At 50.0% G+C, this 183,161-nt stretch carries 172 protein-coding genes, 3 tRNA genes, 1 rRNA gene and 1 riboswitch (1 of these 177 cut by a window edge); of the genes, 129 read left to right on the forward strand and 47 right to left on the reverse strand.

Features of this window, described 5'->3' with window-relative positions; genetic code table 11:
• Positions 1-1,494, forward strand: the 3' portion of a protein-coding gene (locus tag LLU09_RS08335; protein ID WP_228311340.1) for a sodium:solute symporter family transporter. 3 nt of this gene lie to the left of the window's left edge; the window shows 1,494 of its 1,497 coding nt (coding positions 4-1,497); its start codon lies beyond the left edge, outside the window; it ends in the stop codon at positions 1,492-1,494.
• A gap of 142 nt (positions 1,495-1,636) precedes the next feature.
• Here LLU09_RS08335 and LLU09_RS08340 read toward each other — a convergent pair whose 3' ends face one another.
• Complete coding sequence (locus tag LLU09_RS08340) at positions 1,637-1,864, reverse strand: hypothetical protein (RefSeq protein WP_228311341.1); 228 nt, start codon at positions 1,862-1,864, stop codon at positions 1,637-1,639.
• A gap of 158 nt (positions 1,865-2,022) precedes the next feature.
• On the opposite strand from LLU09_RS08340, the gene LLU09_RS08345 reads away from it, so the two are divergent.
• A complete protein-coding gene (locus tag LLU09_RS08345; RefSeq protein ID WP_370632494.1) occupies positions 2,023-3,558 on the forward strand; it encodes an AbgT family transporter in 1,536 nt (511 codons plus the stop codon).
• Between the two features lie 19 nt (positions 3,559-3,577).
• Positions 3,578-4,750: an amidohydrolase gene (locus LLU09_RS08350; protein ID WP_228311343.1), complete on the forward strand. Its 1,173-nt coding sequence runs from the start codon at positions 3,578-3,580 to the stop codon at positions 4,748-4,750.
• Positions 4,751-5,155: 405 nt separating this feature from the next.
• Here the strand turns inward: LLU09_RS08350 and LLU09_RS08355 are convergent, their stop codons facing one another.
• Positions 5,156-6,448: a Na+/H+ antiporter NhaC family protein gene (locus LLU09_RS08355; RefSeq protein ID WP_228311344.1), complete on the reverse strand. Its 1,293-nt coding sequence runs from the start codon at positions 6,446-6,448 to the stop codon at positions 5,156-5,158.
• Positions 6,449-6,532: 84 nt separating this feature from the next.
• A riboswitch (SAM riboswitch) is annotated at positions 6,533-6,633 on the reverse strand.
• A gap of 164 nt (positions 6,634-6,797) precedes the next feature.
• On the opposite strand from LLU09_RS08355, the gene LLU09_RS08360 reads away from it, so the two are divergent.
• Positions 6,798-7,310: a thioredoxin domain-containing protein gene (locus LLU09_RS08360; protein WP_228311345.1), complete on the forward strand. Its 513-nt coding sequence runs from the start codon at positions 6,798-6,800 to the stop codon at positions 7,308-7,310.
• A 153-nt stretch (positions 7,311-7,463) separates the two neighbouring features.
• Here LLU09_RS08360 and LLU09_RS08365 read toward each other — a convergent pair whose 3' ends face one another.
• The gene (locus LLU09_RS08365; RefSeq protein ID WP_228311346.1) at positions 7,464-8,483 is read right to left on the reverse strand and encodes an NAD(P)/FAD-dependent oxidoreductase; all 1,020 of its coding nucleotides are present in this window, start codon (positions 8,481-8,483) and stop codon (positions 7,464-7,466) included.
• 108 nt (positions 8,484-8,591) lie between these two features.
• Here LLU09_RS08365 and LLU09_RS08370 point away from each other — a divergent pair, with 108 nt between their 5' ends.
• The 22 genes from LLU09_RS08370 to LLU09_RS08475 all read left to right on the forward strand — a co-directional run bounded on the left by LLU09_RS08370 (position 8,592) and on the right by LLU09_RS08475 (position 31,560).
• Positions 8,592-9,554, forward strand: coding sequence for an ABC transporter substrate-binding protein (locus LLU09_RS08370; protein WP_228311347.1), 963 nt, complete (start codon positions 8,592-8,594; stop codon positions 9,552-9,554).
• 19 nt (positions 9,555-9,573) lie between these two features.
• On the forward strand, positions 9,574-10,389 hold the full coding sequence (locus tag LLU09_RS08375; RefSeq protein WP_228311348.1) for an ABC transporter ATP-binding protein: 816 nt from the start codon (positions 9,574-9,576) through the stop codon (positions 10,387-10,389).
• On the forward strand, positions 10,379-11,350 hold the full coding sequence (locus LLU09_RS08380; protein ID WP_228311349.1) for a FecCD family ABC transporter permease: 972 nt from the start codon (positions 10,379-10,381) through the stop codon (positions 11,348-11,350). Before LLU09_RS08375 ends, LLU09_RS08380 begins: the two co-directional genes overlap by 11 nt.
• A complete protein-coding gene (locus tag LLU09_RS08385; RefSeq protein WP_228311350.1) occupies positions 11,343-12,335 on the forward strand; it encodes a FecCD family ABC transporter permease in 993 nt (330 codons plus the stop codon). Before LLU09_RS08380 ends, LLU09_RS08385 begins: the two co-directional genes overlap by 8 nt.
• Before the next feature lie 58 nt (positions 12,336-12,393).
• The gene (locus LLU09_RS08390; RefSeq protein WP_222999590.1) at positions 12,394-12,672 is read left to right on the forward strand and encodes a YciI family protein; all 279 of its coding nucleotides are present in this window, start codon (positions 12,394-12,396) and stop codon (positions 12,670-12,672) included.
• An 81-nt stretch (positions 12,673-12,753) separates the two neighbouring features.
• A complete protein-coding gene (locus tag LLU09_RS08395; protein WP_228311351.1) occupies positions 12,754-13,431 on the forward strand; it encodes a response regulator transcription factor in 678 nt (225 codons plus the stop codon).
• A 5-nt stretch (positions 13,432-13,436) separates the two neighbouring features.
• Positions 13,437-14,429: a sensor histidine kinase gene (locus LLU09_RS08400; RefSeq protein ID WP_228311352.1), complete on the forward strand. Its 993-nt coding sequence runs from the start codon at positions 13,437-13,439 to the stop codon at positions 14,427-14,429.
• Between the two features lie 102 nt (positions 14,430-14,531).
• On the forward strand, positions 14,532-15,293 hold the full coding sequence (locus LLU09_RS08405; protein WP_228311483.1) for an ABC transporter ATP-binding protein: 762 nt from the start codon (positions 14,532-14,534) through the stop codon (positions 15,291-15,293).
• A complete protein-coding gene (locus LLU09_RS08410; RefSeq protein ID WP_228311353.1) occupies positions 15,283-17,211 on the forward strand; it encodes an FtsX-like permease family protein in 1,929 nt (642 codons plus the stop codon). Before LLU09_RS08405 ends, LLU09_RS08410 begins: the two co-directional genes overlap by 11 nt.
• A gap of 328 nt (positions 17,212-17,539) precedes the next feature.
• A complete protein-coding gene (locus tag LLU09_RS08415) occupies positions 17,540-19,063 on the forward strand; it encodes an anthrax toxin lethal factor-related metalloendopeptidase (protein WP_228311354.1) in 1,524 nt (507 codons plus the stop codon).
• 110 nt (positions 19,064-19,173) lie between these two features.
• Positions 19,174-20,067 carry an AEC family transporter gene (locus tag LLU09_RS08420; protein ID WP_228311484.1) on the forward strand — a complete coding sequence of 298 codons (894 nt, stop codon included), beginning with the start codon at positions 19,174-19,176 and terminating at the stop codon, positions 20,065-20,067.
• A 114-nt stretch (positions 20,068-20,181) separates the two neighbouring features.
• Positions 20,182-20,829: a GntR family transcriptional regulator gene (locus LLU09_RS08425; RefSeq protein WP_228311355.1), complete on the forward strand. Its 648-nt coding sequence runs from the start codon at positions 20,182-20,184 to the stop codon at positions 20,827-20,829.
• A gap of 14 nt (positions 20,830-20,843) precedes the next feature.
• Positions 20,844-21,746, forward strand: a complete 903-nt coding sequence (locus tag LLU09_RS08430; protein WP_040106070.1) for an acetaldehyde dehydrogenase (acetylating) — start codon at positions 20,844-20,846, stop codon at positions 21,744-21,746.
• Positions 21,746-22,765, forward strand: a complete 1,020-nt coding sequence (dmpG, locus tag LLU09_RS08435; protein ID WP_228311356.1) for a 4-hydroxy-2-oxovalerate aldolase — start codon at positions 21,746-21,748, stop codon at positions 22,763-22,765. Before LLU09_RS08430 ends, dmpG begins: the two co-directional genes overlap by 1 nt.
• A 64-nt stretch (positions 22,766-22,829) precedes the next feature.
• Positions 22,830-24,689 (forward strand): V4R domain-containing protein, encoded by a 1,860-nt coding sequence (locus LLU09_RS08440; protein ID WP_228311357.1) that lies wholly within the window; start codon positions 22,830-22,832, stop codon positions 24,687-24,689.
• 162 nt (positions 24,690-24,851) lie between these two features.
• Positions 24,852-26,033: an acyl-CoA dehydrogenase family protein gene (locus LLU09_RS08445; protein WP_228311358.1), complete on the forward strand. Its 1,182-nt coding sequence runs from the start codon at positions 24,852-24,854 to the stop codon at positions 26,031-26,033.
• Positions 26,034-26,065: 32 nt separating this feature from the next.
• A complete protein-coding gene (gene hpaD, locus LLU09_RS08450; protein WP_040106067.1) occupies positions 26,066-27,019 on the forward strand; it encodes a 3,4-dihydroxyphenylacetate 2,3-dioxygenase in 954 nt (317 codons plus the stop codon).
• 123 nt (positions 27,020-27,142) lie between these two features.
• Entirely contained in the window at positions 27,143-27,931 is a 789-nt protein-coding gene (locus LLU09_RS08455; protein WP_228311359.1) for an alpha/beta fold hydrolase, read from the forward strand.
• Between the two features lie 60 nt (positions 27,932-27,991).
• Positions 27,992-29,404, forward strand: a complete 1,413-nt coding sequence (locus LLU09_RS08460) for a solute carrier family 23 protein (protein ID WP_040106065.1) — start codon at positions 27,992-27,994, stop codon at positions 29,402-29,404.
• Positions 29,405-29,424: 20 nt separating this feature from the next.
• The gene (locus LLU09_RS08465; RefSeq protein ID WP_040106064.1) at positions 29,425-29,904 is read left to right on the forward strand and encodes a flavin reductase family protein; all 480 of its coding nucleotides are present in this window, start codon (positions 29,425-29,427) and stop codon (positions 29,902-29,904) included.
• Positions 29,905-29,943: 39 nt separating this feature from the next.
• On the forward strand, positions 29,944-30,771 hold the full coding sequence (locus tag LLU09_RS08470) for an FAD synthetase family protein (RefSeq protein WP_228311360.1): 828 nt from the start codon (positions 29,944-29,946) through the stop codon (positions 30,769-30,771).
• Between the two features lie 12 nt (positions 30,772-30,783).
• A complete protein-coding gene (locus LLU09_RS08475; protein WP_228311361.1) occupies positions 30,784-31,560 on the forward strand; it encodes a 2-keto-4-pentenoate hydratase in 777 nt (258 codons plus the stop codon).
• Positions 31,561-31,617: 57 nt separating this feature from the next.
• Here the strand turns inward: LLU09_RS08475 and LLU09_RS08480 are convergent, their stop codons facing one another.
• Positions 31,618-33,216 (reverse strand): M20/M25/M40 family metallo-hydrolase, encoded by a 1,599-nt coding sequence (locus LLU09_RS08480; RefSeq protein WP_228311362.1) that lies wholly within the window; start codon positions 33,214-33,216, stop codon positions 31,618-31,620.
• A 33-nt stretch (positions 33,217-33,249) separates the two neighbouring features.
• Positions 33,250-34,416, reverse strand: a complete 1,167-nt coding sequence (locus LLU09_RS08485) for an aminotransferase class I/II-fold pyridoxal phosphate-dependent enzyme (RefSeq protein ID WP_228311363.1) — start codon at positions 34,414-34,416, stop codon at positions 33,250-33,252.
• Between the two features lie 197 nt (positions 34,417-34,613).
• Here LLU09_RS08485 and LLU09_RS08490 point away from each other — a divergent pair, with 197 nt between their 5' ends.
• Genes LLU09_RS08490 through LLU09_RS08505 form a run of 4 tightly spaced genes read left to right on the forward strand, consistent with a single transcriptional unit; the run spans position 34,614 to position 37,735 of the window.
• Positions 34,614-35,657, forward strand: coding sequence for a DctP family TRAP transporter solute-binding subunit (locus tag LLU09_RS08490; protein WP_228311364.1), 1,044 nt, complete (start codon positions 34,614-34,616; stop codon positions 35,655-35,657).
• A 30-nt stretch (positions 35,658-35,687) separates the two neighbouring features.
• Positions 35,688-36,164: a TRAP transporter small permease gene (locus LLU09_RS08495; RefSeq protein ID WP_228311365.1), complete on the forward strand. Its 477-nt coding sequence runs from the start codon at positions 35,688-35,690 to the stop codon at positions 36,162-36,164.
• A complete protein-coding gene (locus LLU09_RS08500) occupies positions 36,161-37,387 on the forward strand; it encodes a TRAP transporter large permease (protein ID WP_228311366.1) in 1,227 nt (408 codons plus the stop codon). The genes LLU09_RS08495 and LLU09_RS08500 overlap by 4 nt, the downstream gene beginning before the upstream one ends.
• 12 nt (positions 37,388-37,399) lie before the next feature.
• Entirely contained in the window at positions 37,400-37,735 is a 336-nt protein-coding gene (locus LLU09_RS08505) for a cupin domain-containing protein (RefSeq protein WP_228311367.1), read from the forward strand.
• Between the two features lie 72 nt (positions 37,736-37,807).
• On the opposite strand, the gene LLU09_RS08510 is transcribed toward LLU09_RS08505, so the two are convergent.
• Positions 37,808-39,175 (reverse strand): alkaline phosphatase, encoded by a 1,368-nt coding sequence (locus LLU09_RS08510; protein ID WP_228311368.1) that lies wholly within the window; start codon positions 39,173-39,175, stop codon positions 37,808-37,810.
• A gap of 167 nt (positions 39,176-39,342) precedes the next feature.
• On the opposite strand from LLU09_RS08510, the gene LLU09_RS08515 reads away from it, so the two are divergent.
• On the forward strand, positions 39,343-40,092 hold the full coding sequence (locus LLU09_RS08515; RefSeq protein ID WP_228311369.1) for a 2-keto-4-pentenoate hydratase: 750 nt from the start codon (positions 39,343-39,345) through the stop codon (positions 40,090-40,092).
• Between the two features lie 58 nt (positions 40,093-40,150).
• Here LLU09_RS08515 and LLU09_RS08520 read toward each other — a convergent pair whose 3' ends face one another.
• On the reverse strand, positions 40,151-41,215 hold the full coding sequence (locus tag LLU09_RS08520) for a branched-chain amino acid aminotransferase (RefSeq protein ID WP_228311370.1): 1,065 nt from the start codon (positions 41,213-41,215) through the stop codon (positions 40,151-40,153).
• Positions 41,216-41,234: 19 nt separating this feature from the next.
• Positions 41,235-42,674, reverse strand: coding sequence for a carbon starvation CstA family protein (locus LLU09_RS08525; protein WP_094906311.1), 1,440 nt, complete (start codon positions 42,672-42,674; stop codon positions 41,235-41,237).
• Between the two features lie 187 nt (positions 42,675-42,861).
• Here LLU09_RS08525 and LLU09_RS08530 point away from each other — a divergent pair, with 187 nt between their 5' ends.
• The 7 genes from LLU09_RS08530 to LLU09_RS08560 all read left to right on the forward strand — a co-directional run bounded on the left by LLU09_RS08530 (position 42,862) and on the right by LLU09_RS08560 (position 51,050).
• On the forward strand, positions 42,862-43,554 hold the full coding sequence (locus tag LLU09_RS08530; RefSeq protein WP_228311371.1) for a FadR/GntR family transcriptional regulator: 693 nt from the start codon (positions 42,862-42,864) through the stop codon (positions 43,552-43,554).
• A gap of 133 nt (positions 43,555-43,687) precedes the next feature.
• Positions 43,688-45,430: an L-lactate permease gene (locus LLU09_RS08535; RefSeq protein ID WP_228311372.1), complete on the forward strand. Its 1,743-nt coding sequence runs from the start codon at positions 43,688-43,690 to the stop codon at positions 45,428-45,430.
• Positions 45,431-45,481: 51 nt separating this feature from the next.
• Complete coding sequence (gene mqo, locus LLU09_RS08540; protein WP_228311373.1) at positions 45,482-46,963, forward strand: malate dehydrogenase (quinone); 1,482 nt, start codon at positions 45,482-45,484, stop codon at positions 46,961-46,963.
• Between the two features lie 178 nt (positions 46,964-47,141).
• Positions 47,142-48,572 carry an SLC13 family permease gene (locus LLU09_RS08545; RefSeq protein ID WP_228311374.1) on the forward strand — a complete coding sequence of 477 codons (1,431 nt, stop codon included), beginning with the start codon at positions 47,142-47,144 and terminating at the stop codon, positions 48,570-48,572.
• Between the two features lie 27 nt (positions 48,573-48,599).
• Positions 48,600-49,658, forward strand: coding sequence for a tartrate dehydrogenase (locus LLU09_RS08550; protein WP_228311375.1), 1,059 nt, complete (start codon positions 48,600-48,602; stop codon positions 49,656-49,658).
• 137 nt (positions 49,659-49,795) lie between these two features.
• A complete protein-coding gene (locus LLU09_RS08555; RefSeq protein ID WP_040106046.1) occupies positions 49,796-50,596 on the forward strand; it encodes a DUF3100 domain-containing protein in 801 nt (266 codons plus the stop codon).
• 4 nt (positions 50,597-50,600) lie between these two features.
• Positions 50,601-51,050 carry a hypothetical protein gene (locus tag LLU09_RS08560; protein WP_040106045.1) on the forward strand — a complete coding sequence of 150 codons (450 nt, stop codon included), beginning with the start codon at positions 50,601-50,603 and terminating at the stop codon, positions 51,048-51,050.
• A gap of 62 nt (positions 51,051-51,112) precedes the next feature.
• Here LLU09_RS08560 and LLU09_RS08565 read toward each other — a convergent pair whose 3' ends face one another.
• Entirely contained in the window at positions 51,113-51,541 is a 429-nt protein-coding gene (locus LLU09_RS08565; RefSeq protein ID WP_124010744.1) for a pyridoxamine 5'-phosphate oxidase family protein, read from the reverse strand.
• 53 nt (positions 51,542-51,594) lie between these two features.
• Positions 51,595-52,476: a LysR family transcriptional regulator gene (locus LLU09_RS08570; protein ID WP_228311376.1), complete on the reverse strand. Its 882-nt coding sequence runs from the start codon at positions 52,474-52,476 to the stop codon at positions 51,595-51,597.
• 119 nt (positions 52,477-52,595) lie between these two features.
• Between LLU09_RS08570 and gltB the strand changes: the two genes are divergently transcribed.
• The 4 genes from gltB to LLU09_RS08590 all read left to right on the forward strand — a co-directional run bounded on the left by gltB (position 52,596) and on the right by LLU09_RS08590 (position 61,302).
• Entirely contained in the window at positions 52,596-57,065 is a 4,470-nt protein-coding gene (gene gltB / locus LLU09_RS08575; protein ID WP_228311377.1) for a glutamate synthase large subunit, read from the forward strand.
• A gap of 16 nt (positions 57,066-57,081) precedes the next feature.
• Entirely contained in the window at positions 57,082-58,542 is a 1,461-nt protein-coding gene (locus LLU09_RS08580) for a glutamate synthase subunit beta (RefSeq protein ID WP_228311378.1), read from the forward strand.
• A gap of 111 nt (positions 58,543-58,653) precedes the next feature.
• A complete protein-coding gene (locus LLU09_RS08585; protein ID WP_228311379.1) occupies positions 58,654-59,820 on the forward strand; it encodes an MFS transporter in 1,167 nt (388 codons plus the stop codon).
• Positions 59,821-59,862: 42 nt separating this feature from the next.
• Complete coding sequence (locus LLU09_RS08590; protein WP_228311380.1) at positions 59,863-61,302, forward strand: SLC13 family permease; 1,440 nt, start codon at positions 59,863-59,865, stop codon at positions 61,300-61,302.
• A 48-nt stretch (positions 61,303-61,350) separates the two neighbouring features.
• Here the strand turns inward: LLU09_RS08590 and LLU09_RS08595 are convergent, their stop codons facing one another.
• Complete coding sequence (locus tag LLU09_RS08595) at positions 61,351-61,671, reverse strand: winged helix-turn-helix transcriptional regulator (protein ID WP_040106038.1); 321 nt, start codon at positions 61,669-61,671, stop codon at positions 61,351-61,353.
• A 175-nt stretch (positions 61,672-61,846) separates the two neighbouring features.
• On the opposite strand from LLU09_RS08595, the gene LLU09_RS08600 reads away from it, so the two are divergent.
• The 10 genes from LLU09_RS08600 to LLU09_RS08645 all read left to right on the forward strand — a co-directional run bounded on the left by LLU09_RS08600 (position 61,847) and on the right by LLU09_RS08645 (position 74,178).
• On the forward strand, positions 61,847-63,010 hold the full coding sequence (locus tag LLU09_RS08600; protein WP_228311381.1) for a M20 metallopeptidase family protein: 1,164 nt from the start codon (positions 61,847-61,849) through the stop codon (positions 63,008-63,010).
• A 96-nt stretch (positions 63,011-63,106) separates the two neighbouring features.
• Complete coding sequence (glcT, locus tag LLU09_RS08605) at positions 63,107-63,934, forward strand: glucose PTS transporter transcription antiterminator GlcT (RefSeq protein ID WP_228311382.1); 828 nt, start codon at positions 63,107-63,109, stop codon at positions 63,932-63,934.
• 121 nt (positions 63,935-64,055) lie between these two features.
• Positions 64,056-66,095 (forward strand): glucose-specific PTS transporter subunit IIBC, encoded by a 2,040-nt coding sequence (ptsG, locus tag LLU09_RS08610; RefSeq protein WP_228311383.1) that lies wholly within the window; start codon positions 64,056-64,058, stop codon positions 66,093-66,095.
• Positions 66,096-66,215: 120 nt separating this feature from the next.
• On the forward strand, positions 66,216-68,000 hold the full coding sequence (locus LLU09_RS08615; RefSeq protein ID WP_228311384.1) for a S9 family peptidase: 1,785 nt from the start codon (positions 66,216-66,218) through the stop codon (positions 67,998-68,000).
• 243 nt (positions 68,001-68,243) lie between these two features.
• Complete coding sequence (locus tag LLU09_RS08620; RefSeq protein ID WP_228311385.1) at positions 68,244-68,393, forward strand: hypothetical protein; 150 nt, start codon at positions 68,244-68,246, stop codon at positions 68,391-68,393.
• 94 nt (positions 68,394-68,487) lie between these two features.
• Complete coding sequence (locus LLU09_RS08625) at positions 68,488-69,738, forward strand: cytochrome P450 (protein WP_228311386.1); 1,251 nt, start codon at positions 68,488-68,490, stop codon at positions 69,736-69,738.
• 102 nt (positions 69,739-69,840) lie between these two features.
• Positions 69,841-70,143, forward strand: coding sequence for a metal-sensing transcriptional repressor (locus LLU09_RS08630; protein ID WP_124010735.1), 303 nt, complete (start codon positions 69,841-69,843; stop codon positions 70,141-70,143).
• 12 nt (positions 70,144-70,155) lie between these two features.
• Positions 70,156-72,540 carry a heavy metal translocating P-type ATPase gene (locus LLU09_RS08635; RefSeq protein ID WP_228311387.1) on the forward strand — a complete coding sequence of 795 codons (2,385 nt, stop codon included), beginning with the start codon at positions 70,156-70,158 and terminating at the stop codon, positions 72,538-72,540.
• Between the two features lie 34 nt (positions 72,541-72,574).
• Positions 72,575-72,784 (forward strand): copper chaperone CopZ, encoded by a 210-nt coding sequence (copZ, locus tag LLU09_RS08640; protein ID WP_228311388.1) that lies wholly within the window; start codon positions 72,575-72,577, stop codon positions 72,782-72,784.
• Between the two features lie 161 nt (positions 72,785-72,945).
• The gene (locus LLU09_RS08645; protein ID WP_228311389.1) at positions 72,946-74,178 is read left to right on the forward strand and encodes a hemolysin family protein; all 1,233 of its coding nucleotides are present in this window, start codon (positions 72,946-72,948) and stop codon (positions 74,176-74,178) included.
• 47 nt (positions 74,179-74,225) lie between these two features.
• On the opposite strand, the gene LLU09_RS08650 is transcribed toward LLU09_RS08645, so the two are convergent.
• Positions 74,226-76,289 carry a heavy metal translocating P-type ATPase gene (locus tag LLU09_RS08650; protein WP_228311390.1) on the reverse strand — a complete coding sequence of 688 codons (2,064 nt, stop codon included), beginning with the start codon at positions 76,287-76,289 and terminating at the stop codon, positions 74,226-74,228.
• The gene (locus LLU09_RS08655; protein ID WP_228311391.1) at positions 76,279-76,647 is read right to left on the reverse strand and encodes an ArsR/SmtB family transcription factor; all 369 of its coding nucleotides are present in this window, start codon (positions 76,645-76,647) and stop codon (positions 76,279-76,281) included. The genes LLU09_RS08650 and LLU09_RS08655 overlap by 11 nt, the downstream gene beginning before the upstream one ends.
• Before the next feature lie 125 nt (positions 76,648-76,772).
• On the opposite strand from LLU09_RS08655, the gene LLU09_RS08660 reads away from it, so the two are divergent.
• Positions 76,773-77,756 (forward strand): Gfo/Idh/MocA family protein, encoded by a 984-nt coding sequence (locus LLU09_RS08660; RefSeq protein WP_228311392.1) that lies wholly within the window; start codon positions 76,773-76,775, stop codon positions 77,754-77,756.
• An 89-nt stretch (positions 77,757-77,845) separates the two neighbouring features.
• Here the strand turns inward: LLU09_RS08660 and LLU09_RS08665 are convergent, their stop codons facing one another.
• Complete coding sequence (locus LLU09_RS08665; RefSeq protein ID WP_228311393.1) at positions 77,846-78,787, reverse strand: aldo/keto reductase; 942 nt, start codon at positions 78,785-78,787, stop codon at positions 77,846-77,848.
• 161 nt (positions 78,788-78,948) lie between these two features.
• On the opposite strand from LLU09_RS08665, the gene LLU09_RS08670 reads away from it, so the two are divergent.
• From LLU09_RS08670 to LLU09_RS08680, 3 genes are all read left to right on the forward strand, one after another.
• The gene (locus LLU09_RS08670; protein WP_228311485.1) at positions 78,949-79,791 is read left to right on the forward strand and encodes an MBL fold metallo-hydrolase; all 843 of its coding nucleotides are present in this window, start codon (positions 78,949-78,951) and stop codon (positions 79,789-79,791) included.
• 83 nt (positions 79,792-79,874) lie between these two features.
• A complete protein-coding gene (locus LLU09_RS08675; protein ID WP_228311394.1) occupies positions 79,875-80,693 on the forward strand; it encodes a metallophosphoesterase in 819 nt (272 codons plus the stop codon).
• A gap of 9 nt (positions 80,694-80,702) precedes the next feature.
• Positions 80,703-81,332 carry a LysE family translocator gene (locus LLU09_RS08680; protein ID WP_228311395.1) on the forward strand — a complete coding sequence of 210 codons (630 nt, stop codon included), beginning with the start codon at positions 80,703-80,705 and terminating at the stop codon, positions 81,330-81,332.
• 144 nt (positions 81,333-81,476) lie between these two features.
• Here the strand turns inward: LLU09_RS08680 and menC are convergent, their stop codons facing one another.
• Positions 81,477-82,616 carry an o-succinylbenzoate synthase gene (gene menC, locus LLU09_RS08685; protein WP_228311396.1) on the reverse strand — a complete coding sequence of 380 codons (1,140 nt, stop codon included), beginning with the start codon at positions 82,614-82,616 and terminating at the stop codon, positions 81,477-81,479.
• 11 nt (positions 82,617-82,627) lie between these two features.
• Positions 82,628-84,061 carry a YfcC family protein gene (locus tag LLU09_RS08690; RefSeq protein WP_228311397.1) on the reverse strand — a complete coding sequence of 478 codons (1,434 nt, stop codon included), beginning with the start codon at positions 84,059-84,061 and terminating at the stop codon, positions 82,628-82,630.
• A 100-nt stretch (positions 84,062-84,161) separates the two neighbouring features.
• Here LLU09_RS08690 and LLU09_RS08695 point away from each other — a divergent pair, with 100 nt between their 5' ends.
• Both LLU09_RS08695 and LLU09_RS08700 read left to right on the forward strand, forming a co-directional pair.
• A complete protein-coding gene (locus tag LLU09_RS08695; protein ID WP_228311398.1) occupies positions 84,162-85,268 on the forward strand; it encodes an amidohydrolase in 1,107 nt (368 codons plus the stop codon).
• 45 nt (positions 85,269-85,313) lie between these two features.
• Complete coding sequence (locus LLU09_RS08700; RefSeq protein ID WP_228311486.1) at positions 85,314-86,312, forward strand: PQQ-dependent sugar dehydrogenase; 999 nt, start codon at positions 85,314-85,316, stop codon at positions 86,310-86,312.
• Between the two features lie 50 nt (positions 86,313-86,362).
• Here LLU09_RS08700 and LLU09_RS08705 read toward each other — a convergent pair whose 3' ends face one another.
• The 9 genes from LLU09_RS08705 to LLU09_RS08745 all read right to left on the reverse strand — a co-directional run bounded on the left by LLU09_RS08705 (position 86,363) and on the right by LLU09_RS08745 (position 98,015).
• The gene (locus LLU09_RS08705) at positions 86,363-86,878 is read right to left on the reverse strand and encodes a hypothetical protein (RefSeq protein ID WP_124010723.1); all 516 of its coding nucleotides are present in this window, start codon (positions 86,876-86,878) and stop codon (positions 86,363-86,365) included.
• Between the two features lie 80 nt (positions 86,879-86,958).
• The gene (locus LLU09_RS08710; protein ID WP_040106005.1) at positions 86,959-87,207 is read right to left on the reverse strand and encodes a DUF5683 domain-containing protein; all 249 of its coding nucleotides are present in this window, start codon (positions 87,205-87,207) and stop codon (positions 86,959-86,961) included.
• Positions 87,208-87,249: 42 nt separating this feature from the next.
• Positions 87,250-89,892, reverse strand: a complete 2,643-nt coding sequence (locus LLU09_RS08715; RefSeq protein WP_228311399.1) for an MMPL family transporter — start codon at positions 89,890-89,892, stop codon at positions 87,250-87,252.
• Positions 89,876-90,370: a MarR family winged helix-turn-helix transcriptional regulator gene (locus LLU09_RS08720; RefSeq protein WP_228311400.1), complete on the reverse strand. Its 495-nt coding sequence runs from the start codon at positions 90,368-90,370 to the stop codon at positions 89,876-89,878. Before LLU09_RS08720 ends, LLU09_RS08715 begins: the two co-directional genes overlap by 17 nt.
• A 141-nt stretch (positions 90,371-90,511) precedes the next feature.
• Complete coding sequence (locus tag LLU09_RS08725) at positions 90,512-92,506, reverse strand: catalase (RefSeq protein ID WP_228311401.1); 1,995 nt, start codon at positions 92,504-92,506, stop codon at positions 90,512-90,514.
• Positions 92,507-92,661: 155 nt separating this feature from the next.
• Entirely contained in the window at positions 92,662-93,768 is a 1,107-nt protein-coding gene (locus LLU09_RS08730) for a mannitol-1-phosphate 5-dehydrogenase (protein ID WP_228311402.1), read from the reverse strand.
• Position 93,769: 1 nt separating this feature from the next.
• Positions 93,770-94,195 (reverse strand): PTS mannitol transporter subunit IIA, encoded by a 426-nt coding sequence (locus tag LLU09_RS08735; protein ID WP_228311403.1) that lies wholly within the window; start codon positions 94,193-94,195, stop codon positions 93,770-93,772.
• Positions 94,196-94,211: 16 nt separating this feature from the next.
• Positions 94,212-96,209: a BglG family transcription antiterminator gene (locus LLU09_RS08740; protein WP_228311404.1), complete on the reverse strand. Its 1,998-nt coding sequence runs from the start codon at positions 96,207-96,209 to the stop codon at positions 94,212-94,214.
• A 24-nt stretch (positions 96,210-96,233) separates the two neighbouring features.
• The gene (locus tag LLU09_RS08745) at positions 96,234-98,015 is read right to left on the reverse strand and encodes a PTS mannitol transporter subunit IIBC (RefSeq protein ID WP_228311405.1); all 1,782 of its coding nucleotides are present in this window, start codon (positions 98,013-98,015) and stop codon (positions 96,234-96,236) included.
• A 169-nt stretch (positions 98,016-98,184) separates the two neighbouring features.
• On the opposite strand from LLU09_RS08745, the gene LLU09_RS08750 reads away from it, so the two are divergent.
• The 3 genes from LLU09_RS08750 to LLU09_RS08760 all read left to right on the forward strand — a co-directional run bounded on the left by LLU09_RS08750 (position 98,185) and on the right by LLU09_RS08760 (position 100,978).
• Positions 98,185-99,102: a hypothetical protein gene (locus LLU09_RS08750; RefSeq protein WP_228311406.1), complete on the forward strand. Its 918-nt coding sequence runs from the start codon at positions 98,185-98,187 to the stop codon at positions 99,100-99,102.
• 106 nt (positions 99,103-99,208) lie between these two features.
• Positions 99,209-100,126, forward strand: a complete 918-nt coding sequence (rarD, locus tag LLU09_RS08755; RefSeq protein WP_228311407.1) for an EamA family transporter RarD — start codon at positions 99,209-99,211, stop codon at positions 100,124-100,126.
• A 72-nt stretch (positions 100,127-100,198) separates the two neighbouring features.
• Positions 100,199-100,978: a hypothetical protein gene (locus LLU09_RS08760; RefSeq protein ID WP_228311408.1), complete on the forward strand. Its 780-nt coding sequence runs from the start codon at positions 100,199-100,201 to the stop codon at positions 100,976-100,978.
• 44 nt (positions 100,979-101,022) lie between these two features.
• Here LLU09_RS08760 and LLU09_RS08765 read toward each other — a convergent pair whose 3' ends face one another.
• The 4 genes from LLU09_RS08765 to LLU09_RS08780 all read right to left on the reverse strand — a co-directional run bounded on the left by LLU09_RS08765 (position 101,023) and on the right by LLU09_RS08780 (position 104,547).
• The gene (locus LLU09_RS08765; RefSeq protein WP_228311409.1) at positions 101,023-102,111 is read right to left on the reverse strand and encodes an NAD(P)-dependent alcohol dehydrogenase; all 1,089 of its coding nucleotides are present in this window, start codon (positions 102,109-102,111) and stop codon (positions 101,023-101,025) included.
• Between the two features lie 155 nt (positions 102,112-102,266).
• Positions 102,267-102,923 carry a carboxymuconolactone decarboxylase family protein gene (locus LLU09_RS08770; RefSeq protein WP_228311410.1) on the reverse strand — a complete coding sequence of 219 codons (657 nt, stop codon included), beginning with the start codon at positions 102,921-102,923 and terminating at the stop codon, positions 102,267-102,269.
• Positions 102,924-102,989: 66 nt separating this feature from the next.
• Entirely contained in the window at positions 102,990-103,571 is a 582-nt protein-coding gene (locus tag LLU09_RS08775) for a protein-L-isoaspartate(D-aspartate) O-methyltransferase (RefSeq protein ID WP_094906350.1), read from the reverse strand.
• A 49-nt stretch (positions 103,572-103,620) separates the two neighbouring features.
• Positions 103,621-104,547 (reverse strand): VOC family protein, encoded by a 927-nt coding sequence (locus LLU09_RS08780; protein WP_228311411.1) that lies wholly within the window; start codon positions 104,545-104,547, stop codon positions 103,621-103,623.
• A 78-nt stretch (positions 104,548-104,625) separates the two neighbouring features.
• Here LLU09_RS08780 and LLU09_RS08785 point away from each other — a divergent pair, with 78 nt between their 5' ends.
• Positions 104,626-105,228, forward strand: coding sequence for an alpha/beta hydrolase (locus LLU09_RS08785; RefSeq protein ID WP_228311412.1), 603 nt, complete (start codon positions 104,626-104,628; stop codon positions 105,226-105,228).
• Between the two features lie 8 nt (positions 105,229-105,236).
• Here the strand turns inward: LLU09_RS08785 and LLU09_RS08790 are convergent, their stop codons facing one another.
• Positions 105,237-106,079 carry an HAD-IIB family hydrolase gene (locus LLU09_RS08790; RefSeq protein ID WP_228311413.1) on the reverse strand — a complete coding sequence of 281 codons (843 nt, stop codon included), beginning with the start codon at positions 106,077-106,079 and terminating at the stop codon, positions 105,237-105,239.
• Between the two features lie 98 nt (positions 106,080-106,177).
• Between LLU09_RS08790 and LLU09_RS08795 the strand changes: the two genes are divergently transcribed.
• The 7 genes from LLU09_RS08795 to LLU09_RS08825 all read left to right on the forward strand — a co-directional run bounded on the left by LLU09_RS08795 (position 106,178) and on the right by LLU09_RS08825 (position 111,921).
• A complete protein-coding gene (locus tag LLU09_RS08795) occupies positions 106,178-106,864 on the forward strand; it encodes an AzlC family ABC transporter permease (protein ID WP_094906352.1) in 687 nt (228 codons plus the stop codon).
• A complete protein-coding gene (locus LLU09_RS08800; RefSeq protein ID WP_228311414.1) occupies positions 106,861-107,148 on the forward strand; it encodes an AzlD domain-containing protein in 288 nt (95 codons plus the stop codon). Before LLU09_RS08795 ends, LLU09_RS08800 begins: the two co-directional genes overlap by 4 nt.
• Before the next feature lie 15 nt (positions 107,149-107,163).
• Positions 107,164-108,087, forward strand: coding sequence for an AEC family transporter (locus tag LLU09_RS08805; protein ID WP_228311415.1), 924 nt, complete (start codon positions 107,164-107,166; stop codon positions 108,085-108,087).
• Positions 108,088-108,154: 67 nt separating this feature from the next.
• Positions 108,155-109,183: a Rho termination factor N-terminal domain-containing protein gene (locus LLU09_RS08810; protein WP_228311416.1), complete on the forward strand. Its 1,029-nt coding sequence runs from the start codon at positions 108,155-108,157 to the stop codon at positions 109,181-109,183.
• Between the two features lie 78 nt (positions 109,184-109,261).
• Positions 109,262-110,851 carry a gamma-glutamyltransferase family protein gene (locus tag LLU09_RS08815; protein WP_228311417.1) on the forward strand — a complete coding sequence of 530 codons (1,590 nt, stop codon included), beginning with the start codon at positions 109,262-109,264 and terminating at the stop codon, positions 110,849-110,851.
• 9 nt (positions 110,852-110,860) lie between these two features.
• Positions 110,861-111,397, forward strand: coding sequence for a chromate transporter (locus LLU09_RS08820; RefSeq protein WP_228311418.1), 537 nt, complete (start codon positions 110,861-110,863; stop codon positions 111,395-111,397).
• Positions 111,394-111,921: a chromate transporter gene (locus LLU09_RS08825; RefSeq protein WP_228311419.1), complete on the forward strand. Its 528-nt coding sequence runs from the start codon at positions 111,394-111,396 to the stop codon at positions 111,919-111,921. Before LLU09_RS08820 ends, LLU09_RS08825 begins: the two co-directional genes overlap by 4 nt.
• 49 nt (positions 111,922-111,970) lie before the next feature.
• Here LLU09_RS08825 and murJ read toward each other — a convergent pair whose 3' ends face one another.
• Together murJ and LLU09_RS08835 are read right to left on the reverse strand one after the other, a co-directional pair.
• Entirely contained in the window at positions 111,971-113,497 is a 1,527-nt protein-coding gene (gene murJ, locus LLU09_RS08830; RefSeq protein ID WP_228311420.1) for a murein biosynthesis integral membrane protein MurJ, read from the reverse strand.
• A gap of 14 nt (positions 113,498-113,511) precedes the next feature.
• Positions 113,512-114,534 carry an ATP-grasp domain-containing protein gene (locus tag LLU09_RS08835; RefSeq protein ID WP_228311421.1) on the reverse strand — a complete coding sequence of 341 codons (1,023 nt, stop codon included), beginning with the start codon at positions 114,532-114,534 and terminating at the stop codon, positions 113,512-113,514.
• A gap of 186 nt (positions 114,535-114,720) precedes the next feature.
• Between LLU09_RS08835 and LLU09_RS08840 the strand changes: the two genes are divergently transcribed.
• Positions 114,721-115,557: an aldo/keto reductase gene (locus LLU09_RS08840; RefSeq protein ID WP_370632489.1), complete on the forward strand. Its 837-nt coding sequence runs from the start codon at positions 114,721-114,723 to the stop codon at positions 115,555-115,557.
• Between the two features lie 33 nt (positions 115,558-115,590).
• On the opposite strand, the gene LLU09_RS08845 is transcribed toward LLU09_RS08840, so the two are convergent.
• Genes LLU09_RS08845 through LLU09_RS08855 form a run of 3 tightly spaced genes read right to left on the reverse strand, consistent with a single transcriptional unit; the run spans position 115,591 to position 118,625 of the window.
• Positions 115,591-116,670 (reverse strand): glycerate kinase, encoded by a 1,080-nt coding sequence (locus LLU09_RS08845; protein ID WP_228311422.1) that lies wholly within the window; start codon positions 116,668-116,670, stop codon positions 115,591-115,593.
• A gap of 9 nt (positions 116,671-116,679) precedes the next feature.
• Positions 116,680-117,585, reverse strand: a complete 906-nt coding sequence (locus LLU09_RS08850) for an acetamidase/formamidase family protein (RefSeq protein WP_228311423.1) — start codon at positions 117,583-117,585, stop codon at positions 116,680-116,682.
• Positions 117,586-117,602: 17 nt separating this feature from the next.
• Positions 117,603-118,625 carry an NADH:flavin oxidoreductase/NADH oxidase gene (locus tag LLU09_RS08855; protein WP_228311424.1) on the reverse strand — a complete coding sequence of 341 codons (1,023 nt, stop codon included), beginning with the start codon at positions 118,623-118,625 and terminating at the stop codon, positions 117,603-117,605.
• 193 nt (positions 118,626-118,818) lie between these two features.
• Here LLU09_RS08855 and LLU09_RS08860 point away from each other — a divergent pair, with 193 nt between their 5' ends.
• Genes LLU09_RS08860 through LLU09_RS08870 form a run of 3 tightly spaced genes read left to right on the forward strand, consistent with a single transcriptional unit; the run spans position 118,819 to position 122,285 of the window.
• Positions 118,819-119,838: a TAXI family TRAP transporter solute-binding subunit gene (locus tag LLU09_RS08860; RefSeq protein WP_228311425.1), complete on the forward strand. Its 1,020-nt coding sequence runs from the start codon at positions 118,819-118,821 to the stop codon at positions 119,836-119,838.
• The gene (locus tag LLU09_RS08865; protein ID WP_228311426.1) at positions 119,828-120,301 is read left to right on the forward strand and encodes a DUF1850 domain-containing protein; all 474 of its coding nucleotides are present in this window, start codon (positions 119,828-119,830) and stop codon (positions 120,299-120,301) included. The genes LLU09_RS08860 and LLU09_RS08865 overlap by 11 nt, the downstream gene beginning before the upstream one ends.
• 1 nt (position 120,302) lies before the next feature.
• A complete protein-coding gene (locus LLU09_RS08870; RefSeq protein WP_228311427.1) occupies positions 120,303-122,285 on the forward strand; it encodes a TRAP transporter permease in 1,983 nt (660 codons plus the stop codon).
• Between the two features lie 36 nt (positions 122,286-122,321).
• Here the strand turns inward: LLU09_RS08870 and arsC are convergent, their stop codons facing one another.
• Genes arsC through LLU09_RS08885 form a run of 3 tightly spaced genes read right to left on the reverse strand, consistent with a single transcriptional unit; the run spans position 122,322 to position 124,408 of the window.
• A complete protein-coding gene (gene arsC / locus LLU09_RS08875) occupies positions 122,322-122,741 on the reverse strand; it encodes an arsenate reductase (thioredoxin) (protein ID WP_040105978.1) in 420 nt (139 codons plus the stop codon).
• A gap of 18 nt (positions 122,742-122,759) precedes the next feature.
• Complete coding sequence (locus tag LLU09_RS08880) at positions 122,760-124,064, reverse strand: arsenic transporter (protein WP_040105977.1); 1,305 nt, start codon at positions 124,062-124,064, stop codon at positions 122,760-122,762.
• Positions 124,064-124,408, reverse strand: a complete 345-nt coding sequence (locus LLU09_RS08885; RefSeq protein WP_040105976.1) for an ArsR/SmtB family transcription factor — start codon at positions 124,406-124,408, stop codon at positions 124,064-124,066. The genes LLU09_RS08880 and LLU09_RS08885 overlap by 1 nt, the downstream gene beginning before the upstream one ends.
• Positions 124,409-124,592: 184 nt before the next feature.
• Between LLU09_RS08885 and LLU09_RS08890 the strand changes: the two genes are divergently transcribed.
• The 3 genes from LLU09_RS08890 to LLU09_RS08900 all read left to right on the forward strand — a co-directional run bounded on the left by LLU09_RS08890 (position 124,593) and on the right by LLU09_RS08900 (position 127,293).
• Positions 124,593-125,534 carry an agmatinase family protein gene (locus LLU09_RS08890; RefSeq protein ID WP_228311428.1) on the forward strand — a complete coding sequence of 314 codons (942 nt, stop codon included), beginning with the start codon at positions 124,593-124,595 and terminating at the stop codon, positions 125,532-125,534.
• A gap of 53 nt (positions 125,535-125,587) precedes the next feature.
• Positions 125,588-126,808 (forward strand): Nramp family divalent metal transporter, encoded by a 1,221-nt coding sequence (locus tag LLU09_RS08895; RefSeq protein ID WP_228311429.1) that lies wholly within the window; start codon positions 125,588-125,590, stop codon positions 126,806-126,808.
• Between the two features lie 68 nt (positions 126,809-126,876).
• A complete protein-coding gene (locus LLU09_RS08900; RefSeq protein ID WP_228311430.1) occupies positions 126,877-127,293 on the forward strand; it encodes an OsmC family protein in 417 nt (138 codons plus the stop codon).
• A gap of 54 nt (positions 127,294-127,347) precedes the next feature.
• Here the strand turns inward: LLU09_RS08900 and LLU09_RS08905 are convergent, their stop codons facing one another.
• Together LLU09_RS08905 and LLU09_RS08910 are read right to left on the reverse strand one after the other, a co-directional pair.
• A complete protein-coding gene (locus LLU09_RS08905; protein WP_228311431.1) occupies positions 127,348-127,956 on the reverse strand; it encodes a hypothetical protein in 609 nt (202 codons plus the stop codon).
• 13 nt (positions 127,957-127,969) lie between these two features.
• Complete coding sequence (locus LLU09_RS08910) at positions 127,970-129,475, reverse strand: potassium/proton antiporter (protein ID WP_228311432.1); 1,506 nt, start codon at positions 129,473-129,475, stop codon at positions 127,970-127,972.
• Between the two features lie 157 nt (positions 129,476-129,632).
• Here LLU09_RS08910 and LLU09_RS08915 point away from each other — a divergent pair, with 157 nt between their 5' ends.
• Positions 129,633-130,265, forward strand: coding sequence for an ATP-binding cassette domain-containing protein (locus tag LLU09_RS08915; RefSeq protein ID WP_370632490.1), 633 nt, complete (start codon positions 129,633-129,635; stop codon positions 130,263-130,265).
• On the opposite strand, the gene coaW is transcribed toward LLU09_RS08915, so the two are convergent.
• Together coaW and LLU09_RS08925 are read right to left on the reverse strand one after the other, a co-directional pair.
• Positions 130,260-131,057 (reverse strand): type II pantothenate kinase, encoded by a 798-nt coding sequence (gene coaW / locus LLU09_RS08920; protein WP_228311434.1) that lies wholly within the window; start codon positions 131,055-131,057, stop codon positions 130,260-130,262. The two genes, LLU09_RS08915 and coaW, sit on opposite strands and share 6 nt — an antisense overlap.
• Before the next feature lie 74 nt (positions 131,058-131,131).
• Complete coding sequence (locus LLU09_RS08925; RefSeq protein WP_228311435.1) at positions 131,132-132,709, reverse strand: BCCT family transporter; 1,578 nt, start codon at positions 132,707-132,709, stop codon at positions 131,132-131,134.
• Between the two features lie 160 nt (positions 132,710-132,869).
• On the opposite strand from LLU09_RS08925, the gene LLU09_RS08930 reads away from it, so the two are divergent.
• The 4 genes from LLU09_RS08930 to LLU09_RS08945 all read left to right on the forward strand — a co-directional run bounded on the left by LLU09_RS08930 (position 132,870) and on the right by LLU09_RS08945 (position 138,229).
• Positions 132,870-133,709 (forward strand): GNAT family N-acetyltransferase, encoded by an 840-nt coding sequence (locus LLU09_RS08930; RefSeq protein WP_228311436.1) that lies wholly within the window; start codon positions 132,870-132,872, stop codon positions 133,707-133,709.
• Positions 133,710-133,781: 72 nt separating this feature from the next.
• Entirely contained in the window at positions 133,782-134,324 is a 543-nt protein-coding gene (rpoE, locus tag LLU09_RS08935) for a DNA-directed RNA polymerase subunit delta (RefSeq protein ID WP_228311437.1), read from the forward strand.
• 212 nt (positions 134,325-134,536) lie between these two features.
• Positions 134,537-136,132, forward strand: a complete 1,596-nt coding sequence (locus LLU09_RS08940; protein WP_228311438.1) for a CTP synthase — start codon at positions 134,537-134,539, stop codon at positions 136,130-136,132.
• 177 nt (positions 136,133-136,309) lie between these two features.
• Positions 136,310-138,229, forward strand: coding sequence for a heavy metal translocating P-type ATPase (locus LLU09_RS08945; protein WP_228311439.1), 1,920 nt, complete (start codon positions 136,310-136,312; stop codon positions 138,227-138,229).
• On the opposite strand, the gene LLU09_RS08950 is transcribed toward LLU09_RS08945, so the two are convergent.
• The gene (locus LLU09_RS08950) at positions 138,147-138,659 is read right to left on the reverse strand and encodes a DUF2529 family protein (RefSeq protein ID WP_228311440.1); all 513 of its coding nucleotides are present in this window, start codon (positions 138,657-138,659) and stop codon (positions 138,147-138,149) included. The two genes, LLU09_RS08945 and LLU09_RS08950, sit on opposite strands and share 83 nt — an antisense overlap.
• 112 nt (positions 138,660-138,771) lie before the next feature.
• Here LLU09_RS08950 and LLU09_RS08955 point away from each other — a divergent pair, with 112 nt between their 5' ends.
• The 26 genes from LLU09_RS08955 to fabZ all read left to right on the forward strand — a co-directional run bounded on the left by LLU09_RS08955 (position 138,772) and on the right by fabZ (position 160,407).
• A complete protein-coding gene (locus tag LLU09_RS08955; RefSeq protein WP_222998847.1) occupies positions 138,772-139,629 on the forward strand; it encodes a class II fructose-bisphosphate aldolase in 858 nt (285 codons plus the stop codon).
• 147 nt (positions 139,630-139,776) lie between these two features.
• Positions 139,777-140,427 (forward strand): fructose-6-phosphate aldolase, encoded by a 651-nt coding sequence (gene fsa / locus LLU09_RS08960; protein ID WP_228311441.1) that lies wholly within the window; start codon positions 139,777-139,779, stop codon positions 140,425-140,427.
• A gap of 27 nt (positions 140,428-140,454) precedes the next feature.
• Entirely contained in the window at positions 140,455-141,723 is a 1,269-nt protein-coding gene (locus LLU09_RS08965) for a UDP-N-acetylglucosamine 1-carboxyvinyltransferase (RefSeq protein ID WP_228311442.1), read from the forward strand.
• A gap of 185 nt (positions 141,724-141,908) precedes the next feature.
• Positions 141,909-143,225, forward strand: a complete 1,317-nt coding sequence (gene rho / locus LLU09_RS08970; RefSeq protein ID WP_228311443.1) for a transcription termination factor Rho — start codon at positions 141,909-141,911, stop codon at positions 143,223-143,225.
• Between the two features lie 115 nt (positions 143,226-143,340).
• Entirely contained in the window at positions 143,341-143,556 is a 216-nt protein-coding gene (gene rpmE, locus LLU09_RS08975) for a 50S ribosomal protein L31 (protein WP_040105959.1), read from the forward strand.
• Between the two features lie 99 nt (positions 143,557-143,655).
• Entirely contained in the window at positions 143,656-144,735 is a 1,080-nt protein-coding gene (gene prfA, locus LLU09_RS08980; protein ID WP_040105958.1) for a peptide chain release factor 1, read from the forward strand.
• Positions 144,722-145,573 carry a peptide chain release factor N(5)-glutamine methyltransferase gene (gene prmC, locus LLU09_RS08985; RefSeq protein WP_228311444.1) on the forward strand — a complete coding sequence of 284 codons (852 nt, stop codon included), beginning with the start codon at positions 144,722-144,724 and terminating at the stop codon, positions 145,571-145,573. Before prfA ends, prmC begins: the two co-directional genes overlap by 14 nt.
• A 1-nt stretch (position 145,574) precedes the next feature.
• Positions 145,575-146,621: an L-threonylcarbamoyladenylate synthase gene (locus LLU09_RS08990; protein WP_228311445.1), complete on the forward strand. Its 1,047-nt coding sequence runs from the start codon at positions 145,575-145,577 to the stop codon at positions 146,619-146,621.
• The gene (locus tag LLU09_RS08995) at positions 146,618-147,031 is read left to right on the forward strand and encodes an arsenate reductase/protein-tyrosine-phosphatase family protein (protein WP_228311446.1); all 414 of its coding nucleotides are present in this window, start codon (positions 146,618-146,620) and stop codon (positions 147,029-147,031) included. Before LLU09_RS08990 ends, LLU09_RS08995 begins: the two co-directional genes overlap by 4 nt.
• 61 nt (positions 147,032-147,092) lie before the next feature.
• Entirely contained in the window at positions 147,093-147,521 is a 429-nt protein-coding gene (rpiB, locus tag LLU09_RS09000; protein ID WP_040106182.1) for a ribose 5-phosphate isomerase B, read from the forward strand.
• Positions 147,490-148,035 (forward strand): TIGR01440 family protein, encoded by a 546-nt coding sequence (locus LLU09_RS09005; protein WP_040105954.1) that lies wholly within the window; start codon positions 147,490-147,492, stop codon positions 148,033-148,035. Before rpiB ends, LLU09_RS09005 begins: the two co-directional genes overlap by 32 nt.
• Before the next feature lie 23 nt (positions 148,036-148,058).
• Positions 148,059-149,294, forward strand: a complete 1,236-nt coding sequence (gene glyA / locus LLU09_RS09010) for a serine hydroxymethyltransferase (protein ID WP_228311447.1) — start codon at positions 148,059-148,061, stop codon at positions 149,292-149,294.
• Between the two features lie 63 nt (positions 149,295-149,357).
• Entirely contained in the window at positions 149,358-149,987 is a 630-nt protein-coding gene (gene upp, locus LLU09_RS09015) for a uracil phosphoribosyltransferase (protein WP_040105952.1), read from the forward strand.
• Positions 149,988-150,008: 21 nt separating this feature from the next.
• Complete coding sequence (wecB, locus tag LLU09_RS09020) at positions 150,009-151,142, forward strand: non-hydrolyzing UDP-N-acetylglucosamine 2-epimerase (RefSeq protein WP_228311448.1); 1,134 nt, start codon at positions 150,009-150,011, stop codon at positions 151,140-151,142.
• Between the two features lie 516 nt (positions 151,143-151,658).
• A complete protein-coding gene (gene atpB, locus LLU09_RS09025; RefSeq protein WP_040105949.1) occupies positions 151,659-152,393 on the forward strand; it encodes a F0F1 ATP synthase subunit A in 735 nt (244 codons plus the stop codon).
• A gap of 53 nt (positions 152,394-152,446) precedes the next feature.
• Positions 152,447-152,662, forward strand: coding sequence for a F0F1 ATP synthase subunit C (gene atpE, locus LLU09_RS09030; protein WP_031545243.1), 216 nt, complete (start codon positions 152,447-152,449; stop codon positions 152,660-152,662).
• Between the two features lie 99 nt (positions 152,663-152,761).
• Positions 152,762-153,277: a F0F1 ATP synthase subunit B gene (locus LLU09_RS09035; RefSeq protein ID WP_040105948.1), complete on the forward strand. Its 516-nt coding sequence runs from the start codon at positions 152,762-152,764 to the stop codon at positions 153,275-153,277.
• Positions 153,277-153,819 carry a F0F1 ATP synthase subunit delta gene (locus LLU09_RS09040; RefSeq protein WP_228311449.1) on the forward strand — a complete coding sequence of 181 codons (543 nt, stop codon included), beginning with the start codon at positions 153,277-153,279 and terminating at the stop codon, positions 153,817-153,819. The genes LLU09_RS09035 and LLU09_RS09040 overlap by 1 nt, the downstream gene beginning before the upstream one ends.
• Positions 153,820-153,836: 17 nt before the next feature.
• Positions 153,837-155,351 (forward strand): F0F1 ATP synthase subunit alpha, encoded by a 1,515-nt coding sequence (gene atpA, locus LLU09_RS09045; RefSeq protein ID WP_228311450.1) that lies wholly within the window; start codon positions 153,837-153,839, stop codon positions 155,349-155,351.
• Between the two features lie 26 nt (positions 155,352-155,377).
• Positions 155,378-156,253 carry an ATP synthase F1 subunit gamma gene (gene atpG / locus LLU09_RS09050; protein WP_228311451.1) on the forward strand — a complete coding sequence of 292 codons (876 nt, stop codon included), beginning with the start codon at positions 155,378-155,380 and terminating at the stop codon, positions 156,251-156,253.
• 22 nt (positions 156,254-156,275) lie between these two features.
• Positions 156,276-157,688, forward strand: a complete 1,413-nt coding sequence (gene atpD, locus LLU09_RS09055; protein WP_228311452.1) for a F0F1 ATP synthase subunit beta — start codon at positions 156,276-156,278, stop codon at positions 157,686-157,688.
• An 18-nt stretch (positions 157,689-157,706) separates the two neighbouring features.
• Positions 157,707-158,114, forward strand: a complete 408-nt coding sequence (locus LLU09_RS09060; RefSeq protein WP_228311453.1) for a F0F1 ATP synthase subunit epsilon — start codon at positions 157,707-157,709, stop codon at positions 158,112-158,114.
• 70 nt (positions 158,115-158,184) lie between these two features.
• Entirely contained in the window at positions 158,185-158,388 is a 204-nt protein-coding gene (locus LLU09_RS09065; RefSeq protein WP_255620852.1) for a DUF1146 family protein, read from the forward strand.
• Between the two features lie 77 nt (positions 158,389-158,465).
• Entirely contained in the window at positions 158,466-159,758 is a 1,293-nt protein-coding gene (gene murA, locus LLU09_RS09070) for a UDP-N-acetylglucosamine 1-carboxyvinyltransferase (RefSeq protein ID WP_228311455.1), read from the forward strand.
• A 12-nt stretch (positions 159,759-159,770) separates the two neighbouring features.
• The gene (locus LLU09_RS09075; protein ID WP_228311456.1) at positions 159,771-159,959 is read left to right on the forward strand and encodes a DNA-directed RNA polymerase subunit beta; all 189 of its coding nucleotides are present in this window, start codon (positions 159,771-159,773) and stop codon (positions 159,957-159,959) included.
• A gap of 4 nt (positions 159,960-159,963) precedes the next feature.
• Complete coding sequence (fabZ, locus tag LLU09_RS09080) at positions 159,964-160,407, forward strand: 3-hydroxyacyl-ACP dehydratase FabZ (protein ID WP_228311457.1); 444 nt, start codon at positions 159,964-159,966, stop codon at positions 160,405-160,407.
• A 1-nt stretch (position 160,408) separates the two neighbouring features.
• On the opposite strand, the gene LLU09_RS09085 is transcribed toward fabZ, so the two are convergent.
• Positions 160,409-160,834: a YwpF-like family protein gene (locus LLU09_RS09085; RefSeq protein WP_228311458.1), complete on the reverse strand. Its 426-nt coding sequence runs from the start codon at positions 160,832-160,834 to the stop codon at positions 160,409-160,411.
• Between the two features lie 190 nt (positions 160,835-161,024).
• Between LLU09_RS09085 and LLU09_RS09090 the strand changes: the two genes are divergently transcribed.
• The 3 genes from LLU09_RS09090 to yidC all read left to right on the forward strand — a co-directional run bounded on the left by LLU09_RS09090 (position 161,025) and on the right by yidC (position 164,136).
• Positions 161,025-161,612, forward strand: coding sequence for a single-stranded DNA-binding protein (locus LLU09_RS09090; RefSeq protein WP_094906400.1), 588 nt, complete (start codon positions 161,025-161,027; stop codon positions 161,610-161,612).
• Positions 161,613-162,075: 463 nt separating this feature from the next.
• On the forward strand, positions 162,076-163,041 hold the full coding sequence (locus tag LLU09_RS09095; protein ID WP_228311459.1) for a transglycosylase family protein: 966 nt from the start codon (positions 162,076-162,078) through the stop codon (positions 163,039-163,041).
• 219 nt (positions 163,042-163,260) lie between these two features.
• Positions 163,261-164,136: a membrane protein insertase YidC gene (gene yidC, locus LLU09_RS09100; RefSeq protein ID WP_228311460.1), complete on the forward strand. Its 876-nt coding sequence runs from the start codon at positions 163,261-163,263 to the stop codon at positions 164,134-164,136.
• Between the two features lie 70 nt (positions 164,137-164,206).
• Here yidC and cls read toward each other — a convergent pair whose 3' ends face one another.
• On the reverse strand, positions 164,207-165,688 hold the full coding sequence (gene cls / locus LLU09_RS09105) for a cardiolipin synthase (RefSeq protein ID WP_228311461.1): 1,482 nt from the start codon (positions 165,686-165,688) through the stop codon (positions 164,207-164,209).
• A 135-nt stretch (positions 165,689-165,823) separates the two neighbouring features.
• Between cls and LLU09_RS09110 the strand changes: the two genes are divergently transcribed.
• Positions 165,824-165,973: an Lmo0850 family protein gene (locus tag LLU09_RS09110; protein ID WP_169738721.1), complete on the forward strand. Its 150-nt coding sequence runs from the start codon at positions 165,824-165,826 to the stop codon at positions 165,971-165,973.
• A gap of 36 nt (positions 165,974-166,009) precedes the next feature.
• Here the strand turns inward: LLU09_RS09110 and LLU09_RS09115 are convergent, their stop codons facing one another.
• A complete protein-coding gene (locus tag LLU09_RS09115; protein ID WP_370632491.1) occupies positions 166,010-167,200 on the reverse strand; it encodes an FtsW/RodA/SpoVE family cell cycle protein in 1,191 nt (396 codons plus the stop codon).
• A gap of 131 nt (positions 167,201-167,331) precedes the next feature.
• Here LLU09_RS09115 and LLU09_RS09120 point away from each other — a divergent pair, with 131 nt between their 5' ends.
• The 14 genes from LLU09_RS09120 (at position 167,332) to LLU09_RS09185 (ending at position 180,575) form a co-directional block, all read left to right on the forward strand.
• Complete coding sequence (locus LLU09_RS09120) at positions 167,332-168,696, forward strand: UDP-N-acetylmuramoyl-tripeptide--D-alanyl-D-alanine ligase (protein ID WP_228311463.1); 1,365 nt, start codon at positions 167,332-167,334, stop codon at positions 168,694-168,696.
• Positions 168,697-168,706: 10 nt separating this feature from the next.
• Positions 168,707-169,375 (forward strand): alpha/beta hydrolase, encoded by a 669-nt coding sequence (locus tag LLU09_RS09125; protein WP_228311488.1) that lies wholly within the window; start codon positions 168,707-168,709, stop codon positions 169,373-169,375.
• Positions 169,376-169,465: 90 nt separating this feature from the next.
• Complete coding sequence (locus LLU09_RS09130; protein WP_228311464.1) at positions 169,466-170,971, forward strand: DEAD/DEAH box helicase; 1,506 nt, start codon at positions 169,466-169,468, stop codon at positions 170,969-170,971.
• Positions 170,972-171,103: 132 nt separating this feature from the next.
• Positions 171,104-171,568, forward strand: coding sequence for a PH domain-containing protein (locus LLU09_RS09135; RefSeq protein WP_228311465.1), 465 nt, complete (start codon positions 171,104-171,106; stop codon positions 171,566-171,568).
• Complete coding sequence (locus LLU09_RS09140; protein ID WP_228311466.1) at positions 171,561-173,081, forward strand: PH domain-containing protein; 1,521 nt, start codon at positions 171,561-171,563, stop codon at positions 173,079-173,081. Before LLU09_RS09135 ends, LLU09_RS09140 begins: the two co-directional genes overlap by 8 nt.
• Positions 173,053-173,526 carry a PH domain-containing protein gene (locus LLU09_RS09145; RefSeq protein WP_228311467.1) on the forward strand — a complete coding sequence of 158 codons (474 nt, stop codon included), beginning with the start codon at positions 173,053-173,055 and terminating at the stop codon, positions 173,524-173,526. The genes LLU09_RS09140 and LLU09_RS09145 overlap by 29 nt, the downstream gene beginning before the upstream one ends.
• On the forward strand, positions 173,523-173,870 hold the full coding sequence (gene acpS / locus LLU09_RS09150) for a holo-ACP synthase (protein ID WP_228311468.1): 348 nt from the start codon (positions 173,523-173,525) through the stop codon (positions 173,868-173,870). Before LLU09_RS09145 ends, acpS begins: the two co-directional genes overlap by 4 nt.
• A gap of 11 nt (positions 173,871-173,881) precedes the next feature.
• Entirely contained in the window at positions 173,882-175,033 is a 1,152-nt protein-coding gene (gene alr / locus LLU09_RS09155) for an alanine racemase (protein ID WP_228311469.1), read from the forward strand.
• A gap of 236 nt (positions 175,034-175,269) precedes the next feature.
• Positions 175,270-175,647 carry a type II toxin-antitoxin system PemK/MazF family toxin gene (locus LLU09_RS09160; RefSeq protein ID WP_228311470.1) on the forward strand — a complete coding sequence of 126 codons (378 nt, stop codon included), beginning with the start codon at positions 175,270-175,272 and terminating at the stop codon, positions 175,645-175,647.
• A 55-nt stretch (positions 175,648-175,702) separates the two neighbouring features.
• On the forward strand, positions 175,703-176,710 hold the full coding sequence (locus tag LLU09_RS09165) for a PP2C family protein-serine/threonine phosphatase (RefSeq protein WP_370632495.1): 1,008 nt from the start codon (positions 175,703-175,705) through the stop codon (positions 176,708-176,710).
• A gap of 81 nt (positions 176,711-176,791) precedes the next feature.
• Positions 176,792-177,118: an anti-sigma factor antagonist gene (locus LLU09_RS09170; protein WP_040105922.1), complete on the forward strand. Its 327-nt coding sequence runs from the start codon at positions 176,792-176,794 to the stop codon at positions 177,116-177,118.
• 1 nt (position 177,119) lies between these two features.
• Positions 177,120-177,596, forward strand: a complete 477-nt coding sequence (rsbW, locus tag LLU09_RS09175; protein WP_228311472.1) for an anti-sigma B factor RsbW — start codon at positions 177,120-177,122, stop codon at positions 177,594-177,596.
• Positions 177,571-178,347 (forward strand): RNA polymerase sigma factor SigB, encoded by a 777-nt coding sequence (gene sigB / locus LLU09_RS09180; RefSeq protein ID WP_228311473.1) that lies wholly within the window; start codon positions 177,571-177,573, stop codon positions 178,345-178,347. Before rsbW ends, sigB begins: the two co-directional genes overlap by 26 nt.
• A gap of 92 nt (positions 178,348-178,439) precedes the next feature.
• A complete protein-coding gene (locus LLU09_RS09185; protein WP_228311474.1) occupies positions 178,440-180,575 on the forward strand; it encodes a Tex family protein in 2,136 nt (711 codons plus the stop codon).
• A gap of 45 nt (positions 180,576-180,620) precedes the next feature.
• Here LLU09_RS09185 and LLU09_RS09190 read toward each other — a convergent pair whose 3' ends face one another.
• Entirely contained in the window at positions 180,621-182,177 is a 1,557-nt protein-coding gene (locus LLU09_RS09190) for a catalase (RefSeq protein WP_228311475.1), read from the reverse strand.
• Between the two features lie 361 nt (positions 182,178-182,538).
• On the opposite strand from LLU09_RS09190, the gene LLU09_RS09195 reads away from it, so the two are divergent.
• From LLU09_RS09195 to LLU09_RS09210, 4 genes are all read left to right on the forward strand, one after another.
• Positions 182,539-182,610, forward strand: a tRNA-Glu gene (locus tag LLU09_RS09195).
• A 153-nt stretch (positions 182,611-182,763) separates the two neighbouring features.
• A tRNA-Leu gene (locus LLU09_RS09200) sits at positions 182,764-182,849 on the forward strand.
• A 27-nt stretch (positions 182,850-182,876) separates the two neighbouring features.
• Positions 182,877-182,950 (forward strand) — tRNA-Gly (locus tag LLU09_RS09205).
• Between the two features lie 129 nt (positions 182,951-183,079).
• A 16S ribosomal RNA gene (locus LLU09_RS09210) occupies positions 183,080-183,161 on the forward strand; the annotation flags it as partial.

Consider the following 183,161-nt stretch of genomic DNA (forward strand, 5'->3'; position numbering starts at 1 on the left):
GAACAGATAACTTTATATACTTGGATCGGCTTTTCGGCATTCCTTCTGCTGATGCTTGCGGTCGGCTATCTGAGTTCAAGAAAAATGAAGACCATCGGTGATTTTGCGACAGGCGGCGGCAAGCTTGGTCCATATGTACTGGGCTTCTCCTTCGCCGCAACGTATTTGAGTGCAGCAACCTTCCTCGGGTATCCGGGGTGGTCCCATGAATGGGGGCTGTCCAACCTCTGGCTGTTCCTGGCTATCATTGCAGGCGGGCCGGTTGGTGTCCTTATGGTGGCCAAGAAGGTGCGTAAGCTGAATACGAAGCAGAAGTCCCTTTCCCTGCCGGACTGGCTTGGGGATTTCTATAAAAGCGACATCCTGCGGGTGGGGACGGCCCTCATCCTGCTGTTCAACATATTCTACATCGCCGCACAGTTCGTTGCAGGTGCACGGATATTCGAGTATCTGCTCGGCATGTCCTACACGACCGGCCTCATACTCATTGCGGTCATCGTCGTCGTCTATGTATTCGCAGGCGGTGCACTGGCCGACATATATACAGATGCCATCCAGGCTGTGCTGATGGCGGTCACTGCCATCGTCATATTCATCTCGGGCATCGTCATATTCTGGCGCGGGAGCATCGCGGATACATTTTCCGGCATTTCAGGCAACCTTGCTTCACAGAATGAAAATCTCGTGAAGGTATTCAATCCCGAATCCCTACACTTCTATTCCTTTGGGGCCGTATTCGGCGCCATCGCCATCCAGTGGGCGTTCGCTTCCGCTCCGCACCTGTTCAACAAGGTGCTCGGACTGAAGCATGAGAAGGATCTCGGCAAGATGATCGCGACCTACGTCGTCGTCGCTTCCCTATGTGTGCTTGTCCTCTTCGGCGGCCTATACAGCCGGGCGGCACTCGGCGATTCGGTCGCTGCAGCGGACCTGGCGCTCGTCGACTACATCATCTGGGCGTTCCCTGCCATATTCGTCGCATTTTTCGGCGTCGTCATCCTGGCTGCTGCGATGTCCACGACAGACGGCATCTTCGTATCCATTTCGACGGTGTTCGCCAACGATATCTTCCTGAAGTTCCTGGTGAAGCGCAAGATCGTCAAAGTGAGCGACGAAAAAGCACAGCGCATCGCCTTCCAGATCAGCCGCATGACGGTGCCGGTCATCGGTCTGCTGGCATTGCTCATCGTCCTCCGGCCGCCTGAATATATGGGTGACATCATGTGGATCGGCATCTCCGGCATCGCCGCCGGAACGATGGGGCCGATACTGCAGGCCGTCTATGCGAAGCGTCGGGCGCCGGCACGTGCGGCTGAGCTGTCGATGATCGTGGGCTTGGGCTCCTACCTGTTCCTCTATTTCAGCGGAATCATTCCAAGTACGATGTCGGCAGGGGCTGTGGCGACCTTCATCGGAATCGCCACCATCAATATCGCTTCTTGGGTGCTCCGCCCATCTACAGCGGTGAAACCGGCAGAAGAGGGGGGATCCTGATGTTCGTAAATGAAATGCTGTCCATATGGCTTTACGGGTTTGTTGGGGCGTTGACCTTCATCGGCCTGTTCATATGGAAGGGCTATATGAAGGAAGAATAGAAGGACGCCATGCGAGTACTCGCATGGCGTCTTTATCATTATTATACATTTGCCAACATTTTAAACATATTACACCCTGTTTTTATATGCTCATCGATGAAATCATACTCTGAAGTGTGGAGGGGCGGGTGATCCTCCCCATTGCCCATATAAAAGTATGCCGCAGACACTTCTTTGGCATAGTGGCCGAAATCTTCGTTGGAGAGTTCGGGGTTCGCATGCAGTTCATGGCGCAGTTCTCTGGCGCGTTCAAAGTTGTTGATCTCCATATCTCCACTCCTCATCAAAATTCTTATATCTTCAAGAAAACTCTAGCATGCCGTCATCCATAAGTAAATTTATGATTGTTCTGAAAATTGGTCTTGTGGTTTAACGGGTTGTCTGCAATAATGTTACTATTATTTGAAATTTGAAAAAGAGGAAGGGTATACATATGGAAAATAATCAAAAAAGGGGAATCTTCAACCGTTTCCTCGATGTGGTCGAAAGGGTGGGGAATAAACTTCCCGATCCGATCGTACTGTTCATCATCCTGATGTTTACGATTCTCGGCGCCTCATTCATCGGCGGCATGCTCAAATGGGAAGCCGTAAATCCTGCAGACGGTGAAACGATCCAGGCGGTGAACCTGCTCAATGGGGAAGGAATCGTCCGCATCTTCACGGAAGCAATTACGAATTTCAGTGAATTTCCACCACTCGGCATGGTGCTGGTCGTCATGATCGGTATCGGAATGGCCGAGAAATCAGGGTACTTCGAGACAGCTATGAAGCGGGCCATCGAAGTATCTCCGCAGAAACTCATCCTGCCTGCCATCATCCTGGTCGGCATCGTGGGTAACGTTGCCGGTGACGCGGCACCGATCATCCTGCCACCGATTGCGGCCATGGTCGTCATGAAGCTCGGCTACCATCCGTTCGTGGGGCTGGTCATGGCGTACGCGGCTTCCCTCGGTGCATTCGCAGCCAACGTCATCCCAGGGATGACTGAAGCACTGGCACTTGCGTTCACGGAACCTGCTGCACAGCTGATCGATCCGGACTATACGGGCAGCCTGCTCATGAACTACTACTTTACGGCAGTGGCGACTGTATTCCTGCTTGCGATCGTCTATTTTGTGACGAAAAAGATTACAGTGCCCCGACTTGGTACATATGAAGGATTGGAGACGGCGGATCATGAACCATTGGAGAAGAAGGAGATTGTGGCCCTCAGGTGGGCGAACATCTCCGCACTCCTGACATTCATTATCTTCATGGTGTTCCTCCTACCTGAGAATGCGATATTCCGTAATGCTGAAACGGGCTCCATCATCCAGGATTCGCCGTTCATGAATTCAATCATATTCATATTGACGATCTTCTTCTTCGTCCCGGGCCTCGTCTATGGCCTCAAGGCCGGCACAATCCGTTCGACGAAGGACTTCGGCAGCATGCTCGGGGATGCGATGGGTACGATGGGAAGCTATGTCGTCCTCGTATTCTTCGCCGCCCAGATGCTCGCCTACTTCAGCTGGAGCAACCTCGGGCCGATCATTGCCATCAAGGGTGCGAACGCGCTTGAGGCGGTGAACGCCTCCGGCATTCCGCTCATCATCGGATTCATCCTGCTGGCTGGCCTCATCAACCTGCTGATCGGCAGCGCCTCGGCAAAATGGGCCATCCTGGCCCCGGTGTTCGTACCGATGTTCATGCTGCTCGGCTATGACCCGGCATTCACGCAGATGCTCTACCGTATCGGCGATTCATTCACGAATCCGATCACACCGATGCTGCCGTATCTGCCGCTGCTGCTCGCATTTGCGCAGCGTTACGATAAGAACGCCGGACTCGGCACACTGCTGTCGGCCCTGCTGCCGTATTCGATCGTCCTGTTCTTCGCATGGACGATACTACTCATTGTATGGTACCTGATCGGCATACCTCTCGGTATCGACGGACCGATCTACCTGCCTGAATCTTGATAATTGAGGAGAATGGAAAATGAACCTGCAACAACAGATTGAAAAAGTAATGGAAGCAGTCGTCACATGGCGCCGCACCATGCACAAGCATCCTGAACTGTCATTCCAGGAACATTGGACAAGCAGCTATATAAAGTCGGAACTTGAAAAGATGGGGGACATTGAAATCTCCCAGCCGACGGAAACGAGCGTCCTCGGCATCATCAGGGGAGCGAAGCCGGGACGGAAGATCGGGCTCCGTGCAGACATCGATGCCCTCCAGATACAGGAGGAGAGGAGCGATATCGATTTCGTCTCCGAGAAGGAAGGTGTGATGCATGCATGCGGCCACGACGGACACGCAGCCATCCTGCTCGGTGCCGCCAAAGTGCTCGTGCAGAATATCGATGACCTTCACGGCGAAGTCTATCTGATCTTCCAGCATGCTGAGGAGGAACCGCCGGGCGGGGCGCAGGAAATGGTGGCTACCGGACTTTTTGATGATCTCGACTTCATCTATGGGCAGCACCTGTTCACGCCGATACCGACCGGCAAGATCGGCATCACGAACGGACCGATCACATCGAATTCCGACACATTCGACCTGAAAATCCAGGGACGGGGCGGACATGCCTCACAGCCCGAGAACTCGATCGACCCGATCGTCATCGGCGGTCAGATCATCAGCCAGTTCCAGACGATCATTTCACGGATTGCTTCACCGCTCGATTCCGCCGTCATCTCGACGACGAAATTCCATGCCGGCAGTGCGAAGAACATCATCCCGGACAACGCCATGCTCGAAGGCAGCGTGCGCACCATCAATGATGAGACACGGGAGATGGTCAGAGAGCGTATGGAAAAGGCGGTCAAAGGCGTCTGCGACATGTACGGGGCAACTTATGACTTTTCATTCAACTACGGCTATTCTGCTGTAGTGAATGAAGATGCTGTGACGGACAGGGTCAGAAGGATGGCGACAGAGGAATTTGGGGACAAGGTATTTGAGTATCCGCTCGCAATGGGCGGGGAAGACTTCGCCGCCTTCTCCCGCATCATACCGGCGACCTATGCCTGGATCGGTGCAGGCAACAAGGAGAAGGATATGGAATATCCACACCACCATCCGAAGTTCGGCATCGATGAAGACAGCTTCATCGACGGCGTGAAGATGATGGTCCTGACGGCATTTGAAATGACACAGCCTGAATAATTTTGGAATCAAACGAAAAATGACCTGGTCCTAAGAGGATCAGGTCATTTTTGATGGGGGAGTGTTTTTCGTCCAACTTGCCATCGTTTCGGCTGCGATGGTGAATTAACGGTTTAACTTGCCATCGTTTCGGCTGCGATGGTGAATTAGCGGTTTAACTTGCCATCGTTTCGGCTGCGATGGTGAATTAGCGGTTTAACTTGCCATCGTTTCGGCTGCGATGGTGAATTAGCGGTTTAACTTGCCATCGTTTCGGTTGCGATGGTGAATTAGCGGTTTAACTTGCCATCGTTTCGATTGCGATGGTGAATTAGCGGTTTAACTTGCCATCGTTTCGGTTGCGATGGTGAATTGGGAGCCTAACTCGCAGTCGGAAACGCTGCGACTGTGAATAGACGACATCCGTTACGCATTAAGTTTCCGTGGGAAACCAATGAGTATCGCGATGATGCCACAGATCAGGAGCATCGCGGGATAGATGGAATACGGAATCATGGCGACGGGTGAAATGGCTGCAAGGCCTGCCGCAGCGAGCATCTGTCCGCCGTAGGGGATGAGTCCCTGGAAGGCGGCGGCGAAGATATCGAGGATGCTCGCGGACTTCCTCCGGTCGACACCATATTCATCGGCAATGTCTTTGGCCAGGGGTCCCGTGATGATGATGGAAATCGTATTGTTGGCGGTGCTGAGATCTGTTGCACTGACGAGTGAAGCGATCCCGAACTCTGCACCTCTTCTGGAGCGGATCCTGCTCGTGATGAAGTGGAGCAGGTAGTCGATGCCGCCGTAATGCTGGATCAGTGCGATGAGTCCGCCGATCAGTATGGCGATGATGGAAATGTTCTGCATATTGCCGATACCTTCGCCGGCAGCAGTGACGAATGATGTGAATGTATAGGACCCGTCAAGGAAGCCGACGAGTCCGGCAAAGACAATGCCTCCGGAAAGGACGATCAATACATTGACCCCGAGCAGTGCGATTATCAGAACAGCGAGGTAGGGCAGTACTTTTAACAGGTTGTAGTCGAGATCCGTCGCGGGGGTCGTCGACTGTCCGGACGAGATGAACCAGAGTATGATGACTGTTGCGATGGCGCCCGGCAGCACAATGAAGAAATTCGTCTTGAACTTATCAGACATCTTGACCTCCTGGGACTGTGTGGAAACGATCGTCGTATCGGAAATGACCGACAGGTTGTCCCCAAACATGGCGCCGCCGATGACTGTGGCAAGTGCAAGGGCCAGTGAAAGATCCGTCTGTCCGGCTATGCCGATGGCGATGGGGGCAAGTGCTACGACAGTACCCGTTGAGGTCCCCATCGAAATGGAGATGAAGCAGCAGATGATGAACAGGCCGATCAGCAGCAGATTGCTCGGCAGGAGTGACAGGCCGAGATTGACTGTGGACTCCACAGCCCCCATATTCTCTGCGACCTGCGAGAATGCGCCGGCGAGTAGGAAGATGAGCACCATCAGCATGATGTTCTCCCGTCCGGCACCCTGGGTCACGATACCGATCTTCTCATTCAGACGGTCTTTCGGTTTTATCAGCATCGCTGCAACGATGGCGACGATGAGTGCAACGGTGATCGGCATCGCTTGGAAGTCCCGGGTGATGATGCCAGTACCGATGAACAGTGCGACAAAAATGAGCAGTGGGAGCAGTGCGAGTGGATTGCCCCGTGTATTATCCTTCATGGTGAACAGCCTCCAATGGTTTGATGATGGTCATGAGAAATAAAAAAGCCCACTTCATAGAAGAAGAGGGCAGGAATACATCTCTTCTTATCTTCAAGCAATTACGCTTCTGGAATTGGCACGGGCCGGCTAAGGCTGTTGCCGAGGCTTCAAAGGGCCAGTCCCTCCACCTCTCTGGATAAGAATCATCTCAATTTAATTTAAGACAAACTTTACCGCCTTTCGTCCACACTGTCAACAGGAAATATTTTGTTTATTCCAAACAATTCGGGTGATGACATGAATCTTCACATCGATTGCACCTTGCTCTATACTTGAATGGCAAAAATAAAATAGTGGAGGGGATACCATGAGTATGGAATATGCACCACCTTTAAGCTTTGGACGGGATGGGGCCAAAAAGCATGTTGAAGTTTTTCTGAACACCGCCTGTCCGTATTGCCACAACTTTTTTCTGGCTGCCCACGAAGCTGTGATGCCGCGTGTCGAATCGGGGGAAGTACGATACACCATAAAGCACTATGACAAACCGAAGGTGCGGCTGCTCCATGGTACGATAGCCAACCTTTTTCTGGACTATAACCAGCCCAATGAAGCATATGAAATCATGAAGTCCCTGTTCCTGACACAGAAGGAATGGGCGCATCTCGACAGCGGGGAAATCGAACAGATGATGGAGCAGGAGTATGGCTGCCAGGAGCAGAGGAGTACGATGAACTTGAGCCTCGATATTACAAAGGAGGCGCTGGAGCGTTCAATTCTGGTTGTGCCGACGGTCTTCATAAATGGCGAAAAATTCGAGTTCGACAGTATGAGTGAGCCGAGGAAAATATCTGAAAAGCTGGCATATATGCTGGATTGATGAGGGATGTATGTGTTGAAAGAAGCCCGGTCAAACTTACATTGAAGCTAGTGGAGGTACAATAAAAAGAGGCAGCTTTCGCTGCCATAAAGATGACGGTCTGCTCTGCCGGAATAACTGCGTCAAGCCCGACATGCGAGTTCTACTGACCTATCAGTGCATCTTCCGGATCAGAGCCTTGTTCTTTTCCTTGAAGATGTCATTGTGTGAGGAGACCATGCCATCTTCAGGGGCATCCGATTTGATGAATGTCTTCGCATGATTGGCTGCCTGGGCGGCTTCTGTGAAGCATCCGGCGATCAGCCGGACTTTGCCGTCATAGACGATCTGGTCACCACAGGCATAGATGCCGGGCACGGGTGTGTCCGCGACATCATGGGTCTTGATCATCTGATGGTCGTTGTACCTGATGTCGCCTTCAAGGGAGTTGAGGAATTCACAGTTTGATTCATAGCCGTGGCTGACAAGGACATCGTCGACATCGAGTGACAGACCATTATTGAGTTTGACCGAGGCGATGGCATCACCGGCATCGTTCGGATGGAGCATCTCTATTGCACACTGCGCGCACATCTGAATATTATCTTTCCGGTGAAGGGAGGCGATCATCGCTTCATGCCCCTTCATTTCTTCACTCCTGTAGACCATCGTGACCGAGGCAGCGACTTCCGAGAGTGCATCCGCCCAGTCGACCGCCGTATTGCCGGCGCCTGAGATGAGCACATTCCGGTCTTTGAAGCGTTCGAGCCTTTTGACGGTATAGTGAAGGTTCGTCAGTTCGTATGCTTCAGCGCCTTCGATCTTCAACCTGACTGGAGTGAAGATGCCGCGTCCGGAGGCGATGATCAGTGTCCGGCTGTAGAAGGATCCCCGGTCGGTTACGGTTTCGAAGTGGTCCGCGTGGCGGATGACCGATTGGCATGTCGTCGAGACATGGATTTCAGGGTGGAAGGTCTTTGCCTGGGTGATCATCTGTTGTTTGATATCCTCAGCCGGCTGAGGGGGGATGCCGCCGATGTCCCAAATTATCTTCTCGGGATATATATTGAGTTTTCCGCCAAGTTCCGAATGATGATCGATGAGCTGGACACTCATGCCGCGCAGCCCTGCATAGAAACTTGCATACAAACCTGCAGGCCCTCCGCCGATGATGAGTGTGTCAGAAATATTCATGGCCATTCCCCATTTCTATTGAAATTTCCCCTATTCTCGTTTATTATATAGTCAATGAGAATGATTATCAATATCGACAACTCAAATAAATCATAGCGGGGTAGAAAAATGAAAAAGTTCATCGGGTTATTCGCAATACTTATGGTACTGGTTCTTGCAGCATGTGGCAATTCAGAGGAATCGTCAGAAGAAGCGACGGATGAATCGGCAGCAGGAGAGACGAGCGGAGGTTCGGCAGAGGATGCTTCAAGCGGCATGGTCTCCTACACGACTGATGCAGGCGAGGAGATAGAGATTCCTGAAGATCCACAGCGCATCGTCATCCTCGGGATGAGCTATTTCGGGAATCTGATGCACATGGATGCCAACGTCGTCGGCGCGCATGCGAGGGTGACGGAAAGCGAAGTGCTTGAGCCATACACTGAGGGCATCGAGCTGATTGAAGAGGGGAATATTGAACAGGTGATGAACGTTGACCCGGATTTGATAATTACCTTTAATTCCGACGAAAATTTAGATAAACTGGAAGCGGTAGCTCCTACAATTCCAATCGATTATGCCAAGTGGAACTATCTTGACATCCATAGGGAACTAGGTAAGATTACAGGCAATGAAGAGAAGGCGGAAGAGTGGATCGAGAACTGGGAAGCAGAACTTGAAGCGGACCGTGAAGTGGTCCAGGAGGCCATCGGTGAAGATACAACCGCAAGCGTCATAGAGCAGTTCGCCAAAGACATATATGTATATGGTACAAACTGGGGCCGCGGCACCGAAATCATCTATCAGGGGCTGGATGTAAAAGTGCCTGAAGCCGTCCAGGACGAAGTCGTCGAAACCGGCTGGAAGAAGATTTCCGCTGAGGAGATAGAGAAATATGCGGGCGACTACATGTTCGTCGGCACGGGTGATTCCGGTGCGGACAACGCCTACAAGGACACGGAAGTATGGAACGGCCTCGACGCTGTACAGAATGACAATGTCATCGAATTCGATTCCCCGACATTCTACTATAACGACCCTTATTCATTGGAATACCAGAAGGAGATCATTGTAGACGCATTGACGAAATAAAAATAGGCAGGTGTCATGGATGACGAGTGTAATGCTGAAAGATATAAAAGTCGAACTGAATGAGCGCACGATCCTCAATCGCATCAATATGGAGCTGGTGGAGGGCAAGGTGACGACCATCATCGGCCCGAACGGCTGCGGCAAGTCGACGATGCTGAAGACGATTTCGAGAATCATCTCAGCCAAGGAGGGCGGTGTCTATATCAACGATATGGATATCCGTCAGATGAAGTCGAAGGATGTCGCCAAAAAGGTTGGCATACTCTCCCAGAAGAACCGCCTCCAGTATGATGTCAAAGTGCGCGACCTGGTGAGCTTCAGCCGGTATCCGCACCTGAAACGGTTCCAGAGCCTGAAACCGGACGACTATAAGATCATCGACTGGGCGCTCAAGGAGACCGGCGCCATCGAGTTCAGTGACCGCATGATGAGCGAGCTCTCAGGCGGTCAGGCACAGCGCGTATGGATCAGCCTGCTCCTCGCACAGGGGGCAGATGTCCTGCTGCTCGACGAACCGACGACATACCTCGACATCCACCACCAGCTTGAGACACTTAACATCGTCAAACGGCTGAATGAACAGACGAAGCAGACGGTCGTGATGGTGCTGCATGACATCAACCACGCAATAAAATATTCCGATCACCTCATCATCATGGATCAGGGTGAAATCATAGAAAGTGGCCATCCGACCGATGTGCTGACAAATGACATCCTGAACAATGTATTCAACATCAATGGAAAAATCACCATCGATCCGCTGACAGGCAAACCGATTCTCGCAGATTATGATCTGTTCTGCCAGACAGTCAAAGAGGTCCAGCATGGATCGTAAATGGTATCCTTTGCCCATCGTAGCGATGGGCATTCTTTTGTCTTTTGTGGCAGCGATGATGTTCGGAACGAATACATACACGCTCCAGCAGGTGCTTGAGGTGATTTTCAGCCTGGATATGACGGATCAGGCCCATCAGATCCTGTACGAAATCCGGATGCCCCGTGTGCTCGGCGCACTGCTCGCCGGCTTCATGATCAGCATATCGGGTCTCGTCCTCCAGTCCGTCACGCACAATGACCTGAGTGAGCCGAGCATACTCGGCATCAATGCCGGGGCCAACCTGGCGATCATCGTCGGGGCGCTGGTGCTTCCTACACTGCCGTTCATCGGGGTGATGGGCATCGGTTTTATCGGTGGCATGCTGGTCGGGTTGGTGATCCTTTCAATGACCCGCTACCGCTCTCCGATGCACCTGATTCTGGCCGGCGCCGGAATCAGCCTCTTGCTTTATGCGGTGACGGATTTTCTGGTGATCACATTCGGCCTGGGCCAGTATGTTGCGTTCTTCACGGCAGGCGGTGCTGCCGGACAGTCGATGTCGAATATCGTCCTGGTCTTTCCGATTGCCTTGGTGCTTGCGACCGTACTGCTCTTTTTGGCAAAGGAGCTTGATATCCTCCTGTTCGGGGATGAAATGGCGGTTTCGCTCGGCCAGAATCAGACACTCTATCGCGGAGTGACGCTGGTTCTTGCCATCATGCTTGCAAGCATGGCCGTTGCCATGGTGGGTAACGTGGTGTTCCTGGGATTGCTTGTGCCCCACATCGTCAAGATGCTTTTCGGCAATATGCACCGGTTCACCATCATCTATACCGGGATGCTCGGGGCGATGATATTCGCCTTATCCGACATGTTCGCCAGAGTATTCAATGAAACACCTGTCAACGCCATCATCGCGGTGATCGGCCTGCCTTTCTTCATCTACATCATCAAGAAGCGGGGGCGGAAATATGCGTAACAGTATGAAATTCATCATCATCATCGCCCTGCTCATCGCAATCGTAGTCACTCATCTGCTTACCGGTACCTTCAGTCTGGCTCCCGGCGACCTGATGGATCTACTGATCAATCAGGCAGGGGAGGATGTGCGGCTCGTACTGTTCGAGTTCAGGATGCCGCGCATCATCGTCACCCTGGTCTGTGGCGCAGCCCTTGCATTGAGCGGTCTCATACTGCAGGTCATCTCGAAGAATCCGCTTGCCGACCCGGGCATCATCGGTGTCAATGCCGGCAGCGGATTCGGCGTGGTCCTCTTCATCATGTTCGTCAGCGGCTCGATGAGCCAGCACCTGTATGCACTGCCCCTGATGAGCTTCATCGGCGGCCTTGCGACGGTACTCATCATCTTCTTCCTGTCATTCATGGGCGGGACGTTCAAAAGCAACATATTCATCCTGATCGGTATTGCTACGGCGATGGGGGTGACCGGCTTCGTCTATGTATTCACGTCCATGTTCGATGAAACCCAGATGGAGATGCTGAACCGTTATTTCGCCGGCAACATATGGGGGGATACATGGCCATTCGTCTTCATATCGGTGCCGTATATCCTGATCATCGTGGGTTTTGTCTTCTTCCGCATCAGGGAGATGGGGATGCTGAACCTGGATGATGAAATGCTGATCGGATTTGGCATGAATGTGAACAAGGAAAAGATCATTCTGATCATCCTGTCTGCGATGCTCTCGAGCCTTGCGGTGAGCGTATGTGGTGCCATAAGCTTCATCGGTCTGATTGCACCGCACATCTCAAGGCTCCTGTTCGGTCAGAATATGAAGATCCTGTTCTTCTCTTCCCTTCTGATCGGCGGGGTACTCCTTACGGGAGCAGACCTCGTCGGCAAGCTGCTGCTTGCTCCGATGATCATCCCGACGGGCATCGTAGTGGCACTGATCGGCGGACCCTATTTCCTGAGGCTGCTCCTGAAAGCCAAACAGATATAGAAAAACATGGCAACATGATGGTAATATATAGGAAAGAAGATTTGGAAAGAGGGATGGAATGAAATATTTTGCAGCATTGGCACCGATGAAGGATGCACAGAAAAGCAAGGAATACCGTCAGCAGCACCTGGACTTCCTGAAGGAGCAGAGGGAAGCCGGGCATGTCTTCATGTATGGGAGGTTTGCCGATGGCGCCGGCGGCCTCGTCATCTATCAGGGGGAATCCCTTGAAGCGGTCGAAGAGATCGTCAGACAGGACCCCTATGTGACCAGCGGCGCCCGTCATTATGAGGTCCATGAGTGGGACATGCAGACGGACTACACGATACAGTCATAGAAAACGATGCAAAATATCCAGTTTCCTCTATAATGGGAACTGGATATTTATTTTTCGCAAAAGAAATCGGGGGAAGCCATAATGTCGAAAATATTCATTGTTGAAGACGACATGACGCTTTATGAGGAGTTGAAATTGCGCCTTGGGGAATGGGACCACACGGTCACGGGGGTGTCCGATTTCGGCAATGTCGTGCATGACTTCATCCAGTCTGAACCGGACCTGGTCATCATCGATATTACGCTGCCGAAATATGACGGGTTCTACTGGTGCAGGCGGATCCGTGATATATCGAGTGTGCCGATCATCTTCCTGTCTTCACGGGATCATCCGTCGGATATGGTGATGAGCATGCAGATGGGCAGCGACGACTATATACAGAAACCCTTCAACTTCGAAGTGCTGGTGGCAAAGATCCAGGCGCTCCTGAGACGTGCCTACCAGTACAGAGAGCAGGATATGGATGTGGTCGGATTCCGTGGCGCAGTGTTTGATTTCAAAAAGCTCACGGTCTCGAGGGAGGGGAATGTCCTTGATCTTACCAAAAACGAATCCTTCATCCTCTCCATACTCGTCGGGAGCAGGAATCAGGTCGTTTCAAGGGAGACGCTTATCGAACAGTTGTGGGATGATGCGAAGTTCATCAGCGATAATACGCTGACCGTCAATATCAACCGCATACGCAAAAAGCTCGAGGAGATGGGTCTTGAAGATGCCATCATTACAAAAACCGGACTCGGCTATATGCTGAAGGAGTGAGACTGATGTATCTGAAGCAGCACTTGCCCTGGTGGCTTTTGTTCCTCCTTTTCAACGGGATGATTCTGCTGCTTGGACTTCTGGATGCGGCCATCCCGGATCTTTCCGTCCTCTATATCGTTGCCATCAATAGTGTGCTCCTCGTCATTTTCGCGGCATGGCAGTATGCCAGGGGCAGGCGGTATACGAGGGAACTGCTTTCCCTCGAGGCGGTGGAGGACATCGACACCCTGCCAAAGCCTGTCACGGCCGAGCAGCAGGCCATACATGAGCGCCTGATCAGGGTGAAGCGATCACATGACGAGCGGCTGGACGCGGAGTCGGGCAAAACGAAGGAAAGCCTGGACGGCCTCACCCGCTGGATCCATGATATGAAGATGCCGATGACGACGATGAACCTGCTGATCGACGATCTGGAAGGCCGGGAGAAGGCGAAGCTTGCCAATGAATGGCAGCGGCTTGATGGCATGCTGAATGAGATGCTGTACATGAAGCGCCTGCCGAACATCCGGAATGACCTCTATTTCGAAAGCGTTGAAATTGAACCGCTTGTAAGGCGGAGCATCCAGAAGGTCAGACGCCTGTGCATGGAGAAGGGGGTCGGCTTTGATATCGATCTGGCAGTACAAGAAGTGGAGACGGATGTCAAATGGCTCACGTTCATCCTTGACCAGATCATTACAAACAGTGTCAAATATACGGATGATGATGATGTGCGCATCAGCAGCGCCATGGAAGATGACCGCCTTGTCCTCACCGTCACCGACCATGGCAGGGGGATTCGGAGTGAGGACCTCCCCCGGATATTCGAAGCAGGCTTCACTTCGACCAGCGACCATGAGGATGCACAGGCGACCGGCATGGGGCTGTACCTTGCACAGGAAGCTGCAGCGGCCATGAATATGAAAATTGAAGTGGATTCCGAATATGGGGAAGGCACACGGGTCGTAATCATCTTTCCGGGACGGAATACTTTCCATAGAGTGAAGACCATGTGACGAAAATGTCACATGGTCTTCTGTTTCTGTCATGTAAATCGAACGATTGTCCGACAGGATACATATAGAATATAAGTATGATAAAAAACAGATGGAGGCGTCATTATGATACTGGAAGCAAAGGACATCAAAAAGTCCTATGGCAACAGATTCAACCGGACAGAAGTATTGAAAGGGATTGATATGAATATCGAAAAGGGTGAATTTGTATCCATCATGGGGGCATCAGGGTCCGGAAAGACGACCCTGCTCAATGTACTGAGCTCAATCGATCGTGTGAGCAGCGGCCATATACAGATTGAAGGCGCGGATATCACCCAAATGAAGGACAAGCAGCTTGCGCACTTCAGAAAGAATGATCTCGGGTTCATCTTCCAGGAATACAACCTGCTTGATACATTGACTGTGAAGGAGAATATCCTGCTTCCGCTGTCCATCAGGAATATGAAGAAGGATGAGGTGGACCGTCAGTTCGAACGGGTGGCTGGAGAACTCGGCATCCATGAACTGAGTGGGAAGTATCCGAATGAAATATCCGGCGGCCAGCAGCAGCGTACCAGCGCCGCCCGGGCATTCATACATCAGCCGAAAATCATTTTTGCCGATGAGCCGACAGGGGCGCTGGACTCGAAGTCGGCAAGCAACCTTCTTAAGAAACTCCAGCAGATGAATGTGGCGAGCCTGTCCACCATCATGATGGTGACCCATGACGCGACAGCTGCAAGCTACTCGGGCAGGGTGATCTTCCTGAAGGATGGACTGGTATATTCGACGCTGCGTCGGGGCGGGCGTCCCCAGGAGGAATTCTATAAGGAAATCATGAATACACAGAGCGTGCTGGGCGGTGTCGGCGTTGAATCTTAACCGCATCATCCTGAAGAATTTCTTCAGGAACATCAAAAACTATGGATTGTATATCTTCGCGCTCATTTTCAGTGTTTCCCTGTACTTTTCTTTCGTACTCATGTCGAAGGACGAGAGTGCCGCCGAGGAATTGTCTTCAGGGACGATGATGTCGACCGGATTTGTAGTCGGTTCAGTCCTGTTGATCGTCATCATCGTCACGTTCGTAATGTTTGCAAATACCATCTTCCTGAAGCGGAGGAACCGGGAACTTGCGCTCTTCCAGCTCATCGGACTCAACCGGGGCAGAGTGTTCAGGATACTGGTGCTGGAGAATGCCATCATCTACTTCGGCAGCCTGATGGTGGGCATCCTTTTCGGGTTCCTGCTGTCCAGGATGCTGATGATGATCCTGCTCAGGATCATGCAGGTCGAACTTTCCGTCGGACTCAACTTTTCAATGGCGGCAGTGGGCCAGACGGCGCTGCTGTTCATCGGCATATTCATTCTGCTGATGATTCAGAACTTCATTTTCCTGAAGCGGACAAGACTGCTGCAGATGATGACGATGAATCGGACAAGCGAATCGGATACAAGGCGTCTCGGCACGGGCACAGTGCTGATGGGCGTCCTTGGGCTCGCCATGGTGGCAGTCGGCTATTACTTCTCCACACAGCTGATGGAGAATGTCTCCCTTATCTTTCTGCTTGTATTCGGTGTGCTGGGTCTGACGATCATCGGAACATATATCACATTCAAATTTTCAGTTGCCTTCGTGCTGAACATGATCAGAAAATCGAAGAAGGGACACGTGAGTGTGACGGATGTCCTCTCCCTGACAAGGATCATGTACAAGATGAAGTCCAATGCATTCCTGCTGACGCTGATTGCCGTCATCAGTGCCCTCAGCATCGGCCTCATGTCGCTGTCCTACATCACCTACTACTCTACAGAGAAGATGGTCGAAAATACAATGCCGCATGATTATGTGTTCTATGAAGAGGAAACGTTGGAATTCTATGAGGAATTCCTCGATGAAGAAGGAGTGGATTACGAAAGCATCCAAATGCCGGCGGTCGACTACGAGGCAAAGACGGAAGGTGCAATCAGTGCTGATCTCGAGGCACTGGATTTTAACGGTTCGACTCTGTATGTGAATGTTGTGAGTGAGGCGCATTTTGGTTCAGTCGCACTAGGACCCAATGAAACCATCATCACCGGCACGCCGAGTGTCATGCAGACCTTCATCGACTATACATTGCATGCACCCATGACATTCGTCTCGGATGACTACGAACGTTCGCTTGAACTCGTTGACATAAAGGAGGCGGCGGTTCTTCCAAGCATGGTTTCCTACGGTTCACCTACAGCCATTGTCGACGAAACGGTCTATCAGGAGCTCTCCGAGCATCAGTCCGAAGAGATGCAGGAGCAGGGTGTCAAGATGTTGCATGCCATCGATATCACTGAAGGCGACAGTATGGATATCTTGAATATGATGAATCGTGAGGAGAACCCGGCCTTTGAATCCAAAATACAGCAGCAAACGGGTCAGCTGCAGGCTTCCGGCATGACAATGTTCGTCATTGCGTTTGTCGGCTTCGCATTTCTCGTGACATCAGGATGCATCCTCTATTTCAAGCAGGTCGGTGAAAGCGAGGATGAAAAGGGGAGCTACAATGTACTCAGGAAACTCGGCTTTTCGGAACGTGAAATCATCAGGGGGCTATCGTTCAAAATGATCATCACCTTCGGGGTGCCACTGCTGATCGGCCTGCTGCATGCCTATTTCGCAGTGAACGCCGGATGGTTCCTTTTTGGCACTGAAATGTGGACGCCGATGCTGATTGTGATGGGGGTATATGCACTTTTCTATTCCCTTTTTGCACTGCTGTCACTGGTCCACTACAAGAAAGTCGTGAGGGAAAGCCTGACCTAGATACTGCTAAAGGTATGGCCATTCTGCATTCATATGACGGATGATCATTTTTAATTGCAAGAAATCTGTTTAGACACTATGGGGTGAATCATCATCATCGTTTCATCAGAACCATGTCTGAAAAACCATTATGATGTGTATTGAAGGGAAGACAGTCTACTAGAGTCAATTGTGAAAGATTCTGGAATATTGTCTTCTTTTGGTTGCCTTTAAACAGGTTTGGCACTATAGTGTAGAATAACATCAAATGAGAGGAAACTTCGTGTCTAAACACCCGATTTACGGGAAGAGGAGTACCAGGTAACATATGCGAAGGTAGGGGAAGAATATGAAACAGAAAACCCTCACAGGAATTGTGATGGTACTCGGCCTCATGCTGGTGTTTACTGGATTTGCACCCCAGCAGGCATCTGCTGCCAGTCCGAGTCTACAGAACATGGTTGAAGTCAGGGATAATGACGGAAGCTATGATGCGAATGAAGCCCAGGCGATGATCAACCGGCTCGCTAGGGTGGATGAACGGATCCTGGCTCATACGAACCGTGCGGGCGTCAGAATCATACTTATGGATCAGCCGCTTACAGAACTGCCGGAATTCGAGTATCTTTCAGGTGTAACACCAAGAGGGTGGGAAGGTACAGGACGCACTTGGGATGATGTCCCAGGCGCCGGCGGTTATACGACAGCTGCAAGAATCGGATACAGCAATCCCGGGAACTCACACTCGACAATCAACCTTGAGCTCCATGAATACGGCCATGCCGTGGACAGCTATGCAGCAGGGTTTACAGTAAGTGAGTCGCAGGCGTTCAGGGACATCATGGCACAGGAGAAGGACAACCTTTTCCGCGACCATCAGGTGCCGGGCTACTTCAATACACCAGGTGAATATTTTGCAGAGACATTTGCGATGTATTACCTGGGTGGCAATGCGAGTGCCCGTCTGGCCGAGCGTGCTCCGCAGACTTATCAATTCATGGAGACGTTCCACAACAGACTGGTGACCATCCAGGGCGCGACAGGGAATACTGTGGAATTTTCATGGGACCCGCTTCAGGGTGCGGCATACTATGAAGTGTACCGGGATGACCAGCTAATCGATACGACGCAGGAAGCCCATTACCAGGATGAGGGACTGGACACATCGACGACATACAACTACCATGTCCGTGCAATGGACCAGAATGACAATCCATTGCTGACCTCATATTTCAGGACGGCAACAACCACCAATGTAAGCGATGCCCCTGAAGTGGATACATCCGGACTGGAGCAGACGGTCAATGAAGCGGAACAGATTCCGATGGAATCCCGCACGCCCGAACTCCAATCCGCACTTGAGAACGCGAATGCACTCTTAAACGACGGCCAGATCACCCAGGATCAGCTGGATGAAGCGGACTCTGCACTCTCTACAGCGCTGTCGAACAATGAGGATCAGGAAGTGGCCGAAGAAAGTACTGAAGAGGCCGTACAGGAAGAAAGCACTGAGCCTTCGACGGAAGAAACGGTTGAGGAAAGCACCGAAGAAGCGACGGAAGAGAGTACGGAACCGTCTGCTGAGGAGAGTACAGAAGAGCTGACCGAAGAGGGTACAGAAGAAGCGTCAACTGAAGAGGAGACGCAAGAGGAAGAAACGACTGCAGAACCGACGGAAGAAGAAACAGCAGAGAATGAAGCGTCATCCGAAGAATCTGCAGAGGATGAGACCAGTGAAGAAGCGGTCGATACTGCACAGGAGAGCGAGCAGACTGAATCAGGCGGTTCCAATATCGGGCTGATTATCGGGGCAGTCGTCCTCTTCCTGCTCGGCATCATTGCAGCAATCGTGCTCTTTTTAAGAAGAAGCTAGTTTTGAATATTGAAGTCAGGCATCTGCCTGGCTTCTTTTTGATGCCATAATAATCTATGATGGAAAGAAGATGAAAATAAGAAAGGAAGGTGAAGATGATGCAACTCGTGATGATTGTACTCCCGGTTTTTCTTATATTCGCTACAGGATATATAGCCCAGAAACTGCTTCACATGGATATAAAATCAATCTCCGCATTATCGCTATACATACTGCTGCCGCTGCTGACTTTCGATACATTCTACAGCAACGCAATCACGGTCGACTATCTGTATCTGTTCATATTCTCCCTGGTCATTACAGCCATTCTTGCCGGGGTGACAGTAGCCATAGGTTTTTTCATGAAATCGGACAAGGAGGACATTTCGGCTATGCTGCTCGGCACCCTGTTTCCGAACAGCGGCAACTATGGCTCCCCCGTCGTGCTGTTTGCAATCGGAGCGACTGCATTCGACTACGCCATCGTCCTGATGGTGCTGCACGGCTTCATCATCAGTTCGGTCGGCATATTCATCGCCTCCTTCGGCAATGGGGCAACGATATCTGCAAAGGAAGCACTCGCCAGCATCTTCAGGATTCCGGTCATATATGGAGCACTGGCGGGTGTTCTCCTGCAGCTTGGCAACGTTGGAATCGATGACAAGCTGATGGAAATCATACAGATGACAGGCAATGCGGCGATTCCAGTCGTCATGCTGATCCTCGGAATGCAGCTTGCACAGATTACGAAGGAGAAGTTTGAAGTGAAGGATATTACAACTGTCGTTGTCGTCCGTATGCTCATTTCACCCATAGTGGCAGCAATCCTCGTCCTCTTCATGCCGGTGGATGAGACGATGAAGCTGGTATTCATCATACTGAACGCGATGCCTGTTGCCGCCAACTCGACCATGCTTGCAGTGCAGTTCAATGTAAAGCCCAACCTCGTTTCCTTCTCTACATTGGTGACCACATTAATCAGCCTTATTACGATACCCATATGTCTCATCCTGCTCGGCATTTAAAAAGTCAAAAGGGTAAATTTCAGAATTTTTACTTGACTTTATGCAAACGGTTTCTTACACTTAGGTTAATGTTTACTGTTTACATTTCAGAATATTCACGGAGGTGGAAACAATTTGATTACCAAAACGAATATCGCTTCTCAAATTGTCGATCATCTTCGCAAAGACATCATATTGGGAAAATACAAAAAAGGGGATGCCCTGGTGGAAACCGCTCTGTCCCATGAACTTGGAGTCAGCCGCGGCCCGGTCAGGGAGGCGATTGGAAAGTTGGTTGCCGAAAATCTGCTGGAGAAACATTCCAATGGACGTACGGCAGTAATCGGTTTTGAACAGAAGGACATCGAGAACCTTTACGACACACGGATTCTTCTTGAGACCCATGCACTTGGGCAGATCGATTCCGAAAGGTTCAGGAACAACAAGGACAGGCTGCTGCTGTACATTCAGCAGATGGAGGAAGCGGACTATTATAAACAGCGCGACATCGAGATCGATTTGGCTTTCCACCACCTGCTGGTCAGGATGGCGGATAACACCAGCCTCTCACATCTATGGTCGGCACAGCGCGATATCTTTAGGACGCTGATCGACATTACGAGCGAAGCGGCGCTGACGAACCAGGAGGAGATCATCCAGCAGCATATGGATATCGTCCAGGCACTCGAAAGGGATGAGGTCCAGAAGGCCCAGCAGCTGCTTACCGACCATCTCAGACAGGCGTGTGAATACTGCTGCAACAGTAAGGAACTTAAAAAATAGAAAGAGGGATGGAAATGACAAACAACAAAATTAAATGCGCAATCATCGGATCCGGAAATATCGGAACCGACCTGATGATCAAACTGATGAGAAGTGACATACTTGAAGTAACTGCATTGATTGGTATCGATCCGGAATCGAAGGGCTTGAAAAAGGCTGAGGAGAATGGTCTCGTTGCCATTTCAAACGGTATTGAAGGCCTGAAGGAACAGCCTGAACTGGCAGATATCGTATATGAAGCAACCTCAGCTAAAGCACATGCACACAATGCACCGATACTTAAGGAGATGGGCAAGAAAGCCATCGACCTGACACCTGCTGCAGTCGGGCCTTTCCTTGTACCATCCGTCAATCTCAAAGAAGAGGAGATACCGCACCTGGACAACGTGAACATGGTGACCTGCGGCGGCCAGGCGACAATCCCGATGGTCAAAGCAGTGTCGGATGTCCTCGATGTGGATTACGCAGAAATTGTTGCCTCGATTTCCAGCAAAAGTGCCGGTCCGGGTACAAGGCAGAATATAGATGAATTCACAGTGACGACAGCGAGAGCATTGAAGGAAGTGGGCGGTGCCAAGGAATCGAAGGCGATCATTACACTGAACCCTGCCGATCCGCCGATATTGATGAGAAACACGATTCATGTGAAGACGGCCGGCTCTGCCGAGGACAAGAAGGCTGAAATTGAAGCATCACTTGAAAAGATGCTTGGTAATGTACAGGATTATGTGCCTGGCTACAGGTTCAAGGCAGACCCGGTGATCAAAGGCGACATCGTCACCGTGTCCGTGGAAGTTGAAGGGAACGGGGACTTCCTGCCGGAGTATGCAGGGAACCTCGACATCATCACATCTGCTGCTGTAAAGACTGGGGAAGTCATCGCACAAAGTATGCAAAAAGAAGGGGTGCTTAAATAATGGGTAGAAAAGTAACGATTAATGATGTAACGCTGCGCGACGGGATGCACGCCATCCGCCACCAGTATTCGAAGGAGCAGATCGCCGAACTCACACGGGCGATTGACGACTCCGGCGCGGATATCATTGAAGCGACCCATGGGGATGGACTGGGCGGCAGTTCCATACAATATGGCTTTTCAAAGGAAAGTGAAGAGGATATCATCCGGACGGCTGTAGATAATGCCAAAAATGCAAAGGTCGGCGTCCTCCTGCTTCCAGGCATCGGTGTCATCGAACACCTGGAGAAAGCACATTCATACGGAGCACAGGTAGCCAGGGTGGCGACACACTGTACAGAAGCGGATGTGTCTGAGCAGCATATCGGCAAAGCAGCCCAGCTCGGCATGGACACGGTCGGTTTCCTCATGATGTCCCACAGGACCACACCCGAAAACCTTCTGGAAGAAGCGAAGAAGATGGAATCGTACGGAGCAGGCACGATCTATGTGGTCGATTCCGCCGGTGCCCTGACAATGGATGACACAAGACAGCGTGTTTCCCTGTTCAAGGAAAACCTCTCCAGCGGAACGGAAATCGGATTCCACGGCCACAACAACCTCTCTCTTGGGGTGGCGAACTCCATCGTAGCGATTGAAGAAGGGGCCAATCGGATAGATGCAAGCCTCGCCGGCATGGGAGCCGGTGCAGGAAACACGGCGACAGAACAGCTGGTGGCAGTGATGAACCGGATGGACATCTCACACAGCCTCGACCTGTACAAGACGATGGATGCGGCAGAGAATCTGATGAAGCCGATGATGGAAAGGCCTGTACAGATCGACCGCCTGTCATTGACGCTGGGCTACACAGGCGTCTACTCCAGCTTCCTGCTGTTTGCTGAACGTGCAGGAAAAGAGTATGGTGTCGATGCCCGGGACATTCTGACAAGGATATCCGAAATGGGCGCCGTCGGCGGCCAGGAAGACTGGATTGTCGGTGTTGCACAGGAACTCGCAAAAGAGAAGCAGAACGCATGACTGATGAAAGCTCAAGACACCTGGTCTTGAGCTTTCTTTCTGCAATTCATAAAGGAGGCATTCTATGAAAGTTTCAGTTGAGGACAAGCGTATCAGAGAGAAGAATATACCGAAAAATGACCGGAAGATCGTTTCCACTGCAAATTCCATGGGGATACTGCGCATCCAGGTCGCCAAGCATATCGGCGTGGAAAGGATGGACAGCTTCCTTTTCCAGTTCGGCTGGGAAATGGGGAAGGCAGACGGACTTGAGCTGATGAAGACAGGTCAACCATTGGCACAGCTTGTGGTGGATGGACCGATAAAGCATATAAAATCGGGTCACATCAATGGAGTGGACCACCGGTGCGATATAGAATACAACGCGGATGGGTCATTAAAGACGCTGATAGGCCGCGGAGAATGGTTCGGATCCTATGAAGTGGAACAGCATATGGAGCACTTCGGTCTATCGGACGAGCCGGTCTGCCATACTCTGGCCGGCTATTCAAGCGGATTCATGTCCACAATTTTCAAGAAGCCATTGATTGCAAAAGAGATTACGTGTGTGGGGGCGGGGCATGACAGCTGCCAATGGATGGTCCGTCCTGAGGAAGTATGGGGGGAGGACGTCAAACAGAGCGTCAAGGACCTCCTCGACCGCACCCCTATTCTTGAAGAGCTTGAATATACATATGACAATCTGCTGGAGCAGACCGAATTCATCACCAGACTTTCAAGCTTTCAGAAGGAACTTACAGGTGAAGTGGTGAACGGCAGAGGGCTGCAGGATATCACCGATAAGGCGGGAAAGATACTTAAATCACCTGTGACGATAGAAAATCTATCCATGGAAACGATAGCCAGTTCCGGTCTGACTGAAGAAGAAAGGGAAGACCTGTATGAAGCGACGGTTAAACTGGTGCCGAATTTCCTTGTCAAAGAGCAGAATAGATATACGCTTTCCTCGAGAAAGGAAATTTTTGAACTGGAACACTATAACCGTGTCGTCGTTCCTGTTCTAGTCCAGAAGCAGCTTCTTGGTTACTGTTCGATGATCACTGGAAAGAAGGAATCCGGTGACTATGAGGCGGAGTATCTGTACTTGGAGCACCTTGCCAGTGCAGCCGCACTTGTTCTTCTTAATGAGAAGGCAGCATTTGAATCATTGGGACGTATGAAAGGCAGTTACCTGGAACAGGTGCTCAATGAAGAAATTCCCAAAGCGGAATTGCTGAAACGCGGTAAATTCATAGACATTGATTTTTCACAACCGTATCGGCTCGTCGCTGTGGATTATGATAATGAAAAAGAGACACTTGAGGAAGAATTCAATTTCCAGGAGCAGCTGCTGGATTTGACCTATCAGTACTACCGTAACAGAGGACAGCAGGTGCTGACAGGATACAAGGATGATAAGCTCATCATCATGCTCTTCGATCCGGAACGCATGGATGAAATCATGGACGACTATACATCATATATCGGGCAGTACCTGAAACATATGAACTTCCACATGGGGATAAGCGGGGTCAGACAGGACATTGAAAATGCGGTGAAAGGATATGAAGAAGCACGTATTGCATTGAGATTGGCCATCCGTAAGGACCGCCTTTACTACGATGAGCTCGGTGTAGTAGGTGTACTGATCAATTCAAACAATGTTGAAAGTATCCAAATGTTGGCACAGGATCAGTTAAAGTCCCTCTATGATATTGAAAATCACAAAAGTCATGAGTTATTTGAAACCCTGTACTGCTTTTTGGGAAATGGGGGCAATTTGAAGAATACTGCGAATGATCTCTCCCTGTCGATGAGTGGGCTCAGACACCGGATTCAACGGATAGAAGATCTTCTGGAAAAGGATTTGCGTGATCCGGAAGTGAGTAACAATCTATTGCTTATAATGAAAGCGCTTATCGTTTTGAAGGATATTAAGTTTTAAGTATTGGGGTGGGTAGCTGTAAGATGAACAAAAAGTGTTCATTTATTTTTAAACCAAGAACATTTCATGCTCTAGTTATCAGAAAATTTTTGAATTAGAATAAGGACTATAGTTTTGAAATCGCATACATTACAGAATTTTCTGATGAGAGGAATGATTTATATGGCCCAGCAACTGGTTAAGCAACCTGAATTAACTGAAGAAGCACTTCTTGAAGGTGCACGACGTGTCGGTGAACTGGCGGAATCACAAGCCAAACAGGCTGAGGAAGATGCGAGCGTATCATCTGAAGTAGTTGAATTGATGAAAGAGGTGGGCATCACCCAGATGATGGTTCCCAAAAATCAGGGTGGACCAGATGTCAGCCTGAGGACTTTTGTAAAAGTGCTCAGAAAAGTTGCCAATTATAACGTATCGGCAGCATGGCTCACCTTCCTTTATCCACTGCACAATATGCTTCCGGCCTACTTGCCGAAGGAAAGCCAGGAAAAGATCTACAATGATGGTGGATTGATTGCAGATATATTTGCAGCAGTAGGAGAAGCTGAAAGAGTAGAAGGCGGATATAGGGTAAGCGGCAAATGGAATTTTGTGAGCGGCATCAACCACGCAAGCTGGGTCGGTGTCGGTGTAAAGGTGGATAATGGAGAAGGCGGAAAAGAAGTCATACTTCCGATGTTGTACAAAGACCAGTTCACAATCGTAGAAAATTGGGATACTTTTGGACTGCGGGGTAGTGGAAGCAACCAGATCATCGTCGAAGATGTATTTGTACCGGATGATATGATCTTCATGCCGGAGCAGGCTGAAGAAATCCGTCGTCCTGCAGATGACGATTATGAAAAGGATTACCCGCTATACCATGTGCCTCTGTTCCCGGCATTCTACTTCGGTTTCCCTGTCATGGCAGTAGGCGCTGCCGAAAGAATGATCGAGGAATTCAAGAAGGCGACTGAGAAGCGCGTGCGCCTCATGGATGGTGTGAGAGAAAGCGAATCCCCAAGAAGCCAGAGGGTCATGGCTGAAATAACGACGGAATTGAAGACGGCGGAAGCATTGCTCGATAAATACATCACATTGCTTGAAGAATATGAAGAAAATGGTGCCGAGACACCAAACTCCGAGTTCTTTGCACTTCGTACGAAGATCATCAAAACGACGACTGAAATCGGCATGAGGATTTTGCTTACTCTTGGCGGTGGCGCGCTTTACAAAGGCGGACCAATCGAACTTTTCTTCAGGGATATCGTATCTCTTGCAACACACAAGACTTCTCTCTACGAAGACTCAGTTGCAGCATATGGACAGGATCTATTCGGCTTTGACAGTAAGGTAAGAGGTTAAAATTCAAATATAAAAGCAAAGGATTGAACGCGATGATTTTAAGACTGGGACAAATTGAGCTATATGTAACAGATTTGGCAGAATCAGAAAAGTTCTATGTAGACACACTTGGCTTCATCAAAGTGAATAAAACAGACGAGAGCCTTTATCTTAAAGCTACAGACGAATTTGATATCTATACACTTGTGCTGACAAAGAGAGAAGAAGCATCACTTGCAAGCTTTGGTCTCAGAGTGTCCAGTGAAGAGTATCTGGACGAGCTCGAGAAGAAGCATCATGAGATGGGCATTGAAACGGAAATGGTCGAAAGTTCCCATCCGGGTCGTGGGCGGACGCTCAGAGTCGCTGAACCGAGCGGTCATCCTGTAGAATTCTATCACGCAATGGAGCAAGTGGACGTGGGCAAAGGAGCAATGGGAGTCGACAAACTGCCGATGCGCAATACACACATTTTCAACGGAATACCGCCTGTACGCATCGATCACATGAATCTCCGTGTGACTGATGTAGATAAAGCTTGGGAATACTGGGAAGCGATCGGCTTCAGCATTTCAGAATTCGTCCAGGATGGCGATGAAAAGTTCGCTGCATGGACAAGGGCTAAAACGTCCACACACGATGTTGCGCTCGTAAAACAGGATGAGGCGGCACTCCACCACATTGCCTACATCGTTGATGGAGTGGCAGGTGTTGTCCGTACAGCAGACCTTCTCGCAGATGCCGGATACCGCGATGCTGTAGAGTATGGCCCGGGGCGTCATGGTGTCAGTAATGCATTCTTCCTGTATATCAGGGATCCGGATGGCCACCGCATCGAAATCTATTCTGGCGACTACAACCGTGATACGGACCTGCCGCCAATCGGCTGGACGAAAGAAGACTACGATGCCAACGGCAGGCTCTGGTGGGGTCCTTCTGTACCAGACCGTTTCTTCGAAACAACACCGGTCAACAAGGACTGGGTGAAACCTAAAATAAATAACTAGAAATAGACAATTGACTACTGAATATATCTATAATATTTGAAATATGAAAGGGGAATTTTTGTGTCACTTTGGACTGAAGTACAGGATATTGAATTTAAATTGTATTATTTGGATGCTAATGGTGTGAAAACGCGTGTAATGGAATCAGGAACAGGTGAACCTCTAATCCTGATGCATGGCACTGGCGGCCATATTGAAGCATATGGCAAGAACATCAAAGGACTAGCTGAAGATTTCAGGGTCATCTGCATCGACATGCTTGGCCATGGCTATACGGATAAGCCGAACAAGCCATATGGAATCGATGCATACAGCGATCATCTGCTGGACGTCATCAATGCCCTGGGACTTGAAGAAGTGTATCTCTCCGGTGAATCACTTGGCGGCTGGGTTGCCGCATGGTTTGCAGCGGAACACCCTGAATACGTCAAGGCGATGGTGCTGAATACACCAGGCAATGTCAACAGCGATCCTGAAATCATGGCAAGACTCAAGGAATCCACTATCAAAGCGGTCGTTGAAGCGAACTATGAGAATGTCAAAACACGCCTTGAATGGCTGATGTACGACAAAAGTGTCGTAACAGATGAACTGATCCAGTCAAGATACGATATCTATACACAACCTTCCTATCAGGAAGCGGTATACAATATCGTCCACCTTCAAGATCCGGAAGCACGCAGCCAGTATATCTGGGACCCTTCCTGGTGCAGCAAAATAAAGGCGCCAACGCTGCTTGCATGGACAGACCATGATCCGACTTCCACAGTCGAGCAGGCAAAACCGATTCAGGATATGATTCCAGGAGCGGAACTGACTGTAATTGAAGATGCAGGACACTGGCCACAATGGGAGCAGGTTGAAGAGTTCAATAAGGTCATCAAGGATTTTCTTAAGGCACCAGTAAAGTAGACAAATAGATGGGCGTCTCCCGGGACACCCATCTTTTCTTCACAAGGGGGATGGAGTGTATTGTTCAATCAAAAAAGAAAAGATGGTGAAGAACAGCCGTACTGGCCGTTGGGATCTTTCAAGATCCGTTTGCCATTCATACATTATCGTTTGGAAAAGGCTGAACTCATACAAGGCTTAGTACTGTTCACAGCTGGCCTCAGCATGATAGAGATCATGACTTCTTTCATGGGGATATCCTATGAAGCTGCTTTGACCATTACGATATTGAATCAGTTTCTGATGCTTTTGCCGTCATCGATGGGCGTCCCATTCGTGGCAGGCTTCATCACTGCGCTCATTCCATTGATCATAGTGTTTCTTCAAGGATATCCACCCGGGCCGGAAGCGGTACAGGCTGTCATTGCCGTACAGATGGTCCTGGCATTCATTTTCCTGATATTCGGCATCAGTGGAATTGGAGAAAAAGTGGTCAAGAATCTGCCGGCTTCCTTGAAGGCAGGGATACTCATTGGAGCAGGGATTGCAGCAATCATGACTGAGATAGAGCCTGGTGGCAGGCTTTCCGAAACACCCGTTGCAATCACTGTCGGTGCGATATTCTGTCTCTTCATCATGTTTTCGATGTACTTCAGGAGACTGTCGAGAAAAAGTAACTTCATGCGCAAAATTGCCAGCTATGGGATATTGCCTGCGATATTACTTGCTATCGGTGTAGGTGTGGCAGTCGGAGAATATAACTTTCCTGCGATAGAGTGGGGCATCACCCCACTCGCCCTTCAGGAAGTATGGGCGATCAGTCCATTTGTAATCGGTTTCCCGTCACTTGAAATGTTCATCAATGCGATACCGATTGCCATCATGGCATATGTAATTGCCTATGGTGACATTGTTGTAGGGGAGCAGGTCATCAACCGTGCGAAGGAAATGCGGCCCGACGAGAAGATTGAGTACAACTTCAGCATGCTCCATAAGGTCACATTTGCCCGCAACCTGTTGAACTCGCTTTTTGCCCCGCACCCGGGCATGGCGGGACCTATATTCACTGCAGGTACTGCATCTGTGGCAGAACGTTATACGTATGGAAAGAAATCCATGCAGTCGATATTTTCGGGGACGAACTCCATGCTGATTGCGTTCTCTGTAGGAATCATGCTCCTGCCGCTCGTATCGTTCTTCAGGCCATTTTTACCGATTGCTCTGTCTATTACACTTATACTTACAGGTTATCTCTGCATCACGATCGGTATGCAGCAGGTGAAGAAAGAAGCGGAAATGGGCGTGGCAGGTCTTATGGCCATAATATTGGCACTTTACGGCGCTGCTCCTGCACTTGTGGCAGGTATTGTACTTTACTTTGCCATCCAGAAATCAAGACTATTTGAGAAAGATGATGAAGATGTGGCTGAGACTGAACCGGCGGAAGAGCCACCGAAAAAATTGCCGGATGAAGATTATGTCACTGTAGATTAAAAATCAAGGAGGAATTATATATGGAAGATCGTCAATTCAGAAATGCAATGGGAAAATTCGCAACAGGCGTCAACGTCATCGCAACGGAAGTGGAAGGCGAGGTATACGGTATGACGGCGAACGCGTTCATGTCCGTTTCACTTGATCCGAAGCTCATCGTCATCTCCATCGGCAACCATGCGAAGATGCTCGAGCGGATCCGCCAGAGCGGCAAGTTCTCGGTGAACGTCCTGTCCTGCGAGCAGCAGGAGGAGTCCATGAGATTCGCGGGCCAGAAACAATTCGAAGATAAATTCGAATTCGATACGCTGGCTGGTGTGCCGGTCGTATCGGATGCACTGTGCCAACTGTCGTGCGACGTCTACAATGAACATACGGAAGGGGACCATGTCCTCTTCATCGGCAAGGTGAACGACCTGGTGCTCGAAGAGGGTGACCCGCTCATCTTCAACTGCGGCAAGTATCGTCGCCTGGAAGCGCTCGAAGAAGTCACTCAATAGCATCACCGATCCAATACGCTCAAGGCGGAGGCGAGATATATGGAAATCATTCACATAGACGATAATAACCTGGCTGAATGGCAAGAAAATTCACGGAAGAATGTTATGGCACTGGGTTTTTTTGACGGCGTGCATAAAGGTCATCAGCAAGTCATCGGCACTGCAGCAGAAGAAGCCGAAAAAGCGGGTGCCGCACTCGATGTGATGAGCTTCTTCCCGCATCCGAAGACGGTGCTGTCGAACGGCTGGGTGAGGGTCGACTATCTCATGCCCTTGGAGGAGAAGGCCAGGGTGCTGGAGAGTCTCGGCGTCGACCGTTTCTATATCGTGCGGTTTACAAAAAAGTTTGCCTCGCTTTCGCCGGAAGTGTATGTAAAAGAGTACCTGTCGGAATTTGACACAATCCATGCGGTGGCAGGCTATGATTTTTCATATGGCTTCAAAGGCCAGGGTACAATCGATCGATTGTACCGGGACTCCGATCAGCAGATTGGTGTATCCAAAATAGAGAAGGTCGAACATGCCGGCGAGAAGATCAGTTCCACCCGCATTCGGGCAGCCATCCTGGAAGGGAGGGTAGCTGAGCTGCGTCAGATGCTCGGTCGGCGCTACCGGACATGTGCAGAGCTTTCAGATGGCTACCTGTCACTCAAGGAGTACTATCTGCTCCCTCAGGATGGCATATATGATGTAATCATTGAAGCACGCGGCTCCCAGCATCTCACCCAGATCTACGTCGACCGGGAGCACAAAAAAATCATATTCACCAAAAAGTGTCTGATGGATCAGATCAACCAGCATGAAATTGCCATTACATGGGATAGGCGCATCGCTTCATATTCGTTCTATCACATGGTAGCCCAATAGGAGGTAGACATAATGACTGTACAACATGCGCTCGGCAAGGAAATATACGAAGCAGAAAAGACGGGAACCCCAATTGCACCATTTACAGAAAGGTACCCGGATATTACAGTGGATGATGCTTATCAGACTCAACTGGAGTATGTGGAGAAGAGACAGGCTGATGGTGCAGTGGTCAAAGGGAAGAAGATCGGTTTGACGAGTAAAGCCATGCAGGAGATGCTCGGTGTCGATCGGCCGGACTATGGACATATCTTTGATGATATGATCCACGAAGAAGGAAAACCGATTGATACAGGCCGGTACATCAAACCGCGTATTGAATTTGAGATTGCCTTTGTACTCAAGCATGATATAGATGGTGCGACAGTAGAGAGGGAGAATATTGCGGAAGCTGTGGATTATGCAGTGCCGGCTGCAGAAATCATAGACAGCCGTATCCGGGACTGGAAGATCAAATTCGAAGATACAGTTGCAGATAACGGCTCTTCAGCCGGTGCAGTCTTTGGAAAAGAGCAGGTCAAGCTTGAGAACATAGACCTTCCATCCGTCAAAATGGAAGTGTTCAAGAACGGTGAGAAACTTGATGAAGGCTATGGATCCGCAGTACTTGGAGATCCTCTTGAAGCGGTTGTCTGGCTGGCCAGAGCCCTGCATCAGTACGACATTACGCTCAAGGCAGGAGAAGTCGTGCTCGCCGGTGCCCTGACAAAAGCCGTAGATGTCGAAAGTGGCGATACTTTCAAGGCGACTTTTGACGGTTTGGGAGAAGTGGAAGTGGAATTTTCCTGAAAAAACAGGCTATCGAGTTCATCTCGATAGCCTGTTTTTGCGTGATGGCATGGAGTTTCAGTGGGTGATGCAGTGTTTTACTACAGCCTCCAGCAGTTTCGGTGTGATTTCAAAGGCACTCTTCTTGTGGAGCCGTTCGGTGAGCTTGTGCGGATCCTTGCCGAACGGACCGATGTTGATGAGCGGTGCCTGGAGCTTCTGCATGGATTCGAATGGGATGGAGTAGGTTCTATCCCATACCGGAGTATTGGCCTGATACGATTCCCAACCGTCATCATGCTTGTCATAGGTGACGTAGCTCAGGTCGGATATGCCGTTGAAGTAATGGATCTCTTTCGGCTCGATGCCGTAGTTTTCGCCGAGGAAATCATTCGTCAGTGAAGAAAGGCTTCTGACCAGCGGATCTTCCGAAGCATTGACTGCCGGATAGTATGGAGGTGCAAAGAGTGTGACGACGAGCGGTACAAGTTCTTTGCAGTAGGTGATCATGCGGTTGGCGATGTGCATCGATTTTTCCCGGTCATCCAGGTCGTCCCGGCCGATGTAGTCGGAAATGATGTCATCGACCTTTTCCTGGCCGAACTTTTTGACGAGGTATGCATGCAGATCCTGATAGGACATCGTGCGGACCCTGCCGACCGGTGGTATGTTTTCCCGCTGGCAGATTTCTTCATACTGCTTCTGGCACTGGTTCATCGTCTGCTCAACCAGGTAATGGTATTTGCTGAAGATATCTTCGGCATTCTGCTTCATCGTGAATACGTTGTATAGCACAGCAACGTGGTTTGATGTCTGGGCGGAATAGTCTTCCTTCATATCGTAATATTTCAGTGAAACCGGCAGGGGCGTCTTCTCACCGTACTCCTCCTCAGAGAAAATGTCCGTGAATTCCATCTGCTGGTTCAGGAATGATGCCATATAGTGGGCGTTGAGGCCCCGTAATGGTTCACCCACATGTGTTTCCACACCATAGAAGAGGGCCGAGGGCATGATTTTCCCTATGGACCCCGAATAGAAGTAGTAGTTCGGGTCATCAGGATACTGGGTGAAGCTCGGTTCACTGTTGAGGAACAGCGAGTAGTCCAGTCCATTTTCATCGGCGATGGATTCAAGGCGATCCACAGCGGCACGCATGCCGGCGGAGTCCACTTCCTCATCGGGTACGGTCATGAGCAGGAGGTTGATCGGCCAGTCCTCTGCAGCAGCCTTCTCGATCAGATGCATGTGCAGTGCGATTCCCATCTTCATGTCCATTGTGCCGCGGCCGTATAAGTATTCACCAGAGAGGGCGTCCCATTTATTATCCGGTGAAAAGTCATCCGCAATTTCCTTGAAGCGGTTGCCGAGTTCACGTGGCGTGAACGCAAGGTGGCTCTTGGAGCCGAACTCCTTTGTATGTACAGTATCGAAATGACTCATCAGCACAATTGTCTTTTTGGCGTCATCATGCCTGTAGAGGGCAGTGAGCGCATTCCGCTCCCTGCCGGCATCGTGCAATGCGATATGGTCTGGATGCGCCTTATAGTAGTCGAGTTTCGCCAGTTCATCTTTCAGTTTGAAGGGGAAGTGGCGTTCCCCTTCAGTGCCTGTCCGGCTGTCCCATGAGACCAGCTGGCATATCAGATCTTCGAGCTGCTGCTGTGTGTTCCAGAACATCGATGGTCCTCCCTTATTGATCAGGATCTCTATCTATACTTGACTTTTCCGGTGTCTCTCGAGGAAACGCTCCATGCGGCGCATCCCCTCTTCCAGATTCTCCATGGAACTGGCGTACGAAATTCTTATATGGTTTCTGCCTTCTTTGGAAAATGTAGATCCAGGCACAACGGCGACATGCTCTTCCGCCAGAAGCCTTTCAGCAAATGTGAGGTCATCGAGTCCAGTTCTCTCTACACTCGGGAAGATATAGAAAGCACCGGTGGGTGTCTCGCATTCCAATCCCATATCGTTCAACTTCTTATGAATGAAGTCCCTGCGTTTGATATATCTCTCGTTCATTTCTCCCGGAAAGCTTCTCGTGTTGTCGAGGGCTTCGATTGCAGCATGCTGGCTGGGGAGGGAAGCGCAGATGGAGTTGTTCAGATGGACTCTGAGCACATACTTCATGAAGTCCGCCGGCCCAAGCACAAAACCGAGACGCCATCCCGTCATGGCATGGGATTTCGACAGGCCATGAATAATGAAGAGTCGGCCACGCAGAGCATCGAAGGCACCAAAGGAGACATGTTTTCCAGTGAAAGTATTTTCACTGTATATTTCATCGGATATGACGAATATGCTCTCCTGTGCAAGCATGGTTGTGATGTCCGCTGTTTCCTCGTGTGAAAGGGAGACGCCTGTCGGGTTTGATGGATGATTGAATATTATAGCCTTCGTGCGTTCTGTAATCAATTTTTGGATTTCAGATGCCTCGGGCTTGAAATTCGTACCGGAAATGTCCAGGTGGACAGGTACACCACCATTCAATCTGATCAATGCCTCATAGCCGGAATATGAGGGGGAGGGGAGTATGACTTCGTCCCCATGCTCGAGGATCGTCCTCAGCACGGAATCCAATCCTTCACTGGCTCCGTTGGTAACAATGATTTCATCTTCAGCTGTATATTTGAAGCCGTATGTTTCCATGAAAAAGTTTGAAACGCTGCTTCTCAGCTGTGGCAGCCCTGCATTATGGGAATATCCTGTTCTATTCTCACGTATGGCAGCCATGCCGGCTTCCTTGATGTTTTCTGGTGTCGGAAAATCCGGTTGTCCAATGGTGAGGTTCACCCCATCCTCATATTCAGCCACTCTATTGGCGAATACCCGGATGCCGGGGACTTCGAGTGTTTCTGCTATCGGGTTCATCTTCAGCATGCAAGCCCTCCTTTATTATTCAACTGCATATAGCGCTAATTATAGTTTTATAAAGATGTGAACGCAACCTCTGCATACATTTGAATATAATTTATAATAATACATTAATATTAATAAATATTGACGAATTATAATTATTGTTATAATATTTTGTATAAATTATGCAAAAAACGTATTTTAATAAGGAGAGGGAAATGATGAAGAAATTTTCAGGACTGGTTGCTGCATTGGGTGTATCGTTCGTGTTGACTGCATGTGGAGGATCGGGTGAAGAAGGTGAGTCGTCAGGCGAGTCATCCGGCAGTGCCGAGAACACTGAGACGGTGACGCTGCAGTTGGGTCATGCGTTGTCACCGGGAACACCTGCTGCCGACAAGATTGATGAAATGGCGGAGACGGTGGCAGAAGAGACGGAAGGGCGCGTGGAATTCGATATCTACCCGGACAGCCAGCTGGGGTCCGAAACGGAAATGCTTGAACAGATCCAGGTGGGTTCCATGCAGGCCGGAGCCATCATGATCGGTTCCATGCAGACGCTTGATATGAAGATGGCCATCGAAGATCTTCCATATATGTGGAAGGACGTCGAGCATGCACGTGAAGCATATAAGGGTGAATTCGGCGAACAGCTCGCAGATATCATCTCCGAACAAGGGCTGACCCAGATCGGATATCTTGAGTGGGGGCCAAGGCATGTCACCAATAATGAAAAGCCGATTGTCGAACCGGAAGACCTTGAAGGTGTGAATATCCGTGTAGCGGAAACGGCACTCAGGGTTGATGCATTCGAACAGGTGGGCGCACTGCCGACTGTCATGGCTTTCAGTGAAGTATACGGTGCCCTTCAGCAGGGTGCGCTAGATGCACAGGAGAATCCGCTGTCAGTCATCAATGCAGCAAAGTTCTATGAAGTCCAGGACTATCTCTCATTGACGGGCCACTTCTACAACACTGTAATGATGGTGGTTGAAACGGATACGTGGGATCAGATTTCAGAAGAGGACCAGCAGCTCATCCGGGAAGAGGCTTCCAGCATTTCAGAAGAGGTTGCCGAAATGAATGACACGATGGAAGAGGAATACCTCACTGAGCTGGAAGAGAATGGCATGCAGATCAATGATGATGTCAATACCGAAGCATTCAGGGAAGCGATGCTCCCGGTTTATGACCAGTGGGAAGAGGAAGTCTTCGGCGAAGAACTTATGAATGTATACAGAGAAGCATCCGGATGGGAAGAATAGGGATCCATCCGACAAAGGGGCGTAAATGAAATGGGACTTACAAGGATTCTTGTCAAAGTACTGACATGGATGTGCATCATTACAATCACATTACTTACATTCATCGTCCTGCTCCAGGTCATCACCAGGTTCTTCGACTATTCGATGCCGGGTACAGAGGAGTTGTCCAGACTGTTCATCGTCTGGCTGACCTTCCTCGGAAGCAGCCTGGCCATCTATGAGAAGATGCACCTGGCGGTGAACTATTTCGTCAATAAGTTCAAGAAAAGGCAGCGCAAGGTGCTTTACGTCCTGGTCAACGTACTGATCATAATATTCTATGCGGTGTTGACATACTACGGATTCATGTTGTCGATGAGTGCGATGTCGCAGACGACCTCGACATTGCAGATGCCGGTAGGCATTTCCTATCTGGCGATTCCGGTAAGCGGACTCTTTTCAATCTACTTCATCGCAATCAACCTGACGGGCTCTGCGACTGAAGAGGAAGGGGGGACGGCATCATGATGATCGTACTCATACTGCTCATATTCTTTGCGCTCCTTTTCATCGGCATGCCCCTTGAAATCGTCATCCAGAGGATGTTTGCAGGCGTCGACAGTTTCTCCTATCTTGCCCTGCCGCTATTTATACTGGCAGGCAACATCATGGGCAAAGGTGGATTGACCAGGCGGCTGATGGCACTATCCAGTGCAATCGTCGGACGGTTCACAGGCGGGACGGCCATCACCACCGTCGTGACGACGGCGCTGTTCGGCGCAGTATCCGGATCCACTGTAGCAACGACCTATGCGGTCGGTTCAGTGCTTGTGCCACGGCTTCAGGAAGAGAAGTACAGCAACTCCTTCATCGCAAGCATCATCGGTCCTGCAGGTGTGCTGGGACTCATCATTCCGCCAAGCATCACGATGGTTATCCTGGGCATTACGGCCAACATTTCAATCGGTGACCTGTTTATAGCGGGCGTCATCCCAGGCATATTGCTGACGGTGACCCTGTCTGTATATGTCGCTGTCATCGCCAGGAAGAAGGGGTATGGGGAGATTTCGGTCGAAACACCGAAGGGCAAGGAGTTCTGGATGATCGCATGGCGGGCATTCTTTCCGCTGCTCACACCGATATTCATCCTCGGGAGCATCTTCAGCGGCTTTGCCACAGCGACGGAAGCGGCTGTCATAGCGGTTGCCTATGGTTTCATCCTTGCTCTTGTATACAGGGAACTCAACTTCGGGACATACAGGGAAATCATGGTATCCTCCGCCGTCACATCTGCGACGATCCTCATCATCATCTCGGCAGCCAATGCATTTACATATGTATTGACGGCGAATCGGATACCCGTCATGATCTCTAACTTCTTTCTGGAATATGCGACATCTCCATGGATGTTCCTGATCATCGTGTCGATCATCCTGCTGATTCTCGGAACTTTGACGGAAGTGACATCACTGATTGTCCTCTTGAGTCCGATATTCATGCCGATTGCCACCCAGTATGGCATTGACCCGGTGCATTTCGGAATGGTGCTGATCATGAACTTTGCACTCGCGAACATTACGCCGCCTGTCGGACTGTCGCTGATTGCAGGGTGTAGCATCACGGACAGGAAGATGGGAATAGAGGAGACGCTGCCCTATATCCTCCATGTATTGGCCATCGTGGGCGTGATGGTGGCAATCATCATCTTCTTCCCGCCACTTTCAACATTCCTGCCCGGACTATTCGAGTAGAGGAGGCAAACCATGATACTGAAACCAAAAGCTGCAGAACACTTCACGGATCTACATGGTGGAAGCGGCAGCGTGGCCATATCCAGGCATCTGGGCCCGCATGACGTGAACGGGCTTGACCTCTTCGCGAAAGTGGTGGTCGAAAAGGGCGGCAGCATCGGCTATCACCAGCATCTGAAAGATTCGGAAGGCTATTATATACTGAGCGGTGCGGCAGAATTCATCGATGCGGATGGTACACACAAATCTGTTGTTCCTGGCGACCTCTGCCTGATTACCAGGGGCCAATCCCATGGCATTGTCAACACGGGCGAAGGGGCTCTCGAATTCCTTGCGGTAGTATTCTAAGGAGACGAAAATAAGAACCGGCACACTGCCATGCTTCATGCAGTGTGCCGGTTTTCTTCATATTACATTGGATTATTGTGCCATGAATGACTTGATGAAGTCGCCATGTTCGATATTGTCTGTGAGACCCTGGAATTTTTCCTTTCCTGGACCATAGGCGTAGACGTTGACGTCTTCACCAGTATGTCCTCCTGTCGTCCAGCCGGTGAAGGTACGCTTGTCGACGGCCCCTTTGATGATGCCTTCGATTTCCCCATAGCGGTCGGCTGTCGGAAGGAGCAGGGCTTCTTCCAGCGCACCGATTTCCTCTGATGTGAATGCCCAGTCGATGTATGCTTCCAGTGTACCTTTGATATCTTCAGTTTCGAGTATTTCTTCGGTGATGAATTCAGGTGTGCGGTGCATTTCATGAAGTGGTTCTGCATTCCAGTTGTATTCGCCATCCAGTCCGAGGGAGAATCCACCTGTATTATGGTCTGCCGTAGCAACGACGAGTGTTTCACCATCCTGTTCGGCAAAGTCTATTGCTGCGGCGAATGCCGCTTCAAAATCTTCCATTTCGCTCATGGCACCAGCTATGTCATTGGCGTGGCCGGCCCAGTCGATCTGGCTGCCTTCAACCATCAGGAAGAAACCTTCTTCATCCTGACTCAAAGTATCAATCGCTGTCTGTGTCATGTTCTCAAGGGAAGGCGTCTCTTCTGTACGATCCCATTTCTTGGGCAGGCCGCCTTCTGAGAACAGGCCAAGCAGCTGGTTGTTCTGTGACTGCTGCATTTCCTGGGCATTGCTGACGAAGTCATAGCCTTCATTCTGGAATTCTTCAATCAGATTGCGGTCTTCACGGTCGAAGTATTCGATGCCGCCGCCAAGCAGGACATCCACTTTCATCTGATCATTTATTCTTTCGTCAAAATAATCATCAGCGATCTCGGCGTGATTGTGCCTGGATTCGTCATGGGCGCCGAAGCTTGCCGGTGTCGCATGTGTGATTTCACTTGTTGCGACGAGTCCTGTGGACTTGTCTGACGCTTTGGCGACCTCGAGTGCAGTTTCAAGCTCATTCAGCTCGTGGTCGACCGCAATGGCATTGTTGTATGTTTTGGAGCCTGTAGCCATTGCTGTGGCAGAAGCGGCAGAATCTGTGATGTTTTCCTCTTCGTCATGTGGATGTGTCTTCTGCTGTCCGACAAGATGATGGTCGAATTCGGTATCGGCCATATCTTCGGAAAATCCGCCATTCTTATAGTATCTGTAGGCGGTGTTGTATGTAACACCCATTCCGTCACCAATCAGATATATTACATTCTTTGGAGTATCCGAGCCCTGATCCGCACCTTGGGAACCGGAACCTCCACCAGCAGCTGTAGCCGGATTGGAACCGAAGACAGATGCCAGAACAAATAAAGTGAGCAGTGAAGCAATAAACCATTTTTTCATAAGTGAATATCTCCTTCTTTTCATGATGTTTTAATCATAGCAACCGGATATTAATTCCGGTTTAAGAATATTAATTATATGTAAACGGCAACTAAAGATTGAATTAACAATCCAGAAAAATTCTGGAAAGCTGTGTTATATTTAGTATAAAGTCAAGGAGGGGTTTCATGTCATCTGTTGAACAGCTGTATACTGCTTATGCTGCAAATGAACCATTGGAATTGGGGGTGCTTGAGATCGAATCGAAGGAGGCCGCCTACGATGTACAGAGGGGTGTGCTGAAATTGAAGGAGGAGAATGGGGAAGTGCTCACAGGCTATAAGATCAGTCTGACTAGCCGGGAGACACAGGATCTTTTCCACAGCGATTCTCCGCTATACGGAGCGATGACAGACCGCACGGTTAAGAAGGAGATCAACCTTAACGACTACAATATTCCACTTCTTGAAATGGAACTGGTCTTTTTGGTCGATGAAGAAATATTGCCTGAAGATGATGAGGCAGCCATCATGCAGAAGTGCAGGGTGGCTCCAGGAGCCGAAGTTCCGGACGGCCGGTATAAGGATTGGTTTCCTAATACTTCATTGACGGAGATCATCGCCGATGGGGCAGTGAACGGCGCAGTGGTATATGGAGAGCCGTCACATTATGATTATAAAGCGATTGAAGATATCAAAGGCACGCTGTTCCATGAAGGGACAGCAATCAAGGAGGGACGGTCAACGGAAGTCCTGGGCCATCCTGCCAGTGCGGTGAAATGGCTCGCCGGCACCCTTGCAGCCCAAGGGGAAAAATTGAGCCCCGGGCTCTTCATCTCTTCGGGCACCTTCAACCTGCCTCTGCCGCTGAAGACGGGCACATACAGGGTGGAGTATGAAAATGTCGGAAGTGTCGATTTCAGAGTCGTACAGCAATAAATGGATCATTGCATAAAAAAGAAGCATGTGAGATCTGCTCACATGCTTCTTTTGCGTCCTATAGCCTTACGACCCAGCCGAATGGGTCTTCCGCACGACCGTATTGGATATCCGTCAAGTTCTCATAGAGTTCCTGGGAAATCGGGCCGACCTGGTTGTCATTGACGATATGGTCGACACCATGGATATTGAGCTTGCCGACAGGGGAGATGACGACTGCTGTTCCTGCACCGAATACTTCCGTGATTCTGCCGCTGTGCAGATCATTGGCAAGATCATCGATGTGGATCTTCTCTTCCCTTACGGTATATCCTTTATACTTGGCAAGTTCGATGATGGATTTGCGTGTGATGCCAGGGAGGATGGAACCGTTAAGTTTAGGTGTGACAAGTTCCCCATCACGTACGAAGAAGATGTTCATGCTGCCGACTTCTTCAACATACTTCTGATCGACACCATCGAGCCAGAGTACCTGTTCATATCCCAGTTCATTGGCCTTCTTCTGCGCAAGCAGGCTGGCTGCATAGTTGCCGCTGACTTTGGCGGAACCGACGCCGCCGCGTACGGAACGGACGAAATCGTCTTCCACGTAGATGCTGGTCGGATCGGCCTGTCCGCCGTAGTAGCTCGCTACAGGGGAAAGGATGATGCTGAACTGGTACGTTTCAGATGGCCGGACCCCAAGGAATGGTTCATCCGCGAATACGAAAGGCCTCACATATAGTGATTGACCCGGACCACCCGGCACCCAGTCACGTTCGACCTTCAGCAGTTCGTAGAGTGCATTCAGTGCATTTTCCTCATTGATCTCCGGCATGGACAGGCGGGCAAGGGACTGGTTCATCCGTTTGAAGTTCTCGTCCGGTCTGAAGAGCAGTACCTCATCTCCATTCTTATATGCCTTCAGTCCTTCGAATACGGACTGGCCATAGTGGATGGCCTGGCAGCTCGGCGAGATTTCAAGGTTCTGGTAGGGAACGATGGAAGGCTGTGACCAGCCGTGTTCCGGTGTATATCTGTTTGTGAACATATAATCTGTAAAGACTGTTCCGAATTTTACTGTGGAAACATCCGGTTTTTCCTTCAATTGATTTGCCCGTTCTATCTGTAATGTCTGTGCCATAATAATTCCTCCTTAATTGTTAACCGATATGCGTGGGTTCAGCAACGCTTCTTGCTTTCTGTCTGTATACAGCTCTCGCATAGAGTGCTGTTGTTGCGATGACCGGAATCATCCCTAGAACGAGCGAAACTTCATAGCTCATGTTCAGTGTTTCCGGTGCGTAGAAGAAGTATGTTCCGACTACGCCAGTCATGAAAATTGCAGGAAGTCCTGCAACGAAGTGCAATTTCTCTTCCTTGATCAGGTAGGCTGCTGCTACCCATAGCATCGTTGCTGATACCATCTGGTTTGTGAATCCCAAGTACCTCCATAAGAAGGAATAGTCGATTGTAGCAAGCAGGAACGAAGGAATTGCAACGCAGGCTGTCATGATGAGAAGTTTTGGCCTGTTTGCGACTTTAACGAATTTTCCTGTTGCTTCTGTCAGGATCATTCTGGATGAACGGAGTGCTGTGTCACCGGTTGTGATCGGCAGTACGATGGCGCCCATGAATGCCAGGAATGCCCCGGCGGTGCCAAGGTACCCGATTGAGATGGAATCGATGACCCCGGCAGGGCCACCGTTCGCCAGTGCTGCTCCAAGGCCGTTTGTACCACCGAAGAAAGTCATTCCGGCAGTGGCCCAGATGAGGGCGATGATGCCTTCTGCAATCATGGCCCCGAAGAAGACTTTGCGTCCTTCGGATTCCTTCCTCACAGTACGTGCGATGATCGGGCTCTGAGTGGAGTGGAAGCCGGAAATGGCGCCGCATGAGATGGTGACCATAAGCAGTGGCCATACAGGCAGTCCCTCAGGGTGTGCCGTGGATAAAGTAAGATTCGGTATCTGGGCTCCCGACAGGAGAAGTCCCCCAAATACCGCAACTGCCATGATGATGAGTATGGCACCGAAAATCGGGTATATCTTCCCGATGATCTTGTTGATCGGCAGCATTGCTGCAAGTAGAAAATACGCAAAAATAAGTACAAGTGCGACAAAGAATGGAATAACTCCACCTGTTTTGATTGATATCAGTTCAGCTGGTCCAGCGGTGAAGGCTGCTGTAACCAGAATCATGAGTGCCAATGAAACTACATAGATGAAGAGCTTGACGCTCTTTCCCAGGTATTTCTCAACAAGTGCAGGAAACTGTGAGCCGTTGTTGCGGATGCTCAGCATTCCTGAAAAATAATCGTGTACTGCGCCAGCAAAGATACAGCCGACTACGATCCAAATGAGTGCGACGGGTCCATAAAGTGCACCCGCCACTGCGCCGAACACAGGGCCGAGCCCTGCGATGTTAAGTAACTGTACCAGCCAGCCTTTGATCGGGTGCATTGGAATATAGTCGACACCGTCGCCGCTTTTGTAAGCCGGCGTCTCGTTACTATCATCGATGACAAAAATCCTCTCAATAATCTTTCCATACACCATATAACCGAGTATGAGTAGTAGGATTGAGAAAGTGAGTGTCAACATATCGAATGCCTCCCTGCATTTAAAAATTGTATACATCTTATCAATTTTCGAGACATAAATCAATATGTTTTCTGATAATTTCGATTTCATTTTCATTACAAAATATTCATATAATGATAAATCACTGTAATCATTCGTTTTGTGCTATCATATACGAACATTAATAATGTAAAAGAGGTATATCCAAATGGGCATTTCAAGGAAAAAGGTGCATGAAGAGATTGCAGATTTGATTATGGAAGATATTAGGAAAGGCATATTGACCCCTGGTGACAAGCTCCCCTCGATCAGCAGTATGGCCGAATCCCATCAAGTATCTTCGGCTTCGGTCCGGGAAGCACTCAATACGCTCAGGGTAATGGATGTCATTGAAGTAAAACACGGACAGGGGTCCTATGTAAAGGAAAGGATGCCGCTCGGCTTTGAATATGAATTCGAAATCATCACGAGAAAGGATATCGAAAACCTCCTGGGCCTCAGAAAAATCATTGAAGTGGGATGTGCTGAACTGGCATGTACCCATGCAGATGAAAATGATCTGGTGAAGCTTTATGGGGCTCTGGAGAAGATGCAGACGGCAGTCATGAACAATGAGCTCGGGGAACAGGCGGATTATGAATTCCATATTTCAATCGCAGAGTCCACAGGCAACCAGATGCTTGTGGACCTGCTGGATGATGTTTCGGAAAAAATGCTGGAGACGATGAAGGAGACAAGAAGGATCTGGCTTTATGAAGAGAAGAAATCCATCAGAAGAATTCATGAGGAACATAAGGCAATATACGAAGCAATCAGAAAGAAAGATATTGAAGGAGCAAAGGAAGCCATGCTCACACATCTCAATGGTGTGGAGTCGGTATTATTGGAACATCATAAGTAGGGGAGGCCGTAAGGTCTCTTTTTTTTTGAAAAAAGTTTGACATTTGGAAATCGTTTTCATAGAATTAGCAAATAGACACATGGTCATCTGATGACTAGATGATTATAATCGAACATGGGAGATGGGGTTATTTATGCTGATTCTGTTAAGCCTTTTACCGATATTATCTATTTTCTTCTTTCTCGTCGTTTTGAGATGGTCCGCCAAAAAGGGGATGCTCTACAGCTTCATCATTACCGTGCTCATCGCTTACTTCGGGTGGCAGATGGGAGTGGTCAGCATTTCAGCCGCAGCATTGAAAGGGGTCATGACTGCGCTTGAAGTCGGTGTCATCGTATTTGGTGCGGTACTGCTGCTTAATGTGTTGAAGGAAAGTGGTGCCGTGGACACCATCCGCTCCTCATTCACGAGCATTTCACCGGACAGGAGGGTGCAGGCGATCATTGTAGCCTGGCTCTTCGGAACTTTTCTTGAAGGGGCTGCAGGATGGGGCGCACCGGCGACGATCGTCGGACCGCTTCTGATTGCCCTCGGCTTTCCCGCACTTGCTGCGGTAATGATTGCACTGATGCTCCAATCCACTCCGGTTTCATACGGTGCGGTGGGAACGCCGATCCTTGTCGGGGTGAATACAAGCCTTGAGAACCAGCCGGTGGTGGACAGCTACCTGGGAGGAACGGGTCAGGAAATGTCGCGCTTCATCTTTGATGTGGGCGGCCAGGTCTCGATATTCCATGCCCTCGTCGGATTATTCATTCCACTGCTCATGTCGGCCATGCTGACAAAATTCTTCGGCAGGAACAGAAGCTTCAGGGAAGGTTTCGCCGTATGGCCGTTTGCCATCTTCGCAGGTCTGGCCTTCGTCATTCCGTTTACACTTGTAGCCAATTTCCTGGGACCTGAGTTCCCGTCGCTGCTCGGTGGACTCGTCGGCATGGCGATCGTCATCCCTCTGGCGAAGAAAGGCTTCCTCATGCCGAAGCAGACATTCGACTTCGAGCCTCGGGAAACATGGCAGAAATCCTGGTTCAGTGATATTTCTGCAGAAATGGGGCCGGCCAAAGAGATTTCGATGGTCAAAGCCTGGCTGCCTTATGTTCTGGTCGCAATCCTGCTCGTCGTCACACGTGTGGAGGCATTGGGGCTGAAGCCGCTTGTTTCAGGATGGGTGGTCGCCTTTGAAGATATTTTTGGAACCGGAATCAATCATAGCTTCACCCCGTTCATGATCCCCGGGGTAGTCTTCATCGTAGTGGCGGTATTTACGGGTTGGCTGCACAAGGTCGATGGAAAGGGGATGGCCAATGCGTTCAGGCTGTCAGGCAGGACGATACTTGCTGCGATGGCTGCATTGATCGTTTCCGTCCCCCTTGTACAGGTATTCATCAATTCAGGCATCAATGATGCAGGTTTCGATTCGATGCCGCTCGTACTCGCTCAGGGCGCCGCAAACCTGTTCGGTGACAGCTGGCCGTTGATTTCTCCAGCAATCGGGGCAATGGGTGCCTTTGCCGCCGGCAGCAACACGGTCAGCAACATGATGTTCGGTCTCTTCCAGTTCGGAGTGGCCGACGAGATTGGAGCAAACCCGCTCTATATCGTTGCACTACAAGCGGTTGGAGGTGCGGCTGGGAACATGATATGTGTGCATAATGTCGTGGCAGCCAGTGCAGCTGCCGGCCTTATCGGCAAAGAGGGTACACTGATTTCCCGTCTTCTCATCCCGACAACATTCTATCTTGTGCTTGCAGGTGCTGTCGGGTATGTATGGGTGAACGGTCTTGGATTGAATATAGGGCTCTTCCTCATCATCGCCATATTGATAACCATATTCACGATGATTTTACGTGCCCAGAAGCGGACAGAGACAAATTAGAAGATAATTATCATTAAAATAAATCAATTAAATTGGAAAGGTGGCTGTAAAATGGATAACACAGAGCCGAAAAGAATCATTTTGATCGGTGCGGGTATTTTGAGCAGTACTTTTGGTTCATTTTTGAAGAATATAGAGCCGGATTGGAATATTAAGCTTTTTGAAAGGTTGGATCAACCGGCAATAGAAAGCTCGAACGAAAGGAATAATGCAGGGACAGGCCATGCTGCGTTATGTGAACTGAATTATACAGTTGAACAGGAAGACGGATCGATAGACATTGAAAAGGCAAAGGAAATAAATGAGCAATTTGAAGTTTCCAAGCAATTCTGGTCCTACCTGGTCAAAAATGAAAAGATACAGAATCCAGAGGAATTCATCCGTCCGTTACCGCACATCAGTTTTGTACAGGGTGCGGATAATGTGAATTTCCTGAGGAAAAGATACGAGGCTTTATCCCCATTACCGATGTTTGAAGGCATGGAGTATACAGAAGACCTCAATGAAATGGAAAAATGGATTCCACTGATGACCAAAGGGCGTACATCAGAAGAGCCTGTTGCTGCGAGTAAGATGGACACGGGAACGGATGTCAATTTCGGGGAACTCACACGAAAGATGATGAAAAGCATCAGTGAACATGACAATGCAGAAGTGCATTACAATCATGAGGTGCTCGATTTCGAAAGGAGAAGAGATGGTAAATGGGGCGTCAAGGTCCGTAATCTTGAAACGGATAAAGTTGAATACCATGTAGCAGATTATCTCTTCATTGGTGCTGGAGGCAATGCCATACCGATGCTGCAGAAGACAAAAATCCCTGAGAGCAGAAACCTCGGCGGCTTCCCGATAAGCGGTGCATTTCTGGTGTGTACGAACCCGGAAATAGTAAAGCAGCACGGAGCCAAAGTTTATGGGAAGGAGCCGCCAAATACACCTCCGATGACCGTGCCGCATTTGGATCGGCGGTATATCCAAGGTGATCAGAGTCTATTGTTCGGTCCCTTTGCGGCCATAGGGCCTAAATTCCTGAAGAATGGGTCTAATCTGGACCTTTTCAGATCCATTAATCCGAGCAACCTACTGACCATGCTGTCTGCAGGCATCAAGAACGTTCCGCTCGTAAAGTATTCCATTCAGCAGGTCATGATGGATAAGGCGGACCGGATGAAAGAACTGAGGAAGTTCGTGCCTGAAGCAAAAGACGAGGATTGGGATCTGATCATAGCTGGAAAACGTGTGCAGGTGATCAAAGATACTGAAGAGTATGGGAAAGGGTTCATTCAATTTGGAACCGAAGTGGTCCATTCCGAAGATAATTCCGTCATGGCCATGCTGGGGGAATCCCCAGGCGCTTCTACATCCGTATCCGTTGCGCTCGAGGTTTTCGAAAGGAACTTCCCGCAGTATATGGATAAATGGGAGCCGAAGATTAAGGAAATGATTCCTTCATACGGCCACTCGTTGATAGAAGACAGCGGCCTATTGAAGGAAATAAGGGAGCAGACTGCCCAGGGCCTTGATTTGGAATAGAAGTGAAACTACCCGTTGGTATACCTGTGCTGATTTTAACAACCTATATAATGGTAGAAGATGAATAAAAAGGCTTTGCTTTGGCAAAGCCTTTTTATATATACTTGAGCTCAGAACAGACGATATTGCGGTGCTGCATTTCTTTATATCGCAAAATGCCTTATGGAGGATCGATGAGATGGCGGAAAAACATAAGCATACCAATGGGGTAAGATGGGGGCAGGCAGCCGTATTCTCTTCAGCCATACTGTTGTTCATAGCTGTGCTCATATTTCTGCCCGACACAGTTTCCTGGCCGGCCAGGAGTACAATCGCCATCATGGTGTTCGGTCTTGTGCTATGGGCATTTGCACCCATCCCAATCGAACTGACCTCAATCGTCATCATCGTCCTGCTCATCGTGATGAAGCCTGTCGAGATGGATATAATCCTGAGCGGTTTCGCCTCTCCGGCCGTCTTCCTCATCATCGGCGGCATGATGATGGCAGTAGGGGTGAACCAGACGCTGCTCGTAAAGCGGATGACCTACTTTCTGCTCTCACTCATGGGAAAGTCGGCCAAGGGCATCTATATCGGCTTCTTCATCCTGATGCAGGTGCAGGCCTTCTTCATTCCCGCCACGGCTGTCCGGGCCTCCCTGATGCTTCCGATATTGAGCAATATTATAGAGGAGACCGGCGTGGACGAAAGGTCCAACTTCAATAAGCTGATGTATATCGGTGCCGCTTTCGGAGGGAATGTCAGTGGCGCGGTGGTGCTTACAGCGGCAATAGGGAACATTCTGGCGGTTGAAATACTCAGGCTGTATGAAGGTGTGTCGATATCCTATCTTCAATGGTTCATATATGCTGCACCAATGTGGTTGCTGCTCGTCCTGGCGACGATGTACATCGTATGGAAATGCTATCCACCGGAATCATACTCATTCGACAAACTTCAAGTTGAAATGAAAAGCAAATATGAAGAGCTGGGCACTCTGTCGATTGATGAAAAGAAATGTATCGGAATACTGGTGCTCACGATACTGATCTGGTTCACCGAGTCCTGGCACGGATATCATCCGACATTCGGGGCACTGCTTGCGGTCATATTGATGGCGCTGCCGGTGACGGGGTTTGCCGCCTGGAAACGTATGCTCGACATCAACTTCGGGATGGTGCTGCTGATCGGGGCTACACTCTCCTTGGGATATTCATTGATAGAGTCCGGAGCCATCGACCTTTTGGAAGTGCTGGTATCACCACAATTTGTTCTCGATGTCTTCAGCAATCCATGGCTAGCCATCCCCATCACCATCATCGTGTCCCAGATCTATCATTTGGGGGTCACCAATGTATCCACGGCCGTCATCACCCTCATGCCTGTTCTGATCAGCCTCTCCGTACAGTCTGGTGTGGATCCGGTAGTCATCGTCCTTGCTTCAGCTATCTCAATGCTGCTTGGATTTCTTCTCATAGTGGAAACAATGCCGAATGTTGTGGTGCACAGTACAGGCAGGGTCAGCCAGAAGGATTTTCTATGGCCGGGCCTGTGGCTGACGCTTGCGAGCATCGCAATCATGATCGTCATCGCGTATACTTATTGGAGATGGATCGGTTTCTGGCCATAATCCAACATAGACAAACAGGAGGAAATTATGAAGAAGATAAAACTTGCTGTAGTGCCGGGTGACGGCATTGGAACAGAAGTCGTCCCGCACGCACTGAAGGTTTTGGATACCATTGCAGAACTGCATGGTGGGCTGTCGTTTGAATATGAACATTTCGACTATGGATGTGACTATTATCTGGAGCATGGTGCCATGATGGCTGAAGATGGGCTGGAGCGGCTCGGGCAGTCGGACAGTGTCTTTCTGGGAGCCGTCGGCGACATTTCAAAAGTGCCGGACCATATTTCCCTATGGGGGCTGCTGCTCAAGATCAGACGGGAGTTTGAACTTGAAATCAATGTACGTCCCGCAAAAGTATTTGAAGGCATCCGGTCCCCCTTGCTGAATCCAAAGGACTTCGACCTTGTAGTCGTGCGTGAGAACAGTGAAGGCGAATACAGTTCCGTCGGCGGGCGGATGTACCAGGGTGAAAATGAAATCGCCATACAGAACAATGTCTTCTCGAGACGTGCGACAAAACAGGCGATGGAGCATGCGTTCGAGCTTGCGAAATCGAGACGTCAGCATGTGACCAGTGCAACGAAATCCAATGGGATCTTCCACTCCATGCCATTCTGGGATGAAGTCTTCAAGGAGACGGCACAAAAGCATAGGGGCATTGAAACCGCCTCCCAGCACATTGATGCGTTGGCTGCGACATTCGTCACGCATCCAGAGCGCTACGATGTCATCGTTGCGAGCAACCTGTTCGGCGATGTGCTGACCGACATCGGTGCTGCAATCATGGGGAGCATCGGTATCGCGCCATCTGCGAACCTCAATCTGAACGGGAAGCATCCATCCATGTTTGAACCTGTACATGGGTCGGCACCTGATATTGTAGGCAAAGGCATTGCCAACCCGATCGGACAGCTCTGGACAGCCAAGATGCTGCTTGATCATCATGGTGAGGGGGAGATGGGGACCCTCCTGCTCGACACGATGGAGCGTGTAACGGCAGACGGCTTCCTGACACCCGATGTCGGCGGCGACAAGAAGACAGGAGAAGTCACTGAAGAGCTGATCAGAAGGCTGAGGGAAAAATAATGATGAAGGGGTGACTGTCATGGTCGCCCTTTTTATTTTCAACCAAATTGTGGCCCGGTTTTACTTGTGGTAATATTCAGATTAATGAACGGCAGTTTTGTAGGCCGCTTTCATAATAGCGGAAGAGGGGATATGACATGAGTGAAAAAGTGGAACTGAAAGCAATTCTTAAAGATTGGCGTCTGCACGTGGTTGTGCTGGTCATCGTAATGTTTACTGAACTGATCGGACAGATCTCGATACCTGTAGGTCCGGGAGCCATACTGTTGCTGCCGATGCTGTATGCCCTGGTCATAGGCTTCGGGCTTTATTTCACACCTGTCGTTTCAAAAAAGCAGTCGAAGAATGCCGAACCACTCATAGTGATGGGAGTGGGTGTTCTGATAGCAAAAATCGGTGTGGTCATCGGCCCACAGATACAGGAGCTGCTTGCGGTCGGCCCGGCGCTCCTTCTGCAGGAGCTCGGCAATCTGGGGACCATATTGCTGGCACTGCCTGTAGCGATATGGCTTGGAATGAAGCGTGAGAGCGTGGGGATGGCCCACTCGATCGGCAGGGAGCCGAATGTGGGTCTGATCATGGACAGGTATGGTTTCAACTCCCCGGAGGGCAGAGGGGTCATGACGATGTATATTTTCGGTACCGTCTTCGGTGCGATATTCCTTGGACTCATCGCCGGGTTGCTGGCTACACTGACGCCGATACATCCGTTATCCTTTGCTCTCGCTTCAGGAGTCGGAAGCGGCAGTATGATGGCAGCTGGAAGCGGGACGCTCATCGCAGCCTATCCCGATCTTGAATCTCAAATCATTGCGTTGGCGGGGGCCAGCAACCTGATTTCACTGGCAACGGGACTTTATGTCAGCATGTTCATCGGATTGCCGTTAGCAAATAAAATCTATGCCCTAATGAATAAAAATGAAGCCGGAGGAGAATAGAGGGATGAAGAAAATAATAGACTGGACACTGATACTTCTGATATTTGCCGGTGTGACCTTAGTCGGAAACATGATAGGCTACGACATCTATTCATGGGCGGCTGTCCCGGGTATCCTCGTCCTCATCGCCATAGCATTGATTGGCATGATCATGGAAGAATATATACCTGTCAATATACCGGCGGTCGGTTACATCGCCCTGATCGGAATCCTTGTATCCGTCCCCTGGTTTCCTGGCTCGGATTATGTGGTGCAGTGGACGAGTCAAGTGGAATTGCTTGCCATTACCACACCGATCCTGGCATACGCAGGTATATCAATCGGTCGGAACTGGACGGACTTCAAGGATATGGGGTGGCGCTCCCTTGTCGTTGCTATCCTGGTATTCATCGGCACATTCCTCGGTTCGGCTCTGATTGCAGAAGTGGTGCTCAGGATACAGGGAATCATCTAGAAAAATGATGGCCGGAATCAAAAAAGCCTGCTCATTTAAAGAGCAGGCTTTTTGGTTTGCTTCTATAGTTCTACAGTCTTAGGTTCCGCATCCTCATCGTTCATGATCCGTACCGTTTCGATGTCGATCTTTATCGCCTGGAGGTCGTCCTCGCCTTTCAACTTCTGATAGAGGTTGCCGAGCTTGGCGAGCATTTCGTCGACATCAGGGGTCACTTCTTCAGGCAGGCTGGCCTTACCGAGGATTTCGACATAACTCTCACCCTTGTCCTCCCTTTCTTCATATCCAAGAAGAATGTGGGCATATGGGTTTTCCTCCAGATCGTCGATCTTGTACGTATCTTTCCTCGTGTACGTATAGAGCGTCAGGCCATCGTTATAGAAGTACATGTAACGGCTCATCGGCTTGTTGTCGCGGATTGTTGCCATCGTACCGATATTATTATTGTCCAGAATTTCTTTCAATGTATTTTTGAATTCTTCCCTGTTCATGAAATTCCCTCCTATTTGATAACTGTATTCCTTCTACCCCGTTCTACGGGAAGTTAATCCGAGTAGGGGTTGAAAAGGGGGCTGAATGTCTGGCGCAGATGGCTGTACCATTTCTTGACGAAGGGTTTCTGATTATCCTTGCGCATGCTGACATACATGGGATGTTTGATGTTGAGATGGTTGAGGCTGTGGACGGTGAACTTCGGATAACTGTATGTGAGCTGCTTGGCCTCTTCATGGGTGAGTATCGCCACATGTGCATGCTCGATCAGGAGATGCTGGATGATGGTCATGTCCTGATATATCCCGATGTTCTGCCTTTTGAACATCTGGCTGATGTCGAATACAGGCTGGAATGTTATGAGGGGGAACTCCTCGAGTTCATTCAGGGAAGCCTGGACCGGCAGTTGTATCCTGTTGCTTTCACGGAATACATAATGATAGTTCTGTTCGAAGAGCAAAGCACTCTGTATGAGCGGATCTTCAGATCTTTGGGCCGATATGACGATATCGAGTGTTTCGTCCATGAGCCTGTCTTCAATGACCGATTCATCCAGTGTATGGATGTTGAACTCGATGTCCGTCTCCTGCCTCAGGAATTGGTTCAGGGACTGGAGCACTTTGGATGTCATGTCGGAACGGGTGAGGTGGATGTTCAGCGTATGTCTTTTCTGGATGACTTCCTCATTGAGCTTCTCCCTCGATTTCTCCACCGATTCGATGATGGTCAATGCATCTTCGAAAAAAATTTTCCCTTCATCCGTCAATTTTATGTTGCGGCCGACCCTTTTGAACAGTTTGACCCCGAGGTCTTCCTCAAGCAGGCCGATCTGCCGTGAAAGTGCCGACTGCGCGACGTTCAGGGACAGGGCGGCTTCTGTCATATGCTCCTGTCTGGCGGTCTCGATGAAGTATTTCAGTTGTTTGATCTCCATACTTTTCACCATCAATCTAATTCTGATATTAATATTATATCATTGATATATTGATTGTATAGGTGTATTTAATGATAGTATATACTTACTCAAATATTCTGAAAAAGAGGTGACCTGATATGAGTTTGTATCAGCCAATCAAACAAGAAGGTTTATATCATTTCATGAACGAGCATGATGCATGTGGCATCGGATTCTATGCCAACATGGATAATGTGCGCTCCCATGGAATTGTCATCAAATCTCTTAAAATGCTCGAGAGATTAGATCATCGAGGAGGTGTCGGTGCTGACGGCATCACTGGTGACGGCGCTGGTATCATGACTGAAATTCCGCATGCACTTCTGCAGGAGGAAGTGGAAGAACTGCCGGAATTCGGTCAATACTCTGTCGGGATGTACCTGATTGATAATCAGGCATCTCTTGAAACTTTCAGGGAAGTTGTGCAGCAGACGGTGGAGGCTGAAGGGTTCAATGTAATCACCTTCAGGGAACTTCCGGTCGACGAAGGCGCCCTGGCCGATAATGTCCGGGAGACGCTGCCACAATTTTTGCAGGTGATTACGGACTGCAGTGATGCCCTCGACCTCTATTTCATGAGGAAGATGATCGAGCAGGCGCTTGAAGCGGTAGATGTCGAACATTATGTCGCTTCCTTCTCCAATGAGACGATCGTCTATAAAGGCTGGCTGCGTTCTGATCAGATCAGGCAGTTCTACATGGATCTCAGCGATCCGCGCTATGTATCGAAGTTCGGTTCGGTCCACTCCCGCTTCAGCACGAATACATTCCCAAGCTGGGCAAGAGCCCATCCGAACCGTCTCCTGATGCACAATGGTGAAATCAACACCATCAAAGGCAACTCGAACTGGATGAAGGCGCGTACGAAGCAGTGGCTGGTGGATACGTTCGGTGAGAGGGGCCGAAGGGTCGAAGCGATCATTGACGAATCAGGTAGTGACTCCGCCATCGTCGATAATGTCATGGAGTTCCTGAGCCTCTCCATGCCGCCTGAACAGGCAGCGATGATCATGATTCCCGAACCATGGAAGTATCAGGACTACGATAACCCGGTCATCAAGGACTTCTATGAATTCTACAGTTATCTCATGGAGCCATGGGATGGGCCGACGATGATCAGCTTCTGCGACAACCATAAGCTTGGAGCGTTGACGGACCGCAACGGTCTGCGTCCTGGACGATATTATGTGACGAAAAGCAATGAAATCATCTATTCCTCTGAAGTGGGCGTCGTTGATGTGGAAGAGTCTGAAATCCTCTATAAGGGTCAGCTCAGCCCGGGTAAGCTGCTGCTTGTCGATTTCGACCAGTCGAAGATCATCGAGAACGATGAGCTGAAGCACGGCATCGCAACATCGAAGCCATACAGTGAATGGATGTCCCAAAAGCGCAGTGAGAAGGTGGAAACGGCGCCATTCAAACGCAGTCCGGTGGACAAGGATATGCTGCACAATGTACTGGTGCGCTTCGGATATACGAAGGAAGATATAGAGAAATACATGAAACCTTTGACTTCGCAGGTGAAGGACCCGATCGGAGCGATGGGCTTCGACCAGCCGCTCGCCTTCCTGTCGAGTCATTCAAAACTGTTGTTCGATTATTTCAAGCAGCATTTTGCACAGGTCACCAATCCGCCGCTCGATTCCTATCGTGAGAAGATCGTTACGAGCGAAATCACATACCTCGGCAGGGAAGGGCATCTGCTCGATCCGGGAGTCAAGGCGGTCGATCGTGTACAGTTGGAGCTTCCTGTCATCGACGGACGGGTGCTTGCGCGTGAAGATGTAAAAAGGCTCGGTATAGCTGAAATCGACATCACATATACAGGCGCATTGAAGGATGCACTGTCCCACATACAGCATCAGGCTGCAGAACTGGCTAAAAAGCACGGTGTGCTCGTACTGACTGATGCACTTATTCTTGAGGACGAGGAAAGGTACGCCATTCCTTCGCTTCTTGCGACAAGTGCGGTGCATCAGGCACTGATCGGCCACGAACGCCGTACACTCACGAGCATCGTCGTGAAGACGGCGGAAGTGCGCGAAGTCCACCATGTGGCGACGCTGATCGGTTTTGGTGCCAATGCGGTCTATCCGTATATTGCACAGGAAACGCTCATCTCCGTATCGGAAGGGGACGAAACGGTGGTCGGCGACTACAACAAGGCGTTGACCGAGGGACTCATCAAGGTCATGGCAAAGATGGGCATCTCAACTGTACAGAGTTACCATGGTGCCCAGGTATTCGAAGCCGTAGGTATCGGAAAGTCTGTCATGGACCAGTACTTTGGCGGTGCCGTCTCGAAGATCGGTGGGCTGTCAATTGAGGATATCGATTACAGGAATAAAAAGATGCAGGACAGGAGGCTGGAATACCTGGAGTCCGGAACCAGATTCCAATGGCGTCAGCAGGGGGAGGACCATGTCATCAACCCGAATTCCATCCGTCTGCTCCAGGCGGCATGTCGGACGAATGACAAGCAGGCATATGAGGAGTACAGGGAAAACATGCATGAAAGCCATCATTCCAGCATCCGCCATCTGTTGAAATTCAAGTCCCGAAGACCGATTCCGATCGATCAGGTGGAACCGAAGGAGGAAATCGTCAAGCGCTTCAAGACGGGTGCCATGAGTTTCGGTTCCTTGTCTCAGGAAGCCCATGAGACACTTGCAGAAGCGATGAACCAGATCGGTGGACGCAGCAACAGTGGTGAAGGTGGAGAGAATCCGGAACGGTTTGAGCCGAAAGCGGACGGCAGGAATCTGAACAGTGCCATCAAGCAGGTGGCCTCCGGCCGATTCGGTGTGAACAGCGAATACCTGAACAGTGCGAAGGAGATCCAGATCAAGGTGGCACAGGGTGCGAAGCCGGGTGAAGGTGGACAGCTGCCGGGGCAGAAGGTCTATCCTTGGGTGGCTGAGATCAGGAACTCGACGCCGGGTGTCGGACTCATTTCACCACCGCCGCACCACGACATCTATTCCATCGAGGACTTGGCACAGCTGATACATGACCTTAAGAATGCCAACAAGGAAGCGGATATTTCCGTAAAGCTGGTTGCCAAAAATGGTGTCGGAACGATTGCTGCGGGTGTTGCGAAAGCCTATGCAGATAAAATTGTCATCAGCGGGTTCGATGGCGGGACAGGTGCATCACCGCTGACAAGCATCCAGCACGCCGGTCTGCCTTGGGAACTCGGACTGACGGAAGCGCATCAGACGCTGCAGCTCAATGGCCTGAGATCCAGGGTTACACTCGAGACGGATGGCAAGCTCATGACGGGCAGGGATGTTGCTATCGCATGTGCACTCGGTGCCGAGGAGTTCGCGTTCGCGACAGCACCGCTTGTCGTACTCGGCTGTGTCATGATGCGTGTGTGTCATAAGGATACGTGCCCGGTGGGCATCGCCACACAGAATGGTGATCTGCGTAAGCTGTATACCGGAAAAGCGGAACATGTCGTCAACTTCATGCACTTCATTGCTGAAGACATCCGGGAAATACTGGCGGAACTCGGCCTGAAATCCATGGATGACCTCGTCGGTGCCGTGGAGCACCTGGAAGTGGACAAGGAGAAGACGGCGAACCATCATCTTGGTGAGCTGGACCTGTCACCGATACTGACGCCTATCGATGGGGACAGAAGGAAAGTCGACGTGCAGCAACACCCATTCGAATGGTCTCTTGACGACCTCAACCTTCTGCCCGACTTCAAGGAGAAGGTAGAAGCGGGAGAATCGCACGAAGCAGCCTACCATGTCAAGAACAGGCACAGGAACATCGGTACACAGCTCGGCAGCCTGATCACGAACACCCGGGGCATGGAGGCGCTCGATCATGACACATACAAGGTCAATACATTCGGCCATGGCGGCCAGAGCTATGGTGCCTTCATTCCGCAAGGTTTGACGATGCATCATGTGGGTGACTTGAACGACTATGTCGGCAAGGGGATATCCGGCGGACGCATTGTCGTCCAGGCGCCGGTCGAGGAAAGGAGCCGTGACATCATCGCCGGCAATGTCTGCCTGTATGGTGCCATCAAGGGCCAGGTGTTCATCAATGGTGTTGCCGGAGAACGTTTCGGCGTCAGGAATAGTGGCGCGGAAGTGGTCGTTGAAGGTATTGGCGACCACGGTCTCGAGTATATGACAGGCGGACGCGTAGTAATCATCGGGGATATCGGGAAGAATTTCGCTGCAGGCATGAGCGGGGGTATTGCATATATCATAAATGAGAAGTCGGTCATCGAAAATCAGGTCAACATGAACCACGAAATGATCGAAGTCGGTCTCGTTGAAGATGGTGAAGAAATGGATAAGGTGAAGCACCTGCTCTACGGACACCAGTACTTCACGGGCAGCCAGAGGGCCCAGGACGCGATCGGAAAGATCGAATCCGGTGAAATTGAGGTCATCAAAGTCATCCCTGTCGAATACAGGAAGATGCAGCAGAGGATCAGGTATGGCCTCGAGAACAGCCATTCCTTGAAGGATGCCGAACTGAAGGCGTTCAATGGGGAACTGACGGTTGAAGACAAAGAACTTGAGAAGATGAATATATTCTAGGAAGGAGCGATGTGAGATGGGTGAGTTCAAAGGATTTATGAAACATCAGAGAAAGTCTCAGTCGGAAGAAGATCTGAAAGCAAGAGTTTCGAATTATGAGGCGTTCCAGCATCGCTTCTGCAACGAAGATGCACAGGAGCAGGGCGCGCGCTGCATGGAATGCGGCACACCATTCTGCCAGACGGGTGTCGGTGTAGGTAAGGAGACCGTCGGCTGTCCGATCGGCAACTATATTCCGGAATGGAACGACCTTGTCTATAAAGGGCAGTTCAAGGAGGCCTACAGGCGCCTTTCCGAAACGAACAACTTTCCTGAGTTCACGGGGAATGTATGTCCGGCACCGTGTGAATCTTCGTGTGTGCTCTCCATCAACAATGATCCGGTCGCAATCAAGGGGATTGAGCGCACAATCATCGATGAAGCCTTCGAACAGGGCTGGGTCGAGCCGAGGACACCGAACCACAGGCTGGATACACGCATAGCTATCATCGGCAGCGGACCTGCCGGTCTGACTGCAGCAGATGAACTGAACTCATGGGGGCATAATGTCGATATCTATGAAAGGGACATCAAGCCCGGCGGCCTGCTCAGGTACGGCATTCCAAACATGAAGCTGGATAAGGCTGTCGTGGAACGCAGGGTGGAACTGATGGAGGCGGCAGGTGTGAATTTCATCTGTGATGTCAATGTAGGTAAAGATGTGACGTATGAAGAACTTGATGAAAAATACGATGCGATCATCGTTGCGACTGGCGCACGCAAGCAGAGGGACTTGAAGCTTGAAGGCAGACAGAGCAAGGATATCCAGTTCGCGATGGATTATCTGACTGAACAGACACAGTACCAGTTCGGCGAAATCGAAGAACCGAGCATCACGGCAAAGGATAAGCATGTCATCGTCATTGGCGGCGGGGATACCGGGGCCGACTGTGTAGCGATGTCCTTGAGGGAAGGGTGCAAATCCGTCTTCCAGCTGAACAAATACGACCGTCTGCCGGACAAGGTGGATGGCAACCCGTTCTGGCCGCTCCAGAAGCAGGTGTTCAAGCTGGATTATGCCCATGCCGAATACGAGGGCGCTTTCGGTCAGGAACCGCGTGCCTACGGTGTTCAGACGATGGCATATGATGTGGACTTCGTCGGCGACCTGAAAGGGATCAATACACAGGTGCTCAGCCAGCAGCCTCTGAATGATATCACCATGGAAGACCAGGAACGCTATTTCAAGGCAGATCTTGTGCTCCTATCCATTGGTTTTGAAGGGGTGGAGAGCGAATTGCCGAAAGCCTTCCAGCTGCAGATGACGCATAATAAGATTGCAGCCGACGACAGCGACTACAAGACGAACAGGCGGAAGGTCTTCGCTGCAGGAGATGCAAGGCGCGGACAGAGCCTTGTTGTGTGGGCGATCAAGGAAGGGCGCGAAGTTGCCCGTGCAGCACATAAATTTGCGGTACAGAACAAAATATACTCATAAGTGGCATACCGGCTCCTCGAGCCGGTATTTTTCTGCGCTTGCAGACAATTCAATTATGTTATGATATCACTAATCATATTCAAAGAGTCTTACATATTAAGGAATGATCAAATGGATAGAGAACGTCTCTGGACGAGGGATTTTATCATTGTATTCATATTCAACTTCTTCATCATGCTTGCGATGTTTCTGCTCATGGTCACGATCAGCGGCTATGCAGTGGACGAGTTTGGCGTGTCGACCAGTACAGCAGGGCTGGTCGCTGGCATCTTCATCGTGGGATCGCTGGTCGGACGGGTGCTGACCGGCCACCAGCTGAGCCTGATGGGGGCAAAGAAGATCATGTACATCGGCACCGCCATGTTCATCATCACCTACGGGCTATATTTCGTCGCCGGCAATCTTCAGCTGCTGCTGATCGTCCGGTTCTTCAACGGGCTGGCCAACGGGGTTGCGACGACCGCAGTGGGTACGATTGCAGCGCTGGCCCTGCCAAGATCGCGCAGGGGGGAGGGCATCAGCTACTTCAGCCTGAGCTTTGTCATGGCGACGGCCCTCGGGCCTTTCATGGCTTTCTTCCTGCTGCAGCACATCACCTATCATATGCTGTTTCTGATCGTGTTCACACTCGTTCTGCTCGCCAGTGTGTTCACCATCTTCATCAAGACCGATAATACGACAATCGACCTGTCGAAAGAGCCGAAACCGAAATTCGAATGGATCGACAAGAATGCCATGCCGATCGGCATTGTGGTGCTGATCATCTGCATGACGTATTCGACGGTGCTTTCCTTCATCGCCTTATTTGCAGAAGAGCAGAATATCGTCGCAGCTGCGAGCTACTTCTTTCTTGTCTATGCCATAGTCATTCTCATGACGCGGCCGGTGACCGGGCGGCTTATGGACCAGAAGGGTGCGAACATCGTCATCTATCCCGCCTTCATCGTCCTGGCCCTCGGCTATCTGACGCTCGGCCAGACGGCTTCGGGCTTCATGCTGCTCCTGTCCGGTGTACTGCTCGGCTTCGGATACGGGAATTTCCAGTCGATCACCCAGGCCCTCTGCATCAAGGTGGCGGATGCAAAGAACGTGGGGCTTGCGACCTCCACCTACTTTATTGCCCTCGATTTTGGCCTCGGCGTGGGCTCATACATTCTCGGCACACTGGTGCCGACCCTCGGCTACAGCGGACTGTACAGTTCGATGGTACTGCTGGTGGCAGCTGGGGCCCTGGTGTACTACATGGTATACGGCAGGTATGAGGGCAAGAACGCGTAATATGCAGTAGACTATCATTAATGATGAAAAAGAGATGATCAAGTGAAAAGCGGTCATAAATCTTTGACGGATTCCGTCATCACCCGACAAAATGTCATATTATTCATAGCGGCTGTCATGTTCATCGGTTCGCTCATCTATACCGGCATTGCTCCAGGCGTCAGCTGGACGGCGGGCAGTGCGCTGTCGATTCTTCTGCTCGGCCTCATACTGTGGGCTTTCGAACCCGTCCCTTTCGGGATGACATCGATGATCATAATGGTCCTGCTCGTCATGCTGCAGACGGTGAACATCGATGTCATGCTCTCCGGCTTCTCCTCGCCTGCAGTCTTCCTCGTGGTTGCAGGTGTCATGCTTGTCCAGGGTGTCGGTCAGACACCGCTGATTCAAAGGATTTCATATAGGCTCGTCTATAGGCTCGGTACATCGCTAAGGGGGCTTTTCATAGGCATATTCGTACTGATACAATTCCTCGCCTTCTTCATCCCGACCAACAGTGTGCGTGCGACGCTTCTGCTGCCATTGGCGACACGGGTGGTCGACAGCATCGGTGCGGAGGAGACGTCGAACTACAATAAGCTGATCATGGTCGGCATCGCCTTCGCCACCAACCTCAGTGCCGTCGGTGTGCTCACAGGTGCCGTCAGCAACATACTTGCCGTCGAACTGCTGAACGCCTATACGGAGTACAGCATCACCTATCTCCAGTGGTTCCTTTATGCCCTGCCGCTATGGGTGATATTGACCATCATCATTCCGTTCGTCCTGCTGTGGTTCTATCCACCGGAAGAGGTGGATACGGAGTCGCTCCATGAGGAGATGGAAGCTGCCTACAGGGAATTCGGGAAGCTGTCCGAGGCCGAATGGAAATGCATCGCTGTGCTGATTCTTACAGTTGTGTTGTGGATGCTCGAATCCGTTCATGGCTTCCATCCGGTCATTCCAGCGATGCTTGCCGTCGTGCTGATCACACTGCCGAAGGTGGGGTTTGTAAATTGGAAGGCTGTCGTCAACATCAATTTCGACCTCATCCTACTGATTGGTGCTTCGTTGTCACTCGGCTATGCCTTGACCGAATCCGGTGCACTGGATGTGCTGACCGATGCCCTGCTCACGGACACGCTGGTCCAGCTGTTCTCGAATCCCTGGGTCGCGATGGTGGCGGTAATCATCATCTCACAGCTCTACCACATGGTCGTCACCAATATATCGACTGCCGTCGTGACGCTGGTGCCGATCATCATCACAATCTCGGTGGAGGTGGGACTCAACCCGGTCATGATGACTTTCGTCACCGCCATCACCCTGCTGTTCGGCTTCATACTGGCCATCCAGTCGATGCCCAATGTCATCATCTATAATGAAGGGCGCATCAGGCAGAAGGACCTTGTGAAGCCAGGCATCGTCATCACTATCATCAGCGCCATTGCCACAATTCTTGTCGCTTTCACGTTCTGGAATATATTCGGCCTATGGCCATAAAAAAGCAGCGTATGCCCAAACGGGCATACGCTGCTTTCTGCTTGGGCATCAGACATTCTGGGGAACGTCCAACCATTCCTCCGCCCATTTCTGCAGTTCATTCATGAAAGGCTCCATTGCCTTGCCTTTGTCGGTAAGCATATACTCTATTCTGACCGGGGTTTCCGGGTAGACTTCACGCTTGACGATGCCTTCTTTCTCGAGTGTTTTCAAACGCTCCGAGAGGACACGGCCGCTGACGCCCATGGACGATTCAAGGTTGCAGAAACGTTTGGGTCCATCCATTAGCTGATGGATGATGAGTCCTGTCCACCTCTGGCCGAGAACGCCCATGGCATTTTCAAATTTAGGACAGATCGAATAATCCATATCATCACTCCTTGAAAAATAGTATACCTCTTTTCTCCCCCATATTACAAATGTTTGGGAAGCCGGGCTCGTTTAAATCGGGGGAGGGGCGTTTAAGCACATCTGAATCGGCTAAACATTATATGAAACCTGTATTATTAAGAACGAAAAAATAAATGGAGAAGGTGGATTTTAAATGAGTGCAAAAGATGATGCAATCGATAAGCATATGAAACATGTCATCAATTTCAGAAGGCGGCTTCACCAGGAGCCGGAGCTCAGCTTCAAGGAATTCGAGACGACGAAGCTTGTCGCTCATGGACTTGAAGATACACGCATCAAATTCTACGACCTGTCCGAGAAGACCGGACTGATCGGTATGCTCGAGAAGGATCCGAGCTATGAATACATCGGTGTACGTGCGGATATGGACGCATTGCCGATCACCGAGCAGACGGACCTCGCTTTCAAGTCTGAAAATGAAGGGGTCATGCATGCATGCGGTCACGATATCCATACGAGCATCATCTACGGCTTCGCAAAGGTCATAGACGACCTCTATGACGACCTGAAATATAACCTGGTCTTCATCTTCCAGCCTGCCGAAGAGACATTGGAAGGGGCGGAGTACATCAAACAGGAACTCAAGCGCCTCGAGATTCCAATCGACAAGATGATCATGTATCATACATGGCCGAACCTTGAGGAAGGCCTCGTCGGGTACAGGGAGGAAGAAATGATGGCGGGATCGATCGGCTTTGATGTGAAGCTGAAAGTGAAGGGCGGGCATGCGGCCCATCCGGAGAAGACGGCCGACCCGGTGTATCTTGCGACGAACATCATCCAGTTCATGCAAGGTGTCGCATCGCGCTTCAACAATCCGGCGACACCCGTCGTCATCACCGTCGGCCAGATCCATGCCGGAGAGAAGAACAATGTCATCCCGGATGAATGCAATTTTGGCGGTACCATCCGGAGCTTCTCGGAGAAGTCCCTGGAACTGGCGCAGGACATGATCGAGAACTATACGAGTGGACTGATGAAGATGGCGGATGCCGGATGCCATGTTGAATTCAGTCGATACTGCCCGCCGGTCATCAACAACCCGGAACTCGTGGACGATTTCATCAACAGTGGAGACGATGTGAAATTCCATGAACTCAAGGAGCCATCCATGGGGTCGGAGGACTTTGCATTCTACATGCAGGACTATGTCGGCGCCGCATTCCGCATCGGTACAATGATGAAGGACGAGGAGAAGAGCGGCTATTCACTGCACAGCCCCGAAATCGTATTCTCTGAAAAGAGTCTGGAAACAGGTATCCGGGCTCTGGTCAACTTTGCAACGAAAGCACATTAGACATGTGCCTTCATTCAGATGTGTTTCTTGATTCCAGGTGGATCCTGCTATAGTATTTGATACAGCAGATGATGAAAGTGGGATATTCACTTGGTAATGATTGAAAAGGCACTGAACAATAATGTTGTGATCGGGAAAGATGAATTTGAAGAAGTCGTGCTGATCGGCCGTGGCATCGGCTTCGGGAAGAAGCAGGGCGATACGCTCGAAATCGAAGAGGCGGACAAGGTATATAAGCTTGAAGGCCAGCAGGATACGAGCAGATACCAGACTCTCCTGACGATGGCGGATGAGAAGCTGTTCCAGTCGACGCTCGAAGCCATCGAGCTGATTGATGACATGACTACAGAAGACATCAACAACAGGATACTCCTGTCACTGACGGACCACCTTCTGTTTGCCATGAAGCGGCTGGAGGAGGGCATCGAGATCAGCAATCCTTTCGTCAATGAGACGAAGGCACTCTATCCGAAGGAGTACAGCATCGCCGAAGCGGTCGTCGATATGTTCAACAGCAAGTATGGCATCAAGCTGCCCGAAGCGGAGGTGGGATTCATCGCCCTCCATGTGCACTCGTCCATCTACAACCGTTCGCTCCGGGATATGAATGTATTGTCAGAAGTCGTCCATCAGGCCATCGTCATCATCGAGCAGGGGCTCGATACGACGGTCGACCAGTCCTCAATACAGTATGACCGCTTCGTGAGGCATATCAGCTTCTGTGTCCAGCGGGTGATGAAGGGCGAGAGTGTGCCGTCGCAGGATGCTTTCGATTCACTATTGAAAACCGAATACCCCGTGTGCTATAATATAGCTGTAAAAATTGTGAAGATGATACAGAATAAATTGCAGCGCAAGGTGTACGACTCGGAGGTCGTCTATCTTACGATGCACATACAGCATTTCAAGCATTATTCTAAATAGACGTGTTACCGCAAGGGCATGAGTTTATAGGAATAGTTTATTTAACTATACCTGTATACTCATGCCTTTTTCTGTGGATTCTTCACGAAACGATAATATTCATACTTAGGAGGAAATACTTATGTTCAAAAAGCTTTTTGGACAGCTGCAGCGCATCGGTAAAGCTTTGATGCTCCCGGTTGCCATACTGCCTGCTGCCGGTCTCATGCTCGGTATCGGTGCCGCCATGCAGACTGAAGCGATGGTAGAGTGGCTGCCATTCCTTGAGGCCGGATGGCTCATTGCCCTATCCGATATGCTCCAGGCCGCCGGTGGCGTCGTCTTCGACAACCTGGCGCTGCTGTTTGCACTCGGTGTCGCCGTCGGACTTGCGAGGGGTGACGGCGTTGCCGCCGTCGCTGCCTTCGTCGGCTACATGATCATGAACGTTACAATGGGACAGATTGCCAATGTCACACCGGAAATGGCAGCTGAAAACCCTGCCTATGCCAACGTGCTCGGCATCCCGACAATCCAGACAGGTGTATTCGGCGGTATCATCATCGGTGTCATCGCCGCATGGGCCTACAACAGGTACTACAACATCAATCTGCCGGACTTCCTTGGTTTCTTTGCAGGGAAACGCTTTGTGCCGATTGTGACAGCAGTATTCTCATTCATCATCGGACTGGCGATGTTCGTCATCTGGCCTCCGATCCAAAACGGAATGAATGAAGTTTCACTCTGGCTGATGGAAGAGAATACGGCAATCGGCGTATTCGCATTCGGTACGATCAAACGGCTGCTCATTCCATTCGGACTGCACCATATATTCCACGCACCATTCTGGTTTGAATTCGGTACGTATACGAATGCAGCCGGAGAAATTGTACGGGGCGATCTGAACATCTTCTTCGCCCAGCTGCGTGACGGCGTAGAACTGACTGCAGGAAACTTCATGCAGGGTGAATTCCCGGTCATGATGTTCGGTCTGCCTGCAGCGGCTCTGGCGATGTACCATGCTGCACGTCCTGAACGTAAAAAGTACGTTGCCGGCATCATGATATCTGCAGCACTGACAAGTTTCCTGACAGGTATCACTGAGCCATTGGAATTCTCATTCCTGTTCGTTGCGCCACTGCTCTATGTCATCCACGCACTGCTCGATGGACTGAGCTTCCTGATTCTCTATCTGCTTGATGTGAATCTCGGCTATACATTCTCGGGCGGCTTCATCGACTTCTTCCTGTTCGGAATTCTTCAGAACCGTACGGAATGGTGGTGGGTGATCATCGTTGGTCTTGTCTACGCGGTCATCTACTATACAGTCTTCAGGGTGCTCATCCATGCACTCAACCTCAAGACGCCTGGCCGTGAAGACGCCACTGCAGAAACCAGCACATCCACAGCACAGGAGCTCCCATTCAATGTACTCACAGCAATGGGTGGGGAAGAGAACATCAAACACCTCGACGCCTGCATCACACGTCTCCGTGTTGAAGTTAAAGATACTGCTGCCGTCGATGAGGCGGAACTGAAGGCGCTTGGGGCCTCCGGTGTCATGAAGGTCGGCAAGAACATGCAGGCCATCTTCGGACCGAAATCCGACCAGATCAGAAATGACATGCAACGGATCATCGATGGTGAAATCACTTCACCGGCCGAAGCGACAGTGACCGAATCGACGGAAGATGATGTCGAAGAGGCAGAAGGCGGACAGATGATGGATGATGCCAACAAGGACATCTATTCCCCAATCGAAGGGGAAGCGGTCGAGCTCACCGAAGTGCCGGACCAGGTCTTCAGCGAGAAGATGATGGGCGATGGTGTGGCCATCAAGCCGACAAGCGGTATCGTCCGCGCACCATTCGACGGTGAAGTCGTTACGGACTTCCCGACAAAACACGCATTGGGACTCACAAATGAAGGCGGACTCGAGCTCCTCGTCCACTTCGGACTCGACACAGTCAACCTGAAGGGCGAAGGCTTCGACCTCAAAGTCGCAGCTGGAGACAAAATCAAAAAAGGTGACGTATTGATGGAAGTCGACCTCGACTACATCAGGGAGAACGCGAAGAGCGATATTACTCCAATCATCATTACAGGACCGGCCGGTACGGAAATTGCTGCCAGGGAACTCGGTTCAGTTACAAATGACGATGTCGTCATCAACATCAAGTAATGGGGGAAGCAGCATGCCAAATGGCATGCTGCTTTTTTCATGCAGATATCAAAATTGTCACAAAAATGGTTTTAATCTACAATGTAGAAGAAGTCAATTTTACAAAAAGGGGTCTGGCCAATGATTGAATTTCCGAAACCGACAGTGGAACAGTTTTTCACATCCTACAACATCAACAACTTTACTGTGAGCCCGGATGAGAAGCGCATCCTGTTCACGACGAACCTCAACGGAAAGGTGAATATATGGGCGATGGATACCCCCGAGACGTATCCATACCTGTTTGCACAGAAGGACCAGAATGCAAACTTCATCAAATATGATCCGCAAAATCGTTTTGTACTTTCAGGGTTCGATCATGATGGGGATGAGAATTTCCAGATCTACGCCATCGGCCCGGACGGCGGTGTACCTAAACCTCTGATTACAGGCGAACCGGATGAGAAGTACTTCTTCTCCAAACTGTCACAGGATGGACGGAAGGTCTATTATGTGACTTCTGAAGGCAATCCAAGCTTCCTGAATGCGAAAGTGTTTGATATAGAGACGGGTGAGGAGCGCCTGATCCATGAGGGTGAGGAGGCCCCGACATATTTGGCGGATGTGTCAGTTGGTGAAGATAACAGCGCCCATATGCAGGTGCGTGCGAACACCTATATCCTGGGATTCATCAGAACGAAGGACGGGACGGAGTACATCACCCCCGACCCGGAAGTAATCCACACGGTGGGGGATATGACATTCATAAAGGACGATGAAGTCTGGTTCAGCACGAACTATGAGAGTGAATACGATTACCTGGCAAAATACAATCTGTCGGAGAAGCAGTTTTCGAAAGTGATGGATTTCGGCGAGGAATCGGTGTCGGGCCTGCAGTTCAACCGGCATACGAACATGCTGTACATCACGACGGAGAAGGGTGTGGCAGATAAGCTGTACTACTATGATCTGAACCATGACATCTCCGATGAGATAAAGACGCCTTTTGATGCCATCAGGCAGCTTGCCGTGACGAAAAGCGGCAGTCTCTATGCGCTTGCCGGGAGTGCGACCGAGCCGTTCAACATATGGAAGTATCAGCTTGAGAAGTGGACCGTCCTTACAAAGAACCGGGTACTTGGGGTTACTTCGAAAGATATGGTGGAACCTGAAACCGTACGCTACAAGTCCTTTGACGATATGGAGATTGAAGCGCTGCTGTTCCGGGCAAAGGAGGAGAATCGGAATGGCTATACGATCTTCTGGCCGCACGGCGGGCCGCAGGCGGCCGAGCGCAAGTTCTACCGTGCCATGTTCCAGATGCTCCTGAACCGCGGCTACAACATATTCTGTCCGAACTTCAGGGGAAGTACGGGATATGGCGCTTCATTCGTGAAGCTCGTCGAGCAGGATTGGGGCGAAGGCCCACGGCTGGATAACGTGGAAGGCATCAAGTGGCTGTTCGATAATGGCATCTCGTCCCCCGAGAAGCTCTTCCTTGTCGGCGGCAGCTATGGCGGCTACATGGCACTGCTCCTTCACGGGAGGCATCCTGAGTACTTCAGGGCGGTCGTCGATATATTCGGCGTCTCCAACCTATTCACCTTCTACAATTCCGTGCCGGAGCACTGGAAGCCCATCATGACACGCTGGGTCGGTGATCCTGAGACGGACAGGGAGCGCTTCGAAAAAGATTCGCCGATCACCTATCTCAGTACAATGTCCAGGCCGATGCTCGTCATCCAGGGTGCAAAGGACCCCCGGGTCGTGAAAGAGGAATCGGACCAGATTGTAGAAGAGTTGAGGAATGCCGGCAGGGAGATCGACTATCTTGTCCTGGATGATGAGGGTCATGGTTTTTCGAAGAAGGAAAATGAAATCAACGTCTACAGGACCATGCTCGAGTTTCTTGAGAAGCATCAGTAAAGACGCCAGGTTCCGGGTATAGAAGAATAAAATGAATGGGATGGAGGAGATGCGCTGTGGGAGGAAGGAAAGATCGGAAAAAGGGCCCTCGTGAAGAGCCGCTTCATAGGAATGGGTACTGGTACGATTTCCTTTTTGAAATGTTCCTGAGTTCTATCGGTCTGATCTTCAGGCTTGTCAGAGGCATATTCAGTGCACTTTAGCAGATCTTTCATCGTGGGTTCAAAGGAAAGGTGAGGATGTATGCATATTGCGATAACCGTAGGGTCTGGAATACTGTTCCTGGTGCTTTTCGGCACCATGTTCGATAATTGGCTGGTCGGCATCATTGCTGGATTATTTTTCGCCATCACCAATTTCATCGTATTCAGACCGGATGGAAAGAAGAAGTAGACCTGACAGCAGGTCTATTTTTCACTTTAATTTATATGCATAAAGCGTTTATTTAGGGGAAGAATACTATAAGAGAGGATCAAGGAGGGGTAATGTGGTAAATGAGATGCCTGAAGATGCGGGGTTTGATCGGACATTGAGTGTATTGAAGGAAGGATACGAATTCATCATGAACAGAAGTGAATCCTTGAATTCGGATGTGTTCGAGACACGGATCATGGGGGAGAGGGCAATCTGTCTGACTGGCAGTGAAGCAGCGGAACTGTTCTATGATGATACCCGCTTCAGAAGAAGGGATGCTGCGCCCTCCCGGGTCGAAAAAACACTGTTTGGAGAAGGTGGCGTGCAGGGCCTTGATGGAGAGCAGCATAGAAACAGGAAAGCCATGATGATGTCCCTGATGGACAATGAAGCGATGGAAGAGATAGAAATGCTGGTCCACCATTATTGGCAGCAATATTTTGAAGAGGCGGGCAGCCTGGAGACGATCGAACTCTATGAAGCGGCCAAGCTTGTATTTCTTCAGGTTGCAGCCAAATGGACGGGCGTTCCTCTGGAAGATTCGGAGGCGGAGGAGCGCGCTGTACAGATTTCAGATCTGTTCGAATCCCCTGCGGCTCTGGGTATTCAGCACTGGAAAGGCAGACGGGCACGGTCTAAGGTGGAGAGCTGGATTGAGGGGTTGGTGGAGGATGTCAGGAACGATCAGCTAGAAATCGACCATGGCAAGGCACTTTATACATTCAGCTGGCACAGGGAAGAAAAAGGGGAGCTGTTGGATAAAGGGACTGTAGCGGTGGAAATCATCAACCTTCTGAGACCGATGACTGCAGTCAGTGTATGGGTTGCGATGATTGGCCTTGCGATGCATGAGTTCCCGGAGGAGAGGAACAAGCTTGAAGGCGCCGGTGAGGAACGCTTGGAGTGGTTCATCCAGGAAGTACGCAGGTACTATCCATTCTTCCCCTTTGCGGCAGCACGGACAGATGTGGACTTTGAATGGCAGGGGTATCATTTCGAGGAAGGCACTCTGACGCTGCTCGATCTCTATGGTACAAACCGTCACCCGACGGATTGGGTGCATCCGGGGACATTCATGCCGGAACGGTTTGAGGGCTGGCAGCAGACACCATTCAATTTCATTCCGCAAGGTGGAGGAGATTACGATTTCGGGCACCGATGTGCCGGTGAGTTCGTAACGATCGTCATGATGCGTGCAACGCTCGGTTTCCTCGTCAATAGAATGGAATATGATGTGCCGGAACAGGATTTCAATTTTGAATTCAATGATATTCCGGCAGTACCGAATGATAAGGTAAAAATAAACAATTTCAGATTCAAATGACCGGGACATAGGATCCTGGTCATTTATTTATTGACATTTATACCCTATGGGGGTATTATAGTTATAAGAAATCACAAGAAAGAACTTGAGGAAGTGATGGTAATGGGAGAACATCTCCACGAACATGCTGTAGTGCCACGTACGGATGAAGAGAAGGACAAGGTGATGAACCGGCTGAAGCGCATTGAAGGACAGGTGCGCGGTATACAGAAGATGGTGGATGAAGACCGCTATTGTGTAGATATCCTCGTTCAGATCAGTGCAATACAGTCGGCATTGAAGAATGTCGGCTATACAGTGACGGAGCGTCACATGAAACATTGTGTTACAGACGCCATCAACAAGGGCGAAGGCGAAGATTCCATCGAAGAGCTGATGGCGGTCCTCAAACAGTTTTCCAAATAGGAGGGAAAAGAAATGGCCGGCAATAAACAGGTCAACCTGAATATCACAGGCATGACATGCGCTGCATGTTCAAGCCGGATAGAGAAGGTTTTGAATAAAATGGACGACGTCGATGCTTCAGTCAATCTGACGACTGAAAAGGCGACGGTTGAATACGATAGTGAAAATGTCGATATCAGTGACATCACCGGCAAGATCGAGAAACTGGGTTATGGTGTCGAAATGGAAAAGGCTGAGTTCGATATCACGGGCATGACATGTGCATCCTGTTCGAACCGTATAGAGAAGGTGCTGAACAAGCAGGAAGGTGTCAAATCTGCCACAGTCAACCTGACGACGGAAAATGCAGTCATCGAGTACAATCCGAACATGCTGACGGATCGGGATCTGATTGCTCGTGTCGAAAAGCTTGGATATGGAGCGAAACCGAAGCAGAGTGCCGAGGACAGGGTGAATGCGAAAGATAAGCAGTTGAACCGTCTGAAGGTGAAGCTGATCATCTCGGCCCTCCTCTCACTCCCGCTCCTCGTGACGATGCTGGACCACCTGTTCGGCATACAGATGCCGGCAATCCTGATGAGCCCATGGTTCCAGCTGGCACTTGCTACGCCGGTACAGTTCATCATCGGCTGGCAGTTCTATGACGGCGCCTACAAGAACCTGCGAAACGGCAGTGCGAATATGGATGTACTGGTTGCGATGGGAACAAGTGCCGCATACTTCTACAGTGTATATGAGATGACCAGATGGATTGCTGACTCAAGTCATCATCCGCATCTGTACTTTGAAACGAGTGCGTTGATCATCACATTGATCCTGTTCGGTAAATATCTTGAACACCGCGCAAAGTCGAGGACGACGACAGCAATCTCCAAACTGCTCGATATGCAGGCCAAGCAGGCACGTGTAGTAAGGGACGGGGACGAGATGATGATACCTGTGGAAGATGTCATCGTCGGGGATCGCATCGTCGTCAAACCGGGCGAAAAGATTCCGGTCGATGGCACTGTCGTCAAAGGACGGACGGCCATCGACGAATCCATGATCACCGGCGAATCCATCCCGATTGAAAAAGAAGCAGAGAGTGCTGTGGTCGGCTCTACGCTGAATGTCAATGGCACGATAGAATTCGAGGCGACACGTGTCGGCAAGGATACAGCGCTCGCTTCCATCATAAAAGTCGTAGAGGAAGCACAGGGACAGAAAGCGCCGATCCAGCGTATGGCGGATATCATTTCCGGCTACTTTGTGCCGATTGTAGTCGGCATCGCCATCATCACTTTCCTGGCATGGTATTTCCTCGTCCAGCCGGGCAATATCGAACCGGCGCTTGTCGCTTCCATAGCGGTACTGGTCATCGCATGTCCATGTGCCCTTGGGCTCGCAACGCCAACGTCCATCATGGTGGGGACAGGGAAAGGTGCCGAGAGCGGCATCCTCTTCAAAGGTGGGGAACATCTTGAGAAGACCCATTCCCTGGACGTAGTGATTATGGACAAGACCGGTACAATCACCAAAGGCAAGCCTGAAGTGACCGACTTCACCGGGGATGCCGAGACGCTGAAGCTGCTTGCGACCGCCGAGAAGGGATCTGAGCATCCATTGGCGGAGGCAATCGTCGCCTACGCGGCAGAGCAGGACGTCGAATTTGGAGAAGTCGATGATTTCGAAGCGATACCGGGCCACGGTATCGAAGCTGTCATCGAAGGCAGGAAAGTACTTGTCGGTACACGCAAGCTGATGATGGACAATGATATGGATGAAGCGGCCATATCCAATGAAATGGAACAGTATGAGTATGATGGCAAGACCGCTATGATCGTTGCGGTCGATGGTGAAATCAAAGGCATTGTGGCTGTCATGGACACAGTGAAGGAAAGTGCTGCAGAAGCAATTGTCTCCCTCAAGGATGAAGGACTCGAAGTCATCATGCTGACCGGCGACAATACACGTACCGCCCAGGCGATCGCGCGCAGTGTCGGCATCGACAATGTCATTGCCGAAGTGCTGCCGGAAGAAAAAGCCGATAAGGTGAAAAGTGTACAGCAGGAAGGTAAAATTGTGGCGATGGTCGGTGACGGCGTCAATGATGCACCTGCCCTGGCTACTGCAGATATCGGCATCGCAATCGGTACCGGCACCGAAGTTGCCATTGAAGCGGCAGACATTACAATTCTCGGAGGAGAACTGACACTGATACCGAAGGCCATCCGGCTCAGCCACAAGACCATCCACAATATCAAGCAGAATCTGTTCTGGGCGTTCGCCTACAACAGTGCGGGGATTCCCATTGCAGCACTCGGCCTTCTGGCTCCATGGGTTGCAGGTGCGGCGATGGCATTCAGTTCGGTAAGTGTGGTGACGAATTCATTGAGGTTGAAGCGGGTAAAGATATAATATATGGATATAAATGATTAGGAGGAGATTTTGAATGGCTCAAAAGACGATTGAAGTAGAAGGCATGACATGCGGGCATTGCAAGAGTGCTGTAGAAGGGGCCCTTTCAGAACTGGAAGGTGTCAAATCCGCAGACGTGAACTTGGATGCAAATAATGTCAACGTTGAATATGATGAATCCAAAGTGACGGAATCATCCATGGCCGAAGCGATTGAAGATCAAGGTTATGACGTTAAACAATAAACGGGAAATACTGCCTGCTCCTGAAAGGGGCGGGCTATTTTTTTGCGGAGGATGTTGTATAACGGTTAAACATTTATGCTGATAAGTGGTAAACTGTAGTAAAGTCATTTACAGTAGGCATCATGAAATAATCAGAGTTCCATACTTAAGGAGGATAAATAATGATCATTGCGATCATTGTATTACTATTCGTCTCCCTGTTTTTCTCAGGGAGCGAAACCGCCCTGACGGCAGTGAATAAGATGAAACTGCAGTCGAGGGCGAACAATGGGGATGCGAGTGCCAAGCGGCTGCTCAGGCTGGTCTCCAGGCCGAGTGTGTTCATCACAACGATACTCATCGGCAATAACATAGCGAACATCTTATTACCGACACTGGTGACCACCATGGCACTTGATTACGGCATCAGCGTGGCAATCGCATCGGCTGTGCTCACAGTCACAATCATCGTGTTTGCAGAAGTCATTCCAAAGTCGATTGCTGCAACATTCCCTGAACCCATTGCGAAAACTGTAGCCCCAATCATCACCTTTTTCGTAGTCATCTTCAAGCCCGTTACAGTGGTTCTGAACTGGCTGACAGATGCGATAGCCAGAGTGCTCTCAAAAGGGGAGCTGGAAGGGGCAGGCACAGTCTCCAAGGATGAGCTCCGGACGATTGTGGATATCGCCGATTCCGAAGGGATGCTGGCGAAGGACGAATCCTACAGGATCAGAGGTGTCCTCGATTTCCGCAATCTGAATGTAAAGGATGTGCTGACCACTCCCAGGACGGAGATGGAAGCAATATCCTCCACTGCAGGATATGAGGAGGTCCGCGACCATGTAATCAATAATATGTTTACACGCTACCCGGTGTATGGAGAGGATATGGACGATATCATCGGGGTTTTCCACTCCAAATACCTGCTTCAATGGTCTGTGGATCCGGATAGGCCCCTCATGGATTTCTGTGATTCGGATCCATTGACAGTCCATGAGTTCCAGCCTGTCGAATATGTATTGAGGAAGATGACGAAGGAAAGACGCCATCTGGCAATCGTCATCGACGAGTTCGGTGGCACGGAAGGCATCCTGACGCACGAAGACATCATAGAATCCATGCTCGGATTTGAAATTGAGGATGAGACCGACCTCAGAAATGACGCGTTGGTCGAATCATTGACCGAAACGGAAATTGTATGTGATGGCAAGATTACACTGCACCGCCTGAATTCCATCTTCGATACCGACATTCCTGAAGAGGAAGATACACTTTCAGGTTTTCTACTGAAGGAGTTCAATGACTTCCCGATTGAAGGGGATACTTTGGAGGAAGTTGGCCTGAAATTCGAAGTCATTGTAATGGAAGATCAGATGATCAGAAAAGTGCATATCATCAAGCAGGAAGAATAAAAGAAGGCGGTCATACCATCATGGTATGACCGCCTTCTTTGCATAGATCACTCTTTCATCCGCAGCAGTCTGAGGCCGTTCAATGCAACAATGAGTGTGGCGCCGATATCCGACAGGATGGCGATCCATAGAGTCAGCCAGCCAGGGATGACGAGCAGGAGCGCGATGACTTTGATGATGATGGCAAAGGAGATGTTTGCCTTGATGATGTTCAATGTTCTCCTGCTCAATCCGATGGCAAACGGGAGATGGTGGATGCTGTTGCCCATCAGTGCCATATCTGCAGTTTCAAGCGCAGTATCGGTCCCTTTGCCCATGGCGACACCAACATTGGCGGTCGCGAGTGCCGGTGCATCATTGATGCCGTCTCCAACCATCGCTACGGTATGTTCCTTCTTCAGATCATCGATGGTAGCAAGCTTGTCTTCCGGCATAAGACCTGCGTATATCTTGTCGATGCCGAGCGTACGTGCAATTGTCCTGGCTGTGTTGCTGTTGTCCCCGGTCAGCATGGCTGTCTGGATACCGAGGTTATGAAGTCTTTCTATTGCTGGCTGGCTTGATTCCCTCAGTTCATCCATTACGGCAATACGGCCGATGATTTGGTCGTCCTCTGTAATGATCATGGCCGTCTTGCCGTTATCCTGATACTGTGCCGACAACGGTTCACCGTCAGGCTTTCTGATTTCGTAGAAGCGCTGTCCTATTTCCCCGGAAATACCTGTGCTTGTCACAGCTTTGAACCGGTTGACATCGATATCACTATAACGGATGCCTTCTGACTCTGCATACTTGATGACCGACTGGGCGATGGGATGCTCGGATTGGGATTCAAGTGCAGCTGCGATGGCGAGCACTTCTTGACGTGAACGGCCGGAGGCCGTTTCAAAATTGGTGACATGCGGCTCGCCCTTCGTCAATGTCCCTGTCTTATCGAAAGCCACCAGGCTGCTTTGGCCAATCTTCTCCAGATGCACGCCGCCCTTGATCAATACGCCCCTGTTTGCAGCGTTTCCAATGGCGGAGACGATCGCAATCGGAGTGGAGATGACGAGGGCGCACGGACATCCGACGACGAGTATCGCGAGACCCTGATAGATATAGGTCATCCATTCGGCACCGAAAAGGAGAGGAGGTATAACCGCAACCATCACCGCAATCATCATGATTGCCGGCGTATAGTATTTGGCGAACTGGTCGACGAACTGCTGGGCCGGGGCGCGCTTCTCCTGCGCCTCTTCCACAAGCTGGATGATTTTCGCAATGGTCGTATCTTCGACGTTCTTCGTCACTTCAATTTCCAGGTAGCCATTCTGGTTGAGCGTACCGGCATAGACTTCTTCGCCGCCGGACACTTCAACTGGAAGTGATTCGCCTGTAATGGCCGCCTGGTTAATGCTTGAATGTCCGGAGGAGATTACGCCGTCCATCGGTAATTTTTCACCTGGCCTGACGACGATTGTGTCCCCAATCTGTATATCTCCGACTTCAACTTCACGGATGCCGTCCTGTGTCTTCAATGAAGCGGTGTTCGGAGCGATTTCCATAAGGGACTGGATGGAGGTCCTGGCCCTTTCCATGGAATATCTCTCCAGTGCCTCGCTGACTGCAAACAGCACTACGACGACTGAGGCTTCCGGCCACTCCCCGATCAGGGCGGCGCCGATGATGGCGACGGTCATCAGTGTCTTCATGTCAAAACGCAGTCTTGTCAGGTTGTTCAAGCCGGTCCAGAACATTCTGTAGCCGCCGGTGACGACTGAGGCCAAAAAGAAGCCTGTGGTCACGGGGTTCTGTCCGCCATAGTAGATGACTAGGCTGAAACCGATGAACATCAATATGGCTGAGAGGATGACCAGGCGGTGTTTTTTGAGGAAGGACTGCCTTTCTGGTGCAGGACCGCTGGCATTCACGACTTTAAGCTGTTCAAAGGCGCCTGCCTTCTCAATATCTTCAACAGTGGCGGCGCCCTGGACGGTTATTTTCGAAGCCCCGAAATTGACTTGGGCATCCTCGACACCCTTTATCTCCTGGACATTCTTCTCGAAGGTGCGGGCGCAGTTTGCACAGGAGAATCCATCGATACGATAGGTTATCTTGTCATTCGCCATGATGGGTCAGCTCCTCCTGATGAAGGAAGGCCATACTGACAATCTGCCGGATATGGTCGTCGTCGAGACTGTAGTACACCATTTTTCCTTCTTTCCTTGATTTGATGATGCCCTGTCTATGCAGTGAACGCAGGTGATGGGAAGTTGTGGCGATGGTTGCATCGATGATGGTGGCGATATCGCATACACAGAGTGCCTCCTCCAGGCTCAGGGCCTTGACGATCCGTGTGCGGTTCACCTCACCGAGTGCCTTGAAGATGGCAGCCACTTTTCCCACGGCATCTGCATCCATACTTTCTTTCACCCGGGCAACCTTGTCGGCATCAACGCTTTCTATATCACATGTTTTTATTTCCATCGTATCCTCCTCATTCAAATGAGTATTTGATTATATTATATCTAATTCCTATTGTTATTCAAGCATGTATTTGAATGAAGTTTATGTGTTAAACTATGGATAAAACAGAAAAAGGAAGGGTTCCAATGAAAATAGCAACCATAGGTTCAGGTTTCATCGTAGATCGTTTCATGGAGGCGGCCAGGCAGGTCGACGGAATAGAAGTATACGGTGTGTATTCACGTACAGAGGAGCGGGCGAAGGCGTTCGCAGAGAAGCATGCGGTTCAGAACTATTTTACAGATGTCGAAGCAATGCTTGCAGACCAAGGTTATGACACGGTCTATATTGCTTCGCCGAACAGTCTCCACTATGCATATGCGAAAGCGGCCCTAGAAGCGGGCAAGCATATCATATGTGAGAAGCCGTTCACTTCCACCGTGGAGGAACTCGAATCCCTCATCGAATTGAGCAGGGATAAGGGACTATTCCTTTTTGAAGCCGTAACAGGCATCCATCTGCCGCACTTCAAGGCAATTGAGCAGGAACTGCATAAGGTGGGGGACCTTAAAATCATCCAGGCGAACTACTCCCAGTACTCGAGCCGCTATGACAAACTGAAAGCCGGGGAGGTCCCGAACGTATTTAATCTGGAATTCTCAGGCGGAGCGCTCGCCGATCTCAATATCTACAATCTGCATTTCGTCGTCCGGCTGCTTGGCCGGCCGGAAGCGGTCACCTATGTCCCGAACAAATTTGAAGGGGGCGTCGATACATCCGGTGTCTGCGTGCTGCAGTATGGGAACAGTGTTGCCACATGCATCGGATCGAAGGATACAAAAAGCGAGAACAGTATCCTCCTCCAAGGGGACGCGGGATACATAAAAGTCAATGGTTCCGCCAATATCATCGACTCGGTCGAAGTGGTGGCCAATGGAGAGGAAGAATTGATCGATCTCGGACAGAATCCGAACAACATGGTTGCGGAGCTTGAAGATTTCGAAACGATGTATAGATCTAGGGACCACGGGGCGGCAGAAGCATGGCTTGAACACTCGGTGTCTGTGATGGAAACCTTCGAAAAGGCAAGGGAAAGTGCAGGCATCATCTATCCGGCCGACAGTAAGTGAGTCAGATCAGACTTTGAAGCAGTTGCTCCCTTATTCCGGAATCATAATACAAAATCTCCCGCCAAATTTCTGGCGGGAGATTTCTTTGTCTATGGCAGCACATGGCCGGCAGCCTTATAGATGCGGTACCATTCTTCCCGGGACAATGTGATATCCCCGGCTTTTGCGATGTCCTCGAGCCTTGATGTATTCGTTGTTCCGATGATGGTCTGCATATTGGCAGGGTGCCTGAGTATCCAGGCGACAGCGACTGCATTTTTGGTCAGTCTGTGGGAGTGGCCGATGTCTTCCAATACATCATTGAGCGTTCTGTATTTCGGGTCGTCCATGATGATGCCTTCAAAATAACCGTAATGGAAGGGCGACCATGCCTGCAGCGTAACGTCATTCAGACGGGAATGTTCAAGCAGCCCGCCGTCACGGTCTCCGGCACCTTCAAACGGTGTATTGGCCTGCATCCGGCTGTTGATCATATGTGGTGCACCAACCCCGAACTGAACCTGATTTGTAACGAGCTTATGGTCCGTATGCTTCTGCACGAAGTCGAACTGTGTGGTGTGGAAATTGCTGAGTCCAAAGTGCCTGACTTTACCGCTGTCATGCAGCCGGTCGAAGGCTTCTGCAATTTCTCCAGGCTCCATCAGTGCATCCGGCCGATGCAGCATCAGAAGGTCCAGGTAATCTGTACCGAGCCGTTCAAGAATGCCGTCGACGGAATCAAGGATATAATCTTTTGACAGGTCGTAGTATTGGTCTTCTTTTCTGTTGCTGTCTCCAGTGTGGCGGATGCCGCACTTGCTCTGGAGCAGTATATCCTCCCGACTCACTTCCGAAGTGAGCACTTTACTGAACTTGCGTTCGCATTCGCCGTCACCATAAATGTCAGCGTGGTCGAACAGGTTGATGCCGAGCTCGATCGCCCTGTTGATGTGCTTTGCAAGTGCACGGTCCTCCATATCGGCGATGCGCATGCATCCCAGTACGATTCTGGAAGCTTCGAGTGATGAGCCGCCAAGTTTAATCTTTTCCATTTACTATCACCTCGGATACATTCTACCATATGCGCTGGATGGTTAAATACGCATATATCTCCGCCTGGATCCAGTTCCCTTTCATTTTTGAATAGATGGGTGTATACCGGGTAAATATATGTTGAATACATCAAATAGCAAGGAGGATGGTTATGAGTAGAATGCAGTATGGCAGTGACTACAAGAAAATACCTGCGTATTCGATGGGAAGCGGCAGTGAGATGGAAGTGCTCCCGGACCTGTTCACCTATACGAATAAGATTGTGAATGTGCACATGGTCGGACATCCGCATGAAAAGCAGTTTGTGTTGGTGGATGCAGGACTTCCTGATTCCGCAGATGAAATCATAAAAGTGGTTGAAAAGCGCTTTGGAGAAGGTGCAAAGCCTGAAGCGATTGTTCTGACGCATGGACACTTCGACCACGTCGGTTCCATCATAGAACTGATCGAGAAATGGAATGTCCCCGTCTACGCCCATAAGATGGAACTGCCTTATCTCACAGGCCAGAAGCCCTATCCTGACCCGGACCCTACCGTTGAAGGCGGGATGATGGCGAAGACGGCACCGATGTTCCCGAAAGAGCCGATCGACCTTGCCAGGAATGTCTACGCGCTGCCGGCAGATGGTACTGTGCCGCACATGCCAAGTTTCGAGTGGATCCATACACCGGGCCATACCGATGGTCATGTATCCTTCTACCGTCAATCTGATGGTGCACTGATTGTCGGTGATGCGTTTGTGACCGTCCAGCAGGATTCCCTCTATAAGGTGATGGTCCAGAAGAAGGAGATCCAGGGGCCTCCGGTCTACTTCACGACAGATTGGGAAGCGGCCCGGGCGTCGGTGGAAAAATTGAAGTCCATCGAGCCGTATACGGCGGTGTTCGGACATGGGAAATCGCTCCAGGGTGAAGAGCTGCGTGAGGGGCTGCAGCATCTTGCCGCGAACTTTGATGACATTGCCATGCCTTCCCATGGCAGATACGTGGATGACGAAAAATAGAATATAGGTTTCAAGGCGTGCCGATATGCTCTATAATAGGGATAAAAAATCGAGGTAACCATATGAAGGTCTCTCAAATCCTATTGGGATTTTTAATCGCATCGGCACGCTTTTTATATAAAGAGGACAAAGATATCACCACTACATACTACACACACGAGTCGGAGCATGTGCCCTATGCCTTTGATGGGTATAAGATCATCCAGGTCTCGGATTTCCACAATGCCTGGTTCGGCTGGCGCTCCTCCAAACTGATCAGGAAGATCAGGAAAATTGACGGGGATGTGATATTCGTCACCGGGGACATCATCGACAGGCGTACACCGAACTTCCGCCGCTCCATGAATCTGGTCAGGCAACTGGTGGATATTCTGCCTACATATTATGTGACCGGCAACCACGAGGCGCATTATAGAAGATTCGATGAGCTGGAGCAGGCGATTGAAGCGTCGGGAATGCAGAACATCAGCAGACGAAACGACCGCCTCTACATCGGCAATGAGTATATCCGGCTGATCGGCATGGAAGACCTATGGTTCTATGGAGAAGATGGGGATCATCAGGTTAAGGAGGACTTTGAGAGGGATCTCGAACACCGCCTTGAAGGAAAGGGCGACCGCTTTACGATTGTACTCTCCCACCGCCCCGAACTGCTTGATGTATACGGCAAATATCCGGTGGACCTTGTATTCACAGGGCATGCGCATGGCGGTCAGATACGGCTGCCGGTCGTCAAAGGACTGTACGCCCCCCACCAGGGCGTCCTGCCGAAATATACCGAAGGGGTCCATGAGAAGAGCGGCACGCACATGGTCGTCAGCCGGGGGCTCGGCAACAGCCGGTTCCCATTCCGCGTATTCAACCATCCTGAAATCGTCGTGATGGAACTGAAAAGGAAGTAGGGGAGGACAATGGATAATCTGCTTGCATACAGTACAGTGGTGCTCGTGTTGGCCATGCTGCCGGGAGCGGACATGATGATCATCATGAAGAATACGCTGAACTATAACAGCAACGCCGGGAGAGTGACCATCCTTGGCATCATTCTCGGACATCTGTTCTGGACATTCATCGCAGTCATCGGACTGGCGGTCGTCATCGCAAATTCAATCCTTTTATTCAGCACAATAAAGTACATTGGAGCAGCCTACCTTGTCTACATAGGCATCAAGAGCTTCACAGCCGGTCAACTCGTTTCGATGAATGAACTGAAGGATGGGGGCGGTAGGGTGAAGGGGCATATGAAGGCATCCTTCAGGCAGGGACTCATCAGCAACATCTTCAATCCGAAAGTTCTGCTGCTCTATATCACCATCATGCCGCAGTTCATGACAGTTGGCGGAAGCATCGGGGAAAATCAGCAGCTGATCATACTCGCCGGCATACTGATTGGGATTTCTACAGTCTGGTTCCTCGTGGTCGTCGAACTTGTGAACATAATGAAGAGATGGCTCAAGAGCAGAACTTTCCAGAACTGGCTGTCGAAAGGCGCCGGAGTAGTCCTGATCCTATTCGGCATCAGGACGGCACTCGAGGCTTAGATATGGAAGAGCGACTGCAAGTTGGGGCTCCAATCCACAGTCGCAACGGAACGACTGCAAGTTGACCATCCAACTTCCATACCATTCAATACAAGAAAGAACACGGACGGCACATGCGCCATCCGTGTTCTTACTCTGTTCCAATCAATCATAGAAGATCATATCGATGGTGTCCGCTTCTGTAATGGACTCCGTCTTCTGCAGGTATTGTTCCATCTTGCCGAAATCAACTTCTGCACCGATGCCCGGTTCCCTATTGACTTCGACGACGCCGTCTTCAGCGACGACTTCCGGCGTGATGATATCTTCATACCAATACCGGCTGGATGAAGCGGTATCACCAGGCAGTGTGAAATTGCCGAGCGTTGTGATGGCGATGTTGTGCAGGCGTCCAACGCCTGCTTCGAGCATGCCGCCACACCATAGCGGGATGTCATGCTGCGCTGCCAGGTCGTGAATCTTTTTGGATTGGGTGATGCCGCCGACACGGCCGACTTTCACATTGATGATCCGGCAGCTCCCGAGTTCTATGGCACTGCGTGCTGCTTCATAGGAATCGATACTTTCATCGAGGCATATCGGCGTCTTGATTTCCTTCTGCAGTTTGGCATGATCGACAATATCTCCGGCAGCGAGGGGCTGTTCGATCATCATCAGGTTGAATTCATCGAGTGCCTTAAGCGTCTCCATATCATCGAGCGTATAGGCGGAGTTCGCATCCACCATGAGGGGGATATCGCCGAATCTCTCCCTGATTTTACGGACCATTTCCACGTCGCGTCCGGGTTTGATCTTCACCTTGATACGCTTGTACCCTTCGTCGACCTTCTCCTTCATTTTCTCGAGGAGCAGTTCATCCGTATCCTCTAGACCTAAGGAAACGCCGACGTCGACCTTCTCCTTTTTGCCTCCAATGGCTTCGGCAAGCGTCATGTTATTCTGTTTGGCGTAGAGGTCCCAGACGGCCCCTTCAATTGCCGATTTGGCCATGTTGTTCCGCTTGAATGGTTTAAAATTTTCCCAGACGTCATCCGGATGGTTGATTTCTTCATGGATGACGATTGGTGCGAAATACTTCTTAATCGCAATGATGGATGCGTCCATGAACTCCTCGGAATAGAGCGGGTCCTCCCCGGAGACGCATTCTCCAAAACCGGAGCGGCCGGTGTCATCTATCGCTTCAACGATTGTAATGTGACGATCCTGCTGTGTACCGAAGCTTGTCGTGAACGGTGTCTTCATCTTCATCAGGAGCTGGTGCAGTTTGATTTCTTTAATATTCATTGTTCTTCCTCCTATACTGGACCCCAGTTTATTGCTACAAGTACAATTATATAGATAATGCCGAGGACATACCAGATAAGTACAAGCGGTAGGGCGAACCTGAACCATTTTGTATATGGAACGCCTGCGATGGCAAGGTTTGCCATCAGGACGCCGGACAACGGTGTGATGATGTTGGTGAAGCCGTCACCCATCGTATAGGCCTGTACGGCAATCTGGCGCGGGAAGTCCATGATGTCTGCAAGCGGAGCCATGATCGGCATGACGATGGCGGCCTGGCCGCTGCCGGAAGTGACGATCAGGTTGAACAGGCCGTTGGCGATGAACATCATGATCGCCCCCATTGTGCTTGAGAAGGGATCCATGATGATGGCCATGAAATTGACGATACTGTCCAGGATCATGCCCTGCTCGAGCAGCACTACGATGGAACGGGCCATCCCAATGATGAGGGCGCCGTAGAGAACGGTATTCGCCCCTTCGATGAAAGTGGATATCATTTCATTCACATGGATTCTGCCGATGAGTGCCGTGGCCACCATGATGACGAGGAAGACGGCAGACATTTCACCAAGGCTCCAATCTGCCACGAAAACTCCCGTAACATAGGCCCCAATGCCTCCAGCCAATGCGAGAAGAACGAGAATGTGCTTCAGTTTCATATCCTGTTGGCCGAGACCTTCCGCCTCAGGTGGGTCTTTCGGGAAAGGGTTGTCCTTCAGTATGCCACGTTCAGGATCCTTTTTGATGCGGTTGGCATACCAGATGACATAGGCCATCGTTGCTGCAAGCGTGATAAGGTACATGACGACACGTTCTGGCGCGCCGGAGAAGAGTGGGATTTCGGCGATCTCCTGGGCAAAACCGATTGTGAGCGGATCGAGGATGGCTACACCGAATCCGACATAGGCCCCGAGATATATGATCGAGACCCCGATGATCGCATCCATCTTCATCGAGCGGGCAAGGATGATGCCAAGTGGGATGAAGGCTATGACAGCATTAACGATGATGCCGAGTGTGCCGAATATGGAGAACACGATCATGACGAGCGCGATGAGCAGCCATTCCTTATTCTTTGTGATGCGGATGATCTTAGTGACCAGTGCATCAATGGTACCGGTTTGTTCGATGACGGCGAATACACCGCCGATGATGAGAACGAGGAAGATCAGGTTCGCTGTACTGACGAGTCCCTCGACGATTGCGCTGAAGATATCGAGGAATCCGGCGGGGTTTGACTCGATGATGCTGTAGGTGCCTGGAATGATGACGTCGATGCCTTCTGCAGACTGTTCGGTTTCAAAGGTTCCTGCTGGAATTATGTATGTAGCTGCTGCTGCCAGCACGAGGAAGAAGAAAAGTATCGCGTAGGCATCCGGGAGGCGGAATCCTCTCTTTTCGCGTTTTCCATCCTTTTCTTCAGTCGAATCATTGTTGCTCATAATCAAATACCCCCCTTGTTTGAATTTTCAAGTAATTTATAATGTATTATAAGGAAGAGTGAATGATTATTCAATGGTTTGTATGAAAGGAGATAAAAACGTGATTGAAGAAAAAATGAAAGAAGTTTTCGAACATATGCATGCGCACCCTGAACTGAGCTATGAGGAGACGGAGACGACGGCGTACATATACGACTACCTGGAGGATGCTGGATTCAGCCCTGTCAAATTCAGCAATACGACAGGGCTCTATTGCGATGTCGGGAATTTTGATGAAGGCAACCCAATCATCGGCATCCGGGCGGATATAGATGCACTGTTCCAGGAAGTGGATGGCGTCAAGCAGGCCAATCATTCCTGTGGCCATGATGCGCACACTTCGATGGTCATCGGTACGATGCTGAAAATAAAGGATGACCCTGCGCTTGAATCGAGAGGCGTGCGCTTTATCTTTCAGCCGGCGGAAGAGGTCGGGACGGGTGCGCTGTCCGTTGTGGACGAAGGGGTCGTGGATGACCTGGACTACTTTTTCGGCATCCATTTGAGACCGATAGAGGAGGCCGTCAATGGATTTGCCGCACCGAGCATCGAGCATGGTGCTGCCGGGTCGGTTGAATTCAAGATCGTCGGTGAGGATGCACATGGTGCGAGGCCGCACCTGAATCATAATGCCATCGAGGTCGGTACGGATATCGTCAATATGCTCTCCAAAATACACATCAATCCTGTCGTCCCCTCCTCGGTCAAGATGACGCGCTTCCTCGCCGGAGGCAAGTCGCTGAACATCATACCGGGGAGTGCTGAATGCGGGATTGATATGCGTGCGCAGACAAACGAGCAGATGGAGAAGCTGAAAGAGCGCGTCTTCACCATTTTGAGGAATATAGAGGAAATATATGATGTGAAGATCGAAGATATGGAGTTCTCCGGCATTGTTGCGAGCGAGAGTCACCAGGACGCAATTGATGTACTCCGCAACTCGATAGTGGACGTGCTTGGAGAGGAGAAGTGCCTTGAGCCGATCATTACAAGTGGCGGGGATGATTTCCACTACTATACTGTCAAGATGCCGGAATTGAAAGGTGCCATGCTCGGGCTCGGCTGTGATCTGAAGCCGGGGCTCCATCACCCGAATATGACGTTCGAACATTCTGCGCTGTCAAACGGGGCGGAGATACTGTATCAGGCGATACTGAATGTGAAATGATCCGTGGAAAGAGGGGATGGCATGATGAGGGGGATTGTTTTATTGATGATTCTCGTCCTTGGAGCATGCAGCAATGAAGCGTCGAGTAATGGTCCCGATACGGGGGAAGGGGAAACATTGGCAAAGAACCTTGAGACGCCGTGGATGATCGAGAAGGCCGAAGAAGGATTCTATGTTTCCGAAAGGGGAGGTAGCCTGAAGCTGGTGAGTGATGGTGAAGTGACTGCTCAGTCCCTTGAACTCGACCGGGAAACCAACGCTTCAGGAGAAGGGGGCCTGCTCGGGTTCATCGTGCACCCGAACGACCCCCAGGCCGCTTTCCTCTATCATACATATTTGGATGGTGGAGAGAAGAATCGGGTCGTCGAGATGAAGCGGGAGGGCTCTGCATGGTCGGAATCCCAAGTCATAGTTGAAGATATCCCCGGAGGGACTATCCACAATGGCGGCAGAATGGATATCGGACCGGATGGTCACCTCTACATCACTACCGGTGATGCCGGTAATGGGGAGTACAGCCAGGACACAAACAGTCTGGCTGGGAAGATATTGAAGGTTGCCCTAGATGGTTCGATTCCGGAGGACAATCCTTTTGATAATGAAGTGTTCAGCTACGGCCATCGTAACCCGCAGGGGCTGGCATGGGATGAAAACGGCACCCTCTATGCTACAGAACATGGACCAAGCGGACATGATGAAATCAATGTCATCAAGCCGGGTGCCAATTATGGATGGCCGGTGATTGAAGGCGATGAAGAAGAAGCGGGGATGGAGACTCCGTTGTATCATACAGGATCTGATACATGGGCGCCCTCGGGCATTGCCTATGACGGTGAGACGCTTTATATCGCAGCACTTAGGGGCAGTGAGGTCATCGCCTTTGACCTGTCATCTAATTCCGCTTCCGCCTTCTATGATGAAGGCAGCCGGATGCGGGATGTAATTGTAGAAGACGGTCGGCTGTACACCATCACCAATAACACCGATGGGCGGGGGGACCCATCAGAGGATGATGACCGGCTGCTTGAGCTGAAAATGGAATAGCTGAAGCCACGAAAAAAGGTCCTGACCATGGTCAGGACCCTTTTTTGTGGTTAAATGCTCTTATCCGCTTCGCCTGTTTCGTCGACGATGCCAAATGCATCTTCTTCCAGTTTACGGTTGTAGAGGAAGAGGATGATGATGGCCGCGATGCCTGCAGTCACAAAGTTCAAGAGGGCAAGCAGTGCAGCGACGCCGAGGTTCTTCGTATATGCCTTGAAGAGGCCCAGGAAGGCGATGGATTCCATCAGTACATAGCTGATTGCGATGTCACCGATGGACAGCCCCATGATATAGATGACGATGCCGACGATGGCGAACACGAGACCTATTGTCTTGGGGTTGAATTGGCCACGCTCCGTTATATGGCCATCATACATCTGTCCACCAAGGTAGAATGTACCGAAGGGTACGAAGCCCAGTAATGGGATGTCGAGATTCTTCTTCTCTGCGACGCGGAACAGGAAATACCCCTGAAGCAGCCACTTGACGATGCCAAGCAGGAAAAAGAAGATTGCCAGCAATATGCCGATGATGGCGAGGCCTGCAAAAAGACCGAAAATTTCCATACGTAATCACATCCTTCAGTGAAATTATACCATATACCGATATCGGTATAAAAGAAAAGCAGGCCATGGGCCTGCTTTATTTATCTGCCATATCTCCGGTAGTTTCTGGCGTTTATCTTTTCGGCACTACGGTATGCATCAATGACGGCATACAGCCATACGATTGGCAGGAACACGTAGCCGATAAGGATTATAGTCAGGGCTCCGTTGATCACCTGCAACAGGATGATGAAGACACCTTTTAGGATCTGCCCATTATAGATCTGGCCGAGACCGTTGATCAGGGCGCTCAATACTGCTGCAACACCTGAACTTTTTTGTGACGGCATATATTCACTCCTCAATTATTCTTAACTTTTATTATTTACCCGTTATTCCTTGTCCCTAAACTTATGCTCACGTTCTCTGCCGCCCGGCATCCTGAACGGCCACCAGTTGCCGCGGCCGAATGTGATTACGAAGGCCGGCACGAGAAGAGGCAGTACGATGAAGGCATAGAATAGCAGGGCGAAGATGATGATGCTTGCGACCTGGATCAGAATGATCATGCCGGATGGCAGCAGCGCGGCAAACGTACCGGACAGGATGATGACTGCAGTGATGACGACACCACCCATGCGTCTGATGGACTGTTCAATGGCATCGCGTATACTGCGTCCGGTCAGTTCCTCCCTGAACCGGTCTATGATGAATATGGAGTAGTCGATGCCGAGTGCCGCGAATATGATCAGACTGAAGAATGGCACAGCCCAGTTCAATTCACCGTAGCCGAAGAAGCCGAGCAGCCATTGTGTGATGGTGACGGAGGCGAAATAGGTGATGAATATGGAACTGATCATTGAAATCGGCAGGATCAGGGATCTGAAGATGATGGCAAGGATGACGAACAGTGTCAGTATGAATATCGTTACGACACGATTGTAGTCATCATTGGAAATCTGGTTCAGGTCCCGGTTCATGCTTGTTACACCCGAGAAGTAGGATTCTGTGGATTCCCGGTCGAGACGCTGAAGTTCCCCGTCGACCGTCTCTTCAATCTCATTCAGTGTCGCCATGGCTTCATGGCTGTATGGGTCATCAGCCAGAATGACGTTCATGATCAATGCTTCATTATCGCCGAATGCATACTGATCGGCAGCATCCTGGATGTCATCGTTGTCTATGAAGGACTGCGGCACGTGTATGCCGGTCTGGTCGACGGCTTCGTTTTCGCTGATCTCACCAAGTAGGGTGGACACTTCTTCGAGTCCATCCTGAATCTCATCGATGCCTTCGGCGGAATCGCGCAATCCATTGGAGAGCTCCGTCAGCTGCTCGTTGGCGGCTGTCTGCTGCTCATTCATCTGTGTATTGGCGGCTGCGACTTCCCCGGAAAGGGTGGTCAACCCTTCCTGAACTTGTGACAGCTGCTGGGCAGCGCCTTCAACATCTCCGGTCTGTGTCATGTACTCGGTGATCTGGCCGATATTGCCGTTGATTTCATCGATGCCGGATTCGAGTTCGGAAAGGTCTCCCCCTCCCATGTCATTATTGGCAAGGCTGTCGCTCGCATCAGTCAGTCCTTCTGATATGTCACTCAGCCCGTCCTGCATATCAGCAATGCCTTCATTGGCCTGTTCAAGCTGATTGCGGACACCAAGATCTTCAATCTCTTCACCTGCTGGGCGTGTGATGGTCTGCACTTCCTGTACACCTTCGAGGCTTGAGACTGTGGAAGACACGGCATCAAGTCTTGAGAGGCTTTCCTGGGTCAGCAGATCATCACCGTTCGAGACGATGACCCGGACAGGGAAGAGCTGGCCTTCATCGAAGTTCTCACTGACGACGTTGGTGGCATGTACTGCAGAGTAATCATTGTCCAGTTCCTCGATGGAATCGAAGTTCACTTCGTCATCATAGAAGAGCGCGACTGCTATCAGGATGGCGAAGATGGAGAAGATGATGCGTGTCGGGTATTTCAATGAGAAGATGCCGAGCGGCGTCCATAGCCTGCTTTCCTTGAATTCCGTCTTCTTGATGTTCGGCCAGAATATGTACTTGCCGAGCAGGTGCATGAGGGCGGGAAGCAGGGTGAAGAGCGACAGCAGCAGGAAGACGACACCAAGTGCCACGCCGACTGCCGAGCGGTATATCTCGAAGTTTGCAAAGTAGAGTACACCGAATACGATCGCACCGGAAAGGCCGCTGATGAAGACCGTCTTGCCGCCGGTGGAGAAGGTGCGGATGATGGCATCGTACTTGTCGTGATGCTCGAGCTCCTCCTTGAAGCGGTTGAGCAGCAGTATACAGTAGTCGGTCCCGATGCCGAACAGGATGACGATCAGGAAACTCTGGGTCTGTGGCGAGATCGGAAACCCGAACCATTCCACAAACCAGGCAACGAACGACTGCCCGATCAGATAGGCCACACCGACTACCGCTACAGGTATGAAAGGTGTGACGATGGAGCGGAACATGAGCAGCAGTACTGCTACGACGATGATCACAGTAAACATTTCAGTGGACTGGATGCCTTCCATGGCATCCTGCTCCACCGTATTCTGGATCAGTTCATTGGAAGTCATGGAAGTGTCGGCTTCGGTCGGATTCATCTCCTCGATGAAATCTGCGACACCACCGATGTCGTTGACCGGACCGACATAGTCCATTGGAATCATGATTACGCCATTCCCATCGTTGATGAAGTTTTCCTGCACATCATCTTCAAAATCGAATGGGTTGATGACATTTTCGACACCTTCCACCGATTCTATCTCATCGATGTATGAAACGATGTCGGATTCATGTGGCATGACCTCGCCATCGAACTCCAGTACAAGCGACATTGTTTCCTTGTCCTGATCGTATTCTTCAAGGAACTGCCGTGCCTGTTCACTTGGAGAATCATCGGACAGCTGGACGTCCCCCTTCTCTGCAGCCAACTGGGTAAGGTTTGGAGCAAGGATATAGGTCGTTACGGCAAAGATCAGCATCAATGCTGTAATCGGCCATTTGAACTTAAGAATGTGTTTCATCGTCTATACCTCCAGGTATGTATTTCAATATTGTAAGTGTGGCATCGTGCAGTGTGCGTGCTTCTTCCTGGGACAGCTCCCCGACATCTTCACTGATCTTTTCAAGGATGTTGTCCATGAACTCCTCGAGCAGTTCCTCGGCCTCCCGGGTCATATAGATCAGTTTGGAGCGCCGATCATTCGTAAGTTCATTCTGTTTGACCGTCACCAGGTTCTTCTGTTCAAGTTTTTTGACTGTATGGGTGACGGCACTCCTCTGCACATTCATCTCCGAGGCAAGCGCAGAGGGTGTTGCATGGCCTTTGAGGTAGATGTATTTGATGATGTCCATCTGGGTCTTCGAAATATGCATGCGCGCAACGGAATCCGTCACGTCACTGAAGACCTTCGTATAGCCATAGCCATATATATCCCTCAAGTTATGTACGATGTCATTTTCCCTTTTCATATTATCGATCCCCGCCTGATTGTTGAGCATGCTCAACTAATTGAAACATTCCATATTCTATCACGCCGGAAGAGTGGGGTCAAAAGATAACCTGTGACAGTTTTGTAAATGATGCAGCATGGACAAATGGCAACAAAAAACCCCTCCTGAGTAGGAGGGGAGTACTTGATGCTATCTGTCCCAGACCCTGTGGCCTTTGACCGCTTCGAGGAAGCCGTCGAGGTTCTTTTCAATGTCTGCGACACCTTTGTCGTCCTTTGTGAAGGAGAGCATATCGAATATGTCGCCGGAATCAATGCCGTATCCGATCGCCTTTTTATGCTTATATGCGATTTCCAGGTTTTCGATGACCGGTGCAGGCGGCTGTTCTTCACCCTTCAATATGATCATTGAGTCGAAGAGCACACAATGGACGGTATCAAATGTCTCATCCAGAGTGATATCGCCGATCTTATATATCTTATCGGATATGAAAGTCACCTGCAGACCCTGTCCTTCGAGCTTGGACTTCGTTTCTTTCAGTGTCTGTTCAGCGACATCCGGCGTCAACATGACACCAACTGTACGGGTTTCCAGGGAGAAATTGGTGTTCTCCATGCTGAGGGCAGGGGAGCGTTTGGTATACGTGGATTCCTCCACTTCAGGCGGTGCTTCCACACCAACCTTATCAGCGACATACTCCGTCATATCGCGGTCGATCTTGTTCAGCAGTTTGTATATGGCGTTCTCCCGGATTGCCATATCGCATTTGCCCAATTCAAAGCTGAAGGCATCATATATATGCTGCCTTTCAGTCTCAGACATGGAATTCAGGAAGAGTTTCGCCTGGCTGAAGTGGTCTTTGAAGCTGTCGCTTCTGGCACGGACTTTCCTGCCTTCGACCTTCTCGCTGTAGTGTTCGTATCCACCATTTTCCGGAGCCAGAGGTTCTGGCTGATTATTGTTCATCGTATTATTGGAGTAGGATGTTTTGCCTTTATGGATATACATCTGGTTGTAGCCGTCACGTTGGTTGTTGGCGAATGGACACACTGGGCGGTTGATTGGAATCTGATGGAAGTTCGGACCGCCGAGACGGATCAGCTGGGTATCCGTATAGGAGAATAGTCTGCCCTGGAGCAACGGATCATTGGTGAAGTCGATGCCGGGAACGACGTGTCCAGGGTGGAACGCAACCTGCTCAGTCTCTGCGAAGTAGTTGTCCACGTTCTGGTTCAATGTCAGCTTACCGACGATCTGTACAGGCACTTCCTCTTCAGGCCACAGCTTGGTCGGGTCCAAGATGTCGAATTCCATTTCGAATTCGTCTTCTTCAGGGATGACCTGCAGCCCCAACTCGAATTCTGCTGGAATGCCATTCTCGATATTCTGCCACAGTTCCATGCGGTTGAAGTCTATGTTCTTGCCGTTGATCATCTGGGCCTCATCCCAGAGTACCTGGTGGGTACCGAATTTCGGCTTCCAGTGGAATTTGACGAAATGGCTCTTGCCTTCTGCATTGACCAGTCTGAACGTATGGACACCGAAACCTTCCATCATGGCTAGGCTTCTTGGAATGGCGCGGTCACTCATCAGCCACATGACCATATGGGCACTTTCGGTATTCTCCGATACCCAGTCCCAGAAGGTGTTGTGGGCGGAAGCCGCCTGTGGGATTTCATTATGTGGTTCAGGCTTTACGGCATGGACGAAGTCGGGGAACTTGATTGCGTCCTGCATGAAGAATACCGGCATGTTGTTGGCCACGAGGTCGAAGTTGCCTTCTTCAGTATAGAATTTCGTCGCGAAGCCACGTACATCACGCGGGATATCCATGGAACCGCGGTTACCGGCCACAGTGGAGAACCGGGTGAACACAGGAGTCTTCTTGCCGGGCTCGGTGAGGAACTTGGCCCGCGTGTATTTTTCCAATGATTCATACACCTCAAACTCACCATGTACCGCAAATCCACGTGCATGGACGATACGCTCGGGAATCCGCTCATGGTCGAAGTGGGTCATCTTTTCACGGAAATGGAAGTCCTCCATCAGTGTGGGGCCGCGTTCACCGGCCTTGAGAGAAAACTCATCTTCGCTCACAGGTAACCCCTGGTTCGTGGTCAAAGGCGCTTCTTTTGTATTGTCAATCGTGTCCCTTTGATTCAGTTCATCTTTTTTCCTGGACATTAAAAATCCCTCCTGAATATTTTAGGCTCTATAGGAAGTTTACCCGGCTTCCTTCCACAAATAACACAAATGTCGAAAAATTTAATGTTTCTTCCATATGAATTGTATGTATTCGACATGGAAATGCCCCGGTTCACTGAGCCGGGGCATCCATATCAGATTTTCGCTTCAATCTCTTCCAGTAATTCTTTTTCCAGGCCGCTGTGTTCGGAAAGGAAATGCGTCATGCCCTTCCCGGAGATGACCTGGTTCATCTCCACCTGTTCAGGGTCATCCTCGTTGTCGAATTTCAGGGCATGCACAACCAGTTCCGACAATGCATCGTGGTCGTGGCCGTTTTCATGCAGGTACACGAGCGGTTTGATGATGCGGTCGTTCGGGCCAAGCTTCCTGAGCACGCCCCGGCCGACACGGTCGAGATCATCGGAGAGGTATGGGTTTTTGAATCTGCCGATGATCTTGTCGATATACTGTGACTGCTCCGCCTGCGTAAAGTCATAATTTTCTGTAAGGTAGAGGGTCGTCTCGTTGAGCACATTCCTCAGGAAGACGACGACCTCGTCATCCTGCATTGCTTCCGAAACGCTCGTGTAACCGAGCGTCTTTCCGTAATAGGCGATGGCGGCGTGTCCTGTATTTACGGTGAACAGCTTCCTTTCGATATAGGGCATGAGGTCGGGTACATAGTTCACGCCATCGAGTTTATCGTCCCCCATCCAATTGTCGGCTTCGATGACCCATTCGTAGAAGGGTTCGACTTTCACATCAAGGATGTTTTCATTCTTCTGCATCGGGACGATGCGGTCCACTGCAGAGTTCGGGAATCCGATGTTCGTGAAGGCGTGGGTACCGACTTCAGCAGCAATGGCGTCTTTCAGAGTATCTGTGGCAAGGACGGCATTTTCACATGCGATGATGTTGAGGCTTTTCCCTTCACTGCGCTTTTCCAGGTGGGGCGCGATGGTTTTAGCAATGATCGGGAGGATGTTGACGCCGACCGCTGTCGTAATGATGTCCGCTTCCGCTATAGCCCGGGCCAGCTCCTCTGCATCCTTTGCGGTGTTGATGCCGGCCACTCCGCTGATTTCATAGGCGCCACCATTCTCTTCGGCGATATGCACAGTATATTTCCCATCCCTGTTCAGTGCATCTATGATCTCCTCATTGACGTCTGCGAATGTGATTTCATACCCATTATCATGCAGTACTTTGCCGATGAACCCACGGCCGATGTTTCCGGCACCAAAATGAACGGCTTTCATATCATATCTCCTCATTTTCAAAGAGTGCGATGATTTCATCGGCAGAAGCGGCATTGATGACTTGCTTGGCGTTTTCCTCTTCCGAGAAAAGCACTGCTATTTTTTGGAGCATATCAAGATGTTCGTTGTCCTTGCCGGCAATGCCGAGTACGACTTTGGCTTCATTCCCGTCAAAGTCGACACCGCCCGGCACCTGTACGAGGGAGAGGCCGCTCTCGATGACGGAGGTCTTTCCTTCGTCTGTGCCGTGGGGAATCGCCAGGCCATTCCCCATGAAGGTGGAGACGACCTTCTCCCGCTCCAGCATGGAATCGATGTAGGCCTCCTCGACGGCGCCCTGCTGCACGAGCAGCCTGCCGGCCATTTCGATTGCTTCCTCCTTCGATCCTGCAGTCTGGTCCATTAGAATGTTTTCCTTCTTCAACATGATGATCATTTCCTTTCTATTTAAAGATTGTCCGTATCTGGTTCTTGATTACTTCGTCCATTATTTGCGGCTCTTCGAAAAGTTTCTGGATATTCATGTGGTGCTCGCCGAACAGTACACTCAGCTCGCTGATCGTCTCGGCTGCGAGTGTAGCTTCAGGCACAAGTAATATGATCTGGTGGTTGACGGTCACCTTGTCTCCAAGGTGGTTCCTGTCCTCTATACCTCCGCGATTGTGGATGAAAACCATCTGGTGGTGTCTGACGTGGGGAGATCTGACATGGGGATAGGAGAATCCATCTTCTCCAATGGTGAAGCCTGTTGCTTCAAACCGTTCCTTCATCTGTCGGAGGATCTGATGGATGTCTTCCTCTTCAATGATCGTTTCCGAAGACAGGGCATCACGCACGGAGGAGAGGGCATCTGTATGGTGGTTTTGCTCGATGAATGTCCGGTTGAGATAGAGTTCCGAAACCTGGATGACGCGGTCAGGATTGACTTCTGCCATTGTGATGGTTCCCGCCGTTTTTGGAAGCGGGGCGGCATCGATGTGGGCAATCGCTTCTGAAATCTTCTTTTCGTCATTGGCATCAAGCAGGGGACTGACGAGTATATAGTTTTCAAGGTCGAGCGGCACTGTGCTCAGCACCAGTTCGTCTTCATGGATATCCGTATCCCCGATTTCCGATATCGAGAGTTCCTGACGTATGAATATATTGTTGAATCTGCTCTTCAGCTGGTTCGCCAGAATCCGGCTTGTACCGATGCCGCTGGAGCAGACCGTCGTCACTTCAATCCTCGGATTGGCATGGAGGATGCCTCCGAAATGAATGGTCAGGAAACCGATCTCCGATTCATTGAGATTCTCCACTTTAAAGTGCTGGCGGAAACATTCACCGACGATTTCAAACAGTGAGGGATAGCTTTCCTTTATCGAATCGAGCAAAGGATTGGCGGTGATGATGCCGGAGTCCATCCGGTGGAGCGTGGGTTCGATGTGCAGTATCAGTCCCTCCTTGAGCTCAGGGTAGGCATAGAAGGGATAGTTCATCCTCTGGCTCACCGAATCTATGAATGCACTGGTCAGCAGCTCTATGGAATAATCCTCATCAGCTTCCCGGGACTTTCTTCTGCTGCCCCGGAGATGCATGCAGATGAAATAGACCTCCTCTTCCGGGAATGTGATGGAAAATTCCTCTTCCAACTTTTTCGTAAGCGCAAGTGATACTTCGAACTCCTGGGTATTCCACAGCTCATCTTTCAGGGACTGTTTGATGGAGATGCTTTGAGAATGTTCAGTACGGTCGATGGCGAGCACGATATGCAGCGTCAGATTCAAGTATGCATTTTCAGTCAGCTGATAGGGCAGCACTTCCAGCTCGTCCATGAGCAGGCGCTCAACCTTGAAGATGGTGTCGGCCTCGAGCAGTTCCATGATGTTGCTGTTTACGAGGGAGCTGAAGACGAAGTTGTTCTCGATGACCGAGTAGATGCTGTTCGAGTTGAGCTCATTGACCATCATGTCGGCCAGGAAATTCTGCTTATTCAGTCCATCTCCGACAAGCTGTATACCGATGGCGCGCGTCTTTCTGATTTCAAGGCCCGAAGCCTCAAGGGGCGCAGCCATCTGTTCGATCAGCTCATCGACCTTGTGCTCGCTGACTCCGAGTTCGACGGCGAGGGCGCTCTTCTTGAGGCCTTCCGGATTCAGCATCAGATTATAGATGAGTGCGACCTTCTTCTCTTCGTTGCTCAAATCCTTGCCCGCGTGTGTATTGATGAAGGTGGTGAGTTTATCGATGTCACCCGGGCCAAGTTCTAGCTTTACGCCTTTTCTGTACTCCCTGATCAGCTCTATGCCGAGCTGACCAAGCGTATCGGTGATGTTCTTCAGTTCCCGGTGGATGGTCCTTGAGGACACCCCCAGGGTGTCTGCGAGTTCCTTGATGAGCAGAAAGGTGCCATTATGATAGATGAGCTCGTTGATGATTTTTTTCTCCCGAGAACTGATCATAATGGCACCTCCTTGTATTCATCTCTATTTCTGGTGTTTCTTGAGTTCTTCCGTCAGTTCATCATACTTCGGACTGTTGAGGAAGTTGTCGACCGAAATATGCTTGGCAGTAGGCACTTTGCTTTCGGCCCTTTCAGTCAGCGTCTTCTGTGTGATGATGATGTCTTCATCACCCTTCAGCTGGTTGATGGCCGAATTCGTGACATCGATGTCGAGCCCTTCTTTTTTGAACTTATTCTTCAACATACCCGCGCCCATGGCACTTGAACCCATGCCGGCATCGCAGGCGAAGACGATTTTGTCGACTTGACTGTAGTCGAATGGCGCGTCCGCTGCTTCCTGGCCGTCTGTTGTTGAGCCTTTCTGCTCCCGCTTCAGTTCTTCCGTCAGTTCATCATATTTCGGACTGTTGAGGAAGTTGTCGACTGAAATATGCTTGGCAGTAGGCACTTTGCTTTCGGCCCTTTCAGTCAGCGTCTTCTGTGTGATGATGATGTCTTCATCACCCTTCAGCTGGTTGATGGCCGAATTCGTGACTTCGATGTCGAGTCCTTCTTTTTTGAACTTATTCTTCAGCATGCCGGCGCCCATGGCACTTGAACCCATGCCGGCATCGCAGGCGAAGACGATCTTATCAACCTTGCTGTAGTCGAACGCTGCAGCTTCTGCAGTTTCCGTCTCAGCAGCCTCAGCCTGTGTCAGGGAACCTGCAACGGAAGATTTGCGACCTTTCGTCGCTTCCATCTTCTCCGTCGCCCCGACAATGTCATCGTCGGGCTGGCGTGTGAATTTCAGAATGAGTGAAGCTACGATGAAGGATACGAGTGCGGCTGCGAATACGCCGAGGAACATGATCAGATGTTCGCCCCTTGGCGTCATGGCGAAGTAGGCGATGATGCTGCCAGGTGCCGGAGGGCCGGACAGTCCGAAACCGAACAGGCTGAAGGTGAAGATGCCTGTGGCGCCACCGAGTATTGCGGCGACGACGAGCAGCGGTTTCATGAGGATGTACGGGAAGTAGATCTCATGGATACCACCGACGAACTGGATGATGGCAGCACCCGGTGCAGTGGCACGTGCAGTCCCCTTGCCGAAGACCATATAGGCGACAAGGATTCCGAGACCGGGACCGGGGTTGGATTCGAGCGTGAACAGGATGGAACGTCCCGCTTCCTGGACCTCTTCTGTGGCCAGCGGTGTCAGAACACCATGGTTGATGGCATTGTTCAGGAACACGACTTTGGCCGGCTCGATGAAAATGCTCGCCAATGGCAGAAGACCGGCTTCGACGATGATGTCGACGAGCCTTCCGAGCATGTTCGTCAGCCAGGATACGACAGGGCCGAGGCCATAGAAGCCGAACAGCGCGAGCAGGAAGGCCAGGATGCCGGCAGAAAAGTTGTTGACGAGCATCTCAAGCCCTTGACGGATGCGTGGCACGAGTACACGGTCGACCTGTTTGATCAGGTAGCCGCCAAGCGGCCCCATGATCATGGCGCCGAGGAGCATCGGGGAGTCGGGGAAGGCTGTGATGATACCCATCGTTGCAGTCGAACCGACGACCCCGCCCCGGACGTCGTGGACAAGCTTACCGCCGGTATAGGCGATGAGCAGCGGCAGGAGGTACGTGATCATCGGGCCGACCATGCCGGCCAAGTCTTCGTTCGGCAACCAACCGGCTTCAATGAACAGTGCGGTAATCAGACCCCATGCAATGAAGGCGGCGATGTTCGGCATGATCATGCTGCTCAGGAACGAGCCGAATGCCTGGACCTTACGGGAGAATCCTTTCTTTTCTTCGGACATAACTGTCACCCCTTGTAAATATTTAGTGTAATTTAATAATAATCCTAAAAGTGAGCGCTTACAATATAAACAAAAAGCGGGTTTGTCACGCAATGTGTGACAAAACACATGTTATGGATTAAAAGACAGGTTACATGGTGGTATACTGGAAGAAAAAGGAGGGCATTTCATGTTCGATTATCAGGCAGCATATAAAAGGAATGGCGCAGGCTCTCATATGAAAACATTCTGGCTGACAGTGCTCGCAATTGTACTGATGTATGCAGCCGGTCTTCTGTTCATTCTGGCGATGTTGCTGCCAGTTTCATTCATCGACAGTGGCATCATCATTCTATGGGTTTTTGCGGTTGGCTTCCTTTTCCTGCTTGCAGGAATCTTCCTGTTTTATCCCTTCGGCGTAGGGGTGCTGCACTATTATGCCCGCACCTATCTTGGGCGTGAGTTCGGATTTGGGGAAGCATTCAAAGTGTTCAAAAATGACAGGTACAGCAAAGTGATCAAGCTGGGGCTGCTTGTACTGGTCGCCTATGTCGTGGTCTCCTTTGCGTTCGGCCTGATCATGCAGTTCATCCTGACGGCAGTCAATATGCCATTGATCATGCTGGCGGAGACATGGGCGCAGGGGAGCGCGCCCTCGGGCGGCCAGGTCGGGGTGATCATCGGAGTCGTTCTGCTCAATTTCCTGGTGGCGACGCTTTCATACATCCCCTATATGCTGATCGCAATCTATGTGATTCTTGCCTATATGGTCTATATCGACCAGCCATTCATTCCCACCACAGATAAATTCAGGATTGCATGGGATGTCATGTTCCATAGTGGGGAGCGCATATGGAAGCTGATCTTCAGCAATTTCCTGCTCCTGCTGATGCCGCTCGCCGTCCATCTGGTATTCATCGTGCCGGCGATATTGCTGGGTATTTTTGTGGACGGTCTCGCCTTTCCTATTCTGATGGTGGCAGGGGTCCTCATCGCAGTCGTTGCATATGCTGCTGCGATATATTTCATGGTCGGCAGCATCACAGCTTATTATTTCAAGGGGCGTGGCACACTCGACCAGAAACATTGGCAGGAGGTCCAGGGATAAGTGGTGCGACTCAAGATTGAAACATCCGTTTCAATCTTATTTTTATGTCTTGAAATAATATTTGATAGGAGTAAAATTGCTGTAATGCTTAAAATGAGGTGAAAATGTGAGTGAGAACAGCAAAGGTATAATTTTTGCCCTTGGGGCATATCTGATATGGGGGTTTCTGCCCATCTACTGGAAGCAGGTCGAGCACATCTCTTCCTATGAACTGATTGCGCACAGGGTGCTGTGGGCCTTCGTATTCATGATTGTATTCATCCTCGTCACCAACAGGATGCATCTGTTCTACAAGGACTTGAAATTCATCTTCCGGGACAAGAAGAAGGTCATTGCACTGTTCGCCGCTTCGACCGTCATCACCACCAACTGGCTGCTGTACATCGTCGCTGTGAATAACGGACATATTCTGGATGCCAGCCTCGGCTACTACATCAATCCATTGATCAGCATATTGATCGGTTTCGTCATCCTCGGGGAACGGTTTTCAAAGTCACAATGGACGGCAATCATCATCGTCTTCCTCGGTGTTACATACTTGGCGGTGGGCCTCGGCTCTGCGCCATGGATTTCCCTGACTTTGGCGCTGTCGTTCAGCATCTATGGTCTGATCAAGAAGGTCATCAATATGGACGCGGTATTCGCACTTGCCGTCGAGACATTCGTCCTCGCACCATTTGCCCTTATCTACATACTGTTCCTTGAGGGGAGTGGCGGAGGCAACTTCGGCATCAATGCAGACAGTCTGGTCATGATGGGTACAGGGGTGATTACAGCGGTTCCGCTTCTGCTGTTCTCGCTTGGAGCCCAGCGCATCCGCCTGTCCCTGATCGGCATTCTCCAGTACTTCGCGCCGACGATCATGCTCCTGCTCGGTGTCTTCATGTATGATGAGGCATTTACGGACATCCATACGGTTGCCTATATACTGATATGGAGCGGCCTCGCCATCTACACCTTCAGCCGTATCCAGGAAATGCGCAGGCAGTCGGTGAAGAAGCCGAGGCGGCGCGTCAGCCACTAGCATATTGTTAGTGAATTGAAATGATCCATGATATGATTTATGAAAAATCAGTGTTCTAAGGAGTAAGGGACTATGAAGGTTTCAAGATATCTGTTCGCAACCCTCATCGCCACAGCCATCCTTGCCGGCTGCCAGGAAGAGGAGGCGCAGGATAATCAGAATAATATAGATGAAACAGCGGAAGAGGCGACACAGGAGTCACAGGAAACGGGCGCTACGGAGCGTTCATTGTCTGATATAGAGACGGATGATGAATCGCTTTCCGAAGTCGTGGATAAAGCAGAGGAGATCGACAGCTATCAGGCTGTGCTTGATCTCGAAGCGGTCGTCGATGGGGGTGCCCCGGAAAAGCTGGCAGCGGACGTACGGTTCAAGGATGGCGATCCGCCATCCCTCCACCTGAAATCTGAGGGGGAGGACCGCACAATCTCAAAAGACGGGGAAACATACTACAACAATGGTACGGAATGGGTCGACATTTCCGATTCCGTCGGCGCAGATCAGCTCTATCATGTGACATACGAGAATGCCGTCCATTCATTTGCAGAGATCAAGGGCGAACTGGAGGCAGTCGAGGAGGACGATGCAGTCATCTATTCATTCGAAGGAGAGAATGATGACGTGTTCAAAACATTCGAATCGCTCTTCGCCGTAGAGTTTGGAGCCATTGATACTTCCGTCATACAGAATGATGTAGAAATTGTCGTCGGCAAGGAAGACAAGCTCATCAGATCCATCGAGTATGATGCGGAAGGTGAAGATGCAGAAGGAGAATACGAGCTTTCAGGCGATGTCGATTTCACTTCATTCAATGATGTGGGGGAAATCGAACTGCCGGAAGCGGTGCAATAGGAAGAAACCCCCTCCGGGACCATGGTCCCGGAGGGGGTTTTCCATCAGGAAAACTCGATGACGGGTTTGAGCGTTTCACCGGATTCCATATCTTCGATGGCTTTATCGAGTTCATCCATATCATATTTTTTGATGAGCTTGTCGAACGGGAATTTTCCTGCCTTGTATTGAGATATGAGTTCAGGTATGAACAGTTTTGGTATGGCCTGTCCTTCCACGACGCCGACCATGGTCTTGTTCGTTGGAATCAGTTCATCATGGATGTGGAAGTCCAGATTTCCTGCCACGCCGACCAATGCGATGGTGCCAAGTGGCCGGACGGAACGGATTGCTTGAAGGACGACGGGAGAGACGCCGGATGCTTCTATTGCGAAGTGGGCACCGCCATTGGTGATGGATTTGACCGATTCCACAGGATCTTCTTCCTTGCTGTTGATGACATGTGTGGCACCAAACTCTTTGGCCATCTCCAGCCGATTTTCATGGACATCAGCCGCAATGATCGTCTTGCAGTTGGCAAGTTTCGCACCCATGACTGCACTCAGCCCTACAGAACCGCAGCCGAATATGACGATGGCATCGCCAATCCCCGGCTTCAGTTTGTTCAATACCGTGCCTGCACCGGTCTGGATGCCGCACGCCAAGGGACCTAGGAGTGCGAGATCGACATCCTTGTCTTCAATCTTTACGGTATTCCTGACATTGGAGATGCAGTGTGTGGCAAGGGAGGATTGGCCGAAAAGGCGTGCTACCTTCTCCTCTCCATCAGCTATTTTTGAGTCGGATTCCTCCATTGAGACACCAAAATTCGCAGCAAAGAAATTTTCGCATGCGCTCGGTACGCCGTTCAGGCAATTCTCACATTTACCGCAATAGTTGAAGGAGACGACCACATGATCGCCTTCCTCAAAATCAGTGACTGCAGAACCGGTCTGCTCCACGATCCCGGCCCCTTCATGGCCGAGTACAATCGGCGTTGGTGTCGGCGTATCCTGATGCAGCACACCAAGGTCCGTGTGGCAGAGTCCACTTCCGACAATACGTACCAGCAGCTCGTCCGGCCCTACATCCTTCAATTGCAGATCCTTCAGTTGAACCTGCTCATCTTCAGCAACATATGCTTTAATATTCATCATTTCACCCCATTGGAATTAATATGTTTCTACTATCTTACTCTACCCTCTGGAGGATGGGGTTAAGCCCAAGGAGGTTCTGCGATGATGGTTCCCTTTGGGGAGACATGAATGAAAGTGCCACACCCATACGATATGGATGTGGCATTTTTCATCTATGCATCATAGGCGTTCAGTGCATTGATGCCGTGGGCATACGCGGAACCGGCCTTCAATGTTGTTGCGACGAAGATGGATTCTGCAATCTCCTCTTTAGTAACGTTCATCTTTTTGGCATTTCCCGTATGGATCTCGATGCAGTATGGGCAGCCGGTCACATGGGCGATGGCGACAGCGATGATTTCCTTCTCTTTTGTTGTGAGTGCACCTTCCTGCATGGCAGCGGCATCGAACTGTTGGAATGCCTTATTGATTTCAGGTGTGACCTTATTGAGCTGAGCGAGGTTCTTAAGGCCCCCTTTGGCATAGAGGCTGTCGCCGTCGACTTCATCATAGGCGTCCAGTGCATTGATGCTGTGGGCGTATGCCGAGCCTGCCTTGAGGGCGGTGGCGACCATGATGGATTCGGCCATCTCCTCTTTGGAGCCTTCGAGCTTCTTCAAGTTCTTCACGTGGATATCGATGCAGTAGGGGCAGCCGGTCACATGGGCTACGGCTACAGCGATGAGCTCCTTAAGTTTTGCTGGGAGCACGCCTTCCGCCATTGCTTTCTGGTCGAACTGTCCGAATGCCTTCGCGGCTTCCGGGGCAAGCTTGTTGATTTCACCGAGGCGGTTCTTGTAGGACTGTTTGTATAGTACATCAGTAGTCATTTCATATCCTCCTAGTAGGTATTACATCAACTATATAGTATTGTAATCCATACCTCAAGGGGAGGATTATTCTTTTTCCTTTTTGAGTCTGACGAATCGGACATGTTCGATGAAGGAAGTATGGATGACGCCGGCCTCATCCTTTTCGATGAGTCTGAGCTCCTGATTGGATGAGTCACCAATGGGAATCACCATCTTTCCCATCGGGGCAAGCTGATGGATGAGGGCAGGGGGGACTTCCCGTGCGGCGGCCGTCACCATGATCCTGTCATATGGAGCGTGTTCTTCCCATCCGAGATGGCCGTCCCCGTAGTGGAAATGGATGTTGGAGAACCCTTCCGCTTTTAATCTGTCCTTGGCCTGCTCATGTAGTGCACCGATCCTCTCAACGGTAAAGACTTCTTCTGCAAACTTCGCCAGCAGGGCAGTCTGGAAGCCGGATCCTGTTCCGACCTCGAGCACCCTGCTGTCCGATTGGAGGTCGAGGTGCAGTGTCATCTCGAGCACAAGAGAGGGCTGGGATATCGTCTGGCCATGGCCGATGGGGAAGGGTACATCCATTTCTGCCTCCTCCTTGTACTGTTCCATGAACCTGCTCCGGTCGAGTGCGTGGAAAAATGCAGTAATCTCTTCTTCGGTATACTTCATGGCATTCACCTTCCTTTTAGGATGGATGTCCTTGCGACCTGTGTATGAATCACCTGAGTGGAGTCAGATAAGCTTCAATGAGATCGCGGTTCTCTTCCAGTTCAGGAGGCAGCGAAAGATCCTCTCCAAGCGATTCGACGGGTTCATCGATCGCGAATCCAGGACCATCTGTCGAAACTTCCACTGTAATGCCGCCGACGGTGGTGATGTAGAGGGCCTTGAAATAATAGCGGTCTATGAGACCGGAGTTCTTCCAGTTTTCCTTGTCCACACGCTCCTCGATCTCCAGCAGCTCCGCTTCATCCTCGACGCGCAGGGAGAAGTGGTGCACACTGCCATAGCCCTCCTTTTCAAGCTGGGTGGAGCGCTGCTCGATGACATAGACGCTGTCTTCACCGACATTGATTTCAGCTTCCGTCGAATCTTCGGTGAACTCCCCCTGCACCTCTCCACCGAGAAGCTCCAGAAACTGGACCATCGGCTTGATGTACTGGACAGTCAACTCTACTGCTCCGATGGAAGTGATTGCATGCGCCTGTGGGATGTCGGGGTGCATGTTTGGGGTGGGGTGACCGCTGCTCTGATCGACAATGAGCGCGAGGCGCTGCTTCTCATGATCCTCGAATTTCATGATGGTCTTTCCGAACTGCTCGATGATGCCTTCATGATAAACGCCATGCGTTTCGAAGCGTCCCTTGAAGAATTCCAGTGATTCCTTTGAGGGCACCCGGAAATAGGTTCTCGAAATGCTGTTGGTGCCGGCCTGGAATTTTGGGGCGTTGATGATATTGAAGAATGTGATGTCGGAACCGGGCGTCCCCTCATAATCTGCATAGAACAGGTGATACATGCTGGTATCATCCTGGTTGACCGTCTTTTTGACGAGGCGCAGACCGAGGATATTGGTATAGAAGTCATGGTTGTCAAGGATTTCCTTCGTGATGGAGGAAACATGGTGGATGCCTAGTACTGTCATAAGTATCGCTCCTTCTGAATCATTTGTTATTATTATATAATAGTAATAGGGTAAACTCTAACAAAGGAGGATATTACAGTGGAACATCTATTTATAAAAGCGAAGAACAACAAAGAGAATACTTTGATACTTTTCCATGGCAGCGGGGGCAGGGAAACGGACCTGCTGGAAGTGGCTGCAATGGTCGACAGCTCGGCGAACATCCTCGCATTGCGTGGGGATGTCGAAGACAGCGGCCAGGTACGCTTCTTCAAGAGGGACGGCAAGGGGCATGATGAGGAAAGTCTCAGGACCGAAGGGGAAAAGGTCGCTGAACTGCTGCGGGACCTTGCTGCAGAGTATGGCTTGGACCTCTCTAAGGCCGCCTACATCGGCTACTCGAACGGTGCAAACATGGCAGCCCATATGCTGCTCAACCACGACATTCCGGTTGCCGGAGCAATGCTGATGCATGGGGCATACAAAAGCGGGCAGGTCGGGGATGTCGAACTCCTCGGAAAGAAGGTGCTCATGACGGCGGGCGCGCGGGATATGGTCGCTACAGCAGGGGAAGCCTATCAGCTGAAGCAGAAGCTGGAACTGAAAGGCGCCACGGTTGATGTGAAACTGACGGATGGTGGACATGAGATCGTTTCAGAAGAACTCATGGAGGGGCACCTCTGGTATCTGCGGGTGAAGTGAGGATTGCCTCACTTCAAGTATGTTTCTTCCAGGTAGCGTTTCAGACCATCTTCATCACATGTGAATTCGGTGATGTCATCAGCCGCGGCCTTGACGGCATCTGTAGCATTTTTCATGGCGGTCCTGCGTCCGGCCTTCTCGAATAGGGGCAGGTCGTTCATCGAATCGCCGATCACGTGGACATCCTGGAAGCTGATGTTGAAGTGCTCGAGCAGCGTGGCCGTTCCAGTCGCCTTGTCGCGGCCCTTGAGCATCACTTCTGCGTTGTGGATGCTTGTCGTGTACAGCGCATAGTCGGATTCATCCTGCCTGTCCTTCAGGTAGTCGTACCAATCCTTTATCTTCCCGAGGTCGGTACTGAAGAAGAACAGCTTGACGACATGGTCGAACGGAAGCTCCTCGACCCACTGGGTCTCGCTGCTCATCGTATCCTGGGCGAACCGGTATTCGAAGTCCTTCATCGTTTCAGGCTGATCCCGGCTGATGTCGGCAAATGAATATTCCTGATCCTGGAGGAGGGTCCTGCTCGAATTTTCCAGCGTATGGACCTCATAATAGACTTCCCGCTCGCGTGCGGCTTCGATCATCTGGGCGACGAAATCCGGTTTGAAGGAAGCGGCATCCACAAGTTCGCCGCCGACATAGATGCCCATGCCGCTCGCAGCAACATAGCCGTCGAGTGGGCAGTGCTCGGGGGTGATGCTGATGATTTCATGACTGGTCCTCCCCGTCGCAAAAAAGATATGCATCCCCTTTTTTTTGAGTTCGGCCAGTGTATCCACAAGATTGAGGGAAAACTGGCCGCTGTGGTCCAGTATCGTGCCATCCATATCGAGCGCTAATGCTTTCATCTTCATTCAACTCCATTATTTTTTAATTGATCTGATCATCGGCTTCCAATTGTGTTAAAATATTCATATTATTTTATTATTATAAATGTGGTGATATTATGACACAAACAGCCCTCAAGCGGTCCATCATGGATGGATTGACGATCGGCATGGGGTATCTTCCCGTGGCGGTCGCATTCGGAATCACCGCAAAACCACTCCTTTCATTTTTTGAAACGGTATTGATGAGCTTCATGGTATACGGAGGCGCCAGCCAGTTCCTGGCCCTCCAGATGCTCACTTCAAGTGGGGCGGCAGCCATCGTCATTGCGGTGTTCATACTCAATTCAAGGCATTTCGTCATGGCATTCAAGGTCAATTACGACCTGAAGCACGAGTCGTTTCCTAAACGTCTGATACTGTCATCGTATGTGACGGATGAATCATTTGCAGTCACCGCCAACAATGATGAAGACCAGCATACGTTCATGAACTATTTCGCCACATTCTTCATCGCCTATGCCTTTTGGGTCGCCTTTTCCGCAGTCGGCTATCTGGCCGGTGAATGGATGAGCGAAGGACTGATCCTGGCAAGCGGCATCGCCCTCTATGCACTGTTCATCGCACTGCTCATACCTGCGGTGAGAGTCCATTACAAGTATGGCATCGTTGCGGTTCTCGGCATGGTGATGCATTATGTCATGAGCATCATCCCGTCTGTGCCTGCAGGGGTTGCCATCGTCGCTGCCATCCTGCTTGCTGCATTGATGGGCGTCATCCTGGAAAGACTGGAGGTATTCAATTGATTCTGCTCATCGCCGCCCTTTTTGCTGCCACCATCATAACACGTATACTGCCGGCATTTATCATAGACAAGTTCTCCCTGCCGGAGTGGATTGTTACATACTTGAATTATATACCCTATGCCGCCCTCGGGGTACTGATTTTTCCCGGAATCCTCACTGCTGTGGAGCGGCCGGTCCATGGGCTGCTCGGCGGCATATTCGCAGTCATGCTTGCGGTGCTCCGGGTGCCGCTCTTCTTCATTGTGCTGGGAAGCATCGTTTTCGTTTACATCATCATGTTATAGAAGGATGCCGTAGAAATGAATGAATTCATCTTTATCTTCATAAATATCATACTGCCGATCGGACTGATTGTGGCGACGGGGTACGTCATCCAGCTCAAATTCGATCTCGACCGGTCGACGCTGGCGAAACTGAGCATCCATTATGTGATGCCGGCCTTCATCTTCATGAGCCTGTATGAATCCTCAATTGATTTTGCGCTGCTCATCAACGTGATGCTCTTTCTGATCATCTATGCTGCCGCTTCTTTCATCATCGTCAAGTTGATCGCGCGGCTGCTCGGCTTGAGCCGGGACAGGACTGTGCTTTTTACAAACTCCAACCTGTTCTATAATGCCGGCAACTATGGGGTGCCGGTGAATGACCTCGTTTTCAGGAGTGATCCCTATGCGATGAGCATCCAGGTGATGATTGTGGTATTCCAGAACATGTTTGCGTTCTCCTACGGCATATTTTCATTGAGTGCAAAGAATGTCGGCAGGACGAAGGCACTGCTCGGTTATTTCAAGATGCCCATATTCTATGGGCTTGTCCTGGGACTCGCGTTCAACTATTTCAATATCCCGGTTCCGGAACCGGTCGAAACATCTCTAGACTATATGAGAAGCGCAATGATCGGACTCGTGGTCTTCATACTGGGAGCGCAGATTGCCGGCATCAAGTTCAGGCGGCTCAGATGGAGTGCCCTGACAGGTGCGTTGAGCCGGCTCCTCATCGGCCCGGTACTGGCAATTGGACTGCTGCTGCTCTTCAATGTTGAAGGGGTCGTGGCGCAGGCCATACTGATTACAACAGCCATGCCTGCAGCCGTCAACAGTGCAATCATCGCCCAGGAGTACAGCGATGATCCGGAGTACGCAGCGGAGATTGTGATGATGAGTACGCTGCTGAGTGCATTGACGGTCTCGAGCGTCATCTACATCGCCCTGGCCATATTCTGATTATTTATCAATCATGGGGGTGATATGGTAAAATGGGGTGAAGAATCAGAGCGAGGAGTTTTCTAAGATGGAAAATGCAAAAACCTATTTGAAGAATTATAATATGAATGATCTGAAGCGGTTGGCGCGTACAATATCAGTCAAGGGCTTTTCCAAGTACAAGAAGGATGAATTGATCGATGCGATCATAGAACAGCAGCATACTTCGGAGACGGCCACGTATGCCTACAAGTACATTGATGACCGTTCATTCAAGACATGGAAGGAATCTGCGGATCATCCCCAGGATTACTACAGGCTGGAAGACATCTTCGGGCTTTATATCATGGGCTATGCATTCGAGGACCCTGAGCGGGAGGACAATTTCTTCATCGTAGAAGGCGTACCCGGTCTTTTCGGTGAAGTGGACAGCGAAGAGAACCGTGAAGCGCGCCTTGAAATCCAGCGGAAGCTCAACCTCATCCGTGCGGCACTGCACCTGTACGGCATCGTCAGCTTCGATCAGCTCATCCACCTCTTCAGGAAATACTACAGTATGGACATGTCGGGAGAGGATATCGTAAAATTCCTCGAAAAATCACCGTACGACATCTCCATCGACCAGGACAAGCAGCAGATCGTCATCGACGACATGAACTATGCGCAATATGAGATGGTGCGTAAACTGCAGGGGGACAGGCCGTACTACGAACCTGAATTCGCCAAGTTCATCAAATTCAGCGATCCGAACTACATTGATGAATCGAAGCATCACAGACAGCTGAAGGAATGGGTGAAGGCGAACGTGGATGTGCCTGCAGGGAAGCACCACAGCATCTACATCTCACTGCTCCAGCTCATCATGCAGGGATCGAAACGTGATGAAATCGTCCAGTATCTGATGACATTGAATGTGGAATTCAGCAATGTGGAAACGCAGCGCGGCTTTTTCGATATGATCGCCGGCATCGTGGAAAATACACGGCACTTCAAATACCGGGGGCACAAGGAGTCGGAACTGAAGACGCAGACCGTCGTCAAAGAGGTCAAGGTCGGCAGGAACGATCCATGTCCATGCGGAAGCGGCAAGAAATATAAAAAATGCTGCGGCAGATGAATAAGAACAAGTCCTGTGAATAGAGCAGGACTTGTTTATATCTTGAGAAGATTGAAATTTCAAAAAAGGGGATCAGAAATGAACCATTACAGTTATCCATATATGAACCGGCGCTTCAGTACATACGCCAAAAACGGCATGGTCACAACGACACATCCGCTGGCCACGGAAGCAGGAATCGAAGTGATGAAGCAGGGCGGAAATGCCATGGACGCAGCCATCGCAACTGCGGCCACCCTGACGGTCGTAGAACCGACGAGCAACGGTATTGGAGGAGATGCCTTCATGATAGCCTGGATGAACGGCAGGCTGCACGGGATGAATGCAAGTGGACGTTCACCGGGGAAATTGAGCATGGAAGAAATCCGGAAAAGGGGCTTCAGCGAAATGCCGAAATTCGGCTGGCTGCCGGTGAATGTGCCAGGTGTGCCGAAGGCATGGGCGACACTCATCAATGACTTCGGTAACCTGACACTGAAGGAAGTGCTGGCGCCAGCCATCCGTGCAGCAAGTGAAGGATTTGCGATAACACCGGTCACAGCGAAATATTGGCAGGCGGCCTATGACAACTACAGCAGGGAGGCCGAGGACTTCGAGGAGATCAAACCATGGCTCGATGTCTTCGGCACAGTTTCAGCTGGTGAGATAAAGACATTGCCGCATCATGCAGAAACGCTTCGGGACATTGCAGAAACTGACGGGAAAAGTGTGTATGAAGGCGCGCTTGCAGACAGGATCATCCGCTACAGCAATGAAACGGGCGGACTTCTCTCCCATGAGGACCTCGAAGGTTTCGAAGTGGATTACGTGGAGCCGGTCAGCATCGGCTATAAGGGGTATGAAATCCACGAGATTCCACCAAACGGTCAGGGGATCACTGCACTGATGGCGCTTGGCATGTTGAAGGATGATACGTTCGGTGCCCTTGATGCGCGTACATACCATCATCAGATTGAGGCCATCAAGCAGGCGTTCGCTGACACGACGACATACGTTGCCGACCCCGAACATATGAAGGTGGGCGTCTCCCAACTGCTTGACGCAGCATATTTGAAGGCGCGCCGCGATGAGATCAAGGAAGAAGCAGAATTGAGGCATCATGGGGACCTGCCCGAGGGCGGCACCGTCTACCTGGCGACAGCGGATAAAGAAGGGAACATGGTCTCCTACATCCAGAGCAACTACATGGGCTTCGGTTCCGGTGTCGTCATTCCGGAAACGGGATTCGCCCTCCATAATAGGGGGCACAATTTCTCGATGGACGAGAATCACGCCAATTTTGTCGAAGGCGGAAAGAAGCCCTTCCATACAATCATTCCGGGCTTCATTACGAAAGGTGGGCAACCCGTCGGACCGTTCGGCGTGATGGGTGCCTTCATGCAGCCGCAGGGGCATCTGCAGGTGGCGATGAACCTGATCGACTACGATATGAACCCGCAGAGTGCACTCGATGCGCCTAGGTGGCAGTTCAAGTCCGGCATGGATGTCGAGGTCGAGGACCGGTTTGATCCGGATATCGCCCGCGCACTTGCCAGGCGCGGACACAAGATCAGCGTGAACCTCGAACCGAACAGTTTCGGACGGGGGCAGGTCATCATACGTGGGGAGGATGGTGCCCTGATCGGCGGCACCGAATCCCGGACAGATGGCTCAATATCCATATACTAGGAGAAGACGATGCATTTTAAAATTTTTTGGGTATTTTTCAAAGTAGGCATGCTCGGGTATGGCGGGGGACCGTCCTCCATCCCCCTTGTACATAAGGAAGTCGTCGATACGCACAAGTGGATGACGGATGAAGCGTTCCAGGACGCACTCGCAATCGGTAACGTACTGCCGGGACCAATAGCGACGAAGCTCGGCGGCTATATCGGATATCTCCAGAAAGGGTGGCTGGGCCTTGCCAATGCAGTGTTCGCAACGATCCTGCCGACCATCATACTGATGATCATCCTGCTGAAGCTCTTCACCGAATTCAAGGATCTCGGATGGGTCCAGGGGATGAGCGATGGTGTCATGCCGGTGGTCGGCGTCATGCTGGCGATACTCACCTATGAATTCCTCGCCAAGGCAAAGGCACGGACGACATGGCAGTTCATCATACTGTTCACGCTCATCGCCTTCCTCCTGCTGGTGGTGCTTGAAATCCACCCGGCCATCATTATCCTCGTCATCGTAGTATTCAGTCTCTTCAGGAAGGAGGGACGCATATGATCTATCTGCAGATATTCCTCGCCTTCTTCATCCCAGGGATTCTGGGTTACGGCGGGGGACCGGCTTCAATTCCGCTGGTGGAGCAGGAAGTGGTGCAGAACTATGAATGGATGGATTCCCAGGAGTTTGCGGAAGTGCTTGCACTGGGCAATGCACTGCCGGGGCCGATAGCGACGAAGATGGCCGGCTTCATCGGTTTTGAAGTTGGTGGCGTCCTCGGTTCGGTGGTGGCGGTCACTGCGACGGTGATGCCGTCACTGATGCTCATGGTCTTTCTTGCAGGACTGCTCTACAGGTTGAAGGGGACGAAGAAGTTCGAAACGCTGACGACGCTGATTCGTCCGGTCATCGCGATTCTGCTCGGCATCATCGCATACGACTTCTTCAGCAACGCCTTCACGGATTCAGGCAGTCTGCATACCATCATATTGATTGTGGCGAGCTTCCTGATGCTGACGAAGTTCAAGGTCCACCCTGCACTGGTCATCATTTTCGGGCTGGTCTATGGTGCATTGCTCCTGTAGGTGAATTGAATATTGGCATAGAAAAAAGGAATTGGGATCCAAGGGGATCCTAATTCCTTTTTCTTCTGAATCTTCTCATGATGCCTTTGATGAATATGTCAGCGCCTTCTATCTTCAATAGATATACTGCAGAGAAATACAGCAGAACCGTCACAGCCACCGCAAGGATCAGGCTGATATTCAGTCCGAGTGATGCTTCAAATGCATTATACAGCACCAGGCCGATGAGCGTTGAGCCGCCTGCTGCCATAATGATCTTCATAACCGAAGGGACCAGCATCGTCAGGTTCAGGCGCCCGAGCTTCCTGCGGAGCCCCTGTGTGAGCAGGACGACGGTAATCAGGGCTGAAATGCTTGTGGCCAGGGCGAGCCCCCCGATGCCGAGCAGTGGGGCGAGCGCAAAGTTCAGGCCGACATTTATGCCCATGCCGATTGCACTGTTGATCATCGGGGACTTCGTATCCTGCAGGGCATAGAATACGCGGGTCAGAATCAGATTGACTCCGGTTCCGATCAGGCCGATGGAATAGAAGAAGAAGGCGGAAGTCGTGAGTGTGACTGCCGTCTCATCAAATGCACCCCGGCCGAACAGGAAGCGGACGATCGGTTCGGCGAATGCCAGGGCACCCGCCGTGACGGGGATGATCAGCAGCAATACGCCGATGATCGTCTGGTTCATCGTATACTTCAGGCCGTCCATATCGCCTTTCGCGGCTTTTCTGGAGATGTCCGGATAGAAGACCGTCACGAACGAGGAGACGAATATGCCGAGAAAGGCGGTGTTCATCGTATTGGCGTAGTTGAGGGAGGAGATGCCCCCCACTGATATCCAGGAAGCCAATGAACGGTCCACCAGCCGGTTGATCTGGGAAACACTCGACCCCAGTATGACCGGGAAGGCGAGGGCGGCCATCTCCTTGATGTGCCTGTCTTTTGGCTGGAATACAGCCTGGAACCTGAAGGCATATCTGTATGCGACGATAACGATGATGAGGAACTGTATGAACAGTGCGATGACATTTGCCATGGCAAGTACATAGATCCACTCCGTCCTGCTGCTGATGGCGATGGCGGCGATCAGCACCAGGTTCATTGGAATGCCGATCAGCGAAGGTACGGCAAATATCTTCTTATAGTTCAGGTATGCGCTCAGGATGCGGATGATGATTGTAAAGTAGACGCCAAAAATGCTGAATCGGGTGAACATCACTGCGAGTGCAAGCGTCTCCCCTTCGAATCCGATGGCGAATATCTTCACCAGGTATTCGGTGAAGATCAGGGCAAGCGCAACGAGGACGGTCGTGAAGACCATCAGTACATTGATCAGGTTGTTCGTGTACTCTATCCCCGCCCGTTCCCCAAGCTTGTTTTCAATGCGTGAATAGAGCGGTATATAACCTGTGGAGATGCCTGCGGCAATGACGCCGAAGACAATGGTCGGGATGCTGATGGCGAGCAGGAAGACGTCACTGATTTCGGAGGCGCCATAGAAGTATGCCAGTGTCAGGTCCCTCAGGAATCCCGATACTTTGGAGACGATGGTAAGCACCATCAGTAGAATGACTGCTTTTTTCATATCATCACACTATTTCAGTCTTCATGTACGAATATCTGGTCCCTGAACCTGAGCATGCGTGTATTCCAGACAGGCTCAACGGGCACTTCATTCCCGAGGTGGAGATATTCGATGAACAGTGAAGGGAAGTTGACGTTGGCACCGAGGCTCATGACCTGGCTGCCGCAGAAACGCGGATTGATGTCTGTGAGCTTGTAGCCGGTATCGCTTTCCATGAACTGTATGTTGATGAAGCCATCCTCCACGAGGCTTTCAGTAATATCCTTGGAGGCCTGGATCAGATCCTCATGGTTGACCACCATGCCATCGAGGACGATGTTGTTGGAGACGCCTGTACGTTCACGAGGAACGGCGACGACGACTTTTCCCCTATGAAGATAGACATCGACACTGTATTCCTGTCCGTTGATGAGTTCCATCGCCAGCTTGCGTTCGGACGGGTCGATGATCCTACAGTAGTCTTCGAAGTCGATGGTATGCTTTTTGCCGTTCTTCAGGGCATCAAGATAATTCTCCTTGCTGGTCAGGATGGCGAAGCCCAATGAGGCATAGCTGTCGACCGTCTTGACTACGAAATGGGAGTCATCCGCAAATAGCGAGGAATTGATTTCCTTCAATTCTTCTTCCGTATTGAAACCCTGATACTTTGGTATGTATTTGCTGTGACCCATCGATTCGAGCTTCTGGTATACATGTTCCTTGTGCATCAGCACATCAAAGTCGCTGCTGGTCGGCAAAGCGATGAGCGGCTTGAGGGCATCGCGGTTTTCATGGAATATATTGACCTCTTCATGCAATGAAGGGAAGATGACATCGATTCCTTCTTTTTCAATGATTTCCTTCAGCCTTTCCAGGTAGGCTTCTACATTGGTATAGCGTGGAACCTGGTAGGTGCGGTCGCAGAACTGATGGCCGGCTGTAACCGTGCGGCGGTCGACACCGATCACCGTAACATCCTGCCTTTTCTTCAGACCCTGGATCAGACCCTGGGCTATAGGGCCGCCTATGCCGGTCACTAAAACATTTATTGTACTCATTTAAAATCTCCTTAAGTGCACGTTCGTATAATTTTTACATTTGATTATATTAACTTATCATATATTTTAACAGATATGCGTGTTCTTATGAATGGAAAAAAGGATTTGTAAGCTGTTTGATATGTAATGAAGAAAAGTAATATGATGGTAACAGTAGCGAATGATCGATTAAGAAAGGATTGAGCAATGATGAAAATTACTGCGGATGATGTCTATACATTGAAAAACGGTGTGGAGATGCCCATCATCGGCCTCGGTGTCTACAAGGCAGAAGACGGGGACCAGGTGAAGGATGCCATACTGGCTGCAATTGATGCAGGCTACCGTCATATCGACACGGCATCCTTCTATGGTAATGAAAAGGGTGTAGGCGAAGCGATCAAGGCTTCAGATGTGCCAAGGGAATCCCTGTTCATAACGACGAAGGTGTGGAATGACGATTTGGGCTATGAGGAGACATTGAAAGCCTTTGACGTCAGCATGGATAACCTTGGGCTGGATTACCTGGACCTCTACCTGATCCATTGGCCGATTGAAGGGAGATATACGGAAGCATGGAAGGCGATGGAAAAGCTTTATGCGGACGGCAGGGTGAAGGCGATCGGGGTGAGCAACTTCCACAGGCAGCACCTTGAAGAGGTGTTCTCGATATGCCGCGTCAAGCCGATGGTCAATCAGCTGGAATACCATCCGCATCTTGCCCAGAAGGAAATGCATGAGTTCTGCAAAATGCATGATATCCAGCTGGAAGCTTGGGCGCCCCTGAAGCGCGGCGGCCTCTTCGAGGAGCCCGTCATTAAGGCGCTCGTAGAGAAACATGGCAAAACACCGGCGCAGATCATTTTGAGATGGGATATCCAGAACAGGGTGTCGACGATACCAAAATCCGTCACACCATCACGTATACAGGAGAATATCGATGTTTTCGATTTCGAACTCAGTGATGCAGACATGAAGAAGATCGACAGTCTCGATTCCAATCAGCGGATGGGGAAGAACCCCGACAACTTCAGCTTTGAATAATGAAAACACTGCCCGGATAAACCGGACAGTGTTTTACTTTGGGAATATCTCCTTCATCTTCCTGTTCAAATGAAAGGCCGTATCGGACATGACCTGATCCACATCATTGTCGGCATCGACGAGCGCATGTGTGACCTCAAAATAATCCGAGAGGTCTTCGGTGATTTGTCCTGATACAAGATGACACGGCTTATGGTGCTTCTTAGCAAGGTCTGCAACAACAGAGGGTGCTTTTCCGCCAAGGGTCTGCCGGTCGCTCTTCCCTTCTCCGGTGACGACGGCATCCGCCTCCATGATTTCTGTTTCAAGGTGGATCATTTCAGCAATCAGTTCGCCGCCGCTCTGCATCTCGGCACCGATATTGAGAAGCATCCATCCAAGTCCACCGGCAGCTCCAGCACCTGGACTATCAGTGTGGCCCACAGGGAAAGCATCGGCTGCCTTTTCTGCAAGGTGGACGAGCATGTCTGCAAAGCGGTCGAGATCTGCTTCATCTATGCCCTTTTGGGGACCGAAGGTGTGGACTGCCCCTTTCGGGCCTAGAAGGGGATGAGTGACATCAGAAGCGATGGTCAATTTGATTTTCTCGAATCTGCGCAGTGATTGGACATTCAGTTCCGAAATTTTTGGGATATCCCTATTGAAGACGCCTATAGGAAGGTCTGCTTCATTGATGGCAGCACCCCCCAGGGCCATGAACATCCCATATCCGCCGTCGTTCGTCGCTGATCCGCCGAGCCCCAATATGATATGTTCCGCCCCCTGATCGGCGGCATGCATGAGCAGTTCCCCCACACCGAACGTCGTCCGGTCTGAAGGATGGGAATCAGTGATGAGGTGGAGGCCGCATGCTTCCGCAGTCTCTATGACTGCGGTGCCTTCCTTCATATAATATTCAGCTTCGACAGTCCTGCCTTCCGGTCCTGTTACATTGGTGACGACCCTGTTGTAGCCTTCGCTCCGGAAGCATTGGAGCAGTCCGTCCCCGCCGTCGCTCATGGGTTTCATCACACAGGAGTGCCCTTGCTCTTCAAGGCTTTGTGACATCACCTTCGCCACTTCATACTGGTCGAGTGTACCCTTATATGAATCTGGTGCCACAACTATCTTCATAATCCCACCCTAACTGAAAGAGATATTATAATGATCCAGCACGGACTTCGGAACGAAAAATCGTGCGGTTTTGAGTGGATCGACGACCTGATTGATCTGTGTTTCCCCGACGAGGCTCATCAGCATGGTGAGCTCAGAAAGGCTCAGATCGGTATGGGGATGGAGCAGTGCAATCATCTGTCTGACGGACTCATCGACCGCAGCATCCAGGCTTTCATGGGAAACCATCATGTAGATGCCTTCCTCATCGATGACGACCGGGTGTCCGGTCGTCATGTTTTGTGCCTTGTCCAAAGTCACCGTGACCGTCGATCCGATTTCCAGACCGCTGACACTGATTTCACCATCGCCCATCTTGGCATGGACGTCACCGAGTCCGAACAGTGCACCGTCGTGGAAGACGGGGAGGTAGAGGTCGGCGCCTGAAGTGATCTTCTTGCTGTCCATGTTGCCGCCATGGCGGTCCGGTGTCCCATTATTGACGGGATCGCCCTCCGGTGCAACGCCGATGACACCGATCATCGGATTCATGGGCAATTTCAGGCCATTGAATGAAATATGGCCGCCTGCAGCATCGACATCGAACATTTTTACTTCCATGCCTTCCATCTGCTCTCCCATGACCCCGAGTCCAGGGCCTGTCAGCATGACCCCCCTGTCATCCAGGGTAATGTCCTCAATCGTCACTTTAAGCACATCCCCCCGTCTGATGCCTTCAATATATATAGGGCCTGTGGCAGGGTTGATCTGATCCCAGTCGACCGTGTCGAGTACAGTATCTTGAGAGGTGATCTGCCCCTGGAAACAGTCATGTGTCCTTATTTCGACTGTATCGCCGGGGCTTACTTTAAGCGCTGCTTCATTGTCCTTGGACATTGCATAATAGAAATGTGATTTATCCAGTGAATGTTTCATTTTCAGCCTCCATGATTCTAATAAGCGCGTTCGTATTGTTCAGGAATGAAGGATGCATCCTCAGGATTCCTTTCGCGGGCTGCATTGAGCACCCAATAGGGATCACGCAGGAGTCCCCTTCCGATGGCAACGAGATCCGCTTCTTCGGAAGCGACGACATGTTCCGCCAGATTCACATCCTCCAGGAGCCCGACTGCCATGACCGGCAGGCCTGCTTCCTCCTTTACAGCTCTTGCGTATGGGACGAGATAACCTGGATAGATTCCCGGGAAACGTTCTTCCGATGGCTTGCCTTCACCGCCGGCGGAAACATCGATCATGTCCACACCTGCTGTGGCATACTGTTTTGAAAGCCAGATGCCATGCTCGAGGTCATAACCGCCTTCTGCAAATTCCACAGCGGATATCCGCAGGATGAGCGGCATTTCTTCAGGCATGACCGACTTTACAGCTTCAACGACCTTGCGTCCGAAGAGGCTCAGGTCCTCTCCATATTCATCCGTCCGCCTGTTGGTCAGCGGGGACTGGAACTGATGGATCAGATAGCCGTGCGCTGCATGCAGTTCAATCGTATCGAAGCCGGCTTCGACTGCCCGTGCAGCCCCCCATCTGAAGGCATCGATGACTTCATCGACTTCTTCGGTGGACAGCTCATGCGGTGTCTTGAAGTCCTCATTGAAGGCGATTGGGGAACTTGATACCGGTGTCTCCGTGTCCCGTGCCTTCCTTCCGGCATGGGCCAGCTGGATGCCGACTTTGGCACCGTGGCGGTGGCATGCATCGACGATGCGCTTGTAGTGGGGAACATGGCCGTCGGACCAGATACCGAGGCAGTGGTCTGTAATGCGCCCACGCGCTTCGACATTCGTCATCTCCATCATGATCATTCCGGTGCCCCCGACTGCACGGGAAGTGTAGTGGGTGAAATGCCATTCATCTGGAATGCCGTCGACGGCACTGTATTGGCACATCGGTGCCATGACGATCTTGTTGCGCAATTCCAATCCTTTTAGAGCATACGGTTCAAATAATGATTTCATCAGAATCCTCCCTTTCTCATTAGTTCCATTGTTATGCAAATAAAATGAAAATTCAAAGATAAAGCCCCGGGAAAAGATGAAAATAGACAATCTGGAAGCAATTCCTGTATATTCAGCAGATTGCAAATAAACCGTTTTCATAGAGAGGGGGTTCTGGTATACTTTTATTAAATGAAGAAGGAGGGGTCGTTAAATGGAATTCAAGAAATATCTGGCAGTCGTCCTGGGCTGTGGGCTCATACTTTCCGCATGTGGAGACGGCGGCAGCGAAGGTGAAGGGGAAACGGAGACAACTGAAGAAGGCGAAGCTTCGGAAGGTGGATCATCCGGAGAAGGCTCCGCGGGTCTTGAGACGAACATCGTAACGATTGCGACGGGCGGATCATCCGGTCCCTATAATATCATCGCAACGACACTGGCAGAAGGATACAGCAGTGAATTCGACGTAAATTCCCGTACACAGACGACAGGCGCTTCCGCCGAGAACCTGAATCTGCTGGGAGAAGAAAAAGTCGAGATGGCATTTGTGATGAGTGATGCACTCACCCAGGCTGTCAATGGCGAAGAGACATTCAGCGAACCGATTGAAAATGTGCAGCAGGTGGCGGCACTCTATCCGAACTTCGTACAAGTCATCACTACTGAAGGCGCGGGCATCGAAAGCATCGATGATCTTGCAGGCAAGCGTGTGGCGGTCGGTGACCAGAACTCAGGTGTTGAAATTGCGACGCGTTCCATTCTTGATGCACATGATATGACATATGATGATATGGAAGTCGACTATCTGGGATACGCAGAAGCCGCGGAAGCGATGCGTGGTGGTCAGATTGATGCGGCTTTCCTGACAAGTGGACTGCCGAATGCTTCAGTGATGGAACTAGAAAACTCCGTGGATTTGAAGATCGTACCGATTGAAGGGGACGCGGTGGACACGCTCTCAGAAGATGCAGAGTACTTCGAGGCCCTTGAAATTCCAGCAGACACATATGGCAATGAAGAAGCCGTACCGACGGCTGCAATCATGAACGCACTTGTCGTCAGGGAGGACCTGAGTGAAGATGATGTCTATGAACTGACGAAGTATCTGTTCGAGAACCTGGACAGCCTCGCGAACTCTCACCAGGCAGCGGAAGACATCAGTCTGGAGACTGCCCAGGAGCGTGCAGTCATCGACATCCATCCGGGAGCCCAGCGCTACTACGATGAACAATAGGATCAAGGTACTACTGACGGGGAGCATTCTAGCGGTGCTCCTCTTTCTATTCCTTTTTCCGGAACGGACGATAAAGCTCGAGGCGGAAGGGTACGATGCCAGGTTTCTGCCGGATGAAACATTTGAGTTGCATTGGATCCACTCCATTGAAAAGTCGGAATGGTATGAGGTCTATGAAGTGGAGGAAAATGCTTTTCTGCTGACGGACACATATTTTGAAACTTTTGGTGCAGGTGTTCCCCATCAATCTGAAAGTGAGCCGGAAGTCACTGAGGAAGGGTTTGTAAAATTCACAGTCAATGATACATATGATGCACTCTACCTCAATGTTTCGGAAAATGTGAAGACTACAATCGTCCAGAACCAGAAGGAGTATCCACTATATGATTTCTATGAAGCGAATACCGCACTAGAAATCAAGATTGTAAATACGACGCTGCTACAGCGGATAACAGGAGGTTAATATGACTAAGGAACCACAAACTGCACCCGATACACAGGAGATCCTGGAGAAGTACGACAAGGATTCCGCAACGCGGAAATTTGATAAAAAATCGGTCGTATGGATCGTCACGGTCGTCTCCGTACTCTACTCGCTCTTTCATGTCTACATGGTATTCACCCCGATGCCGGCACTGCAGCAGAGGGCTGTACACGTAGCGGTAGGCCTTGCACTCGTCTATATGCTCTATCCTGTATTCAAGAAGCAGGACCGGGGTAAACTGCCGGTCTATGACTGGATTCTTGCTGCACTGAGCCTGGCGACGGCAGGGTACATCATCCTCGAATACCAGGCCATCGTGGTCGAGCGCGGCGGTATACCGAATACGGTGGACATCATCATGGCGATACTTACCGTCGTGCTGATACTGGAGGCGGCAAGGCGCGTCACCGGCATCATCCTGCCGATACTGGCGCTCGTATTCCTGCTCTATCCATTCATCAGCCATCTCGGCTTCATGCCGAACATGATGATGACGCGGCCGTTTGACCTCGGGGACATCTTCGGTCAACTCTATCTGAAGACGGAGGGGCTCTATTCGACTGCAATCGGGGCGTCCGTCAACTTCATCTTCCTGTTCATTCTTTTTGGCGCATTTCTCCAAAAGTCCGGCATGGGCCAGTTCTTCAATGACCTGGCGATGGCCTTAGCAGGCGCCAACAAGGGTGGACCGGCCAAAGTGGCCGTCGTTTCCAGTGGCTTCATGGGAAGCATCAATGGCGCGGCAGTTGCCAACGTGGTCAGTACGGGAGCGTTCACCATCCCGCTGATGAAGAAGGTCGGCTACAACAAGAACTTTGCCGGTGCCGTCGAAGCCAGCGCTTCGGTCGGCGGTCAGATTCTGCCGCCGATCATGGGGGCGAGTGCCTTCATCATGGCGGAGACAACCGGCATCAACTACGGCACGATTGCACTTGCCGCACTGATTCCAGCCGTGCTGTACTACTTTGCCGTCATCATGCAGGTACACTATCGTGCAGGCAAGCGCAACCTTCAGGGCATTCCACGTGCCGATCTGCCGAAAGTCAAGGCGGTCATGCTGGAGCGGGGGCACCTCCTCATTCCAATCATCGGACTGATCGTGATGCTCTACATGAACTTCCCGATTCCAAGAGCTGCCATCTATACACTCCTGCTGACAGTCGTCATCGCAACAATGAGGAAGACGACGCGCATGTCGGTCAAGGAGATATTTGAAGCGATGGCCGTTGGTGCCCAGCAGGCACTGTCCGTCATGATCGCCTGTGCGGTGGTCGGCATCATCATCGGTGTCGTTTCGCTGACAAGTTTCGGTGCTGTCATGACTTCAGCCATTGCAAGTCTCGGCGCAGGTTCACTCTTCCTGACCCTGCTCTTTACAATGATCGCATCCATGATCCTCGGCATGGGGCTGCCGTCCATCCCTGCATATATCATCACAGCGACGATGGCGGCACCAGCCCTGGCGGAATTCGGCATTCCGATACTGCTCGCGCACATGTTCGTATTCTACTTCGGCATATTCGCCAATGTGACGCCGCCTGTGGCGCTTGCTGCATTCGCAGGTGCCGGGGTGTCGGGAGGGAATCCGATGACGACGGGCTTCCAGGCATTGAAGCTTTCCATTGCCGGTTTCCTCATCCCCTTCCTGTTCATCTATGAACCGGCCCTGCTGCTCGTCGATACAGAAGGATTGATGACGAATGCCAGAGAGTACCCGCTGGCCGGATTCATGGATGTGGCGATTGTCGTCGCCACTACGCTGATCGGTCTGCTGGCACTGTCGGCCGGACTCGAGGGATTCTTTAAGACGCATATCAATGTCATTTTCAGGGCAGTGCTGATCCTCACCGCTCTGCTGCTCATCGTACCTGAAACATATACCGACATCATCGGGGTCGGGGTCGCAATCCTGATCCTTGCGATGAACTATGTGAAATGGAAAAAGACCGAGCAGGTGGCATAACAGCCATCAAAAAGGAGGCCCACATGGGCCTCCTTTTTATTTGCCTTCATTTTTGAATTGGATGATTCTTTCTTCGATTGAGTCACGGACGCGTTCGAAGACGGCGTGGACTTCCTCTTCCGTGCCGGTGGCGCGTGCCGGATCTTCAAATCCCCAGTGCATGCGTGTTACGTGGGGCGGGGTCATCGGGCAGTTGTCGTTGGCATCGCCGCACAATGTGATGACATAGTCGGAACGGTTGAGCAGTTCATTATCGATGATACTGGATTGCTGGCTGGTGATGTCCACATCAGCCTCTTTCATGATTTGAACCGCTTTCGGGTTCATGCCGTGTGCTTCGATGCCTGCGGAATGGACTTCATACTGGTCATCCAGATATTTGTGGCCGAACCCTTCAGCGATCTGGCTTCTGCAGGAGTTGCCGGTACATAGGAAATAGACGATTGGTTTTGACATATTGGAACGCTCCTTTGTTTATGAAATGATGAGCAGCCAGATATAGAGGCCGCACAGTGTGATGAATAGGACGGGGATGGTCAGGATGATGCCGATCTTGAAGTAGTATCCCCATGAAATATTGATGCCTTTCTTCTTGAGTACATGCAGCCACAGCAGTGTGGCCAGCGATCCGATCGGTGTAATTTTTGGACCAAGGTCCGAACCGATGACGTTGGCGTAGATGAGCCCTTCCTTCACCAGTCCCTGGGCACCGGATTCGGCGATTGCGAGTGCATCGATCATGACCGTCGGCATATTGTTCATTACGGAGGACAGGATGGCCGCAGTGAAGCCCATCACCATCGTTCCGACGAACAGCCCCTGATCGGCCGCTGCACCGATGAACTGGCCGAGCAGGCTCGTGAGGCCTGCGTTCTGGAGTCCATAGACGACGACATACATGCCAAGGGAGAAGAAGACGATATCCCAAGGGGCCCCTTTAATGACCTGTGTGACGGGTACCGCTTCACTTTTCCTGCCCATAAGCACGAAGAACAGGGCGATGATGCCGGCAATGATGGAGACCGGAATGTTGAGCGGCTCGCTGAGGAAATACCCGACGAGCAACAGGGCAAGGACAACCCAGGACCACGAGAACATGCGATGGTCCCTGATTGCTTCATGCGGTGTCTTCAGTTCAGACAAGTCATAGTCCGACGGCAGGCTCTTCCTGAAGAACAGATACAGGACGAGGATACTCGCCAGTATCGAGAACAGGTTCGGCACGATCATGCGTGAAGCATATTCGATGAATCCGATGCCGAAGAAATCAGCAGATACGATATTGACGAGGTTGCTGACGATGAACGGGAGGGAAGCGGTATCCGCGATGAACCCGCTGGCCATGATGAACGGCATGATCATCTTCTCCGTGAAGTTCAGGTTCCTGACCATCGCCAGGACGATCGGTGTCAGTATGAGGGCGGCACCATCATTGGCGAAGAGTGCCGCGACGATGGCACCGAGCAGTATGATGTAGACGAAGAGCCTCAATCCATTGCCTTTGGCAAAACGTGCCATATGTAGGGCGGACCACTCGAAGAACCCGATTTCATCCAGTACGAGGGAGATGAGGATGACCGCCACGAATGTCAGAGTGGCATTCCATACGATGCCCCATACTGTGGCGACATCGCCGAAGCTGACGACGCCGAAGAGCAGTGCGACCAGTGCGCCGGCGATTGCCGACCACCCGATGCCGAGCCCTTTCGGCTGACGGATGACCAGGAACAGAGTGACGAGGAATATGATGACGGCAATGACAGCAGTTGAACTTTCCATCAGCAGCAGTCCTCCCGGCTGCACCTTGCGATCATCGAGGAGATTTGCGCATCAATGTCCGGTATGGCGGCGATGATCTCTGGAATCATCTCGTGGAACGGGCTTTCCTCATTCAGCGAAAGGTATGTCCAGTATCCCTCTTTCCTTTCCTTGATCAATCCCATCGCACGCAGCTTCTTCAAATGCTGGCTCACAGCCGGCTGACTCATCCCGAAGCATTCTGTAAAGTCGCAGACACAGCATTCGCGCCTGTTCATCATGGCGACCATCGAGAGTCTTGAACGGTCACCCATGATTTTGAATAGATCGGCTGCTTCGCCGATGTCCATTTTCATCTTTTCCATAATACACCTCAATCTTATAAGCATTCTATTATGTAACACGATGAATTATATAAGAGTTTGATTATATGGTCAACGGGTCGGCGATACTTTTCAAATATAGTAAATATTTCAATAATTGAAATGCAATTATGTGCTTATGTTGATATAATGGAGGGAAAATATGAGCTTTAATGGAGGAATAGGAATGGTTTCGAATATTTATGGCAATACACCCCCAATGCTGGGTGCGAAAAACCTGACGAAAACAGACGACTATGACACGGATGTACTGGTGTACGGCGTCCCTTGGGAAGGGGCATGCACTTGGGGGGACTATACAGGATCCGAACTCGGACCGAAACAGATCAGACTGTCTTCGGCCAGGTACAGTACGTATCTTCCCGAGCTCGACCATATCAATGTTGAAGACCACCTGAGCCTTGGCGATGTAGGGGATGTAAGCGTCATTCCGCATGATGTACCGGGAACAATGGACAGGATCGAATCATTTGCCGAAAATCTGTGGAAATCCGGGAAGTTCCTTGTCGGTCTCGGTGGCGACCACGGCATCACCTATCCAATCGTCAAAGCTCTGACGAATACGGGCAAGAAGGTCGGCATCATCCATCTGGACTCGCACTATGACAACATGCCGCATCATGAGGGGGATGAGTTTGCAAGAAGCACACCATTCATGCGCCTTTATGAGACTGAAGGAGTCAGGAATGAGAGTCTGATCCACACAGGCATCAAAGGGCCGAGGAACAAACCAGAAACAGGAAAGTACGCACAGGAAGCGGGTGCTGTGACCCTGACGATCAATGATATAAAAGAGGCTGGGGACCTGAAGGCTTATGCCAACGAAATATATGACATGGCGGCAAACGATGTCGACGTGGTCTATCTGACGATATGCAGTGATGTGCTTGATTTTGCATTCAATCCGGGTGGTCCGGTCGACGGCAACGGCATCACCTCGCATGAACTGGTGACGATGATCTATGAATTCGGCAAGCGGGGCGTATGCGGCATGGACTTCGTTGAAGTCTATCCACAGCAGGATGCCAACCAGAACTCGGCACACTTCGTTTCTACAGCAGTACTCTACGTGCTTGCAGGACATGTGCATGGCGGCCATGCAAAATAAATGAATGGAAGGGAGCATGCTCCCTTCCATTTTTAAAACTGGGGTGTGGGAATATGACAAGAAACAAATTCATTGAAAAATTGAAAGTGATCGGACCAGGCGCAATCATTACCGCCTCGTTCATCGGACCGGGAACGGTCACGACGGCGACGAGGGCCGGGGCAGGTTTCGGATTTGCATTGCTCTGGGCAGTCGTGTTTGCAATTATTGCTACAATCGTACTTCAGGAAATGGTGGCGAGGATCGGCATAGTCACTGGTGAAGGACTGGGGGAAAATATCCGTGATCTGTTCAATAACGTCATACTGAAATTTGCAGCCGTATGGCTTGTGATGATCGCCGTAGTTGTAGGCTGTGCAGCATACATAAGTGGGGACCTGCTCGGGACTTCACTCGGTGTATCCTATCTGTTCGGCATACCGGAGAATTTTGTTGCGCCAATCATAGGTATACTCATTCTGATTTTAGGACTTAGTGGCGGGTATAAAATCATTGAAAAGGTCATGATTGCCCTGATCGTCATCATGAGCATCACCTTCATCACAACCATGATCGTATCAGCGTCGGATTTGGGGGCGATATTGAAGGGCGCATTCATTCCGGGCATCCCGAATGGTTCCATCCTGATGATCATTGCCCTCATCGGTACGACCGTCGTGCCCTATAACTTCTTCATCCATGCATCCACGGTCAGTGAGAAATGGGACAGTGTGGACGGTCTTAGGGAATCCCGTATGGATACCATCATCACAATTACAGTCGGAGGTATCATTACTGCCGCCATACTCATCACTGCCGGAGCCTTGATCTATGGAACGGAAGTTACGAGTGTCGTGGAACTGGCAGCACCTCTGGAACCTCTTATGGGAGACCTTGCGCCATTGTTCATCAGCATCGGCCTCTTCTCGGCAGGCTTCTCATCTGCCATCGCCTCCCCGATGGGGGCGGCTGTAACCGTCAGCAGCTTCATGCGCTGGAAGGGCGGTTTCGATAATAAGAAATACAAAACCGTCTTCGGTCTTGTCATCGGCCTTGGAATCATCACTTCGGCAATCGGATTCGAACCGCTTGAAGTCCTGCTTTTTGCACAGGCATTGAATGGCCTGATCCTGCCGATCATTGCCATACTGATCATGATCATCATAAACAAGAAGAACCTGATGGAAAAGCACGTCAACCCGCTGTGGCTGAACATCATCGGCTGGCTGGTGACTGCGGTCGTTTCATTCCTGGGGATATACAGCCTGGTGGATGCCATTTCTTCGTTATTCTAAGCCGATTTTTACCGGTGGATGGATATGTCGATTATAATGGAATCAAACGCGATTGAAAGGATGAGAAAATGATAGTTAAAGCACAATGGAACGGCGGCATGGCCTACAGTTCTACAGGAGACAGCTCAGGCTATGAAGTGACGATGGATGCGAGCAGTGCTGTCGGTGGCAATGACAGCGGACCACGGCCGATGGAAATGGTCCTGCATGGTGTAGCAGGCTGCATGGGCATCGATCTGAATGTCATTATGCGCCACAGCATGGATAAGGTGGAATCGATCGACATTGAAATTGATGGCGACCGTGCGGAAACGGAACCGAAGCGCTTCACCAACGTGGACATCATCGTCAAGATAAAAGGGGAGGTGGCTGAAAAGGTGGCCCAGCGTGCAGTCGACCTGTCTGCCAAGAAGTATTGTTCAGCCATCAACTCCCTAAATGCCACGGTTACTACAAGACTTGAACTGAACGGTGAACTGAAATAGGCAAACAAGGAATGAAAAGGCGGATGCTCATTTGAGCATCCGCCTTTTGCGTCATCAGTCGTAGAATTCAGTGTCGGAAAGGTCCTTGTATTGCAGGATGATTTCGGTGATCCGGTCTTCCTGATTGTATTTCATCATGACATACTGGCCATTGGAATCGTCGCTGTCATAGAACATGCGGAAGTCCGAGACTTCATCACTGCTCGGCCAGCCAAAATGTTCTACAGCATCCTGCTTGGAGAATTCCTCCGGGAAAATGATGATGCCATCCACCCTGAGTTCAGCAGTGTCTTCAACGCTGCCGACCGCCTCCGGGAAGTTGAAGCCTATATGGTCATAATGGTAGTAGGTGCCATCCACGGTGCTGCCGGAACCGGCAGGCTCTCCGAGCCTTTCGACCATATAGTCATAGCTCGAGTGGACGGAGATCGTCCGGTATTCGTAGTTGCCCGAGAAGAAGTTGGAGACGAAGGCGTCGCTCGTCACATCAATCGGTGTGACCTCTGGAGGTGCCTCCTCTTCTGTTTCCTCTTCCGTGATTTCCTCAGTCTCTTCTTCTGTGGTCTCCTCTTCAGAAGGTTCGCTTTCTGCTGGTTCATCACCAGGATTTGTGCATGCCGTGATGAACATAGGTATGGATAGTAGAATGATGAATCGTTTCATTGTCCGACACCTCCTATTTTTCCTCTTTTGTACCAGGAGGTTTTACCCGCCCTTTTTTGGGCTTGGGTATTTCCCGTTGTTTGCTGAAGTAGGCTTCTGTCCGTTCGCGCAGCTTCCGCGGCATCATGACATATATGAAATCTTCGGAATGCATTGCGGTATCACCATTCGGTGTGATGAGTTCGTCATCCCTGATGATGGCGATCACCAGGACATCCGTCGGCAGATCCAAATCCTTGATCTTGACATTTTCATGGGCGGACTGCGAAGGCAGTTCAATACCATAAATATCGTTTTGGGTCTGGCCGAGTGCAAGCAGCTCCACAGAATAGGCTGGAGAGTCCGTTTCGCCTTCATCAAATCCGAGCCAGCGTGCCACTGGTGTGATTGTGCTTCCCTGAAGCAGAGCGGAGAACAGGACAATGAAGAAGACGACATTGAAGACGAGGTAACCGTTGTCGATGTCACTGACAAGTGGGTAGGTCGCAAGTACGATGGGAACCGAACCGCGCAGGCCCGCCCATGAAATGAACACCTTTTCCTTGAAATCGTACTTGCTCGCGACCAGTGTAAGGAATACACCAATAGGGCGGGCGATAAACATGAGTATGAGCGCCATGAGTATGCCCTGGAAAGTATAGTTCAGCAGTTCCTCCGGAAATGCAAGAAGCCCGAGCATGATGAACATGACAATCTGCATCATCCATGCCAAGCCCTCATTGAAGCGGAGGATGGAATGCTTGTAGGTGAGCGGTCGGTTGCCCATCAGTACAGCCATGATGTAGACTGCAAGCAGACCGCTCGCCCCAATCACTTCCGTCACGCCGAATGCGAGCATCGCAAAACCTAAGGAGAGGACCGGGTATAGCCCGGAAGCCTCAAGGTCGATCCGGTTTATGACGAATACCGCGAGGCGGCCGATGATTATGCCGGCAAGCAGTCCCACACCCATCTGCCAGAAGAAGGAAAGAATTAGAAGGAAAACATTATTATCTCCCGGCATCTCTATGATGGAAATGATGGTGACGGTAAGGAATACGGCCATTGGGTCGTTGGTACCCGATTCAGCCTCGATGGTGGAAGACAGTTTTTCTTTGATATTCTTGCTGCCGAATACAGCAAATACGGCTGCAGCATCAGTAGAACCGACTATTGCCCCCAGCAGCATCGACGTCATCAGGTCCAATCCGAGTATGAAATAGGCGAATATGCCTAGAATTAAGCTGGTAAGTAATACACCTATGGTGGCAAGCAGGACTGCCGAGGCGGCGACTTTCCTGATTGTCATGATATTCGTCTGAAGTCCCCCTTCAAACAATATGACGACGAGTGCCATCATACCAATGAGCTGGGTCATCTCTACATCATCATAATAGATGATCTGGTTGAGCAGTATCCCGATGATGATGAACAAGACGAGGGAAGGCACCCCAAGCCTTGACGAGAAACGGGTCATTACGACACCCAGGACCAGAAGGATGGCAATTAATAGAACGGGATAGTCTATGTGGACATCCATCAAAAACCTCCTTTTCTTTCAACATTTGTGTATATAATTATAAGTGACTCATTTAGAAAATGCTAGTAGAGGTACTTTTATGTTAAAAATTGAACACCTGCAAATTTCATATGAAAAGTTTGGCCTGCACGTTGAAGGAATAGAATTTCATCAAGGGATGAACATCATTTTGGGTCCGAACGGGGGCGGGAAGAGCTCCCTGATGAAGGGGATCATCGGATATGGTCATGAAATGCTCAATAGAAGGTCGATACAGTTCTGGGGAGAGCCTTTGGAGAGGGTGGAAGGCATCATCAGCTATCTTCCCCAGGAGAATCCGAGGTTCAGGGTACTTGTCCATGAATATCTTACGATGACCAGCGGAAGTGTGTCAAAAAGGGTATTCGATGAAACTGTCATGCATTTTGCTCTGGAATATTTACTTGGACATTCGATAGAAAGCCTCTCCGGTGGAGAATTCAAAAGGGTCCAATGTGCACAGATCGCGCTGGAGGATAAGCCGGTAATCATGCTTGATGAGATGGAGCAGGGGCTTGATATGAACTATCAGCACGAAATGATGGATTGGATATGCAGGGAGGGGGAGGGCAAAGTGATAGTTGCGAGTATGCATGATGCTTCACTCGCCCTGACATATGCAGATACAATTACACTGGTAAAGGACGGCAGGGCAGAAGGCCCCATGCCGTCAGCCTCAGTGACGAGTGAAATGCTATCCGCATGCTACGGCCTGCCATTGACGGTCAGACGGCAGGAAGGTGTGGCCCTGGTCTATCGCAACCTGCTATAGAATTGCGCCGAGGGCTCCAGAATACTCACCGTTATGGATGATGTGGGCTTTCGCCCCCTTCAAGCCGGCATAGCGGTTGATGATGTCCTTCATGACGTTGTTATCCAGCAGGGTGGAGCCGATGAACACCATGTCATTGGTTTCAAAACCTTCAGCCAGACTGATGCCGACTGCAGTCACAGTTTCACCGACGAGACCTATGACCGCCTGAAGCTTATCTTCAGGACCCATATCTGAGGTGTTCCCGGAGAGGACATTGCCGAAATTGCTTGCTGTAAGGTCTCCCGGAATCGGCGTCGGCCTGCCGGCATAGATATGGTGCACTTTGAGGTCGATTTCATCCCTGTTGCCCTTCTCGGCCAGGCGTATGATCTCCTCGTAGTCATCCATATCGACCAGCAGTTTCGCCAGCCCTATCAGGGTGCCGCCGCCGACGCCTGAACCTCCGACGCGCTCCTGGCCGTCCGGGGAAGCGTGATGGAAACTTGTGCCGGTTCCGACATTCAAATAGACGAAGTGGTCGAGGGCGATGCCCTGCTCCTCCATAAGGATCTTCAATCCCCGGTATGTAGCATCGAACTCTATCGAGGTGCCGACAGTGTTTTCCAGCTTCTCGGCCATGTATTCCGCCTTGCCGCCTGTCAGGAAGATCTGGTCTGCTGCATGTTCCCTCTTCAGTTTCCCAATCAGCTGATCGATTTCCGTAGATGGCCATTTTTCGAATTTCCTGGACCCATTTTCCAAATATGCCACTTTTATGAGCGTACCGCCTGCATCAATTCCAATTTTCATAAGTTGCCTCCACATAAAAAGAATGTCATTGGCTCCATTATACCAATGACATTCTTTATTAGTAATGTTTAATTTTAAGCTTTTCTGCGATCTCTGCGCTGACGGCGCTTCATGGAATCATTCGGTTCACGCCTCAATGATTTCGAAACGGAAATGATCATCGCGATGAGGACGACACCGAAAGGCAGTCCTGCAAGGAGTGATGCTGCCTGCAGGCTCGTCAGACCGCCGGCGATGATGAGTGTGACTGTAAGTGTTCCAAGGAGTACACCCCAGATGATCTTAAGTCTGGTGCTTGGCGAGTCCGTGTTGCCTGATGTCATGCCGGCCACGATGAAGGTTGCCGAGTCTGCTGATGTGACCAGGAATGTGAAGATGAGCAGGATTGAGAGTGCTGAGAAGATCTGCGTCATCGGCAGCTGGTCGAACAGCGCAAACAGGGCAGCTGTATTATCCTCAAGTACGAGTTCTCCGATGTTGGTGCCATTGAAGAGGTCGGAATAGATTGCCGTGCCCCCAAGGGCTCCGATCCATAGGAAGGAGAGCATCGGCGGGATGATCAGTATGCCGAGGACATATTCACGGATGGAACGTCCTTTGGATACACGGGCTACAAACGAGCCGATGAATGGGCTCCATGCAATGACCCATGCCCAGTAGAATACTGTCCATTCCTGAACCCAGACTTCACCGGTATATGGCTGCATGCGGAGGGAGTATCCAACATAGTTTGAAAGGTAGTCCCCAAGACCGACGATGATGCTTTCCATGATGAAGGTGAAAGGCCCCACCGCCATGACGAAGATGGTGATGACTGCAGCGAGCAGCATGTTCAGGTTGCTCAGCCATTTGATGCCGCGCTTCAGTCCTGTTGTAGTGGAGAGTATGAAGAGCCCGGTCATCAGTGCTGTAAGTAAGATTTGAGTGAGTGCACCGGAAGGCACACCGAATGCGATATTGAGACCGCCGTCCATCTGCATGATGCCAAGACCTACAGATGTCGCCATACCGGTTACGGTAGCGATGACTGCAAGAATGTCGATGGATTTCCTCGCCTTCTGGTTATAATTCTCTCCAAGAAGGGGCTCAAGGGATGTTGAAACCAGGCCATCCTTCTTCTTCCGGTATTGGTTGTATCCGATGGCCAGGCCGGCGACACCGAATATCGACCATTGGGAAATGCCCCAGTGGAAGAACGAATATCCCATGGCCATACGGGCAGCCTCGACAGTCTCCGTCTCCCCTCCAGGAAATGGAGATATCATGAAGTGGCTCATCGGTTCTGCGACACCGAAGAATACGAGACCTACACCAAGGCCGGCAGAAAACAGCATGCCGATCCATGAGCGGAATGAGAACTCGGGTTTCGACTGGTCGCCACCGAGCTTGATGCGTCCGTAAGGTGATAGTGCAAGAAAAATTAGAAATACAGCAAAACCGAATACAGCAAGCATGAAGAACCAGCTGAAGTAGTCCGAAATCCATCCATACACCGATTCGGAAGCGATCAGGAACCGGTCAGGGATGATCGTTGCAACGAGTGCTGCAATTACGATGACAGTAGCTGAGACCCAGAATACGAGACCCAGAATGGACTGCTGCCTTTCTTCCCCTTTGTTATTGGATGACTTATCCAAATTGTCGTTGTCCAAAACTTTTCCCCCTAGAATTAAATTGTAATTTAATCTACCCCAACTTTATCATATTAAACACTGCAAAGGTGTTGAATATCGAGCTGACTATTTTATACTTGAAAGGGTATAGTATGTATCATAACAAAACGACAATACATGTCAAAAGGGGTTCAGGCAAATGAGCGATATACATATCCGGCCATTTATTGAAGAAGATAGAACGAGTCTCGCCGCTTTCAGGTTGAGTGAGCAGCAGCAGATATATTCAAGCCTTCCTGTGGATGTACTGGATGATGCGATTGAAGACTCTGACCGTACACCTTGTGTCGTGTTGAACGAAACAGGCGAAATCGTCGGCTTTTTCGTACTTCATAAACATTATCAGCATGAGGGGTATGCGACTCCCCATGAAGTGGTGTACATCCGTTCGCTCTCGATCAATGAAACGTTCCAGGGCAGAGGGTATGGCACCAGGGTGGCGATGTCCCTGCCGCTTTTCGTACAGGAGCATTTCTCCAATTTCGACCATCTGTACCTGGTGGTCGATGCAGAAAATCAGGGTGCCTGGAACTTGTATGAGCGGGCCGGCTTTGCACACACCGCCACCAAGGAAGACGGGCCGATCGGCAAGGAGCGCCTATACTATCTGGACCTTGATCAGAAGTATGTCCATAACATCAAATTGAAGCGGGATGAGACGGTGGAGTTACCGGATATCAAAGTCGACATCGTGCTCAACCAGAAAAAGCAGGTTGGACATATTGAGGGTGTGCTCAATAGTGAAGTGCTGCATATCTCCCATCTGCATGTCGAGGAGCCGGAGCGGAACCGTGGGGTCGCCTCCAGCGCCTTGAGGCAGCTTGGTACATTCCTGAGGCGTGTGCTCCCGGACGTCCGGGAGCTTATGGTGTACACGGATGATGCAGAACGGAAGACACGGCTGTTTGAAAGGGTCGGCTTTGTCAGGCTTGAAGACGCGGACGGGAAGAAAAGGTTCATGAAGTATATAAACTATTAATTAGTGCTTGATTCATACAGATTTTCGCTGTATGATATCCCTTGATATTCCAGACTGGAAAGGATGAATGAAATGAGACTGGACGAATACTCCAAAGAGATGATGGATGAGAACTCCTTCATCGAAATGTCATATATGTATCTGCAGGATGCCGGCAAAGAGGCGAACCTGTATGACATCATCGATAAGTTCAAGGAAATCGGTGGGTACTCCGATGAGGAAATCGAAAACCGTGTGCTGCAGTTCTATACTGACCTCAATACGGATGGCAGGTTCCTGAGTACAGGGGATGGTGTATGGGGTCTTAGGGACTGGTATTCCATCGATGACATTTCCGACAAGATCGCCCCTACAATCCATAAGATCGAGCTTGCTGTAGAAGATGAGGAGCCGCAGATTGCAGAGGATGAGGATGACAGTGTGAGTGATGCATTCGACCAGGATAAGGATCTTGTGGAATCCGACGTGGAGAATCTCGATTCCCCAATCAACGGAGCTGAAGTTGAAGCTGAAGATGACCTCGACGACCCCGTGGATGAAACAATCGGGGAAAACGTCGAATATGACGATACAGACGAACTTGAGGACAGCTACGAGGATAAACCTGATCTCTAGGACTGCAACTTCCAGTTGACATTCATTAGAAAAGTGATATTATTTTTATTGGGCTCCCTGAAAAAGGGATTGTAAAGAAAGGCTCCTTTTCACCAAGTGTGGAAGGGGGCCATTTTTTATTTGCAGGCGGGAAGCGTCGCTGCATCGCCGCATCAGATCGGCCATCAATGACATGATGGCGACCAAGTTCTATAATCACAGGAGGAAGTGCAATGACTAAATATATTTTTGTGACTGGCGGGGTTGTTTCCTCTCTTGGCAAGGGCATTACAGCTGCGTCACTCGGAAGACTGCTGAAGGACCGGGGATTCTCGATTACGATCCAGAAATTCGATCCATATTTGAACGTGGATCCGGGTACGATGAGCCCGTATCAGCATGGCGAAGTGTTCGTCACGGAAGATGGTGCGGAGACGGATCTTGACCTCGGACACTATGAACGCTTCATCGACATCAATCTTCACAAATACTCGAACGTGACAGCCGGGAAGGTATACTCTGAAGTCATCAGGAAAGAACGCCGCGGCGACTATCTGGGTGGGACGGTCCAGGTGATTCCGCATATCACGAATGAAATAAAATCCCGTCTGATACAGGCAGGGGAAGAATCCAACGCAGATATTGTCATCACTGAAATCGGTGGCACGACAGGGGATATAGAATCGTTGCCTTTCCTGGAATCCATACGGCAGCTGAGAAGCGATCTTGGTCGCGAAAATGTCATGTATATACACTGCACGCTTCTGCCATACATCAAAGCCGCTGGAGAAATGAAGACCAAACCGACCCAGCACAGTGTCAAGGAACTGCGCGGGCTGGGCATCCAGCCTGATATGATCGTTGTGCGTTCAGAGCATGCGATGGGCGAAGATTTGAGGGACAAGATTGCGTTGTTCTGTGATATCGACAAGAAAAGCGTCATCGAGGCAAGGGATGAGGAGACGATCTATAATATTGTCATCCGACTCCAGGAGCAGCGTATGGACTCCCTCGTCATCGATCGTCTCAACTTGATGTCCGAGAAAGAAGCAGAGCTCAAGGAATGGAAGCATCTGCTGCAGAACCTGAACAGCATTGAAAGGAAGATTACAATCGGCCTGGTCGGCAAATATGTCACACTTCAGGATGCGTATCTGTCAGTGGCGGAATCCCTGAGGCATGCAGGGTATGAACGGCAGGCCGACATTGACATCAAGTGGATCAACTCCGAACACCTCACGGAGGAGAACTATGAAGCGGAGCTTGCTGAAGTGGATGGCATCCTCGTACCCGGCGGGTTCGGTGAACGTGGAGTGGAGGGCAAGATCTATGCGCTTCAATACGCCCGTCAGAACAATGTGCCGCTGCTCGGAATCTGTCTCGGTATGCAGCTCGCCACTGTCGAATTTGCAAGGAATGTGGCGGGTCTTGCAGGAGCACACTCCAGTGAGCTTGATGAAGAGACGCCACATCCGGTCATCGACCTGATGCCCGACCAGAAAGATGTGGTCGATCTTGGCGGCACGCTCCGCCTGGGCAGTTTCCCTTGTGAAATCAAGGAAGGAACAATCGCGCGCGAACTCTATGGCAAAGCAAGCATAGAGGAACGCCACCGCCACCGCTATGAGTTCAACAACCGCTACAAGGAGCAGTTGGAAGCGGAAGGCATGGTATTCTCCGGTACGTCACCGGATGGCCGTCTGGTTGAAATGATAGAGCTTCGTGACCATCCATATTTCGTAGCTGTACAGTTCCATCCGGAATTCCAGTCCAGACCGACACGTCCACATCCATTATTCCAGGGTCTCATCAATGCATGTGTAAAATAAAGTTTCAAAAGCCATCCGGGCAACTAATTGCCCGGATGGCTTTTTTGGTTTGTCGATCCATAACGATAATCATTGTCATCATCCATAGAAGTTTCAAAAAGGAATTGTAATTTCATTCATATATTGGCGGGTAACCAAGTATAATGGAAGTGAGGGAAGATGCGGGGAGGGAAGGATATGAAGAAACTCCAATTATACTTTACAGTCATTTCGGGCATACTGATTGGACTGGGCTTCTACATTCAACGCTTCACTGATATCACATGGTATCCGGCAGTCTTTGTACTCGCCTTCATCATCGGCGGCTGGTTCCAGGCGAGGGAAGGCATTACCACGACCGTAAATGAGAAGAAATTGAATGTTGAACTGCTGATGATCATTGCTGCGACCGGTGCTTCCATCATCGGCTACTGGTTCGAGGGGGCCATCCTCATCTTCATCTTCAGTGTGAGCGGTACTCTTGAAGCTTATGCAGAGGGCAGGACGCGTGATGCGGTGCAGTCACTCATCAAGATGAAGCCGAATGTCGCCAGCAGGGAGCTGCCCGACGGGGAATATGAAATTGTCGATGTTGAAGACCTCAATATCGGAGATGTCGTCATGGTACGCAGGGGCGATGTGTTTCCGATTGATGGCGTCGTCACAGAAGGCGCGACGGAAGTGGATGAGGCGTCGCTTACGGGGGAATCCGCGCTCGTCACCAAAGAAACGGATGATACCGTGCTGACAGGCTCCATAAATGAAGGTGGGGTCGTTTCGGTGAGGATGACGGTCGATAATGAAGAGACCATCTTCAACAGGATGATTGAAATGGTACGTGAAAGCGAAAGTGTGCCTTCCAAGCGTGCACAGTTCATCGACCGGTTTGAAAACAAATATGTATGGATCGTCCTCATCACGACGGCCTTCATGATGTTCGTGCCACATTATATTTTCGGGTGGAGCTGGAATGAGACATTTTACCGGGCGATGGTGCTGCTCGTAGTCGCTTCACCGTGTGCAGTCGTGGCATCCATCACGCCTGCAACGCTGTCTGCCATCTCGACGAGTGCCAAAAACGGGGTGCTGGTCAAAGGTGGTAAATTCATGGAGCAGCTGGTCGATGTGGACTACGTCCTCTTCGACAAGACGGGGACCCTTACAAAAGGGGAGCCTGTCATCACACATTTTGAAGTCGAGGAAGGTGAGGACCGCAAAAGGATTGCAGCAAATGTGTACGCTTTGGAACGGGGGAGCAACCACCCATTGGCTGTGAGGATCAGCGGGCATTTTGAAGATGCGAAGCAGGAAGGGCTTGAGGCAGAGGACGTCCATGATGTGGTCGGACGCGGGGTTGAAGGTCGTGTTGGCGGCCGTATTTTCCAGGTGGTCAAGGCAGAAGCCGATGATTTCATGGAGCCTTTCAAATCCGAACTCCTCGACACGGGGCATACGGTTACGGTCTATATTGAAGATGGAGTCAAAAAGGCGCTCATCGCATTGAAGGATGTCGAGCGGCCGGAAGCGGCGGAGGTCATCAGGAAGCTCAATGAAATGGGCAAGGAGACGGTCATGATATCCGGTGACAACCCGAAGGCGGCCGAATCCATTGCAAAATCGATCGGACTCAAAAAGGCGATCGGGAACCAGAGTCCTGAAGACAAGGTGCGGCATATCAACGCCTATAAGGAGAAGGGCGTCGTCATGATGGTCGGGGATGGTGTCAATGACGCTCCGGGTATCAAACAGGCGGATATCGGCGTGGCAATGGGGAAAGGCACCGGGATAGCGCTCGAAACGGCAGACATCGTCCTGATGAAGGAGCAGCTTTCAAGGCTGCCGGAAATGATGCGCCTTTCTTCACGGCTTGATGGCGTAATCAAACAGAACCTGACCTTTTCAATTGCAGTCATACTCATGCTGATCGCTTCCAATTTCTTTCAGCTGATCAATCTGCCGATTGGTGTCATCGGGCATGAAGGCAGTACGATCCTTGTCATACTGAATGGGCTGAGGCTGCTCGCCAATAGGGAGTTCAATATGCCTCATTCGTCATTTCATCGACAAGGACAAACAGATGATCATAGAAGTATAGGAATGCAGAGATATAAGGGTTAACAATTTTGTCGAAATTCGGCGTCGGTATGAGGGAACGCGGGGATGACAAATCGATATAATGGTGAAGGTGGTCCATCAATTCAGCTTCATGCTTATTGTAGTTGGAGACCAATACAAATTCCTTCCCGGCATCCTGGAGCGCTGTAATAGCTGACTTGACCTCTTCATCGAACTGGTTGGCGAGGACAAGCACACGGTCGGGCGCATCCACGGCTTCCGGTGAATCGAAGGATCTTGTCTTTGGAAGGGCGAGGGAGCCGGTCAGCAGGAAGGGTTCAATTCCCCTGAAGTCATGGAAGGTCTGCAGGTGGATTTCACCTTCGCTGCCCACTGCCTGGGCGAGGAGGCGTGCGGCCATTTCTATCTCCTCTTCCTGGGCATTTATATGATTGTAGATGTTTGTCAATTGCGTCTGCAGTATTTTATCCATATGAACTCTCCATTCGGCTTGATGGTAATGCAATGTTACCAAAACATTGCCCCGAATTAAATGTTTTTGCTATAATCACGTAAAGGAACGAACTTTTAGGAGGAAACTTACAATGCCTTTAGTATCAATGACAGAAATGCTCAACAAAGCAAGAAAAGAAGGATATGCGGTCGGCCAATACAATGTGAACAACATGGAATTCGCCCAAGCGATCCTCATGGCATCAGAAGAAGAGAATGCACCAGTCATCCTGGGTGTTTCAGAAGGTGCTGCGAAGTACATGAGCGGCATGAAGACTGTGGTCAAAATGATTGAAGGGCTCATGTCCGATATGAACATCACAGTACCTGTGGCAATCCATCTGGACCACGGTTCAAGCTATGAAAAGTGCATAGAGGCTATCGGGGCAGGATTCACTTCGGTCATGATCGATGCTTCCCATGGGCCTTTCGAGGACAACATCGCAACGACGAGAAGAGTGGTCGAGTATGCACATGAGAGGGGCGTTTCTGTTGAAGCGGAGCTCGGTGTGGTCGGAGGACAGGAAGATGATGTCATCGCAGATGGCGTCATCTATGCCGATCCGGAAGAATGCCGCGAACTGGTGGAGCGGACAGGCATCGACTGCCTTGCGCCGGCACTTGGTTCCGTACACGGTCCCTATAAGGGCGAGCCGAATCTCGGCTTCAAGGAAATGGAGGAGATCGGCAACCAGTCGGATATTCCGTTGGTACTCCATGGCGGTACGGGCATTCCGACGAAGGATATCCAGAAGGCGATTTCCCTTGGTACAGCCAAAATTAATGTAAATACTGAAAATCAGATTGCATCTGCGAAACGTGTGAGGGAAGTGCTTGCAAATGATGCAGATGTTTATGATCCACGAAAATACCTCGGTCCTGCGAGGGAAGCGATCAAAGAAACAGTTCAGGGTAAAATCAAGGAATTTGGCACCTCCAACAGAGCCTAGCATGATGAAGCCATCCCGGCCGGGGTGGCTTTTGTTTGATTTATCCATAAAAAATGTATAAAGTTTGATAATATATATTACCATTGCCGATTATACGGTGATTACCCTATAATGAAACAATAACCTAGACGGAGGTGCGATCGATTCATGAAATATTTTATTGATACAGCTAACATGGAAGAAATAAAGGAAATAAATGAGTGGGGTGTGCTTGCGGGTGTAACCACGAACCCTTCTCTTGTCGCAAAGGAAAAAGGCATTTCATTCCATGACCGGCTTGTGGAAATATGCGAACTTGTAGGCGGTCCGGTCAGCGGGGAAGTCATTTCCCTTGAAGCGGATGGGATGATTGAAGAAGGTAGGGAACTGGCCAAGCTCCACGAACATATCATCGTCAAGATTCCAATGACGGAAGAGGGCATGAAGGCTGTTAAAGTATTATCCGGTGAAGGCATCAAGACAAATGTCACCCTGGTGTTCAATACTGTCCAGGCCCTTACCGCTGCACGGGCTGGGGCAACCTATGTGTCCCCGTTCATCGGAAGGCTGGATGATATCGGACTTACAGGCCTCGACCTTATCGCCGACATCAAGCATATCTTCACTGTGCATGGCATCGGTACGGAAATCATAGCCGCCTCCATCAGGAATGAGTCCCATGTCCATGGGTCGGCGGTGGCAGGTGCGGACATTGCGACGATTCCGTACAAAGTTCTGAAGAAATTGACACAGCATCCTTTGACGGATAAAGGCATCGACAAGTTCCTTGAAGATTGGAACAGTATAAAGGACCAATAGGCGGTCCGCCATATAAGGAGAAGAATTATGGGTAAAGAAGTAATTAAAGTCCGGGGCGGCAGAACGCTGTCTGGTGAAGTTGAAATCAGCGGGGCTAAAAATAGTGCAGTGGCACTCATACCTGCATCATTGATGGCTTCAGAAGGGAAAGTCGTATTGGAAGGCCTTCCGGAGATTTCCGATGTCAAAACATTGATGAGCCTTCTGAATGACTTGAATATAGAAACTGAACTCGACGGCACGACGCTTGAAATCAATGCGGAAGATGCAGAGAACATGCCGCTTCCGAACACGAAAGTACAGTCGCTCCGTGCATCCTACTATATGATGGGCGCCATGCTGGCACGCTTCAAGAAATGTGTCATCGGCCTGCCGGGTGGGTGCCCACTCGGCCCCCGTCCAATAGATCAGCATATCAAAGGGTTCGAATCCCTGGGTGCGAAGGTGACCAATGAACATGGGGCGATGTACCTGGTGGCGGATAAGCTGAAAGGTGCCAAGATCTTCTTTGATGTCGTTTCCGTAGGTGCAACCATCAACCTCATGATTGCAGCAAGCTGCGCCGAAGGGAAGACCATACTCGAGAATGTGGCCAAGGAGCCTGAAGTGGTGGATGTCGCCTCCCTGCTGAACAATATGGGCGCAGATATCCGTGGTGCCGGTACAGATACCATTAAGATCAATGGTGTCGAAAAGCTGCATGGCACTACACACAACATCATCCCCGACCGCATTGAAGCGGGCACCTACATGATTACCGGAGCGGCTGTGGGCGATAAATTCACGGTCCGCAACATCATTCCGACCCATATGGAATCGCTCACTGCAAAACTTGAGGAACTGGGTGTGAAGGTTGAAATCGGAGATGATTTTGCTACGATCACAAAGCCTGATGTATACAAGCCGATTTCCGTGAAGACCCAGGTTTATCCCGGGTTCGCTACAGACCTGCAGCAGCCGCTGACGCCTTTACTGTTCATGGCTGACGGTGTGAGCAAGATCACTGAAACCATCTACCCAGCCCGCTTCAGGCATGTGGATGAACTGGTGAGGATGGATGCGAAAATAGAGCAGACCAGTGGCTCGGCACTCATCTTTCCATCCCAGCTTAAAGGTACGCATGTCTATGCAAGTGACCTGAGGGCGGGTGCCTGCCTGCTGATCTCCGGCTTGACGGCAGAAGGTGTAACGACCATCCACAATGTCAACCATATCGACCGTGGATATACGGATATCGTCAAGAAACTCGATGACCTGGGCGCAGAAATCTGGCGTGAGGAAGTCGAAGAAGACTGATGCATAGAGCAAACTCGGACTGCCCGGCAGTCCGAGTTTGCTGTTTTAATGCGGTGTATGCGTCCTGGATCGTCATCTTTCCTTTTATAAAACAATGGTGTAGAATATGGAATGGCTAAAATCCTCCTCTCCAATCATCCCCTCCTGAAAGAGCAGAACCCAATACATGAAAGTGAAGTGAATATATGGCTGAAAGAGAATCCACAGGGTTGAAGTATGAATCCTTCGATGCACTATATAAGAAGAACAATACCAAGGAACTGACTGTGCGTGCGAAAGAGTTGGGGCTCTCCAACTACAGCCGCCTGAATAAGAAGGAGCTTGTCCTTGCCATAATGGAAGCCGAGATGGAAAAGGACGGCAACTACTACATGGAAGGGGTCCTCGATGATATACAGCCGGATGGCTATGGATTCCTCCGGACCGTCAACTTCTCGAAGGGGGAGAAGGATATATACATTTCCGCTTCCCAGATAAGAAGATTTGAACTGAAGAAGGGGGACAAGGTCACTGGAAAGGTCCGGCGCCCCAAAGAGAATGAGAAGTACTACGGCCTGCTGCAAGTGGACTTCATCAATGACCACAATGCCGAACATATCAGGAAGAGGCCCCACTTCCAGGCGTTGACCCCCCTCTATCCCGAGGAGCGCATCAGGCTGGAAAACAAGCCGACCGACCTCTCTACACGCATCATGGACCTCGTCACCCCGATAGGCTTCGGTCAGCGGGGCATGATCGTTGCGCCGCCAAAAGCGGGCAAGACATCCCTGCTTAAGGAGATTGCAAATGCGATCACCAAGAACCATCCGGATACAAAGCTCTTCATCCTTCTGATCGGGGAACGCCCCGAAGAGGTGACTGACCTGGAGCGTTCCGTGGAGGATGCGGAAGTCGTGCATTCGACTTTCGACGAACCGCCGGAGCACCACGTCAAGGTCGCTGAACTGCTGCTCGAGCGGACGAAGCGTCTCGTCGAGATGGGGGAAGATGTCATCGTACTCATGGATTCGATCACCAGACTGGCCCGTGCCTACAACCTTGTCATCCCACCGAGCGGGCGGACGCTTTCAGGCGGACTGGACCCGGCAAGCCTGCACAGGCCGAAGCACTTCTTCGGCGCCGCCAGGAATATAGAGGCGGGCGGCAGCCTGACCATCCTTTCCACGGCGCTGGTTGAAACGGGCAGCCGCATGGATGACGTCATCTATGAGGAATTCAAGGGTACCGGGAATATGGAACTGCATCTCGATCGCAGCTTAAGTGAACGGAGAATCTATCCGGCAATTGACATCAGGCGGTCGAGCACAAGAAAAGAGGAGCTCCTTCTCGATAAGGCGGAACTGGATGTGCTGTGGCAGCTCCGGAATCTCTTCACCGATGCACCCGACTTTACGGAACGCTTCCTGAAGATACTCAAACAGACCCGTACCAATGAGGAGTTCTTTGATGTATTGAGGCAGAGGATGCTTTCTTCCCAATCCACGGGCCGGCCTGTGATCTGATTGGTCTTAACCCCTTGATTTCTTTGGGTAAACCTTGTATAATATGTAAGTATTGAAGTGGGATACCACTAATAAACTCTGTTCCAGATGGTTCAGGGCAAAGGAGCTGGAAATTATGAAACAAGCAATTCATCCGGAATACAACAAAGTAAACGTTGTGTGCTCATGCGGCAACGAATTTGAAACTGGTTCAGTAAACAGTGAAGACATCAAAGTGGAAGTATGTTCTGAATGCCACCCATTCTACACTGGACGCCAGAAATTCGCTTCTGCAGATGGCCGTGTTGAAAAATTCAACAAAAAATTCGGTTTCAAAAGCGCAAACGAATAAGACTATACAACTGTACTGGAGTTACATTCCAGTACAGTTTTTTTGTGTCCAAATATGTTATAATTGACGAGATTAAAGAGACGAAAAGGTGAAAATTACATGTTTGATCAACTCGAAATAATTGAAAACAGATATGAACAACTCAATGAAATGCTGAGCGACCCCGACGTTGTCAGTGATTCAGACAAGCTCAGGGAATACTCGAAGGAGCAGAGCGATCTCCAGAAAACCGTGGAAGTCTACAGGGAATATAAGCAGAAGAAGGAAACGATCGAAGAGTCCCGCATGATGATGAATGAAACGGATGACAAGGAAATGCTCGAGATGCTCAAAGAGGAGATTTCCGAATCTGAAAAGGCGATTCCAGGAATCGAAAGCCAGTTGAAGCTTCTCCTCATTCCAAAAGATCCAAATGACGACAAGAACGTCATAATGGAAATACGCGGGGCAGCAGGTGGCGATGAAGCCCAGATTTTTGCAGGAAACCTGTTCCGCATGTACTCGCGCTATGCCGAAGAGAACGGGTGGAAGACGGAAATCGTTGAAGCGAATGCCAATGATCATGGAGGATACAAGGAAATCAGTTTCCTGATACAGGGGAATGGCGCCTACTCCAAGCTCAAATTTGAAAATGGGGCGCATCGTGTACAGCGTGTGCCGGAAACGGAATCCGGCGGCAGGATCCATACATCCACCGCTACAGTCGCAGTACTGCCGGAAGTGGAGGATGTGGAGGTGGAGATCCGCAACGAAGACCTCAAGATAGACACCTACCGTTCAAGCGGTGCCGGCGGACAGCACGTCAATACGACGGATTCTGCAGTGCGCATCACCCACCTGCCGACAGGCACGGTGGTCACTTCCCAGGACGAGAAGTCACAGATCAAGAACCGAGAGCGGGCCATGAAGGTGCTGAAAGCGCGTGTCTACGACATGATGCTGCAGGAGGCCGAGGCTGAATATGCAGAGAAGCGGAAGAGTGCTGTCGGGACAGGGGACCGTTCCGAGAGGATCCGGACATACAACTATCCGCAGAACCGTGTGACAGATCACAGAATCGGCCTGACCATCCAGAAGCTCGATCAGATCATAGAAGGGAAACTGGATGAAATCATCGATGCCCTGACGATCGAAGAACAGACGAGCAAGCTGGAAGAATTGAATAATGCATCCCTATAGCTACAGGGAGATGATCAAAGAGGCGAAAGCCTCTTTGAGCGTATCCGGAGGAGAAACACGGCCGGCGATGCTCCTGCTTGAAGACCTCTTCGGCATGGGGACGGTGGATTTCCTCATGGATGGCGACCGTGAGGTGCCTCCATCCGACTATGAGCGGTATAGTGAGGCGCTGGGACGCATCATAGATGGGGAACCATACCAGTATGTCGTAGGTTCAGCTTGGTTCTATGGCGAAAAGTTCAAAGTGTCGAAAGAAACGCTGATACCCCGTAATGAGACGGAAGAGCTCGTGGAGCTTGTGTTGGCACTGGAACAGGATGACGGCAGGAAAGTTGTGGACATCGGGTGCGGCACCGGAGTCATCGGATTGACGCTGGCGGCTGCATGGCACAGCAATGAAGTGATCCTGACCGATATTTCTGCTGCGGCACTTGATGTCACCAGGGAAAATGCGCGCAGCCTGGGGGTCTCCCCCGAAATGATGCAGGGGGACCTGTTTGAGCCATTGACTGAAGAGGGCGTGAAAGTCGATTGTGTGATTTCAAATCCGCCCTATATTGGCTATAATGAAATGGAAGACATGGGTGACTCTGTCGTAAACCATGAACCTGCACTGGCACTGTTTGCTGAAGACGAAGGCCTTGGTCTTTATAAAAGAATGGTGGACCGGCTGGTGGATGTACTGCGTCCTGGAGGCTCCGTCTATTTTGAAATCGGCTGGAGACAGGCAACGGCCCTCTCCAACTATGTCACGGCACGCTGGCCGAAAGTGGAGCCGCAGGTGAAGAAGGATATGAATGGGAACGACAGAATACTCTATTTCAGATGGGAGGTCTAGCATGGATACAAAAATCTGGGAAATCAGGACGGAACAGCTGAAGGATCGGACTACCGAAGAAAAGATGAAAGAAATCAGGACGGCGCTGGAATATGGAGAAGTGGTCGGCATACCGACCGAAACCGTCTACGGTCTGGCAGGTGATGCAAGGAATCCGGAGGCGATACATAAAATATTCGCAGCGAAAAATCGGCCGGGTGACAATCCGCTCATTGTACATATATACAGCATGGATCAGCTTGAAGACTTCACTGAGCCGTTGGACATGAAGGTGCGCACCTTGATGAAGCATTTCTGGCCCGGTCCGATTTCGTTCATCCTGCCGCTGAAGGGGAACATGCTCGCCAGCAATACTGTAGCGGAACTTGATTCGGTTGCGGTCAGGATGCCGAGCCACCCCGTAGGGCATGCCATACTTGAAAAAGTCGGCTTCCCCCTTGCCGCCCCCAGTGCGAACCTGAGCGGCAAACCTTCACCTACACACTACAGTCATGTCATCGACGATCTGAATGGCAAGGTGTATGGCGTTGTTGCAAGCGATCCTGCCACCTACGGACTGGAGAGCACGGTGCTTGACTGCACCCAATTCCCCTACCGCATCGCAAGACCCGGAAGCATCACCAAAGGGGCACTGGAAAACGTCCTGAAAGAGACCGTCAGCAAACATGAGGGAGTGGCAGAAAAGCCGATCGCCCCAGGGATGAAGTATAAACATTATGCGCCGCGCCAACCCATGGCCGTCATCGAAGGCGGCCTCAGGAGCAATACGCATCTGAGGGTCGAGGAGGGACAGAAGATCGGGGTCATCGCTCCGGAAGCCGTCCGGGGCCATGTGCCGGAACACGCATACTTCATCAGCCTGTGCTCAGGTGAGGATGATTACCGGGAAGCGGGGCGCAATCTATATGCCGCCCTGAGGAAGATGGATAAATCGGATGTCGATCTGATCTATATCCATGGCTTCCCCAAGAGTGAAGCGACTGAAGCAGTGATGAACCGGATCTATAAGGCCACTGGAAATGAGATAATAAGGGAAGATCCGAAATGAAGATCATTTTTGTGTGTACAGGCAATACCTGTCGCAGTCCTTTGGCTGAAAGCTATGCCAAAACGCAGTTCCGTAATGAAGGGACTGCTTTCGAATCGAGGGGTCTTATGGTCTTCGCAGATGGCATCAGTCCCCTCTCGAAGAGGATAATTGAACGGGAGGGCCTGGAAGAGCCATCATCGCCCCGGCAGCTGATGGGGGAAGATACAGAAGAAGCACTCCTGCTGGTGATGACCAAAGCCCACAAGAGGGTGGTGAAGGACCAGTTCCCAAGTTCGGATGTGCGTATGATCAGCGAATTTTCCGAAGGCACCGTGGAAGATGTCATCGACCCCTACGGGGGGAGTGAAGCGGATTATGAACGTGCTTTCCGCCAATTGAAGCAATTTATTGATAAATTCAGACTGTAATTTGCCCATGACAACTTTTTTATGGAGACATTTGATATATAATGAAGGTGAGGTGAAGAATATGAAAGTGATTATCGCTTCCGACCATGGAGGGTTCAACCTGAAAAACTCCATTGTCCAAAAATTGCAGGACACAGGGGTGGATATTACGGATTTCGGTCCGGACTCCAACGACTCCGTAGACTATCCGGATTTTGCCCGCCCTGTAGCGGAGAAGGTTGCTTCCGGAGAATATGACCGGGGCATCCTGATCTGCGGTACCGGCATTGGAATGAGCATTACGGCAAACAAGGTCCGGAATATCCGGTGTGCCCTCGTGCATGATACTTTTTCCGCTAAAGCCACACGCGCGCATAACGACTCCAATATGCTGGCCATGGGAGAACGGGTCATCGGCCCGGGACTCGCAGATGATATCGTGGATATCTGGCTCAACACGGAGTATGAGGGAGGTAGACATGAACGAAGAGTTTGCAAGATTGAAGAATGACCTGGATGTTCTGATCGAGCAGCTGGAAGCGTCGGATTTCTTCAAGGAGGGGGAGGACCTTCTGATAGGCTGCTCCACTTCGGAAGTCATGGGACACCATATCGGCAAGGAGAGTTCCATGGAAGTCGCCGAGCTTATATTCGACGCCTTCCATCAGGCGGCAGAGCGCAATCGGCTGAACATCATGTTCCAGGGCTGTGAGCATATCAACCGGGCAGTGACAATGGAATATGATGTGGCACGCGCGCACAAGTATCCGCCGGTCAGTGTCGTACCGCACCGGTCTGCCGGGGGCAGTCTGAGCGAATACGCCTATCATCATCTTTCCCGGCCGGTGGTGGTTGAACATGCTGCTGCAGACCGGGGAGTGGATATCGGACAGACCCTGATCGGTATGCACCTTCATCATGTGGCAGTGCCATTCAGGGTGGAGCAGAAGACAGTCGGCAAAGCGAATGTCACTCTTGCATATTCCAGACCAAAACTCATTGGAGGTCCTCGCGCAAATTATTAAACAAACATTTAAGGAGAGAAGACATGTCATTTATCGAATCACAAGACCCGAAACTTTTTGAAACAATTGAAGCAGAGCTTGATCGTCAAAACAACAATATTGAACTGATCGCCTCAGAGAACTTTGTATCGGAAGCGGTCATGGAAGCCCAAGGTTCAATACTCACCAACAAATATGCTGAAGGCTATCCCCACAAACGTTATTATGGCGGTTGTGAAAATGTAGATGTTGTGGAAGATCTCGCACGGGAACGTGTGAAATCCCTTTTTGGCGCAGAGCATGCCAATGTTCAGCCTCACTCCGGCTCCCAGGCGAATATGGCCGTCTATTTCTCAGTTCTGAAGCCGGGAGACACTGTTCTCGGCATGAACCTGAACCATGGTGGCCACCTGACGCACGGCAGCCCAGTCAACTTCAGTGGTAAGCTTTTCAACTTTGTAGATTATGGTGTGAGAAAAGAAGATGAATTGATCGATTATGACGAACTCCTTAAAATTGCCAAGGAGCACAAGCCGAAAATGATCGTTGCCGGCGGAAGCGCCTATACACAGACGATCGATTTCAAGAAGTTCCGCGAAATTGCAGATGAAATCGATGCTTATCTGATGGTCGACATGGCCCACATTGCAGGACTCGTTGCAGCTGGCCTGCATCCAGACCCGGTCCCGTATGCCGACTTCGTCACGTCTACAACGCACAAGACATTGAGGGGCCCGCGCGGCGGACTCATCCTGACAAAAGAAGAGCACGCGAAAAAAGTGGACAAGAACATCTTCCCGGGAATCCAGGGCGGACCACTCATGCACATTCTTGCAGCGAAGGCTGTGGCTTTCGGTGAGGCGCTGAACCCTGAATTCAAGGAATATCAGGAGCAGGTCATCAAAAATGCGAAAACGCTTGCTGGAAGGCTTTCAGAAAAGGGACTGCGCATCGTTGGCGGCGGCACCGAGAACCATATCGTCCTCGTCGATGTGAAAAGTTTCGGTCTGACAGGCAAACAGGCAGAAGAGGCACTGGATGAGATCGGAATCACATGCAACAAGAATACCATTCCTTTCGATGAGGAATCCCCATTTGTAACAAGTGGAATCCGTCTTGGAACTCCGGCGATGACCAGCCGTGGCTTCAAAGAGGAAGAAATGCAGGAAGTGGCTGACCTTATCGCGGAAACACTTACGGCTGTCACAGAAGGTACGAAGTATGAAACGCTGAGGGACAGAGTGAGTGCGCTGACATCCAAATTCCCACTATATAAATAAATTGACCATGCCGGAGTGGGGTGTCCCCATTCCGGCACAATTGAGAGAACTGGAGGACAAACCATGGCCAAAGTACAAGTGATGGAACACCCTTTGATCCAGCACAAAATGAGTTATATTCGAGATGAAAAGACATCGACCAAGGAATTCAGGGAACTCGTTGATGAGGTAGGCATGCTCATGGCATATGAGGTGACCCGGGACCTGTCCCTTGAAGATGTAGAGGTGGACACACCAGTGACACGGACGACAGCAAAGAGGCTGAGCGGCAAGAAACTGGGTATCGTTCCGATACTCAGGGCAGGACTCGGTATGCAGGAAGGCATACTCAAGCTCATCCCTTCCGCCAGAGTCGGGCATATCGGCCTGTATCGTGACCCGGAGACACTGCAGGCGATCGAATACTATGCAAAATTCCCGGGAGACATAGAAGAACGTGACATATTCGTCATCGATCCGATGCTGGCGACAGGTGCATCTGCTGTAGAAGCGATTTCCGCCGTCAAGAAGCGCGGGGCAACGAAGATCAGGTTCATCTGTCTGATTGCCGCCCCGGAAGGTGTAGAGGTACTGAAGGAAGCGCATCCGGATGTGGACATCTATATTGCTGCACTGGATGAAAAACTGAATGAAAAGAGCTACATTGTCCCAGGTCTCGGAGATGCTGGCGACAGGCTTTTCGGAACGAAATAGATATAACAAGGAGAAGAAGCAATGAAGAAAATCATGACGATATTTGGAACGCGCCCGGAGGCGATCAAGATGGCGCCGCTTGTTCTGGCACTTAAGAATGATCCGGAACTTGAACCCATCGTAGTGGTCACTGCACAGCACCGCGAGATGCTCGATCAGGTGCTTGATATTTTTGGTATCACTCCTGATTACGACCTCGACATCATGCAGCAGGGCCAGACACTTTCCGAAGTGACGGGCAGGGTGATCGCTGGTCTCGAGTCCATCATCAAAGAGGCAGGACCAGATATGATCCTTGTCCATGGCGACACGACGACAACATTTGCAGGCAGCCTGGCCGCGTTCTATAACGAAGTGGACATCGGCCATGTAGAGGCGGGTCTCCGGACCAACAACAAGTACTCGCCGTTCCCTGAGGAAATGAATCGTCAGATGACAGGCGTACTTGCCGACCTTCATTTTGCACCGACAGAAAACTCCAAGGAGAATCTGCTCAGGGAAAACAAGAAGGAAGATGGCATCTCCATCACCGGCAATACAGCGATTGATGCGTTGAAGACGACGGTGAACCCGGACTACGAAAGTGAAATCATCGAAAAGCACAAGGATAACAAGGTGATTCTCCTGACCGCCCACAGAAGGGAAAACATCGGCATGCCGATGGAGAACATCTTCAGCGCCGTACGCGAAATCGTCGAAGAGTTCGAAGACGTCACAGTCGTCTATCCGATCCATAAGAATCCAAAAGTCAGGGAAATAGCCTCCAAATACCTGGCAGACCATGAGCGCATCGAAATCATTGAGCCGCTCGATGTATTCGACTTCCATAATTTCGCGGCGAAAAGCCATATCATCCTCACCGATTCCGGTGGTGTGCAGGAGGAGGCGCCTTCCCTTCAGAAGCCAGTGCTCGTCCTTCGTGATACGACGGAACGGCCGGAAGGTGTGGAAGCAGGCACACTCAAGCTCGCCGGCATCCAGAAGGAGCACATCTATGAGCTGACGAAGGAACTGCTGACAGATGAGGATCTCTATAGAAAGATGGCCGAGGCGAACAATCCGTATGGAGATGGAAAAGCTTCCCTAAGGATATGTGAAAACATCAAATACTACTATGGAATCCGGAAGGATAAGCCTGAAAGCTTTAATGTATAGAATTATGTCCATAATATGTCGGGGATGGTAGCGGAATAAATAAATCCATCCCTAATATTGACATAAAAAATACAAACAGATATCATTACAAGAGTAATGTAACGGTTTACAGCCAAAGCCGCAGAATACACTAGGAGACAGTGTTTAAAGTGCCATTTTTCAGACGATTTTCCCATCATTTCCTGAAGTTTCTACTTCCCCTTCTGTTCATCAGCCTACTCATTCATCTATTTACCGGATCATCCTTTGCAGCGGGTTTTGCTCTTGGTACCTCTGCGTCCATCCTGTTGCTTTTGAACTGGTATTATAATCTTGAGAAGGCGTATGATCCTGGAGAGGAGAAAATCAGGACCGGCACGATCGCAAGGCTTGTGATTGTGATAGTTACATGTTTGTTCTGGGTGAGATTCCCGGAGATTTTCAGCATTTTCGGTATAGCACTTGGGCTTCTGCTCAGCTATATCATGATTCTGTTTCGTGCGATTAAAGAATTGACGAAGTGAAAGAGGTGAGAAAATGGAGCACGGAAATCCGATATGGACAATAGATGTTTTTGGTCTTCCCATTACATTCAACCTGTCTACGGCATTGATGATCGTCATATCATCGCTGATTGTATTCCTGATAGCTTTCTTCATGACAAGAAATCTTGCAGTGAAGCCGACAGGGAAAAGTCAAGTACTCATGGAAGTACTGATGAACTTCGTTAAAGGCATCATTTCAGGCAATATGGCCTGGAAACAAGGAGGAAGATTCCACTTCCTGGCCCTGACATTGATTCTTTACATATTTGTCTCGAATATGCTTGGGCTGCCTTTTGCTTTTGTAGCACCGAATGATGACCATGACCTCTGGTGGAAGTCACCGACGGCCGACCCTTCAGTCACACTGACGCTGGCCAGCCTGATGATTGTGCTGACCCACTATTATGGCATCAAGATGCGCGGCACAAAAGCCTATCTTAAATCGTACGTACAGCCGGTGTGGTTCATGGCACCGTTCAAATTCATCGAAGAATTCACATACAACCTTACGCTCGGCTTGCGTCTTTACGGAAACATCTACGCTGGTGAAATTCTGCTGGCACTGCTGATAATGGTAATGGCTTCCGGAGCAATCGGATTTATCGGAGGGTTCATCCCGATGATGATCTGGCAGGGATTCTCAATATACATTGGGGCAATCCAGGCGTTCATATTCGTTATGTTATCAATGGTTTATCTTTCCCATAAGGTGAGCGATGACCATTAATATATAATTCAAATCAAACTTTCAAAAATATTTAGGAGGAACTATATCTTATGATGAATCTACTCGCAGTAGGTATCGCTGCTGGTCTTGCAGCACTCGGCGCAAGTATCGGTATCGGTCTTATCGTATCCAAAACAGTTGAAGGGGTTTCCCGTCAACCAGAAGCTCGTGGTCCACTCATGACAATCATGTTCATCGGTATCGGTGTTGTTGAGGCCGTTCCGATCATCGCGATTGTTATTTCATTCATGCTTATGTTCATGTTCTAAGAATCGTTACATCTGGCGAAGTCTTCTATCAAGATTTCGCCCTCTTATTATGTCGACTATGAAATCAGAATGAAACTCTCGCGAAAGGAGTGTACATAGGTGGAATTTCTTATTTTAGGAGCTACGGACACAGTTCCGGCGGCAATTGGTAACAGTCTGATACAACTGCTCACTTTCCTCGTACTTCTCGGAGCACTTTCATATTTCGTATGGAAGCCGCTCAAGAAAGTCATGGATGAGCGTGAACAGCTGATCCACTCGGAAATAGATGATGCAGAGCAGCGCAGGATGGAAGCTGTAAAGCTTAAGGAAGAAAATGAAGCAGTGCTCAGGGAAACGCAGGCTGAAATATCCGAGATGATGGATAATGCAAAACAGCAGGCGAAGAAAGAGCAAGAAGCGATCATCCATGACGCAAATACGCGTGCCAATCAGATGATGGAAGCTGCCAAGGCAGATATCGAAAGAGAAAAAGAAAAAGCAATCCGTGATATCAATGATCAGGTGGGCGACATCTCCGTCCTGATTGCAGAGAAGATGATTTCCAAAGAGATCAACCAGCAGGATCAGAAAGATCTGGTTGCAAGGTATCTACAGGAAGCAGGGGGTAAATAATGGCTAACTCAGCTCAAAAATATTCCCAAGCTTTGTTCAGTACCGTGAAGGACGCCGGTCATCTCGATGAGGTCAAGGCGGACTTTGACGAAGTGGTCAAAGCAGTGCGGAATACTCCTGAGTTCCTGACTTTCATGAATAACCCGAAAGTTCCAAGGGACAGTCGTCGGGAGGCGGTGGCAAAGACTTTTGACAGTGTTTCCGAACCGCTCCGCAACATGCTCCTCATTCTCTCTGACCGCAATAGGTTTTCTGAGATTGAAGCAATCCATGATCATTTCATACAGAACTACAATGCACACTATAAACAGGAAAATGTAGTAATAGAATCAGTTTACCCACTCTCTGAAGAAGAAATTGAAGGTATCGGAAAAGTCTTCATCAAAAAGACGGGTCTTTCAAAACTGCTTATAGAGAATAAGGTCAACGAGGAACTGATCGGAGGCATCCGCGTATTCATCGGCACGAAAGTCTATGACGGCTCATTGAATACACAGTTGTCTGATTTGAAGAATCGGTTCAGAGAAAGTACTAATAGCTAATTAAGGAGTGACATTTGATGGCAATTAAAGCTGACGAAATAAGCGCTCTCTTGAAAAGCCAGATCGAGAACTATGAAGCTGATATGAAAGTATCTGATGTGGGAACAGTCATCCAGGTTGGTGACGGTATCGCACTTGCTCATGGTTTGAATGATGCTATGGCTGGAGAACTGCTCGAATTTCCTAGCGGCGTTCTGGGGCTTGCCCAGAACCTCGAAGAAAACAATATTGGTATCGTAATCCTCGGTCCATATGATGATATTAAAGAAGGCGATGAAGTCAAACGTACAGGCCGTATCATGGAAGTGCCTGTAGGTGAAGAGCTCATCGGACGCGTGGTCAATCCATTGGGTCAGCCGATTGACGGCAAGGGACCGATGGGTGCGACAAAGACAAGGCCGATCGAAAGCCCGGCAACTGGTGTAATGGCCCGTAAATCCGTGGATGAACCACTCCAGACAGGAATCAAGGCGATCGACGCACTTGTTCCAATCGGCCGTGGTCAGCGTGAGCTCATCATCGGTGACCGTCAGACTGGTAAGACGACAGTAGCGATCGATACGATCCTCAACCAGAAGGATCAGGATATGATCTGTGTATATGTAGCCATTGGACAGAAGGAATCGACAGTCCGTTCCACAGTTGAAACACTGCGTCAGAATGGCGCCCTCGATTATACAATCGTAGTTTCCGCTAGTGCTTCAATGCCTGCACCACTGCTCTACATCGCGCCATATGCAGGCGTATCCATGGCAGAAGAGTTCATGTTCAATGGAAAGCATGTACTCATCGTATACGATGACCTGACAAAACAGGCAGCTGCCTACCGTGAACTGTCACTTCTCCTCAGACGTCCGCCAGGCCGTGAAGCCTACCCTGGTGATGTATTCTACCTGCACAGCCGTCTGCTCGAACGTGCAGCTAAGCTGAACGATGAACTCGGTGGCGGATCGATCACTGCGCTTCCATTCATAGAAACCCAAGCAGGGGATATCAGTGCCTTTGTACCTACCAACGTAATCTCCATCACGGATGGACAGATCTTCCTGCAATCCGACCTGTTCTTCTCAGGTGTAAGACCTGCGATCAACGCCGGGCTTTCAGTATCCCGTGTCGGTGGTTCCGCACAGATCAAGGCGATGAAGAAGGTTGCCGGTACACTGAGGCTTGACCTTGCAGCGTACCGTGAGCTGGAAGCATTCGCACAGTTTGGTTCCGACCTTGATGAAGCGACAGCTGCCAAACTTGAGCGTGGTAAACGTACTGTTGAAGTACTCAAGCAGGGCGAAAACAAGCCGCTTGCAGTAGAGCGTCAAGTAGTGATCCTCTACGCATTGGTAAATGGTCATCTGGATGACATCCCAGTCGAAGACATCACTCGATTCGAAGATGAATTCCTCAGCTGGCTCGACTCCAATGACCCAGAACTGCTCAAAGGTATTCGGGAAACAAAACAGCTTCCGGACGATGAAGCTTATGTAAATGCAGTAAACAGCTTCAAGAAACTATTCAATCCTTCAGACCAAGGATGATGAATATAGAATAAGGTGGTGAATTCATGGCTTCATTAAGAGAAATTAAAGGTCGTATCGGATCAACCAAAAAGATGAGCCAGATCACTAGCGCCATGCACATGGTTTCGAACTCCAAGCTTAAGAGAGCTGAGGAGAATGCCAGGAAGTTCCAACCATATATGGATAAAATCCAGGAGGCTGTCCAAGCCATTGCTTCCGGCGATAATACCAGTTCCCACCCTATGCTCAGGGAGCGTCCAGTCAAACGTACCGGATATGTGATCATTACATCGGACAGTGGTCTAGCCGGCCCATATAATGCCAACATCATAAAAGAGATCACCGGCAAGATCAGTGAACGCCACAATGATAATCCGGATTCCTATGATCTTTTCGTTATCGGAAGAATGGGATACGAATTCCTGGAAAACCGTGGGTACAATATTACGAACCATCGTATTGGGCTGGATGATCAGCCAAGCTTCAGCAGCGTAAAGGAAATCGCCCAGCAGTCGGTGGCACAGTTCTCGAACGAAGATATCGATGAACTGTATATCGTATACAACGAGTTCATTTCCGTGCTTGAGCAGAAGGTATCTACAAGAAAGCTGCTGCCGTTATCCGAAGACGATGCGGCGAATCAGACACAGGCATCGAACCTGTCCACATACGAGTTCGAACCGGACAAGGAATCCATCCTTGAAACCATCCTCCCGCAATATGCGGAAAGCCTGGTCTACGGTGCGCTTCTGGATGCGAAAGCAAGTGAGCACGCGGCCCGTATGACAGCGATGAAGGCTGCGACGGACAATGCGAAAGAATTGGTGGACGATCTATCATTACAATACAACCGTGCAAGACAGGCTGCGATTACACAGGAAATAACAGAAATCGTCGGCGGTGCATCTGCACTTGAATAAAGAAAGACTAGGAGGAAATCGAATGGCTTTAGGTCAAGTGGTTCAAGTCATGGGACCTGTAGTTGATGTGCGCTTCGAAGAAGGCAAACTGCCGGAACTGAACAATGCGCTCTACATCAACTTGGAAGATGAAAATGAAAAAGAAGCCCTCGCTCTTGAAGTCGCACTCCATCTTGGAGACAATGTCGTGAGAACGATTGCGATGAGTTCTACAGACGGATTGCAGCGTGGTACTGAAGTTACAAACACAGGTAGCCCGATTACTGTACCTGTCGGCCAGGTGACACTCGGCAGGGTGTTCAATGTACTTGGTGAACATATCGATCTTGGAGAAGCGATTCCTGAATCAGAAAGAAGAGATCCGATTCACCGTGAGGCTCCAAAGTTCGAAGATCTGACAACGAATGTTGAAATCCTTGAGACAGGGATCAAAGTAGTAGATCTGCTGGCCCCTTATACAAAAGGTGGTAAGATCGGCCTGTTCGGCGGTGCCGGAGTAGGAAAGACGGTTCTTATCCAGGAACTGATCAACAACGTTGCGCAGGAACACGGCGGTATTTCCGTGTTTGCAGGTGTAGGGGAACGTACACGTGAAGGAAACGACCTCTATCATGAAATGAGTGATTCCGGAGTTATCGCCAAAACTGCGATGGTATTCGGCCAGATGAACGAGCCGCCAGGTGCACGTATGCGTGTCGCCCTATCCGGCCTTACAATGGCAGAATACTTCCGTGATGAAGAAGGACAGGACGTACTGCTCTTCATCGACAACATCTTCCGTTTCACACAAGCCGGCTCCGAAGTGTCCGCATTGCTTGGACGCATGCCGTCAGCCGTTGGTTACCAGCCGACGCTTGCTACAGAGATGGGTCAGCTCCAGGAGCGTATCACTTCCACAAGTGTCGGTTCAGTCACTTCCATCCAGGCAGTATTCGTACCTGCCGATGACTATACTGACCCGGCACCGGCACAGACATTCGCACACTTGGATGCAACAACCAACCTCGAGCGTAAACTTTCCGAGATGGGTATCTATCCAGCGGTGGACCCACTTGCTTCCACATCCCGTGCTCTGACACCGGCAGTTGTCGGCGAGGAACACTATGAGGTTGCACGTGGCGTCCAGGCGACGATCCAGAAGTATCGTGAACTTCAGGACATCATTGCAATACTGGGTATGGATGAGCTGTCGGAAGAAGATAAGAGAACAGTTTCACGTGCGCGCCGCATACAGTTCTTCCTTTCCCAGAACTTCCACGTCGCAGAACAGTTCACTGGCCAGAAGGGATCCTACGTACCAGTCGAACAGACTGTCAGCGACTTCAGGGAGATCCTTGACGGCAAATACGATCATATCCCGGAAGATGCATTCCGTCTCGTCGGCGGCATTTCCGATGTGCTTGATAAAGCACGTGAGATGGGCGTAGAAGTCTAAAATCGGGAGGGTTAGCAAATGAGTACAATTGCACTGGATGTAGTTACACCAAACGGTTCCGTGTTCAATGAAGAGGACTGTGAAATTATTATACTCCAGACCAAACAGGGTGAGATCGGCGTCATGGCCGGCCACGTCCCGACGGTTGCTGCATTGAAGATTGGCAGTCTGCGAGCAAAGATAGATGGCCAGTTTGAATACTTTGCAGTGACAGATGGCTTTGTCGAAATACGTCCTGAAAAGGTTTCAGTATTGGTACAGGCTGGTGAATTCGCAGAAGAAATAGATACAGAACGTGCCAAGCAGGCTAAAGAGCGCGCCGAATCACTGCTCCAGCAGGAACGCGATGAAAAAGTCGACCGGTATCGTGCTGAATTGGCATTGCGCCGTGCAATCAACCGATTGGATGTATCAAAACATAGTTAATAAATCCACCCGGGCCTCGGCCCGGGTTTTTTAGTAGGTGAATGAGATGTTGTTTTCCCAATTGGCCTTCATGCATATCATTCTTCATATGTTGTGTGTGGTTTTTTCTTTCTGGGTGCTAGGGGCATTGAATATCGACAGCTGGTTCAAAAAAGGTGAAACAGGACGGATCAGACTGTTCATCATACTTGCCGCAGTGCTTCTGGGGAGTGCGCTCAGCAATTTCATAATGGATTTCTTCAGACTGGTGCAGGAGGCCTCCCTTCTATTTTGATTTTGCTTTGCAAACATGTTTATACATCTTTAAAATAGTGAATAGTGTATCGTAAGTAAAAGTATGGAGTGAGTGAAATGGATTCTATAATTGTTAAAGGTGGAAATAAACTCTCGGGTTCTGTGGAAATAGAAGGTTCAAAAAATGCCGTACTGCCAATCTTGACTGCATCATTGCTTGCAAGTGAAGGGGTATCAAAGCTACATAATGTACCCAACCTTTCCGATGTGGGCACATTGAGTGCATTGCTTGAGCATCTCGGTGCCTCTGTGGAATTCGGCGACAAGACCGTTGCCATCGATGCGAGTGGTGAACTGAGCTGTGATGCGCCGTTCAACCTGGTAAGCAAGATGCGTGCCAGCATGCTTGTCATGGGGCCGCTGCTCGGCCGGTACGGATATTGTAATGTCGCCATGCCGGGAGGATGTGCGATAGGCTCCAGACCAGTGGAGCAGCACATCAAAGGTCTGGAGAAGATGGGGGCTACGTTCCGTACGGTGGACGGCAGTTTCGAAGGAAAGGTCGAAGATCGTCTGAAAGGCGCGAAAATTTATCTCGACTTTCCGAGCGTAGGTGCAACACAAAATCTGATGATGGCTGCGAGCCTAGCCGAGGGCGTGACGGAATTAGAGAATGCGGCCAGAGAACCTGAAGTTGAAGACCTGGCCAATTATATCAATGCCATGGGGGGCCGTGTATCGGGTGCCGGTACAGGCCATATTACGATTGAAGGTGTAGATATCCTGAAAGGGGTCGACCATACCGTCATCCCAGACAGGATTGAAGCCGGCACTTTCATGATTGCCGGTGCAATCACAAGGAGTGAAATCGTCCTTGATAATGTCATTGCGGACCATCTCACAGCACTTATCTCCAAACTTGAAGAAATGGGCATAAGTATTGTAGAAGAAGGGAATAGTGTGCGCGTCATCCCGGGTGAACAATTGAAGCCGATCAAGGCGAAAACCCTGCCGCATCCCGGATTCCCTACTGATATGCAGAGTCAACTGATGGCGCTGCTTGCCACAGTCAACGGAACAAGTGTGATTACTGAAACAATTTTTGAGAACAGGTTCATGCATGTGAACGAGTTCAGGAATATGGGCGCCGACATCACTGTCGAAGAGAATCACGCATTCATCAAAGGCGTCAGGAAACTATCTGGTGGACGGGTGAAAGCGACGGACCTGAGAGCCGCTGCTGCCCTGATTCTTGCAGGTTTGGCTGCAGAAGGGTATACTGTAGTTACTGAATTAAAGCACCTCGATCGTGGATATGTCGAATTTCATAAGAAGCTTGAACAGCTTGGCGCTGACATAGAACGGACAGGTGAAAGTTCCACACAGGAAAGTGTGACATTTTCGAAATAAAGAGGTAGTCTTATGGCCGAGCAATCAAAAAAGCTAGTCCACCGCAGGTTCCCGCTGATCATCAGAATTCTGCTCTTCATCTATATTGCAATCATCGTCTTCTTTGGCGGATTGATGATAGGGTATGGCATTCTGGACAATCCTATGGAAGTATTCCGTATTGAAACATGGGAACACATCATAAATATGACCAAGGAATGATTATATGCTGACGTACGACCAGATCAAGGCGATAATTCCACATCGTCCCCCGTTTCTCCTGATCGACAGGGTGACTGAAATAGAGCCTGGAGTCAAATGTTCGGGTATCAAACAGGTATCCGGAAACGAACCATTCTTCCAGGGGCATTTCCCTAAATATGCTGTAATGCCGGGCGTACTCATTGTTGAGGCGCTGGCCCAGACTGGTGCTGTCGCCCTGCTGCAGGAAGAGCGTTTCAAAGGGAAGCTCGCATTTTTTGCCGGCATCGACAAATGCAAGTTCAAAAGACAGGTGACACCCGGGGATACTTTGGAACTCTCAGTGGAAATTACAAAGTTGAGGGGACCGATCGGCAAGGGTGATGCTGTCGCCACTGTCGATGGCGAAGTTGCCTGCAAATGTGAAATCACTTTTGCGATTCAAGATAATAAAACATCCGATGACTAGTCTAGTCATCGGATGTTTTTATTTCAGCTTTTGATTCCATCATCGCTTTGAATTCATTAAGCAGTTTCTCCTGCTCGTAGCCCTCATCAAGCAGATGGGACAGAAGATCTTCGGCATAGTGTGGTCCCTGAACGATGATTTTGCCATTGAAGATCAGGGATAATGCATTTTCAATTTCATTCATTTCATTAAAGACGCCTTTGAATCTGGCAGGTTCATTGGAATGGCGTGTGATGGTCACAAGCATCTCCATCTCAGTACCGACAAGGTCCTCCAGTATATCCTTGAAGTCGGTGGATGTTGAAATCTCAACCAGCCAAGGGTCTTCCTGCTTTTCTTTATTTATGATGATACCGTCAATCAGGTCCAGGATTATGAAATTATTTTCATGTTCAAGTTTCAATTCCACAACTTTAAAAGACTTCATATGAATTCCCCTTTCGAAAAATGATGCATATCTTCAAAAAATGCATAATGTACAGATCTTATCCCCATTATAACGTGAATCAGCACCAGATATATTTCAATTGTAAAGAAAATGAACATAAAATCAAATTTCCGTGTTTTGCAGAAAATTCCTCCAGGATATATCTTTGAGTCAGGAGGGGGGTGGATACATGATGAACAAAGTGCTGCTTGTGGGAGAACTTGTGAGGAACGTCACTTTGCAGAAGACAGCGAATGGAAGTGTCAATTCATTCATTATAGCAACAGTCAGAGTGCCGAAAGATGAAAGAAAACCGAAGGAAGTTCATTTCATCTACTGCAAGGCTTTCGGTAAAGCAATACCCAAAGTACTTTCAGAATCAAAAGAAGGGGATATACTCTGCGTCAGTGGTCAGGTGGCGACAACCGTCTATACTACATCCGAAGGGGAGAAGGAGTACAGGATGGAGATATGGGCAGAGAACGTGAAGTGCCTGCCGGACAAGATGAAGGATCAGAAGGATATGGCCAACCCTTCAAAAATGATCAATGATGCTGTGAGGCATTACGATCAATGGGACTACATCGGCGAAAGAGCTGTCCATACATTGGAAAAAGGGGAGGATGACGTGCGCCCGGTCGGGCCGAAAGATACTCACCTGGAACCATTGGAGAAAATACTGGCTGAACATGATGACAAGCCGGTAACGGAATCAAAGAGTACACATACCAGAACCAACAGAGACAACCATGACCGAAAAACAAAAGCCCTTGCCTGAAACATATGCACACCACTCAATCTATATTCTACACTCACACTACTCACCAAGCTCTGCGCAAGGCTGAACGCTGCGGTCAAGCCTGATGCAGAGCTTTATTGTACTTCAAATAAAATAAATGAATTCTTTTATTACATATTACATATGATTTATTACGGATATCAGATAATATCGACTATTCAAATCACAGGACTGAATCTCCAGCCCAGTTGACAAGCCTGTCGTAGAGCCTTCTTTAATAGTATGCAGGGGTGATTTATCAGTAGCTTAATGGCTGAGTTATAATTCTACACTATTGTTGCAATAATGTATTTAGTGGAGAAATGTTTCTGTAATACGACTGTAAAAGAACCCGTTTTATTTTATATTCCTGTAACCTACGAAATGTTTATCTCTGATATAGTACTAAACAGTTGATAAAACAGAGATCCAATTAAGGGATTAACGGGAGGAAATTTTAACTATGAAAAAAGTACTATCAGTCGGTGCAGCAATTGCGGTATCAGGAACTCTTGCTTACAGTGCAGAAGCAGCAAGCCACACTGTGGACAAAGGTGATACACTTTCCCAGATCGCCCATGAAAACAATACAACAGTAGATGCAATCAAATCAGAAAACAATCTGTCATCCAACCTCATCCTGCCAGGTCAGGTTCTCGAAGTAAGCAATGAAGAGAATGCTGAAGCTCCAGCAGAAGATGGTGTATATAAAATCAAATCCGGCGATACTCTATTTGAAATCGCTCAACAATTCGATGTAACAGTCTCCGACCTTAAAGCATGGAACAACCTTTCTTCAGACCTCATCTTTGCAGGCAAGACACTTGCAGTTTCAGGTAATAGTGTAGAACAGGCGCCTGTAGTGGAAGCACCACAAGTTGAAGAAACTCAGGAAGTTCAACAGACTGAGCAAGTAAACCAAGCACCTGCACAGCCTTCTGAAGAAGTTCAGGAACAGCGTGCAGCTGAGCAAGCAGCGCAAGAACAACGTGCAGCTGAGCAGGCAGCACAAGAGCAGCGTGCGGCTGAGCAAAGAGCGGCTGAACAGGCTGCAGCAGAACAGCGTGCAGCAGAGCAAAGAGCGGCTGAACAGGCTGCAGCAGAACAACGTGCAGCAGAGCAAGCAGCACAAGAACGTGAGCAGCGTAACCAAGCACAAGCCCAAAACCAGTCTACATCCACTTCAAGCAATGCGAGTGGCCAGAACTGGGGTGCGCTTGCACAATGTGAATCCAGTGGAAACGCAAGTGTTGTAAGCTCCAATGGTCTTTATCACGGCCTCTACCAGTTTGATGTTCAAACTTGGCGTTCTGTAGGCGGAAGTGGACTTCCTTCCCAGGCGTCTGCAGCTGAACAGACTAAGAGAGCTCAGATCCTGTTTGACCAAAGAGGCGCGCAGCCTTGGCCTGTATGTGGTTCAAGACTGTAAGTTTGAGCCATTAATTCCAAAGACCCAGCAAAAGCTGGGTCTTTTTTCATGAAAATAAGCATTCACACTTTTTATATAAGCCTAGGAAATGTTGACTATTCTGTGAGTGATTTTGAATATGTATATATTATTATCCGACAGGGTGCATAAAATGATTTTTTTAGATACTCTTTTATGTTACAATTTCACTTATGTGAGACAAATTATTGAGGTGAAGAAATGAGTAAAAAATGGCTCTTTCCGATAATGATCGGCCTGGTCTTGGTACTTTCCGGGTGCGATTATTCTCAGGAAGAAAATAGAAACGGATTTTTCTTTAATACATTCGTTCAACCGATGGATTCACTGCTGCATTGGCTCGGAGACAACCTGAACAATAACTACGGGCTGGCAATCATCGTAATTACCCTTATCGTCCGTCTGGCAATCTTTCCGTTCATGATGCGTACATACAAGAATCAGATGATGATGCGTGAAAAGATGAAGATAGTCAAACCTGAAATGGAAGAGATTCAGAAGAAGACTAAAGTTGCGACTACACAAGAAGAGAAGATGGAAGCACAGCAGGAAATGATGGCCCTGTACAAGAAACACGGCATCAATCCGCTCAACATGGGCTGTCTGCCGATCCTTATACAGATGCCGGTCGTCATGGCACTCTACTTCGCACTCAGGTTCCCTTCCGAAGGCGGTATTACAGAATACCCGCACTTCCTATGGATGAATCTGAAGGAAGTCGACTTCTTCATGGTGGCGATCGCTGGTATCGTCTATGCTGGACAGGCCTATGTATCCATGCAGTTCGTGCCTGCAGAACAGCGCAAGCAGATGCAGCTGTTCATGTACATTTCCCCAATAATGATCATCTGGATTTCATTGATTTCCCCTTCCGCACTCCCATTATACTGGGCAGTCGGTGGTGTATTCCTGATCTTCCAGACTTGGGCAGGGAATACTTTCTATAAGAAGAAAGTTGCTGAAGAAATGGCTCCGATCATCGAAGCACATGAACGGGAGAAGGCTGAGAAAGAAAAACGCATCAAAAATGCGAAAGTCATGCCGAAGAAGAAACGCAAGAAGAAAAACAAATCTTAATCCATTGATATACAAAGAGGCCCGATATCTTCATGATATCGGGCCTCTTATGTGTGCGTTCATAATGTATTTAAAGTATGGGTGAGATCAGGTTGGCAATGCTTTCCTTGATCCGGATCCATTTGCTGCGTGCTGCATATTTCTCCTTCGTCAGAAGAGAACAGTCCTTGATATCCTCTTCGAATATGCGCCGGTATTGTATGGCTTCCTTTTCGTCATAGATGAAGGCATTCACTTCAAAATTCAGGAGGAAGCTCCTCACATCGATGTTCGTCGTCCCTACACTCAGGACTTCATCATCAATCATTATGGTCTTCTGATGAAGGAACCCTTTTTCATATATATGGACCTGTGCGCCCATATCGAGCAGTGCTCCGGCATTGGAATAGGTCCCCCAATAGACGAAAGGATGGTCGGGCTTGTTTGGTATCATCAGGTGGACTTCGATACCGCTCAACAGGGCGATACGCAGTGCTTCCAGGAAGGACTGGTCGGGGATGAAGTAGGGTGTCTGTATATAGATGCTCTTTTTGGCGCTATAGATCATCTTCAGATATCCATATTTGATCTGCTCCCATTTCTCATCCGGCCCACTTGACGCTATCTGAATCGGTGTGTCTCCCATGTAGTCCATTTCAGGAAAATATCGGTCTTCCCTCACCATGTTATTACGCTTATTGTGGGAATTCCAGTCTAGCATGAAGCGCAGCTGCAGTGACTTTACTGCATTACCTTCCAATCTGAGGTGCGTGTCCCGCCAATAGCCGAACTTTTTGTTTAAACCGATATACTCATCACCAACATTGAATCCTCCGACATAACCGACAGAGCCGTCTATGACCACAATCTTGCGGTGGTTCCTGTTGTTTATCCTTGGATTGATCAACGGCAGTTTGCTCGGAAAGAAGGCTTCGACGACCCCACCGGCTTCCCTGAGTTTCCTGAAATTACGGAGACTCAATGCCCGGGAGCCCATATCATCATAAAGGATCCTGACAGATACGCCCTCTTTCTGCTTTTCGAGCAATGCCTCATAGAGCCTCTGTCCAATGCCATCCAGTTTGAAGATATAGTACTGGAAATGAATATGGTCCCGTGCATTGCGTATATCCTCCAGAAGATGATCGAACTTTTCATTGCCATCGGTAAAAGTGCGGATCGAATTGTTGATGGTCAGGAAGGACTGGTTGTTGTACAGCAGCATATGGATGATTTTCCTGTGCTTGTCCATCACCCTGTTGGAGAATGAAATGCTGTTATCGCGCAGTTCCTGGAGCTGATCATTGACCAGGTGCTCAAGCCCGACCTTGTCCTCTTCATTGACTTTGAAGATTTGCTGGTTATAGATCTTGCGTCCGAAGAATATATATATGATGAAGCCGATGATGGGAAGGAAGAACAGTACGAAAAGCCATGCCCAGACACTCTGGGCACTCCTTCTTTCGAGGAATATCAGACCGATGGCAAACAGGAAGTTGATGCCGAATGTAATCAATGTTGCAATGCCAAGTATCCCCGTATTAAGCAAGTAATCGAATATGAACCATTCCATGGAAGTCACCTCGTCTCCATTCTATTATAAACCATGAATATTTGAAATTCTGTAATATTTATTTTCTAAATTATATGGATAATTACTTGAGATAAGGGTAAAATGAAGATAAGCTGTAATTGAAGGAGTGTCATTATGCATAGCAACGACCATTCCAAAGTCAAGCAAGTTGTCACGATGCTGAGTGAGCTCGGGGTCAAAGTCAAGGTGTCGAGATCAAGATTCGAGATTATGAATCGCATTGCCCATAAAGAGAAATTGCGACTGAAAGAACAGAATATCTAAAAAAACCGCAGCCTGATTGTCTCAGGCTGCGGTTTTTCATGTCTTTTGGCGGTACTGGTAAAAATAGATGCTCATGATGATGCCGATGGCCAGCATATTCGCCCACAGTCCACTGCCGCCATAACTGATGAATGGAAGCGGCAGTCCGGTAATCGGTACGAGCTGTATCGTCATGCCAATGTTCTGGAATACATGGAATATCAGCATGGAGAGATATCCAATGATGAAATAGGACGAAAAGCTGTCCGTCACTACAGATGCAATTCGGAAAAGGTGAAGCATCAGCATGAACAGCAGTACAACAACCGCCGTTGAACCGATGAAACCGAACTCCTCTCCGATGATTGTGAAGATGAAATCGGTGTGGTTTTCAGGAATATAGACGATACCGTCCTTGAACCCCTTGCCGTCAATTCCGCCGGAACCAATTGCCTTCAATGAGTTACTGAGCTGGAAGCCGCCTTCAGTAACATATTCTTCCGGACGCAGCCACGAATAGATCCGCTCGAACTGGTAGGGATGGATGCCAAGGTAGCGTTCGAGGATGTCCGGACGATAAATGATGCCGAGAATCAGGGCGCCGCCGATGGTGACGACGATTGCCAACGCCGGGATGATGATCCACCAGCTGATGCCGGACACGACCACCATGCCGAACAGTATGGCAATCATTACCAGTGTCGTCCCAAGGTCGTTCTGGAGCAGTATGAACAGCATGGGGAGTATGGATACGGCAACGATTTTGAACAGCAGCTTGATATCTACATTAAGATCATTCGTCAATTTGTATTTGTTGTGCTGGCTGATCAGATACGCCAGTGTGAGTATGTAGATGATCTTGACGATTTCGGAAGGCTGTATGCTGAAGAACCCGAACTGGTACCAGCTCTTGGCGCCGTTGATGATCGGTGTAAGCGGGGAGACGGGGGCGACGAAAAGTATGATCAGCGACAATACGCCGAGCGTGTAGATGACCCAGATGTACTGCTTGATCCACTTGACCGGTATGAAATTCAAGATGAAGACCATGATGAAGCCGAGACCATAGAAAACGATCTGGCGTACGCTGAAATCGGTGCTGTATTGTCCGCTGGTCATCGCCGAACGGATCATGAAGACGCTGATTGTACCAAGCAGAAGGATCAATAGGACAAGGGTCCAGTCGATCCTTGAAAATATATTGGCATTCTGTCTTTTATAACTTTGGTTGTTGTCCAAAAAATTCACCTAACCCATATAGAAATCATGACATTTAGTATACACTATTTTATAATAAAGTCAGTGTGTTTATCCAATAGTAATACAGCCGGATTAAAAATAATTTCCAATACAAAAATTGATGGAGTTGGACGAATCTTATGATTGAAACGACAATTGAGAAAATTGCAGAACTATGCGATGGCAAAATGAATGCGCGTGCCGAGTCCATGAAGGACAAAAAGATCAAAGGTGTGTCGATCGATACACGGACGCTTGGAGAAGGCAACCTTTTCGTTCCCTTCAAAGGTGAGAATGTCGACGGCCACCGGTTCATAAATCAGGCTTTTCGTGCTGGTGCGGCGTTGAGCCTGACTGAACAGGCACCAGGCGCCGTCGATCCGGATCTGCCGCTCATCCATGTGGAGGACGGGCTCACGGCACTCCAGGATCTTGCGCGCGGCTATCTGCAGGAAGTTTCACCAAAAGTGATCGCCATCACAGGCTCCAATGGAAAGACGACCACCAAAGATATGGTGGAGTGCCTCCTTGCCCCGCACTTCAGAGTGAAGAAGACGATTGGAAACTACAATAATGAGATCGGTCTGCCGCTCACCATTCTTCAATTGGATAGGGACACTGAAATCTCGATACTTGAAATGGGGATGGATGCCAAAGGGGACATCCGATTCCTGAGCAGGATGACGAACCCGGATATCGCCATACTCACGAATGTGGGGGAATCCCACATTGAAAAGCTGGGTTCAAGGGAGAATATTGCGGAAGCGAAGTATGAAATAGTGGATGGATTGAAATCTTCAGGCACTTTCATCTATTCCAGGGACTACCCGCTCCTTGAAGATATTGTGGACCGGAATGCTGTCTACAATGTGCGTTCCGCAGGTGAAAGCAAAGAGAATGATCTGCAGATAGCAGATGTCCATCAGACGGATCAGGGTACGCGCTTCAGACTCCATCCGCTTGATCTCGAAGTGGGCATACCCCAGCTTGGCCTGCATAATGCGTCCAACGCGACACTTGCGCTTCTTGCGGCGGAAGCGGCAGGTCTTGACATCAGTGAAGTGAAGGATCATTTTGACGATCTGGTTGTAACGGACATGAGAATGGAACAGGCGCGCCACCCGGGCGGTGCAACCATAATCAATGATGCCTACAATGCGAGTCCTTCCAGCATGAAGAGTGCAATCGATACGGTCGGTCGCATGGAGACCGGCAGTCGGATCCTCGTGCTCGGTGACATCCTGGAGCTCGGTTCATATTCCGAGGAGCTGCACAGGTCAGTGGCACAGCATATCAATGAATCGCCCTATACCTTCGATCATCTGTTCACCTTTGGGGAGTCATCGAAAGCCATCCATGAAAATGCAGAAGTGGAAGCCAAGCACCACTACGGTGACATCGGAGAACTCGCCGGTCATCTCGCCCAGGTGATGACGGGGGACAGTGTGATTCTGCTGAAAGGATCGAGAGGTATGGCGCTGGAGAGGGTGAACGATTATATCTAAACCGATCGGAATACTTTTCCTCCATGGCTATACAGGAGGAAGGTACGAGCTTGAACCATTGTTCGACTACCTGAAGTCACGCTATGATTTCGAGTATGAGTTTCCGGTATATCCGGGACATGGCACCATACTGGATCTGAAGGCGTCGACAGGAGACCAATGGTACGCGGAAGCTCTGGATGCGTATCACGCCCTGAAGCAGCGTGTGGACCGGGTTCACATCATCGGCTTTTCGATGGGCGGAGTATTCGCGAGCCATATCGCCCAGCATGAGCCGGTCGAAAAACTCGTGCTCATCGCACCAGCATTCGAGCATATAAAGCTGTCACAGCTGAACAGGCTGAGTCTGACCCCGCGCCATTTCAGCGAGCATATGAAGATGAAACTGTACCAGAAGATAAAGAAGCGCATCAAGGACATCCCATTTCGTGCCTATCAGGAGTTCAAGACCATCGTTGAAACAAAAAAGGATGGGGTGGAGCATATCCACTCCCGCACATTGATCATCCATGGCAAGCTCGATCTGCTCGTACCCTACGAAAGCAGCGTCGAGCTGGCAAAAAAGATTCCCGATGCCACACTGGAACTGATTGAAGATGCACCGCACCTTTTTGCTTTTACAGACAGGAATCAGCTGGAGCTCAACATCGCTGCAGAACGCTTTTTATTCAAGGAGTAGAAGCAGGCTTGTATTTTTAGTCTGGAAATGTTAATATTGAGAAGTTATGCGTAACGAAAATGAGAACGAATAGTCAAAGGAGACTCTAATTTGAAGTTTTTTAAACAATTAGGTGTCAGTGATGAAACCTTAAAATCACTGGAAGACATAGGATTTGAAACACCAACCCCGATCCAGGAAGAGAGCATTCCACTTGCTCTGGAAAGAAAAGATATTCTTGGACAGGCCAAAACAGGTACTGGTAAAACGGGCGCGTTTGGTATTCCTATTATAGAAAACACAGAGAAGCAGGCAGGTACACAAGTATTGATCCTCACACCGACAAGGGAATTGGCGGTTCAGGTGAGTGAGCAGCTCAAAAAATTCGCCAAGTACAAGAAACTCGGCGTATCCGTTATATTCGGCGGCATGAGCATCGACCGCCAGATCAAGGATCTTAAAAAGAAACCGGAAATCATCGTCGGTACACCGGGACGTGTGATCGACCACATCAAACGCAGAACGTTGAAGCTCGACAGCATCAATACGCTTGTGCTGGACGAAGCGGATGAGATGATGAACATGGGATTCATCGATGATGTGAAATTCATCATGTCGGAAATTCCAGAGGGCGACAGACAGACATTGCTGTTCTCCGCAACGATGCCGAAAGCGATCCAGGAGCTCGTCACACGCTTCATGAAGAGCCCGAGCATCGTCAAGACGATGGATCAAGGTGGCGCAAGCGATCCACAGATCGAAGAGTACTACACGATCGTAAAAGAGCTTGAGAAGCTCGAAGTCTTTACTGACTTCCTCGATGTCCATCAGCCAGAACTCGCAATCGTCTTCGGACGTACAAAACGCCGTGTCGATGAACTGACAGGTGCACTTGTAGCCAAAGGCTATCGTGCCGAAGGGCTCCATGGTGACATTACCCAATCGAAGCGTCTGGAAGTTCTGAAGAAGTTCAGGAACGATGCGCTGGATATCCTCGTCGCAACTGATGTAGCAGCAAGGGGTCTCGACATCTCTGGTGTTTCCCATGTATACAACTTCGATATCCCTCAGGATGCCGAAAGTTATACACACAGGATCGGACGTACAGGCCGTGCAGGTAAAGAAGGTATGGCACTTACATTCGTCAATCCGGTAGAGATGGACTACTTGAGGATGATCGAGAACGAGAAGAAGAAGACGATCTCTGCTCTCAGACCGCCTCTTAAGAAGGAAGTCCAGAAGTCCCGTGAGAAGGAAATATTCAACAAGATCGAACAATGGAAATCCGAGAATAAGAATACGCACACATTTGAAACGGCTGAGCGTCTGCTCGAGCAGGGTGAAGCGAAGGAAGTTGTAGCTGCTATCCTCAATGAATTCCTGTTCAGCAGAAATGAAGACAGCATCCAGCTGTCATTCGAGAAGCCTCTGACACGCAAAGGCGGACAGCGCCGGGGCAAAGGCCAAGGCGGTGGCAAGAAGCCATTCCGTAAAGGACGCACCCAGGGCAGTCAGGGTGGACGCAACCACAAACGCCAGGGCGGCGGCAACCGTCAGCCACAGGGCGGACAGAAGCGCAGCCAGGGTGGCCGCACTTTCAAAGATCATATCAAGTAAACATCGAGCATCCTCGCCCCCATGGGGCAGAGGATGCTTTTTATTGTTATAATGTTGTAATGGGACAATTGAACATTCTCCCCATTTAATTTAAAGTATAATTAATACATATAAAATCAACAGGGGGCAAATATGAAAAGAGTACATGATGATGTCGTCCACTATATGAGGGTACGGTTCTTCTGGACTTTCCTCATATGGGCATTTGCCGCACTACTGGCAAGTGCTGCCGCCTTCTATTTTGAGCTTTCGCACTGGGTGTACTGGGGTGCCTCCCTGTGGCTTACCTTACTGTTCATCATCGGTATAATCGTCCGGCCACTGGTCTACTGCAGGGTAACCCGCTACAGGCTCAAGACGGACCACATCATCGTCAGGAAAGGCTTCTTCAGGGTATCGACAAAAATGGTGCCCGTGAGACGGATACAGGGGGCAAAACTGTCCACAGGACCTGTTTCAAGGAAGTATGATCTGGCACTGCTGGAAGTCAGTACAGCGAGTTCGCGCTTGCTGATGCCACCCCTCAAAACAGAGGAAGCCGCGATTCTGAAAGAAGAGGTCATTGAGCTTGTGAAGGGGGATCATACAGATGTATAGTCCACAGAAGCTGCATCCGATCGCCTATCTCGGCAGTGTGGTGAACGGCATTAAAAATCTTTGGATTCCCCTGATCATCGTGCTGTTCAATTCGAGGGAGACTCTGCTCTCCGGAAATATTTCATTGAAGTATATACTGATCATCGGTGGAATATTCATCCTTGCAATCGTCCTGTTCGGCGGCATGGATTTTCTGAACAAGTACCGTACAAGGTTCTGGATCGAAGATGGCAAGTTCATCTACAAGGATGGTGTCATCACGAATCATGAGAAGGAGCTCGATATTAGGAGGATCCAGTCGATCGATTTCAGCGAACCGATCTTCCACAGGATTTTTGGGGCAGTCAAGCTGGAGGTGATCACTCCGGGAGAGGGCATAAAGATCGACACGATGAAAAAGTCGCAGGCGGAATCCCTGCAGGGGATACTGTACGACGAAAAAGTGTATCTGGAGGAAACTGTCGAAATCGGTGCATACAGCGAATGGCCAAGGATAGAAGAGGAGAGTGACCAGAGGGAGACGGCAGGCTTCGACACCCTCTACCGCATGAACGGCCGGTCGCTTCTGCTGATGAGCATGACAAGCGGTGCGCTCGGTACTTTCCTGGCCCTGCTTTTCGGCTTCCTCAACCTTATTGGAGCAAACTTCCTGATTGAACGCTACTTCGAATACTTTGAAGGGGCGATCCGTAATCTTGCCCTGGCAATGGGCCTTGCGATAGGGTTGTTCATCATTGTCGGCTATGCGTTAGGAATCCTTATTCTGACGGTGAAATACTACGGTTACACCCTGAAGATGAAGCATGATGACCTGGTCGTCGAATATGGGCTGCTTGAAAAGAAGCATCAGAGCGTCAATATCAACAGGGTCCAAAACATTATCATCAAGGATTCGATCATCAGGAGGATGATCGGCTACTATTCCCTTTCCGTCACGATTACGAGCGACTCGCTCGACAGCGAGGATATTGACGGTACAGTGGAGCTGCTGCCCTTCATCAAAAAGGCGCGCCTTTATGAGATTGTCGACCATATCTTTCCGAACTATCATGTGGAGGTTCCGGAAAGGAAGGTTCCCTTCCGCGGATACAGAAGGTATTTCCAGGTCGTCACATTGCTGGTGCTCATCATCACCTCGCTCGCCCAGTATTTCCTGTTCGACTACGCCTGGATTGCCGGGCTGGTACTGATATTGGTATTCATGGCCTCCGGCATATACAGTGCGTACAACAGCGGCTACGCGATAAGGAATGATGAAATCAACCTGATGACGGCAGGATTCTTCAAACGCTCGCACTATGTCATCAAGCATGAGAAGCTGATTGAGGCGGAATGGGTGTTCAACCCCTTCCTTCACCGGGCGAAGCTCGGGATCATCACCCTGGTGACCGCTGCCGGCATGCTCGGCTCACGGGCCACCATCAAGTTCATAGACAGGAGCGACATCGATAAGATATGGAAATGGGTGGAAAGGGGGCACCGGAATGCAGAAGATTTCACCGAAGGCAATTAAAGTATGGCGGATCCGTGAAGGCATTGTAGCGGCAGTCGATCTGCTGATTGCGGTAGCTGCACTCATCCTGTCACTTTTCGTGTGGGACTGGTTCCCATGGTGGATTTCGCTCATCCTTTTCATCATCTTCCTCTATATCGCCGTGGTCCATGTCTGGCTGCTGCCGATGCTGAAGTATAAATATTTCCGCTTCGGGGTCTCAGAGGATGAAATCAGGATACATCAGGGCATCTTCTTCAAGGAGCAGCATGCAGTGCCCTTGTTCCGTGTACAGAACATCGATACGACGGTCGGCCCATTGATGAAGCGGTATGGGCTTAAGGGCGTCACTTTGAAGACTTCGGCCGAACGCATCCACATTCCGGAGTTGGAATCCGCTGAAGCGGACAATATAAGGAACGAGATAAGGAAACTGATCAATGAGAATATGAGGCGGGCAACATGATTGCAGGACTGGGAACGGATATAATTGAAATTGAGCGCATACAGCGTGTGGAAGAGAAGGGAAACAGACTTTCAAGAAGGATACTCTCACCTGAGGAGATGGAGCGGTACAGGCAGTTTGCCGACGCAGGCAGAAGAATGGAGTATCTCGCAGGCCGCTTCGCAGTCAAGGAGGCATACAGCAAGGCGCTTGGCACGGGCATCGGAAGTGCTGCCGCCTTCAGGGACATCGTCTGCCTCAATGACGCGGGTGGAAGGCCGTATATAGCGAATGACCAGCATGCCCACGTATCCATTTCACATTCACGGGCATACGTTGTGGCCACAGTCATAATCGAAAGATAAGGAGTACGAATATGTCAGAAAAATATTACAGGGATTCCGTAGTGGAGGTCGATCTGGAGGCGGTGCGCCACAATTACCAGGCCATCAGCGGACTGCATCCCGGCAAGATGTTCATCGCAGTGATAAAGGCCAATGCCTATGGACTTGGCAGTACAGCAGTAGCAGAATACCTTTCGGCGCGTGGTGTGGAGTTTTTTGCGGTTGCTACACTGGATGAGGCGATCGAACTGAGGATGCATGGCATCAAAGAGAAGATACTGGTACTTGGTCCGATCAATCCGGAAGATATCAATAAGGCCATCCAGCATCGCGTGGCCATCACTGCGCCGAACCTTGAGTGGCTCAAGGAAGCACAGTCGAACGTCACGGATATGGATGACAAGGAAGTATGGATCCATATTAAAGTGAACAGCGGCATGAACAGGCTGGGGACATCGGACCCGGAGGAAATTGCCCGGATGATAGACTTGATAGAAGAATCCGCACATCTTGTATATGAAGGCATCTACAGCCACTTCAGTTCTGCAGATATCGATTCCGGACAGAATGACATGGAGTATGAGCGGTTCAAGACAATCACCTCCCAAGTAAAAAAGCCGCGGTTCGTCCATATACAGAATTCCGCAGGTGCACTGCGCATCGATGACGATTACTGTAACGCAATCCGCGTGGGCATCTCCCTCTATGGCTATTATCCTTCGGATTACATCCGTAAAATAACCTCGGTCGACCTCAGGCCGTCGGTAGCATTCACGACCAAAGTGGTGGACCTCCATGTGCTGAAAGCGGGTGAAGGTGTAAGCTATGGCCTGGAATATGATGCTGAAGCGGGTGACAGGGTTGCCACGCTGCCGATCGGTTATGCAGATGGTTTCCTGCGTGCGCGCACAGGTTACAGGGTGGCACTTGCTGACGGGACCTCGTGTCCCGTGATCGGAAAGGTGTGCATGGACTATATCATGATCAGAGTGCCGGACACTGTAAAGGCTGGGGACCCGGTCCATGTCATCGTGCGGGACCGTTCATCCGAGCAGTCGATGGAAGCGTACAGCGATTATGTGGATACCATTCCGTACGAGTCCCTGTGCATGCTCTCCAGGCGGCTTCCGCGTATATATGAGGGCGGGGATGATATCCTTGTCAATAATGAAGTTTTAAAATAAACTAGTAATGATTATTTATAAATGTTATCATTACCATAAGTTTAATGAAGTGACTAGGGAGTGGTCTGGTAATGACGAATATGACATTATTTAGCAGCATGGAACTTTCTCTTGAGCACGGATATATAGAAATGAGTGAGATTAATCTTTCGATTGCGTCCGAGAATCACGACTTAGAGTGTGAAGCTTGGCAGTGCAACGAAGATTTCCTCGTTTACAGTAAAGATGGTGAATAGATGAAAAGAGGAGAAGTATATCTTGCGGACCTATCACCAGTGCAGGGTTCGGAGCAGGGGGGCAAAAGGCCGGTAGTCATCATACAGAACAATGTCGGCAACTATCACAGTCCAACAGTGATCGTTGCCGCAATCACCGGCAGAATCAATAAAGCCAAGATACCGACGCATGTTGAAATTTCGAAAGATACATATAATCTGGACAAAGACTCCGTCATTCTTTTGGAGCAGATACGCACAGTGGACAAGAAAAGACTTAGGGAAAAGCTTACATATTTGAATGAAGAAAAGATGAAGGAAGTGGACAAGGCACTGATGATCAGTCTGGATCTCATGCCATCCAAATCCAAATCAAAGAAATCCCAATCTAAAGCCTGATGGACTTTTGTACGCAAAAGTCTTTTTTCAGTATGAGGTGACCAACATGACGTATATTGATAATATTGTTAGCAACTATAGGGACATCATCGAACTGTACCTGTATGGCGAAGAGCAGGGGGACGCTATAGACCAGTGCCAGACCTTCAGTGAGGAAGTCATTGGAATGGATGCCTCTCCGGAGGAAATCGTGTCGCTTCATATCGAACTGCTCGACGACATGGGCATCGATGATGCAGCACTCATGAAGAAGTCATTGGACATACTGCAGGAAGTGATCATCTCTTTCGGGTTTACATACAGGGACTATAAATCCATGATGAACAGGCTCGAAATCCACGACAAGGAGATGGATGTGGCCTCCAGTCTGCAGGAGACGATGCTGAAGACCGAGATACCGACCTTCGAAACCATGGAGCTCGGTGCCATCAGTGTACCTGCGAGGAAAGTGAGTGGGGACTACTTCAACATCATCGACCATAATGACGGCATGCTCAGTTTTGCTGTAGCAGATGTCATCGGCAAGGGGATACCTGCGGCCATTGCCATGAGCATGATCAAGTTCGGCATGGATTCCTACGGGTACTCCCAGCTGCCGAGCGACAGCTTGAGGAAACTGAACCGCGTCGTGGAGAAGAACGTGAACCAGAATATGTTCGTCACGATGTTCTATGGTCTCTACGATCATAATACCGACCTGCTCTATTACTCATCGGCAGGTCACGAGCCGGCGCTCATCTATCGCTATGAAGAGGATGAATTCGAAGAAATCGATGCTAAAGGCGTGGTTCTTGGTGTAAAAGAGCATGCCCGATATGAGCAGAAGGAAACCAAAATAGGGCCAAAGGACATGATCATCGTTTTCACGGACGGTGTGACCGAGCTCAGAAAGCATGATGATACGTTCATCGATTTCGAGGAGGTCAAAAATATGCTCAGGCAGGCGAGGGACTATCACCCACAGGATATCGTCCAATATATCTATGAATCTTTGATGCGGATCCAGAACCCGCATAAAAAGGACGATTTGACCCTTTTCATATTAAAAAACAATAAAAATTAAAGAAAATATGTTTATCCCCAGAATGAGCGGGTAAAAGCCAAAGGATTTATGTATACAAGTTGAATGGGAGTGTAGGCTGTTATGAACATTAATATCGATGCAACGGAGAAGGAACAGGAATATGTAGTGGTACTTGAAGGAGAACTTGATGTCTATACGGCGCCTGAACTGCAGAAGGTTCTAGAACCGATTCGCCAATCAGGGAGTCATGACATTAGAATAGATCTTACAGATGTAAGTTATATGGATTCTACAGGACTTGGAATCTTTGTCGGTACATTGAAGGACCTCAACCAGCATGATAGGGAGATGTATGTGACGGGCGTATCGAAGAGGATCCTCAGACTATTCGAAATTACAGGGCTCAGAGACCTGATGCATATCAATGAAGCTTCGGAGGTTGAATAGAATGCCACAGCAGTATGATTATATAGAAATGAAATTCCCATCCAGTGCAGAATACGTTGGATTGATAAGGTTGACCCTCTCCGGCGTTCTGTCAAGGGCGGGGGCGAGCTACGATCAGATAGAGGATTCGAAGATTGCAGTATCGGAAGCGGTCACGAACGCCGTCAAGCATGCCTACGGTGAAGATGAGACGGGAGAGGTCCTCATCGGCTTCGCAATATATAGCAATAAAGTCGAGATCATCGTTGCTGACCATGGACAGAGCTTCAACTATGAGGAAGTCAAGGAAGAACTCGGCCCCTATTCCGAAGATGAAAACGTGAACTACTTGAGAGAGGGAGGTTTGGGACTATTCTTGATCGAAACATTAATGGATGAAGTCTATCTTAAAAAAGACCCTGGTGTCACAATCAGTATGACGAAGTTTATTAATGAAAGTCAGGTGCATTTGAATGGAGAAACAATCGTCAATCGATAGAGGACTTACAGCTGAAGATATCAATGCACTGATCCGAAGTCATCAGGAGGATGAAGATCCGGATGCTCAGGCGAGGCTCGTGGAGCATTACCAGAAGCTGATCGAATCCCTTGCATACAGGTATTCAAAAGGCCAGAGCCATCATGAAGACCTTGTGCAGGTGGGCATGGTCGGCCTCCTCGGTGCGATCAAACGTTTCGACCCCTCCTTTGACCGGAGATTCGAGGCATTCCTCGTCCCGACCGTCGTCGGTGAAATCAAAAGGTATCTGAGGGACAAGACATGGAGTGTGCATGTACCGCGGAGGATCAAGGAAATCGGCCCGAAGATCAAAAATGCCAATGACGAACTGACCAACCGGCTGGAGCGTTCACCAAAAATCAGTGAGATTGCCGAGCATCTTGAAGTTTCCGAAGAGGATGTACTCGAAGCGATGGAGATGGGCCAAAGCTATAATGCACTGAGTGTAGATCACTCCATCGAAGCTGATAAAGACGGATCTACAGTGACGCTTCTCGATGTGATGGGCCAGTCCGATGACAATTATGACCTTTCAGAAAAGCGCCTGATTCTGGAAAAGGTCCTCCCGATCCTATCCGAAAGGGAACGGGAGATCATCCAGTTCACCTTCATGGAAGGCTTGAGCCAGAAGGAAACGGGAGAACGTGTAGGATTGAGCCAGATGCATGTATCCAGGCTGCAGAGGACGGCCATCAACAAACTGCGTCAGGCAGTAAGCGAAAAAGGTTAGACAAACCGGACCTCACCCTTAGGGGTGGGGTCTTTAATGTTATAATGGTCACGCTGAATCTTTCAGTCAAGAAAGCAATTAGGAGAGATTAGATGAATGAAGTACTGATTAAAGAGCTCAGAAATACGGTGGATAAGCCGGAGAAATACATCAGGAGCGTATTGAACCTTCTTGAAGAGGGGAATACGGTCCCCTTCATTGCACGCTATAGGAAAGAAATGACTGGCGGTATGGATGAGCAGGAGATCAAATCCATATACGACCGGTTCTCCTATCTGGAAAGCCTGGAAAAAAGGAAGATTGAAGTGATCAGGCGCATCGAAGAGCAGGGGCTGATGACCGATGACCTCAGACGGGATATCCTGAAGCAGACGGTGCTCAACAGGGTGGAGGATCTGTACAGGCCATTCAAACAGAAGAAGAAGACACGTGCGACCGAGGCAAAAAGGAAAGGGCTTGAGGGATTGGCCCAGGTAATCCTTGACCAGCAGGCGACTGATATAGAAGCAAGGGCGGAAGCGTTCATCACCGATGAAGTGAAGACGATAGATGAAGCCATCAGCGGGGCCCAGGACATCATTGCAGAAGAAATTTCAGACAATCCCAAATACCGTTCATATATATTGAAGGTGTTCAGGGAGACGGCAGATCTCACCACCTCCAAAAAGAAGAAGGCTGATGACCCGAATGGCGTCTTTGAGATGTACTATGCCTATAGTGAGCCCATCGATAAAATTGTTCCCCACAGGGTTCTTGCGATCAACCGGGGGGAGAGGCTCGGTGTGCTCTCCATAAAATTCGATTATGATAACGACAGGTTCAAGAGGTATATCAGCAACCAGGTGGTCAAAAAAGACTCAACTACCCGCAATTATATCGAGGTGGCGATTGAGGATGGATTGAAAAGGCTCATCATCCCATCCATTGAAAGGGAAATCCGGCAGAACCTGACGGAGAAAAGTGAAAAGCACGCGGTTCATATATTCGAGGAGAACCTGAAAAGGCTTCTGCTGCAGCCGCCCCTCAAAGGGCATGTGATACTTGGGGTCGACCCGGCATTCCGTACCGGATGCAAGCTTGCTGTAATCGATGAAGCGGGCCGGTTCCTGGATAAGGGTGTCATCTACCCACATCCGCCACAGGCGAAAAAAGATGCGGCAAAAAGAGAAATCATGAAGGTCATCAAAGAATATGGCGTTACGCTGCTTGCCATTGGAAACGGTACTGCCTCACGCGAGACTGAGCTGTTCATCAGTGGAATCGTCAAGGATGAGGCGCTTGATGTACAGTTCATCATCGTCAATGAAGCGGGCGCCAGCGTCTATTCCGCATCGGATGTGGCAAGGGAGGAATTCCCTGACTTCAATGTGGAGGAGCGGAGTGCAGTCTCGATTGCGAGAAGGGTGCAGGATCCCCTGAGTGAACTTGTCAAAATCGATCCGAAGGCGATCGGCATCGGTCAATACCAGCATGATGTGAACCAGAAGTTCCTCAATGAGTCGTTGGATTTCGTCGTCGAGACATCGGTAAACCAGGTGGGTGTCAATGTGAACACGGCATCCCACATCCTGCTTCAGCATGTGGCAGGCCTTTCTCCATCGATCAGCAGGAACATCGTGAAATACAGGGAGGAGAACAAGGGTTTCGAATCACGTGAGGAAATAAAGAAGGTTCCGCGTCTTGGTGCAAAGACATATGAGCAGTGTGTCGGTTTCCTGCGTGTGCCTGAAGGCGGAGAGCCCCTTGATCGTACGCCGATACATCCGGAACGCTATGGGGAGACGTATCGTCTGCTAGAACGCATGAGGATGACCCAGAGTGATATCGGTACGGTGGAGCTTGCTGAAGCGGTTCGGAAACTGGATCTGGAGAAGACGGCTCAAGATCTTGGCATAGGTGTGCCCACATTGTCCGACATCATAGACAGTCTGAAGGCACCGACACGGGATATCCGTGACGACTATGAAGTGCCTATGCTGAAATCTGATGTCCTCAAGCTCGAGGATCTGAAGGAAGGTATGAAGCTATCTGGTACCGTCCGAAATGTGACGGACTTCGGCGCATTTGTAGATATTGGGGTGAAGCAGGATGGACTGGTCCATATTTCAAAAATGACGAACAAGTTCATCAAGCATCCGATGGAAGTCGTCAATGTCGGGGATATCGTTGATGTGAAGGTTCTGGATGTGGATACAAGCAAGGGAAGGATATCATTGAGCATGAAATAGAAAAATCCCAATCGGTCATTGACCGATTGGGGTTTTATTTATTCATTAGTCGTTTGCTTCCATATCGACATCGTCGATGTTGATGCCCATTGCATTGGCAACGCCTCTGCCGTATGCAGGATCTGCTTTGTAGCAGTTTCGGATGTGGCGATGTTTCACACGATCGGAAACACCCTGCATTTCATTTGCTGTATTTTCGAAGATGCGCTGTTTCATTTCATCGGACTGCAGATTGAAGAGCTTTCCTGGCTGCTCATAATACTGGTCGTCATCGTCACGGAAATTGTGCTCGTAGACAAGACCTTCCATTTCAAGCGCCGGCTGTTTAGCATCAGCATCATCCTTGTAATGATCATAGCTGTTTGGATAGTAGTTTGTGTGGCCACCAAGGTTGCCATCGACCCTCATTGCGCCGTCACGGCTGAATGGACATACATTGGATGCCGCTTTTGGAGAGTTGACTGGAATCTGATGGTGGTTCGCACCGAGACGATAGCGCTGAGTATCTCCATAGGAGAACAGACGGCCCTGAAGCATCTTATCAGGGGAGAAACCGATACCTGGAACGATGTTTGTAGGAGCAAACGCAGCCTGTTCAACTTCTGCGAAGTAGTTTTCAGGGTTGCGGTTGAGCTCAAATTCACCAACAGGAATCAGTGGGAACTCGTCCTTGTACCAAACTTTTGTCAGGTCGAATGGGTTGTGGTAGTGGTTCTTCGCCTGCTCTTCAGTCATTACCTGGATGTATAGTTTCCATTTAGGGAAGTTGCCTTCTTCAATTGCGTTGTAGAGATCCCTTTGGGAAGATTCGCGGTCTTTCGCAATCACTTCTTCAGCTTCTTCAGCTGTCAGGTTTTCGATGCCCTGTTCGGTTCTGAAGTGGAATTTGACCCATACACGCTCATTGTCTGCATTGACCATGCTGTATGTGTGGGAACCGAAACCATGCATGTTCCTGTAGCCTTTTGGAATACCGCGGTCAGTCATGAGGATCGTCACCTGGTGCAACGCTTCAGGAAGCAGTGTCCAGAAATCCCAGTTGCTTTCAGCATTGTGCATGTTTGTTCTCGGGTCACGTTTTACGACGTGGTTCAAACTTGCGAAGAGCTTAGGATCACGGAAGAAGAATACAGGCGTGTTGTTGCCGACAAGGTCCCAGTTACCTTCTTCAGTATAGAATTTAAGGGCGAAGCCACGGATGTCACGTTCAGCATCTGCTGCACCACGTTCGCCGGCAACAGTAGAGAAACGTGCGAACATTTCAGTCTGCTTTCCAACTTCGCTGAAGATTTTGGCCTTTGTATATTTTGTGATATCATGAGTTACAGTAAAAGTACCGTAGGCACCTGAGCCTTTTGCGTGCATACGTCTTTCAGGGATGACTTCACGGTCGAAATGCCCCATTTGTTCAAGGAAGTAGGGATCCTGCATTACCATAGGTCCACGCGGTCCAGCAGTCATTGAATTTTCGCGGTCACCTACAGGTGCACCAAACAGAGTAGTCAGACGATCACTCGGCTGGTTCTTTCCTTGTTCCCTCGGATGTGTGCCGCCGCCAGTACGTGCGTCCCCAGGCATATTGTTCTTGTTTTCAAAATCCATTGGTAAATCCCTCCAAGAAGTTATTTATAATCCTTGTTTAGAATGATTATAAATAAATAGTAACACAATAAACTTAAAAAACAATAGATAACCATCCAAATTATTTGAATAAAATGTGTATAAATTAAAAAAGCGATCAGTATATCAGCTGGTCAGGAGAGTCCTGTCATATAAATAATGGCTCCGGGCCTGCCGCCAATCGTTTGCCAATCGTTTGATGGATAGTTACTATATATATGAAGAAAGACGGCCGAAGGGACCAGGGGATATGTTATATTATATTCCTGTAAAAAATATATTAAAAACGTATTGACTTTAAACCCATTACCCTTTATTATAAATATCGTTGCATTATTCCAATGGCCCGTTGGTCAAGTGGTTAAGACACCGCCCTTTCACGGCGGTAACACGGGTTCGAATCCCGTACGGGTCACTTTTTAAAAATTTTAGCGAAAGTATTGACTTGAGATGCTGCAGAGTATATAATAGTTTTTGTCGCTCAAACGAGAAACAAAAGAGCGAAAAAAGTTATTGACAATCAATACGATAAAGTGTATACTGAATTTTGTCGCTAAAAACATAACATGCGGTTGTGGCGGAATCGGCAGACGCGCTAGGTTGAGGGCCTAGTGGGAGTTAAATCCCGTGGAGGTTCAAGTCCTCTCAGCCGCATCATTACTTATTCAAACAATATAACCTGCGGGTGTAGTTAAATGGCATAACCTCAGCCTTCCAAGCTGATGTTGTCGGTTCGATTCCGATCACCCGCTCCATTTAATTCATATCAATTAAGAACATTGAAAACTGAATGACAATATGTCAACGTTAATTCCGATAAAAACGAATGCTACGGCATTCACTTGGGCGACAAGTAAAACCGCAACGGAGTCAGAGAACTTCCAATTATGGAGAGTTTGATCCTGGCTCAGGATGAACGCTGGCGGCGTGCCTAATACATGCAAGTCGAACGCGCGGATCAGGAGC

The organism is Salinicoccus sp. RF5 (assembly GCF_020786625.1).
In the GTDB taxonomy this organism is placed as follows: Bacteria; Bacillota; Bacilli; order Staphylococcales; family Salinicoccaceae; genus Salinicoccus.

What these genes read in the sequence shown, in the direction of transcription:
- LLU09_RS08845 (WP_228311422.1), bottom strand. Translation starts at nt 116,670, where the DNA reads ATGAAGATAGTTGTGGCACCAGATTCATATAAGGGTACACTCGACCAG.
- LLU09_RS08430 (WP_040106070.1), top strand. Translation starts at nt 20,844, where the DNA reads ATGACAAACAACAAAATTAAATGCGCAATCATCGGATCCGGAAATATC.
- LLU09_RS08950 (WP_228311440.1), bottom strand. Translation starts at nt 138,659, where the DNA reads ATGGATAAAATACTGCAGACGCAATTGACAAACATCTACAATCATATA.
- murJ (WP_228311420.1), bottom strand. Translation starts at nt 113,497, where the DNA reads ATGAAAAAAGCAGTCATTCTACTGATGGTGCTTACCATCGTCTCCAAA.
- LLU09_RS08775 (WP_094906350.1), bottom strand. Translation starts at nt 103,571, where the DNA reads ATGAAGTATACCGAAGAAGAGATTACTGCATTTTTCCACGCACTCGAC.
- LLU09_RS08805 (WP_228311415.1), top strand. Translation starts at nt 107,164, where the DNA reads ATGAATGAATTCATCTTTATCTTCATAAATATCATACTGCCGATCGGA.
- LLU09_RS08465 (WP_040106064.1), top strand. Translation starts at nt 29,425, where the DNA reads ATGGAAGATCGTCAATTCAGAAATGCAATGGGAAAATTCGCAACAGGC.
- LLU09_RS09185 (WP_228311474.1), top strand. Translation starts at nt 178,440, where the DNA reads ATGAATGAAGTACTGATTAAAGAGCTCAGAAATACGGTGGATAAGCCG.
- LLU09_RS08850 (WP_228311423.1), bottom strand. Translation starts at nt 117,585, where the DNA reads ATGAAACATTCACTGGATAAATCACATTTCTATTATGCAATGTCCAAG.
- cls (WP_228311461.1), bottom strand. Translation starts at nt 165,688, where the DNA reads ATGGAATGGTTCATATTCGATTACTTGCTTAATACGGGGATACTTGGC.
- hpaD (WP_040106067.1), top strand. Translation starts at nt 26,066, where the DNA reads ATGATTTTAAGACTGGGACAAATTGAGCTATATGTAACAGATTTGGCA.
- atpA (WP_228311450.1), top strand. Translation starts at nt 153,837, where the DNA reads ATGGCAATTAAAGCTGACGAAATAAGCGCTCTCTTGAAAAGCCAGATC.
- LLU09_RS08855 (WP_228311424.1), bottom strand. Translation starts at nt 118,625, where the DNA reads ATGAAATCATTATTTGAACCGTATGCTCTAAAAGGATTGGAATTGCGC.
- LLU09_RS08550 (WP_228311375.1), top strand. Translation starts at nt 48,600, where the DNA reads ATGAAGAAGATAAAACTTGCTGTAGTGCCGGGTGACGGCATTGGAACA.
- LLU09_RS09135 (WP_228311465.1), top strand. Translation starts at nt 171,104, where the DNA reads ATGAAAAGAGTACATGATGATGTCGTCCACTATATGAGGGTACGGTTC.
- rpoE (WP_228311437.1), top strand. Translation starts at nt 133,782, where the DNA reads ATGAGACTGGACGAATACTCCAAAGAGATGATGGATGAGAACTCCTTC.
- LLU09_RS09090 (WP_094906400.1), top strand. Translation starts at nt 161,025, where the DNA reads ATGATGAACAAAGTGCTGCTTGTGGGAGAACTTGTGAGGAACGTCACT.
- upp (WP_040105952.1), top strand. Translation starts at nt 149,358, where the DNA reads ATGGCCAAAGTACAAGTGATGGAACACCCTTTGATCCAGCACAAAATG.
- copZ (WP_228311388.1), top strand. Translation starts at nt 72,575, where the DNA reads ATGGCTCAAAAGACGATTGAAGTAGAAGGCATGACATGCGGGCATTGC.
- ptsG (WP_228311383.1), top strand. Translation starts at nt 64,056, where the DNA reads ATGTTCAAAAAGCTTTTTGGACAGCTGCAGCGCATCGGTAAAGCTTTG.
- LLU09_RS08990 (WP_228311445.1), top strand. Translation starts at nt 145,575, where the DNA reads ATGGATACAAAAATCTGGGAAATCAGGACGGAACAGCTGAAGGATCGG.
- LLU09_RS08475 (WP_228311361.1), top strand. Translation starts at nt 30,784, where the DNA reads ATGACTGTACAACATGCGCTCGGCAAGGAAATATACGAAGCAGAAAAG.
- rpmE (WP_040105959.1), top strand. Translation starts at nt 143,341, where the DNA reads ATGAAACAAGCAATTCATCCGGAATACAACAAAGTAAACGTTGTGTGC.
- LLU09_RS08820 (WP_228311418.1), top strand. Translation starts at nt 110,861, where the DNA reads ATGCATTTTAAAATTTTTTGGGTATTTTTCAAAGTAGGCATGCTCGGG.
- LLU09_RS08635 (WP_228311387.1), top strand. Translation starts at nt 70,156, where the DNA reads ATGGCCGGCAATAAACAGGTCAACCTGAATATCACAGGCATGACATGC.
- LLU09_RS08885 (WP_040105976.1), bottom strand. Translation starts at nt 124,408, where the DNA reads ATGGAAAAGATGAAAATGGACATCGGCGAAGCAGCCGATCTATTCAAA.
- LLU09_RS08370 (WP_228311347.1), top strand. Translation starts at nt 8,592, where the DNA reads ATGAAAAAGTTCATCGGGTTATTCGCAATACTTATGGTACTGGTTCTT.
- yidC (WP_228311460.1), top strand. Translation starts at nt 163,261, where the DNA reads ATGAGTAAAAAATGGCTCTTTCCGATAATGATCGGCCTGGTCTTGGTA.
- LLU09_RS09085 (WP_228311458.1), bottom strand. Translation starts at nt 160,834, where the DNA reads ATGAAGTCTTTTAAAGTTGTGGAATTGAAACTTGAACATGAAAATAAT.
- LLU09_RS08585 (WP_228311379.1), top strand. Translation starts at nt 58,654, where the DNA reads ATGGATAGAGAACGTCTCTGGACGAGGGATTTTATCATTGTATTCATA.
- LLU09_RS09060 (WP_228311453.1), top strand. Translation starts at nt 157,707, where the DNA reads ATGAGTACAATTGCACTGGATGTAGTTACACCAAACGGTTCCGTGTTC.
- LLU09_RS08700 (WP_228311486.1), top strand. Translation starts at nt 85,314, where the DNA reads ATGATTCTCGTCCTTGGAGCATGCAGCAATGAAGCGTCGAGTAATGGT.
- LLU09_RS08910 (WP_228311432.1), bottom strand. Translation starts at nt 129,475, where the DNA reads ATGGATGTCCACATAGACTATCCCGTTCTATTAATTGCCATCCTTCTG.
- LLU09_RS08955 (WP_222998847.1), top strand. Translation starts at nt 138,772, where the DNA reads ATGCCTTTAGTATCAATGACAGAAATGCTCAACAAAGCAAGAAAAGAA.
- LLU09_RS08680 (WP_228311395.1), top strand. Translation starts at nt 80,703, where the DNA reads ATGGATAATCTGCTTGCATACAGTACAGTGGTGCTCGTGTTGGCCATG.
- LLU09_RS08770 (WP_228311410.1), bottom strand. Translation starts at nt 102,923, where the DNA reads ATGACTACTGATGTACTATACAAACAGTCCTACAAGAACCGCCTCGGT.
- LLU09_RS08480 (WP_228311362.1), bottom strand. Translation starts at nt 33,216, where the DNA reads ATGTTCTGGAACACACAGCAGCAGCTCGAAGATCTGATATGCCAGCTG.
- LLU09_RS09140 (WP_228311466.1), top strand. Translation starts at nt 171,561, where the DNA reads ATGTATAGTCCACAGAAGCTGCATCCGATCGCCTATCTCGGCAGTGTG.
- LLU09_RS08350 (WP_228311343.1), top strand. Translation starts at nt 3,578, where the DNA reads ATGAACCTGCAACAACAGATTGAAAAAGTAATGGAAGCAGTCGTCACA.
- rpiB (WP_040106182.1), top strand. Translation starts at nt 147,093, where the DNA reads ATGAAAGTGATTATCGCTTCCGACCATGGAGGGTTCAACCTGAAAAAC.
- LLU09_RS08945 (WP_228311439.1), top strand. Translation starts at nt 136,310, where the DNA reads ATGAAGAAACTCCAATTATACTTTACAGTCATTTCGGGCATACTGATT.
- LLU09_RS08620 (WP_228311385.1), top strand. Translation starts at nt 68,244, where the DNA reads ATGCATATTGCGATAACCGTAGGGTCTGGAATACTGTTCCTGGTGCTT.
- mqo (WP_228311373.1), top strand. Translation starts at nt 45,482, where the DNA reads ATGGATAACACAGAGCCGAAAAGAATCATTTTGATCGGTGCGGGTATT.
- LLU09_RS08380 (WP_228311349.1), top strand. Translation starts at nt 10,379, where the DNA reads ATGGATCGTAAATGGTATCCTTTGCCCATCGTAGCGATGGGCATTCTT.
- LLU09_RS08720 (WP_228311400.1), bottom strand. Translation starts at nt 90,370, where the DNA reads ATGCTCAACAATCAGGCGGGGATCGATAATATGAAAAGGGAAAATGAC.
- LLU09_RS09160 (WP_228311470.1), top strand. Translation starts at nt 175,270, where the DNA reads ATGAAAAGAGGAGAAGTATATCTTGCGGACCTATCACCAGTGCAGGGT.
- arsC (WP_040105978.1), bottom strand. Translation starts at nt 122,741, where the DNA reads ATGTCAAAACCAATCGTCTATTTCCTATGTACCGGCAACTCCTGCAGA.
- LLU09_RS08505 (WP_228311367.1), top strand. Translation starts at nt 37,400, where the DNA reads ATGATACTGAAACCAAAAGCTGCAGAACACTTCACGGATCTACATGGT.
- sigB (WP_228311473.1), top strand. Translation starts at nt 177,571, where the DNA reads ATGGAGAAACAATCGTCAATCGATAGAGGACTTACAGCTGAAGATATC.
- LLU09_RS08710 (WP_040106005.1), bottom strand. Translation starts at nt 87,207, where the DNA reads ATGCCGTCACAAAAAAGTTCAGGTGTTGCAGCAGTATTGAGCGCCCTG.
- LLU09_RS08890 (WP_228311428.1), top strand. Translation starts at nt 124,593, where the DNA reads ATGGTTTCGAATATTTATGGCAATACACCCCCAATGCTGGGTGCGAAA.
- LLU09_RS08965 (WP_228311442.1), top strand. Translation starts at nt 140,455, where the DNA reads ATGGGTAAAGAAGTAATTAAAGTCCGGGGCGGCAGAACGCTGTCTGGT.
- LLU09_RS08515 (WP_228311369.1), top strand. Translation starts at nt 39,343, where the DNA reads ATGTCATCTGTTGAACAGCTGTATACTGCTTATGCTGCAAATGAACCA.
- LLU09_RS08385 (WP_228311350.1), top strand. Translation starts at nt 11,343, where the DNA reads ATGCGTAACAGTATGAAATTCATCATCATCATCGCCCTGCTCATCGCA.
- LLU09_RS08735 (WP_228311403.1), bottom strand. Translation starts at nt 94,195, where the DNA reads ATGTTGAAGAAGGAAAACATTCTAATGGACCAGACTGCAGGATCGAAG.
- LLU09_RS08375 (WP_228311348.1), top strand. Translation starts at nt 9,574, where the DNA reads ATGACGAGTGTAATGCTGAAAGATATAAAAGTCGAACTGAATGAGCGC.
- LLU09_RS08810 (WP_228311416.1), top strand. Translation starts at nt 108,155, where the DNA reads ATGGAAAATGCAAAAACCTATTTGAAGAATTATAATATGAATGATCTG.
- LLU09_RS08535 (WP_228311372.1), top strand. Translation starts at nt 43,688, where the DNA reads ATGCTGATTCTGTTAAGCCTTTTACCGATATTATCTATTTTCTTCTTT.
- coaW (WP_228311434.1), bottom strand. Translation starts at nt 131,057, where the DNA reads ATGAAAATTGGAATTGATGCAGGCGGTACGCTCATAAAAGTGGCATAT.
- LLU09_RS08490 (WP_228311364.1), top strand. Translation starts at nt 34,614, where the DNA reads ATGAAGAAATTTTCAGGACTGGTTGCTGCATTGGGTGTATCGTTCGTG.
- menC (WP_228311396.1), bottom strand. Translation starts at nt 82,616, where the DNA reads ATGAATATTAAAGAAATCAAACTGCACCAGCTCCTGATGAAGATGAAG.
- LLU09_RS08940 (WP_228311438.1), top strand. Translation starts at nt 134,537, where the DNA reads ATGACTAAATATATTTTTGTGACTGGCGGGGTTGTTTCCTCTCTTGGC.
- atpD (WP_228311452.1), top strand. Translation starts at nt 156,276, where the DNA reads ATGGCTTTAGGTCAAGTGGTTCAAGTCATGGGACCTGTAGTTGATGTG.
- LLU09_RS08365 (WP_228311346.1), bottom strand. Translation starts at nt 8,483, where the DNA reads ATGAATATTTCTGACACACTCATCATCGGCGGAGGGCCTGCAGGTTTG.
- LLU09_RS08565 (WP_124010744.1), bottom strand. Translation starts at nt 51,541, where the DNA reads ATGAACAGGGAAGAATTCAAAAATACATTGAAAGAAATTCTGGACAAT.
- LLU09_RS08740 (WP_228311404.1), bottom strand. Translation starts at nt 96,209, where the DNA reads ATGATCAGTTCTCGGGAGAAAAAAATCATCAACGAGCTCATCTATCAT.
- LLU09_RS08655 (WP_228311391.1), bottom strand. Translation starts at nt 76,647, where the DNA reads ATGGAAATAAAAACATGTGATATAGAAAGCGTTGATGCCGACAAGGTT.
- fsa (WP_228311441.1), top strand. Translation starts at nt 139,777, where the DNA reads ATGAAATATTTTATTGATACAGCTAACATGGAAGAAATAAAGGAAATA.
- atpG (WP_228311451.1), top strand. Translation starts at nt 155,378, where the DNA reads ATGGCTTCATTAAGAGAAATTAAAGGTCGTATCGGATCAACCAAAAAG.
- LLU09_RS08555 (WP_040106046.1), top strand. Translation starts at nt 49,796, where the DNA reads ATGAGTGAAAAAGTGGAACTGAAAGCAATTCTTAAAGATTGGCGTCTG.
- LLU09_RS08545 (WP_228311374.1), top strand. Translation starts at nt 47,142, where the DNA reads ATGGCGGAAAAACATAAGCATACCAATGGGGTAAGATGGGGGCAGGCA.
- LLU09_RS08645 (WP_228311389.1), top strand. Translation starts at nt 72,946, where the DNA reads ATGATCATTGCGATCATTGTATTACTATTCGTCTCCCTGTTTTTCTCA.
- LLU09_RS08340 (WP_228311341.1), bottom strand. Translation starts at nt 1,864, where the DNA reads ATGGAGATCAACAACTTTGAACGCGCCAGAGAACTGCGCCATGAACTG.
- alr (WP_228311469.1), top strand. Translation starts at nt 173,882, where the DNA reads ATGTCAGAAAAATATTACAGGGATTCCGTAGTGGAGGTCGATCTGGAG.
- LLU09_RS08825 (WP_228311419.1), top strand. Translation starts at nt 111,394, where the DNA reads ATGATCTATCTGCAGATATTCCTCGCCTTCTTCATCCCAGGGATTCTG.
- LLU09_RS08750 (WP_228311406.1), top strand. Translation starts at nt 98,185, where the DNA reads ATGTTCGATTATCAGGCAGCATATAAAAGGAATGGCGCAGGCTCTCAT.
- LLU09_RS08765 (WP_228311409.1), bottom strand. Translation starts at nt 102,111, where the DNA reads ATGAATATTAAAGCATATGTTGCTGAAGATGAGCAGGTTCAACTGAAG.
- fabZ (WP_228311457.1), top strand. Translation starts at nt 159,964, where the DNA reads ATGCTGACGTACGACCAGATCAAGGCGATAATTCCACATCGTCCCCCG.
- LLU09_RS08670 (WP_228311485.1), top strand. Translation starts at nt 78,949, where the DNA reads ATGCAGTATGGCAGTGACTACAAGAAAATACCTGCGTATTCGATGGGA.
- LLU09_RS08795 (WP_094906352.1), top strand. Translation starts at nt 106,178, where the DNA reads ATGACACAAACAGCCCTCAAGCGGTCCATCATGGATGGATTGACGATC.
- LLU09_RS08395 (WP_228311351.1), top strand. Translation starts at nt 12,754, where the DNA reads ATGTCGAAAATATTCATTGTTGAAGACGACATGACGCTTTATGAGGAG.
- acpS (WP_228311468.1), top strand. Translation starts at nt 173,523, where the DNA reads ATGATTGCAGGACTGGGAACGGATATAATTGAAATTGAGCGCATACAG.
- LLU09_RS08895 (WP_228311429.1), top strand. Translation starts at nt 125,588, where the DNA reads ATGACAAGAAACAAATTCATTGAAAAATTGAAAGTGATCGGACCAGGC.
- LLU09_RS08815 (WP_228311417.1), top strand. Translation starts at nt 109,262, where the DNA reads ATGAACCATTACAGTTATCCATATATGAACCGGCGCTTCAGTACATAC.
- LLU09_RS08470 (WP_228311360.1), top strand. Translation starts at nt 29,944, where the DNA reads ATGGAAATCATTCACATAGACGATAATAACCTGGCTGAATGGCAAGAA.
- LLU09_RS09110 (WP_169738721.1), top strand. Translation starts at nt 165,824, where the DNA reads ATGCATAGCAACGACCATTCCAAAGTCAAGCAAGTTGTCACGATGCTG.
- LLU09_RS08900 (WP_228311430.1), top strand. Translation starts at nt 126,877, where the DNA reads ATGATAGTTAAAGCACAATGGAACGGCGGCATGGCCTACAGTTCTACA.
- LLU09_RS08595 (WP_040106038.1), bottom strand. Translation starts at nt 61,671, where the DNA reads ATGGATTATTCGATCTGTCCTAAATTTGAAAATGCCATGGGCGTTCTC.
- LLU09_RS09095 (WP_228311459.1), top strand. Translation starts at nt 162,076, where the DNA reads ATGAAAAAAGTACTATCAGTCGGTGCAGCAATTGCGGTATCAGGAACT.
- LLU09_RS08510 (WP_228311368.1), bottom strand. Translation starts at nt 39,175, where the DNA reads ATGAAAAAATGGTTTATTGCTTCACTGCTCACTTTATTTGTTCTGGCA.
- LLU09_RS09145 (WP_228311467.1), top strand. Translation starts at nt 173,053, where the DNA reads ATGCAGAAGATTTCACCGAAGGCAATTAAAGTATGGCGGATCCGTGAA.
- LLU09_RS08905 (WP_228311431.1), bottom strand. Translation starts at nt 127,956, where the DNA reads ATGAAACGATTCATCATTCTACTATCCATACCTATGTTCATCACGGCA.
- LLU09_RS09170 (WP_040105922.1), top strand. Translation starts at nt 176,792, where the DNA reads ATGAACATTAATATCGATGCAACGGAGAAGGAACAGGAATATGTAGTG.
- LLU09_RS08495 (WP_228311365.1), top strand. Translation starts at nt 35,688, where the DNA reads ATGGGACTTACAAGGATTCTTGTCAAAGTACTGACATGGATGTGCATC.
- LLU09_RS08745 (WP_228311405.1), bottom strand. Translation starts at nt 98,015, where the DNA reads ATGTCCGAAGAAAAGAAAGGATTCTCCCGTAAGGTCCAGGCATTCGGC.
- LLU09_RS08360 (WP_228311345.1), top strand. Translation starts at nt 6,798, where the DNA reads ATGAGTATGGAATATGCACCACCTTTAAGCTTTGGACGGGATGGGGCC.
- atpB (WP_040105949.1), top strand. Translation starts at nt 151,659, where the DNA reads ATGGAGCACGGAAATCCGATATGGACAATAGATGTTTTTGGTCTTCCC.
- atpE (WP_031545243.1), top strand. Translation starts at nt 152,447, where the DNA reads ATGAATCTACTCGCAGTAGGTATCGCTGCTGGTCTTGCAGCACTCGGC.
- LLU09_RS08865 (WP_228311426.1), top strand. Translation starts at nt 119,828, where the DNA reads ATGAACAATAGGATCAAGGTACTACTGACGGGGAGCATTCTAGCGGTG.
- rsbW (WP_228311472.1), top strand. Translation starts at nt 177,120, where the DNA reads ATGCCACAGCAGTATGATTATATAGAAATGAAATTCCCATCCAGTGCA.
- LLU09_RS08880 (WP_040105977.1), bottom strand. Translation starts at nt 124,064, where the DNA reads ATGGAAAGTTCAACTGCTGTCATTGCCGTCATCATATTCCTCGTCACT.
- glyA (WP_228311447.1), top strand. Translation starts at nt 148,059, where the DNA reads ATGTCATTTATCGAATCACAAGACCCGAAACTTTTTGAAACAATTGAA.
- prfA (WP_040105958.1), top strand. Translation starts at nt 143,656, where the DNA reads ATGTTTGATCAACTCGAAATAATTGAAAACAGATATGAACAACTCAAT.
- LLU09_RS08715 (WP_228311399.1), bottom strand. Translation starts at nt 89,892, where the DNA reads ATGAAACACATTCTTAAGTTCAAATGGCCGATTACAGCATTGATGCTG.
- LLU09_RS08520 (WP_228311370.1), bottom strand. Translation starts at nt 41,215, where the DNA reads ATGGCACAGACATTACAGATAGAACGGGCAAATCAATTGAAGGAAAAA.
- LLU09_RS08725 (WP_228311401.1), bottom strand. Translation starts at nt 92,506, where the DNA reads ATGTCCAGGAAAAAAGATGAACTGAATCAAAGGGACACGATTGACAAT.
- LLU09_RS08390 (WP_222999590.1), top strand. Translation starts at nt 12,394, where the DNA reads ATGAAATATTTTGCAGCATTGGCACCGATGAAGGATGCACAGAAAAGC.
- LLU09_RS09065 (WP_255620852.1), top strand. Translation starts at nt 158,185, where the DNA reads ATGCATATCATTCTTCATATGTTGTGTGTGGTTTTTTCTTTCTGGGTG.
- prmC (WP_228311444.1), top strand. Translation starts at nt 144,722, where the DNA reads ATGCATCCCTATAGCTACAGGGAGATGATCAAAGAGGCGAAAGCCTCT.
- LLU09_RS08650 (WP_228311390.1), bottom strand. Translation starts at nt 76,289, where the DNA reads ATGGCGAATGACAAGATAACCTATCGTATCGATGGATTCTCCTGTGCA.
- wecB (WP_228311448.1), top strand. Translation starts at nt 150,009, where the DNA reads ATGAAGAAAATCATGACGATATTTGGAACGCGCCCGGAGGCGATCAAG.
- LLU09_RS09120 (WP_228311463.1), top strand. Translation starts at nt 167,332, where the DNA reads ATGATTGAAACGACAATTGAGAAAATTGCAGAACTATGCGATGGCAAA.
- LLU09_RS08760 (WP_228311408.1), top strand. Translation starts at nt 100,199, where the DNA reads ATGAAGGTTTCAAGATATCTGTTCGCAACCCTCATCGCCACAGCCATC.
- LLU09_RS08730 (WP_228311402.1), bottom strand. Translation starts at nt 93,768, where the DNA reads ATGAAAGCCGTTCATTTTGGTGCCGGAAACATCGGCCGTGGGTTCATC.
- LLU09_RS08355 (WP_228311344.1), bottom strand. Translation starts at nt 6,448, where the DNA reads ATGAAGGATAATACACGGGGCAATCCACTCGCACTGCTCCCACTGCTC.
- LLU09_RS08500 (WP_228311366.1), top strand. Translation starts at nt 36,161, where the DNA reads ATGATGATCGTACTCATACTGCTCATATTCTTTGCGCTCCTTTTCATC.
- dmpG (WP_228311356.1), top strand. Translation starts at nt 21,746, where the DNA reads ATGGGTAGAAAAGTAACGATTAATGATGTAACGCTGCGCGACGGGATG.
- LLU09_RS08840 (WP_370632489.1), top strand. Translation starts at nt 114,721, where the DNA reads ATGATGAAAATTACTGCGGATGATGTCTATACATTGAAAAACGGTGTG.
- LLU09_RS08485 (WP_228311363.1), bottom strand. Translation starts at nt 34,416, where the DNA reads ATGCTGAAGATGAACCCGATAGCAGAAACACTCGAAGTCCCCGGCATC.
- LLU09_RS08440 (WP_228311357.1), top strand. Translation starts at nt 22,830, where the DNA reads ATGAAAGTTTCAGTTGAGGACAAGCGTATCAGAGAGAAGAATATACCG.
- LLU09_RS08580 (WP_228311378.1), top strand. Translation starts at nt 57,082, where the DNA reads ATGGGTGAGTTCAAAGGATTTATGAAACATCAGAGAAAGTCTCAGTCG.
- LLU09_RS08995 (WP_228311446.1), top strand. Translation starts at nt 146,618, where the DNA reads ATGAAGATCATTTTTGTGTGTACAGGCAATACCTGTCGCAGTCCTTTG.
- murA (WP_228311455.1), top strand. Translation starts at nt 158,466, where the DNA reads ATGGATTCTATAATTGTTAAAGGTGGAAATAAACTCTCGGGTTCTGTG.
- LLU09_RS08690 (WP_228311397.1), bottom strand. Translation starts at nt 84,061, where the DNA reads ATGAGCAACAATGATTCGACTGAAGAAAAGGATGGAAAACGCGAAAAG.
- gltB (WP_228311377.1), top strand. Translation starts at nt 52,596, where the DNA reads ATGAGTTTGTATCAGCCAATCAAACAAGAAGGTTTATATCATTTCATG.
- LLU09_RS08870 (WP_228311427.1), top strand. Translation starts at nt 120,303, where the DNA reads ATGACTAAGGAACCACAAACTGCACCCGATACACAGGAGATCCTGGAG.
- LLU09_RS08400 (WP_228311352.1), top strand. Translation starts at nt 13,437, where the DNA reads ATGTATCTGAAGCAGCACTTGCCCTGGTGGCTTTTGTTCCTCCTTTTC.
- LLU09_RS08665 (WP_228311393.1), bottom strand. Translation starts at nt 78,787, where the DNA reads ATGGAAAAGATTAAACTTGGCGGCTCATCACTCGAAGCTTCCAGAATC.
- LLU09_RS08525 (WP_094906311.1), bottom strand. Translation starts at nt 42,674, where the DNA reads ATGTTGACACTCACTTTCTCAATCCTACTACTCATACTCGGTTATATG.
- LLU09_RS09075 (WP_228311456.1), top strand. Translation starts at nt 159,771, where the DNA reads ATGGCCGAGCAATCAAAAAAGCTAGTCCACCGCAGGTTCCCGCTGATC.
- LLU09_RS08600 (WP_228311381.1), top strand. Translation starts at nt 61,847, where the DNA reads ATGAGTGCAAAAGATGATGCAATCGATAAGCATATGAAACATGTCATC.
- LLU09_RS08630 (WP_124010735.1), top strand. Translation starts at nt 69,841, where the DNA reads ATGGGAGAACATCTCCACGAACATGCTGTAGTGCCACGTACGGATGAA.
- LLU09_RS08915 (WP_370632490.1), top strand. Translation starts at nt 129,633, where the DNA reads ATGAACATCATTTTGGGTCCGAACGGGGGCGGGAAGAGCTCCCTGATG.
- LLU09_RS08780 (WP_228311411.1), bottom strand. Translation starts at nt 104,547, where the DNA reads ATGACAGTACTAGGCATCCACCATGTTTCCTCCATCACGAAGGAAATC.
- LLU09_RS08570 (WP_228311376.1), bottom strand. Translation starts at nt 52,476, where the DNA reads ATGGAGATCAAACAACTGAAATACTTCATCGAGACCGCCAGACAGGAG.
- LLU09_RS08930 (WP_228311436.1), top strand. Translation starts at nt 132,870, where the DNA reads ATGAGCGATATACATATCCGGCCATTTATTGAAGAAGATAGAACGAGT.
- LLU09_RS08660 (WP_228311392.1), top strand. Translation starts at nt 76,773, where the DNA reads ATGAAAATAGCAACCATAGGTTCAGGTTTCATCGTAGATCGTTTCATG.
- LLU09_RS08615 (WP_228311384.1), top strand. Translation starts at nt 66,216, where the DNA reads ATGATTGAATTTCCGAAACCGACAGTGGAACAGTTTTTCACATCCTAC.
- LLU09_RS09005 (WP_040105954.1), top strand. Translation starts at nt 147,490, where the DNA reads ATGAACGAAGAGTTTGCAAGATTGAAGAATGACCTGGATGTTCTGATC.
- LLU09_RS08860 (WP_228311425.1), top strand. Translation starts at nt 118,819, where the DNA reads ATGGAATTCAAGAAATATCTGGCAGTCGTCCTGGGCTGTGGGCTCATA.
- LLU09_RS08835 (WP_228311421.1), bottom strand. Translation starts at nt 114,534, where the DNA reads ATGAGTACAATAAATGTTTTAGTGACCGGCATAGGCGGCCCTATAGCC.
- LLU09_RS08560 (WP_040106045.1), top strand. Translation starts at nt 50,601, where the DNA reads ATGAAGAAAATAATAGACTGGACACTGATACTTCTGATATTTGCCGGT.
- LLU09_RS08705 (WP_124010723.1), bottom strand. Translation starts at nt 86,878, where the DNA reads ATGGAAATTTTCGGTCTTTTTGCAGGCCTCGCCATCATCGGCATATTG.
- rho (WP_228311443.1), top strand. Translation starts at nt 141,909, where the DNA reads ATGGCTGAAAGAGAATCCACAGGGTTGAAGTATGAATCCTTCGATGCA.
- glcT (WP_228311382.1), top strand. Translation starts at nt 63,107, where the DNA reads ATGATTGAAAAGGCACTGAACAATAATGTTGTGATCGGGAAAGATGAA.
- LLU09_RS08420 (WP_228311484.1), top strand. Translation starts at nt 19,174, where the DNA reads ATGATTGTACTCCCGGTTTTTCTTATATTCGCTACAGGATATATAGCC.
- LLU09_RS08415 (WP_228311354.1), top strand. Translation starts at nt 17,540, where the DNA reads ATGAAACAGAAAACCCTCACAGGAATTGTGATGGTACTCGGCCTCATG.
- LLU09_RS08445 (WP_228311358.1), top strand. Translation starts at nt 24,852, where the DNA reads ATGGCCCAGCAACTGGTTAAGCAACCTGAATTAACTGAAGAAGCACTT.
- LLU09_RS08530 (WP_228311371.1), top strand. Translation starts at nt 42,862, where the DNA reads ATGGGCATTTCAAGGAAAAAGGTGCATGAAGAGATTGCAGATTTGATT.
- LLU09_RS09040 (WP_228311449.1), top strand. Translation starts at nt 153,277, where the DNA reads ATGGCTAACTCAGCTCAAAAATATTCCCAAGCTTTGTTCAGTACCGTG.
- LLU09_RS08790 (WP_228311413.1), bottom strand. Translation starts at nt 106,079, where the DNA reads ATGAAAGCATTAGCGCTCGATATGGATGGCACGATACTGGACCACAGC.
- LLU09_RS09190 (WP_228311475.1), bottom strand. Translation starts at nt 182,177, where the DNA reads ATGGATTTTGAAAACAAGAACAATATGCCTGGGGACGCACGTACTGGC.